The sequence below is a fragment of the Paraburkholderia sp. A1BS-2L genome (genome assembly GCF_051125205.1).
Lineage (GTDB): Bacteria > Pseudomonadota > Gammaproteobacteria > Burkholderiales > Burkholderiaceae > Paraburkholderia.
The window spans coordinates 3,024,892-3,243,926 of record NZ_CP120428.1; the positions used below are offsets into that span (position 1 = coordinate 3,024,892).

Sequence of the window (219,035 nt, forward strand, 5' to 3'; positions counted from 1 at the left end):
TCTCGGCCATCAGGCGTGCATTCGGGTTGTAGGCGCGCTGCACGGGCATGGCCCAGAGCGTCATCTCGAAGCCGTTGGACAAGCCGGCCTTCGCGAGCAGCGCCTTGGCCTTCGCCGGATCGTACGGCTGCGCCTTCAGCGTCTTGTCGTAGGACCATTGCGTGGGCGGCATCGGGTTGGTCGCGGCCTGGCCCGCGCCTTGATACACCGACTCGATGATCGCCTTCTTGTTGATCGCCATGTCGAGCGCCTGACGCACTTCGAGCTTGTCCATCGGCTTGTGCTCGACGTTGTACGACAGGTAGCCGAGGTTGAAGCCCGGCTGCGAAGGCATCGCGATGTTCGGGTCGGCCTTCAGCGGCGCGATGTCGGCGGGACGCGGATAGCTCATCACCTGGCATTCGTCGCGCTTCAACTTCTGCACGCGCACGCTCGCATCGGGCGTGATCGAGAAGATCAGCTTCGAGAGCTTCACCGCGCCCGGCTTCCAATAGTCAGGATTGCCATCGAAACGGATGGTCGCGTCCTTCGTATAGCTCTTGAAGATGAACGGCCCCGTGCCGACCGGGTACTGATTGATGTCGGCGGCCTTGCCGGCCTTCATCAGTTGATCCGCGTATTCAGCCGAGAGAATCGAGGCGAACTCCATCGCCATGTTCTGGATGAACGGCGCGTTCGGTTCGTTGAGCGTGAACTTCACCGTGTACGGGTCGACCTTCTCGACCTTCGCGATGAGTTTATCCAGGCCCATGTCGGTGAAGTACGGGAACGACACCGGGTACGCCTTGCGGAACGCGTTGTTCGTGTTGAGCATGCGGTCGAACGTGAACACGACGTCGTCGGCGTTGAATTCGCGCGTGGGCTTGAAGTACGCCGTGGTCTGGAACTTCACGCCATGGCGCAGATGGAACGTGTAGGTCTTGCCATCAGGGGAAACATCCCACGATTGTGCGAGACCCGGTTCGACCTTGGTGCCGCCGCGCTCGAACTCGACGAGGCGGTTGTAGACGGTGAACGTGGCCGCGGTGAAGTCGACGCCCGTCGTGTATTGGGCGGAGTCGAAGCCAGCGGGGCTGCCTTCCGAGCAGTACACGAGCGTCTTGTTCGGGATGCTGCCCGCGGCGTGCGCGACGGTGGCCCCCGCAATCGATGCCGCTGCGAGCGCCACGAGCGACGTCATTCGCGCGGCACGCAACAGATTGTTTTCTTTCATGTTTCCTCCAGTTCGGTGCCGGCCTGAGCCAGCGTAGCGCGATCTTACTTGAGCACCGCCTGCGCTCACAAGCCGGCCAAAATGACCATCACGCAGGAAATGCCTGGTTGACAGGCTTGCTGCGGGCGGCTTCCCGGGCAATCCGCAGGCCGTGGCCGCTCATGTTCTTCTCATCTCCCGCTTGTGTCCCGCCTGTGTCCCACTTGTGCCCGCGCCGGTCCGCTGAAGCACGATAGCGCGCCGTCATTTCGCTTGCAGTTTCCCTGGCCGCCGGCGCGGATGCTGGCGCTGGCGCGCTGTCCAGGTTCGGCTTCGACTGGCTTTCGGCGGCAGTATCAACCGTCGTTCACCGCCTGCGCGCGAGCGCACCAGTCGCGCCACATGAGGCGGTACGCGGCTTCCATGTTGCGCGCGAAGCGTTCTCCGTCCATCAGCGGCGAGGCCGCCATGCGCGGGCGCAGGCTCGCGCGCAGCGCGGCGAGGCGTGCCGGATCGCGCGCGAGCGCGACCACGAGTTCGACATAGGCGGCATCGGTATGCGCGGCCAGCTCCGCCAGCCCCAGGTTGGCGAGCAGCGAAAGGCCCGCGCGGCCCGCCGCCGAGCGGCCCACGCGCGTGGGCACGGGCACGCCCATCCAGAGCGCATCGAGGCTCGTGGTATGGCCGTTGTAGGGAAACGTGTCGAGCGCGAGATCGACTTGCGCCCAGGTGAGCAGATAGTCCTCACGCGGCTGAAAGCCCACGAAGCGCACGCGCGCCGCATCGACGCCATGGGCCGCGAGGCGCGCCAGGAGCCGCTCGCGCGCGGCGCCGGGCGGCGCCATCAGCACGAGCCGCGCCGTGGGCAGCGCCGCGAACACGCCCGACCAGAGCGCGAAGGTGGCGTCGGTGAGCTTGCAGGGGGTGTTCAGGCAGCCGAACGTGATGGCGCCGTCGTGCCCCTTGGCCAGCATCGGCAAGCCATTGACCTCGATGCCGGGCGCGAGCGCGTCGTAGCACCAGAACGAGTCGGGCAAGCGCAGCGAGCGCTCGGTGTACTGATCGTCCACGCCCGGCGCACCGGGCGGGTCGAGCCACGGATCGGTGAGCCGCCAGCCGATGGCCGCGCTGCCCGTGGTGCCCGGGTAAGCGAGCCACGCCACCTGCACCGGCGCGGGCCGCCGCGCGAACATGAGACGGCGCGCGCCGTTCATGTGCATCGTCAGGTCCACGAGGATGTCGATGCGATCGTCGTGAATCTGCTGCGCGAGCCGCGCATTGTCGAGCTCGCGCACGTCGCGCCAGCGATCTGCGTGGGCGGCGAGGCGCGCCGTCACCTCGTCGGGTTGCGCGACGCTCGAATAGCAGACGATCTCGAACGCCGCGTGATCGTGATGCTGGAACAGCGGCGTCGTGAACAGCATCTGGCAGTGGTTGCGAAAGTCCGGCGAGACATAGCCGATGCGCAGCCGCCGTCCCGCATCGGGCGTGGTCGCATGCGCAACTGGTTGCGCGAGCAAGGCCGCTTCGTGCTGCCGCGAGAGCTGCTCGGCAGCGGCGCGGATCGCGCGGCCGTCCTCGGTCGCGAACATCAGCCCATAGACGGCGTTGCTGTGCGCGCCGATGTTGCCGGGCTCGCGTGCGAGCGCTTCGCGATAGCACGCGAGCGCCGCCTCGATCGCGCCCGCGTACTTGTGCGCGTTGCCCAGATTGCTCCACGCGTTGGCGAAAGCCGGCTTCAGTTCGAGGGCGCGCGTGAAGCACGCATGTGCGTCGTCGATGCGCGAAAGATCCACGAACACATTGCCGAGGTTGTTCCACGCCGACGCGTCGTCGGGCGCGAGTTCGAGCGCGCGCTCCAATACCACCTGGGCCTCGGCCTCGCGGCCGCAGGCCCGCAGCAGGCAGCCGAGATTCGTGAGCACATTGGACGATTCGGGCGTGAGCGTGCGGGCGTGCTCGAGCACTGCCTGCGCCTCGCCCGTGCGCCTGAGCGCGATCAGGACGTTTGCGAGATTGTTCCACGCGTTCACGGACCCCGGGTCCAGCGCGACCGCGCGGCGCAGCGGCGCCTCCGCGCGTGCTGCTTCGCCGCTCGCCAACAGGGTGCTGCCGTAGTTGTAGTGCGCCCCTGCGTTGTCGGGAGCGAGCGCGAGTGCACGCTCGAAGGCTGCGAGCGCGCGCGGGAAGTCGCCCTGGCTCACATGGAGGTTCGCGAGGTTGTTCAGCGCGATCGAAAAATCGGGCTTGAGCGCGAGCGCGCGTTCGAGCGCCGCGAATGCGCCTTGCGCTTCGGTGGCCGCGTCATGGGTGAGCCCGAGGCTCACGAGAAAGTAGGGGTCTTCGCGCACCGCGAGCGCGCGCTCGATCAGCGCGCGCGCCGCGAGCCGGTCGCGCGCCGTTTCGAGGATGCCGGCGAGATGCAAGGCGTCGCCATCGCGCGCATTGGCCGCGATCAGCCGCCCGCAGCGCGCGCGTGCCTCGTCCAGCGCGCCGGCACGCCACGCGGCGAGCGCATCGGCGAAAGTGCCGGCTTGCGAAGGGGTTTCGGGAATGGAAGTCGTCATGCGCAAAGGCCAGCCGCGCACGACGCATGCCATGGCGTGATCACGCGGGTAAAAACCCTCGATTATCGGCACCGCGCCAGCCACGGCCTTTGACGCAGATCACGAGCGCTAGCCGGCACGGCTGCGCATAAAAAAACCGCGCAGCACCCGGTAAAGGATGCCGCGCGGTTTGCATGGCGCCGCACGCAGGCGGCAGGCCAGAACTGAAGGACGCCTCATGCGCTCACAAATCGAGCCGTTCGCAGATCGCCTTGGTCGCGCCCGCCGCATTGAGCGTGTAGAAGTGCAGCCCCGGCGCGCCGCCTTCGACCAGACGACGGCACAGGTCCGTCACCACGTCGAGGCCGAACGCGCGGATCGACTCGCGGTCGTCGCCGAAACTCTCGAGGCGACGCGCCACCCAGCGCGGCACTTCCGCGCCGCACATTTCCGAGAAGCGCATGAGCTGCGTGTAGTTCGTGATCGGCATGATGCCGGGCACGATGGGCACGTCCACGCCGAGCTTCTTCGCGTCTTCCACGAAGCGGAAGTACGCGTCGCCGTTGAAGAAGTACTGCGTGATGGCCGAGTCCGCGCCGGCCTTCACCTTCTTCGCGAACGCCTCGAGGTCGTGGCGCGGCGAGCGCGACTGCGGGTGGTACTCGGGATAGCCGGCCACTTCGATGTGAAACGCGTCGCCGGTTTCCTCGCGGATGAACGCCACGAGCTCCGACGCATAGCGCAGCTCGCCCACTGCGCCCATGCCCGAAGGCAGGTCGCCGCGCAGCGCCACGATGTGGCGGATGCCGTGCGAGCGGTACTGGCGCAGGATCTCGCGCAGGCTGTCCTTCGACGAGCCGATGCACGAAAGGTGCGGTGCCGCATCGACGCCTTCCTTGGCGATCTCGACGATGGTGTCGAGCGTGCCTTGCTGCGTGGAGCCGCCCGCGCCGAAGGTGACCGAGACGAAGCGCGGCTTGAGCGTGAGCAGTTGCGCGCGCGTGGCGCGCAGCTTTTCGATGCCGTCCGGGGTCTTCGGCGGAAAAAATTCGAATGAGAGTTCGATCGGTTTCATGATCGCTTGGGTGTTAAGCGAGCCGCAGCGCGAGGCTGCGGCCCGTGCATGCATCAGCCGAGGCTGCGGTTGCCGAAAATCAGCGCCGAGAGCAGCCAGGAGACGATGCTGTAGAGGATCGAGCCGAAGAACGCCGACCAGAAGCCCGACACCTCGAAGCCCTTGAGCAGCGACGCCGCGAGCCAGAAGCACAGCGCATTCACCACGAGAATGAACAGGCCGAGCGTGAGGACGGTCACGGGCAGCGTGAGGATGATGAGCACCGGACGCAGGATAGCGTTGATGAGGCCGAGCACGAGCGCGATGATCAGCGCGGTGCCGAAGCTGCGCACGTGGATCGACGGAACGAGCCAGGTGATGATCAGGAGCGCGAGCGCGTTGATCACCCAGGTCAGCAGCACGGTCATGGGAACTCCTTTTGCGTCGTTGTGATGTGTGCCGCCCGTGGCATGGCGCACGGGCGTTGACACAGCTTCGATCGGGGCGCTTAAAGCGGGCTTAAAGCCACAACCCGCTTTGTATCGCTTAGTAACGATAGTGGTTCGGCTTGAACGGACCGTTCTTGTCGACACCGATATACGCGGCCTGATCGTCGGACAGCACGGAGAGGTTCGCGCCGATGCGCGCGAGGTGCAGGCGCGCGACCTTTTCGTCGAGGTGCTTGGGCAGCACATAAACCTTGTTCTCGTACTTCTCGCCCTGCGTGAACAGTTCGATCTGCGCGAGCGTCTGGTTCGTGAACGAGTTCGACATCACGAACGACGGGTGGCCCGTGGCGCAGCCGAGGTTCACGAGGCGGCCTTCGGCCAGCAGGATCACGCGCTTGCCGTCCGGGAAGATGATGTGGTCGACCTGCGGCTTGATGTTGTCCCACTGGTACTGGCGCGTGGAAGCGACATCGATTTCCGAGTCGAAGTGACCGATATTGCAGACGATCGCGTTGTGGCGCATCGCCTTCATGTGGTCATGGCCGATCACATGGTAGTTGCCGGTGGCCGTCACGAAGATGTCGGCCTTGTCGGCGGCGTATTCCATCGTCACGACGCGGTAGCCTTCCATCGCCGCCTGCAGTGCGCAGATCGGATCGATTTCCGTGACCCACACCGTGGCGCCCAGGCCGCGCAGCGATTGCGCGCAGCCCTTGCCCACGTCGCCGTAGCCGGCCACGACCGCGATCTTGCCCGCGATCATCACGTCGGTGGCGCGCTTGATGCCATCCACGAGCGACTCGCGGCAGCCGTACAGGTTGTCGAACTTCGACTTGGTGACCGAGTCGTTCACGTTGATCGCCGGGAACGGCAGACGGCCTTCCTTCTCCATCTGGTACAGGCGGTGCACGCCGGTCGTGGTTTCTTCGGTCACGCCCTTGATCTGCGAAAGGCGCTTCGAGTACCACGTCGGGTCGATGTCGAGGTGCGCGGCGATCGACTTGTAGAGCGCCACTTCCTCTTCATTGGTGGGCTTGGCGATGACCGAGCGGTCCTTTTCAGCCTTGGAGCCGAGGATCAGCAGCAGCGTGGCGTCGCCGCCGTCGTCGAGGATCATGTTGGCGAACTCGCCGTTCGGCCATTCGAAAATGCGGTGCGAGAACTCCCAGTATTCGTCGAGCGATTCGCCCTTGAACGCGAACACGGGCGTGCCGCCGTTGGCGATGGCGGCGGCGGCGTGGTCCTGGGTCGAGAAGATGTTGCACGAGGCCCAGCGCACTTCGGCGCCGAGCGCCTTCAGGGTCTCGATCAGCACGCCGGTCTGGATCGTCATGTGCAGCGAACCGGCGATGCGCGCGCCCTTGAGCGGCTGCTGCGCCTTGTACTCTTCGCGGATTTGCACGAGACCGGGCATTTCGGTTTCGGCGATGTCGAGTTCCTTGCGGCCCCAGCCGGCAAGCGCCATATCGGCGACGACGAAATCGTTGGCTTGATTGTGCGGAACTGCGGCGTTCATCACGCCCTCCTTTCTAAAAGTGACTAGAAATTAAAGACGTGAGCGCCGTTTTCAGTGCGATTGCTCCTCGAGGAGCCAACCGGATTGAGCACCTTCGAGCCTGGCGGATCACAGAAAATCCGTCGCAACGCTCCTCGAAGGCGAGGCGTGATTGTAGCAAAACGAGACGGCCAATTGGATGGCTCGCGCGTGACCAGGCGTTTAGCACCCCAGCACGCCGCGCGTGGAATCAGCGGATTCAGCCAGCGGAGTGGGCGAGATCCAGTGCGCGCATCTGCCGGACGCTCGCGAGCGCCGCGTCGAGAAAGGCCTGCGAGCAGCGCACCGTTTCGGCTGTCGCGGCCGGGGCCGCCTGGGCGAAGCCCATCTGGATGTTCAGGAAGCGCTCCGCATGAATGCCGTCGTGGTAATGCATGCGCACCTGCTTGTGGCCCGTGAAGCGGCGCTGCCCGAAAATCTCGCGAAGCGCCCACGAGAACGCGCCGTCTTCGCCGCCGTGCCGGCGGAAGAACTCGTCCATCGGGAAGCCGCCCAGCGCGAGAAAGGCGCTGCGGCGGATCACGAGGCTGCTCGGCACCGTGTTGCTGAGCACGTCCGCGTACTTCTCGAAGTCCGGATGGGTCGTCAGCCGCGCGGGAAAGCCCACATAGTCGATGTCGAGCCGGATCGCCGCTTCGCGCGGATGCTGCTCCAGATGCGCATGGGCGGCGGCGAGCGCGCCGGGCAGGTATTCGTCGTCGGCGTCGAGAAACGCGAGGAGCGGCGTGGCCGTGTGCAGCGCCGCCCAGTTGCGCGCACGCGCCGCGCCGCCGTTGCTCGCCGTCTGCAGTAGGTGCACGCGCGGGTCGCGCAGGGCATGCGCGCGGGCGATGGAGGCGGAAGCGTCGGTCGAGCCGTCGTCGACGACGAAAATATGAGTGGCCTCCGGTTGCTCGCGGCAGCTCTCGAGCGCGCGCGCCAGCGTGGCGGCGCCGTCGAAGCACGGGATGATGATCGAAATCGGGGACATGGGCGGCGGCGGCTTTAGGCTATCGGCTTTAGGCGGCAATGAGCCGCATGATCCGCGGCGATTCGCAGCAATTTACGGCAATACCCCGGATCATAGGCGGGTCGCGAAATCGCGAATGCTGGGCGGCCGCCACGCCGCGGTCCGCCCAGGTCCCTCTCCCCCCTGCACCGGGGAAAAGGCGGCGCGCCTAAACCGGCAGGAAGCCGAGCGCCGGCGCGAGCAGCACCATCACCACGCCCGCGATCATCATCGTAAGGCTCGACACCACGCCTTCCTCGCTGCCCAGTTCGCGCGCCTTCGCGGTGCCCACGCCGTGCGCCGCCGCGCCGAACAGTGCGCCGCGCGCGAGCCGCGTGCGCAGCGGCACGAGGCCGAGCACCAGTTCGCCGAACAACATCCCGCACACGCCGGTTGCGATCACGAAGAGCGCGGTGAGGTCGCGCGGCGCGTGAATCTTGTCGGAGACCGCGAGCGCGAACGGCGTGGAAACCGAGCGCGTCATCAGGCTGCGCTGCAATTCGGGCGACAGGTGCAGCAGCTTGGCGAGCGCGAGCGAGCCGCCCACGCCCACTGCGATGCCCACCGTCACGCCCACGGCCAGCGAGATCCAGTGACGCTTGAGCAGAGCGCGGTATTCGTGGATCGGCACGGCGAACGCCACGGTGGCCGGGCCGAGCAGCCACATGAGCCAGCGCGTGTCCTGGAAGTAGACCGGATACGGAATATGGAGCAGCAGCACGATCGCCGCGAGCACGGCCGGCACCGCGACGACCGGCGTGAGCCACGGCGTGCGAAAGCGCGCGTACAGCGCCTTCGAGGCGAAATAGAGCACGACCGTGACGATGAAGCAGCCGGCGGCGATCAGCCGCGAGGCATCGTCGGCGAACAGGGATGTGTAGAACTGGGTCATGACGGGGTCATCCTTGCTGGTGGGACATCAAGACGCTCATGCAGACGCCTGTGCGGACGCTCAGGCCGCGTGCCGGGTCTGGCGCGCGTGATGCACGCGGCGCAGCGCGAGGCGGCGCTCCAGCCGCGCGGCCTGTTCCACCGCGAAAGCCACGGCCACCATCACCATCAGCGTGCCGCCGATCACCACGAGCGCGAGGCGCCAGCCGTCGGCGCGAAAGAGGCCGCCGTATTGCACCGCCGCCACGGCGGCGGGGATGAAGAACAGCAGCATGTCCGAGAGCAGCCAGTCCGCGCCCGCCTTCACCCAGCGCGGCGTCACGCCGCCGCAAAAGAGCAGCGCGAGCAGCAGCACCAGACCCACCACCCCGCCCGGCACGGGCAAGTGCGCCGCGCGCACGAGCGCATCGGCGGCGACCCAGACCCCGCAGAGCAGCGCCGCCTGCGCAGCAATCCGGCCGGTACGTACGAGTCCGCCCGTCGGCGCGGTCCGTGCAGAAGTGTTCGGTGCGTTCATGGCAAACCCTAAGTGACAGTGCAATGGAAGTCAGTATATGACTCTCAACCGCATAAATAAAATGACTTAACATTATTGAATACATTCCATAATGGAATGCGATACGCTGACGTGCACCGGCAGACATGAGGAGGCAAGACCATGGAATTGCGCGCGCTTCGTTATTTCATCGAAGTCGTGCGGCAGCAGAGCTTCACGATCGCCGCCGAACAATTGCACGTGACCCAGCCCACCATCAGCAAGATGGTGAAGACGCTGGAGGACGAGACCGGCACCCCGCTGCTGCTGCGCGACGCGCGCCAGATGGTGCTCACCGACGCCGGACGCATCGTCTATCAGCGCGGCCAGGACGTGCTCGCCGCGCAAGCGCGCCTGCAAGCCGAACTCGCCGATCTGGGCACGCTCGGGCGCGGCGAACTCACCATCGGCATTCCGCCGATGGGCGGGTCGCTGTTCACGCCCGCCATTGCCGCGTTCCGCCAGCGTTATCCGAAGATCGAACTCAAGCTGTTCGAACAAGGCTCGCGCGCAATCGAGGCCGCGCTCATCTCGGGGGAGCTCGAACTGGGGGGTGTGCTGCTGCCGGTCGACCCCGACCAGATCGACGTGCTGCCGATGTCGCACGAACTCCTGTGGCTGGTCGCGCCGCGCGGCTCGCGCTGGGACGGCGCGCCGGGCGTGCCGCTCGCCGACCTCGCCCGCGAGCCGTTCGTGTTCTACGGCGAGAGCCTCGCGCTGAACGATGTCGTGCTCGCCGCCTGCCGCACGGCGGGCTTCACGCCGCAAATCGTGGGCCGCAGCGGCCACTGGGACCTGATGGCGGCGCTCGTGCTCGCCGGCGTGGGCATCGCGCTGCTGCCTGCGCCTTATGTGCGCCGCCTCGACGCGGCGCGCTTCACCTGCCTGCCCGTCACCGACCCGCAGATCGCATGGGACATGGCCATCGGCTGGAAGCGCAACGGCTATCTTTCGCATGCCGCGCGCGCGTGGCTGGGCGTTGCGCGCGAGGAATACGGCAAGCCATCGACGTTCCTCGACGACTTCGTGCGTCCGCCCGGCCTGGAAAAACCCGCCGACGAGGCACGCCCGTGAAAAAGAGCCATCCGGCTCGCGCCGGATGGCTCTTTACGCGTTTTCTTATGGGTGGTCTCCCCGCACTGCGCGCCGCGTAACGCGCTTTGCGCTTACTGCGTGCTGCTTACGCCTTACCGCCTACTGCTGTGCCACGAACTCGATGCGGCGGTTGCGAAAACGTCCGCTCTCGGTGTCGTTGCTGTCGATGGGATGGGCCTCGCCGTAACCCTCGGCCGTGAGCGTCGAGGCATTCACGCCTTGCGCGACCAGCCAGGTGCGCACGGCCTGCGCGCGCCGTTTGGAGAGCGCGAGATTGCCCGCCTTGTCGCCGACGTTATCCGAATAGCCCGCCACTTCGAGCTTGACCGGCTTGCCTTCCTTCGCGCATGCGTTGAGCACCTTGGCCGACTGGCGCAGATCCTCGCCAGCCGTTGCCGGGATGATCGTGCTGCCGGTTGCGAAGTTCACCACTTGCAGGTTGAGCACCTTCACGACGTCGGCCGAAGCACACGAGGCATCCGGACCGAACAGCCCCTTCACCGCGTCGCGGAATGACTGCGTGGCGTCGGCCACGGCCTTCTGCACGTTGAACACGCCGATGTCGAAGCCGGTGCCGAACAGCGCCTTGAGCTTGTCGAGCCAGCCCAGTTTGGCGTCCGCCGCCGCGCCGCTCAGCTCGACGTGCGAGCCGTCGATCTTCACTTCGGCGCCGGGCAGCGCGAACAGCGGCAGCAGGCCGTCGAGATGCGCAAGCCACGCGGCAGGCTTCGTTGCGGCATCGACGGTCACGTTGGCGTTGAACTTGCCTTCGCCGAGCTGCTTCGTGAGCGCGTCGATGAGCTGGGTTTTCTCTTCCTGCGTGCCCACGGTCGCGGTGATGGTCGGCACGCCGGCCTTGTCGACCGTGAACGAGAGGTGCGAATCCTGCGTGGGCGCAGGGGCGGCCTCGCTCGCCGACGAAGTTGCCCCGGCAGCGGCCGCGGCGGCATCCGATGCCTGCGAAGCCGCACCCGTCACGACAGCGGCGCTCGCGTCCGATGCGGCTTCCGCCGCCGGCGCGACGTCCGAAGCGGCCTGGGTCGCTCCGGTCTGGGTGGTGTCCTCGGCGTTGTCGCGCTGGCACGAGCGCAGCGCGAAGAACGCGATGATCACGGCGATCGCGGCCAACAGCCACCACAGCCACGAATGTCCGCGCGCGCCGGGCTTGGCCTGCGGCTCGGGGTGCACGACCGTCTGCGGCGGCACGGCAGCCGGAACCGGCCGCACGACCGGCTCCGGATGGCTCAGGTGCGCCGAAACGTCTTTCAGACGCGCGATGATCGAATCCGCGAAGGCCGCCGCCGAGCCGAGGCCCACGGCTTGCGCGAGACGGTCGGTGAGGCTCGCGTTGACCGACGAGAGTTGATGGCCGAGCAGCGTGGGCAATTGTCCGACCACGCCCTGCGAGGCCGTGAAGTGATGCTTCAGAATGCCCATGATCGCCGCGCCGACCACGCCGGTCAGCGAGAAGACCGTCGACTGCGCCGCGCCGGTTTGCACGGCCACGGCGTCGGCGAGCGCGCCGACATTGACGCCCGCGGCCTTCTGGATCAGCTCGCGGCCCGCGGTTTCGAGCAGGCTCACGCCCGAGGTGCTCGCGAGCAGGTCGGGCAGTTGCTTGCCGATCTGCGCGTTGACGTCCGGCGACATGATGGTGGAAAAGAGGCCGCGCGCGCCTTCGGCCGTGCTGCCGCGCTGCATGATCGCGGCGACGATGGCCGGAGCGGCGGCGCTCGCAACCTTGCGCGTGAGATCGGGCGCGAGGCCGAAGCGGCCAGCGAGTGTGCGCACGACATCGTCGCTCAGAACCGTTTCCAGCAGTTGAAAGACGTTGATGCTCATCGAGGCGGGTTCTCCAGTTCGCGGACGCGCCAGCTGACACGCCCAAGTCGGGGGCGATTATAGGGAGTCCGAAATCTCGAAAATGGGGCGAACCCGTGCCCCGCACACTCTTTGACGAAAACCTTTCGATTGCGCGGGGCTTCGTCAAGGCGAGGCCGAAACGAGGCGCATTGCGCCTCGTTCCGATGAGCCGCGTACCCGCTCGCAAACGTGCAGGAGAGCCGGAAGCCAGCAGTCAGGCGATGACGGTTGGGCTGTGCGTTGTCGTGTCGGCGCGCCGGCTCGCGGCGATGAAATCGGCGGCGCGCTCGCCGATCATCACCGTCGGCGCGTTGGTGTTGCCGCCGATCAGCGTCGGCATGATCGAGGCGTCGGCGATGCGCAAATGCGTCACGCCGCGCACGCGCAACTGCGCATCGACGACCGAGCGCGCGTCGCCGCCCATGCGGCAGGTGGCGACGGGGTGATAGATCGTGTCGGCGTGCGCCGCGATGGCCGCACGCAGTTCGGCGTCGCTCTGATGCGCATGCGTATAAAGCTCGCGGCCGCCCATTTGCGCGAGCGCGGGCGCGTCGAGAATGCGCCGCGCGAGACGCGCGCCTTGCACCAGCAGATCGAGATCGCGCGCATCGGAGAAAAAGCGCGGATCGATCACGGGCGCGACGCGCGCATCGGCGCTCGCGAGCGTGACCGTGCCGCGGCTCACCGGGCGCAGCACGCACACATGCAGCGAGTAGCCGTGGCCCCAGTGCAGGCGGCGGCTATGGTCGTCGACGAGCGCGGTGCAAAAGTGCAGTTGCAAATCGGGCCGCTCGAGCTCCGGGCGGCTCTTCAGGAAGCCGCCCGCCTCCGCCACGTTGGTCGTGAACATGCCGCGCCGCCCGCGCGAGTAGCGCACGAGCCCGGGCACCATTCGTGCGAGGCCGCGCAGCGAATAACCCACGGTCTCGCTCGAATGCACGCGCTTGTTGAACGTGAAGTCGATATGGTCGATCAGGTTGCGGCCCACCTCGGGCGCGTCGTGGCGCACCGCGATGCCCTGCGCGCGCAGTGGCTCTCCCGGGCCGATGCCCGAACACATCAGCAGCTGCGGCGAATTGAACGCGCCCGCCGCGAGAATCACCTCGGCGCGCGCTTCGAGCGTTTCGGTGCGTGCGCCGCGCGCCACTTCGACGCCGCTTGCGCGCGTGCCATCGAACCTGACGCGCAGCGCGATGGCATCGGCGATCAGATGGAGATTCGGGTGCCTGCCCTGTGTGTCATACAAATAGGCGCGCGCCACCGTGCAGCGCTCGCCGCCGCGCTGCGTCACCTGGTAGAAGCCCACGCCCTCCTGCTGGGCGCCGTTGAAGTCGTCGTTGGCGGGAAAGCCGGCCTCGCGCGCAGCCTGCACGAAGCGCTCCGCCACCGGATTGCGCTCGCGCAGATCGGACACCGCGAGCGGGCCGCCCGCGCCGTGCCAGGCGCTCGCGCCGCGCGCATTGTCCTCGGCGCGCAGGAAGTACGGCAGCACGTCGTCCCACGCCCACCCCGCGCAGCCCAACTGGGCCCATTCGTCGTAATCGAGCGGATGGCCGCGCGTGTAGATCATCGCGTTGATGGCGCTGGAGCCGCCGAAGCCGCGTCCGCGCGGCTGATAGCCGCGACGGCCCGCCAGACCCGGCTGGGGCACGGTCTCGTAGGCGTAGTTGTTCTTCGAGCGCCGCGGCACCAGCGCCGCAACGCCCATCGGCATGTTGACGAACGGGTTGCGCGCCGTGTGCGGCCCCGCTTCGACGAGCGCGATGCTCGCCTCGGGACAATGCGCCGCCAGCCGCCCGGCCAGCGCTGCGCCGCCCGAGCCGCCGCCTACGATGACGTAGTCGTATTGCATGCCTCCTCCCTGGATGCGGCGTGGCATGCAAAACGCGCAGAAAGCACGCTCGATGCACGCTCGTTCGATTTCGCTTTTTCGCGCATTGTAGGAAGCGTTGTCGGATTGGGTCAGCTTTTATGTCAGAACCTTTCCTCTAATCGTCGGAGCGTGCAGGCAGCACGCGCGCGACTACCATGAAAGGCCGCAGTGCCCTTCCACCAGGACCGACCATGAAACAGGATTTGCCCGCAGCACTCGCGCGTCACGACGGCAACGACAGCGGTGGCGAGCTCAGCCGCGGCACGCCGGGTTCCGCGGGCGACAATCCGCGTGAATCGCTGCATGCCTTGCTCGCCGCGCAGCGCGCGGCGTATCTGCGCGCGCCGTTTCCGGCGTGGAGCGAGCGTGCGCGCAACCTGCGGGCGCTGCGCGACGTGCTGTTCGCCCACCAGGACGCGCTGGCCGAGGCGATGAACACGGACTTCGGCCAGCGCTCGAAAGCCGAGGTCGCGCTGGCCGAGTTCATGGTGCTCAAGCAGGAAATCGACGCCGCGCTCAAGCACGGTGCGCGCTGGATGCGCCCGCAGCGCCGCAGCGTCGGCAAATGGCTCGCGCCGGGCCGCGCACGCGTGGTGCCGCAGCCGCTCGGGGTGGCGGGCATCGTCGTGCCGTGGAACTATCCGCTGCTGCTCGGCGCGAGCCCGCTCGTGTGCGCGCTCGCGGCGGGCAACCGCGCGATGATCAAGATGCCGGAGCTTACGCCGCGCACCTCGGCGCTGTTCGAAGAGCTGATGAGCCAGACCTTTGCGCGCGACCATGTGGCGGTCGTGAACGGCGACGCCGCCGTGGGCGCGGCGTTCACGTCGCTGCCGTTCGACCACTTGCTGTTCACGGGCTCGACGCGCGTGGGCCACGAAGTGATGCGCGCGGCCGCCGCGAACCTCACGCCGGTCACGCTGGAGCTGGGCGGCAAGTCGCCCGTGCTGATCGGCGAGCACGCGCGCTTCGACTATGCCGTCGACAGCCTGCTGCTCGGCAAGACGCTGAACGCGGGGCAAACCTGCATCGCGCCCGACTACGTGCTGCTGCCGCGCGGCAGCGAGGACGCCTTCATCGCCCGGGCACGCACGCGCTTTGGCGAGCTCTACCCCGACTTCGCGAACAACCGCGACTACACGTCGATCATCTCGGCGCGCCACTACGAGCGGCTCGAACGCCTCGCCGACGAAGCGCGCGCCGAAGGCGCGCAACTGCATGAACTCGGTCCGCGCGACGCCGCCACGCGGCGTTTCGCGCCCGTGATCGTGACGGGCGCGGGCGAGCACACGCAGCTGATGCAGGAGGAGATCTTCGGGCCGCTGTTGCCGCTCGTGCCTTACGACTCGCTCGACGCAGCGATCCACTACGTGAATGCGCGCCCGCGGCCGCTCGCGCTCTACCTCTACGCCGACGATGTGCGCACCGTCGAGCGCGTGACGCGCGAGACCGTGGCGGGCGGCATGTCGGTGAATGAGACGCTCATGCATATCGCGGCCGAGGGGCTGCCGTTCGGCGGCGTCGGCCCGAGCGGCATGGGCGCGTATCACGGCTACGAGGGCTTCGCCACGTTCTCGCAGATGAAGCCCGTGTTCACGCAGGCGCGGCTGAACGCGCGGCGGCTAATCGCGCCGCCTTACGGCAAGCGGTTTGGGTTGCTGATCAAGGCGATGTTGAAGTTCTAGCTTGAAGTCCTGGCGGGGCGCATGCCGCAAACACCGCTAGCGCGGCAGCGCGGGCAGGCGCAACGGGTTGCCCGCGAGCGACTTGGCGTCCGGCAGCCGCGATCGCGACGCCGTCTGGGTCGCCGCTTGGGTCGCTTGGGTCGCTTGGGTCGCTTGTGCCGCCTGTTCCGTTTGCGCAGCGTGTTGCGCCTCGCTTTCCGCCGCCTCGAGCCCATGCAGCCACGCAAGCAGTTCCGCCACGGCCTGATAAAGCTGCGGCGGGATCTGCGAATCCAGATCCACCTGCATCAGCAGCGAGACCATCTCCGGCGCTTCGTGCACGTAGAGTCCCGCTTCCTTCGCGCGCTGTACGATCATCTCGGCCACGAGCCCGTAGCCTTTCGCGACCACGCGCGGCGCGCCGTCACGCGCGACCGGGTCGTCGTAGGCGAGTGCGGCGGCGCTTCTGCGATGCGTGCGGCTCATCCGAGCTCCCAATCTGTCGAGTCCGTGGCGTGCGGCGCATCGGCCGCGTGCGCCGGCGATGCCGCATGCGTGGCCTCAGCGGCACGCGCATACGCACCGGCGGCCCACATGCCGTCCACGCCTGCTGCGCCACCCATGCCGTTCATGCCGCCGATCTCGCGGATCGACAGCCCCGCGAGCGCGAGCCCCAGCGCTTCGAGCCGCCCGCGCAGCGCCTCGCTGTGCGCGCTGAGGCGCTGCGCGCCGCCCGGGCTCGCCTGCACGCGCACCGCGAGCGTCGAGCCCGTGAGCGCAAGCTCCGCGTCGACGGTGCCCAGCGCCGGCAGTGCCAGCGTGAGACGCGTGCGCCATGGCGTTTCGTCTTCGTCGGCAGCGCGCCCCGCGCGCGGATCTTGCCGGGCGTGGCGCTCGTCGTCGTCCGGCTGGATGCTCCAGTCGAGCCGCACGCCCGGCCATGCCTCGCCGGTCCAGCGAAATTCCCCGGTCGCGAGCAAGTCGAGTTGTTGACGCACGAGCGGCAGCAACGCGCCGTGCACGCCCACTCCCGCGCCGGCCCCGGCGAGCGTGCGGGCGGCGGGCAGCAGCGCATCGGCGAGCGCGGCTACCGTGCTGCCGCCGGCGCGCTCCCCTTCCTCGGCGAGCCCAGCGGCATTGGCTTCGCCGCGCGCGCTTGAGGCCGCTGTCCCCCCGGCGTTGGCCGTGCTGCCCGCCCGCGCGCCTTGCTGGGTGGCGCTGGGCAGATCGGTCCACAGCACGTCGGCGATGTCGTCGGCGGCGAGATTCCGGTCGACCGCAAACTCGAGCGGCAACTGCGCGCTGCCGCCGGTCAGGCGGTTCTGCGGTTCATCGGCGAGCTCTCCGGGCGTGCGCTGGCCGCGCAGCCATTGGGCGAGATGCGATTCGTAGAAGAGCCCGCTCGACGCCACCGTCTGCGCAAGCGTGGCCGCCAGCGCGGCAACCGGGCCGGATTGCATGGCGGGTGCGGCGCGCTGGGCCGCTTGCGCGCCCTGCGTGCCTTGTGCGCCCTGCGGCGGCGAGGACGGCGCGGCGCCTTGGGCGCCGCCCGTGCCGGCGCTCATGCCGCCACTTTCAGCTGCATTCGCAGCCGCAGCACTACTCGCACCGGCAGCACCTTCGGCGTCTTGCGCGCTGCCTGGCAGTCCAGCCTGCGCCGCCTCAGCCGTCGAGGCCTCCAGGTCGGCAAGCAGCGCGGCCTCCAGCGCCTGGACTTGGGCTTGTGCCGGGTCCGTGGCCCCCGTCTGGGCAGTGGGATTCGCGAGGCCCGGCAGCGGCAGCGAGCCAGTGTCTGCCGCCATCGCCTGGCCGGCAGCCGCCGGATCGGCCCAGATCGGCGCACGCCCGACCACGGCGGGCGTGGCCTCGCCGCCCGAGCGGATGATCGCGTCAAGCGCGAGCGCGACGGCGGAAAGCACCGTTTGCGCCGATGCCTGCGGCGAGCCGGCGTTGCGCGGATCGGCCAGCGCGGCCGCGCCGCCGGTGAGCGCGGAAACGCCTGCCTGCGCGGCGCCCGCGCTGCCCTGGGAGCCCGCCGCGCCCAGTGCGCCTATGCGGCTCGCGAGCAGCGCCGCAGCGCTCGTATCGATTCCGTTCATGCGGAGCGTGGCCCGCACGGGCCAGGTTGTGCGCCGCGCGTCCCATGCGGCGACGCGGCGCTGTCAATATTCGTGCGCGAGCGTGTCGGCTCGTGCTTGTGCCGTGCGTGCTGCTTCGCGCCAATCGGCTTTGGTTCGCCGCGCACAGGCGCCCCGACGGCATCGGAGGCCTCGCGCGACCCGGCCCTAGGGCGCGCCGTACAGCTCCTGCAACACCCGCGACGGCTGCGCGGTGCCCTGAAAGAGCGCCGCCAGGCGCGCCATGCACGGGCTCGCAAGGTCGCGGATCGCGGCGTCATCGGCGAGGATCTGCCGGATCAGTTCGTACTTGCGCGTGCGCTCGGCGGCGGTGAGCCGGATGCCGAAATCGGCGTTCCTGAGCGCGTCCACCAGGCGCCGGTACTCCTCCTGAAGGCTGATCAGCTCGTTCCAGCTTGCGCCGCGCGCGGCATGGAGCATCTGCTCCGAGACCGCCGCAATCGCCTCGTAGCGGGCAAAGTAGTCTGCTTTCGAATTCATCTCGTCAATGAACCGGGCACGGGCGCGGACGACTCTCTCGCCATCCGCTCCACTTCCGGCGCAATCCCCAACCAGGCTTCCTCGAGCGTCGCCAGCAGGCCGTCGACTTCGACCAGCATGGATTCGCTCTGTTGAATGTTCGCTTCGAGCAGGCGTCGCGTCATGTAACCGTAAAGTGCGTTCAGGCGCTGCGCGACTTCTCCGCCCGCCTCGACGTTCAACGCCAGCTGAAGCCCGCTTTCGACAATCCGGATGGCCTTGCCAATCGCCTCGCCGCGCGGGCCCACATTGCCCATTTGCAGATGCATGCGGGCTTGCGCAATCGCCTTGCGCGCGCCTTCGTACAGGAGCGCGATCAGCTTGTGCGGACTCGCGCCCATGACCCCTGTTTCGACACCCACGCGTGCATAAGCGTTGGCTCCAGACTGTGCAGGGGAAAACATCGGCGCTTCTCCTTCGAACGTTCGGCTATGGATACGGTGCATCCGGCCCTTTGCCTTGCGTGGCGCGTGCCGGGTATAGCCGTGTTATCGGAACGGCGCGGGAGAAGCTTTAATGTCTTTGAAAGTACGCAGGCGCGACACCGGCGGCCAGTCACTCACCCCTGGCTGGCCGCTAGACCTGGATCTGCATGATGTCCGTGTAGGCCGCAACGAGCTTGTTGCGCACCTGCAGGCCGAACTGGAAGCCGACATTGGCCTTCTGCATGTCGACCATGACGTCGTTGAGCGAAACGTTGCCGGCCCCGAGCTCGAACGCCTGGGACTCGCCCACGGCCTTTTGCTGATCGGCGCTGATCTTGTCGATGGACGACTTGAGCGCCGCGGCGAAGCCGCCCGCGGTGGCCGCGCCCGAGCCGACGTCGGCGGCGCTAGTATCGCTTGCCGCCTGGGCGGCCATGGACTGCATCTGCGCAAGGGCCGACGTGAGTGGGTTGACTGGCACGGTCATGTTTGCTCCACGAATAAAGAGGGATCGTGCGAGGGCGGATGCCGCCGCCCGGCGAATCCGGCGCCCATGCAGGTGACGTGCAGCTCACCTGCGAGTTGTACGCGGATGGCATACAGCGCGCCGAATCTGGGAAGGAGCATAGCAATTCGCCATTTCCGGCAGCCTCGAAACTAGGGGGAAAACCCGGCTCTATTCGCGCAATCGGCTTGCCGGCGGGTGCGGATAATCGCTGTCGTGAAAGTTTCCGCCGCGCGCATGCCGCGCAAGCGGGAACAGCCAGCCTCCCGGAGAAACCCGTCGCATGGATTCGTCTGCCAACTCGTTGATCAACCCCGATGCCCGGGTGGGCCTCGCCACCAGCGGCGCCGCTCCGGGCGTGGCCGCGGCCGGCGCGGCGGGCGCGGCAGGCGGGCTCGGGGAGGACCTGGGCGGCGGCCTGGCGCAGCGCCTCGGTTCGCTTTCTTCGCTGCGCAATGTGCGCGGCAACCCGCGCGCGCCGCTCATCGTGGCGGTGGCGGTGCTCGTCGCCGTGGTCGCGGGCCTGATCCTGTGGTCGCGCGCGCCCGACTACAAGGTGCTCTACAGCAATCTCTCGGACCGCGACGGCGGCGCGATCATTACGGCGCTGCAAGCCGCCAACGTGCCGTACAAGCTCTCGGAAGGCGGCGGCGCGATTCTCGTGCCGTCCGAGCAGGTGGGCGAAATGCGCCTGCGTCTCGCCCAGCAGGGCCTGCCCAAGAGCGGCTCGGTGGGCTTCGAGCTGATGGACAACCAGAAGTTCGGCATCAGCCAGTTCGCCGAGCAGGTGAACTACCAGCGCGCCCTCGAAGGCGAGCTCGAGCAAACGATTCAATCGATCCAGAGCGTGAAGTCCGCGCGCGTGCATCTGGCGATTCCGAAGCCCTCGGTGTTCGTGCGCGAGCGCGAAGCGCCCACGGCCTCGGTGCTCGTCAACCTGTACCCCGGCCGCGTGCTCGATGAAGGCCAGGTGGCCGCCATCACGCACATGGTCGCCTCGGCCGTGCCCGATCTGCCGGTGCGCAATGTGACCGTGGCCGACCAGGACGGCAACCTGCTCACGCAGAGCGCCGCGAGCGCCGGCCTCGACGCCTCGCAGCTCAAGTACGTGCGCCAGGTCGAGCACGACACCCAGGCGCGCATCGACGCGATCCTCGCGCCCCTCTTCGGCGCCGGCAATGCGCGCTCGCAGGTGAGCGCCGACCTCGACTTCTCGAAGCTCGAGCAGACTTCGGAAAACTACGCGCCCAACGGCAGCCCGCAGCAAGCCGCGATCCGCAGCCAGCAGCAGAGCATCGCCACCGATTCGCAGCAGTCGAGCGCCGGCGGCGTGCCGGGCGCGCTCTCGAACACGCCGCCGCAGCCCGCTTCCGCGCCCATCACCGCACCCGCGGCGGGTGCGAACGGCGCGCCCAGCGCCACGCCGGTCTCGGATCATCGCGACACCACCACGAACTACGAGCTCGACAAGACCGTGCGCCACTTCAGCCAGGCGCCGGGCAGCATCAAGCGGCTCTCGGTGGCGGTGGTTGTGAACTATCAGCAGAAGGTGGACGCGAAGGGGCACGCCACGCTGCAGCCGCTCGACGCGCAAAAGCTCGCTCAGGTCGAGCAGCTCGTGAAGGACTCGATGGGCTACGACGCGAAGCGCGGCGACTCGGTGAACGTGGTGAACACCGCCTTCCAGACCGAAGTCGATCCGAACGCGAACCTGCCGTGGTGGCGCCAGCCCGACATGCTCGCGCTCGCGAAGCAAGTCGCGACCTGGCTTGGCATCGGCGTGGTGGCGCTGTTCCTCTACTTCGTGATGGTCAAGCCGGCGCTGCGCCGGGCCTTCCCGCCGCCCGCGCCGGCCGCCGCCCTGCCCGCGCTCGCGGGCATGGACGAGCCGATGCTGCTCGACGGCCTGCCCAGCGCGGACAAGCTCGAAGGCGCGGCAGACGCCGAAGCGGATCCCGCCCTGCTCGCGCTCGAAAACGACAAGCACAAGTTCGAACGCAACCTCGAATTCGCGCGCAGCATTGCGCGCCAGGATCCGAAGATCGTCGCAACCGTGGTCAAGAACTGGGTGAACGATGAACGCTGAAGGAGCCACCAAGAGCGCACTGCTGCTCATGTCGATCGGCGAGGAAGAGGCCGCGCAGGTCTTCAAGTTCCTCGGCCCGCGCGAGGTGCAGAAGATCGGCGCCGCCATGGCCGCGCTCAAGAACGTCAAGCGCGAAGAGATCGACGCCGTGCTGCAGGAGTTCGTGAAGGAAGCCGAGCAGCACAGCGCGCTTTCGCTCGACTCGAACGACTACATCCGCAGCGTGCTCACCAAGGCGCTCGGCGAGGACAAGGCCGGCGCCGTGATCGACCGCATCCTGCAAGGCGGCGACACGAGCGGCATCGAAGGTCTCAAGTGGATGGATTCGGGGTCGGTCGCCGAGCTCATCAAGAACGAGCATCCGCAGATCATCGCCACGATCCTCGTGCATCTGGACCGCGACCAGGCCTCGGAGATCGCCTCGTGCTTCAGCGAGCGCCTGCGCAACGACGTGCTGCTGCGCATCGCGACGCTCGACGGTATCCAGCCGCAGGCGCTGCGCGAGCTCGACGACGTGCTCACGGGCCTGCTCTCGGGCAGCGACAACCTGAAGCGCAGCCCGATGGGCGGCATCCGCACGGCCGCCGAGATCCTCAACTTCATGACGAGCCAGCACGAGGAAGGCGTGATCGAAAACGTGCGCCAGTACGACGCCGAGCTGGCCCAGAAGATCATCGACCAGATGTTTGTTTTCGAGAACCTGCTCGATCTCGAAGACCGCGCGATCCAGTTGCTGCTCAAGGAAGTGGAGTCGGAGTCGCTCATCATCTCGCTCAAGGGCGCGCCGCCCGCGCTGCGCACCAAGTTCCTCTCGAACATGTCGCAGCGCGCCGCCGAACTGCTCGCCGAGGACCTCGACGCGCGCGGCCCTGTACGTGTTTCGGAGGTCGAAGCACAGCAACGGCGTATCCTTCAGATCGTTCGCAACCTTGCCGAAAGCGGTCAGATCGTGATCGGCGGAAAGGCGGAAGACGCGTATGTCTGACGAAGCAACGCAAACGCAAACGGGCACGCGGCAGCAGCGGCGCGCGCCCTCGGCGTACCAGCGCTGGGAGATGGCGTCGTTCGACCCGCCGCCCCCGCCTCCGCCGCCGCCCACGCCCGACGAAACCGCCGCTTTCGAGGCGCAATTGCTGCGCATTCGCGAGAACGCCCATCAGGAAGGCCTGAAGTCGGGTCACGTGGCGGGCCAGGCGCTCGGCTATCAGGCCGGCTACGAACAGGGCCACAAGCAGGGCTTCGAGCAGGGGCGCGAAGAAGCGCGCGTCCAGGCGCGGCAACTGGCGCAGCTCGCGCAACGCTTTGCCGAGGCGCTGCAAACGGCCGAAGCGGGCGTGGCCGACACGCTCGTCGAGCTCGCGCTCGACATCGCGCAGCAGGTGGTGCGCCAGCACGTGCAGCACGACCCGACCGCGCTCGTCGCCGCGGCGCGCGAGGTGCTCGCGCACGAGCCGCAGCTCACGGGCTCGCCGCAACTCGTGGTGAGTCCCGCCGATCTGCCGGTGGTGGAGGCGTATCTGATGGAAGAACTGCAGGCGCGCGGCTGGTCCGTGCGCACCGATGCCGCGCTCGAGCGCGGCGGCTGCCGCGCGCAGGCGGCGAGCGGCGAAGCGGATGCGGCCATCGGCACGCGCTGGGAGCGTGTGGCGCTGGCGCTCGGCAAGGCGCGGCCGTGGTGAGCACGATGAATCCCAGCCCGCACCAGACGATCCACACGGGCGGCCTCACGCCGCTCGAGCAGGAGCTTGCGCTCGCATCGTTCGGGCCCGGCGCGCATGACCCGGCGCAAGTGCGCGGCGTGCTGGTGGACGACGGCGCGCAAGCAAGCCAGCATGGCGCCGATGCAGCCGCTCAAGCGGCCGCGACGCTCGACGCCGTCGAGGCAGCCATCGCCAACGCGACCAATGCTGCCGATGCAGACAATGCAGCCGATGCCTCCAGCCCAGCGTGGAACGGCGCCGATGCCGGCCACGACAATCCATCGGCGAGCCAAAGCGGCCCGCGTGAACCAGCCGCCGACCAGCGCGCGGCCTGCACCCCGCCGCCCAGCTACGACCCGGCCAACCTCCACCTGGCCGCCTGGAACGCCCATCTCGCGAGCGTGCGCGCGCGCAACGCACTGGCCTTGCCGCTGCGCGGCTGCGGCCGCCTCACGCGCGCGGCGGGCCTCGTGCTCGAAGCCGTGGGGCTGCGCCTCGCCGTGGGCGCCGAAGTCATGATCGAACTGCCGCCGGGCAGTTCGCTGCCGATGGCCGAGGCCGAGGTGGTGGGCTTCGCGGGCGACAAGCTCTTTCTCATGCCCACCACGGAAGTGGCGGGCCTGTTGCCCGGCGCGCGCGTCTGGCCGCTCGAGAGCGCGCCGATTGCCGACCCGATGTCGGGGGCCAAGCGCCTGCCGGTGGGCTGGGGGCTGCTCGGGCGCGTGCTCGACGCCTCGGGCCGCCCGCTCGACGGCCTGGGCGCATTGAATGCCGAAGCCGATGCGCCGCTCACCGCGCCCGTCATCAACCCGCTGAACCGCGAGCCGATCCACAAGGTGCTCGACGTGGGCGTGCGCGCGATCAACGCGCTGCTCACGGTCGGGCGCGGCCAGCGCATGGGCCTCTTTGCCGGCTCGGGCGTCGGCAAGTCGGTGCTGCTCGGCACCATGGCGCGCGCCACCAGCGCGGAAGTGATCGTGATCGGCCTGATTGGCGAGCGCGGCCGCGAAGTGAAGGAATTCATCGAGCAGATTCTCGGCGAGGACGGCCTCGCGCGCTCGGTCGTGGTGGCCGCGCCCGCCGACGTCTCGCCGCTCCTGCGCATGCAGGCCGCCGCGTACACGACCACGCTCGCCGAATACTTCCGCGACCAGGGCAAGCACGTGCTGCTGCTGATGGATTCGCTCACGCGCTACGCGATGGCGCAGCGCGAGATCGCGCTCGCGATCGGCGAGCCGCCCGCGACCAAGGGCTATCCGCCTTCGGTGTTCGCGAAGCTGCCCGCGCTCGTCGAGCGCACCGGCAACGGCCCCGAAGGCGGCGGCTCGATCACCGCGTTCTACACCGTGCTCACCGAAGGCGACGACCAGCAGGACCCGATCGCCGACTCCGCGCGCGCGATTCTCGACGGCCACATCGTGCTCTCGCGCACGCTCGCGGAGGCGGGCCACTATCCGGCCATCGACATCGAGGCGTCGATCAGCCGCGCGATGACCGCGCTCATCGACGAGCCGCATCTGAACCGCACGCGCGCGTTCAAGCAGATGCTCTCGCGCTACCAGCGCAACCGCGATCTCATCAACGTGGGCGCTTACGTGAGCGGGCGCGACGCCGTGCTCGACCGCGCCATCGCGCTGTATCCGCGCATCGAGGCGTTTCTTCAGCAGGGCTTTCGCGAAACCGCGAACTACGAACAAAGCGTCGAGATGCTCGGCGCGCTGATTGGCAACACTTCAGGCAATGCACAGGGCAACGGCCAGGGAGCCAGGACATGACGAAGCAGACCGCACTGCAAACACTCATCGGGCTCGCGCAGGACGATGTCGACACCGCAACGCAAAAGCTCGGGCGCGTGCAGCGCGAGCGCGTGGAAATCGAAAAGCAGCTGAAGTCGCTGATCGATTACCGCGACGAGTATCACGCGCGCTTCACCGAGTCGGCGCGCGCGGGCATGGCCGCCGGCAATGTGCGCAACTTCCAGGCGTTCATCGACACGCTCGACACCGCCATCGACCAGCAGCGCCGCCTGCTCGAGCAGGCCACGCAGCGCGTGGAGGCGGCCAAGCCCGACTGGCAGCGCAGCAAGCAGAAGCTCGGCTCGTACGAGGTGCTGCAATCGCGCCACGAGGAGGTCCAGGCGCGCAAGGACGCCCGCCGCGAACAGCGCGACGCCGACGAGCACGCCGCCCGCGCGCTGCGCATGCGCAACGCGCATTCGTGAAATTGGTGACCTGTTTAGTGACTTATTGGTGATTTACTAGTGACGCCGGCGCGTCCGGATCACGTTCAAGAGAGCAAGCAGCATGTCGCTTCTATCCGCAGTCAGTTCGTTGCTCGGCGCCGCCGTGGATGCGGCCACGGGCGCGCCGAGCAGCGCCGGCAATGGCGCCGCCGCGAGCGCTTCCGACCTCGCGAGCCGGGGCTTCGCGCAAACGCTCCAGCAAAGCATTGCCGCGCAGAACGCGCGGGGCGCCGCGCCACGCCCGGTTGTCCAGGCCAGTTCGCCTCAGCAAGGGGCGCACGCTTCGGCGGGCGCGGCGTCCACGGCTTCGACCGCTCACGGCGGCGCGAGCGCAACGACGCAGTCTGCTCAAACCGCGCCGCCCACGTCATCCGCGCAAGCGTCCCAGCCCGCGCAGCAGGCCGGTAACGGCGCTGCGCACGCACCGAGCGTCGATCACCGCGCCGACAACGCCCTCGTGCGCCAGAAGCAGGCCGAAGCCGCCGGCTCGCAGGCCGCTGCGGCACAGATTCAGGCGCAGCAAGCCCAACAGGCCATGCAGACGGCGCAGCAGGCGCTGAGCAACGGCGATGCCACCGCGCAGGCCGCCGAGGCCGCGCTCGCGAGCGTCGCCTCGACGGCCGCCGGAGCCGCGGGCACGAGCACCGACGCGAACGGTGCAAGCATCACGGGCGGCGCGGCGGGCGACGGCACGAGTACCGCCAGCAGCGACCCGAAATCGGTCAGCGACGCGCTGCACGCCGCGCTCGCGACGCTGCGCGGCGGCGCGGCCAGGCTGAACACGCAGGTTGCGGGCGCAACCGAGGGCGCCGCCACGACCCCGGCCAATTCGACGATAGCTGGCAGCTTTGCGGCGCACATGAGCACGCAGGCGAAGGCCAAAACCCTGGGCGCCGGCCTCGACGACAAAAACGCCGCCGACACCGCCGCCAAGTCCGTGGCCGCCGCGCCGCAGGACGCAGCCGCGCAAAACGCCAATGCCACGCTGGCCGCAACGGCGCAGCAGCAGGCAACGTCCGCGCAGCAACCCGTGGTATCGAGCAGCGCGACCGATGCCCTCGCCGCCACCCAGGCGGCCGCAGCCGCCGCGGCTCAGGCCCAGGCGGCGCAGGCCGCCCAGAGCGCGAGCGCCAACCCCGCCGCAGCGGCGGCGGCTTCCGCCACGCTGGCCCCGCAGGTGGGCACGCCGGGCTGGGAGGACGCGCTCAGCCAGAAGGTGGTGTTCCTCTCGAACGCCCACCAGCAATCGGCGGAGCTCACGCTCAATCCCAAGGACCTCGGGCCATTGCAGGTCGTGCTGCAAGTCGCCGACAACCATGCGCACGCGCTCTTCGTGTCGCAGCATCAGCAGGTGCGCGAGGCCGTGGAGGCCGCGCTGCCGAAGCTGCGCGAACAGATGCAGCAGAACGGCATCGGCCTCGGCAGCGCGAGCGTGAGTGACGGCTTCTCGCGCCAGATGAACCAGCAGGCGCAACAGGACGGCGGCAGCGGATCGGGCTCGCGCGGCGCGCGTGCGTCGGGTTCGGCTGGCGTGGCGGGCATCGGCGCGGCCGGCGGCGCGGACGGCGCAACCAGCGCCGCCGCCACGGTCACGCAGCGCAGCGTGGGCTTGATCGACACGTTTGCCTGAGACATTCCCGCAGTCGCAAGCAGCAAAAGCGGTGCAGAGAGAGGCGTCGATGCGTCGGCGCCTCGGCACCCCCACGCCTCGTCCCACCAGGCCACGCTCGCGCAACAAAGCCACGAGATAGCCGCAAATCCCCCGTCTATTCCTCCCATCGCCGCAGCGCAAAAGCCGGAACAATGCAGGCTGCCGGGATGAATGCGCGCGCGCCATGGCGATCATGGCGATCGGCAACGAAGCGCCACCCGGCCCCGACAACAGCATGATCAGCACGATCACGACTCACCCAGGCTCACGACCGACATGGCGACCACGACCGCAACCCAGCAAGCCGCGCCCCAGGGCGCGCAACCCGGACCGCTGAAGCGCATCCTTCTCATCGTGCTCATCGCAGTGCTTGCCGCCGGCGCGGCGGGCGGCGGCGTCTGGTTCTTCATGTCGCGCCACGCGGCGAGCGCCCCGGCAGCCGCGAGCGCGCCCCCGCCGCCCGCCGTGCCCGTCTACTACGCGCTCGAGCCGATGACCGTCAACCTGCAATCCGACGACGGCGAGACGCACTACCTGCGCATCGGCCTCACGCTCAAGCTCGACAGCCAGGCGACCCAGGACGCGCTCGTCGCGCACATGCCCGAGATCCGCAGCCGCCTGCTGCTCGCGCTCTCGAACAAGCACCCGGCCGATCTCGCGCCGCTCGACGGCAAGCGCGCGCTCGCGACCGAGCTCGCCGCGCTCATCGCCCAGCCGTCCGATTCGCGCGGCACCGCCGGTCACGTCGAAGACGTGCTGTTCACCGAATTCGTCGTGCAGTAAGCCCAGCATGGACACGTACATGAACCCGCGCGTTCGCCTGCATGCCATGCGCGCCCGCGCGGGTATCGCGGATATCGCGCAGCCAATCCGGAGCCTTGCATCATGAGCATGGGTCACGACGAGTTCATGTCGCAGGAGGAGGTCGACGCCCTCCTCAAGGGCGTCACCGGCGAGATCGAAACCGAGGCCGCCCAGACCGAAAAACCCGGCGTGCGGCCGTACAACATCGCGACGCAGGAACGCATCGTGCGCGGGCGCATGCCCGGGCTCGAAATCATCAACGAGCGTTTTGCGCGGCTGCTGCGCGTGGGCATTTTCAACTTCATGCGCCGCACCGCCGAGATTTCCGTGGGCCCCGTGCGCGTGCAGAAGTACAGCGAATTCACGCGCAACCTGCCGATCCCGACGAACCTGAACCTCGTGCACGTGAAGCCGCTGCGCGGCACGTCGCTGTTCGTGTTCGACCCGAACCTCGTGTTCTTCGTGGTGGACAACCTGTTCGGCGGCGACGGGCGCTTTCACACGCGCGTCGAAGGCCGCGACTTCACGCAGACCGAGCAGCGCATCATCAGCAAGCTGCTCAACCTCGTGTTCGATCACTACACCACCGCATGGAAAAGCGTGCGCCCGCTCACGTTCGAATACGTGCGCTCGGAAATGCACACGCAGTTCGCCAACGTCGCGACGCCCAACGAAATCGTGATCGTCACGCAGTTCTCGATCGAGTTCGGCTCGACCGGCGGCACGCTGCACATCTGCATGCCCTACTCGATGATCGAGCCGATCCGCGACGTACTCTCCTCGCCGCTGCAAGGCGAGGTGCTCGACGTGGACCGCCGCTGGGTGCGCGTGCTTTCGCAGCAAGTGCAGGCCGCCGAAGTGGAGCTCACCGCGGATCTCGCGCAAGTGCCGGTCACGTTCGAGCAGATCCTGAACATGAAAAAAGGCGACGTGCTGCCGATCAACATTCCCGAGCACATCGTCGCCAAGGTGGACGGCGTGCCGGTGATGGAATGCGGCTACGGAATTTTCAATGGTCAATACGCGTTGCGGGTCCAGAAGATGATCAGCGCAGCCGACACGATGAAGGAAGGTGGATATGAGTGACGTGAACGCCATGCAAGGCAGCGAGCCCGTGCGCGACCCGGCCCCCGCGGCCGATGCGGCCGGTGCAATGGAGTCAATGGACTCGATGGACGACTGGGCCGCCGCGCTCGCCGAGCAGAACGGCCACGAAAGCCACGAAGTGGCCGCGCAGCCCGCCGCCGTGTTCCAGCCGCTCTCGAAGGTCGATTCGGGCGCGACGCGCAACGACATCGACATGATCCTGGACATCCCCGTCCAGATGACCGTCGAACTGGGCCGCACCAAGATCGCCATCCGCAACCTGCTGCAGCTCGCGCAGGGCTCGGTGGTGGAGCTCGATGGCCTCGCCGGCGAGCCCATGGACGTGCTCGTGAACGGCTGCCTCATCGCCCAGGGCGAAGTGGTGGTGGTGAACGACAAGTTCGGCATCCGCCTGACCGACATCATCACGCCCTCCGAGCGCATCCGGAAGCTCAATCGATGAAACGCCTTGCCGCATCCGGCTGCGCGCTGGCAAGCGCATGCGCATGGCTCGCCGCCATGCCCGCGCGAGCCGCCGACTTGCAGACCGTCAACCAGGCCGTGAACGAAGCCGCGCGCTCGGCGTCGGGCGCATCGGCGGTGATCGTGGGCAGCGCAGCGCCCTCGCTCGGCTTCGGCGCGGTGCTGCAAACCGTGTTCGGCCTGCTGCTCGTGATCGGCGTGGTATTCGGCTGCGCATGGCTCGCGCGGCGTCTCGGGCTCCAGCATGGTCCGAAGAGCGCACTCGTGAAGACCGTGGGCGGCGCCTCGCTCGGCGGCAAGGAGCGCGTGGCCGTGGTCGAGATCGGCGACATCTGGCTCGTGCTGGGCGCCGCGCCCGGCAATGTGCGGCTCCTGCACACGATGCCCGCGGGCGAACTGCCGGCCGCTGCCGGCACCGGTGCCCCCCTCGCCCTTCAAGGCAACTTCGGACAACGCTTTCGTGACGCGTTGAAACACGAAGCAGGCAAACGTTTCAAGCGTCACGACGGCGGAGCGCAGTAATGCACGGCAGCACCCTTCCCGGCGCGCGCACTCGCGCGCACACGTCCTCGATCGTGAGCCTCGCGCGCGCGGCATTGCCCGTTGCGCTCGTGCTCGGTGCGGGCGCCGCAGCGCTGCTGCTGCCGCACCTCGCGCACGCACAGGCCCTGGCGCAGCCGCAAGGCCTGCCCGCCTTCAACACGAGCCCGGGCCCGAACGGCGGCACCACGTATTCGCTGAGCGTGCAGACCATGCTGCTGCTCACGATGCTGTCGTTCCTGCCCGCGATGGTGCTAATGATGACGAGCTTCACGCGCATCATCATCGTGCTCTCGCTGCTGCGCCAGGCGCTCGGCACGACCACCACGCCGCCCAACCAGGTGCTCGTGGGCCTCGCGCTGTTTCTCACGCTGTTCGTGATGTCGCCAGTGCTCGACAAGGCGTACAACGACGGCTACAAGCCATTCGCCGCCGGCACGCTGCCGATGGACGAAGCCGTGACGCACGGCGTCGCGCCCTTCAAGACCTTCATGCTGCGCCAGACCCGCGAATCCGACCTCGCGCTGTTTGCGCGCATCTCGCACGCAGCGCCCATGCAGGGCCCCGAGGACGTGCCGCTCACGCTGCTCGTGCCCTCGTTCGTCACGAGCGAATTGAAGACCGGCTTCCAGATCGGCTTCACGATCTTCATTCCGTTTCTGATCATCGACATGGTGGTGGCGAGCGTGCTCATGTCGATGGGCATGATGATGGTTTCGCCCGCAACTATCTCGCTGCCATTTAAGCTCATGCTGTTCGTGCTCGTGGACGGCTGGCAGCTGCTGATCGGCTCGCTCGCGCAAAGCTTCACCTGAGGAGTTCGCCATGACGCCCGAAACCGTCTTGACCCTTTCGCACGAAGCCATGTACGTGGCGCTGCTGCTGGCCGCGCCGCTGTTGCTCGTGTCGCTCGCGGTGGGTCTCGTGGTGAGCCTGTTCCAGGCGGCCACGCAAATCAACGAAAGCACGCTCTCGTTCATTCCCAAGCTCATCGCGATTGCGGTGACGCTCGTGATTGCCGGACCGTGGATGCTCACGACGATGCTCGACTACATGCATCGCATGTTCGCGAGCATTCCGGCGCTCGCGAGCTGAGCGGTCATATTCCCGCACGCTTTCCTGCGTTCGCAGACGCCCGCCGATGTTCACCGTCACCTACGCTCAGCTCAATCTCTGGCTCACCGCGTTCCTCTGGCCGTTCACGCGCATTCTCGCGCTGGTGGCCGCCGCGCCGCTGGTGGGCCATCGCTCCGTGCCCACGCGCGTGAAGATCGGGCTTGCGGCGTTCACGACGCTGATCGTTGCACCCACGCTTCAGTCCATGCCGCAGGTCACGGTGTTTTCGGCTGAGGGCGTGTGGATTCTGGTTAATCAGTTTCTGATCGGCGCGGCACTGGGCTTTACGATGCAGATCGTGTTCGCGGTGGTGACGGCGGCCGGCGATTTGATGGGGCTGGGGATGGGGCTGGGCTTTGCGTCATTCTTCGATCCGCAGGCCAATACTTCTACGCCTGCGCTTTCGTCGTGGCTCAACATCATGGCGATGCTCGCGTTTCTCGTCTTCGACGGGCATTTGCAGATGATTGCCGCGCTGGTGGAGACGTTTCATAGCGTGCCGGTGTCGGCGAACGTGCTTTCCGGCAATGGCTACCGGCTGATCGTGAGCTGGGGCGCGACGGTGTTCAATGCCGGGCTGCTGCTCTCGCTGCCGGTGGTGGTGGCGTTGCTCATCACGAATATCTCGCTCGGCATTTTGAATCGCGCCGCGCCGCAGATCGGGATCTTTCAGATTGGATTTGCGCTCACGATGCTGGTGGGCTTGCTGCTGATTCAGCTGATGATGCCGAATTTGATTCCGTACTTCGCGCGGCTTTTCGATGGCGGGGTCGAGCAGATGGGGCGGGTCGCGGCGGGGTTGCGGCCAGTGCCGTGAGGTTCTGCAACACCGTGCGGCCTCCCTAAATCGCCGCCGTAACCGTCACCCACGTCTGCTGACGCGCCGCATGCTCGGGCGCGGGTCCCGCGCGCATCGCGTAGCTGATCTGCGCCGACACGCGCTTGCCCCTATAGCTCGCACCAATCCCGTAACCCTGCAAGTGCACCGACGCCCCCGTCATGGCGCCATCGCTGCGGATCCGGCCGCGCGCGTCGACATAGAAAACCTGCAACGCGACGCCCGGCAGCGGCGGGATGAACTGGCTCACGCCAACGGAAGCAATCACGCCGTCGTCGACAGACGCGGTGTTCTGGTCGTACGCGCGCACGGCCGTCGGTCCACCCAGGCCGAGCCGCTGCGAACCGTTCAGGCTGCGGCTCGCCCATTGGCCATGCACCGAGAGCGTCGCTTGCGTGGTCGATGTCAGCGCCTGAATGAAAGTCGCGGACGGTTCGATCTTCAGGGAATTGAACCGGCGGTCCACATACTCGGGGTTGGCGCTGCTGTAGTCGTATTCCTTCTGCGTGGTCGTGCCATAGCTCGTGACGAAGCTGTACTGCGTCGCGTTGCGGCGCTCGCCCCACTTGCCGTAGTAGTTGCCGTCGGCCCGCATCGACGCAACGTAGTTGCGTTGCCGGCTCACGAGGATGTTGTCGAGCCGCTCGTCGGTCGTGAACCACGCCTCCATGCTCGCGCCGAGGTCGAGACTCGCATTGGCGGTGCGGATCACCGGCGAAGAGCCATATACGCTGGCAACGTCGGCGCTCCCCGTGCCGAGGCCGCTGAATTCCTCGCCAAGCTTGTAATCGACATGCGAGTACGCAATGCCCGCCCGGCTCGCGCCCAAGCCGGTCAGCATGTCGTAGGACAGCCGGCCGAGGCGCGTTCGCCCTTCTTCGCCCGAGCTCGTCTGCATGAAACGCGGCGTGAAGTAGACGGTCGCCTGCAACTGGTCGCCGAGGCCGGGCATGTACCTTCGAACCATTCTTCACGGCGACCGATTCCACATGGGCGCGCTCGATGCCGAAGCGCACCACGCCTGCCGTGACGGTCTGCGGCGGCAGCGTCACGCGCACGAGTGTATCGCCGCCGTTGTACAGCACCGTTGTCAGTTCGTCGCGCAGCGCATGCAATTGTGCGAGCGTCACGCTGCGCCCGCGCCACGGCGCGAGGAAGGCGTCGACGCGCTGCTGCTCCGCGTAGGAAAGTGCGCCATCGAAGGTGAATGCGTTGACGACGAAGCTGAACTCGCCCTCGGCGGGCGGCGTCTGGGCCGGCGTCGACGGCGGCAACGCGCTCACGCGCTCGCCGCCGGACTCGCCTTCGATGCCGCGCGTCGTATCGGCGTTCTGCCGGATCAACGCGCCGGCGTTGGGGAGTTCGAAGGCTTGTGCGGAAACATGCCACGCCGTCAGGCCGAGCAGCGGCAAACAGGCAGGGCCGAGGCGATGGCAAAGGTGCCGGTACCGGTTGGAGGCTTTCAAGGTGCGAAGAAAATCAGGGGTGCAAATCGGCGCGACCCAATCCGCAAGACATGCCGGCGGCGCCGGAACGCGAAAGGGTGTGGGAAGGCCAATCAGGGAAGGAGAGGCAACGCGTGCCTCCCCCTTGTCGTATGAGCCGGCCAATTGGCGCCAAAGCCGGCTGGAGACGGGCGGTTGATCGTCGGCGCGATCACCGGGAGAGTGCGCCCGGCAATCGATGCCGCCACTGCTGCCCGTTACTGGCCGCTAATGGTGATCGGCGTGGGCAGGTTGATCGTCGGCGCCGACAGCGTGCCCAGATACGTCGGGGCCGCGGCTTCCACCGTGATCGACTTGCCCGCCGTGTTGTTGCCCGCGATGACAGCAACCCCGCGCAGCACAATGTCGGTGGCCGCGCGAGTCTGCGTCGTCGGGTACTGGCCGATCATGCCGGTATAGGCGATCGTCGGGATGCCGGTCGCCGGATCGATCGAGACGCCCGGATCGACGGCCAGCAAGACGCCACCGTTGCGGCTTGTGATGTTGCCCAACTGGATCACGCCCTTCGTGCCGGTCTTGCATCCCGCGTCGGCGGGCGTGCAAACGCGATTAGTTGCGTGAGCAACTATATCGCCGTCGGCATTCACGTCGCGCAGCAGGAAGACGCTGTCACCCTCGACCGAGACGGTCTTGCCGCTCAGCAGCCCTGCCTGGAGCGTTCCGCTTGCGCCGATATTCATGCCGTTGCCGGCATAGGTGTTGACGCCGAGCTTTTGCGTGACGTTGGTGCCGGTGAGGTTGACCGAACCTTTCGTCGCTTCCAGGTTCGCGTTCTGGTTCAGGTTGCCTGTGCCCGAACCATCGGCCTTGATGGGCCGCGAGCGCGTTCTGCGCTTCGCGCCCGAGCATGACCTTGAAGCCCGAGCCGTTCATCTGCATGGCCACGCCGTCGGCGGCGCCGAGCGTGATGTCCTTCGCGCGAATCGTGCCCTGGCTGGTCGCCTGCGCGCCGAGCAGCACGACGGCTTCGCGCGCGTTGATCTGACCTCGTTCGAGACGACGCCCTGGCCGCCGTTCGCGGACAGGTTCATGATGCCGGTGACGGGTTCGCCGCCGTCCATGAACTTCTGGCTGTCGACGTTGAGCGTCGACGCCACCAGACTGCCCACGTTCACCTGCGACGTCTTGCCGAACATCACGCCCGAGGGGTTGACCACGAACACCCGGCCGTTCGCCGTCAGCGCACCGTCGATCTGGGTGGGCGCCGCCGCTGTCGTCACGCGGTTGAGCACCGCCGAGGTCGCGCTGGGCTGGTTGAACGCCACGCTCTGGTCACGGGCGATGTCGAAGTTGTTCCAGTTGACGACCATCCTGTCGGTGGCCTGGTTGATCGTCGTTTTGGCGCCCTGTGTGGCGATGGTGCCGATACCCGCCGCGACGACCCCGCCTTCGACCGCACCGGCGCCGTTCGCATAGCCTGGAGCCGCAGTCAGCATGGCAGGCATGATCGCGAGCCGGAATGCGGGCTGATGGGGCGTTCGGGAGCGTCGGTGGCGAATGGACTTGTTGTAGCTCATTTCCTGACCTTGTAACGAGTTCTTTTCATTACCCGGACGGGGCGCTATGGTCTATTCCCACGCCGGGTTCTCTTCGGATTGCTTATATAAGCGCATCTGAGAAATGTAGGTAAACGTAAGCAGAGCGAGGATTCTATTGGGTCGAAAGAAAGTGATACGTAAGATGACCCTTAAAAGAACCCGGGCTCAGAGATAAAAAAAGCGGAGGTGCGCCGAACGCGCACCTCCGCTTTTTGATTCAGGAAACCGCTCCTGGCAATGCCCGTCAGGGATTGATGTACTGGAATAGCGAAAGATTCTGAGTCGCAGCAAAACTCTTCTGAGAAGCGGTCAGCGCATTGGAAAGTTGCGTGTACTGAGCAATCGCTGCGGTCATGTCGGTGCTCGTGAGATCGCTGAGATTGGACGTCACCTGCAACGCATTCGTCGACGTCACCGTTTGCAGCGCCTTCACTTCCTGCTCTCTGCCGCCCACCGACGCCTGGATCGTGACCACGTTCGAGATCGAATTGCCGATCGCGGTGAAGCCGCTTTGCAGCGCATTCGTGAGATTGGCGCCCGCCGCCGGGCTGCCGTTCACCGGCGTTTGCAGCGCGGCGATCACGCTGTCGATGGTGCTGAACACGCTGCTGTTCTGCGGCGCCGTGGCCGGCGTGACCGAGAACGTATCGCCGGCCACGGGCGTGCCCGAAATCGTCACGTTCATGCCGATCTTGCCGGCGGCGCCGAGGTCGATCGGCGCGCCATCCGTGTAGGGCTGATTCAGCGCGAGCGTCGCCGGCGGATTGGTCGAGTTATCCATCACCGAATACGTGAGCGCGCCGGAGGTGGCGTCGGTACCGAACTGGATCGACAGCGGATGGCCATTGGTGGCCTGGGTCGGATCGGTCACCGTGACGCCGCTGATGGTTCCGGTGCCCGTGTTCTGCATGCTGCCCCCGGCCACGGCCTGCGAGCCCGCTGCCGAGACGCTCAGGAACACCGCCGCGCCCGTGTCGCTCACCGAGATCTGGCGCGAGCCGCCCACCTGGACCAGGCGCTGGCCGAAGTCGCCGTTATACGTCACGCCGCCGCCCGTGGCGTTGGTGAACACCTGCGACGTGCTCTTGAACCCCGAGAACAGATAGTTACCCTGACCATCGGTGGTGTTGGCGAGGGTGAGCAGCTGGCTGCGTTCGCCCTGCAATTGCTTGGCGAGCGCCTGGCGGTCGGCGTCGTTGAGCGAGCCGTTGATCGCCGACTGAACCTGCTGGCCGATGGCCTGCAGCGTGGTCGTCACGCTGCCGAGCGTCGAGTCCTCGAGCTGCAGCGAGGACAGCGCCATGTTCTGGTTCGACGCGTACTGCGTGAGCGTCGCGCTGGTGGCCGAGAGCTGCACGGCCTGGGCCGCGCCGAGCGGGTTGTCGGCCGGCGTCGAGAGCGATACGCCAGTCGAGATCTGCTGTTGCGTCTGGAGCAGCTGCGATTGCTGGTTCTCCATCGTCGCCACGCTGGACGAATAAAACTGGGAAGTCGCGATACGCATGGGTCAGCGCCTCACTGGAAGATGCCGAGCAGGGTCTGGAACAGCGAAGCCGCCGTCTGGATCACCTTGCTGTTGGCCTGGTAGAGCTGCTGAAACTGCAGCAGTTTGGCGGCCTCTTCGTCGAGGTTCACGCCCTGCACGGACTGCTGCTGCGAGGTGAGCTGCGTGACGAGCGATTGCTGCGAGGTGCTCGACGCCTTCAACTGGCTCGCCGTGTTGCCGATCGTGTTCACGTAGTTCGAGTACGCGTTGGTGAGCGTCTGCGAACCGGCGAACACCGTGCCCGAAGTGAGGTTCGCGAGCGCGAGCGCGTTGCGGCCGTCCTGCGCACCGCTCGTGTTCGGCGCGACGGTGAAGGTATCGCCGTCCGCGGGCGCGCCCGTCATCGTGAAGCTGACGTTGTTGGCCGTGCCGCTGGCGTCGCCGCTGATGGCGATGGTCGCGCCCGTGCTCGAGTCGTAGGGGATCGTCGTGGTGCTGCTCGTGATCGTGTACGGCGTGGGCGTGCTCGAGCCCGGCACGGTGACGGAGACCGTCGAGCCCACCGGAAATCCCGAGAGCGTGCCGGTGCCCGAGCCCGAGGCCGCATAGCTCAGTTGCAGGCCCGGCGAAGCCACCGCATAGCCCGCGCTGACCGTGCCCTGCGTGACGCTGGCCGTGCCCGTGTTGGTGCCGCCCGCCGCGACCAGCACCGGCGAGGCCGCCGCGATCAGCGATGGGTCGCTCGTCGCGACGGCGAAGCTGTCGAGCGCGCCCGCGGTCGGCTGGATCGAGAACGCGTCGCCGTCGTTCATGGTGCCCGTCGACGTGATCGACAGGCCGCTGCCGGCGGGCGCGAACGGCTTGCTCTGGCTCGGCTGGGTGGTGGTCGAGCCGAGCACCGTGTTGGTGGTCGTGTCGGTGAGCGTCCAGGTGCCGCCCGCCGCGCTCGAATACGAGAGCGTGTAGTTGTCGGTGGGCGGGTTCGCGGCGTTGGTGAGCGTGGCCGAGACCGCGCCGGTGCTGCTGGGGTTGTTGCCGAGATTGGCCGTGACGACCGGCCCGCCCACGGTAAACAGCGCGCCGCCCGGAGCGCCGCCGAGCGTGAGGCCGAGCGCATTTTGCTGGTTCACCTGGGCGGCGAAGCTCGTGGCGATCGCGCCCAGCTGCGCCTGCGCCGGATCCAGCGTGTTCTGCATGAACGAGACGAGGCCACCCACGGTGCCGCCCTGCAATGCCGCGCTGGAAAGCGGCTGCGCCTGGGTGGTCGAGCCCGGCAGCCCTTGCCAGGCCACGGTCATTTCCGCGGGGTTCGAGTTGGAGGACTGCGTGCCCAGGTTGTAGTTCTGCCCGCTCACCACGAGCGGCTGGCCGTTGCCGAGAAACACGCTATAGCCGCTGCTGTTCTGCACGACCTGCACGCCCACGAGCTGCGAGAGGTTCGTCATCGCGAGGTCGCGCTGGTCGAGCAACTGGTTCGGCGGCTGGCCGGCGCTGCTCGCCATCGAGATCTGCGTGTTGAGCTGCGCGATTTGCTGCGTGTAGGTGTTGATCTGCGTGACCGCGTTCGACAACTGCGTGTTCACGCTCTGGCGCATCGCATCGTATTGCTGGCCGGCGGCGTTGATCTGGTCGGCGAGCGACTGCGCGTCGGACAGCGCGGTCTGGCGCGTGGCCGTGCTCGCGGGCGAGTTCGAAACGTTCTGCAGTCCCGAGAAGAACGTCGTGATCGACGTGGCGATGCCCGAAGTCGGGCTGCCCACGAGGTTCGAGAGCTGCGTGGCAAGCGTGTACGACGCGGTGAGCGCGCTGTTGCTGGATTGCGCGGCATTCAATGCGCTCGTGAGGTACTGGCTATAGGCGCGCTGCACCGTGGCCGTGGTCACGCCGCCGCCCAGGTAGCCCGAGCCCGTGTACTGGCCGGCCGCTTCCTGGTAGACCGCAGTTTCCACGTTGTAGCCGGTGGTCGACGAATTGCTGATGTTCTCGCCGGCGGTGGCAATTCCGACCTGGGCCGCCTGCAACCCGGAAAGCCCGATCGAGAAGATATTGGACATGCTTGATCCTCAGGAGCGGCCTTTCCGGCACCCCGTCGATGGGGCGATGGGTCGTTGGGCCGCGTGGATGAACCCATGTAATAACGGCAGCGAGGCGCGAAAATTGAGCGCCTGCATGAGCATGTGCGTGAGCACCTGCGGCCCGCAGCCCCGTCGCGAAGCTCAGGCGCGCTGGAACGCGCGACGCTTCATTTCGAGCTGCGTGATGTAGCGCTGGAGGCTGTTCTCCGCCGCGCCCGGCAGCGCCACGAATCGGAAGCCGAGGTGATAGCGCCGGTCGCCGTTGGGCAAGTCGATGAAGCGCAGCACCGCGAGCGCGAGATCCACGCGCAGCGTGCCGTGCGAGCGCAAGTCGAGCTCGACGTTCGCGATCGTCAGGCCCATTTCGAAGTTCGCCGCGCGCTCGTCGGTCGTGCGCAGGCCGATGCCGCCGAGCGAGAGGTCGTGCACCTCGAACTGGAAGCGCTCACCGTCGGCGGGCATTGCGCCCCGGCACAGGCAGGGCTCCAGCACCGGCGTATCGACGCGGAAGTACTCGCGGCGCTGAATGTAATAGAGCACCTCGGGGAAATCGGCCTCGAAGGCGGGGCGGCCTTCGAATTCGGTCTCGCGCGGCGTGGCGGTGGCGAATTCCACCCGCACGCCGTCGGGCGAGGCGTGGAACTGGCAGCGCGCGCTCGCGAGCACGTCGCGGTTCTGCTCGGGGAGGGCGCCCCAGTCGAACACGAAGTTGCGCTCGCGCGTGTTCACTTCGAGGATGCGCGTGACCAGTTGGCCCGCGCCGTATTGCAAGGTCAGGAAGTCGCCGCGATTGGCGAGGTTGCGCAACTGCACGCCGACTTCCAGCGGGTTGCGCCGGCCATAGTCGGGGACTTCGCCTTCGTGAGCTTCCTGTTGATTCGACTGAACGGTATTCATCGGCCTGGCGGAATTTCGTGGACATGCCGGCGCGCCGTGGGCTGAACCGCCGCGCGCCGTCCTGGCGGTTATCCCCGCCCCAGATTTTTTTGGATCTCGCCTGCATTAGCGGCAGCCGCGGCCGGAAATTTAGGGGCGCCGTGCAAATATTCCGCGTTTGAGCTCACGAACACCCGATCAGACCATCTGCTGCATGATCGACATGAGCTTTTTTGCGTAGTGCGGGTCAGTCGCGTAGCCCGCGCGCTGCATGCCGTGCGCGAAGCTTTCCGCGCTGTGCGAGTTGTTGATCACCGAGGCGTAGCGCGGATTGTTCTTGAGCATGCTCGCGTAATCGGCCATCGCGTCGTCATAGGAGTCGTAGGCGCGGAACTTCTCCACCACGCGGTGCGGCGCGCCGTTCACGTACTCGGTCGTCATGGTCGAGACGGTCTTGCCGGTCCAGTCCTTGGTGGCCTTGATGCCGAACACGTTGTAGCTCGTCGAACCGTCGGCCTTCATGATCTCGCGCTTGCCCCAGCCCGACTCCAGCGCCGCCTGGCCGACGATGAAGCGCGCCGGGATGCCGGTGGCCGCGCTCGCCTGCTGCGCGCCGTTCGCGAGCTTGTTCACGAAGGCGTCCACCTTTTCGTCGCCGTTGCCGTGCATCGGCGGCGTGAGCGCGCTGTTGGCGTTCCAGCCCTGCGAGCGGCCGAGCGCGCCGTTCGCGGCGGCGTTGCCGTAGGCGCGGCCCAGCGCGTTGAGCATCGCCATGTTGCCTTCGTTGCCGCTGCCGCCCGCGCCCGACATTCCCGACATGGCGCCGGAAATGCCGCCCGCGCCGCCGCCGACTCCCCCCGCGCCACCCACGCCGCCCGCGCCGCCCGCGCCGCCTGCATCGCCGCCCATGCTGCGCATGAGCTGCTTGATCATGGCGTTCGCCACGCCGATGCCCTTGTTCGACATCTGCTGCGCGAGCTGCTGGTCCATCATCGAGACGAACTGCGCGCCGTCCTTCGAGTCGAGCGGGCCGTCGTCGGGCGTCGCGTCGCGCATGCTTTTGAGCATCATCTGCGTGAACACGGCGTCGAACTGCTTCGCGGCCATCTTCACGCCCTGCTGCGGCGAGGCATTGGCGGCGGCGCGCATCGAGTCGAAGCCCTGCACGTCCAGCGCGAAGCGGTTGGTGAGGTCGAGGCTGGTGCCGAGATTCGCGTTGTCCATGTTCGCTCCTAGATGATCTGAAGATCGGCGCGCAGCGCGCCTGCCGCCTTCATCGCCTGCAGGATCGACATGAGATCCGCGGGCGTCGCGCCCAGCGCGTTGAGCGCTTTCACGACTTCCGCGAGATTGGCGCCCGCCGTCACTAGCTTGAGCGATCCGTTGTCCTGCTTCAACTGGATCTGCGACTGGCGCGCCGCCACCGTCTGGCCGTTCGAGAACGCGCCGGGCTGGCTCACCGCCGTCTGCGTGTTCACGACCACCGAGAGATTGCCGTGCGCCACCGCGCAACTGTCGAGCGTGACCATCTGGTTCATCACGATCGAGCCGGTGCGCGCGTTGAGAATCACCTTGGCCGCGGGCTGCGCCGGGCGCACGTCGAGATTCTGGATCTGCGCGATGAAGCTCACCTGCTGTGCGGGATCGACTGGACCGCGCACCTGGATCGTGCGGCCGTCCACGGCCGCCGCCGTGCCCTGGCCGAACAGGTTGTTGACCGCCGCCACGATGCGCTGCGTCGTGTCGTAGTCCATGTCGTTGACTTCCATCTGCAAGACGCCGCCTTGCGCGACCGGCGACGGCACCGCGCGCTCCACGGTCGCGCCGCCCGAGATGCGGCCCGCCGCGAGCTGGTTCACCTGCACCTTGCTGCCGTTGGCCGACGCGCCCGCGCCGCCCACCGCCACGTTGCCCTGCGCGATGGCGTAGACCTGGCCGTCGGCGCCCTTGAGCGGCGTGAGCAGCAGCGTGCCGCCGCGAATGCTCTTGGCATTGGCGAGCGAGGACACCGTCACGTCGATCTGCTCGCCGGGCCGCGCGAACGGCGGCAGCGTGGCGGTCACGATCACGGCCGCGACGTTCTTCAGCTGCATGTTGTTGAGCGTCTGCGAGGAGCCCGTCGCGCTCGACGTGTTGTTGATCGAGATTCCGAGGTTCGCGAGCATGTTCGCGAGCGTCTGGGTCGTGAACGGCGCCTGGGTGGTCTGGTCGCCGGTGCCGTCGAGGCCCACCACGAGGCCATAGCCGATCAGCGGGTTGTCGCGCACGCCGGTGATCGACACGAGGTCTTTCACGCGCTCGGCATGCGCGGGCACGGCGTAAGCCAGCAGCGCGCCGCACGCGAAGATGAGGCCGACCACGAAGCCCAGTGCGGTGAGCAGGTCCTTCGCGCGCGAGCGGCGCGTGTGGCGGAAGCGGATCTTTACCATGGCGCGATATTCAGGAAAAAGCGTTGCAGCCAGCCCATGGTCTCGGCTTCGTCGATCACGCCTTTCGCGGAGTATTCGATCTTCGCGTCGGCCACATCGGTCGAGAGCACGGAGTTGTCGCCGGCCACGGTGTTCGGGTTCACCACGCCGGAGAAGCGCACGTATTCGTTGCCCTGGTTGATCAGCATCTGCTTCTCGCCGGAGACCACGAGGTTGCCGTTGGGCAGCACGTTCGTCACGGTCACGGTGATCACGCCCGTGAAGGTGTTCGATGCGTTGGCGCCGCCCGTTGCGTCGAACTGGTTCGCGCCCGACGCCGTGAGATTCATGCGCGTGAAGAAGCCCGGAGCGAAGCCCGCAACCGGCGCGGCCAGGTTCGTGCTGCCGCCGCGCTTGGTGTTGGCGCCCGAGGACTTGGTCGCGTTGATGTTTTCGGAAATGACGATGGTGAGAATGTCGCCGATATTGCGCGGGCGCTGATCCTCGAACAGCGGCCGTCCCACGTAGCCGGGGTTGTAGATCGACCCCGGCGAGCTGTTGACCGGCGGCGACGGCGGCACGGCCGTCATCGGCTGCTGGGTGATCGGCTGCCGGTTCGGAATATAGGCGCAGCCCGCCAGCGTGGCGAGCGCGATGGCCGCCACGGCGGTGTGCAGCCCCGCTCGCGCATTCGTGTGCGCCGCGTGCTGCCGAGCGAGGTTTGGTACGGACGGGCTCATGCTCAAACCTGCATCTGGCTCAGCGTCTGCAGCATCTGGTCGGAGGTCGTGACCGCCTTGCTGTTGATCTCGTAGGCGCGCTGCGTCTCGATCATGTTCACGAGCTCTTGCACCACGTTCACGTTCGAGGCTTCCACATAGCCCTGATTGAGCGTGCCCGAGCCATTGAGGCCCGGCGTGGTCACCGTGGGCGCGCCCGACGAGGCGGTTTCCGAGAGCAGGTTCTGGCCGTTGCTCTGCAAGCCGGCCGGGTTGATGAACATGGCCAGTTGCAGCGAGCCGACCGTGGTGTTGTTCGACGAGCCGGGCGTGGTGACGGTCACCACGCCGTCGCTGCCGATGGTGAGCGAGGTGGCGTTGGCGGGCACCGTGATGGTGGGCAGCACCGGATAGCCGCTCGACGTCACGAGCTGGCCCTGCGAGTTGGTCTGAAACGAGCCATCGCGCGTGTAGGCCGTGGTGCCGTCGGGCATCTGCACCTGCAGAAAGCCCGCGCCGTTGATGGCCACGTCCTTCGAGTTGCCGGTCTGCTGCAGGTTGCCCTGGGTGTAGAGGCGCTCGGTGGCGACCTGCTGCACGCCCGTGCCCACCTGGCTGCCCGAGGGCAGCTCGGTGGTCTGCGTGGAGTTCGCGCCGGGCTGGCGCAGCGTCTGGTACATGAGGTCCTCGAACACCGCGCGCGAGCCCTTGAAGCCATTGGTGCTCACGTTCGCGAGGTTGTTGGAGATCACGTCCATTTGCGCCTGCTGCGCGTTCATGCCAGTGGCGGCGATGTAGAGCGATCGGTTCACGGTGTCTTTCTCCGGGAAGGCTTAAAGGCCTGGGGCTTAGCTGAAGTTGAGCAGCTGGTTCGCGCTCTGTTCGTTCTGGTCGGCGGTTTGCAGCAGCTTGGTCTGCATCTGGAACTGGCGCGCGTTGTCGATCATCGAGACCATCGCCGCCACCGGGCTCACGTTGCTGCCTTCGAGCGACTCCGTGGCGATCTGCACGCTCGGGTCGGCGTCGGCGGGGTTGCCGTCGGCGGTGCGAAAGAGGCCGTCGTCGCCGCGCGTGAGCGAGCCCGCGGGCGGGTTCACGAACTTGATCTGGTCGATCATGGCGATGGCGCTCGCTGGGCTGCCCGGCGCGATCGCCGAAACCGTGCCGTCCTGGCCGATCGTCACCGCCGAGCCCGGCGGCACCGCGATCGGGCCGCCGCCGCCGATCACCTGGTCATTCGCGGCGGTCACGAGCTGGCCGTTCTCGTCGACGTGCAGATTGCCCGCGCGCGTGTAGGCCTCGTTGCCGTCCGGCGTCAGCACGGAGATGAAGCCCGAGCCCTGGATGGCGATGTCGAGCGGGTTGCCGGTGCGCGAGATCGCGCCGGGCGTCATGTCCGCGCCGGGCGTGGACGACAGCACGAAGGTGCGCGTGGTCGTGTTGTTCACGCTCGAGCCGTCGCCGAACGACATCGGCACGGAGCGGAAATTCGCGAGCTGCGCGCGAAAGCCCGTGGTCGAAACGTTTGCGAGGTTGTTCGCAACTACGGCCTGCTGCTCGAGCGCCTGGCTGGCGCCCGTCATCGCGGTGTAGATCAGTCGGTCCATGATGTGCCCGGTGCGTTAGAGGTGCCTGCGCGGCTTACATCTGCAGCAGCGTCTGGTCGACGGTCTGCTGCGTCTTGATGGTCTGCGCGTTCGCCTGGTAGTTGCGCTGCGCCGTGATCAGGTCGACGAGCTGGTTCGTGAGGTCGACGTTCGACGACTCCACCGCGCCGCCGGTGAGCGTGCCGTGGTTGGTGCTGCCGGGCGTGGAGACCTGCGGCACGCCCGAGGCGGCCGTTTGCTGGAACTGGTTGCCGCCGAGGTTCAACAGGCCGTTCGGATTGTTGAAGTTGGCGAGCACGACCTGGCCGAGCGTCTTGGTCTGGCCGTTCGAGTAGTTGCCGGTGATGGTGCCGTCCGCGCCGATCGTGAAGTTCGACAACGTGCCGCTCGCATAGCCGTCCTGCCCGAGGTTGTTCACGCCGTTGGCGCTGCCGTACTGCGTCGTGCCCGAGAAGTTCAGCGTGATCGCCTGGTTGGTCTTCGAGCCGTCGGTCGGGTTGATCGTGATGGGAATATCGCCGAGCGTGGTGGCAGTGCCCGTCGAATCGGCCGTGGAGAGAAGCTTGCCGGCATTGTCGAAGGTCATCGTGCCCGCGGCCGTCGACGACACCGCGCCCGCCGTGCCCGCGTAGACATTCCACTGCTGGTTGCCGCTCGCGTCGAGGCCGCCCTTCACGAAATACATGTTGACCTGCTGCGTGCCGCCCAGCGAGTCGTATGCCGTGATCGACGTCGAATAGTTGTAGGTGTTCGAGTTGGTGGCGTCGAACGGCGTCGCGGCAGGCGCGGTGGACTGCGCGTTCAGGTTCAGCTGCGCGGTGACGCTGGTGGTCATGACCGGCGAGATATTGGTCGTCGGCACCTGGAGCGGCACCGTCTGCGCCGTGTTCACCACGCCGTTCGTGCCCGCGCCATAGCCCATCAGCTGGAGACCCGAGGCATCGGTGATGTAGCCGTCCTTGTTGAGCTGGAACACGCCGTTGCGCGAGTACGTGACCGTGCCGTTATTCGACATCTGGTAGAAGCCGTTGCCGTTGATGGCGACGTCGAGCGCCTGGCCGGTCGTGGTGATCGTGCCTTGCGAGAAGTTCTGCTGCACTTGCGAGAGCGCCGCGCCCAGGCCGATCTGCGTATTGACCGCGGTGGCGACGGTGTTCGCGTAGACGTCGGCGAACTGCGCGGTGCTCTGCTTGAAGCCCACCGTGTTCGCGTTGGCGATGTTGTTGCCGATGACGTCGAGGTCGTTCGACGCTGCGGCGAGGCCGCTCAATCCTTGCTGGTAGCCCATGAGTGTCGACTCCGCTTAAATCTTGTCTGGTTCAGAGAATGCCGGCCACGCCCGAGAGCGAGACCGTTTTGCCGTTGGCGAGCGAGAGGCCCGCGCCGCCGTCCGATTGCTGGATCACGCCCTGCACCTTGCTCGCGACGAGCGCGGTGGCCGTGCCGGCCTGGCCGTTGACGATCGCGCTCGCGCTCACCGTGTAGGCGCCGTCGGCCACTGCGTTGCCTGCGGTGTCGGTGCCGTTCCAGGTAACGGGGATGGTGCCCGCCGACTGCGCGCCGAGATCGAGCGTATTGACGACCTGGCCCGCCGAGTTGGTGATCGTGAGCTTCACGTCCGAGGCGGCCGCGGGCAGCGTCACGCCCAGTTGCGGCGCTGCGCCGCTCGTCACCGTCATGCTGCTGCCGGGCGCGAGCACGGTCGAGCCGATCAGCAGCGCGGCCTGCGCGTTCTGGCCCGCCGAGAGCTGCGTCGAAAGCGACGAGAGCGACGTGTTGAGCTGCTGGATGCCCGTGACCGTGTTGATCTGCGCGAGCTGCGAGGTCATCTGCGAGCTGTCCATCGGATTGGTCGGGTCCTGGTTCTGCAACTGCGTGACGAGCAACTGCAAAAAGGTGTTCTGCAAGTCGGTGCCGCTCGTGCTGCCCGTGCCGCTGGCCGAGGATTTGCCCGACGCAGCCGCCGTGGGATTCATGGTGTCGAGCAGTTGCTGCGACACGGTGGCGGTGCTGCCGCCGATGGTGGTGTTGCTGGAGGTCAACGCGTTCTCCTCGCTTGACGTTGCTGGCTCGATGTTGCGCGGTGTTGCCGTTTAGTGCGCGGGGCTGCTGGTTCAGGCGCCGCTGTCTCAGGTGCCGATGGTCAGGGTCTTGAGCATCAGCGTCTTCGCGGTGTTCAGCGTCTCGATGTTGGCCTGATACGAGCGCGACGCCGAAATCATGTTCACCATCTCCTGCACCGGGTCCACGTTCGGCATCGAGACGTAGCCGTTGGCGTCCGCCGCGGGGTTGTCGGGCTGGTAGCTCTGCTTCATGGGCGTGGGGTCGTCGACCACGCCGGTCACCTTCACGCCGCCCACCTGCTGGCCCGAAGCCGTGCGCGCGCCGCCGAGCGGGTCGACCGCGAACACGACCTGCTTGGCCTTGTAGGGCTGGCCGTCGGGGCCGGTCGTGCTGTCGGCGTTGGCGAGATTGGACGCCGTCACGTTCAGCCGCTGCGATTGCGCCGACATGGCGGAGCCCGCAACGCTGAAAATGTTCATCAGGGATGGCATGGTTTCGTTGTCCTTCAGTTCACTCGGTTCGTTCAGTTCGAACCCGACTGGATCGCCGAGAGCATGGTCTTGATCTGCTGCGAAAGCACCGTCATGCCCGATTCGAAATGCAGCGCGTTGTCGGCGAACTGCACGCGCTCGGTGTCGAGGTCGACCGTATTGCCGTCGAGCGCGGGCTGCGTCGGGTTGCGGTACATCACCGGGCTCGTGTAGGTGTCCGCCTGGCCGCCGGTCGGGATCAGCTTCGTGTTGCCGGCCATATGGCCCGCCTCGGTCGCGGCCATCGACATGCCGCTCGTCACGCCCGCCGGCTGCGCCAGGGCGAGCGGCCGGAAGTTGCCGCTCGCGCCGCCAGCGACGCCCGCAGCAGCGATGCCCGGCGTGGCCGCACCCGCTTGCCTGAGCGCGCCCGCGAGGGAGGCCGAGAAGTCGACGTCGCGCGCCCGGTAGCCAGGGGTATCGGCATTCGCGATGTTCGAGGACAGCAACGCCTGGCGCGTTGCGCGTACATCGAGCGCTTCGCGGCCAAAGGCGAATTCGGCATCGAGTTTGTCCAGCATCGGGCGTTCTCCGTGACTCGAGTTGAGGGGCTGCGCCGGTGCATGCATCGCGCATCCGGCAACTGGGCGAGGCCCGCAGGCCTTTACGCATGGAGACGAATGTTAGGCGCGCCTGACAAGAACCAATCGGACGAATAGCCGGTAAAGGCCCCCTCTATTCGACGCAAGCACGCGAGGGCCGCCGCCTAGAATGCGAGGCGTGTCAATGCAATGAATGGAGAACGACGATGCCGCACAAAGCCCCCCTTCGTGTGCGCGGCGCGCGCCGCGAGGCTGAGGCGCGCCGCGCGCAGCGCCGTTCGATCTCGCGTGCGCTTGCGCTCGTGCTTGCGGCGCTGGCCGTGAGCGGCGCCGCGCACGCACAAAGCGAAGCCGAAGCGGCTGGGCAGCAGATCTATATCGCGGGCCCCGGCGACCGCGCGGGCTCGGACGCCGCGCGGATGAGCGCGATGCTCGCGCAGGGCGGCGGCGCGGGTTCGAGGGGCGCTGCGGCAAACGCCAGCGCGAGCGCTAACGCTTACGCCCAGAACGCAGCCATGCTCGCTCGCCGCACGCAAAGCGCGCAGCAAGATCCGCAGCAGGATTTCGCGCAAGCGCAAAACCAGCCGGGCATGATCGCGATCCCCGGGCCCGGCGAGCGCGGCCGCGCGGGCGAAGCCGCCACGCCCGAGATCGTCACGATTCCCGCGCCGGGCGCACCTAACACCGCCGGCGCGGCCACGCCGCGCCCCGCGCTCGCGCGCGCCGTTCAACCCATGCGCGTGCCAGCGGCGAATGCATCTGCGAATGCGTCTGCATATCCGGCTGCCGCCATGAGCGGCAACGCAGGCACGGGCGGATTGCAGCGCGTGAATGTCGTCAGGCCGTCTAGCGCGGTCGCCCCGGTCGTCGTCGAAACGGCCGCGCCGGCTGCCGCCGCGAAGCTCTCCACCGTGCCGGTCACGCGTGCGCCGGCTGTAACCGCCGCCCGTTCCGCGCCCACCACGCCCGCCGCAGTCGCGAGCGCCGCGGCCTATGGGCAGAGCGCGCAACTGCCGCCGGGCCAGGAGGACGGCGAACGCATTCGCGCCACCGTGGTCGCCTTCCTCCAGCAGCAGGCCGCGGGCTTGCCGGGCAAGGTGAGCGTGAGCGTCGGGCCGGTGTTTCCGCGCGGCCTCGCCGCTTGCGCCGCGCTCGAACCGTTCATGCCGCCGGGCGCGCGCATGTGGGGCCGCACGACGGTGGGCGTGCGCTGCGTCGGCGCGAAACCGTGGACACTCTATGTGGTGGGGCGCGTGGCCGTCGACATCACCTATTACGTGGCCGCCCGCCAGATCGACGCCGGCCAGACGCTCTCCGCCGCCGACTTCATGCCGCGCGAAGGCGACCTCGCAAGCCTGCCGCAGACCATCATCACCGACCCTACGCAGGCCAACGGCGCGGTCGCGCTCGCGCGCATCACGGCAGGCTTGCCGCTGCGCACCGACATGCTGCGCAGCGCCTCGTCGGTGGTGATCGGCCAGACGGTCAAGGTGGTCGCGGTGGGCTCGAACTTCACGATTTCCGCCGAAGGCAGCGTGCTCAATAACGCCGCGCCAGGCCAGATGGTGCGCGTGCGCACGGCCGGCGGGCAGATCATCAGCGGCGTCGTGAAAGATGCCGCCACGGTGCAGGTGCAGATTTAGGGCAGGATTGCCGGTCCGGTAAAAAATGCGGTGCGGCGGCCATGTGGGCAAGGACACGTAACAGCATGTAACGGCAGGACTTTCGCGCTAAAGTTCGCGCGCAGCGTTGCCGTTATCAAGGCCATACGGATCAGGAAGCCCAATCGTGAAAATCGACACCTCCAACCGCAATGACGCGCGTTCGCTCCAGGATGGCCCGGCGCGCACGCAGCAAGGCGAATCCGCGAGCGCGCCAGGCGCGGGCGGCACGGCATCGGCCGGCGCGGCATCGAGCGCCATCGGAGCGGGTACTAGCGCAGACGCCAACGTGAGTCTTTCGTCGCTGTCCTCTTCGCTGCGCTCGCTCGCGGCGAGCGGCGCCGCCGACATCGACATGGGCCAGGTCCAGTCGATCAAGGACGCCATCAAGAACGGCACGCTGCAGATCGACGCCGGCAAGATCGCCGACGGCATTATCGAAACCGCGCGCGGCCTGCTCAAGCCGGCCTCGGGCGGCTAAATCGCAGGGCGCGGGCGCCAGGCTGTCCCGCAACCCGCATTTTCAGGTGGTCCCGGATGAAAGACGCGCTTCTCGCCACATTGATCGACGAACACGCCGCGGTTGAGGCGTTCGCCTCGCTGCTCGCCTTCGAGGAGAAGGCGCTCACGACGGCGGACGGCATCGATGCGCTGCCGCAGATCGTCGAACAGAAGACGACGCTCACGCAGCGCATGGCGGGGCTCGAGAAGGTGCGCGACGCGCAACTGGCCGGGCTCGGCCTGCCGGCCGGACGCAAGGGCATCGAGATGGCCTGCGACGGCGACGCGCGGCTCGCGGGCCAGTGGGCGCGGCTCTTGGGCTCGACCGAGCGCGCGCGCCGGCAGAACCTGACGATCGGCATGATGGTTCGCACCCGCATGGAACATAATCGCCGGGCGCTCGCGATTTTGCGGGGCGAAACCGGCAACGGCACGTCGATGCTGTACGGGCCGGATGGACGCCTGCCGGCGTTCGGGCTGTAACTGGCCCTTGTTCCTCGCGTGGTTGGCAGTTGCGTGGGGAATTGAAAAGCCGAAGCACGGGGGCTTCGGCTTTTTTGTTTCCGGGTGCTAACTGCGAGGACAGTGGATCTGGTGCTGTCGGCGGTGATGGAAAATTCTGCTCTGACTTTTTGGAAATAACGCGCGCTCCGGGATGGGCTGTGGTCGGCCGAGGCTGCCTCAGGCGGCCGCTTTACGCCGCTCAAGCCGACATCTTACAGCCTGCAGACGGGCGTTCCCGCAGGTCAGAATCCTCCGTCGGGATCGGGCTCTACCAGATTAGTTAGCGCGCGTAGCCATTCACAAACCTGTGTGGACTCCACTTCTATGCCTTGGATCTTGCTGTTCAGGCTCGCAGTCAAGTCGATGCGCTCCTTGTAGACAGGCGCGTCTCTCAGGCGCTTCGCAAGCGTCGCTTCTTCGGTAAGCGAACCGAACAGAGCCGAGAGCTGTGTCTCCCTGGAGTCAGCTTGTTCCGCAAGGAGACTTTCTGCGGAAAAAGCATGTCCCGCGCGGCATCTGAATCGCATCATTCGTTTGTCGCGCAGCTCGTAAAGGGCGCTTCGACAAATAGGACAATTCAGACCACATGGACTGCTCATCCCTTCGAGCTTCCACCAGTCCTGAAGATCGAAGATACCCTCGGCGATCCGGTTTTCGATATCGATAAGTTCATCGAGATTACGGTCCTCATTGGGCTCCGGGTCGTCATTGGCGAGACGAACGAAAAGTGCTGCCATCTCTGCCAATTTGCAGCAGTAATCCACTTTGACGTGGGCGAGAGCGCTTTTAGGCATCGAGGCCGCTGTTGCTTCGGAAGGCTCCTGCACAATGGCGGTGCCGCCCCTGTCCTTGACTGCAAGCAAGCCAGCCGTACCGTCGTCAAGCTGTCCGGTCAATACGACTCCCACCACGGCTGGGCCATAAGAGATGGCCGCCGACCGGAAAAGCGGATCGATAGCGGGCCGTGTGTGATTTTCCTGAGGGCCATGAGACAGGCGTATATATCCTCGCTGCACAAGCATATGGCGATCCGGTGGCGCCACATAGATTCGCCCCGGCTCGATTAGCTCGGTGTTCTTGGGATGTATGGCCTTCAGTCGTCCCGCGTTGCTGAGAATCTGGGGCAGCATGCCCGGGCTGTGAGCGCCCACATGCTGCGTGATAAATACTGAAGATGGGAAATTCTCGGGAAGTAGCGCGATCAGCCGCGAAAGCGCGTTAATCCCGCTCAATGAGGCGCCAATGACGAATATGCGTCCTTTCATAACTCGCCCCCAGCATGCCCTGTTTCGATAGCTGATGATGAGCGAGTGGCGGCAGACGCGGTTGATATGTGTCAATGAACAAGGTTTGGGCGTTTCACCGGGATGTTCGTCGGTTTGCCTGTGTGCAAAGCCACGATAGACGGACTGCTGAGCCCCTATACCTGCCTTTCAACGCTTGGTGGTCGACTGTCAGCAGTGGGTCGCGAAACGACTTCCCCACAAATCAGCAAAAACCATAAAAAACATTTCACCCCTGATCAACCTCCGGCCAAAGCCCTGGAAACAGAAACGGAAGGCTCTTCAAGGGCAGTCCAAAGGAAAGATCGCCTCGCGGCGAAGACGCATTCAGCGATCCAAAGTCGAGCAGCGTGCGTGTAATCCGACGCGCCAGCACGTCGCTCACACTTGGCATCTGAGCGAACTCAGCGCGCGTCACGGCGCGCTGCAGCATCACGAACCCCATGGCCGGCGCAGTCGTTTCCGGCTTGATGACGGACTTCTCGAAGCGGTTGTCATCATGACGCGATGTACACATCCATGTAGGGTTTGAAACCCCTCGCCACTACGCCCGACTAATGCTCCGTCCCCGCCCATGACATCTCGCGCAGCCGCGCCCGCAAGCGTGCCACCGCCTGGCTGTGCAACTGGCACACGCGCGACTCGCTCACCTCCAGCACCGCGCCGATCTCGCGCAGGTTCATGCCGCGCTCGTAATACAGCGACATCAGCAGCTTCTCGCGCTCGGGCAGCCGCTCGATCGCCTCGACTAGCGCGCCGCGCAGGCTCTCGTCGAGCAGTGCCGAGAGCGGGTCCGAGTGATCGACGCGATAGCGGTCGAGGAACGGCTCGTCGTCGGCGGAGCGGTCGAAGTCTTCGTAGTAGATGAGCTGGCTGCCGTGCAGGTCCTGCAGCATGCTCTGGTACTCGTCGAGCGGCATCTGCAGATGCTCGGCAATCTCCGTCTCGCTCGCCGAGCGGCCAAGCCGCTGCTCCACCTGATGCACCGCGCTTTCCACTTCGCGCGAGGTGCGCCGCAGGCTGCGCGGCAGCCAGTCGTTGCTGCGCAGCTCGTCGAGCATGGCGCCGCGAATGCGCTGGCTCGCGTAGGTCTCGAACTGCGCGCCCTGATCTTCCTTGTAGCGATTCGCAGCGTCGAGCAAGCCGATCATGCCGGCCTGGATCAAGTCGTCGAGATCCACGCTCGCGGGCATTTTCGCCACGAGCTGCAATCCGAGCCGCCGCACGAGCGGCGCGTACTTCGCGAGCACTTCGGCCTGCGAAATCTTTCCTTGAGCGTTATACATCTGGCTCTCCTTCCTGTGTCCGTCACACGTGCCGATGCGCGTGCACGGGCGAATCCGCCCGCCATCCCGCATAGGCCGTCGCGCTCGCGGACGGGGCGTCCGTGGCGGATGAAACGAATGAATTCGCCGCTTGCTCCGGACTCGCCGGCGCGCCCGCCGATGCCAACAGCGCGGGGCGCAGCGGCCAGTGCGGCAGTTCGGCCGCCACGTGGCGAAAATCTCGCGCGGCAGCCGTCGACGGAAACGCATCGACGATGCAGCGCGACAGTTGCAGCGCGCGCGGCATGTGCGGATCGGCGGCAACGCTGCCCGCGCGCTCCAGCGATACCGCGAGGTAGCGGCTCGCCACTCCCGCGAGATTCTCGAGCGCGGCTTGCGCGTCGGCGGCGCTCGCCACGTGGTTCGCAAGCACGCGGAACTGCCCAATCGCATGCGCGAAATGCAGCCGCTTCATGCAGGCGTAGGCGTCGGTGATCGCCTGCGCGGTCACGCGCATCACGATCAGCACGTCGTGCGCGTGCAAGGCGAGCGGCGAGAGCGCGCCTTCGGCGTCGAGCCGCGCGTCGATCAGCACGAAATCGGCGGGACCGGCCAGCAGCTTGCTCAATGGCGCATCCAGCTGCGCCCCCACGCACTGCTCGCGCGGCGCGGCCAGCACGCCGAAGCCCAGCGCATGCCGCGCCACGGCCTGGTCCAGCGCAATCTCGCCGCGCATCACCGCCGCGAAATTCGGCGCGAAGTTTCCTGCGAGGCTTGCGGCATTGCCGCGCGCTTCGTTGCTCACGCCGCGCATGCCGCCGCCGAGCTGCGCACTGACCGAGCGCGGACCAAGGCACTCGTCGATCACGAGCACGTCCTTGCCCAGCGCGATCAGCGCGGCCGCGAGATTGATCACCACGGTCGTGCGCCCGGGTGCGCCGTGGCCGCCGGTCACGGCGATCACGCGCGAGCCTTCGCGCGCGAGCAGCCGTCGCAGGCCTTCTGCCTGATCGATCACGAACTTATCCAAACCGGACCTCGGGAGCTTGCGTGGCCGAGCGCGTCGAGAGCGCGGAGAGCAGCGCGGGAATATCGTCCTCGTGCGGCACGAACGGCGAGCGATCGCGCGGCACGCAGAACGCGCTGCGCACGAGAAAGCGGCGCGTGGCCACGTACAGGTTCTCTGGCACCTTCTGGCCCGTGGAGACGTAGTGCACCGGCAGCTTGTAGCGCAGCACCGTGTCGAGCGTGCTGCCGAGGTTGGTCGCTTCGTCGAGCTTGGTGAGGATGCAACCCGCGAGCGGCGAGTTGTCCGGGCCGTGCTGGTACGCCTGCACGACTTCGTTGAGCGTGTCGCCGTGGCTGGTCGCCGAAAGCAGCAGCAGGCGCTGCACCGGGCGCCCCGTGCCGCACAGCATGGCGATCTGGTCGGTCACGGCGCGGTCGCGCTGGCTCATGCCGATCGTGTCGATCAGCACGATGTGCTTGTTCTTGAGCTCGGTGAGCGCGAGTTGCAGATCGGCGCCGTCACGCACCGCATGCACCGAGACGCCGAGGATCTTGCCGAAGATGCGCAGTTGCTCGTGGCCGCCGATGCGGTAGCTGTCGGTCGTGAGCAGCGCGACCTTGCTCGCGCCGAAGCGCATCACGCAGCGCGCCGCGAGCTTCGCCGTGGTCGTGGTCTTGCCCACGCCGGTCGGGCCCATCAGCGCGAATACGCCGCCGCGCTCCATGAGCGCTTCTTCGTCCTCGAGCACGGGCAGGTTCGATTCGAGCACCGACTGAACCCACTCCATGCCGGCCTCTTCGGTTTCCACGCTGGGCAGGCGGTCGACCACCATCTTCACGAGCTGCGCCGAAAAGCCGGCCGCGAAAAGCTGCTTCGTGAGCGCGCCCTGCATCGGGTTGCGGCGCTGATGCTCGCCCCACAGGAGACCCGCGAACTGCTCTTCCATCATGCCGCGCATGGAGGCGAGCTCGTGCATCACGGTTTCGTTGACGACCTGCTCGATGCGCGCGCGGATCGCTTCGCTCACCGTTTGTGCGGTGCTGGGCGCGGCGGGTTGTGCGCTCTGGGCGGCCTGGGCCGGGTTAGGGGCGCTTTGAACGCTTTGAGCGGCGGGCGCCGGGCCGGCCGCATCGGGGCTCTGGCCAATGCTGCGGGCCGCGCGGCGCGCCGCGACGTGCGCAGCCTGGCGCGCCCATTCGGGCGTGTTCGCGTCGATATCGGCGCGATGCGTGGGGTCGGCGGCCACGCCGAGGCCCTTCGCCATCGCGGCGGCCGGCGTCATGCCCGGCTGGGCCGTGTCCCGGTTCGCTTGCTGGTTCGCTTGCTGATTCGCGATACGGCGCGCGTGGTCGATCAGCCAGGGGTTCGATTCGGCCATCGTGCGCGGTGCGTCCTGGGACTCGACTGCGGGTTGCCTGGCTTGCTGGCCCGCCGCGGCACGCGAAGCGGAGAACGGCTTTGCCGCGGCTTCGGACGCTTCGGCGCTCAGCTTTGCCTGCGTGGCTTGTCCGAGAGAGACGGCGGTGTCGTCGCTGTCGCTGTCGTGGTTGCCTTCATCGGCTTCGCCTTGTGCCGCGGCGTCCGCCCCAGCGGCGTCGCGCTCCGCGCCCACCTCCGGGCTCGCGCCGAACACCGATGAGAACACGTCGGGCATGCCGCCGCTTGCGTAAGGGTTGCCAGCGGTCGCCGCAGTGCTGGCGGCAGGCGGTGCGCCGATCGCGGCGCGCGACGGCTTCGCCGCGAAGCCCGCGCCAGCCTGCGCCTGACCACCGGCGGACGATGTGCCGCCGAGAGGCGCACCGCCAAAGGGCGCTCCGCCGTCCGCCGGCGCGAGCGCTGCGAGGTCGCGGTCCGCGAGCGCGACGATTTCGACGCTGCCGTCGTCGAGCGTGCGATTCGACAATACGACGGCGTCCGCACCCAGCGCTTCGCGCACGAGGCGCAACGCGTCGCGGCTGGTGCCACCGATGAATTTGCGAATGTTCAAGCCAAGCCCCTGAGTGAGGTGAGCGGCCTGCGCCGCCCGTCGTTTGCGTCTGGATTACCGCGGGCCTTGCGCTCTCGCACGGGCCCTTCTCCGATGTTGGAATTATTTCGAAGGTGAGCCCTCGACGATCGGTGGATCAGGGTGGGGAAAGGTGGGTAATTCGGGGGATGGCGAGTGCCCGGAACCTGAGGCTCTGGGCTGCGACTTCGTGCGCTCGGCATTGTGGACACAGTTAGTCGCATATTTGGTCTTTTCTGAGCTGGCGACCAATGGGAAGCGATCTGCGACCGGCTCGAAGATATCGAGTTGGCTGAAATCGTGAAATCCCGCGCTGGCGAAGAAGTCGTCAGCGTCAAGCCTGAAGACCTATGGTTTTGATGCCCTCAAGCAGGGATTCGACGACCTCGCGAGCGAGCGCGAACGCAAATTCACGCTGCACAAGGTAATGCTGGAAGCGCCGGCGCCAATCGGCGTTACATCGACTCTGGATCTTCTCGAAGCGTTTTGACGCCTCGCCCCCTCAGCTCATCACCCCGCCCCCACCACATTCACCACCCGCACATTGCGCGTATCCGGCACCTCGGCATACGAAAGCACCTTCAACTGCGGCAGACTGCGGCGCAAAAAGCGCGAGAGCATCGGCCGCAGCGCATGCTGCACGAGCAGCACGGGCGCAAGTCCCAACGCCTGCTGACGTCCCATCGCCATTTCGGTCTGCGTGAGCAGCGTATGCGCGAGACCCGGCTCCAGCCCGGGGTTCGGTCCCGAGGTCAGCGTCTGCGAAAGCACGCGTTCGAGATTGGCGTCGAGCCCCATCACCTGCATGTCCGCATTGCCGGGGAACCACTGCTGCGTGATCGCGCGGCCCAGCGAGATGCGCACCGCCGCCGTGAGGTCGTGTGCGTCGGGCATGCGCGGCGCATGCTCCGCGAGCGACTCCATGATCGTGCGCATGTCGCGGATCGGCACGCCCTCTTCCAGCAGGTTTTGCAGCACCTTCTGCAAGGTCGTGAGCGCCAGCACCTTTGGCACGAGGTCGTCCACGAGCGAGGGCGTGTCCTTCTGCACGCGCTCGATCAGCGCCTGCACTTCGCGGCGGCCCAGCAATTCGGCCGCGTGCGTCACCACGAGGTGATTGAGGTGCGTCGCCACCACGGTGCTCGAATCGACCACCGTGTAGCCGAACACCTGGGCCTGCTCGCGCATGTTCGAATCGATCCAGATCGCGGGCAGCCCGAACGCCGGGTCGGTGGTCGGCGTGCCGGGCACCACCGCGCTCACCTGCCCCGGATTGATCGCGAGCCACTGGCCCGGGAACGCCTCGCCCGAGCCCACTTCCACGCCCTTTAGCGCGATGCGGTAAGCGTTCGGGCGCAACTCCAGGTTGTCGCGGATGTGAATGACCGGCGGCAGGAAGCCGATTTCCTGCGCGAACTTCTTGCGGATGCTCTTGATGCGCTTGAGCAGCTCGCCGTCGGTGTTCTTGTCGACGAGCGGAATGATGCGGTAGCCCACTTCGAGCCCGAGCGTGTCGATGAGCGCCACGTCGTCCCAGCTCGCCTCGGCGTTCTCGACGGGCGCGGCGGCAGCCGGCAGCACGTCCGCGAGCACGGCGCTGGCCTTTTTCGCCTCGGCGCTCTTTTTCATCACGCGGCCAAGCTGGATCGCGCCCCCGCCCAGCAGCAAGAACGCGAAGTGCGGCATGCCCGGAATCATGCCCATCATGAGGATGATCGCGCCGGTGATCATCAGCACGCGCGGGTTCGTGAACAGCTGGCCGGTGAGTTGCGTGCCGATGTCCTCATTGGTCGCCACGCGCGAGACGATCACGCCCGCGGCCGTCGAGATCACGAGCGACGGAATCTGGGCGACGAGACCATCGCCGATCGTCAGCAGCGTATAGGTCTCGCCCGCCGAGGCGAACGACATGCCGTGCTGCACCACGCCCACGATCAGCCCGCCGATGATGTTGATCGCCATGATCAGGAGGCCCGCGATGGCGTCGCCGCGCACGAACTTGCTCGCGCCGTCCATCGAGCCGTAGAACTCGGCTTCCTGGGCGATCTCGGTGCGGCGCTTGCGCGCGGCTTCCTCGTTGATGAGGCCCGCGTTCAAGTCGGCGTCGATCGCCATCTGCTTGCCGGGCATGGCGTCGAGCGTGAAGCGCGCCGACACTTCGGCGATCCGCCCCGCGCCCTTCGTGATCACCATGAAGTTGATCACCATGAGGATCACGAACACCACGATACCCACGGCGAAATTGCCGCCCACGAGGAAGTGGCCGAACGATTCGATCACTTTGCCGGCCGCGTCGGGGCCGGTGTGGCCTTCGAGCAGCACGACGCGCGTGGAGGCCACGTTCAGCGAGAGGCGCAACAGCGTGGAGAACAGCAGCACGCTCGGGAACGCCGCGAAGTCGAGCGGCTTCATGGTGTACATGCTGACGAGCAGCACCATCACCGATAGCGCGATGTTGAAGGTGAACAGCAGATCCAGCAGGAACGGCGGCAGCGGCAGGATCATCATGCCGAGGATCATGCAGATCAGGATCGGTCCGGCGAGCGCGCGCAGATTCGTGCCTTGCAGCACGTCCGGGCGCCGCGCGAGGAAACCGGTGCGGGCGTTCATTCTGTGGCTCCTTCGTTGCCGTTGCGGGCGTCGTTGCGCGTGTCATCGCGATTCGCGCCGCGGGCGGGGTTCGATGCTGTGCTTGATGCGGTGTTTTGTGCGCTGCCGCTGGCCGCGCGCTCCTCGGGCGAGAGCGCTTCGTCCGCTTCCTCGGCGGCGTCTTCGTCGCTCACCGCGCCCTTGTCCAGTTCCGGCGGCACGTCGAGGTCGGTGGGCGCCATCGGCACATCGCCGCCGTGCTCGCGAAAGCGCTTGAGCTGATAGACCCACGCGAGCACCTGCGCGACCGCGCCATACAGCGGGCCGGGAATCTCGCGATTGATGTCGACGTTGTAATAGAGCGCGCGCGCCAGCGGCGGCGCTTCGAGCAGCGGCACGTTGTGCTCGGCGGCGAGCTCGCGGATGCGCGCGGCCACGAGGTTCACGCCCTTGGCGACCACCCTGGGCGCGCGCATTTCGCCGTCGGCGTACTGGAGCGCGACGGCGAAGTGCGTCGGATTGGTCACCACCACGTCGGCCTTGGGCACCTGCGCCATCATGCGGCGGCGCGCCATGGCGCGCTGCTGCTGGCGAATGCGGCCCTTCACGTGCGGGTCGCCTTCATTCTCGCGGTGCTCGCGCTTCACTTCTTCCTTGGTCATGCGCAGCTTGCGGTGATACGACCAGAGCTGATACGGCACGTCGATGGCGGCCACCACGAACATGCCGGCGACGGTCGTGCCGCAGCACACGGCAATCAGATGAAGGGCGTCGGCGAACGCGCGCGGCGGCGGCTGCATGGCGAGACCGAGAATTTCGTCGCGCCGCATCCACAGCGCCGATCCGCCGATGCCGCCCACCACGAGCGTCTTCGCGATCGACATGCCAAGCTGGATCGGCCCGTTCACCGAGAAGATGCGTCCAAGCCCCGACACCGGATTGAGGCGACTGAACTTCATCTCCAGGGATTTGGTCGAGAACAGCCAGCCGCCCAGCGCCATGGGCGCGAGCAGCGCGGCGGCGCCGGTCAACAGGAGCACGGGCAAGAGCGCGACGAGACCTTCGCGCGCGGCCACGCCGGCGCCCGTGAGCATGCGCTTCGTCTCGAACGCGCCCGCGTGGTTGAAGGTGAGCGCGCCGCGCAGCATCGTCTGCAAATGCTCGCCGATGGTGCCCGACAGCATCCACGCGCCGAAACACCCCGCCGAGAGCAGCGCGAACGTGGAAAGCTCCCGCGAACGCGCGACCTGCCCCTCCTCACGCGCCTTTTCGAGGCGCTTGGGAGTGGCTGATTCGGTTTTTTCGAGGTCGCTGTCCTCTGCCACGGATGCTCCGGTCGCGGCGCACGCACACCCGCCACCCCTGCGGTGACGGCGCACGCCCTTTTTCAGTGAGAGCGATTATTGCCTCGGGGCGCAAGCGGCGATTGGCGGATCAGGACGGGGAAACCGGGGTAGTTCGGGAGATGGGGTGGCCGGGGGGCGGCACGAGGGTCAGTACGAAGGCGGCACGAGGGCCAGGGCGAGGCAGGCATGCGCGCCCGCCGCAGCAGCGGCGGACGCGCGGCAAATGCGCGTCAGAACACGTCAGAACGCGACGTAGGGCGCCTGGCCATAACCGTAATACACGTAACGTCCGTAGAAGAACGGCAAGCCGAGGTCGAGGTTCGCGTTCGACCCGAACGCGCCGGCGAGATCGTTGAGCGCGAAATTGGAGCCGCTATTGAGCAGCGCCGCTGCGCTCACCACGTTGAAGCTCACGTTGCTCGACACGTTGTTCTTGTCGGTGAGCGTCGCGCTGAGCGTGAGCGGCTTGGCCGGGCAGTAGAACGTGCCGAGATTGCCGCCGCACTGCGCAATGCCGCTATCGGCGAAGAACAGGCCGTTCGAGCCCGAGTCGAGGAACGCGTACCGCACCGCGTGGCCGTTATACGTGCCGGTCATGTTGCCCGACCCGTCGGTAGCGAAACGCTGCACCGAGGTGGGTATTGCGTTGTTCGACTGCGTGCCGATGCCGAACACCAGCGTGCCCGTGGCGGAGGCCTGGCCGTTGTTGGAGATGGGCGGCATCTGCAGGATCACGCCGTTTTTGTCGACGGGAAAGTGCGCGACGGGATTGGCCACCTGGTTGTTCAGCGCGACGGCCGTGTTCGCGCAGTTGTTGCTGGTGGTGCCGTTGGGACATGCGTAATAGAAGCCGTTCTGCACGGAATTCGCGCAGCCCGAGCCGCAGTCCCACGGCGCGACGCCGATGCCGAGAATGCCGTTCGCGCCGAGCGCCTGCACCGAGTTCTGCGACGGGCCGATGCTCGAACAGTTCGTTGGGACCGTGGACGTGGCGAGATCGCCGATCACCTGAATCGGAATGTTGCCGGCCGTCTCGCTGCCGATCTGTACGTCGGCGCTTCGCACCGTGCCCCAGGTGTAGCCGTCGGCGAACCCCGTGCACTCGGCGAGCGTCGCGCCGTTGCTGGTGGTCAGCGGCAACGTGCTATTGAGGCTGTCGAGCGCCGAGCTGACCACGCGCAGTCCGAACGAGGCCGTGTCTACCTGAATATTGTCGACGATCTGGCAAGTGCCGGTGTTCGGCACGCAGATCTTCACGCTCACCGTGGGGATATTGGGCACATTGCCGGTGATGCCCCGGTTCACGGTCACGGCCACAGTATTCGAGGCGGTGGCGGCGATGGGCTGCTGCTGCGGACCCGCGGGCAACGACGAGGTGTCGCCGCTGCCCCCGGCGCTGGAGCCTGCGCCGGAGCCGCCAGAGCCGCCACCACCGCCGCCGCACGCGGCGAGGCCCGCTGTCAGCGCGAACAGCACGGCAAAAAGAAAAGCACGCGGCTCGCGCAGGGCGCGAACGAAGGCGCCGGGGATTCCGTGGATGGACACGTTTGGCCTCCCGTTCGTTATTGGATGTCGGACGTGCTGACACCGGCCGGCAGCGCCTGCGGCAGCCACGCCTCGCCGGAGAAGGCGCCCATGTGGCCGCCCGAGTGCACGACGAGGCCGCTGCTCTCGACCGCGCCGGGGCCACGCACGCCTCTCGCGCGATTGGCTTGCACGCCGGAAACGTATTGCGGGAAATAGTTGCCGAGCAGCGTCGCGAGGTCGGGCGGCTGCGGCCCGTTCCACGCCACGCCGAACACCATGCCTGCCTGCGAGACGTACTCGCGCACGACGATGCCGTTCGCGAGCGTGGTCTGCTTCACGGTGTACGACGCGGCCGTGCTGCCGGCAGCGGAAGCCGGGGATGCCGCGCTGGCCGGCGCCGCCTGGCGCACGACCGCGGATGCAGCCCCCTGTCCAGCCGGGCTGGTGGCGGTATCCGGAACCGTGACGCTCGCGCCCTGCGGCGTGCTCATGGGCGCGCCGCCCAGCGCGGCGCTGGCCGGCTGCGCGATTCCCCACATGCCGATTGCGCACACGAGCGCCACGGCAAGACGCGATGTCGAAGGCGCACTGGACGCGCCCGGCGTAGCCGGCGCCACAGTTGCAACGGTGGATGCGTGCGGATACAAGGTGGTCCTCCCTCTCCCGGTCGCGCATTTCTCGGCGCGCCGTGGCGGCAATGAGTTAGCAGGCCCTAGTATGCCTGCGCGAAATGACATTCGGGAGCTAGCCGTCCGACCAGGCTGGCGCGCCGTCGTGCAGGCCGGGGGAGGCCATGCAAGCGGCAAGCAGCCTGAAAGGCGATGCAGGAGGCCGCCGCCTCCCGCTAGAACCCGAGGCTCGCGAGCAGGTCGTCCACCTGGGCCTGATCCTGCATCACGTCGGCCTTGCCCTCGGGATCGATCTGCGGGCCGTTCAGGAGGGCCTCGGGGCTGCCCGTGCCGCTGGCCGTCTCCGCGAGCAGCGCGGCATTCGCCGCGAACTGCTCGCGCCGCTCCGGCGCGATGTTCTCGACCAGCACCGTCAGCAGTTGCTGCTCGATCAGATAGACCACGTCCATGATCTTCTTGATCACCTGACCGGTCAGGTCCTGGAAGTCCTGCGCGAGCATGATTTCGAGCAGCTGCTGGCTGGTCGCCGACGTGGACTGCGGCACGCCTTCCAGAAACTGGCGCGTGTCGTCCATCAGCGCGCGCACTTCCTCGCGGCCGATCGGCGCGTCGTACCACGTGGCCCAGCGCGCCGAGAGTTCTTTGGCATCGCTTTCGAGCTGCACCTGCATCGGCTTGGCCACCTCGATCGCAGACAGCACGCGCTCGGCGGCCTGCTCCGTCATGTTCGCGACGTAGCGCAGCCGGTCGCGCGCGTCGGGCACGGCTTCGGCCGCGCGCTCCACGTGCTTGTCGAGGCCGAGCTCGCGCATGGAGTCGCGCAGCGTGCGCGTGAGCTGGCCGATGCGCGCGAGGATGCGGTCCGAAGCGAGCTCGCCGGTCTCGGCGTCGCTCTGCGGCACGGCGGACGGCACTTCGGGTTGCCCTTCGGGCGGCACGGCGGGCTGCACGTCGGTGAACTCGTTCACGTCAGCTCCCGGCCTTCGCCATCTTTTCGAGAATCTTGTTGAGCTTCTCATCGAGTGTCGCCGCCGTGAACGGCTTCACCACGTAACCGCTCGCGCCCGCCTGCGCCGCAGCGATGATGTTTTCCTTCTTCGATTCCGCCGTCACCATCAGCACCGGCAAGTGCGAAAGCGCCGCGTCGGCGCGGATCGCCTTGAGCATCGCGAGGCCGTCCAGGTTCGGCATGTTCCAGTCGGAAATCACGAAATCGTAGCCGCCGCTGCGCAGGCGCGTGAGACCCGCTGCGCCGTCCTCGGCTTCATCGACGTTCGAATAGCCCAGCTCCTTGAGCAGGTTGCGGACGATCCGGCGCATCGTCGGAAAGTCGTCCACCACCAGAATCTTCATTCCCTTATCCATCGCGTTTCCTTCCTCTAAACCAAAATTTCTCTACATGCACGAGCCCGCGCCCGGCATGCCCTGCAGGTACTACACGCGCTGCACCCGCTCGCCCATGCTGGCGAGGCGCAGCATCACGCGGCGGCTCATTTCGGCGAGCGGCGCGATCTCGTCGGCGGCGCCCATCGCAATCGCCTCGCGCGGCATGCCGAACACGATGCAGCTCGCCTCGTCCTGCGCCAGCGTGAACGCGCCCGCCTGGCGCATTTCCAGCAGGCCCGCCGCGCCGTCACGGCCCATGCCCGTGAGAATCACGCCGATCGCGTTCTTGCCCGCGTGCAGCGCCGCCGAGCGGAACAGCACGTCCACCGACGGCCGATGCCGGTTCACCGGCGGCGCGTCGGACAGATGGGCGATGTAGTTCGCGCCGCTTCTCGCGAGCAGCAAATGCGCGTGGCCCGGCGCGATGTAGGCGTGGCCGGGCAGCACGCGCTCGCCGTGCTCCGCTTCCTTCACGGTGATGCGGCACAGGCCGTTCAGGCGCTGCGCGAACGACTTCGTGAAGCCCGGCGGCATGTGCTGCGCGATGAGCACGGCCGGCGCGTCGGGCGGCAGCGGCTGGAGCACTTCGCGGATGGCTTCGGTGCCGCCCGTCGACGCCCCGACGATCACCAGCTTCTCGGTGGAGACGAGCGGATTGTTGAGCATCGGCGCGGCGTGAAGCGGCGCGTGCGGGTGAGCACCATGAGCGCCGGCGGCATGGGCCGCCTGCGCGGCGGCGCCCGGCCCAGCGGCGCCCGAAGCCGCCGTCGCCGCGGCAGTTCCGGCAGCCGGCGCGCGCGCCGCCGGACGCACGCGCGCGCGCGAAGCGGCGCGGATCTTGTCGGCGAGCTTTTCGGCGTAGTCGAGCATGCCGTCGCGAATGCCCACCTTCGGCTTGGTCACGAAGTCGACCGCACCCAGCTCCAGCGCGCGCAGCGTGATTTCGTTGCCGCGCTCGGTGAGCGAGGACACCATCACGACCGGCATCGGCCGCAGGCGCATGAGCTTCTCGAGGAAGTCGAGCCCGTCCATGCGCGGCATCTCGACGTCGAGCGTGAGCACGTCGGGGTTGTGCTGCTTGATGAGCTCGCGCGCCACGAGTGGATCGGGCGCGGTGGCGACGACGGTCATGTCCGGCTGGCCGTTGATGATCTCCGTCATCAGGCTGCGGATCAGCGCCGAGTCGTCGACGCATAGAACCTTGATTTTCTGCACAGTGTTCACGCCTCCTCCACTGTCCTGGCGTTGTCTTGAGCGGATGGCCGCACCGCCGGCGCGCTTGCACCGAACAGCTCGATACGCGCGCGCGCCGGCGGCGGCGATGATGAAAACGCGGCAGCCGTGCCCGGCGCAGTGCCCGCACTCGCCGCGCCGCCGCTGCGCAGGCCGAACAGCTCCACGCGCGCGCGGGCCCGCGCGAGCCGTTCGGCCCGAGCTTCCGGTGTTTGCTGCGCGAGTAGCTGCTCGCGCTCGGCCACGCTCGACTCCTGCGAGAGGCGCAGCTTCTTGACCATGACCTGGCCCGTGCGCGGCAGGAACGCGACCTTGCGCGGGTGCGAGCCCTGCAAGTCCTCGGCGACGATGCGGATGCTCTCGGTGGCCAGATAGCGGCGCACGAACGCGGAGTTGCGGTCGCCGATATTCATGGTCGTCATGCCCGCGAGCACGGCTGCGCCGCCAAACACCTTGGCTTCGAAGCGCTCGCGCCGTCCGCCCGCCTTGATCAGCTCGTTGATGAGCACTTCCATCGCATAGGCGCCGTAGCGCATCGCATCGGAAGCGGCCGGCAGCGCGCCGGCGCCATTCCCCGCATCGGCGCCGTCGTCGGGCAGCATGAAGTGATTCATGCCGCCGATGCCCGCCGTGCGGTCCTGAATGCAGGCGGCCACGCACGAACCGAGCACGGTGACGAGCACCATGTCTTCGCCGGTGGTGAAAAATTCGTTGGGCAGCAGCTTCACGCCAGGACGCTGGAAGTGCGAGTCGAAATAGCGGTTGGCCGCGATCGGCAGGCGCGCGCTCATGCGATGGCTCCGACCGGTTCGGCCTTCGCGCCGTGACGCGAACTCGCCGCCGCACCTGCACTCGCGGCGCGCTCGTACACGGTCTGACCGCGCAGGCGGAACGCCTGCGTCACGTACGTGAAGTTTTCCGAATGACCCGCGAACAGCAGGCCGTCCGGCTTTATCAGCGGCTCGAAGCGCGCGAGCACCTGGGCCTGGGTCGGCTTGTCGAAGTAGATCATCACATTGCGGCAGAAGATGGCGTCGAACGCCGTGCGCAAGCCGTAGTCCGCATCGGTGAGATTCAGTTGCTCGAAGCGGATCATCTGCCGCAATTCCGGGCGCACTTTCACGAGCCCCGCATGCCCGCCCGTGCCCTTGAGGAAGAAGCGTTTCAGGCGTTCCTGCGAGAGATGCTTCACCTGATCGAATGCGTACACGCCCGCTTGCGCCTTCGCGAGCACCTGGGTGTCGAGATCGGTGGCGAGCACGCGCGCCTCGCGTGCAGCGCGCTCGCCGAGCGCTTCGACCAGCGTCATCGCAATCGAGTACGGCTCCTCGCCCGTCGAGGCCGCCGAGCACCACACCGAAACCTGCGAGCGGCGCTGAACGAAATCGGCGAGGATCGGAAAGTGATGCGCCTCGCGAAAGAACGCCGTGAGATTGGTGGTGAGCGCGTTGGTGAACGCTTCCCACTCGCTAGCGTCGTTGCGCTGCTCGAGGTCGTCGAGATACGCGCGAAAGCTCTCGTGCCCGAGCGCGCGCAAGCGCCGCGCGAGACGGCTGTATGCCATGTCGCGCTTGTGGTCCGAAAGCGAAATGCCCGCGCGGCGGTGGATCAGCGCGCGAATGCGCTCGAAGTCCGCCGGGGTGAAATCGAAATCGCGTGAGCCGCCTTCTCCCGAGATGCCCGGCATGCCTGGCGCGCGCGCGGCATCGCCACGCTCGACGCGCTCGGCCCGGTCCGTGCGCGCGGCGCCGGAAAAACGCCGCGCCTTCATGCTGCGGCTCCTGCGGCCACGCCCGCCTGCAATGCGCCCGGCGCGCGCGCGGCGTGCAGCGCCCGCGCTGCCGCGCGGGCCACACAGGCCGGCCCGCGGTGCGAATCTTGCCGTCCTTGTGCGCTCATGTGCATTGCCTTGTTCGTTTCAACGTATTTCCACGTAGTCGTGCCGGGACGAGTTGCTCAGAACGTTTCCCAGTCGGCATCGTCCTGCACGGACGCCGTGGCGACTGCCGCTTGCGGCTCGACGCGCGCGGCGCCGGCCGGCTTGGACTGCGGCTTCGCTGCGCTGGCCGGCTTCGCGCCGGAACTCGCTCGCGCCGTGCCGCCAGCCATCGGCGGCGTGTGCTTCACCGCCGCAGCAGCCATCGGCGCCGTTTTGGGCTCGGCCTTCACGGCGTGCGCGCCCGCTGCGCGCCCCTGCACATCGTGACCGCCCGCATGAGCGCTCCCATTCGTGCGCCACGTCCCCAGCACGGCCTGCAAATTGCGCGTCTGCTCTTCGAGCGATGCCGCCGCAGCCGCCGCCTCTTCCACCAGCGCCGCGTTCTGCTGCGTGACAGTGTCCATCTGCGTGACGGCGCGATTCACCTGCTCGATGCCGCCCGACTGCTCCTCCGAAGCCGCGCTGATCTCTCCCATGATGTCGGTCACGCGGCGCACGGCCTGAAGGATTTCCTCCATCGTCGTGCCTGCGCGGCCCACCAGGTCCGAGCCGCTCTGCACCTTCTGCGCCGAGTCGTTGATGAGTTCCTTGATTTCCTTCGCCGCACTCGCGCTGCGCTGCGCGAGGCTGCGCACTTCGCCCGCGACTACCGCGAAGCCGCGCCCCTGCTCGCCCGCGCGCGCCGCTTCCACGGCCGCATTGAGCGCGAGAATGTTGGTCTGGAACGCAATGCCCTCGATCACGCTGATGATGTCCACGATCTTCGCCGAGCTCGCGGCGATGTCCTGCATCGTGTCGACGACTTCGCCCACCACCACGCCGCCGCGCGTGGCGATGTCCGACGCGTTGACGGCGAGCTGGCTCGCCTGGCGCGCGTTCTCGGCGTTCTGGCGCACGGTGCCGGTGAGCTGCTCCATGCTCGACGCCGTCTCTTGCAGCGAGGCGGCCTGCTGCTCGGTGCGCTGCGAGAGGTCGGTGTTGCCCATGGCGATCTCGCGCGCGCCCACGTCGATGGAGCCCGCGCCCGTGTGCACGGCGGACACCAGCGTGACGAGGCTTTCCTGCATGCGCTTGATGCCCGCGAAGAGACGCCCGATCTCGTTCTTGCTGTACACGTCGATGCGCTCGGTGAGGTCGCCGTGCGCGATGCGCTCGAACGCCTGCACCGCATCTTCGAGCGGCTGCACGATGAGGCCGCGCAGCGCGAAGCGGATCGCCACCACGAGCACGAGCGCCACTGCGATCGCCACCGCGATCAGCGTGCGCATGAGCGAGATTTGCGCGCGCGCGTTTTGCTCGCGCGCCTGGGCGCCGTCCTGCAACTGCTGCGCGATCGGCGCGGCCGAGTTGTCGTAGTCGACGAACATCGGGCTGATCTTCGTGCGGGCGATGGCCTGATACGCGGCGATATCGTTTGCGCGCAGCGCCGCGAGTTCGGGCTGCACGCCTTCTTGCAGCAAGGTCGCGTGCTTTGCGTTGAGCGTGTCGAGCGCCGCTGCTTCGATGCCGTGCTTGGACGCGGCCTCGAAGGCCTTCCACGCTTCGTTGGACTTGCCGAGCAGATATTCGGCGCGCTCGACGACCTTTTTCGCCTCGTCGCCCTGACCTGCTTCGTTGAGCGAGTTGGCGCGGTCGAACGAGACGCGCGCGCGCAGCAGATACGACGACGAATCGCTGAGCGCATGCATCGCGACGAGGTCGCCGCGCGCGATCGTGGCGAGCGACTCGCTCGCGTTGCCGAGCGCGTACAGCCCGAGCGCGCCGACGAGGCCCGTCAGTGCCAACAAAATGAACGCAACGCCCGTGAGCGTCGTGCGAATCGACCACCTGTGCAACATCTCGTGTGCTCCTGTCCTGTGTGGCGTTTGCGGGCTGCGGTTGTGGGTGCCGCGTGGTCGCCTTTAAGCGCCGAGCGTTTCGATCAGCGCCATCTCGCGGCTCGTCATGAGCTTTTCGATGTCCATCAGGATCAGCATGCGGCCTTCCACGGTGCCGAGTCCCGTGAGGTACTCGGTCGTGAGCGTCGCGCCGAATTCGGGCGCGGGCATGATCTGGTCCGTTTGCAGCGTGAGCACGTCGGACACGCCGTCCACCACCATGCCCACCACGCGATGCGCGACGTTCAGGATGATCACGACGGTCTGATGGTCGTACTCGACGCGGCCCAGATGAAACTTGATGCGCATGTCCACGATCGGCACGATGATGCCGCGCAGATTGATCACGCCCTTGATGAACTCGGGCGCGTTCGCGATGCGCGTCACGCTCTCGTAGCCGCGAATCTCCTGCACCTTGAGAATGTCGATGCCGTACTCTTCCGCGCCCAGCGTGAAGACGAGGAATTCCTGGCCGCCTGCATCGGCTTGCTGCGCGTCGCGGCGGTGCGCACCGGCTGCGGCGCCTGCTGCGCCGCTGCCATGGATGGATTGGACTTCTGCCACGTTAGCCCCTGAACGGTTGGGAAATGATTGGTTGATCCGGACTGCGGTGCGTTTAGGCGAATTCAGCAAACGCCCCTGCATTTCTAGCCGTATTTCTGGCCACATTCGCGGCCGCATGCGCGCCCACGCTCACGCCGTGCGAAGCACGCGTTTCGCGGTTGAGCGCGGCCACGTCGACGATCAGCGCGACGCTGCCGTCGCCGAGGATGGTCGCCGCCGAGATGCCATGCACCTTGCGATAGTTCGTTTCGAGGTTTTTGACCACGACCTGCTGCTGGCCCACCAGCTCGTCGATGAGCATCGCGAAGCGCCGGCCCTCGGTCTCCATGATGGTGACGATGCCCTGGGTGGGATCCGTGCGCGCGCCTTCCACGTTGAACACGTCGTGCAGCGCCACGAGCGGCAGATATTCGCCGCGCACGCGCACCACGCGGTCGCCGTTGGTGACGGTGTAGATATCCTCGTGGCGCGGCTGCAGCGACTCCATCACGAAGTTCAGCGGCAAAATGAAGATCTCGCTGCCGACCTTCACCGACATGCCGTCGAGAATCGCCAGCGTGAGCGGCAGCACGATGCGCGTCGTGGTGCCCTTGCCAGCGTGCGAGGTGATCTCCACGTGGCCGCCCATCGACTGGATGTTGCGCTTCACCACGTCCATGCCCACCCCGCGGCCCGACACGTCCGTGACCTGGTCGGCGGTCGAGAAGCCCGGCATGAAGATGAGATTCCAGACCTCTTCGTCGGTCATCGTTTCGCTCACCTGCATGCCCTGCTTGATCGCCTTCGCGAGAATCTTGTCGCGGCGCAGGCCCGCGCCGTCGTCGCTCACCTCGATCACGATGTTGCCGCCGTGATGCGCGGCGGAGAGCACGAGCTGGCCGGTGCCGTCCTTGCCCGCGGCGCGGCGCGCCTCCACGGTTTCGATGCCGTGGTCGAGCGAGTTGCGCACGAGGTGCGTGAGCGGGTCGATGATGCGTTCGATGAGGCTCTTGTCGAGCTCGGTCGCCTGGCCGAACGTGACCAGCTCCACTTGCTTGCCGAGCTTCGCGGCGAGGTCGCGCACGAGACGCGGGAAGCGGCTGAACACGTAGTCCATCGGCATCATGCGGATCGACATCACCGCTTCCTGCAAGTCGCGCGCATTGCGCTCGAGTTGCGCCATGCCGTTGAAGAGGCGGTCGTGCAGCGCCGGGTCGAAGCTGCTGGTGGTTTCCGCGAGCATCGCCTGGGTGATGACGAGCTCGCCCACCAGATTGATGAGCTGATCGACCTTCTCCACGCCTACGCGAATCGAGCTGCCCTCGGTCGATACCGCCGATGCGGCGGCTGCCGCGCGCGGCTTGCGGTCGTTGTCGGCAGGTGCGGCGGCTGCAGCAGACGCGGCAGGAGCCGCAGCCGGCGTTGCTGCAGCGGGCGCGTGCGCTTCGGCTTGCACTTGCAGCGGCGCCGGTGCCGCCGTCGCTTGCGGCTCTGGCTCGAGCACCGCCGCGGGCGCGGCAACCGCGCTCGTCTGCACGGCGGGCGCGGCCACGGGCGTGCCGCGCCCGATCACGATCTGGCTTTCGTCGATCACGAAGCAGCACACGGCGACGATGTCGTCGGCGGGCACATCGGTTTCGAGCCACAGCGTGAGGTCGTCGCCGGTCTTCACCTGGCCGAGAATCCGGCCCAGATTGCCGAGCTCTTCGGCGAGCAGCGCCTGGTCCTTCGCGTCCACGCGGCGCAGCGTGATGCGCAGGTGCGGACCATCGGCTCCCGCCGGCGCGGCGGCTATCGCTTCATCCACGACATGCTCGGGCGCGCCGCCCATCGCCGCGGGCAGGTTCGCTTCGAACGCGGCGTCGAGATCCTCTTCGGAATCGCCGGCGGCCGCGGGCGCGGCCGAAGCAACCGCGGCAGCCGGCGCAGGCACAGCCGCAGCAGCAGCCGGCGCGGCCAGGCCACGGCTTTCCGCATACAACTGCTTGAGCTTCGCGCGCACGGCAGCAGCCGCCGACGCATCGGGCTCGGTGCTCGCGCGGTAGGCCGCGAGCTGATCGGAGAGCACGTCCTTCGTTTCGAGGAACGTGTCGATCATGTCCTTGCGCAGCACGAGTTCGCGGTTGCGCGCGCGATCGAGCAGCGACTCCAGAATGTGGGTCGTCTCGGTGAGCGCCGTGAAGCCGAACGTCGCCGCGCCGCCCTTGATCGAGTGCGCCGCGCGAAAGATCGCCGCGAGATCCTCGGGATCGGGCTGGCCGACGTTCAGGTTCAGGAGAAGCTGCTCCATCTGCGCGAGCAGCTCGTCCGCCTCGTCGAAGAACGTTTGATAGAACTGTGTGATGTCGAGAGTCATTGCTCTTTCACCGCGATGTGTGTGGCCGGAGCGTGGCGCTGGCGTGCGTACTTCATGTATCCGCTCATGGGGTTGCTCATTGGCCCGCTCGTTGGTCCACTCATTGGTCCACTCATTGGTCAACTTCGCCGAGCGCGCTCGCCAGGTCGACGAGCAGCTCGGGGTCCACCGGCTTTTCGATCCAGCCCGTCGCGCCCGCGTCGCGCACCGCCGCCTTGAAGCCTTCGTCCGACTCCGTGGTCAGCACCAGGATTGGCGTTTCTTGATACGACGGGTTCGCGCGCAGCCGCTTGATCAGGTCGAGCCCGCCCATGCGCGGCATGTACAGATCGGTGAGCACCAGATCGAAACGCTGCGCGAGCGCGTGCTCGAGCCCGTCTTCGCCGTCGTTGGCCACCGTCACCTCGTAACCTGCCGAGCCGAACGCCGCACACAGGATCTCCCGCATGGACGCCGAATCGTCGATTGCCAGAATATTTCTGATCATCCCTTCCTCGTTCGCGCGCTGCTTTGCTGGTCACTGCGCTGCTCATGCGCTGGCGCCGTTCGTTATTCCCCGCCGTTATTCCCGTGCTTCGGCCGGCGACGGCGGCGCCACGGCCTGCGTCACCGGCGCGAGCTTCACGCCGGCCGGCGCGGTGCCGGGCAATGGCGTCTGCGCCGGCACCCGCGCGGCCGGCATATTCGCCGCGCCGCCCGAACCCGGCACGAGTCCGGGCAACAGCGTCTTGCCCGAGCCCGCTGCGTCGTCGGAAAGCGTGGTGGTCGTGGTGTCGTCGCGCGTCAGCGCGTCTTCCGACTTCCGGTTGAGCACGATGATGCTGATGCGGCGGTTCTCCGGATCGAGCGGATCGGCCTTGTTCAGGTTCTGCGTGGAAGCGAGGCCCAGCACGCGCAGCACCTTCGACTCGTCCATGCCGCCCGCGATCAGCTCGCGGCGCGACGCGTTCGCGCGGTCCGCCGAAAGCTCCCAGTTGCTGTAGCCGCGCTCGCCGCCCGCATAGGGCACGGCGTCGGTGTGGCCCTGCACGACGATGCGGTTGGGCACGTCGTTCAGCGTCTTGCCGATCGCCTGCAGGATGTCGCGCATATACGGCTCGACCACATCGTGCGCGGTCGCGAACATCGGCCGCTTCTGCGAATCGACGATCTCGATGCGCAGGCCCTGCAGCGTGGAGTCGATGCGGATCTGCTGCCGGAACTGGCGCAACACCGGGTTCGCTTCGATGGCGGCCATCAGCTTGACTTGCAGGTCGTGCAGGCGCACCTGCTCCTGGCGCTCGAGCGAGCCTTGCAGCTTGTTCTGCGCCTGGTCGTCGGCGTGCGCGACGGCGCGGTCCGCGTGCGCCCTGACGCCATCGCTGCGGCGCGTGACGCCCTGCTCCTGCGAGGAGATATCGCGCCCGCCGCCCTTCACGATGCTCGAATCCTCGGCGCTGCGATCGCCGCCCCACAGGGTGACCTTGAGCGGCTGATTGAAGTAGTCGGCAATGCCGCGCAACTGCACCGTCGAGGCCGACGAAAGCAGCCACATCAGCAGGAAGAACGCCATCATCGCGGTCATGAAGTCCGCATAGGCGAGCTTCCATGCGCCGCCGTGATGGCCGCCCTTTTTCGGCGCGACGCGCTTCACCACGATGGCGCGATCCTTGTTGGCGCTCATCGGCCGCCTCCCGTCTTCATCGCCTGAACCTGTTGCTTCATGATTGCCGCCGCCCTCGTTTCAATTCGCATGTCGAATTTATTTCGCCTTCACGCGGCGCACGTGCTCTTCGAGCTCCGTGAACGACGGACGCTCGGTCGAGTACAGCACCTTGCGGCCGAACTCGACGGCAATCGCCGGCGCGTAGCCGTTCAGGCTCGCGAGGATCGTGACCTTGATGCACTGGAACATCTTGGTGGACTCGGCCACGCGCTGCTCGGCGAGGCTCGCGAGCGGGCCGATGAGGCCATACGAAAGCAGAATGCCGAGGAAGGTGCCCACCAGCGCCTGGGCGATCATTTCGCCGAGCACCGCAGGCGGCTTGTCGGCGGAAGCCATGGTGTGCACCACGCCCATCACCGCCGCGACGATGCCGAACGCCGGCATCGCGTCGCCCACCTTCGAGAGCGCGTGCGCGGGCCCTTCGCCCTCGGCGTGATGCGTCTCGATCTCCTCGTCCATGAGGCTTTCGATTTCGAACGCATTCATGTTGCCGCCGACCATGAGCCGCAGGTAGTCGGTGAGAAATTCGACGATGTGATGGTCGGCCAGGATCTTCGGGTACTGCGTGAAGATCGGGCTTTTCTGCGGATCGTCGATATCGGCTTCGAGCGTGAGCGTGCCCTCCTTGCGCGCCTTCGCGAGCAGGACGTAGAGCAGCGCGAGCAGCTCCATGTACACATCCTTGTTGTACTTGGCGCCTTTGAAGAGCGTAGGCAGGACGCGCAGCGTCGCCTTGATCGTCTTCATGCCGTTGCCAAGGATGAACGCGCCGATACCCGCGCCGCCAATCATCAACAGCTCCATCGGCTGCATGAGCGCCGCCAGATGACCGCCCTCCAGCGCGTAGCCGCCGAAGACGCAGACGATCGTCACGAGTGTTCCCACGATAATCAGCACTGCCGGGTCCTCACTGGAAAATTGCGCCGCGAACCGCCATCGGCCCGCGCCCTTGATTGGGTTTACGGCACCGGCGCGAAAAACTTTGAGAACGGGCAGACGCGCGTTTTCCGCGCGTGCAAACGTTTGAAGGTCGGATTTGAAGGCCGGAGTTTGAGGGTCGGTTTGGAATGCCGCGCGCAACGGCACAGCCGGAAGGGCGCGAGCCGCCGGTTCAGTCGGCCTGATCGGCGCTTTGAGCGGCCATGAGCATGGCCGAATGGATCTGCGCGGCTTTGCCCTTTTCGGCCAGTGCGCTCAGGATGACGTGCTCGTCGAAGCGGAAACGGCACAGGAGCTGGCTGGAGGCGGCGAGCCGCACGGTCTGCGCAGCCGTGAGCCGGGTCAGCACGTCGGCCAGCGGCTCCGAAATGCCCATGCGAAACATGCCCGCGGCCCGGTCCTCGCCCAGCAGCCGTTGCGCGAGCAACAGGTACGACAGATTCACTTCATTGATCTCGCTGAGCATGTCGCTTGGCGTCGTCGCGCTCATGGAATCCCCCGAATTCGAAACGTAGCGGCTGGTCAGGCCTGTAACGGAAACGTTTGCTCGTTCGGCATCAGGCGCACGACAAGCCGAACGGCCCGTTGAGTGGTCGTCCACGCATTGTGGCGAGGGTGCTGACAAATGGAAATCGGACGAATGCCGCGACGCGATGCGAGAAAAACTTTCCTTTTTATGTAGGAATTTTTCTGACAAAGGAAAAGGGGACAAGCCGGAAGGCGATTCGAATGATGCTTTTCAGATATTTTCGCCAAACTTCTATCGATTATAAAAGCCTTTTCACCGATGCGTAATAAATCTCCTTGCGGGGTCTGACCACATTGATCGGCCAGGCACGCGAATTGCGGCATGCCGCGCTCTCGCGCGTCACGCTTTGCAATGGGTGCTTACAGGCGGTGTTTCCCGCTGTAACAACATTAAGTGATTGCAAAACAACTCGTATTGCCGATTCGAATGTCCATAATCGACCTCAGGGATAACCCGACACCGAAACGCCTGACCGCGCACCTTGCCCTGTCAGTCGCACGTCACGCGGCATTTGCCAAGGAGATCTAGCCAATGCGAATCGCACAAATCGCGCCACTTTACGAAGCCGTTCCGCCCAAGCTTTATGGCGGCACCGAGCGCGTCGTGTCCTATCTGACCGAAGCGCTGGTCGACCTCGGCCATGACGTGACGCTGTTCGCCAGCGGCGATTCGGTCACCACGGCAAAACTCGAAGCGGCATGGCCGCGCGCGCTGCGTCTGGACCCGACGATCCGCGACGCGCTCGCCCCGCACATCGTCCTGCTCGAGCGCGTGCGCCGCATGGCGCACGAGTTCGACGTGCTGCACTTTCACCTCGACTATCTGCCGTTCCCGCTGTTCTCGACGCTCGATACGCCGTTCGTGACGACACTGCATGGCCGTCTCGACCTGCCCGAACTGCAGCCGGTGTTCGACTCGTTCTCCGAGGCGCCTGTCATTTCGATTTCGGATTCGCAGCGCCAGCCGCTCTCCCAGGCCAACTGGCTGAACACGATCTATCACGGCCTGCCGAAGAATCTGCTCACGCCGCAAACGAGCCGCACGCCCGAGTACCTCGCATTCCTCGGCCGCATCTGCCCGGAAAAGCGCGTGGACACCGCGATCAGGATCGCCGCGCTCTCGGGCCTGCCGCTGAAGATCGCCGCGAAGGTGGACAAAGTCGACCAGGACTACTTCAAGACCGAGATCGAGCCGTTGCTGTCGCAGGCACACGTGGAGTTCGTGGGCGAAATCAACGAAGCGCAGAAACCCGAGTTCCTCTCCGGCGCGAAGGCACTGCTGTTCCCGATCGACTGGTCCGAGCCGTTCGGCCTCGTGATGATCGAGGCGATGGCATGCGGCACGCCCGTGGTTGCGTTCAACCGCGGCTCTGTGCCCGAAGTGATCGATCCTGGTGTGACCGGCTTTATCTGCGAAGACGTGCAGGGCGCCGTGGGGGCGCTGCAGAATATTGATTCTCTTTCACGCGAAGCCATTCGCGCACAGTTCGAGCAGCGCTTCACCTCGCACACCATGGCCAGTAATTATGTCGAAAGCTATTCGGCGCTGATCGAAGCCACGCGTCGCCCGGTGCTTCGCCGTGTTGCAGCCGCAGGATGAATGTGCCAAGCGCCTTACATTAAGATAAAAAGTCAAAAAAAGGCTGCGCGAATCGTTTGCGTACAATGCAATAGCACGACTATTGGCCGCTAAAAAAGAGCCGCATGTTACATGCGGCTCTTTTTATCTGGATACGCAAATGCGCGTGGCCAGTCTCTTGTGGCACGCGTAGCCGTGCGGCATTGCTCAAGCTGACATTTGCATGACGTCCAGTCAGGCGATCAAATAACGTTCGCGATTCTTGCCCGCGATCCATTTGGGCGGCTTTCCGCGCCCGCTCCAGGTTGCGCCGGTCTTGGGATCCTGATAGCGCGGGGGCAGCGGAGCCTTCTTGGGCGGGCGTCCGCGCCTTGCCGCTGCCGCAAAGCCAAGGTCCTGGGCAGACAGACCATACTCGACAATTTTCTCGCGGATCATTGCGATGACGTCCGCGATTTCGGTGCGCCGTGCATCTTCGGCCTGCGCCTGGAGTTTGGCGATCTGCGCCTTGAGTTCTGAATATTGTGACATTTGTCTCTCCCCTTCATTGTCAATCTAGCTGACTCGAAACGAGATTAGACGCAAATAACAGAATTAGCAATCGATGCTAATACTGTTTTATCGGGATATTGTGGCATTTAACGATTGCCCTCTGGAAGCGGCATTCGATAGGCATCTACCGCAATAATAAGAGCAATTACTTCGGAATTGACAATCGTTGACACCCGCGCTTTTCACGAATCCCTAGAATCGGGCCTCTCCTGGTGCCGTCATTTTTTATTCGGCGCCCGTCAAAGACCTTTTCGAGGCATCGCGAAATGCACTTATCCAAACGACTTCTTGCCGAGTTCTTCGGCACCTTCTGGCTCGTGCTCGGCGGCTGCGGCAGCGCCGTGCTTGCCGCTCATTTCGACGGCCCGGTGCAGGGGCTCGGCATCGGCTTCGTGGGCGTCGCGCTCGCGTTCGGCCTGACGGTGCTCACCATGGCCTTCGCCATCGGCCATATTTCGGGCTGCCATCTGAATCCCGCGGTGAGCGTCGGGCTCATGGTCGCCGGCCGCTTTCCGGCACGCGATCTCGTGCCGTACGTGGTAGCGCAGGTGATCGGCGCCACGCTCGGCGCGGCCGCGCTCGCATGCATCGCCACCGGCAAGCCGGGTTTCGATCTCGTCGCGAGCGGCTTCGCCACCAACGGCTACGGCGATCATTCGCCGGGCCACTACACGCTGGTCGCGGCGTTCGTCTGCGAAGTCGTGATGACGGCGTTTTTCCTGTTCGTAATCCTCGGCTCGACCGACAAGCGCGCGCCCGCAGGCTTCGCGCCGATCGCCATCGGCCTGTGCCTCACGCTCATCCACCTGATCTCGATCCCGGTCACCAATACGTCCGTGAACCCGGCGCGCTCGACCGGCCCGGCGCTCTTCGTGGGTGGCGAGGCGATCTCGCAACTCTGGCTGTTCTGGGTCGCGCCGATCATCGGTGCGGCGATCGCCGGCCTCGTCTATCCGATGATTGCGGGCCGCCGCGAAGCCGTCGCTGAAGCGCCGGATCGCGCGCACGCATAACAGGCCTCGCGCGGTCTGGCCACACGGGTGCTTCGGCGCCCGCTTTTGCGTGGGCGTTGCGTTTGCGCTCCGTCATGGCCACGCAAGGCGGGGCAAGCGGCGCTGCTAGAATCGGGCGATTCCATCACCCCGAATTCGAGGCGCACCGCATGAAGCGTTCAGGACATTCGCCGGACCGCCTCGCCGTATCGAGAGTACGCGCCGCATTCGCGCCTCGTCGCATCAGGCGCAAAGCGGCGATGCTGGCTACGCTGTTCGCACTCGCGAGCGGCTTGCTCGCGAGTGCGGGCACGGCGTGCGCTGAAAACGCGCAGGATATCGAAACACTGGTGTTCGTGCGTCACGGCGAAAAGCCCGACGAAGGGCTCGGCCAGCTCAACTGCAAGGGCTTGAACCGGGCGCTCGCGCTGCCCGCCGTGATTGCCGCAAAGTACGGCAAGCCCGATGCGATCTACGCGCCCGACCCGGGCCAGCAGAAAGACGACCACGGGCAACACTATTACTATGTGCGCCCGCTCGCGACCGTCGAGCCCACGGCCATCCAGTTCGGCCTGCCGATTCAGACGCCGTTTGGCTATGCCCAGAGCGATGCGCTAGAGAAAGCGCTGCTCGATCCGGCGTGGCGCGGCCGCACGTTGCTGGTCGGATGGGAACATCGAGAAATCGAGACGCTCGTGCGCAAGATCGTGGCCGAGCACGGCGGGCAAGCGTCCGACGTGCCCAAATGGAAGAGCACGGATTTCGATAGCATCTATGTGATACGCATTGACTGGAGTGCAGACGCGCCGCGCGCACGCTTCAGCCACGATCGCGAAGGGCTCGATGGCCGCTCGGACGAATGCCCGTGCGCGGCGCTTGCCCCCACGCAATAAGCGCAGGCGGCCAGATTAGCGTGAGCTAGCGCGCCAGCTCGTCGTCCAGCGCGAAGAGCTTGCGCAGGTGATGGGCAACGCCCGCTTCGAAGTTATTGCCGATGCGCGGCACCTGGGGCAGGCGCGCGATCAGGTCGGGATTGGCGTTGTTCATCATGAACGGATGGCCCGCCGTTTCGAGCAGGTCGATATCGTTCATGTTGTCGCCGAACGCTACGCACCGCGCGACATCGACATTCAGACGGTCGAGCACGACGCGCAGCGCGCGCCCCTTGGACACGCCGGCAACCATCACTTCGAGACAATCGGGCAAGGAGTAGGTGATATAGAGCGCGTCGCCAAACTCGCGCTCGAGACTGCGCTGAACCTCAGCAAGGTCGGCCGGGTCGCCGATATAGAGCGCCTTGGCAACGCCCGCACCGCCGATCGCACCCAGATTCTCGGTCACGCGGTAGGTGAAGCCCGAATCCTGATGGTAAGCGAGCAGTTCTGGCGCATCGCGGTCGATGAACCACTCTCGGTCCGTGAAAAGACTCACGATTAAGCGGCCATGCGCACCCACCGTGTCCGGCGCGACAAGTCGGTGAACCACCGGCTCGGGCAGGTCGCTCGCGTGGATCAGCGCGTCGTCCGGACCATGCACGCGCGCGCCGTTCGAGGTGATCAGATACGCGGGAACCCCGAGCAGGCCGCGAATGCTCGCCACGTCGCAATAATGGCGGCCGGTCGCGATGATGAACTGCAAGCCTTGCCCGTTGAGCTTGTTGAACGTGGCAACCGTGAACGGATCCAGTTGATGGTCGGCGTTGAGCAGCGTTCCGTCGAGATCGGTTGCAATGACCTTGTACATGGCGATTCGGTGGCTGGGGGGAAACCCTGAATGCTAGCACCTGGCGCCGAGCGCCGCAGCGGTGAGCGTCCGTGCGGGCGCTTCGGGCTCCACTGCGCTCGTCTACCCACCGCCGAGCCGCGCTCCCTCGCGCCGGGCAAGCATCAAGGCCCCTGTGGCGGAATCGGCGAGGGGGGCGCGCAAGCGCTCGCGCAACCCTTGCGGAACCCAATCGCGCAGCGGCTGGGCGAGGCCGCCGGCCAGCGCCGCAGGCAACGCGGCTTCGGGATCGAGCGCCGAAATCAGGCACGCGACGGCCTCGCCGGCTTCGCTCAGCAGCTTCGCCGCGAATGGGTGATCGCGGTACGCGAGCACCACGGGCGCGAGGCTCGCATAAGCGGTCTGATTGGCCGCGCATTGCCAGACGATCAGACTCTCGCGATCGGCTGCACCAATATGGGCGAGCAACGCACGCGAGAAGGCATCGGGCGCGACGCGGCCATCGAGCGACTGTTGCGCCCACACGATCGCGCGCAGGCCGAACCACGCGCCGCTCGCTTCGTCGCCAGACGGAAAGCCGAAACCGCCAGCGATGCGGCACACGCCATGTACATCGAGCGCGGCGGCAATGCTGCCCGTGCCGAGCGCCACGACCACACCCGGCTCGCCACCATGCGCGCCGAGCAGTGACGTATAGACGTCGCTCTCGACCGCGAGTCCCGCAACGGGCGGCGCCGCCGCGCGAAATGCAGCCAGCCAGTCGGGGTTGTTCACACCCGCCAGACCGCAGCCGAGCACGCAGCGCGACCAGTCGAACGTCAACCCGGCTTGCGTAAAAGCGGCGCACGCGCCTTCTTCGATCGATTGCCAGGCGCGTGCGATGCCGAGCCCGAGCCCGGAAGGTCCGGCGGATGCACGCGCGAGCTCCGCGCCATGGAGGTCGCCCAGCGCGACGCGCGTGCCGGTACCGCCGCCATCCACGCCGATCAACCAGGAATATTTCTGCATGATGTTTGCCGCGCCGTGCGCACCGGTGAGTTGAAGAGGATCGAGCCGTGAGACTAACGGCTCGGCGTCTTTCGCACAATTGGCCGGACGGCCAGATGGCGGCGCACGGCCGATCCGCTATCCTTGCTGGGCTACTCGCAAGGAGAATTCACCGTGACACACCGCTGCAACTGGGTATCGGCTGGCGCGTCGCCACAGTATGTGCAATACCACGACGAGGAGTGGGGAGTGCCCTCGCGCGACGACCGGCATCTCTATGAAATGCTCGTGCTCGAAGGCGCGCAGGCGGGGCTGTCGTGGTCGACGATTCTCAACAAGCGCGAAGGTTATCGCCGCGCATTCGCCAACTTCGACGTCGAGAAAGTCGCGCGCTTCACGCCGAAGCACGTAGAGGCGCTCATGCAGGACGCCTCGATCGTGCGCAACCGCGCCAAGATCGAGGCCGCCATTCTCAATGCGCGCGCCGTGCAGCAAATTCAGGCGGAACACGGCTCGCTGGCGGCATTCGTCTGGTCGTTCGTCGACCACACCCCCATCCAGAACGACCTGATCTCGTATCGCGACGCGCCCACGTCCACCGAAATCTCCGACGCACTCAGCAAGGCGCTCAAGAAGTACGGCTGCAAGTTCGTCGGCACCACCATCTGCTATGCGTTCATGCAGGCCGTGGGCATGGTCAACGACCACGAGCGCGACTGCATGTGCCGCAAAACCTGCGCGGTGCTTGGCGGCGCGAAGCCCAAGGCACGGGGCAAGGCACGCACGGCAGAAAGCGCCTGATAAAGCGTTGCGCGAACGGCGAATCGGCGCGATTTCATCCTGCCTTGGTGCGCGGCCCAACGGTTTTCTTTGCCCGCGCCGTTATAACGGATATCGGATGTATCTGTGGTTGTTGCGTCGGCAGAAGACGCAGCACGGGGGCGCCAGCAACGGGGAGACACCCGCCGCCAAGCGCGTGGCAGCGCATCCGCACGACCTCACCGCTGTGCGTCGCGCAGGGGGGCTGAAATGAAAAACGTGCACTTCCTGAATCATCAGGAGATTTTCGACCGCGCCGTGGCGCACCTCCATGGACAAGGGCGCGCAGCGCTGCTGCCCAGCGGCGGCGGAGCCTATCGGGGCGGTTATAGCGGCGGCTCGTGCCACTACGGCGGCTGCCCGGTCGGCAGCTTCATCCGTGCGCGCGACTACATGAGCGCCATGGAAGGCATCCCCGTGCGTTACCTTTCGCGCGCGGAGAACGAGGTGCCCGCCTGGATGGACGTGGGTGTCGCCGCGCTGAAGAAAGCGCTCCTGCGCGCCCATATCAACATTTACGATCCCAATACCGTCGATCTCCTGAGCTGCCTGCAAAACGTCCACGATGTTTTTGGCGTCTGGGAGTGGCACGACCGGCTACTGTCGATCGCCTCGCAGTTCGGGCTTTCGCCGCAGCGGCTTCAGGATGCGGCCTGAGCCTGCACGGCGCCATCGAGCCGATGCACAAGCCGATGCCAGAAATGCAAACGGCGGCGCAGCTTCTTGCGAAGCATGCGCCGCCGTCAGGCGGAAGCTGAAGCGTGCTCTTAGTGGAGCTTCTTCGGCAGCATCTGGCTGCGCAGACGCTTGTGCAGGCGCTTGACTGCAGCAGCCTTCTTGCGCTTGCGCACGGCCGTCGGCTTTTCGTAAGCTTGACGCTCACGCAGCTCGGCGATCAGGCCGTTTTTTTCGATTGCACGGCGGAAGCGGCGGATGGCCACTTCGAACGGCTCGTTTTCCTTCAGAAGAATCGTCGTCATGTATTTCCTAACTCAATCGCTTGATACGGTTCAAAGGCGCAAATGGCAAAAAACCAGGCATATGCCACTCACGCACCGGCCCTCCGGTCGTTCGCCACGATGGGGCGCAACGATAGGCAAGGCGGCCACGGAGGCCGGAAAAGAGAAGTAGGGGGTTCACAGCGGAACGCGATCAGGTCGACCTTGATGCAACACACCTGACCGCCGGTTTGCGGCCGCCAACAGTAACGAACACGGCAACAAAACAGGCAAAGATCTCAATTCACTCTCAATGATATCAGGAAAAGATTCGCGTGACCAGGCTTTCTTGATTCTACTCAGGCACTTGCGTGGCGGGCACCGCCGGTGGCCCGCCACCGACCTTCAGGAGTCCTGGATACGCGTTTTGGCGCCTGCCAGGGGACCCCAGACAGGTTCAAACGAGGCCCAAACGAGGCTCAGGCGCTCGCGTCGTTGAGCGCCTGAATGTCCGCCGGATCGAGTTTCAGGCGCACCGCCGCCACGAGGCTGTCGAGCTGTTCGAGCGACGTCGCGCTCGCGATCGGCGCGGTAATGCTGGGCCGCGCGATCAGCCAGGCGAGCGCCACGGCCGCCAGCGAGCTGCCATGGCGCCCGGCCACGTAATCGAGCGCCGCGAGAATACGCACACCCCGATGGTCGAGATAGCGCTCGACGCGCGAGCCGCGCGTGCTCTTCGCAAGGTCTTCGCGCGAACGGTACTTGCCCGACAGAAAACCGCTCGCCAGACTGTAATAGGGCACGACCGCGAGCTTCTGCGCGAGCGCTACCGGCTCGATATCGGCCTCGTAAGCCGCGCGGTCGTACAGGTTGTATTCGGGCTGGACGATCTGGTACGCGGGCAGCCCGGTCTTGTGCGCCAGCGCAAGCGCTTCCTCGAGGCGCGCGCCCGTGTAATTCGACGCGCCCACCACGCGCACCTTGCCGGCCTCGATCAGGCGCTGATACGCGCCGAGCGTCTCTTCGAGCGGCACCTTCTGATCGTCCTCGTGCGAGAAGTAGACATCGATATAGTCGGTCTGCAGGCGGCGCAGCGAATCCTCCACGGCGGCCGCGATATTCGCAGCCGAGAGACCGGGGCGGCGCGGGTCCTTCGCCACCTTGGTTGCAATCACCACTTTTTCGCGCCTGCCGCTTTGCGCGAGCCATTTGCCGATGAGCGTCTCCGATTCCCCGCCCTGGTTGCCAGGCGCCCAGGCCGAGTAGACGTCGGCGGTATCGATGAAATTCAGGCCTGCTTCGGTGAACGCATCGAGAATCGAGAACGAAGTTGCTTCGTCGGCGGTCCAGCCGAATACGTTGCCGCCGAACATGAGCGGTGCGACCTGCAAGGCCGAAGTGCCGATTCTGCGTAGTTCCATGACGTTTCCTTTGCCTTGTTGACCGGTGTAGCGCGAGGGCAGAAAGCGTTGAGCATACGCCCGCTCGCGCGATGCCGCAGCGCGGCCGGCCATCGTGACGAATCGTGCCGACACTCGCGCAAAATCTGCGCCTCAATGAAAAACCGCGTGGCCGGCATTGCACCGGCCACGCGGCATTCCCCTCACCCTGCGCCGGTCAGCGCTTCACCGGCCCCGGATCGCTCTGGCTCGGCCGGCCCGTCTCGAGGTGGCCCGCGAAGCGGCGCACGACCTTGTCCGTCGCGCCGCCCACCGTCGTCGCCGAGATGTTCAGGTCGTACCAGCCATGGCTCGAGCTCAGTTCCCAGTGGTCCTGCATGGTCTGCCCGGCTTGCACCGTGTACTGGCGCGAGTGCGCGCTGCTGTACGCATTGTCGACGGTCACGCTGCACGCGGCGGTGCCGCTGTTGCTCAGCTCAAGATAAATGTGGCGATTGCGCACGTCGTAGCCGATGCGCACTTCCGGGCTCGCATGATGGCCATCGGCCGCGATTTGCACGTTGCCCTGGAATTCGCACAGATAGCCGTTCGGGCCGTAGACGGCGAGATGATAGGCACCCTGCGCAATCGAAGTGCTCCAGTAATCGGCGAACTGATCGTTTGCTGCGACCGTATAGCGGCGCGGCGGATTGGCCGGGCTCAAGCGATCGTAGACGTAGAACGCCGCGCCCGCTGCGCCGGTGTTCGCGAAATCGAGCCACAGATTGCCGTCGTGGCCGCTCACCCGGCTGTGCACGAACACTTCATACGGCAGCGCGCGCGCCGGACGCGCGCCGGGCTCCTGCGCCGGCATGGTCTGCTGCGCGGGCACCTGGTACGCCTGACCGGCCGTCTGGATGTGCTTGGGCACCGCGAAGCTCACCGTCGACGTGTCCGGTTTGCCGGAGAAGTCGAACGCCGACGTGAGGTCGCCGCAAACCGAACGGCGCCATGCGCTGATGTTGGGCTCCTGCACGCCGAAGCGCGCCTCGAGAAAACGCAGCACCGAGGTGTGATCGAAGGTCTCCGAACACACCCAGCCGCCCTTGGACCACGGCGAGATCACGATCAGCGGCACGCGCGGTCCGAGACCGACCGGCTGGATGCCGCCGGGATCGGCGCCCGGGATCAGCGGACCCATCTCCTGCGGATACCGGCCGAGATCGAGATACTCGTCGCCGATGTTCGAGAGCAGGCTCGACGACATCATCCCCTGGCCGTTCGGCCCGCTTGCGAGCGGCGGCACCGGCGGCACGACGTGGTCGAACAGGCCGTCGTTCTCGTCGTAATTGAGGATGAACGCGGTCTTCGCCCACACGTCCGGGTTCGAGGTCAGCGCCTCGAGGACCATGTTGATATAGAACGCGCCATCGGTGGGCGATGCGGACGGGTGCTCGCTGTACTTGTATGGCGAGACGATCCATGACACCTGCGGGAGCTGGTTCGCCTGCACATCGGCCTTGAAGCCAGCCAGCGTGCGGTCCGTCGCGCCCTTGTCGACGAGCGGGCCGCTCGCGCCTTCCTTCACCTGGAACTTCTTGAAGAACATCAGCGAGTTATCGGTGTAGTTGTCGGTCGGGTCGCCCGGAATGCCAGTACCGCCCTGATACACCTTCCAGCTGATGTTCGCGTTCTCCAGACGCTCGGCGTACGTCGTCCACGTGTAGCCGTTCACGTCGTCGCGCTCGCCGATGCCCGGGCCGTTCGGCGGATTGCCGTAGATGTTGCGAGGGTCGATCGTGCCGGTCCACAGGTAGATGCGGTTCGGCGCGGTATCCGCGTGCGCGGAGCAGTGGTACGCGTCGCAGATCGTGAACGCATCGGCGAGCGCGTAGTGGTACATCACGTCCTCGCGCTTCAGATAACCCATCGTCAGCACGTCCTGCTTCTGGTTCACCCACTGGTCCCACTGGCCGTTGTTCCACGCGAGGTGGCCGCTGCTCCAGCCATGGTTCGTGCCGGGCTGGAATTCGGTGGTCTGCTTCGGATCGAGATAGAACGGCAGCACGTAGGGCGCCGTGGAACTCAGGCCGCGCGATTGGTAGTGCGAGGTCTGCACCGAAGCGGGCGGCTGCTGCCACACCGGCGCGCCGCTGGGCAGCAGATGCGGACGCGGATCGTTGAAGCCGCGCACACCGCGCAGGCCGCCGAAGTAATGGTCGAACGAGCGGTTTTCCTGCATGAAGATCACGACGTGCTCGACGTCCTGAATCGTGCCGGTGCGGGTCGCGGCGGGCATGGCAAGCGCCTTGCGGATCGCGGGCGGAAAGCTCGCATAGGCAGCCATCGCGCCCGCCGACTGGGCGGCGATGCGCAGAAAGTCGCGTCTGTTTTTCGACGACATGGGAGATCCTGTTATTGGGGGAGGAATTGGGGAAAAGCGTGGATGCGGCCAGCGCATCAATGCGCGCTGCTCGTGCCGGAGCCGGGCGCCCAGTGCATCTCGGGCGCGCCCGGTGGCTTGTCTTCGGCGTTCGGGTTCGCGTTCGCGTCGGCGCCCGCCATTTGCTGGCCGTTTTGCTGACTGCTGTGCCGACTGCTTGGCGAGCCAGTTTGCTGGCTGTTCTGCGGGCTAGATTGCTGACTGCGCGTGCTCGGCGAAGCCGACGAGCCGTCGCTGCCGCTGCCGTCGCACGCAGCGAGAGCAAGAGAAAAAAGAAGCGCCGCCCAGACGGCGCGCGAATCGATTCGACGCATGAGGATCGGTCCGAGGATGACGAATGCGCTCATTAACGCATCGACGAATGTCCTCGCAGTGACCGGTTCCATCAGGTTTCTTTCGGTGCACCTCAGCTTTTTTGTTCGAAACCCGGTGGGCGCTTGCGCCGACTCGACATCCGCGCGCGTCATGCAACGGACACATCGGTTCGCTACGCTGACGCGCGGGCGAGCCGGAAAAGAGGATGGGATTTTGTTCGATCAGTTGAAGGCGTTCCACGCGACGGTCCGTCAGGGCAGCATCACGCGTGCGGCGCGGCACCTCGGCGTGAGTCAGCCGACCATCGCCGCGCAGATCCGTCAGATCGAGCAGCTATACGGCGTCGAGTTGTTCTACCGCAGCGGACGCCGCCTCGCGGTCACCGAAACCGGCATCGCGCTCCTGCCGCTCGTCGAGAAAATGATCGACCTGGAAGCGCAGGCCGATATCATGCTGCGCAACGTCGGTGGCCTGTTCGAAGGTCAATTGCGGCTAGGCGCAACCGGGCCGTACTACATCATGGAAGCGATTGGCCGCTTCTCGAAGGCGCATCCGGCCATTGCGCTCACCTGCCGGATCGGCAATTCGGAAGACATTCTCAATGCGCTGCACGAGTTTCACATCGACCTCGCGGTGTCGTCGCAGCGCAATGACGCGGATGGGCTCGAGCGGCGCGTGATTTCGAGCGATCCGCTCGTGCTCGTGGTGCATCACAGTCATTCGCTTGCGCGCTTCGACGTGATCGACGCCGCGCGCCTTGCCGAGGTGCGTCTTTTGATTCGCGAAGCAGGATCGGTCACGCGCCGCTGCACCGAGGAGATCCTCGCGAAAGCCGGTGTCGCGCCGGCGTCGGTCGCGGAGATCGGCAGCCGCGAGGCGATTCGCGAAGCGATCCTGCACGGCGTAGGCGGCAGCATTTTTCCGCACGGCGAGGCGGAGCGGCATCCGGATCTGCGGGTGATTGCGCTGCGCGGCGTGGACACGACTATCGATGAGTATGTCTATTACCTGAAGGCGCGGCGGCAGAGTCCGGCGATCGATGCGTTTTTGGCGTGTATCGTGCCGGGCGGGGAGGCTAGTGAGGTGGATTCGAAGCTGAGTGACGCTTCGGTGGGGTGTTGAGGAGTGCGTCTTTCATGTCGAAGCGCGCCAACGGCGCAGCGCGACATTCGCAAGCCACACCAGCAGCGCAGCAACGATCATCGCGGCGGCGATGATGACCAGCAAGCCAGTCGTTTCAATGTCATCTGCGTTCTTGACGGTGTCCACGCCAAACGCATGCATCACGAACGCGATCGACGCCGATAGCGGCGAGAATTCGCAGGGCAAACTAACGATCCAGCGGGAGAGCAGGAAGCCGAGTACGAGCGTCGTAATAATGTTCGCGCTGTAACGAACCCACTTCATTGGCGGACCTCTACCGTGCCGTAGGCTTTCAGAGTTGTACCCGGAATCGGCAGCGTCGCACCTTCTCGCGCAGGTAGCTACTCAGTTGCGCAAAGCCGGCAGGATTGGCGAGCGTAATGCAGCCTTCGCTACGTCGCATCGGACCGATCGGATGTAGTCGGAAGGAGCCGCGTCGCACGCCGTTGACGAACGTTTCATCATCGATTTTTTCGTCGTCACGATACAGAGCGAACCATTGGCTGCGGTCCGTTCCATAGCCGTGTGTTCGCGCGAAGTCGTATAGCCATCCCAAACGTCCTGGCGATCGACAATCGCTAAGCTATTGTATTTTCATGCATTTCTTGGCGCCCGGCTGGGATCGAAAAAATCGGCTGAAGGCGCGCCGGATAAGGCATTGAGCGTCGCCAATCTTCTATCGGGTACGACTTGGGGTACAGCGACCTTATCATCGCACTTCTTTGCAACAAAGTATTACGAAGCACCGGGAGCAATAGCCTAGTCTCAGTGATCCGCCGATCATGAAATGAACAAGTGATACGACGGCTCGCGTTAAGGGTTATTCGATGCCTGCCCTCGTTGCCATTACGGTGAGCGCGCGATGACGCGTGCGGGCAGGCGGCGAATAAGCCTCGAGGGAGGAAACCGCGGAGTGATCCGAGGCGGTGGTAATTCTCGAAGGCTATGGCGATTGATGGCCCGGCGTCCTCAGCCTTGTTAGAGCGAGGCGGCCCAAACGGGATGCTGGAAGTGCCATGGTGCCTGGACGACGCGGAGTATTGGCGCGATGGCGGTGGTGAAGTGGACGTGTGAGGGAGAGCTTGATATGGCGGGCACGAACGTCCGCTCGCAGGCCGCGTTGCCGCAAGGCCGACGTTCGTTCTGGTAGGCACTGAACCGTAGCAATCATGTTGCGGCCCGCGGGATGGGTGGCGCACGGATCGGTGCGGTGCGCGCGAGAATGTCGATGACGATCATCGGGGCACCGCAGTGCCGGCAGATGAAGGTGGGCGGAGTGTCGATGACGGTGTGGTCGGATGGCGTGTCGAACTCCGGCACGACGTGCAGCAGCTCACGCACCTTCGCGAGACTGGCGCGACGCACCGGGTTGGCGAGCAGGCCGTAGTGGCGGATGCGATGGAAGCCGCCTGGCAGCACGTGCAGCAGGAAGCGACGCATGAACTCGCCGGCCTCCAGCGTCATGGTCTTGTAGCGGGTACGTCCCGTCGCACGGTAATCCTTCCAGCGGAAGGTCACGCCGCGCTCATCGAAGGCGAGCAGACGCTGGTTGGAGATCGCGACGCGGTGCGTATAACGCGAGAGGTATTCGAGTACGGCTTGCGGCCCGGCAAAGGGACGCTTGGCGTACACAAACCATTCGCAGGCACGCAGGGGCGCGAGCCACCGGGCGAAGGCGGTCGTATCGGCGAGCGCTGCATACTCGCCGAAGAACTGCAGTTCGCCGCGGTGGTGAACCGCCTGGAGGGCTTCGAGGAAGCGGCGCCGGAACAGGCGCGAGAGCACGCGCACCGGCAGGAAGAAGCCGGGCCGGCAGGCGATCCAGCGCTCGCCGTCGGGCGACAGCCCCCCGCCCGGGACGATGCCATGCACGTGCGGATGATGCGTGAGTGCCGAGCCCCAGGTATGCAGCACGAGTGTCGCGCCGATCTGGGCGCCGAGGTGTTTCGGATCGGCGGCGATCGTGCGCAGCGTGTCTGCGGCGATGTCGAACAGCAGCCCGTAGATGACCCGCTTGTTGTACCAGGCGATCGCGCTGATGGCCGCGGGCAGCGTGAAGACCACGTGATAGTACTCGAGCGGCAGCAGATCGGCCTGGCGTGCCTCGAGCCAGCGGCGTGCGGCACTGCCCTGGCACTTCGGGCAATGGCGGTTGCGGCAGGAGTTGTAGGCGATCTCGGTGCGCGCGCAGCCGGTACAGCGCAGCACATGTCCGCCCAGTGCCGCGCTGCGGCACTGTTCGATGGCTGACATGACCTTCAGCTGCCCGAGGCTCAGGCGTACCGTACGTCGCCACGCCGGACCGTGGGCGCGGAAGATGTCCGCGACCTCCAGCACGGGGAGTGCATCACAGGGCTAGTTGGCTGGCAGGCGCTCCAGGGGACTGGTGACTTCGCGCAGCAGGTCGGTGGCCACCTGCGCGTAAAGTGCGGTGGTCTCGAGCTTCTTGTGGCCGAGCAGCACCTGGATCACGCGGATGTCGACCTTCTGCTCGAGCAGGTGCGTGGCGAAGCTGTGACGCAGCGTGTGCATCGAGACGCGTTTGTCGATCTGCGCGGCTTCGGCGGCAGCATGGATGGCACGGTTGAGCTGCCTCGGCGTGAGCGGATCAACGGGGTCGAGCCCGGGAAACAGCCATCCGCCGTCAGGCATCTTGCCCTGCGCACGGGCCACGCGCCACCAGACGCGCAGGCGCTCGAGCAGCACCGGTGAGAGCATCGCGTAGCGGTCCTTACGGCCCTTGCCTTGTTCGATGCGCAGCGTCATGCGTTGGCTGTCGACGTCGGTGACCTTGAGCGTCACCACTTCGCTGGCACGCAGTCCGGTGCCGTAGGCGACCGAGAGGGCCGTCTGGTGCTTGAGGTTGCCCGTGGCGGCGATCAGCCGCCGCACTTCATCGGGGCTGAGCACGACCGGCAGCGTGCGGGGCACGCGCACCGGCTGCATCCGGGCCATGAGTTCCGGCTCGCGGAGCGTGATCTCGAAGAAGAACTTCAGCCCGGTGATCGCGGCGTTCAGCGAAATGGGTGACGTGCCGTGATCGACGAGATGCAGTTGGTAACCCCGCAGGTCCTCGACGGTGGCGGTATCAGGCGAGCGCCCGAGGTATCGGGCGAACTCGCGTACGATGCGCAGGTAGTTGGCTTGCGTCTTCGGAGCAAGCTGGCGCATGCGCATGTCGTCGATCATGCGCTGACGCAGCGGGCTGACGGCTGGTTGGGAGGAGGTCATGATTCGGCTCCTGTTGAAGAACGAGGCGGATTGCCTCATTCGCCAACATAAAACCGCGTGACCGGCTTCACCCTAACCTCCAGTGTTGGACCGGAGCCCCTACCGCGCGAGCGGTTTCGTTCACCCGACTCATTGTGGTCCTTCGAGGTGTGATGTCAACCTGCCCGCTTTGCAGCGGTTGCCGTCGCTGACCGTTGCACCTCGAACCCCGGTACCTGCCCGTCAGCCGTCAATCACATGCAGGGGATGACGTTCGATGCAGACGGTCAGCTTCTAATTGATGGCGTGGACCCATGTGAGCCTCGAACAACTAAACTCTCACTCATTCCCTTGTCCCGCCGGCAACACTTTGCGGCCAAACGCAATCTCAAATCCATCTGGCACCGGTTTGAATGGCTTGGCCGGAGACCGGTGGCTGCTCTGAAACTGTCGTAGCGCCTGCACGTCGATTTCTCCGATCACGCAATAGTCGGTCACGCCCCCTTTGACTCGAAGCAGGTCACGTTGCCAGCTCTCTTTGAACGGGGCGCGTATGCGGCTGTCGCCGTATTGGCGGTCGTTGCACTGAATGATGTAGGCATGCACGTCCAGTGCAGCCGACTCCACCAAGGCGTTGAAGGTTTCGGTGTCCTGGTTCCACTCCGGCACAAACAGCGCGTCCACCTCGCCGCGCAAGGCAGCACGGTAGCTGATGTTGGTCAGTTCGCTGCAGACCAGCAGCGCAAAACGCAGATCGCCATGCTGCAGGATGGGCGGCCTCTGCCAAGCCTTGTCAGGCTTCAGCTCTAGTTTGGCCAAGCGCGTTAGCTCTTGCTCCTCGTGCAATGCTGGCCGCTGCTTGTCCTGCCGGTAGATCATCAACGAGGGGAATCCGAGGCCGTCGTGCGACAGTGCGGCCCACACCTGATTGCGCACCCGCGCTTTACTGGCGTGCAAATATTCGATGCCGGTGATCAGCGAAATACCACGCCCCTGCAACTTGCGAGCGATGCGGATGAACCAGTGTGCGGGCAGGGCAAGCTCAGGCAGTACGAGGTAGCGACTGTGCTGCGGCTGGGCAATCACCCCGTCGAGCAAACGACACAGGCGTGCGTAGCGCTCAGCGTCGGGGTCGGGCATGCGCATGACCGCCGCCGTCCAGCTCGCCATGCGCGTTTTCCAGCTGGAGACGGCAATGCCATATCGGCGCTGCGGCTGGTCATCCGGAATCTGCAGCACGCCATGCTTGTCGAAGCTGGGCGCGGCCTCGCCCAAGCTGAAGCCACGCACAGCAAGGACCACTGCTTTCATGGCAGCATGCTCCGAGGCCTCGTAGGCTGCCTTGTTCAGGATGAACAACTCAGGCAGGTTGTACGGGCGGGAGGCAAACAGCAACCCATGCGGTAGGCTTTTGAACCCGGTCCACTTGGCTAGTATTTGGATGCCATCGATTACGTTGTTCGGCAGCAACTCGGCCGCGTTGGCGCAGTGCGTGGCTGTCTTCTTGGCCGGAATGCCGCGCTGGGCCACCATCTCGCGCGGCAGCCCGATGAAGCGGAAGGGCAAGTGCGCGAGGTCGAACGAAAACAGACGCGCTTGCTCGGCTTGAAAGCCTTTGGGGGACAAGAACCAGTTCAGGAGGGCTTCGACATCCAGTGTCGGCAGATAGTCCGCCATGTGCGCTTGCCATGCTTGCTGGCCGGCCTTGGACAATCGCGGTGGAAACGCAGCGCTGATGCTTTCTCGCACAGCGGTGTAAAGCTGGCTTTGCCAACGAGCCATCAGCTCACTGGCGGGCGGCAGGTGCTCTGAAGGGGTGGCCTTGACACTGAGCGCGCAGTTTTGTGCGACTTGCTTGCAGAGTTGTTCGAGTGCACGCAGGATCTTGCGCAGGTCTTCAAAGTCTTCGCACGCGGTTGCTAGGCGAATGATCCGTGGCAAGTAAACCGCCAGATCAAAAAACTGCGGCAGCACCAGTACATGCTGGACAAACGCGCGGAAGAAGGCTTGGCGATGTTCTCGCCAAGCTTCCGGCGTCAGATCACGCTCGTAGGCTTCGAAGTCCCGCAGCTTGATGGCAAAGCCGGCGCGGCGCATCGTCAGTGCATCGGCCTTGCGCAGGTTGTCGGCGGCCTCGCCGTCGCTTTGCGTTGCGGCGAGCAAGTCAGTGCCAACGTGGCTAGCGGATCGCGGCAATCTGGGCATGGCGCGCCATTCGCTGGCACGCTCATGGATCTGGTGGGCAATGGCGTCCACCAGTGTCTTGCCCGGCTCTCCCGCCAGTACGAACACCTTGTTCTTAGCATTGGCAAAATGGATTCGGCTGTCGCTCAGGTAGTCCGGCTCAAAGCCGATCTGTTTGTGCTCAGTTTGAGCCACCCAACCCAACTTGCCGCGAGAACGCGCGAACAACCACTCCCAGAGTTCGGAAGTTGAGTGGAAACCGGCAGCGTTCTCCATGACCAGCAGGATGTCGTCCACGTAGCGGCCGTAATACAGCGGCGCACACTGCTGCTCGACGATTCGGTCCAACTCGGCCAGCGCAACGTTCGCCACGACTGCTGAGGCAGGTAGCCCGACCGGCAAACCTTTCTTCAAGGGCGTCGCCGCTGCCCAGGCGAGTAGAGCCTGAATGAACATGCGATGGAGCTTGGCCTGATGGACGTCCATTTCCAGTCCCAGCACACCCGTGACGAAGACCGGATTGAGCATGAAGCGGGGGTTCAGCTCGTGATAGAAGGAGCTGACATCCGCTGTGAGCGCCACGATCTTTTTGCCTGCATCCAATGCGCCTCGCATGGTTGCGATGCCCTTGTCGCGCCAGTCGCGGAAAGGCTTGAGATAGGGCTGAAAAGAGCCGAGCGAGAGCTTGTTGATGCCTCTTCCGTCTTGGGTGCGACGTAGACGATTGCCATAAGCGCAGCCGGTCAGCTGGGCATCGAACAGGTGGCCCACCTCTAGCATCCACAGCGTGGACAGTACATGAAAGTCCACGCTGCATTGCGCCATCACCCGAAACTCGGCTTTGGGCTTTTGAGGCTCTTCGCCTTCTGCCAGCAGGCCGCAGGCGTGTTCCCATTCGTCCGCCGGGGAGGAAAAAATCAGGCCGTTTCCGTGCTGCTCGCGGTACCGATCCCAGCAGGACATGTCCACAGACTTGGTGGCCAAGGTCCAACTGCCGATGAACTCAGGCTTTGTCACCCAAGACTCATCGTCACCATGCATCTTGGCGAGTAGGGCCGTCAGGTTAGCGTGCAGCTTGTCCTCATAGTCTGCAATCGCTGCAAGCGACGCATGGGATGAGTAGTACAAGTCAACTTTGGCTTTGCGGTAGGCCAAGCCAAGATCATGGAGGCTGGTCACTGGTCTTGTATATTCCGGCGGGGGTTCTGGACGGCCTTCGACTCAATTGATAGGTATCTGCAGGCGCTCGAAGAACGCACGGTTGCGCTTCTTTGCATCGGTAAGGACCTTGTCGTAGGACACGATTTCGATGTAGCAGCCCTGCGCTTGGTGGTACTTGAAGAAGCCTTCATTGTCGGGCGTTTTAACGAAGTCGTGATTGTCGGCAATGGCCTTGATGCGAGGCGTCAGGCTGCAGAGGATGTACGCGTAGAACGGGATGGAGCCGACGTTGATGGTCTTGCCATCCTTGTCCTTGGCCTGCCCTTCTTTGATTTTCCTGACATAGCGCAGAACCTGCTCCACCGGGTTCTCGTCCTTTGCCGGGTACTCGTTGCGCTCGGGCCGCTTAAACTCAACGACAACCACTGACTGGTACGGGCTCTTCGTCTCAGAGAAGGCCCGCGCCGTATTGAAGATGGCCAGGTCGGGCTCGTCGCCGCCGGTAGCATTCACTGCTCTCAGGCGGCTCATCGGAAGGTCAGACGCTAGGTACGAATGGTAGGCCAGGCGCTCGTCAACGACCCACAGGTTCTGCCGAGAGAACTCGACATCTTCGGAGTCGGCCTGCATCGGATAGATGAGGCTGTGCACGAGGTCCTCGCGTGCATAGGATCCCGACTCTTGTACCTTGAGCGCGGTTTCCAGCATTTCCAGGATGGTGCGCCGATGGACAACGTACTTGGCCAGGGCAGCCTTCCCGAGCTCGTTCTCGTCGTCGAGGAATTGCTGATAAAGGGCCGCGTACTCAGGCGAACCGGCCACAGTGTCGAGCGGCCCCTTCCTGATATCCGCCGCGCGCTGCCGGTGCTCCACCTCGATGTCCTTCTGCGTCTTGTATAGCTCGATGTCGAGCTGGTCTTTCGACACATTGGCCGGAATGCGTTCCAGTTTGTCTCGATAGCGCTCTTGCAGCTGGAACCGGTACTGCGGTGCGTCCTGCTGAATGAAGGTTTCGATAAGCTGACGCTTCTCCTCACGCAGCTGCGTCGTGTACGGCTCGGCGACCTGCTTGAGCGCCTTCACGACCTCGGCATCAAGCTCTTCGCGTGTCATCTCTCCCGGAAAATCCAGGTCGGCTTCCTGCAGAAACATAAAGGCCGTGCGCTCAGCGCTGACCTTGGCGTCAAGGTACGGGCCGGCCACGTAGGTGCGGAAAACGAACTGCTCGCCTTGGTCGTCGGTCAGGCGCCCTTGCAGGTCGGGTATTGCCTTGCTTGCCTTCCACTCGAGCACCTCACGCTGGTTGGCGCAGTACGAGATGGTGTGGTTCTTGGCCGCGCTGGACTGGTAACGGAGAACGGTCACCTTGAAGTTGTGACCCTTGAGCTCGAACGTCACCTCCTTTGCCCGCTCCTTCGCTTCCTCGACAAAGATGTGGTTCAGGTTGCACGACTGCCCGTCGGCGTCGTGGAGAAAGATTTGCGGACAGCGACCACCCACAAAGTGGATGAGCAGGTGGTCGATGACCTTGTGGGCGATGGTCTCGAGCGACTTTGGGAAGTGCTTTTCGTATTCGGCACGCAAGCTGGTGAGCTTCACCGAGGTCCGCCGTTCCTTCACCTCGGCTTCGTTAACCTCCTCTCCCTCGACCCCTTCCGTCGTCACGACGAACCGGAAGGTTCGACGCATCCAATGGTCGTCATCTTGGTAGTAGGTGCTGTCGATGGCGGCCTGGTTGAACACCTTGAGCCAGGTGAAGCGGCCAATGCCCTTGTTGCCTCGGGTTGCCTTGCGGGTCGAGTCGGAGAGGAAAAACGCGCGAACGTTGCCGTCGTTGAAACCAGAGCCGTTATCGACGATGGTGATGTCCCGGATGCCGGCCAGCGCTGTTTCCTCGTTACCGGCCAATGCCATCTGGCGAGCCTCTCGCTCAAGATACACGTCGATACGGCCATCACCGGTGCCGCTATCCTCGATCGCCTCAATGGAGTTCACTAGGCACTCGAAAAGCGGGATGAGCGGCTGGGTAACAGGCAACTGGAGGTTGCGTATGCGTCCGACGATGTCTACCTGCATGGCTGCCCTTCCCCACTTTCGAGTCTTCTCAACGTTTCCGCCGAATGGCGGCTCAATAATAACTGGTTGTGGCGCAACCACTGACTGCGAATGGTAGGTAATTGTCACCGCCGCCCTTCCTGTCGCCAACAGCGAAGACAGCCACGCTCTGAAAGCAGTCCCTCGAGCAAATGCACTGGCCGACCGCTTCTGGCCAATGGTTGACTTAAGGCGTCGCGACGGGAATGTGATTAGCTGTAGCGAATGGGCAGGACATGAATCGACCGATTGTGTGAAAACGCACCGGTGCCTGAGCACGCGCACCGCCGAAACGTAAGCACTCGCCAAACGAATCGCCGAGCTGCGAGCGGCCTGGCGATCCAGTCAGCGCCCCGCCTACGCTAGATCTTTCTCAATCACTGTCTCGACAAGCGACCGGTGCTCCTCGTCGAGTCGCGCGACGGATACGCCCAATCGCTCAGCATAGCGCGCGCCCATCCCCTCAAAAATCGATTTGACTGTGTCGCCCAGCAGTTCCGTCCGCAGTAACTGGGTACTGCGGTACAGATCCTCCGCGATGTTTTTACCACCTGTTAGCGGGGCAATCGAATCGCCACGGTCATTGGTCGCTACGCGGGCCGCGCAGATTGCCCAGTAGCACGTCGCCCAACACTCAAGCACATCTATGGGCAAGCCGCCTTCGCCTTCGACATCCAGAACAACCTTGCTGATAAGGGGCTTTCTGGCTCCCCCGTGATTCCGGAAAAAGTCGAACAGCAGGTTACCTACTAAGCGTCGCCAGCTTTCATCGCCGCTAATCGGTAGGACGCCCTGCAGGCCAGAGGCATCTGCGCCCGCTGGGAGGGGGTCTGCTTTGCTGCTACCAGCGCCAAGCACAACGACAAGTAGCACGCGCAACCGCAGAAGATCGACCACGCCAAGCGGGCGCTCAGCCGCATCCTGCTGAAAGGTCATCTGACGGGACCTCACTGCTTTGACGATGCTCTGCCGCGTATCACGCATCGCCTTGTACTTGCGACGCTCTTCCAGGTGCTTCTTTCCGTCATCCGTGTCGGGCCGTGTTCGATGCTGCTGCGCATGGAAGCGCTCGTCTTCCTCAAGCGCTTCTTCCCCCGATGCAGTCTCATCACCCATCGACAAACCCGGAATTTCATCCGTTTCATCGAGAGTCTGCAACAGCGGTTTTTTCTTGCCGATCAGCGCGTTAAGGAACTCGCGGACAGACTCCTGATGCGAAGCACCGAGAAGGCTTCCCGGCGTATCGGCTTCGGCTGTCTTGGCAGACCGTCCCTCGATGAACTCTTCGTAGGTCAGCACGCGCCCAAGCGGCTTCGGGGTCTTTTCAGTTTGGCCGCGTCGTCGGACTGGTTTTTGCTCCTCACTTGTACTGTCTTCCTGCTCCGCGACTGCCAGCTTGTGCATGATATCGAGGAGCCACAGCCCCTCAGATCCGTCCATATTGTCAAGTTGCGACAAGGCGTCGTCAACACTGCGCGTCGGCGACTTGCGTTGCGCCTGCCGAATTGCCTCTTCGACAATCACAACGCCGGGCGACGATTCAAAATCAGGCCAGCGCACAGTAGCGAAGTGCGGCGCCTCGTGCCCCTCGAATCGGTATCTCGCGGGCGACGCGCTTGTGCCCATTCGTGTCAAAGCGCCCGCTACCGGTTTGTCATCGCTATCGGTCAACTCAATCGCAGCTTCAGCGACGTTTGCTCCCTTAGGCGGCCACCAGCGAAGCGTCTGCTCGCTCAACTCGAAACGTCCGGGCAGATGCCGCTCGAGATCCTTCAGTGGAATTTCCTCGGAGGGCTCGAACTTGGGAATGTCCGCGACACTCAATTCCGCATCCAGCGCACCTTCGAGTCCCAGAGCCTGCACGGCGTCACCAGCTGGCAGCTCGCGATAGAGACACGCCTCCGCGTTCTCACCCGGGGTTGCGCCTTCACCAAGTGCAGCCTCGGTGCAGTTCGCGCTGCCATAGAGTACGCAGTCGGCAACGCTCGTTTCGGCGATGAACACTTTCGCGTGTGCAAAGCGGCTCGCCGTCGTACCCTCTACGCTGTCGACGCTAAATAGCCGTATGGACTCTTTTTTTCTAAGCGCGTGGACGGGAAAGAGCGCGTTTTTCGGCTGCAGCAAGAGCGCGACACTCTTTGCGCCAAGCCGGTCTCGCAACTGGCGCAACGCACCCAGGTCCGGATCCCAGTAAGGGCTTGCGACTACCAGGCGCGTGACCTTGCGCCGTCCGACCATTTCGGCGAACTGTTCTCCAATACCCAGAGCGCCAGCACTGGAGAGAAAGCCAAGGCGGCCGCCCTCTTCCAGATCGATAACGGCACCGTCCGACTGCTCATGGATCCATGGCGTTCTGCGCATCGCCCATTCGATCTGCTTCCGGGGCATCGCCGCGTCAGCCACGAAACGGGCTACATACGCCAGCGCAGCGCGCAGAAGCGGCAGCGCGTGGAAGTCATCATCCTCGGCATGCACCTCGCCCACCACTTCAAGATTTCCGGCGAGACCGGCAGCGGTCATATTCGCTGATGCCACCAGAAGGCGGCCACTCGCTCTGCCCAACTGCAGTATCAGTTTCGGGTGAAATACCCCGCTCGCAGGCGCACCAACGATCGAGTAGCGGCGACCACCATGCCTAGGCCTCGTCTGACCCGGCGCGAATGCGAAACCGAGCATCCTGTCGTCGGCGATGACAATGTTGTTGTTACATCCTGCCTCCCGAAGGCGCGCCAGTGCGATCGACTCATAAGCGTTCAGATCGACGTTGAAAGTCGTAACGATGCTCGTGTGGAAGCCCTTCCTCGCAAAGCAGTCGAACAGTTTCACGCTGCCTCCAAGATCTTTTTGCCAGCTGCAGTGAGACCGCTATCGTCCACCAGGTATATATCGCCAAGAAAGGAAATCGCCGGGGCGAGCCGGGGATTCGTGAAGGATGGGCTGTCTTTCTGCCTAACGCGTACCTTACCGTCATCGGTTTCGAGCAGGAACGTGTAGTCACCTTGCGACCGTAGTTTCTGAATCGCCACCCACAGGTGGCGCTCGATGATCCGTTCACGTAAAAGGCGGTTCAGGATGTCGCTGATCGACTCTCCGGCGCGTGCCTTGAAGTAGTTCAGCTCTGAGACGATCGACGGAAGATAGGGCGAGCGCGAGAGCACCGGCAACTCAGACTGCATGCGCTCCAGTTGATCAATGAAGCGGGCGTATAGCACCGCCAAGAGCCTCAATGCATTTGCAGCACATTCGCTGGTGCTTAGAGCGACGTCGCTGGCACGGGCCGTAATCGCATTTTGCAACATCCACTCGGCCGCTGGTCCATCGGACCACGCGTTTTTCGCCATTTCAATCGAGTCAACGAGATGCTGCCATGTCAGCACGTCTTCCCCGAGTTCTGCGGTGATACGGGGAACAATAGCCGACAGCAAGCGTCCCATCGACATGCCGGAGGGACTGCCACCCAAAACGTCCAGCAAATACTTGAGCAGAGCGCCGTAGCAGACTTGAAGCATATCGTTCGCGTGGTACACCTTCCACGCAAATGCGTGCGCTTCCTCTGCCTCCGGGACGGCTGGCAACCGCTTACCGGTGTTGCCGTGGGCTGAATAAAGCACCCACCTGACCTCCCATCGGTCGGGCCAGTAGCCGAGGTTTTCCGCGGTTCGCAATACTAACCGGAGTGTCTGGCTGCGCGGCGTCGCTCCATCGTCTGAAGCATTCACCCGTCCAAACAGGATGTCCTCGTAAAGCTGCCGTTCTACGCTGTCTTCTTCGATCGCCGAAGGGCGCATGCGAGCCATGCGTTTCAGTTCGCTCCTTTGGACAACGCCGCTCTTTACTGCAGCCAAGAACAGGTTGCAGGCACGCCCAGCCGCAGTCGCAAAAGCCTTCGCGAGACGCTCGCCAGTATCACTGGTGGGCACCGGAATCTCGTGCTTGTCGAGGTACTTCAGCAGCCCGATCTCCTCGAGCTGGGAACCATAGGCCGCCCCGAAAGCGCCGAATTTCTGCTTGAGGTATTGGGACTGCCCGGGCTGCCGATCTGTGTAACGGGAGAACCGGATACCGCTTCTGCTCTCGGCAGCGAGCGTTCTCTTTGCCCACCGGCTGCCCGCAACCCCGCCCGCGTCGTCACAATCCTGGGCAATAAGGGCGTACAGCGCCTCGGCACGCCTCACGAATCGGCACCATTCATCTACTGAGGTATCTCGGATCACCTTCGAGTAGTGCCGCGCCAGCCAGACATAAAACCCGTAGTAGCGCACGCGCAATGTCACGTTGCTGATACCTGGCAGGAGGCTCTGATAAAGCGCCACGCTGGTAGTTTGCATTCCGAGCGGGTCAAGTCCGCTTTTGTTGTCCAGGGCGGTCCAGTTCGGACGGCCCGTCCCCGTCGTCTCGTTATCGGCCACTTCTTCCCCGCTTTTCGTTGTTTTGCTGGTCCGGTCGTGTTTCCGAGATGTGCCCAATCAAAGGCACCCCCACCCAGTGCAGCAAGATTATGCCAGCGACGTGTCGGCGCGCAATTGCCACCGGCCTTCATGTCAACGCTTTGCGATGACCATCCGGTCGTGTTTCGTCGAGGCCGCCCCCGCCACAATGCTCAAGTGCGGCACCTACCGCAAGCATCTGGAAACGTTGCGGCAGCCCATGAAGTACGCACTTGGATCGGCCGTGCAGATGCTCGAGGAATACGGCTGGGAACTGTTCGTGAAGTCAGCCGGCGGCAGCTTCGTCCCGGCTCGCGTGCCCATGTCGACGACTCGTCCCGGCTGGCCGGATGTGACGCTCCACTCGGCGTGACGGTCGCGCCTGGACATCCGCCTGGACATCCGCCTGGACATCCGCCTGGACATCCGCCTGGACATCATTTCCGGCCGAATGCGGCGGAGTGCCCCTAGATACGTATCAACGCGGCATTTGTCGGCGACCCATCGGCACCGGTGTTCGTCGAGAAAGCAGCCAAGATCGGGCTCTGAGCAATATCTGCACGGGGGTGCTAACTTATCCCCCTAGCTTCGCACGTTAAGTCAAAACATGCATGGCGCCCAAAACCGGCGCAAGCCTATCCTGCAGTACTTCGATGTTATGTTTTTATTTTCGTCGTCCGCAAATCCCGTGAGCAGGGTCGCCGATGGTCGCACAAAAAGATGAACTCCTGCCGCAAGAAAATGTATTCGTCCGCGCAGCAAGATGAACTGGCCTAGTTGAGAAAATAGCGTATCGCGTGAGCGGGTCTTCCGACCACACGCAAATAGATGATTGACCGGGAGCGCAAAGGCATGACCGATGGCGCAACATAAATGAGCATGGGCTGCCGTGCTCCGCGCAGAAAAAAATCAAAGGCCGTGTTGAATCTGCGCGCAAGCATACAGACGCTCGCGCAAATAGATCAACAAGATTTTCGCGCACGGTGAAGCAGAAATCGCATCAGACCGACACGTCACATCAAATCCCACGATCATCCGGCGCAAATCGGTGCGTGGCGGATTTCATGTGCTGCCCGTTGCCAACGCACAGCCTCTGATCGTTCGACTCGAAGGCCGATGCACTCGTATTGGCCGACGCGCAAATCCCGGTACGTTGCCGACACGCGACGGCGCAGAAAATTTGCTATGCCAGAGAAGTCCTGCTCAATCCAGCGCATTCCACCACGCCGATTTGAGCCTGTTTACAGGTATTGACGGAGGCCATTCCCCTTTGCAAGATGGCACGAAGGCAGTGTGTAGGAGGCAATCACGCCGGTGGTGAAAAGCTTTACCCATGCGCAAGGGGACGCGGCAGCGCGCCGTCTCGATGCACTGCCGGAAAAGCCCGCGCATGTGCACGGCGTCAATGTCCGGGAGGCAATGAAGTCCATGCAGCCTCAAATCATCGATGCGCAGAGAAAGGGCTACGCGCAGGAAGAAATCGTCCGGCAGATCGCCCATGACGGTGTGCAAATTAGTGCCGGCATGATGAGGTACGCCGTACGCCATGCTCTAGAAGACCAGCAACCTGCTCAGGCTGATAAAGGTCGAACGATAACGCCAACTGCCAAGACCAACGTGCGTTCGCCCGCAAAGAAAGCTGGTCAGGCTGATATCACGCGTAACGAAATGCTATCTCGAGTGATCGGTGTAGCAATGGTATCAAAACCGATTCGAGGCTTTCTCGGATTTCCAACCAGCCCAGACACCGAAAGTCTCTAGCCTTTGCAACCCTCCGTGTTGCCTCATGCGGTCCTAGTCACCAATTTCAGCGTTCTAACAGGCTTCGGAATATTTCCTGCCGCGAGTTCGTCGAGAAAATCGGCCCAACACTGAACCATCTCGCGACGCTGTTCAAGAAACGTTGCACGATCGTAACTATCGCCTAGCTCCTCGCTCGACGCATGAGCCAGATGACGCTCGATCACCTCCTTGTCCCATCCGAGATATTCCCGGATCAACGTGCGAGCCGTCGCACGAAAACCATGGCCCGTAATCTGCTCTTTCGTGTCGTAACCCAGCGTACGTAGCGCGCTGTTAATCGTGTTTTCGCTCATATAGCGTGTCGCCTCGGAGCGCTTGGCGATACTGCGGAAGACTGGCCCGCTCGGCCCGGTCAACGGATGCAGATCCCTCAAGATCTCCATGGCCTGTGACGGAAGCGGCACGAAATGCGCCGGCGTGCGGCTATCCCGCTTCTTCCATTCCCGCATCTTCATTTTTTCCGGCGGACAGATCCAAACTGCGCCATCAAGATCGATGTCTTCCCAGTGGGCAAAACGTAACTGGCCTGGCCGCTGGAAAAGCAATGGAGCAAGTTGCAACGCTGCACGGGTAATCACATGGCCGTTATAGGCTCGAATATCGCGCAGCAACTGTCCAAGCTGCTTCGGATCGGTAATCGCTGGGTAATGACGACTGCGTACAGCAGGGAGCCCTCCGGTACGGTCATTCACAAAATTCTTGGCGGGTTCGAGAACGCCGGTATCCACTGCGTACTGATACACATGCTGAATCGTCTCGCGCACCCGCATCGCGGTTTCAAGATTGCCGCGCTCTTTGATGCGGTGCAGACAACGGACAACTTCGGTCGGCTTGATATCCCCCACAGGAAGCCGACCCACCCAGGGAAACACATGCAGTTCTAGGTAGCGGATTATTTTCTCTGCGTAGCCGGCGGACCATTCGCGATCTTTTTCCGATACCTTATGCCACGCCCGAGCTACCAGTTCAAACGTGTTGAGCCGAGCCGCCTGCGCTAGCTCTTGCTTCTCGCGCCGAGCCATTTTTGGGTCAATTCCGTCCGCTCGCCGCTCCATTTCCTCGCGAGCCTTTCGGCGAGCAGCTGCGAGCGAAACAACGGGGTATCGACCAAGCCCTAATTTAATCTCTTTGCCATCGCGCTTGTAACGGTACATCCATACCTTACGCGTCAGCCGGACTCTGAGGTACAACCCATCGCCATCCGCCAGGAAGTATTCCTTCTCGCGATGCTCGGCGTTCTTGATCTGCGAGTCGGTGAGCTGTCCCATGGTGTACCCCAAAATCAAAATCGAGGAAAAACCATTTTGGGGTACACCTCTAGGTACACGCAAACGCCGGATTTTATCGGACGTCTTCGGCTTTCCCCGGACGCAAATTTCCCGCAACGCCTTATCTGGCGGGGCTTTTCAGGATTTCAGGGGATTTCTTCGGACAACTGGATGGCGCGCCCGGCTGGGATCGAACCAGCAACCCCTGCCTTCGGAGGGCAGTACTCTATCCATTGAGCTACGGGCGCATTGAGGTGCAGTTGCCGCCGGGAGCCCGAAGAAAACGGGGATAGCGACACCGCAATGAGACCGAGAGAATACCCGGTTTCGATGCCGGCGTCCACCGCGCGCGCCTTGACTGGCGTACCCGCCAGCCACAAGCCCCACGCCTCGCCCCTGCAATCCGTCACCATTTACCCAAACACCCCCCGCTGCGCCGCACCACTTCGGGTAAACGCCCGCTGAAGAGCCCCCGCCTGCGGCAACCCGCTGCGAAACCTTGCGTCTATAATCGTCCGTGCTTGATCTATCGCAAGGCTGTTGCCGTCCTGCTGTACCGCTCACCACAATACCAACGGGAGTCGAGACAAGCATGAGCGAAGCACCCCACGGAGCCCCGATCAAAACGCCCGGGCAGTTGATTGCCGCTGTCATTGCCGGGTTTGCCGTCCCCATCGTCATCATCATTCTGCTCGCCTACTACGTCGACAACACGACGCGCACCGGAGCGGGCACCGATGAACTCTCTACCGACCAGGTCGCCGCGCGCATCGCGCCGCTCGCGCAGGTGTCGGTGCACGACGCCAATGCGCCGCGCGTCTACAAGACTGGCGAGCAGGTCTATCAGGCCGTCTGCTCCGCGTGTCACGCGAGCGGCGCGGCAGGCGCGCCCAAGTTCGGCAATTCGGGCGACTGGGCGCCGCGCATCTCCCAAGGCTTCGATACGCTCGTGAAAACGGCGCTCGCCGGCAAAGGCGCCATGCCCCCGCGCGGCGGCACGAGCCCCGACGATTACAGCGATTACGAGATCAGCCGGGCCATCGTCTACATGGCGAACCACGGCGGTGCGAACTTCCAGGATCCGCCGCAGCCTGCGCCGGCTGCGGCAGCCGCAAGCGCTGCGCCGGCCTCAGACGCCAATGCAGCAGCCGACGCGCAAGCCGCAGCCGCAAAAGCGGCGATCGCCGCGATCGGGCAAACGTCTTCCGCACCGGCCGCAGGCGGCGCGGGCCAGAGCGCCGACGCCTCGCAGGCGGGCAAGGCCCTCTATCAGCAGGTCTGCCAGGCATGCCACGCAGCTGGCGTGCTCGGCGCGCCGAAGTTCGGCAACAAGGACGACTGGGCGCCGCGCCTGAAAGATCCGATGGACAAGATCTACAACTACGCGCTGCACGGCAAGGGCCAGATGCCGCCCAAGGGCGGTTCGAGCGCCTCCGACGCCGACGTGAAGGCCGCCGTCGACTATATGGTGAGCGCGGCAAAGTAAGCGCGTCGTCGCCTGAATGCCGCCGCAACGACAGCACGCGGCGCAAGCCGCATGGCGCACAACGACAAAGGGCTGCATCGCATGCGATGCAGCCCTTTTCATTTCACGCCCGCAGCCGAAGAAGCCCGCGCCCTCAGCCCTTCTGCAGCAACGCCTTCAGGCTCGCGAGCCGGTCCTTCGGCGACATCGGCGCTTCTTCCGCGGTGGGCGGCGGCGCGTCGTCGAGTCCCATCTCGGGGATGAAGCGCGACGCCTCGCACACCACGGTCTCGCGCGCCCGCTTGCGCTTCTTGCACCAGTTCAGATGCAGGCTGCGCTGCGCGCGCGTGATCGCCACGTACATGAGCCGGCGCTCTTCCTCGATGCGCGCGTCGTCGATCACGTCGTCCTCGGAGCCGCCACGGTGCGGCATGATCCCCTCTTCCACGCCCACCAGGAACACATGCGGATACTCGAGCCCCTTCGACGCGTGCACGGTCGACAGGCGCACCGCGTCCGGGTCTTCCTCCTTGCCTTCGAGCATCGACATCAGCGCCACGGTCTGGATCAGGCCCATCAGGTTCTTGCCAGTGTCGGCCAGACCGTCGGTGTTGTCATAACCGGTGGCTTCGCTGTCCTCGCCGATCTGCTGTTCGGGTTTCGTGCCCTTGCGCTTGAGCCATTCGAGGAATTCGAGCACGTTCTGCCACTTCGACTGCGCCTGGCGCTCGTCGAACGCGTCGTAGAGATACGCTTCGTAGTGGATCGCGTCCATGAGGTCGTCGAGCACGACCGTCGCCGGATCTTTATGCGCGCGCTCGGCGAGGCGTTGCATGAAGTCGCAGAACACGCGCATCGGCTCGACCTGGCGCGCCGAAAGCCGCGCTTCGATGCCGCCCATGTAGACGGCCTCGAACAACGAAACCTTCGCCTGCCCCGCGAACGAGCCAAGCGCTTCGAGCGTGGTGTTGCCCACGCCGCGGCGCGGCGTGGTGATCGCGCGGATGAACGCGGGATCGTCGTCGTGGTTGGCAATCAGGCGCAGGTACGCGCAGATGTCCTTGATCTCCGCCTTGTCGAAAAACGACTGCCCGCCCGAGAGCACGTAGGGAATGCGCTCGCGGCGCAGCACCTGTTCGAAGATGCGCGCCTGGAAGTTGCCGCGATAAAGAATCGCGTAGTCGCGGAACTGCGCGCGGCGCTCGAACTTGTGCGCGGAGAGGCGGAACACCACCGATTCCGCTTCGTGCTCTTCGTCGTTGCAGGGCGTGACCGTGATGGTGTCGCCCATGCCGTGCTCGGACCAGAGCTTCTTTTCGAACAGCTTAGGGTTGTTCGCAATGACGTTGTTCGCCGCCGTGAGAATGCGCACCGTCGAGCGGTAGTTCTGCTCGAGCTTGACCACGTGCAGCTTCGGATAGTCCTTGCCGAGCTGCGCGAGATTTTCGATCGTCGCGCCGCGCCAGCCGTAGATCGCCTGATCGTCGTCGCCCACCGCCGTGAACGCGGCGCGCGGACCCGCCAGCAGCTTGAGCAACTCGTACTGGCAGGTGTTGGTATCCTGGTACTCGTCGATCAGCAGATAGCGCAGCTTGTTTTGCCAGCGCTCGCGCACCGGCTCGTTGCTGGCGAAGAGCTCGGTGGGCAGGCGGATCAGGTCGTCGAAATCGACGGCCTGGTAGGCGTGCAGCGTCGCCACGTAGTTGCGGTAGACAATCGCGGCCTGGTGCTCGTCTTCGTTCGACGCGGTGGCGAGCGCCTCCTCGGGCATCACGAGGCCGTTCTTCCACAGCGAGATGATCGACTGGATCTTGCGGATGAAGCCTTTATCCGTCGAGCCCACCTGCTCCTGAATCATGGAGAAGCAGTCGTCGGAGTCCATGATGGAGAACTGGGGCTTCAGGCCCAGGTGCTCGGCTTCCTGGCGCAGGATCTGCACGCCCAGCGAGTGGAACGTGCAAACCGTCAACTGGTTGGTCGGCACCTTGCGGCCTTCCTTGCCGGGCGTGGTGAGCGTCTTGCCTTCGAGCAGCTTGCCCACGCGCTCGCGCATTTCGGCGGCGGCCTTGTTGGTGAAGGTGACGGCCGCGATATGGCGCGGCTCGAAGCCTTTCGCTTCGATCAGATGCGCGATTTTCTGCGTGATCACACGCGTCTTGCCGCTGCCCGCGCCGGCGAGCACGAGACAGGGACCGTCGAGATAGCGCACCGCTTCGCTTTGGGCGGGATTCAGGCCTGCGGACATCGTTGCTGGATTGGAAAAACAGGTGGTACGGCTGGGAGGCGTGCGTTTCGTGGCGCTGCGGCTTCAGGCCCCAAGGGCTTTAAAGCGCGGCGGCCGGCACGGCATGGCGCGAGGCGCGCGCAACAGCGCTGCGGCCTCTCACGCGAGAGGTGCGATGTTAACACGAGGCGGCTTCACATCGATGCGGCCCCGATGCCGTTCACGCGTCGCCCCTGCTACGCGTGCCACAATGACGGGCTCCCGCCACCCCCGGCGACGGCTCGCGCCGCGCCGCTTCATTGCTGGAAAGAGGACGCGCTTCATGACTGCCCCCCTGCAAATCGGCCTGATGGGCTACGGCTTCGCCGGCCAGACCTTCCACGCTCCCGTGATCGCCCATAGCGGCGCCGCCACGCTTGCCGTCATCGCGACGAGCCGGGCCGAGCACGCGCAGGCCGACTACCCGGACGCCGCGATCGTCCCGGACTTAGACGCCCTGCTCTCGCTCGACGCCATCGAATGCGTAGTGATCGCCACGCCCAACGACACGCACTACGAGCTCGCGCGCCGCACGCTGGAGCGCGGCAAGCATGTGCTCGTCGACAAGCCGGTCACGCTCAGCGCTGAAGAGGCGCGCACGCTCGCGGCCATCGCGAAGCAGCGTGGCCTCGTGTTCGCGCCGTTCCACAACCGCCGCTGGGACGGCGACTTCCTCACCGTGCGCGAGCTGCTCGCGAACGGCGCGCTGGGGCGCGTCACGCACTTCGAATCGCATTTCGACCGCTTCCGCCCGCAGGTGCGCCAGCGCTGGCGCGAGGACGCCACGCGCGGCGGCGGCCTGCTCTACGACCTCGGGCCGCATCTGATCGACCAGGCGCTCGCGCTGTTCGGTGCGCCCGAGGCAGTCACGGCGTTCGTCCACGCGCGCCGCGACAATGCCAGCGCGCCCGACTACGCGCATCTCGTGCTGCGCTACCCCGGCCATGACGCCGTGCTCCACGCGAGCGCGCTGGCCGCGTTCGCGCCGCGCTTCGTGATTCATGGCACGCGCGGCAGCTACCTGAAGAACGGGCTCGATACGCAGGAAGATCAATTGAAGGCGGGGCTGCGTCCGGGCCAGCCCGGTTTCGGCGAAGGCAACGAAGCGGGCCGCCTGCACACACTGGCCGACGATGGCACGGAAGCCGAGCGCACCGCGCCCAACGCCGCCGGCAATTACGCCGATCTCTATCGCGCGCTCGCGGCCGCGATCCGCGATGGCGAGCCATTCCCGGTGAGCCCGCAGGATGCCATTGACGTGATGAGCATCATCGAGATCGCCACGCAAAGCGCTGCCGAAGGCCGCACGATTGCGTTCACGCGTGCAGCTTGAGCCGCCCGCCTCGCAGCTTGCATTTCACCGACGCGGCTGAAAGGTCTGAACAAATCGTTACAAGTGCGCGCCGCACCCGGGTCATCGGGCGGCGCGCGCGGCACGTTTGCGGACGTACGACGCAAAAAAATGCAGCAACGACGACGAGAAGCTGCAAACAAGGAGAGTCTCAATGACCCGTTTGAACCGTGCCATCCGCTACGCCGCCGCCGGCGCGCTCATCTCGACGCTCGCTGCGTGCGTGGTCAACCAGTCCGCCCCGCGCCCCACCGTGGTGGTGGCCCCGAATCCCGGCCCGAGCCCGCATGATGTGGCCGTGGAGCGCCTGCATCAGATCGACGGACGCCTCGACAATCTGGGCCGCCGCATCGATATGCGCGTGAATCAGGGCTACTATCCGCCGCCCCAGGGGGCTGCGCTCCATCACCGCCTCGACACGATCCGCGGCGAAGCGCACGACATGGCCAGCCAGCACGGCGGCGGCATCTCCGCCGACGAGCAACACGTGCTGAACCAGGAGCTGGATACGGCGGCGCGCGCGATCGGTGAGTAACCCGGCACCTCAGGCGACGCGCTGTGCAGCCAGCCGCGCGCCGCCTGCCCCGATTTTTTCCGCATTGACACACCGCCCAAGCGTCGCGCACAATCGCTGCGCGCGCCGGGAGAGCGCGCCGTTTGTCGCACCCTGCCATCGAGCGGGTGCAATGCGCGGCGCCGCCGAAGGGGCAACCCACAAACTCTCAGGCAAAAGGACCGTGCGCGCCGGACCTTCGAATCGCCCGCTCGCCTTCCAGCGCAGCGCGTGAATTTCGAATCCGCAACTCTGGAGAGCGGCAGTAGAACGGCGGCGGAGGATCGTAACTCCTGGCGTTCAGGCTGCCCACCGAAGGGGCGCGCGCCATCGAGCACCATCAAGCACGGCGCAATCTCTCAGGTATCGAGGACAGAGGGGCCATGCAAGAACCGACCCCAGGCATTGGGCCTGTGGCGTTTCCTGCATGGCCTTTTTCGTTTTCGCGCGATTTTTCGTGACCGCCTGAGGCCCCATGACCGAACTCAAACGCACCCCGCTGAACGACTCGCATCGCGCGCTCAATGCCCGCATGGTCGACTTCGGCGGCTGGGACATGCCCGTCAACTACGGCTCGCAGATCGACGAGCATCGCGCCGTGCGCACCGATGCCGGCATGTTCGACGTCTCGCACATGTGCGTCGTCGACTTCTCGGGCGCGAAGACGCGCGAGTTCTTCGCCCGCGCGCTCGCCAACAACGTGGCCAAGCTCGTCACGCCGGGCAAGGCGCTCTACTCGTGCATGCTGAACCCCGAAGGCGGCGTGATCGACGACCTGATCGTCTATTACTTTGCTGAAGATACGTTCCGCACCGTGGTCAACGCGGGCACCGCCGAAAAAGACATCGCCTGGTTCGAGAAGCTCAACGCCGAAGGCGGCTTCGGCCTCACCGTCACGCCGCGCCGCGATCTCGCGATCGTCGCCGTGCAGGGCCCGAACGCACGCGAAAAGGTCTGGCAAGTCGCGCCCGCCTCGCGCAGCGCCACCGAACTGCTCAAGCCCTTCAACGCCGCGAAGATCGAAGCCTCGCCGTTCGGCGAATTGATGATCGCTCGCACCGGTTACACCGGTGAGGACGGCTTCGAAGTCGTGCTGCCCGCCGCCGCCGTAGGCGAGTTCTGGGATGCCCTGCAGCGCCAGGGCGTGAAGCCCTGCGGCCTCGGCGCGCGCGACACGCTGCGCCTCGAAGCGGGCATGAATCTCTACGGCCAGGACATGGACGACACCGTCTCGCCGCTCGACGCGGGCCTTGCCTGGACCGTCGACATGAAGGAGCCGCGCGACTTCGTCGGCCGCCCCGTGCTCGAAGCCAACGGCTCGCGCATGGCCTTCGTCGGCCTGATCCTGCAAAAGGAAAACGGCAAGGCCGGCGGTGTGCTGCGCGCGCACCAGAAAGTCGTCACGCCGCAGGGCGAAGGTGAAATCACGAGCGGCACCTTCTCGCCGACGATGCAGGAATCGATCGCCTTCGCGCGCGTGCCCCAGGGCGTGCAGCCGGGCGACGTCGTGCAGGTGTTGATCCGCGATAAGGCCCTGCCCGCAAGCGTGGTAAAACTGCCCTTCGTGCGCAACGGCAAGGTGCTCGCCGCTTGAGCCAAGGCGATCCGCGAGGATCCGCGCCACGCACGCCCCCCCTCTTTCAAGCCATAACGAACCACGCACTGGAGCAACCATGAGCATCCCGGCCGATCTGAAATACACCGAATCGCACGAATGGATCCGCACCGAAGCCGACGGCACGCTGACCGTCGGCATCACCGACCACGCGCAGGAAGCCCTCGGCGACATCGTCTTCCTCGAACTGCCTGATGCGGGCCGCGCCGTCACCGCCGGCGACGCGGTTGCCGTGATCGAGTCGGTCAAGGCCGCCTCGGACATCTACGCACCGGTCGCGGGTGAGATCATCGAATCGAACTCGGCGCTGGTCGACACCCCGGACCAGGTGAACGGCGCCCCGTACGAGTCATGGCTCTTCAAGATCAAGCCGGCCGCCGACGCCAAGCTCGACGCGCTGATCGACGCTGCTGCGTACGAAAAGGCCATCGGCGCCTGATCGGCCATTCAGCAGGCAACCCTGTCTTAACCGTAACGGCGCGGACGGCGCGCACTTCAACCCGCGCCGCCCGTGCCGGTAGTAAAACCCGGAACCCCCATGAAGCTCGAACACCCGGATCGTCTGATGAACTCCCCGCTCTCGCTTGCTGCGCTCGAAGCGCATGACGCTTTCGCCGCCCGCCACATCGGCCCCGATTCGGCCGACCAGCAGGCGATGCTCGACGCGCTCGGCTTCGCCTCGCGCGACGCGCTGATCGATGCGGTGATTCCGGCGAAGATCCGCCGCAACGAGACGCTGCCGCTCGGGCCGTTCTCGCAGCCGCGCTCGGAAGCCGAAGCGCTTGCCGCGCTGCGCGCGCTCGCGGACAAGAACCAGGTGTTCCGCTCCTATATCGGGCAGGGCTACTACGACACGCACACGCCGGCCGTGATCCTGCGCAACGTGCTCGAAAACCCGGCCTGGTACACGGCCTACACGCCGTACCAGCCGGAAATCTCGCAGGGCCGCCTCGAAGCCCTGCTGAACTTCCAGCAAATGATCGTCGACTTGACGGGCCTCGCGATCTCGAACGCGTCGCTGCTCGACGAGGCCACCGCCGCCGCCGAAGCGATGACGCTCGTGCAGCGCGTGGGCAAGTCGAAGTCGAACGTGTTCTTCGTCGCCGACGACGTGCTGCCGCAAACCATCGAAGTGGTGAAGACGCGTGCGAAGCCGATCGGCGTCGAGGTGAAGGTCGGTCCCGCCGCCGAGGCGGCGCAAGCAGGCGCGTTCGGCGTGCTGCTCCAGTATCCTGGCGTGAACGGCGATGTGCGCGACTACCGCGAACTCGCCGCCGCCGTCCACGCAGCCGGCGGCTCGGTCATCGCCGCCGCCGACCTGCTCGCGCTCACCGTGCTCGCGCCGCCGGGCGAATGGGGCGCCGATGTGGCCGTGGGCAACTCGCAGCGCTTTGGCGTGCCGATGGGCTTCGGCGGCCCGCACGCGGCCTATCTCGCGGTGAAGGACGAATTCAAGCGCCAGATGCCGGGCCGTCTCGTCGGCGTGACCGTCGACGCCCAGGGCAACCCGGCGCTGCGCCTCGCGCTGCAAACGCGCGAGCAACACATTCGCCGTGAAAAGGCCACTTCGAACGTCTGCACGGCGCAGGCCCTGCTCGCGATCATGGCGAGCATGTACGCGGTCTATCACGGCCCGCAGGGCCTCAAACGCATCGCGCAGCGCGTGAACCGCGTCGCGGCCATTCTGGCGGCGGGTGCCAAGCAACTGGGCTACACGCTCGTGAACGAATCGTTCTTCGACACGCTCACGTTCGAAGCAGGCGCGCGCACCCAGGCGCTGCACGACGCGGCGCTCGCGCGCGGCATGAACCTGCGCCGCGTGAGCGAGACGCGCGTGGGCATTTCCGTCGACGAAACCACCACGCGCGGCGATCTGGCCGATCTGCTCGCCGTGTTCGCGCAAGCCGCGTTCGCAAACGAAGCGCCCTCGGTCGATGCGCTCGACGCACAACTCGCGGCGCAGGAAGCGGCCACGTTCCCGGCCGCGCTCGTGCGCGAGAGCACGTACCTCACGCATCCGATCTTCAACTGCCATCATTCGGAAACGGAAATGCTGCGCTATTTGCGCAGCCTCGCCGATAAGGACCTCGCGCTCGACCGCTCGATGATCCCGCTCGGCTCGTGCACGATGAAGCTCAACGCCACCTCGGAGATGCTGCCGGTCACGTGGCCCGAGTTCGGCCGCATCCACCCGTTCGCGCCCACCGAGCAGACCGTCGGCTATCGCGAGATGGTCGATCAGCTCGAGCAGATGCTGGTGGCGGCCACGGGCTACGCCGCCGTCTCGCTGCAGCCGAACGCAGGCTCGCAGGGCGAGTACGCGGGCCTGCTCATCATCCACGCGTACCACGCTTCGCGCGGCGAAGGCCATCGCAACGTCTGCCTGATTCCCGCTTCGGCGCACGGCACCAATCCGGCTTCGGCGCAGATGGCCGGCATGCAGGTCGTGGTGGTCGCGTGCGACGCCCAGGGCAACATCGATCTCGCCGACCTCAAGGCCAAGGCCGAACAGCACGCTGCGAAGCTCGCGGCGATCATGATCACGTATCCGTCGACGCACGGCGTGTTCGAAGGCAACGTGCGCGAAGTCTGCGAGATCGTGCACGCGCACGGCGGCCAGGTCTACGTGGACGGCGCGAACATGAACGCGATGGTGGGCCTCGCGGCCCCCGGCCAGTTCGGCGGCGACGTCTCGCACCTGAACCTGCACAAGACCTTCTGCATTCCGCACGGCGGCGGCGGACCCGGCGTCGGTCCAGTGGCGGTGGGCGCGCACCTCGCGCAATTCCTGCCGAACCAGCTTTCCTCGGGCTACAAGCGCTCGACCGACCAGGGCAACGGCATCGGCGCGGTGAGCGCGGCGCCCTACGGCTCGGCCTCGATCCTGCCGATCTCGTGGATGTACATCGCGATGATGGGCGCGACCAACCTCACCGCCGCAACGGAAATGGCGATCCTCAACGCGAACTACGTCGCGAAGAAGCTCGCGCCGCACTATCCGGTGCTCTACAGCGGCCCGGGCGGCCTGGTCGCGCACGAGTGCATTCTCGATCTGCGCCCCGTCAAGGATTCGAGCGGCATCACCGTGGACGACGTCGCCAAGCGCCTGATGGACTACGGCTTCCACGCGCCCACCATGAGCTTCCCGGTGCCGGGCACGCTGATGGTCGAGCCGACCGAGTCGGAGTCGAAGGAAGAGCTCGACCGCTTCATCGACGCCATGGTTGCAATCCGCGAGGAAATCCGCGCCGTGGAAGAGGGCCGCGCGGACAAGGAAGACAACCCGCTGCGTCACGCGCCGCATACGGCAGCGGTCGTGGTCGCCAACGAGTGGCAGCACGGCTACTCGCGCGAGCAGGCAGCCTATCCGGTGGCGTCGCTCGTCGCGCGCAAGTACTGGCCGCCGGTTGGCCGCGCCGACAACGTCTACGGCGACCGCAACCTGTTCTGCTCGTGCGTGCCGATCAGCGAATATGCGAGCGAAAACGCCGGCCAGGGCGAATAAAACGCGCCCGATCGCTCAGTCAATGCAACACCAGCAGCCGCCGCACGCTCCGCGAGGAGCCGCGGCGGTTTTTGCTCGCCGCACATTTGCCCCCGCAAACTCGCGCCAAACCGTTAACATCACACACCTGTCAGCCTTGAACCAGGGAGTCGCGCATGGCGCGGAAGGTGGGAACGGCCTTGACCGGGCATGCCCCGGCGGCAACACAAGCCACGCGGGCCACGAACGGTGCATCGGGCCGACACGCGCGGGCATTCGTCACGGCCTGGCTGTTCGGCATGGGACTTGCTGGTCCGGGCGCCGCGAATCTCGCCCATGCGGCCATGAACTTCTGCGCGGCGCCCGCGCTGCAGACGAGCGAGCGCACCAACGCCGATCCGGGCGTGAAAGCGCTCGTGGCGGAGGTGCAGGCGCACGTGAACGACGTGCCGCATCCGCTGGCACGGCTGCACACGGAAGGCACACTCCCGCACGAGGGCATCTACGACCAGAGCGTGGAGGCCGAGAAGGAACTCGACCTGATGCGCAACGCGGCGCTCGCCTGGCGCGCCACGAGCGACGACCGCTACCTGAAACTCGTCGACCGCTTTCTGTTCGCGTGGGTCACGACCTATCAGCCGAGCTTCAACCCCATCGACGAAACGCACTTCGACGGGCTGATTCTCGCCTACGACATGACCGCGAGCGCGCTGCCCGTGAAAACGCGCAATGCCACCATGGTGTTCCTGAACAAATTCGTGAACGGCTACATCAAGCAGGTGGACGAGCAGCCGCGCCCGCTCACGGGCACGTTCGCGAACAACTGGCAAAGCCACCGGGTCAAACTGATAGCGATGGCGGCGTTCACGCTCGACAACCGCAAGCTGATTGCGGCGGCGCAGCGGCTGTTCATCGAGCAGATTGGCAACAACGTCGCGCCCGACGGCGCGACGCTCGATTTCACGGAGCGCGATGCGCTGCACTACGTGACCTACGACCTGGAGCCGCTGGTGGCCGCCGCGCTCGCCGCGCGCCGGCACAACCGCAATTGGCTGCCCGAGCGTGGAACCAACGGCGCGACGCTCGCGAGCGCGCTGAACTGGCTCACGCCCTATGCGATGGGCGAGAAGACCCACGAGGAATTCGTACGTTCGAGCGTGCCGTTCGACGCCAGGCGCCGCGAAGCCGGGTTGCCCGGTTACACCGGCGCATGGGATCCGAAGAACGCCGCCGAGCTGTATCACCTGGCCGCCCGACTGGACGGCCGCTATACGCCAATCGCGCTGCGTCTCGCGCCCACGCCGCCGGCGTGGCTGGCCGTCTGTCTGCCGTTGCCGGCGCGCTGACAAGCGCGCCGTGGTGGCGGTGGGTGCGGCGGGCAGCGAGATCAGGCGTGCGCGGCACTCATTGAAACCGACTAGACGAAGCAGGAGCAGTACCCATGGCAGTAAGCGTTTTCGATCTCTTCAAAATCGGCATCGGGCCGTCGAGTTCGCACACCGTAGGGCCGATGCGCGCGGCGCTGATGTTCGCGGAAGGACTCGAGCGCGACGGACTGCTCGCGTCCACCGCCTCCGTGAAGGTCGAGCTGTACGGCTCGCTCGGCGCGACCGGCAAGGGCCACGGCACCGACCGCGGCGTGATGCTCGGCCTGATGGGCGACGCGCCCGACACCGTCAACCCCGATACCATCTCCGAGCGCCTCGAAACCGTGCGCGTCTCGCGCCAGCTCGCGCTGCTCGGCAGCCACGTCGTCCCGTTCGTGCAGAAGGAGCACATCGCCTTTTATCGCCAGGCGCTGCCCGAGCATCCGAACGGCATGAAGCTGCGCGCGCTCGACGCGAGCGGCGCGACGCTGCGCGAGAGCACCTATCTCTCCGTGGGCGGCGGCTTCGTGGTCACCGCGGGCGCGGCCAACACCAAAGTGCTGGCCGCCGCGCAGCAACTGCCGCATCCGTTCGGCACGGGCGCCGAAATGCTCGCGATGTGCCAATCGACGGGCAAGAGCATCGCGCAGCTGATGCTCGACAACGAACGCATCTGGCATAGCGACGCGGAAATCCGCTCGGGCCTGCTGCGCATCTGGGACGTGATGCAATCGTGCGTGTCGCGCGGCTGCGGCATCAACAACCCCGACGCCGACGGCACGCTGCCCGGCCCGTTCCAGGTGAAGCGGCGCGCCGCGCAGCTCTACAAGGCGCTCACCGGCAACCCCGAGCGCGCGCTGCAAGACCCGCTCTCGATGATCGACTGGATCAACCTCTACGCGATCGCCGTGAACGAGGAAAACGCCGCCGGCGGACGCGTCGTGACCGCGCCCACCAATGGCGCGGCAGGCATCATTCCCGCCGTGCTCCACTACTACGTGCGCTTCACGCCCGGCGCCAACGAGCAAGGCGTGATCGACTTCCTGCTCACGGCCGCGGCCATCGGGATTCTGTACAAGCTCAACGCGTCGATCTCGGGCGCGGAAGTCGGCTGCCAGGGCGAAGTGGGCGTGGCCTGCTCGATGGCCGCGGGCGCGCTGGCCGCTGTGCTCGGCGGCACGCCCAAGCAGGTGGAGAACGCCGCCGAAATCGGCATGGAGCACAACCTCGGCCTCACCTGCGACCCGGTGGGCGGCATGGTGCAGATTCCCTGCATCGAGCGCAACGCGATGGCCTCGGTGAAAGCCGTGAACGCCGCGCGCATGGCGCTGCGCGGCGACGGCGCGCACTACGTCTCGCTCGACTCCGTCATCAAGACGATGCGCGAGACCGGCGCCGACATGAAGACGAAGTACAAGGAAACGTCGCGCGGCGGGCTCGCGGTGAACATCGTCGAGTGCTGATGCGCGGGCTTCCGGCGCAATTCAAACTTGATTCGGACGTATTCACATCACGAACGAAGGAAACTTGATCATCATGCAGATGCAGCAGCCGGACGATTCAGCCCGCGTTTCCGATTCCGCGACCGTCACCGGGGCGCGCCTCGTCGTGGACGCGCTCGTCGCCAACGGTGTCGAGCGCGTGTTCTGCGTGCCCGGCGAGAGCTACCTCGCCGTGCTCGATGCACTCGCCGACGAAACCGCGCGCATCGACACCCTCGTGTGCCGCCACGAAGCGGCGGCGGCCAACATGGCGGAAGCGGTCGGCAAGCTCACCGGCAAGCCCGGCATCGCGCTCGTCACACGCGGCCCCGGCGCGACGCATGCGGCGATCGGCGTCCACACGGCCTTTCAGGACTCCTCGCCGATGATCCTGCTGATCGGCCAGGTCGCGCGCGATCAGATGGACCGCGAGGCGTTTCAGGAGATCGACTACCGGCGCATGTTCGGGCAAATGGCAAAGTGGGTCGCGCAGATCGACGACGCGGGCCGTGTACCCGAGTATTTGAGCCACGCGTTCCATGTCGCGACATCGGGGCGCCCCGGCCCGGTCGTGCTCGCGCTGCCCGAAGACATGCTGAGCGGCGCGATTCCCGCAGCGCAAGCCCAGCACATCGCGCCTGCCGCGCAACGCGTGCAGGCGTCGCCGTCGGCTGCACAGATCGAACGGCTGCGCACGCTGCTCGCCGCGGCGAAGAAGCCCTTGGTGATCGCGGGCGGCCATGGCTGGACGCGCGAAGCGTGCGCGGACCTGCAGCGCTTCATCGAGCAATGGCAGTTGCCGGTGGGACTTGCGTTCCGCTTCCAGGACACGCTCAGCAACGATCACCCGAACTATGCGGGCGACGTGGGGCTCGGCATCAATCCGGCGCTGACCGCGCGCATCCGCGAGGCCGATGTGCTGCTCGCGCTCGGCCCGCGCCTTGGCGAAGCCACCACCGGCGGCTACGCGCTCCTCGACATTCCGAAGACGAAGCAGACGCTCATCCACGTGCATCAGGGCGCGGAGGAGCTGGGCCGCGTCTATGCCGCCGATCTGCCGATCGTCTCGGGTTTGGTCGAGATGGCGGCGCAACTCGCGGCGCTAAAAGCGCCCGCCGCACCCGCGTGGGCGGGCTCCGCCCACGCCGCGCACGAAGCGTATCTCGCATGGCGCGCGCCGCGCCCCATGCCCGGCGATGTGCAACTGGGCGAAGTCATGCAACAGCTTCGCGCGCGCCTGCCCGACGACGCCATCGTCACGAACGGCGCGGGCAATTACGCGACCTGGCTGCATCGGCACTTTGCGTACCGCGATTTTCGCTCGCAGCTTGCACCCACCAGCGGCGCGATGGGCTACGGCGTGCCTGCCGCGATCGCGGCGAAGTCGCTTTACCCCGAGCGCGCCGTGGTCGCGCTCGCCGGCGACGGCTGCTTCATGATGTCCGCGCCCGAACTGGCGACGGCCATGCAATACGGCCTCGCGGTCGTGTTCATCGTCGTGAACAACGGACATTACGGCACGATTCGCATGCATCAGGAGCGCAACTACCCGAACCGCGTGCACGGCACGCAGCTCACGAACCCCGACTTTGCGGCATTTGCGCAATCGTTCGGCGCGCACGGCGAAATCGTCACGACGACAGCACAGTTCGCGCCGGCGCTGGAACGCGCGCTCGAGGCAGGCAGGCCGGCGCTGATCGAGATTCGCGTGACGAAGGAGGCCAGCACGCCTGCTGCGTCGCTCGAGCAGATTCGCGAGCAGGGAAGGAAAGCGCGCGGAGAATGAATCGCTTGGATTCCTGAATAAACTCACCTTTAAAAGATGAGCGCATAAAAAAGCCCCGCAGGCTTCAACCCTGCGGGGCTTCTTACATCAACTTGCGGATCAACCGCGAGCGCAGCGCTTACTTGCCGCCCACGCTCTGCAGCGTCGTCCACTTGCCGTCGACAACCTTGTACAGCGTGATGCCGCCATTCTTCAGGTCGCCCTTCGTGTCGTACGCGAGTTCCTTCGTCGTCACTGCCGGCATGTTGGTCTTCGCGAGGAACGGCAGGTACTTGGCCGGGTCCGTCGAGTTCGCGGCCTTCATGGCTGCGAACATCGCCATTGCGCCGTCGTAGGCGTACGGCGAGTAGGTCTGGACGTCTTCGCCAAAGCGCTTCTTGTACTTCGCGACATAGTCCTTGCCGCCCGGCATTTCTTCCAGCGGCAGTCCGGCGAGCGACGCCACCGTGCCGTTCGCCGCGTCACCCGCGATCTTCAGGAAGGTCGGCGTGTGCACCATCTCGCCGCCCATCAGCGGCGCCGTGATGCCCAGCGACTTCATCTGCTTGACCATCGGGGCCGCTTGCGAATCCGCGCCGCCGTAGTAGATCAGGTCCGGCTTCTGCGCCTTCAGCTTGGTCAGGATCGACTTGAAGTCCACGGCCTTGTCGTTCGTGTACTCGCGGTCGATGATCGTGCCGCCCGCTTCCTTCGCTGCCTTCGCGAACTGGTCGGCGAGACCCTGGCCGTAGGCCGTGCGGTCGTCAACCACGGCAATCTTCTTCATGCCGAGGCTCTTCACCGCGAACGTGCCCGCCACCGAGCCCTGCTGGGTGTCCGAGGTCATCATGCGGAACGTGGTCTTGAAGCCTTGCTGCGTGTATTCCGGCGCCGTCGCCATCGCGATCTCGGGGATGCCGGCGTTCGCGTAGATGCGCGAGGCAGGGATCGTGGTGCCCGAGTTGAAGTGGCCGAGCATGCCCTTGATGCCATCGTCGACGAGCTTTTGCGCGACGGTCGTGCCCGTGCGCGGGTCGGCCTGGTCGTCGGCCGCGTCCAGCACGAAGTGCACCGGCTTGCCGCCGATCACCGGCTTGGTCGCGTTCATGTCCTCGACCGCGAGCGTGATGCCGTTCTGGAAGTCCTTGCCGTAGTGCGCTTGCGCGCCCGTCATCGGGCCGGCGAAACCGATCTTGACGTCCTGCGCTTGCTGCGCGTTTGCCGTCCCCGCCAGCGACAGTGCGGCAACCAGCGTTGCGCCTGCCAGCTGCTTCATGGTGTGTTGCATGTTTTCTCCTTGGTACCTGGTGTATCGAATGAGCGGCTTCGGGTCTCGCCTTGCCGCTTCCTTGTCCCTGGGGGACGGTTCTTGCGACCGTGAAGTCTAGCCAATCGTCATCAGATTCGCATTTCCGCCTGCCGCAGCGGTATTCACGCTCACCGAACGCTCCGTAAGCAGACGTTCGAGTGCGTAGTCTTCGTCGCCATTGGCAAGCGCATGCGCCGCCACGCCCTGCACCGAGACGATCGGTCCGCCGCGCTTGGCCACGTCCTTCACGACGCCGAGCAGTTCGTCGCTGTCGCCCTCGAACAGCACGGCGTCGAATTCGGCGTCGGCGCTCTTCTTCACCGCAACGTGGGCCTTGAGCTCAGCCGGCAGCGCGTTCACGAGCGCTTCGCCCGCCGTGCCCTGGAACAGCGCGCGGTTGCCCGTGGCCAGCACGACCGCAAGCTGCGCACGCGCGCCCGTCGGTGTGGACGCCACGCACAGCACCGTGCCGCGCGCCGAAAGCGTGTAGGTATTGCGCTCGCCGGTCGGCCCCGGCAGCACCGCCGTTGCGCCCGCCAGCACGTATTGCAGATAGCCGTCGCAGCGCGCCGCGAGCGCGGGCTCGCGTTCGGCGATGAGCCAGTCGCGCAGCGTCGTAAGCGTCGCGTGGGTCGATTGCGGCGCACCGTTTTCCGCCTGCGGCGCATCCACCACGAGCGCTTTCGCGAGCGACTGCGGCAGCCCGGCCGGACGCTTGGCCAGCAAACGCGAGAGATACAGCGCGCCACCGGCCTTCGGACCCGTGCCCGAGAGCCCTTCGCCGCCGAACGGCTGCACGCCCACCACCGCGCCAATCACGTTGCGGTTCACGTAGATATTGCCCACGTGCGCACGGCCGATCACATGCGCGATCGTTTCGTCGATGCGCGTATGGATGCCGAGCGTAAGGCCGTAGCCCGTCGCGCGGATCTGCTCGAGCAACTTGTCCAGCTGGCTGCGGCGATAGCGAATCACATGCAGCACCGGTCCGAACACTTCGCGCTTGAGCTCCTCGAGGCTGTCGATTTCGATCAGCGTCGGCGGCACGAAGGTGCCCGCTGCGCAGCTCTCGGCCATCGGCATCTGCGTGACCTTGCGGCTCTTTTCGCGCATCGCGCCGATGTGCGCGTCGATGCCGCGCTTCGCTTCCATGTCGATCACCGGGCCCACATCGACCGACAGACGATCGGGGTTGCCCACCGCGAGTTCCTTCATCGCGCCCGTGAGCATTTCGAGCGTGCGCTCGGCCACGTCTTCCTGCAGGCACAGCACGCGCAGCGCGGAGCAGCGCTGGCCCGCCGAGTCGAACGCGCTTTGCAGCACGTCGGCGACGACCTGCTCGGCCAGCGCCGACGAGTCGACGATCATCGCGTTCTGCCCGCCCGTTTCGGCGATCAGCGGAATCGGACGGCCATCCGAATCCAGACGCTGCGAAAGCGTCTTGTTGATGAGGCGCGCGACTTCGGTCGAACCCGTGAACATAACGGCGCGCGTGCGGTGATCGGCGACGAGCGCCGCGCCCACGGTCTCGCCATCGCCCGGCAGCAGTTGCACCGCGCCCGCCGGCACGCCCGCTTCGCGCAGGATGCGCACCGCCTGTGCGGCGATCAGCGGCGTCTGTTCAGCGGGCTTCGCGAGCACCGTGTTGCCCGCGGCGAGCGCGGCGGCCACCTGGCCCATGAAGATCGCCAGCGGGAAGTTCCACGGGCTGATGCACACCACCGGGCCGAGCGGACGATGCGTGTCGTTCGAGAACTCTTCGCGAATCTGCGTGGAGTAATAGCGCAGGAAGTCGATGGCCTCGCGGATTTCCGCCACGGCGTTGGGCAGCGACTTGCCCGCCTCGCGCACGATCAGGCCCATCAGCGTGTGCATCTGCGCTTCGAGCAAGTCGGCAGCGCGTGCGAGGCAATCCGCGCGCGCTTCCACAGGCGTGGCCTGCCAGATCGGCGCGGTCGAGACGGCGTGCGCAAGCGCGGCGCTCACGTGCTCGCTCGTTGCTTCCACAACGGTTCCCACAAGGTCGCGATGATCGGCGGGATTGCGCACGTCACGCGCAGCGCCTTCTGCGATGTCGGCGTCGGCGAGCATCGGCGCGGCGCGCCAAGGATGATGCGCGCTCGCGAGCAGCGCCGAAGACAGCGAGGCGAGGCGATGCTCGTTCGAGAGGTCGAGGCCCATCGAATTCTGGCGCTCGCTGCCGTAAAGATGGCGCGGCAGCGGAATCTTCGCGTGCGGCGCGCCCGGCGGCACGACCTTCGCGGCTTCGTCGATGGGGTTCGCGACCAGCTCGCTCACCGGCACGGTTTCGTCGGCGATGCGGTTCACGAACGAGGTGTTCGCGCCGTTTTCCAGCAGGCGGCGCACGAGGTACGCAAGCAGCGTTTCATGCGTGCCGACCGGCGCGTAGACGCGGCACGGACGGTTGAGCTTGCCCTGCGAAACCGGGCCCGTGACTTCCTCGTACAGCGGCTCGCCCATGCCGTGCAGGCACTGGAACTCGTACTGGCCGGGATAGTAGTTATTGCCCGCGAGGTGATAGATCGCCGAGAGCGTGTAGGCGTTGTGCGTGGCGAACTGCGGATACACCGCGTCGGGCGCGCCGAGCAGCCGCTTCGCGCAGGCGATGTACGACACGTCGGTGTAGATCTTGCGCGTGTAGACCGGATAGCCCTCGAGGCCGTCCACCTGGGCGCGCTTGATTTCCGTATCCCAGTACGCGCCCTTCACGAGGCGCACCATGATGCGGTGACGGCTGCGGCGCGCGAGATCGACGATGTAGTCGATCACGAACGGGCAGCGCTTCTGGTAAGCCTGCACCACGAAGCCGATGCCGTTCCAGCCCGCCAGTTCCGGGTCGAAGCACAGCGCTTCGAGCAGGTCGAGCGAGAGCTCAAGGCGGTCGGCTTCCTCGGCGTCGATATTGAGGCCGATATCGTAGCGGCGCGCCAGCACGGCGAGCGCGCGCACGCGCGGCAGCAGCTCGCTCATGGTGCGTTCCTGCTGCGCGCGCGAATAGCGCGGATGCAGCGCGGAGAGCTTGATCGAAATGCCCGGGCCTTCGTAGATGCCGCGCCCGCCCGCGGCCTTGCCGATCGCGTGGATGGCCTGCTCGTAGGAGGCGTAGTAGCGCTGCGCGTCGGCTTCGGTGGTGGCCGCCTCGCCGAGCATGTCGTACGAGTAGCGGAAGCCGCGCGCTTCGAACTTGCGGCTGTTGGCGAGCGCCTCGGAGATGTTCTCGCCCGTGACGAACTGCTCGCCCATCAGGCGCATGGCCATGTCCACGCCCTTGCGGATCAGCGGCTCGCCGCCCTTGCCGATCATGCGCGTGAGCGCCGAGGAAAGGCCCGTCTCGCTGTTGGTCGTGACCAGCTTGCCGGTGATCATGAGGCCCCACGTCGCGGCGTTCACGAACAGCGAGGGCGCGTGGCCCACGTGCGATTTCCAGTCACCCTTGCTGATCTTGTCGCGAATCAGCGCATCGCGCGTGGCGCGGTCGGGAATGCGCAGCAGCGCTTCGGCGAGGCACATCAGCGCGACGCCTTCCTGGCTCGACAGCGAGAACTCGTGGATCAGGCCTTCGACGCCGCCGCCGGTGCCCTTGGCGCGCAACGCCTCGACGAGCTTCGTGGCGAGCTTCGTGACGTCGCCGGTGAGGTTCGCGGGCAGGCGCGCCTCGCCGATCAGGAACGGCACGCATTCAGGCTCAGGACGGCGATACGCGGCCGTAATGGCTGCGCGAAGCACCGACTGCGGCTGAATGTTCTGGGCGAAGTCGAGGAACGGATGCGATGCGGCCTCTTCGTCGCCGTCGCCGGTTGCGCCATCGACGAGATCGGCGGCGCTCACCTGGCCGCTCAGTTCGGGAGGCAACTGGCCGTGCTCGATCTTCTCGAGGTAAGCAAAAATCGCTTGCTTGATGAGCCAGTGCGGAGTGCGCTCGAGGCGCGTAGCGGCATCTTTGAGCCGCGAGCGGAGCAGGTCGTCGACCTTGACGCCAAGGGTGGTGCTAGCCATGTTTCCTTCGCATGCCGGCCGACCCGCACCGGCGAAAGACCAAAAAGTGGCCGAATCGTACGCCTTCAAATAAAAAGGTGCAACCCTGTGGCGAGTATGGTTGCACCGTCCGCGAAGCCTTGTGGGGTAAAGGTTTGCGGCCAGCGCCGGCCAGTATTGGCCCGCGGGCTGCACTCGGTATTTTCCCTGGCGAACAACAATCAGGTGAACCCTAATCGATTCCGCCGCCGTGCCGTTATACAACCATTACAGGGGCCGATCATTGAATCCGGCGCGAAGGTGGAAAAATGGAAAAGTGGCTGGTGGTGGCGGGTGTCTGGTGCATGTGCGCGCTGTGCGCCATGTTGTTCATTCGCGGCGCGACGGCGCCGGCCACGCGCAAGGTGCGCGTATCACAAACCGGCCCGGACGGACGAGAGCGGCGCGCACAGGCGCACCAGGCCGCGCGGCGCTGATCAGATATCCAGCGGATCGACTTCCAGGTTCCAGCGCAGCACGCCCCGCAAGCCGCGCAGCGCGGGTTGCCACGCGCGCAGCGTCGCCTGCAGCGCGCCGCGCGACTGGCTTTCCACGAGCAGTTGCGCGCGATGCACGTTCATGACCTTGACGATCGTGAGCGGCACCGCGTCGTACGCGGTCACGCGCTCCGCGGCCGGTATCGTCGCGAGCGCCTGCGCCGCTTCGGCGAGAAACGCTAGCGCCGCTTCCAGCGTGCGGCCTTCGGCGCGCAGCAACGCCTGGTAGACGAACGGCGGCAGATGCGCGTCGCGACGCTCGGCGATCTGTGAATTCGCGAAGCCCACATAATCGTGGCGCGCCAGCGCGTGATAGATCGCGTGACGCGGGTAGCGCGTCTGCACGATCACCTCGCCGGGTAGCCCTGCGCGTCCGGCGCGGCCGCTCACCTGCATCAATTGCGCGAATAGCCGCTCGCTCGCGCGGAAATCGTGCGAGAACAGCGCGTTGTCGGCATTGAGCACGCCCACCAGCGAGACGCGCTGGAAGTCGTGCCCCTTCGCGATCATCTGCGTGCCCACGAGGATGTCGACATCGCCGGCGTGCACGTCGGAGAACAGCGCCTGCGCGCTGCCCTTGCGGCGCGTGCTATCGGCATCGATGCGCAACACCCGCGCACCGGGAACCGCGCTCGCCAACGCTTCCTCGATGCGCTGCGTGCCGCGCCCCATCGGCGCGATATCGACGTTGCCGCAGTCGGGACACGAATGCGGAATGCGCGATTCCCAGCCGCAATGGTGGCAGCGCAGCGCCCGCTCGGGCTTGTGCAGCACCACATAGGCACTGCAGCGCGGGCAGCCCGCCACCCAGCCGCAGGCATCGCACGACAGCACGGGGGCATAGCCGCGCCGGTTCAGGAACACGAGACTCTGCTCGCCGCGCTCGAGACGCGCCTTCATCGCCGCGATCAACGGGCCGGAAAGGCCCTCGAACGAGGCGCGACCGCGCCGGCGCTCTTCTTCGAGATCGATCAGCTTGACGACCGGCAGCACCGCATCGGCGATGGCCCGGCGTGACAGCGTGAGGCGCGTATAGCGACCCTGCTCCGCCTGCCACCAGCTTTCGAGCGACGGCGTGGCCGAGCCCAGCACGACCGGCACGCCCAACTGCTTCGCACGCCAGACCGCCAGATCGCGCGCCGAATAGCGCAGCCCCTCCTGCTGCTTGTAAGCGGGGTCGTGCTCCTCGTCCACCACCAGCATGGCCACGCGCGGCAGCGAGGCCAGCACGGCGAGGCGCGTGCCCAGCACGATGCGTGCGCGCCCCGTGTGCGCGGCCAGCCAATGGCGTGCACGCTCGCCCTCGGCGAGGCCGCTGTGGAGCGTGACGATCGCGTCGTCGGGCAGCACACCCGCGAAACGCGTGCGAAATGCCGCCTCGAACTGGGGCGTGAGATTGATCTCGGGGACGAGAACGAGCGCCTGGGCGCCCGGCTCACGTTCGAGCAAGCCCGACAGCGCGCGCAGATAAACTTCGGTCTTGCCGCTGCCAGTTACGCCGTGAAGCAGGAACGGCGCAAAACCGCGCGCGTCGAGGATTGTCTCGACGGCGACAGCCTGTTCGTCGCTCAGCACGGGCAAGGCCGCAGCCACAACGGCATGGCAGGGGATGCTGGCGCGATCGGCGCGGCTTTCGCCGCCATCGCCGCCCGGCAAGCGTCCTGCGCCACCGAACGCGACGCACTCGTATTCGACCCAGCCTGCTTCGCGCCAGGATTCGAGTGTGGCCGCCGCCTTCGGATGCAGCGAGCGGGCATCGGCGAGATCGAATTCGCTGGCATCCACCAAGGCCTGCGCGAGCCGCCGCAATGCCTGGGCGCGCGCGGGCAACGCGTCGGGCAGCGCCTCGCGTCCCGCCGGCAGCAGCCGGTAACGCTCCTCGGGCGCAAGCAAACGCGGCCAGCGCGCCGGGTCGCGCAGCGCCTGTGGCAGGGCCGGCAGCGCGACCTCCCCCAACCCGCGCTGATAGTAGTCGGCGGCAAAGCCCGCGAGCGCGAGCCACTGCGCCGAAAGCGGCGGTAAATCCGCACACACGGCGCTCACATCGCGCAGCTTGTTGGCAGGCACGTCACTGTGAGCGCTCACTTCGCAGATCAAGCCCACCACGTCGCGGCGGCCGAACGGTACGCGCACCAGCATGCCGGGATGCGGCGCCGGAGCCTCGGGCGGATAGCGGTAGTCGTAGAGGGCAGGCAGCGGGTGATCGAGCGCCACGCGCACGAAGCACGGCATCATGCTCCGCCCCAACGTGGGCGAGGCAAACACTGTGCGCTGGCGCACCGACGTCCGAAGTTAAAGTAGAACTTCACTTTCTGCGCTAAGTTTTGGATTCCGCAGAACAATCGCGCTTTCGTCGCTGCGCCTGTGGATAACTTTGTTAAGAACTTGGCCACCCTGCTTTGCCCGGAAGACGACGGGCCCATTATGTGAGACACCGCACAAAGGGTCGCGGAGCGCCGAAAGCCTTACCTGTCAAGGTCTCGATTGATTGTTCACAAGCCCCGCTGACGCTGTGCGGCAATTTTTCCCTCTTGCGCGCCGCAACGAGGTAAGTGTGTATAAGTCAAGTCTTGACAGCAACGCAACGGCATCTGGAGGGCCTCTCGCGCCGGTCGCGGATCAAGCTGGACCCTGATGCCCGGAGCCCAGCTTGTTGCAATGCAACAAAATTCAGGCCGACGCAGCGCGCATGGCGCGGCTATGGCCATGCACTTCATCCACGAGTTCGGCGACGCTCTCCGGCGGCGTGAACTGCGAAATGCCATGCCCAAGGTTGAAGACGTGGCCCGGCTGAGCGCCGTAGCTCTCGAGCACCGCACGCGCCTGCTCGCGAATCGCCGCCGGCGAGGCGAACAGCACGGTCGGATCGAGGTTGCCCTGAAGCGCCACGCGATCGCCCACGCGCTCGCGCGCACGGCCGAGGTTGACGGTCCAGTCGAGGCCGACCGCGTCGACACCCGTTTCGGCGATCTCGTCGAGCCATAGGCCGCCGCCCTTCGTGAAGGTGATCACCGGAACGCGCTCGCCGTCGTGCTCGCGCTTGAGCTGCGCCACCACGCGCTTGATGTATGCAAGCGAGAAGCGTTGATAGATGCCGTCCGCGAGCGCGCCGCCCCAGGTGTCGAAGATCATCACGGCTTGCGCGCCGGCTTCGATCTGCGCATTGAGATACGCGGCCACGGCTTGCGCGTTGACTTCGAGAATGCGCTCCATCAGATCGGGGCGCGCGTACAGCATCGACTTCACGGTGCGAAAATCGTCCGAGCCGCCGCCCTCGACCATGTAGCAGGCAAGCGTCCACGGGCTGCCCGAGAAGCCGATGAGCGGCACGCGCTGGCGACCTTGCGCGTCGGTGAGCGCGCGGCGAATCTCGCGCACTGCGTCGGTCACATAGCCGAGCGTCTCGCCGATGTCGGGCACCGCGAGCTTCGCGACATCCTCTTCGCTGCGCACCGGATGTGCGAACTTCGGACCTTCGCCAGCCTGGAACGAGAGGCCGAGACCCATCGCATCGGGAATCGTGAGGATGTCAGAGAACAGAATGGCGGCGTCGAGCGGATAGCGATCGAGCGGCTGCAGCGTCACCTCGGTCGCGTAATCGGGATTCTTGGCGAGACCGAGAAAGCTGCCCGCGCGGCTGCGCGTGGCGTTGTACTCCGGCAGATAGCGGCCCGCCTGGCGCATCAGCCAGATTGGCGTGTATTCGGTCGGCTGACGCAGCAAGGCGCGCAGAAAGGTGTCGTTCAGAAGAGTGTGGGCCACGGGCGGGAAGCGCTGGTCGCGCGAGATTCGAAAGCAGACGGCCATTCTACCGGAGCCGCCGCCGCGACATGACGCTGATGGCCGGGATAAGGCGCTCCGGACCGCGCGCCGCACACGCATCCACCGGAGACCAACCAGGTCAGCCCACGCTTAACGCATGAATGCGGGCAGGCTATGATCGGATGCCTTTCCGATCCATTACATCGAAACCGCCATTAGAAGAGGAGACACACAGCATGAACAATAAGAAGGTCGCCGCTGCCTGCTCAGCCATCGCCGCGCTGGTCGGCGGGCTCACCGGAGCGCCGCACGCATTTGCGCAGAGCACGGCCACGCCGGGCGTGGCGACGCAGAGCGCCAGTACGCCCTCGCGGCTCGACCAAGTGCTCTCGCGCGGCACGCTGCGCGCGTGCACGACGGGCGACTACAAACCGTATTCGTTCTACAAGCAGGACGGCACGTTCGAGGGCATCGACATCGATATGGCCGAGTCGCTCGCGAAGTCGCTGGGCGTGAAGGCCGAGTTCGTGAAGACGACATGGTCGAACCTGATGAACGACTTCCTCGCGAAATGCGACGTCGCCTTGGGTGGCGTGTCGACCACGCTCGAACGGCAAAAGCGCGCATTCTTCACCGAGGCGTACCAGGTCGACGGCAAGACGCCTATCGTGCGCTGCGACGACGTGAGCAAATATCAAACGGTTGCGCAGATCGATCAGCCCGCCACGCGCGTGATCGTGAATCCCGGCGGCACGAACGAACGCTTCGCAAAGCAGTTCTTCCCGCACGCGAATCTCACCGTCTATCCGGACAACGTAACGATCTTCAAGCAGATCCTGGCCGGCAAGGCGGACGTCATGGTCACCGACGCATCCGAAACACTGTTGCAGCAGAAGCTCAACCCGGGACTGTGCTCGGTGCACCCCGACAAGCCATTCCAGTACGGCGAGAAAGCATGGATGGTGCCGTGCGGCGACGTGGTGTTCCAGCAATATGTCGATCAATGGCTGCACCTTGCGCGCGCAAGCGGCGAGTATCAGGCAATCTCCGACAAATGGCTCAAGTAAGGTGACGATGCAATAAACTGCGCCGGGACTCATCCCGGCGCGGCATCATTAGCCCATCCATATGAGGAGTTGCAACCACTCGTTGCAATGCCATATGAGCAATCCTTGCACCGCACGCATGGATTCAACCGGAAATATCGACTCGATCCGCATATGCGGTTTGCGTTTTTATGCAGCCGATTTCCGGTAATGGCCACACAGCGCGGCATTCTTCATGCATTTGGAATAACATCTCTAATTCGCGTCCACGCAGCGTCTGACAGCATCCAAAAAACGCAGGTAAAAATGACTTTCATGAAACGCTCGGGACGGCAAAAAATCCCACAAAGCCTTATCTGACGGACGTTACAACCTGAAACACTTTGTTACCGCCAAGGTTCATTAATTCGCCCACAATGCCTTCAACGGTTTCAACACGGATGCGGCGCGGTGCAAGTGTGAGCGGACATAATACACCTGCCTGTCGGCGTCAAGCCGAAGCCCTGTCAGGGGCATCCTTGTTGGAGCCGTAACCGGCGTTTTGCGTTCCAAGACCCGGCTCCTCCTTTGGTCTCCTCGCGCTAACCCCGTAGCGTGTGGTTTTTAGCGGGCTCCAGGCCCGCTTTTTTTTCGTCTATTGCTTTCCCACTCGCTTTTATCGTCGATTTGGTGCGATCGCGGGAATAATCGCGGGCACAAACCTCATTCGCCTGCATTTCTTATTTGATTGCTCGCCGTGTTAGCCGGACGGTTAATTCGCAACCGCGTCGATTGGCCAGCCAATTTGTTCGGCCTGCAAAACATCGGTTCATTCATGGCGCTTGTCCCTTTGGCGGTTTCGCGGCGGCAGCGTGCCGCGAAACCGCCGCGACATAACGGCATCAAGCGGTTTTTTGCTCGCTGATTTTAAGTTCGTCGATCATGCGCGAGCGCATCACGAACTTCTGCACCTTGCCCGTCACCGTCATCGGCATCTCGTCGACAAAACGGATGTACTTCGGGATCTTGTAGTGCGCAATCTGCCCCTGGCAAAACGCCTGGATCTCCTCGGGCGTCGCGGCTTCGCCCTGGCGAAGCACGATCCACGCGCACACCTCTTCGCCATACTTCGCATCGGGCACACCGAACACCTGCACCGACTGCACCTTCGGATGGCGGAACAAGAACTCCTCGATCTCGCGCGGATAAATGTTCTCTCCGCCCCTGATCAACATGTCTTTCAGGCGCCCGACGATATTGCAATAGCCTTCAGCGTCGATCGTCGCGAGGTCGCCCGTGTGCATCCAGCCATCGACGATTGCTTCGGCTGTCTTCGCTTCGTCGTCCCAGTAGCCACGCATCACCGAGTAGCCCTTCGTGCAGAGCTCGCCCGTCTGGCCCACCGGCACGATGTTGCCGAGCGGATCGACGATCTTCACCTCCAGGTGCGGCTGGATCCGCCCCACTGTGGTCGTGCGCTTGTCGAACGGGTCGGTCGTCGCGCTCTGGAACGACACCGGGCTCGTCTCCGTCATGCCGTACGCGATGGTGATCTCGGCGAGGTGCATCTTCGAGACCACGCGCTTCATTGTTTCGATCGGACACGGCGATCCCGCCATGATGCCGGTGCGCAAGCGCGAGAGGTCGAAGCGCTCGAAGTCGGGATGATCGAGCTCCGCGATGAACATGGTGGGCACGCCGTGCAGCGCGGTGCAGCGCTCCTCCGACACCGCTTCGAGCGTAGCGCGCGGGTCGAACGCCTCACCCGGAAACACCATCGCCGCACCCACCGACACGCACGCGAGCACCGCCAGCACCATGCCGAAGCAGTGATAAAGCGGCACCGGAATGCATAGCGAATCTTCTTCGGAGAGCCGCATCGCCATGGCGATGAAGCGCCCGTTATTGAGCACGTTGCTATGCGTGAGCGTGGCACCCTTCGGATTGCCCGTGGTGCCGCTCGTGAACTGAATGTTGATGGCGTCGTTGGCATCGAGCGTCGCGCCGATCGCATCGAGTTCAGCACGGCCGTTGAGTTCGAGCCGCTCCCGCCCTTGCTCGATCAGATCGCCGAAGTTCAGCATGCCGGGGGTTTCCGCATCGCACATGCGGATCACTGCACGCAGTTCAGGCAGCTTCGCCGCATGCAGGTCGCCTGGGGTTGCGCTCGCGAGCTCGGGCGCGAGCGTTTGCAGCATTTCGAGATACTTCGACGTCTTAAAGCTTTCCGCGGCGACGATGGCTTTGCAGCTCACCTTGTTCAGCGCGTACTCGAGTTCGGCGAGGCGATAGGCAGGATTGATGTTGACGAGCACAGCGCCGATCCGCGCCGTGGCGAATTGCGTGAGCAGCCACTCGAAGCGATTGGGCGACCAGATGCCGACCCGGTCCTCCGCCCTCACGCCAAGCGCCAGCAAACCAGCCGCCACCACGTCCACTTCTTCTGCGAACTCGCGCCAGGTCCAGCGGATGTCCTGTTCGCGGAACACCACCGCCGGGCGCTCAGGAAAGCGCTGCGCGGTCTCGCTGAGAAAAGCGCCGATGGTCGCATTGGAGAGCGGTATGTCGGTCCTCCCACGCACGTAGGAAAGCCCGTCTTTCGGCGCGATGAGCGCTTCGCGCGCACCGGCAGCGTCGATGGCCATGATGGCTGTCTCCCCGGGAATCTCGCTCCCGATTGAAATGGATTTGAAAAACATTGTGCCACTGTGCGCGCGGCCAGCAGCATCAAGTAATACCCGCAACGCATGGGCGGGGACCAGATCCGCAGCGCGTCTCCAGCCGCTGCGAAGCCATGATTTCGCATTACCTTTCCGTAAACGTCAAGTAGATTTTCTTCCGTGGCCCGACAGCCTCCATGGCGGCGCCTCGGGCTGCGCTCCTGCTCGCCGGATCAGAAACCCAGCCATTTTTTGACTCTGCGCGGTGCTCTCGCATCGCACGCCTCGCCCGCCCGATGGATTTTTCTTTCAATTTGTAATGAAATGAGCTCTGCTTTGCAAACACTTAACGATGTTTTCGTTTCCGCCAATTTATTTGCAGTCCAAATTAATCAAGCGTCCAGAAATTCAACTTCAAAGGAGCAGCGATGAACGCCAGCAACACATCCAGCCACATTCGTCTGAGCAAGAAAATTTGGGCCGGAGCGCCCGGCTCCGACGCCAATGGATATTCCGATCCCTCCAATACGATTCAGTACGCCTTCGGAGTCGTGCCCGAGGGTCTGCACTACGCGAGCATCGCGAATCCGGACGGCTCAGTCGATGCCGGCAAGCTGATCGGCGGCGTGCTGTTGGTGGTTGGCGCGAATGAAGTCAAACTGGCGCTCGCCCCCGGCAAATACTGGCTTTACGAGTTCGTGATTGGCCGCAATGCCGACGGCGTCTCGTTGCAGTTCAGTCAGCGCACCGGCTGGGATTTCACGGCCGTCGTGAACGGCGAGCGCACCTCACCGGTCGACGATCAGGACGGTGCCATTGCGTTCGAAATCGGCACCGGCGTAGCCGATGTGCGCATCGTCGGCATCAACAAGGCGCTGTGCGTGGAAATCGACAAGCGCATGAGCAGCGGCACGGGCCGCACCGAAGGCGTTCTGTTCTTCGGCACGAGCTCGTATCTCGGCCTCACGCAAACCGGTTCGCCGAATTTCGACGGCACCGCTGTGGTCCGCCTCGGCGTGACGGGCGCCAATGGCAAGCTGCGCCTGGACGGCTTTGTGTCGGGCAACAACGTGTTCATTCACGAGATCGTGCCCAAGGCGTATTACGACGCCGGCGTGCGTCCCGATAAGATGGACGTCTACAACATCGATGGCGCATTCTGGTACAGCGCTGGTTTTCCCGACGCTCACGAGGTCACGCAGGAAGAACTGACGGCTCTGCTGCACAACCCCAAATTCACACCCGCTGCACGCGAGTTGATCCGCGCGAACGTGCATGCCGGCGACTGGCTGTTCACCAACCAGAACTACTTCTACCAGCGACAGGGCGTAATGCGCGTGGAAGTGACCAACAACAACGGGCGCAAAGGCAAGCTGCGACTCTCGAAGAAAATCTGGGCCGGCGTACCGGGCTCCGACGCCAATGGCTATTCCGAACCTGATGGCACGATCCAGTACGCGTTCGGCTTGGTGCCGGCTGGAACGCATTACAGCGCCCTCGCCGATGCCCAGGGTGCCGTGGACACGAACAAGCTGATCGGAGGTGTCCTGATGATAGTGGGCGCCGACACCATCGAGCTGCAACTCGCCCCGGGTTCGTACTGGCTCTATGAATTCGTGATCGCGCGCGCCGACGACGGCGTCTCGCTGCGGTTCCTTCAGCGCACCGGGTGGGACTTCACTGCACTCGTCGACGGCGAACGCCGCGCGCCCATCGACGACACGGATGGCGCAATCGCCTTCGAGATCGGCGCGCAGACATCTGAAGTCAACGTGGTCGGCATCAACAAGTCGGTGTCAGTCCAGATTGAAAAGCAATTCACGCCTGGTGCGCAAGAAAGCGAGAAGGTTGGCATCCTGTTTGTCGCGACCGATTCGTATCTCGGCATACTGCCGCGCGCCGACAACGGCAATTCCCGCGGCATCGTGCGCCTCGGGGTCACGGGTCCCGGCGGGAAGCTGCGGCTCGACGGCTTCACCTCCGGCAACAACGTGTTCATTCACGAAATCGTGTCCCAGGACGCGTACGACGCAGGCCTCTGGCCGATCAGCATGAGCGTCTACCGGACGGACGGCTCGCGTTTGTTCACCTCGGAGTTCAAGCTGCAGGGCGCGCTGCGCGCGGGTGAAGACTGACGCGACGACGAAAACCAGCGTCGCATCACCGAAGCCGACCTCGACGCCCTGCTCGCCGACCCGAAGCTCACGCCGGCGGGCCGTGACCTGATCCTCAGGCACGTACAGGTGGGCGACTATTTGTTCTCCAATACGCATTACTTCAGCGAACGCCAAGGCGTGATGCGCGTGGAGGTGCTCAACGACAGTGGCCGCGGCTAACGGCTCACCCATGAAAAAGGGCTCCCGGTGGGAGCCCTTCTCGTTCGCGGCCACAGCCCGCCACACAGGGCGGGCGCGCCGGAATCAATGCTGATTCATCTTGCGCAGGCGCTGGATTGCCGCAAGCTGCGCGACTGCGTAGGCGAGTTCCGCCTGCGCCGTTGCGTACTCGAGGTTCGAACCTGCGTTCTGCAGTGCCTCTTCGGCGCGCTTGCGCGCCTCACCGGCCTTCGCCTCATCGAGATCCTTGCCGCGGATCGCGGTGTCGGCGAGCACCGTCACGGCGCCCGGCTGCACTTCGAGAATGCCGCCGGCGACGAACACGAACTCTTCATCGCCTTCCGCGCCCACGATGCGCACCGCACCCGGACGAATCCGCGTGATGAGCGGCGTGTGGCCCGGCAGAATGCCCAGCTCGCCCGCCTCGCCCGGAAGCGCGACGAACTTCGCCTGGCCGGCGAAGATGCTCTCTTCGGCGCTAACGACGTCTACCTTGATGGTTGCTGCCATATCTGTCGACTCCTAGGGTCAAAAAGTTGCGGCGGCGGATTGAGTAACGCGTCACTTATACGAGATAACTCATTCCGCCTCGTTGCCTGCAACGCGACCCTTACTGGATCTTCTTGGCCTTTTCGAAGGCTTCGTCGATCGTGCCGACCATGTAGAACGCCTGCTCCGGCAGGTGATCGCACTCGCCGCCCACGATCATCTTGAAGCCGCGGATGGTTTCCTTCAGCGGCACGTACTTGCCCGGCGAGCCCGTGAAGACTTCCGCGACGTGGAACGGCTGCGAGAGGAAACGCTGGATCTTGCGTGCGCGGGCGACCGACAGCTTGTCTTCCGGCGACAGTTCGTCCATGCCCAGAATCGCGATAATGTCGCGCAGTTCCTTGTAGCGCTGGAGCGTCTGCTGCACGCCGCGCGTGATCGAGTAGTGCTCTTCGCCGATCACGTTCGGGTCGATCTGGCGCGAGGTCGAGTCGAGCGGGTCGACTGCCGGGTAGATACCCAGCGAGGCGATGTCACGCGACAGCACGACGGTTGCGTCCAGGTGGCCGAAGGTCGTAGCCGGCGACGGGTCGGTCAAGTCGTCCGCAGGGACGTACACGGCCTGAACCGAGGTAATCGAGCCCTTCTTCGTGGACGTGATGCGCTCTTGCAGCTTGCCCATCTCTTCTGCCAGCGTCGGCTGATAGCCCACTGCCGAAGGCATACGGCCGAGCAGTGCCGACACTTCGGTACCGGCCAGCGTGAAGCGGTAGATGTTGTCGACGAAGAACAGCACGTCGAGGCCTTCGTCACGGAAGTGCTCGGCCATCGTCAGACCCGTCAGCGCGACGCGCAGACGGTTGCCCGGCGGCTCGTTCATCTGGCCGTACACCAGCGCGACCTTGTCCAGAACGTTCGAGTCCTTCATTTCGTGGTAGAAGTCGTTGCCCTCACGGGTACGCTCGCCCACGCCCGCGAACACGGAGAAGCCGCCGTGTTCCTTCGCGATGTTGTTGATGAGCTCCATCATGTTGACGGTCTTGCCCACGCCAGCACCGCCGAACAGACCGACCTTGCCGCCCTTTGCGAACGGGCAGATCAGGTCGATAACCTTGATGCCGGTTTCGAGCAGCTCTGCGGACGGCGACAGTTCGTCGAACGCCGGTGCCTTCTGGTGGATCGCGCGCTTGTGCTCGCTGACGATCGGGCCCGCTTCGTCGATCGGGCGGCCCAGCACGTCCATGATGCGGCCGAGCGTCGGCTTGCCGACCGGCACGCTGATGGGCTCGCCCGTGTTCTTGACCACGGTGCCGCGGCGCAGGCCGTCCGACGCACCCAGACAAATGGTGCGCACGACGCCGTCGCCGAGCTGCTGCTGCACTTCGAGGGTCAGTTCCGACCCTTCGAGAATCAGCGCGTCGTAGATCTTCGGCATGCTCTCGCGCGGGAATTCCACGTCGATCACCGCGCCGATGCACTGTACGATCTTGCCTTCTACCAAAGCAGTTGTACTCATCGCTTTTCCTTTAGATACCTGAATTCTTCACTCGGCCGCCAGTCATAGCGGCGCGGTTCGCGTTCGGCTTGTGCCCGGTCAGACCGCTGCGGCGCCGCCGACGATTTCCGAAAGTTCCTTCGTAATCGCGGCCTGGCGGCTCTTGTTGTACGAGAGCTGCAGTTCGTTGATGACCGTCTTCGCGTTGTCCGACGCTGCCTTCATCGCGACCATACGGGCCGACTGCTCCGACGCCATGTTTTCCGCCACGGCCTGATAGACCAGGGCTTCGACATAACGCACCAGCAGTTCGTCCACGACGGTTTGCGCGTCCGGCTCGTAGATGTAGTCCCACTGCGACTTCGGCGTCGTGCCGTCGTCGTTGCCTTCGAGGCGCTCGTTCGACAGCGGCAGCAGTTGCTCGATGACCGGCTCCTGCTTCATCGTATTGACGAAGCGCGTGTACGCCAGGTACACCGCGGAGAGCTTGCCTTCCGAGTACTGGTCGAGTTGCACCTTCACCGCGCCAATCAGCTTCTCGAGGTGCGGCGTGTCGCCGAGTTGCACGACGTTCGAGACGACCTTCGCGCGCAGACGGTTCAGGAAACCGAGGCCCTTGCTGCCGATCGCCGTTGCTTCGATCGACGTGCCCGATGCTTCCAGATCCTTGAACTTCTGCAGCGTCGCACGCAGCACGTTGGTGTTCATCCCGCCGCACAGACCCTTGTCGGTCGTGACGAGAATCACGCCGGCAACCTTCGCATCGTTGTTTTCCGTCATGAACGGATGGCGATACTCGGGGTTCGCACGGCTCATGTGCGCAGCGATGTCGCGGACCTTGTCGGCATACGGGCGGGCGGCGCGCATGCGCTCCTGGGCACGGCGCATCTTCGACGCCGCGACCATTTCCATCGCCTTGGTGATCTTGCGCGTGTTTTGCACGCTCTTGATCTTGCCGCGAATTTCCTTCATTCCAGCCATTGCTTGCTCCTTGATCGAAACGGGGCGGGCGCCCTGACTACAGCGAACCCGCGCCGCTTCAATGTCCGTTTATCGTGGTTGATTCCCGGACGGATCAGTATGCGCCGGACTTCTTGAAGTCCTTGAGCGCCGCGTGGAGCGCGGTCTCGTCGTCCTTCGACAGGTCCTTCTTGTCCTCGATGCGGCCGACGAGGTCGGCGTGCTTCGACTTCAGGTATTCGCGCAGGCCCTTCTCGAATGCCAAGACGTCCTTGACTTCGAGGTCGTCGAGGTAGCCGTTGTTCGCCGCGAACAGCGAAACAGCCAGCTCCCACACTTGCAGCGGCTGATATTGCGGCTGCTTGAGCAATTCCGTCACGCGGCGGCCGCGCTCGAGCTGCTTGCGGGTTGCTTCGTCGAGGTCCGATGCGAACTGGGCGAATGCCGCGAGTTCACGGTATTGTGCGAGGTCGGTACGGATACCGCCCGACAGCTTCTTGATGACCTTGGTCTGTGCCGCACCACCCACACGCGAGACCGACACGCCGGCGTTAATAGCCGGGCGGATGCCTGCGTTGAAGAGGTCGGTTTCCAGGAAGATCTGGCCGTCGGTAATCGAGATCACGTTCGTCGGAACGAATGCGGTCACGTCGCCTGCTTGCGTTTCGATGATCGGCAGTGCCGTCAGCGAACCGGTCTTGCCCTTGACTTCGCCGTTCGTGAACTTCTCGACGTAGTCGGCCGAAACGCGTGCAGCGCGCTCGAGCAGACGCGAGTGCAGATAGAACACGTCACCCGGGTAAGCTTCACGGCCCGGCGGGCGGCGCAGCAGCAGCGAGATCTGGCGATATGCCCAAGCTTGCTTGGTCAAGTCGTCGTAAATGATCAGGGCGTCTTGACCGCGGTCGCGGAAGTATTCGCCCATCGTGCAGCCGGCGTACGGCGCGAGGTACTGCAGCGCAGCCGATTCCGAAGCCGAAGCTGCGACCACGATCGTGTACTCGATCGCGCCCGTTTCTTCGAGCTTGCGCACCACGTTCTGGATCGACGAAGCCTTCTGGCCGATCGCGACGTAGATACAGATGAGGTCCTTGCCCTTCTGGTTGATGATCGTGTCGACGGCCACTGCGGTCTTGCCGCACTGACGGTCGCCAATGATCAGCTCGCGCTGGCCACGGCCGATCGGCACCATCGAGTCGATCGACTTGAGGCCCGTTTGCATCGGCTGCGACACGCCTTCACGCCAGATCACGCCCGGAGCAATCTTCTCGATTGCGTCGGTCATCTTGGCGTTGATCGGGCCCTTGCCGTCGATCGGGTTGCCGAGCGGATCGACCACGCGACCGACCAGTTCCGGGCCCACCGGCACTTCGAGAATGCGGCCCGTCGTCTTGACGATGTCGCCTTCCGAGATGTGCTCGTACTCACCCAGAATCACGGCGCCGACCGAGTCGCGCTCGAGGTTCAGCGCGAGGCCGAAGGTGTTGCCCGGGAATTCGAGCATTTCGCCCTGCATCACGTCCGACAGGCCGTGGATACGCACGATACCGTCGGTCACGGAGATCACGGTGCCCTGGTTGCGAACGTCCGCGCTCGCTTCAAGGCCCTGGATCCGGCTCTTGATCAGCTCGCTGATCTCAGAGGGATTGAGTTGCATTATTCGCTCCTGATGTTCAATTCTGTTGCGTGCCAGCCGCTGCGCCCGATGTATTTATCGGGGCGCTCAAGCGGTCAAAGCCACCTGCATGCTGGCGAGCCGCGCGCGGACCGAGGTATCGAGGACTTCGTCGCCGACCGTGACGCGCACGCCGCCGATTAGCGACTTGTCGACTTCGACTGCCGGCTTCAGCTTGCATTTGAACTTGCGTTCGAGACTCGCGACGAGGTCGGTCAACTGCGCGCCTTCGAGCGGGTATGCGCTCACGATCAGCGCGTCGGCCGCACCGGCCTTGGCGTTCTTGAGCGCTTCGAACTGTGCGTGAATTTCCGGCAGCAGCTCCAGGCGGTGGTTCGCGACCAGCATCTGCACGAGATTCTTGGCCTCGGCCGTATCCTTGAGCGGGGACTTCACCGCTGCAAGCAGCAGCTCCACGACCTGGGCATGGCTCACTTTCGGGCTTGTCGCGACCGACAGCACCTCGGGCAAGGCCGCAACCTGAGCCAGCTCCGTGACGAGCGTGGACCAGGCGGCGGTGTCACCAGCTTCGGCCACGCCAAACAGCGCTTCTGCGTACGGGCGGGCGATGGTTGCAAGTTCGGCCATGATCAGAGCTCAGCTTTCAGTTGATTCAGCAGGTCGGCGTGTGCTGCCTGGTCGACTTCGCGCTTCAGGATCTGCTCGGCGCCTTGCACGGCAAGTGCCGCGACTTCGGCGCGCAGCGCTTCGCGTGCCTTCACGACCTGCTGGTCGGCGTCGGCCTTAGCTTGAGCGATGATGCGAGCCGCTTCGGCTTGTGCCTGGGCCTTGATTTCTTCTGCGACGGCCAATGCGCGCTTTTCTGCGTCCGCGATGCGGCTTTGACCCTCGTTACGGGCCGAAGCGAGTTCTTCGCCAACGCGCTTGTGCGCGGCTTCGAGTTCCGCCTTGCCCTTATCCGCGGCAGCGAGGCCGTCAGCGATCTTCTTCGAGCGCTCGTCGAGGGCGTTGATCAACGGCGGCCACACGAACTTCATCGTGAACCACGCGAGGATCAGGAACACGACCATTTGCGCAAACAGGGTTGCGTTGATATTCACGGTGTTTCCTTTTACGTTGCTATTCCGGGGAGTTGAAACGGCAAGGCGCTCATCGGTTGTGAAACTCGATCAGCGCCTCGTCACCCGTTCCGTCCTGCGCCCGCGTCTATAGTTATAGGTCGGGCGCAACCATCCAGGGAACTTAGCCCGCGAGCTTCGAGAGCAGCGGGTTAGCGAACGCGAACAGCATTGCAACACCCACGCCAATCAGGAACGCCGCGTCGATCAGACCAGCCAGCAGGAACATCTTCGTCTGCAGCGGGTTCATCAGTTCAGGCTGACGTGCGCAGGCTTCGATGTACTTGCCGCCCATCAGGCCGATACCGATACAGGCGCCGATTGCACCCAGGCCGATGATGATGCCGATACCGATGGCCGTGAAACCCTGGATGTTGGCGATGAAAGCTTGCATGATCACTCCTTTGTGAGATTTTTTGGAACTGGGGATTTAAAACTGCAATTCTGGGTTCGACAAGCCCTTAGTGCTTGTCGTGTGCCTGGCCGATGTACACCAGCGTCAGCATCATGAAAATGAACGCCTGCAGCAGAACGATCAGGATGTGGAAGATCGCCCAGACGCTGCCCGCAATCACGTGGCCGATGAAGCCAAGCACCGTCGTGTCCGCGCCGAAGCTCCACAGACCGCCCAGCAGCGCGATCAGCAGGAACAGCAGTTCGCCTGCATACATGTTGCCGAACAACCGCAGGGCGAGCGAAACCGTCTTGGCGACGAACTCGATGATGTTAAGTGCAAGGTTCGGGATCCACAGGACCGGATGCGCGCCGAACGGGGCCGACAGCAGTTCGTGCACGAAGCCGCCTGCGCCCTTGATCTTGAGGTTGTAATAGATCATCAGCACGAACACGCCGAGCGCGATGCCGAACGTGCCGTTGAGGTCGGCCGTCGGGACGATGCGCTGATGCGGGAACACTTCGCTCAGGCCGAGCCAGCCAATCACGCGAGTCGGCAGATCGACGGGAATGAAGTCGAGGGAGTTCATGAGCGCGACCCAGACGAACACGGTCAGCGCGAGCGGTGCGATGAATTTACGGTTGCCGTGGACGATGGCCTTCGACTGATCCTCGACCATTTCCACCAGCATTTCGATGGCGCACTGGAAACGGCCCGGCACGCCCGGGGTCGCCTTGCGCGCGGCGAGGCGCAGCAAGAGGATGGTCACGAGGCCACAAAGGATCGACCAGAACAGCGTGTCGAGATTCCAGACATGGAAATCGACGATCGACGTCTGGTGCCCAGTGGCAAAGTTCTGCAAGTGGTGCGCAATGTACTCGGACGGACCCGGAGCGCTCGTTCCTTCGCTGGCTGCCATATCGTTAAAACCACCCAAATTGTCGAAAATCGGTTTTGGCCACTCCCGCGCAACAACCTGTTGCGGGAACGCACCGCCTCGGATCGAGTCTTACTCCAACATGTGCCAACCACTTGCCGCCTTGTTCGCCTCCACGCCTTCCACATGAAAGGCGGCGCGATGCCAGTTGCGGGTCAGCGCCACGCGAGCGCGATCCAGTATGTCTTCAGCACGATCAGGTAAGTGACGAGCAACGGGATCCATTGCACGTCGCGATACCAGAACGCAATGGCAACGAACATCGCAATCGTCGCCCCCATCTTGAATGCTTCGCCGAGCATCCAGTTCATCACCGTGCCGGCCCTGCTCAACTGCTTCAGGCGCGCCGCGAACAGCGCTCCGGGTATCCAGCAGATCGCTCCGCCCAGCAACGCGGACAGCGCTACGGCGTCCGGCGCAGTCGCCCCCGGCGGCTTATAAAACAGCCACCACAACAAAGCGGCAACCAGGGACAAAGCCACTTGCGCTGCTACGACACGAAACGGCGTGACGCGCGACGGGCGGCTCACCTGTGCGCCGAAGAGCTGCTCGGCTTCGGCCCGGGTGAGCGGAACGATGTCGTTGTTATCTTGCTGGTCGGCGTCTAGCTGATCCCATCGTGCGTTGTGATCCGTTGTGGAATCAACACGCGCACTAGCGGCTCGTCCTCTGTCCGGGCCTGCCCCCTGCTTTTCGCTGGATGCTTCGGCTCCGCGTTGTGGACCATCGGGCCCTTCATGCGCCTGCGGCGCCTCGTCTGGCCTCTGACCCACCATTGCGTTATTCCGGATATTTGGCTTCCGCCCGGTTTCTTGCAGCGCGCTTACAGCCCCGCCAACCAAATAAATCCGGGCGATTGTAAGCGATAGTTGCAGCCAATTCAAGACTTTAGGCCGTTTCATAACACGCATGAAATACTACTTCATCATGCGGAAAACGCACCATTACGCCGCAGGTAACGGAAACTGTAAGGTCACGCGCGAACGTCAGGAGAGCCAAGCAAAACGGGGCGCGATTTTACCGTGGAAAGATGACTGTGTCGCTGCATTGTGGTTTTTCTGTCAGAAAAAATACAACACTAGTCCACCACCGATAACGGCGATTACCCAGAACGGGATAGAGATCAAATGGAACGGCAGCCACACGCCTTGCACGCCGGAAAGCCGCACGGCAATCAAATTCGCCAGCGAACCGATGGCAAACCCGAAACCGCCGACGCTCACGCCAAACGCCAACGCGCGCCAGTCGTGCGTGAAACCCGCGAGCACGATGGCGGCAGGCACGTTGCTGATGCCCTGCGAGAGGATGGCGCCTGCTGCGTAGGCGCGTAGCGGCGTCTGCAATCCGAGATTCTCAAGTGCGTGGTGAATCCACGGCAGCGCGGCGGCACTGCGTAACACGATGAACATCAGCACGAAGATCAGCAGCAAAAGCCAGTCGATCTTCAGCACGATTTTCATGCGCCAGATGAGAAAACCGACTCCGACGCCACCCAATGCGATGCCCGCGCGATGCGTGTCTGCAAGCAGCACGAACGCTACGAAAAGTAATGCGGCAACGCCTGCCAGCGCGCGATCGACTGGATGGCGTTCGACGTCGATCGTCAAATCGAGTGGCTTAGGCTTGAAAAGAAGCGCGGCGAGCAAGAACAGCAGCGCCATCAACAGCGCGCAGAGCGGCGCAAGCGACGCAACAAAGCGACCAAATGACGCACCGCTAAGTTGCCAAAGAAACAGGTTCTGCGGGTTGCCTAGCGGCGTGAGCACCGAGCCCGCATTCACGGCGAGCGCGATCACGATGACAAGCCGCTTTAGCGGCAGCGGCGTAAGTCGGTGCAACGACAGCACGAGCGGCACCACGACAAAAAGCGCGACGTCGTTCGTCACCACCGTCGAGAGCAACGCTGCGAATGCAACGAGAAGGAATGCGAGCGAGCGCTCGGAACGAATCCGGTGCACCAGCCTATGCGCCACCCAAGTCAGGAATCCTGAGTATTCAAGCGCTTTGGTGAGAATCAGCAGACCGGCGAGCGTCATCACCGTTTGCCAGTCGACCAGCGCGGGAAGCGAAGACCATGCGCGCGGCGCGCAAATCTGCAACGCGACGAACGCGACGACGAGTATCGACAAAACCGGCTCGGCAAGCGCGAACGCGCCGAGCCCGCGCAGCACGCTTAACGGGCCGCGCAAAGCAGTATGGGATTCACGCACGGCAAACGACTATGAGCATGGAGTCAAACAGCAGCTTCGCCACGCAGGCGAAGCAGAATACCGTCGAGCGCATCGAGGTCGCCGAAATCGACAGTGAGCTGGCCGCGCCCTCTCCTGCCAAGCTTGATCTTGACCGTGGCAGCCAGCAAATCGGACAGCTCATCTTCGAGACGGCGCGTGTCGCGGCCGCCGTCGTGCGCGGCCTTCGCCTTCACTGCGGGGGCGGCCTTGGTGGTGTTCGAAACGAGCTTTTCCGTTTCACGCACCGACATGCGCTTGTTGACCACCTGATTGGCGAGCGTGATCTGTGTGGCCGCATCGACTGCGAGCAACGCACGCGCGTGGCCCATGTCGAGATCGCCTGCGAGCAGCATGGTCTGCACCGGTGCAGCAAGATTCAGCAAACGCAGCAGGTTCGACACCGCGCTACGCGAGCGCCCCACCGATTCGGCGGCCTGCTCGTGCGTGAAACTGAACTCGTCGAGCAGACGCTGAATGCCCTGCGCCTCTTCAAGCGGATTGAGGTCTTCGCGCTGGATGTTCTCGATCAGCGCCATCGCGGCTGCGGCCTGGTCGGGCACATCCTTCACGAGAACCGGCACTTCCTTGAGACCGGCAATGTGCGCCGCACGGAAGCGTCGCTCGCCCGCGATGATCTCGTAGCGCTCGGGGCCAACCGGGCGCACCAGGATCGGTTGCATCAGCCCTTGCGCACGAATGCTCGCCGCGAGTTCCTGTAGCGCGCCTTCGTCCATGCGCGTGCGCGGCTGGTATTTGCCGGCTTGCATCTGCGTGAGCGCGAGCGTATTGGGCGCGCCCTCGATCTTCACCGCTTCGGTAATGTCCGCGCTGCCGCCGAGCAATGCTTCGAGTCCTCGGCCCAGTCCTTTCTTCCGTGCTACTGCGTTCATCGTGCTTCCCCAGTCCGAGTCAGAGTGCGCGTACGCGCTCGATCATTTCCGCGCCGAATTGCACATAAGCCTGCGCGCCGCGCGACGCGCGATCGAACACCACGCCCGGCAAGCCGTAGCTAGGCGCTTCGGCAAGCCGCACGTTGCGCGGAATCACCGCGTCGAACACCTTATCGCCAAAGTGCTCCTTCAGTTGCTCAGAGACCTGTTGCTGCAGCGTGATGCGCGGATCGAACATCACGCGCAAAAGACCGATCACCTTCAGGTCGCGATTCATGTTCGCGTGCACCTGCTTGATCGTGTTGACGAGGTCTGACAACCCCTCGAGCGCAAAGTACTCGCACTGCATCGGAATCACGACACCGTGCGCCGCGCACAGTCCGTTGAGTGTGAGCAAGGACAACGCCGGCGGGCAGTCGATCAGCACGAAATCGTATTCGTCGTCGACCTGGGCGAGCGCAGCCCGCAAGCGGCGCTCGCGCTGCTCGACCGTCACCAGTTCCACTTCGGCGCCCGCGAGCTCGCGATTGGCCGGCAGAACGTCGTAGCCCACCTGCTCCGGCCGCGTGCGCGCCTCAGGCACCGAAACGCCGTCGACCAGCACTTCGTAAACCGTGTTCTCGCACGCCGCCTTGTCGATGCCGCTGCCCATCGTGGCATTGCCCTGCGGGTCGAGATCGATGAGAAGGACACGCTGTCCCTGCGATGCGAGGCTCGCGGCGAGATTGACCGTTGTCGTCGTCTTGCCGACGCCGCCCTTCTGGTTCGCAACGCAGAAGATTTTTGCCATCTTTTGTGTGTCCCTTTTACTGCCTTAAAAAGTTTGCTTACGTTATAGCGTATATGCCGCTGGGCGCGCTATCCGGTCATTCGGCCTGGGCCATTCGGCTTGGGCCGTATGAGCCTGGCCATCTCCGCCAGTGAACCACGTTATTGTGTCGGCTCAACCACCACTTCGATCAGATGCCGCTCCGCATCGAGCATCGGTACCGTCAGACGAATCGTCTGCAGCGTGCGCGCCCCGTCTGGCAAGCGCTCGATCTCGGTGTCGGGCCTCACGCCCTTCATCGCCCAGATCGCACCACCGTCCGCAACAAGGTGACGGGCCAGTGTAACGAAATCGGCCAGTTCCGCGAATGCCCGCGAGACGATCAGATCGAATTTTTTTGGCACTTCGATCCCAGGACGCAGCGATTCAACACGCCCCGTCACCACAGACAGATTCGCAAGATCCAATTCAGCCTTGGCCTGCGACTGGAACGCCGACTTCTTTTGCACGATGTCATTCAGGGTGACTTGCCAGTCCGGACGCGCAACCGCGAGCACGATGCCGGGCAAGCCGCCGCCCGAGCCAACGTCGAGCACCGAGGCGTCGGCGCATTTGGGTAAATGCGGCAGGATCGAAAGCGAATCGAGGATATGCTGGATGAGCATCTGGCGCGGATCACGGATCGCCGTCAGGTTATAGACGGCGTTCCACTTCGCCAGCAATGCGACATAGTCCAGCAACTGCTCGTGCTGCCGCTCGCTCAAATCGAGGGAGAGCGCCTGCGCGCCCTCCTTCAGCAGCCGTGCGAGCGCGTCGCGATCCGTGATGCCGGGTTGCCTTGCGCGCCCCGTCATTGAGCCACCGTCGTGTTGTCCGCGCCCTGATCGGACGGGTTCTGGCGCCGGCGGCCCAGGCCGCGCTTCAGGTGAACCATCAGCAGAGAGATAGCGGCAGGCGTGATGCCCGAGATGCGCGACGCCTGGCCAATGGTTTCGGGGCGGAATTGATTCAATTTCTGGCGCGCCTCGAACGATAGACCGCGAACTTCAGCGTAATCGATGCCGTCCGGCAGACGCGTGTTCTCGTGAGCGCCGTTGCGCTCGATCTCATCGGCCTGACGATCGATATAGCCCTGATATTTGATGCCGATTTCGATCTGCTCCTCGATCTGGGCAAGCAGGATTTCGTCGTCAGCAAGCGGTGTCTCAGGCGCGCAGGCGCCTTCGCGCAGGCCGCACACGCCATCGTAGCTCACACCAGGACGGCGCAGCAGATCCGCGAGGTTGTACTCGCGATCGATGGGTTTGCCGAGGAGCGCCGTTGCCTCTTCTGCGCCCAATGTCTTCGGATTCACCCAAGTCGACTTCAGGCGCTCTGTTTCACGTGAAACAGCGTCGCGCTTGCGGCTGAATGCATCCCAGCGAATATCGTCGACAACACCAAGTTCACGGCCGATTTCCGTCAGGCGCATATCGGCATTGTCTTCGCGCAGGCTCAGACGGTACTCCGCGCGGCTCGTAAACATGCGGTACGGCTCGGAAACGCCGCGTGTCACCAAGTCGTCGACCAGCACGCCGAGGTACGCTTGATCGCGGCGCGGACACCACGCGTCCTTACCCTGCACCTGCAAGCCTGCGTTGATGCCCGCAAGCAGCCCTTGCGCTGCGGCCTCTTCGTAGCCGGTCGTGCCATTAATCTGGCCCGCGAAGAACAGACCACTAATCACCTTCGTTTCCAGCGATGCCTTCAGGCCGCGCGGATCGAAGTAGTCATACTCGATCGCATAGCCGGGGCGCAGGATATGAGCATGCTCCAGCCCGCGCATCGAATGCACGAGCTCCAGCTGAACGTCGAACGGCAGACTCGTCGAGATCCCATTTGGGTAGAACTCGTTCGTCGTCAGGCCTTCGGGCTCCAGGAAGATCTGATGCGATTCCTTCGAGGCAAATCGGTGGATCTTGTCTTCGATGGACGGGCAATAGCGTGGCCCCACCCCTTCGATCACGCCTGTATACATGGGCGAGCGGTCGAGACCGCCGCGAATAATGTCGTGCGTACGTTCGTTGGTGTGTGTAACCCAGCAGGGAATCTGCTTCGGATGCTGCTCTGCCCTGCCCAGAAACGAGAACACAGGCACCGGATCGAGGTCGCCTGGCTGCTCTTCGAGCATCGAAAAATCGATCGAGCGACCATCAATGCGCGGCGGCGTGCCCGTTTTAAGGCGCCCTTGCGGCAGCTTCAGCTCTTTCAGGCGTGCAGACAGCGTCACCGCCGCCGGGTCACCGGCACGGCCGCCTGTGTAGTTGTTCAGGCCCACATGAATCTTGCCGTCGAGGAACGTTCCCGCCGTCAGCACCACCGCGCGTGCGCGGAAGCGGATGCCCACCTGCGTCACAGCCCCGACAACGCGGTCGCCTTCAACCATCAGATCCTCAACCGCCTGCTGGAACAGCCACAGGTTCGGCTGATTTTCGAGGCGCCGACGGATCGCTGCCTTGTACAAGATACGGTCGGCCTGCGCACGTGTCGCACGCACAGCCGGCCCTTTGGACGAATTGAGAATGCGGAACTGGATGCCGCCCTCGTCGGTGGCAGCGGCCATCGCACCGCCTAGCGCGTCGACTTCCTTGACCAGATGGCCTTTGCCAATGCCGCCGATCGACGGATTGCAGCTCATTTGGCCGAGCGTTTCGATGTTGTGCGTGAGCAGGAGCGTCTTGACGCCCATGCGAGCGGCGGCAAGCGCAGCCTCGGTGCCGGCGTGACCGCCGCCGACGACGATGACGTCAAATTCTGTGGGAAAAAGCATGGCTGGACCTCACGCATGGACGAATGGACCGCGTGAGCCTTCTCAGAAAAAAGTGGTATGCGCGAATTATAACGGTTTCGGGTTTTAGGTCGTTCACACCCGAATTTTTGTCGGCCGGAGTTAGTGCTTCAACTCCGGTCCCATGCAGAGCCGCAGAGTCAGTTAGCGCACGCGAATAAAAAACGGCGTGTTTCACGTGAAACACGCCGCCCATTTCTACAGAGGTTGACGAGATCAGACCTGCTTTTTAGCCAAACCAAGGTAAGTCTCGATCACCCGCGGATTCTGCGCCAGATCTTGCGCCGGCCCCTCGAGCGCCAGATCGCCGGTTTCCAATACGTAGCCGTAATCGGAAATCTGCAGCGCGGCGCGAGCGTTCTGTTCGATCAAAAGCGTCGCCACGCCCGTCCGTCGCAAGGCGCTGATGATATGGAAGATTTCCTTGACGATCAGCGGTGCAAGCCCGAGGCTAGGCTCATCGAGCATCAGCAGATCCGGCTTGCCCATTAGCGCACGCCCGACCGCGAGCATCTGGCGCTCGCCGCCCGACAGCGTGCCCGCAGCCTGGGCGCGCCGCTCCTTCAGACGCGGAAACAGTTGAAAGACGTGATCGAGTTGGTCGAGAAAGTTGCGCTCCCCTGCCCGCTTACGCCGATAAGCGCCGAGCACGAGGTTGTCTTCGACGGTCATTGAAGCAAACAGCTCGCGCTTCTCGGGCACGAGACACATGCCGCGAGCGACGCGTCGCTCGATCGGCAGCATGCCGATTTCCTCACCCTGATAGGCGATCCGGCCGCTGGCATAGCCCGTGACGGGCAGCGAACCCATGATGGCGTTGAGCAGCGTGGACTTGCCAGCTCCATTGGGGCCAATCACGGAGACGATTTGCCCCGCGCCCACCTTGATTGCGGCCTTGTGCAGCGCCTCGATTTTGCCGTAACGGACGGCGAGCCCAGAGACTTCGAGTACAGGTGCGCTCATCACTCCACCCCGCCCAGATAGGCCTCGAGCACCGCCGGGTCCTGCTGCACGTCTTCCGGCAATCCTTCCGCGATCCGCGTGCCAAACTCCATCACGACCAGGCGGTCGGTGAGGTTCATCACGAAATCCATGTCGTGTTCGACCAGCAGCACGCTCATCCCCTCCTCTCTTAGTCTGCGTAGCAGACCCGCCAACTGTTGCTTCTCCTTGTAACGCAAGCCGGCTGCGGGCTCGTCGAGCAACAGCAGGGTCGGATCGCAGCAGAGCGCCCGCGCAATCTCCAGAATGCGCTGCTGGCCGAGCGCGAGGCTGCCGGCCTCGTCGTACATGTGCTGCTCGAGGCCGACGCGGCGAATCTGCCTGGCCGCCTCGCTCATCAGACGCCCTTCCTCCGCAGCATTGAGCTTTACGACGCTGCGCAGCACACCCGAATGGCCGCGCAGATGCGCGCCAATCGCCACGTTCTCCAGCACGGTCATCGTCGGCAGCAGCTTGACGTGCTGGAACGTCCGCCCGATACCGCGCGCGACGATTTCACGTGAAGTCAGCTTGTCGATGCGCTCGCCGCGGAACGTAATCGCACCGCTGGTCGGTTGCAGCACGCCGGTCACGAGGTTGAAGGTGGTCGATTTGCCCGCGCCGTTCGGGCCGATCAAGCCGATGATCTGCCCCGCCCGCACCTCGAAACTCACATCATTGACGGCGACGAGCCCGCCAAACTGCTTGCGCGCCTTATCGACGGTCAGCAGCATTTCGCCCGCGGCTGGCTTGCTGCGCTGCGGCAAGGCCTCGGCATGCTCGGGCACGTGAGCCTGCGGCCCGCGCGGAAAGAAGCGCGCCACGAACGGCCACACGCCGCGCCGAGCATATTGCAGCAGCAGCACCATCAAGATGCCGAACACGATGATCTCGAAGTTACCGTTCTCGCCCAACAGCTTCGGCAACAGCGTCTGCAGCCAGTCTTGCAGCACGGTGAGGATCGCAGCACCGAGGACCGCGCCCCAGACGTGCGCCACGCCGCCCACCACGGCCATGAACAGGTATTCGATGCCGTGGTTCAGGCCGAAGGGCGTCGGGTTCACCGCACGTTGAAGATGGGCGTAGAGGAAGCCGGAGACCGCCGCGAGCACCGCCGCGTAAACGAAGATCACCACGCGCATCCACGCCGTGTTCACGCCCATCGCCTCGGCCATCAAACCACCGCCGCGCAAGGCCCGGATGGCACGGCCCGTGCGGCTATTAAGCAGATTCTGAACAGAGATGACCGACGCCAGCACCACCACCCAGATCAGGTAATAGATATGGCGTCCCGATTCGAGCTTGATGCCGAGCACGTTGAGTACCGGAATGCCATTGATCCCGTCGTACTTGCCGAGCATCTCAAGGTTGCCGAACAGGAAGAACAGCGCGAGGCCCCAGGCGATGGTGCCGAGCGGCAAGAAGTGGCCGGAAAGCCGCATGGTGACGAGCCCCAGCACGAGCGCGACAAGCGCCGTGATCACGATGCCGACGATCAACGCCAGCCACGGCGAGACACCGTATTGCGTGGTCAGGAAAGCCGTCGCATAGGCGCCGAGCCCGACGAACGCGGCCTGCCCGAAGCTTGTCATCCCGCCGATGCCGGTGAGCAGCACGAGCCCGATGGCGACGATCGAATAGAGGCCGATATAGTTGAGCAGCGTGATCCAGTACTCGGGCACGTGCACGGGGCCTGGCAGCACCGGCAGCGCGAACATGACCACGAGGAACAGCCAGAAGAAGCGGTTGTGCAAAACGAGTCGTTTCATCGCGTCACTCCTCTTCCTCTTCGGCATGCGGCGTGGAAAGACTGCGCCACAACAGCACGGGAATGATCAGTGTGAACACGATCACTTCCTTGTAGGAGCTTGCCCAGAACGACGAATACGACTCCAGCAGGCCCACGAGCACGGAGCCGGCAGCCGCAAGCGGATAACTCACGAGGCCGCCTATGATGGCGCCCACGAAGCCCTTCAGACCGATCAGGAAGCCCGAGTCGTAGTAGATGGTGGTGAGCGGCGCCACGAGCACGCCGCACAGCGCGCCCAGGCCTGCCGCGAGCGTGAACGCGAGCCGCCCGGCCTGGGTCGTGCCGATGCCCACGAGGCGCGCGCCCAGCCGGTTCACCGAGGTCGCGCGCAGCGCCTTGCCCGGGATCGTGCGGTCGAAATAGAAGTACAGCGAGACGATCAGCACCACCGCAGTGCCGATGACCCACAGGCTCTGCCCCGAAATCGAGAGGCTTCCGACGTTGAACGTTGCGTCGGTGAATGCGTTCGTGCGCGAACCTTCGGCGCCGAACATCACGAGCCCGAGCCCCACCATCGCGAAGTGCACGGCCACGGCCACGATCAGCAGCAGCAGCGTGGTCGCCTCGGCGATGGGCTCGTACGCGAGCCGGTAAACGAACGGCCCCATCGGCACGACGATCGCGAGCGTGAGCGCGATCTGCGCGAGCATGGGCAGCGGCTGCCCGGCTACGCCGCGCGTCAGCGCATAGAGCGCGACAGGAAACAGCAGATACTTGCCCGCGAGCGTCACGAGCGTGCGCGGCGCGTGCTTGCGCCGTTCGGCGTGCCGCACGACCCCGGCAGTCTCCACCACGAAGCACGCGGCGCCCAGCGCAACGAGCAGCCAGCAGGTTGCGGGAAACTTCTGCGATTGCAGCGCGGCCAGCGTGAGCGCGCCGTATGAGACGAACTCGCCCTGCGGAATGAAGATCACCCGCGTCACGGAGAACACCAGCACCAATGCGAGCGCAAGCAGTGCGTAGATCGCTCCGGTGGTGATGCCGTCCTGCGCGAGGATCGCGGCGATCGATAAATCCATAACCCCTCTTTGTGTAGCGCGTGAAACCAGGAACAAGCCGGATACGTCGAAAAAACCGGCGATGCAAGAAAAGCGCGCGGCGCAGCCGCCGGGCTGCGCCGCCTTAAAAGAGACACCGCGAAGACGCGGTGCGCGGCCATTGTGAGTGACCGGAATGAACCGCAAGTGTTGAGGGCGCGGCGTGCGTTTCACGTGACGCCGCGCAGCGTCACGCCACTACATCGTGCGCGGCGCTCACTCGGCCTGCAACTTCCACTTGCCGTTAACGATCTCGACAATCACGCGCGCGCGCTCGTCGAGGCCGTTGTGATTGGTGGGTGTGGTGTTCATGATGCCGTGCGAGAGCGGCAGTTCCTTGACGTTTTCCAGCGCGTCGCGCAGCGCCACGCGGAACGCCTCGGTACCGGGCTGCCCGGCCTTCAGCGCCACCGGAATCGCGCGCTGGAGCATCTGGCCCGCGTCCCAGGCGTGGCCGCCGAAGGTCGCCACGGAGCCCGCGCCGTAGGCCTTCTCGTAGGCCGCCTTATACGCTAGCGCCGACGTCTTCACAGGGTTCGAATCAGGCAGTTGATCCGCAACCAGAATCGGGCCCGCGGGCAGGATCTCGCCTTCGCAGTCCTTGCCGCACACACGCAGGAAGTCGTTGTTCGCTACGCCGTGCGTCTGATAGATCTTGCCCTTGTAGCCGCGATCCTTGAGCGTGGTCGCGGGCAGCGCCGCCGGCGTGCCCGAGCCTGCGATCAGCACGGCGTCAGGATTCGCCGACATCAGCTTGAGCACCTGCCCCGTGACCGACGAATCCGCGCGGTTATAGCGCTCGTTTGCGACAACCTTGAGATTATGCTTCGCGGCCGCCGCGCCGAATTCCTTGTACCAGCTCTCGCCGTAGGCATCCGTGAAGCCGATGAAGCCCACCGTCTTCACGCCATGCTTCTCCATATAGCCCGCGATCGCATTGGCCATCAGGTCATCGTTTTGCGGCGTCTTGAACGCCCATTTACGCTTGTCGTCCATTGGCTGCACGATGGCCGCCGACGCCGCAAGCGAGATCATCGGCGTCTTGCCTTGCATCACGACGTCGAGCATCGCCAGCGAATTGGGCGTCACCGACGAACCGATGATCGCGTCCACGTGATCCTCGTCGATCAGCTTGTGCGTGTTCTGCACGGCCTTGCTCGTGTCGGAGGCGTCGTCGAGCACGATGTACTGCACGCTCTTGCCTGCGATCTCCTTGGGCAACAGCGCCACGGTGTTCTTCTCCGGAATGCCGAGCGACGCAGCCGGCCCCGTTGCTGACAGCGTCACACCGATCTTCACCTGCGCGGCGGCCATGCCTGCCGCCCCCATCAGCGCCGCTGCGAGTCCGGCGCTAATCGATCTCAAAACCCACTTTTTCGTTTTCATTGCGCGTCTCCAAACGCTTTGTCTGCGTGTTATAGAATCATCCGGCGCCAATTACTATGATCTTCGTAAATCCAGCGCTGGCCTCTGAGTGTAGTAATCAGGGTCCTGCATGTGATGCATGGTTTTCCCTGCCCGCCCCGCTTCGTTGCATCGGCAACAAAAAAAAGGCACCTCGATTCGAGCGTGCCTTTTTCGTCTCTTGCTTGCTGTGCTTGCGCGTTCCTCGTGAAACTCAGTCGCCGGCCAGCTTCCACATGCCGCCGCTAATCTGCACCATCACGCGCGCGCGTTGATCGAGGCCCGCATGATCGTTTGCGCTCATGTTGAAGATGCCATGCGCGCCAGCAACGTCGTGCGACTCCTCAAGCGCCTTGCGCAGCGCCTCGCGGAACGCCTTCGTGCCCGGCTGGCCCGCCTTCAGCGCGACCGGAATCGCGTGCTGCAACAACAGGCCCGCGTCCCACGCATGACCGCCGAACGTCGAGATCGAGCCCGGGCCATAGGCCTTTTCGTAGGCCGCCTTGTATGCGAGCGCCGATTGCCTGACCGGATTCGAGGCCGGCAACTGGTCGGCCACAAGCAGCGGCCCCGCCGGCAGATAGGTGCCCTCGCAATCCTTGCCGCACACACGCAGGAAATCGTTGTTCGCCACGCCATGCGTCTGATAGATCCTGCCCGCGTAGCCACGCTCCTTGAGCGTCTTCTGCGGCAGCGCGGCCGGCGTGCCCGCGCCGGCGATCAGCACGGCGTCGGGATGCTGCGAGATCATCTTGAGCGCCTGGCCCGTGACCGAAGCGTCGTTGCGCGCGAAGCGCTCGTTCGCCACGATCTTGATGCTCTGCTTCGCGGCAGCGGCGCTGAATTCCTTGTACCAGCTCTCGCCATAGGCGTCCGAGAAGCCGATGAAGGCCACCGTCTTCACGCCGTGCGCGGCCATGTGCTGCGCGATGGCGCCGGCCATCAACTGATCGTTCTGCGGCGTCTTGAAAACCCAAGCGCGCTTCGCATCCATCGGCTCGACGATCGTGGCCGCAGCGGCCATCGAGATCATCGGGGTGGACGTTTCGGCAGCGACGTCGATCATCGCGAGCGAATTCGGCACCACGGTCGAGCCGAGCAGCGCGTCCACGTGCTCTTCGCTCGTCAGCTTGCGCGCGTTCTTCACGGCCTGGGTGGAATCGGTGGCGTCGTCGAGCACGATGTACGCGACGCGTTGGCCGGCGATTTCCTTCGGCAGCAGCGCGACCGTATTCCTCTCGGGAATCCCCAGCGATGCCGCCGGCCCCGTGGTCGACAGCGTCACGCCGATCTTCACGTCCGCCTGCGCCGCACCTGCGGTCGCCGCGAGCACCCCGGTCGCGACACAAGCCGCGCTCATCCAACGCCAAACCAACCGCATCTCGACTCCTTCGACAATCGTTCTCTTTATTGCCCCGGATTTTCGGCGAATCCGTAAAACCATCCGGGCAGATAATGCTGACCGCATGGTCGGCGAATGGCGAGTGTAACGGAGCGATGTTTGGCGCAGCAAGCGCTTTCCAATGGCTTACGGCGCGAATGCAACGCCTGGCAGGGCTCACGCTCGCTGCGGCAACGTTTGCTTAATTCGAAACGTGAAAGAATGCGGACGTAATCGTCGAAAAGCGCCGATTATTGGCGAACGCCATACCGAGGTAACGAGAGGGAAAAGAAGAAAAACCGGAAGGGAAAAGATAATCTGGAAGCGAGAACGTATGCCAGCCAAAAAACGGCGCACGAATATAAAAAGCGCTGTTGGATTTCCATCCAACAGCGCTTCCTTGTCCGGGCACTTTGTGCCTCAGTTGTCTCCTCGTTCTCCACCTGCAAATTTGGTGCATCAGAACTAGGTAAGACTTTAAACTTCACCCCCCTATCGGGCAACTAGCATTTACCCCTAGTGGTGCAGTGCGGCACCTTAAGAGGGCAACTGCAAGGGCACCGCGCGAGCGCTGCGGGAGCGCTCCACGGGCGTTCTGGCGTGCCATTGTCTCATTGCCGCCGACCAAAAACCATGAAGCCGGACGTTCATTTGCTGCGCCGCTCTATCAAGCCCGCAACGGCCGCACGCGCGAGACGATCTCGCCAACGATGCCGCGCCGGAACGCCAGCACGCACGCGATGAAGATGAGGCCGGTCACGATCGTCGCCGACTCGCCCAGCGAGCGGAACCAATCCACGCCCGTCAGATGCGCGAGCGCGGTGCCGATGTCGCCGAGCCGGTCTTCGAGCGCCACGATCAACGCCGCCCCGAGCAACGGCCCGAACAGCGTGCCCATGCCGCCCACGAGCGTCATCAGGATCACAAGACCGGACATGGTCCAGTAGGCGTCGCCGAGCGTCTCGAAGCCGAGCACGAGCACCTTGAGCGCCCCGGCGAGGCCCGCGAGGCCCGCCGAAAGCACGAACGCGAGCAGCTTGAAGCGATCGGTGTCGTAGCCGAGCGAAACGGCGCGCGGCTCGTTCTCCTTGATCGCGCCCAGCACCTGCCCGAACGGCGAGTGCACGGTCCGCACGATCAACATGAACGCGAGCACCATCACCACGAGCACGACATAGTACAGCGTCAGATCGGAGTCGAGCGAGACGAGCCCGAACAGCTTGCCGCGCGGCACGCCCTGGAGGCCATCTTCGCCGTGCGTGAACGGCGCCTGCAGGTACACGAAGTACACCATCTGCGCGAGCGCGAGCGTGACCATCGCGAAGTAGATACCCTGGCGGCGGATCGCGAACAGTCCCACGATCAGCCCGAGCGCCGTGCCCGCGACCGTGCCGGCCAGCACGCCCAGCTCCGGCGTGAAGCCGAGCGACTGGATCGTGTAGCCAGTGGTATAGCCCGCCGTCGCGAGGAACATCGCATGCCCGAACGAGAGCAGCCCCGTATAGCCGATCAGCAGATTGAACGCCGCGGCAAACAGCGCGAAACACAGCACCTTCATCACGAAGAGCGGATACGCGCCGACGAAAGGCGCCACGATCAGCCCGATCAGCAGGACGCCATAAAGCACTTTTCTTTGCATCACCGTTCCTTGCCGAAGAGGCCAGCGGGGCGAATCAGCAGCACGATCGCCATGATCACGAACACCACGGTAGCGGAAGCCTCAGGCCAGAACACGCGCGTGAAGCCTTCGATCACGCCGAGCAGGAGGCCCGTGATGATCGAGCCCATGATCGAGCCCATGCCGCCGATCACGACCACGGCGAACACCGTGATGATCATCGGCTGGCCCATCAGCGGCGAGACCTGGATGACCGGCGCGGCCAGCACGCCCGCGAACGCGGCAAGCGCAACGCCGAAGCCATAGGTGAGCGTGATCATGAGCGGCACGTTGATGCCGAACGCCTCGACGAGCTTGGGGTTCTCGGTGCCGGCGCGCAGATAGGCGCCAAGGCGCGTCTTCTCGATCACGAACCAGGTGGCGAAGCACACGGCCAGCGATGCGACCACGACCCACGCGCGATAGTTGGGCAGATACATGAAGCCGAGATTGGTCGCGCCCGAAAGCGCGTCGGGCACGTTATACGGCTGCCCCGAGGAACCGTAGATCGAGCGGAACACGCCTTCCACCACGAGCGTGAGCCCGAAGGTCAGCAGGAGTCCATACAAATGATCGAGCCGATAAAGCCAGCGCAGCATCGAACGCTCGATCACGACGCCGATGAGACCCACCAGAATGGGCGCGACGAAGATCATCACCCAGTACGGCAGGTCGAAGTAAGCGAGGCCCATCCACGTGAGCATCGCGCCCAGCATGAACAACGCGCCGTGCGCGAAGTTGATCACGTTGAGCATGCCGAAAATCACCGCGAGGCCCAGGCTCAGGATCGCGTAGAACGAGCCGTTCACGAGCCCGAGCAACAACTGGCTCAGCATTGCCGGAAGCGGAATGCCAAAGATCGTCATGAAAGCCGCCATGAATGCCAACAACGGTTATGCACACAAGCAGCGCGCGGCGCGGGCTTCTCTTGCGCCGCGCCGCGTGCAGCATGCCTGACACCCCTGCGTCACACCCTTCGGGTCCGACAAAACGCCAGGGCGCTTACTTCCACAGCGCGCATTTGCTCTCCTGCTTCGTGGTGTACGCCTGCTCGCCCGGAATCGTCTGCAGGACCTTGTAGTAGTCCCACGGCTTCTTCGATTCGGACGGCTTCTTCACCTCGACCAGATACATGTCGTGGATCAGCACGCCATCCGCGCGAATGTAGCCGCCCTTCGTGTACATGTCGTCGATCTTCGTCTTCTTGAGCTCGGCCATCACCTTGTCGGAATCGGTCGTGCCGGCCGCCTGCACCGCCTTCAGATACGAGGTCACTGCCGAATAATCGGCCGCCTGCAACTCGGACGGCATCTTCTTCGTCTGGTCGTAGTAGCGCTGCGCCCACTTGCGCGTCGCGTCGTTCTGGTCCCAGTACCAGCCGGTCGTGAGCACGAGGCCCTGCGTGGTGTCGAGCCCGAGGCTGTGCACGTCGGGCAGGAACATCAGCAGCGCGGCGGTCTTCATCGTCTTGTTGATGCCGAATTCCTTCGCGGCCTTGATCGCGTTGACCGTATCGCCGCCCGCGTTCGCGAGGCCGAGAATCTGCGCCTTCGACGACTGCGCCTGCAGCAGGAACGACGAGAAGTCCGACGCGGAGAGCGGATGGCGCACTTCGCCGAGCACCTGGCCACCGTTCGCCTTCACGACATCCGCGGTGTTCTTCTCGAGCGACTTGCCAAACGCGTAATCGGCGGTCAGGAAGAACCAGCTCTTGCCGCCCTGCTTGAGCACCGCGAGGCCCGTGCCCTTCGCGAGCGCCACCGTGTCGTAGCCGTAGTGAACCGTGTACGGGGTGCACTGCTCGTTCGTCAGCGCATCGGTGCCCGCGCCGGTGTTGATGTACACGCGCTTCTTCTCGAGCGCGACCTGGTTCATTGCCAGTGCGGTCGCCGAGTTCGTGCCGCCGAGCAGCAGGTCGAGCCCGTCACGGTCCATCCATTCGCGCGCCTTCGACGCCGCGATGTCCGCCTTGTTCTGATGGTCGGCGTACACCACCTGGATTGGCTTGCCGAGCACCTTGCCGCCGAAGTCCGCCACCGCCATCTTGATGGCGGCGAGGCCGCCCGGGCCGTCGTCGTCCGCATAGAGGCCCGACATGTCGGTGATGAAGCCGATCTTCACCGCGTCGTTGGCGGCCTGCGCGGTCCCTGCGCTGAACGCCATCACGGCAGCCGAGGCGGCAAACAGGCCCGCAAGCCGCGCGAACGTGGTTTTCTTCATTGCAGTCTCCTTCATTTGGTTGCGTTGTTATTCAGGAACACTCCATGAACACCGGAGGCAAACGAATCGCGCGGCGCGGTCCTGCGCCCGCACGCGACAAAAGAAATGGGAACTAGACCCCCAACAGGTCATGCAGCACGGGCATCTTGCCTTCGAGCTCGGCAATGCCGAAGCGCTCGACGATGCGCCCGTGCTCCATCACGTAGAAACGGTCGGCGAGCGGCGCCGCGAAGCGGAAGTTCTGCTCGACCATCACGATCGTGTAACCGCGCGACTTCAACGTGATGATCATGCGTGCGAGCGTCTGCACGATGACCGGCGCAAGGCCCTCGGAAATCTCGTCGAGCAGCAGCAGGTTCGCGCCCGTGCGCAGGATGCGCGCCACGGCGAGCATCTGCTGCTCGCCGCCCGAGAGTCGCGTACCCTGGCTGTTGCGGCGTTCCGCGAGATTCGGGAACATCGAGTAGATCTCGTCGAGCGACATCCCCTTCGCGCCCTTCATGCCGATCGCGGGCGGCAGCAGCAGGTTTTCCTCGCACGAGAGGCTTGAGAAAATGCCGCGCTCCTCGGGGCAGTAGCCCACTCCGCAATGCGCGATGCGGTAGGTAGGCATATGAATGGTCTCGCGCCCGCCAATGCGGATCGACCCGGTGCGCCGGCCCGTGAGGCCCATGATCGCGCGCAGCGTGGTCGTGCGCCCCGCACCGTTGCGCCCGAGCAGCGTGACGACTTCACCGCGTTTCACGGAAAAATCGACGCCGTGCAGGATGTGCGATTCGCCATACCAGGTTTGCAGGCCCGCGATTTCGAGGGCGCTTTCGCCGGATGCCGCATTCACGGCCGCTTCGTGCCCATGTTCCGTCACCGTGCTCATGCGTGCGCCCCCACGAGCGCCGCGTCGGCACTGCCCATGTACGCTTCAGCCACGAGCGGGTTCTTCGACACTTCCGCGTAGCTGCCCTCCGCCAGCACCTCGCCGCGCTGCAGAACCGTAATGGTGTCGGAAATGCCGGCGATCACGTTCATGTTGTGCTCGACCATCAGGATCGTGCGTCCGCTCGATACCTTCTTGATGAGCGCCGTGACGCGGTCCACGTCTTCGTGACCCATGCCCTGGGTGGGCTCGTCGAGCAGCATGAGTTCGGGCTCCATCGCGAGCGTGGTCGCGATCTCGAGCGCGCGCTTGCGTCCATAGGCGAGTTCGACGGTCGGCACGTCGGCGAAATCGGTGAGGCCCACCTGGGTGAGCAGATCCATCGCGCGATCGTCGAGTTCGGCGAGCGTGCGCTCGCTCTTCCAGAAGTGATACGCGGTGCCGAGTTGGCGCTGCAGGCCGATACGCACGTTCTGCAGCGCCGTCAAATGCGGAAACACCGCCGAAATCTGAAACGAGCGAATGATGCCGCGCCGCGCGATCTGCGCGGGCCGCTCATGGGTAATGTCGATGCCGTTGAAGACGATGCGTCCCGAGCTCGGGACCAGAAATTTAGTTAGGAGGTTGAAACAAGTGGTCTTGCCCGCGCCATTCGGTCCAATGAGCGCGTGAATCGAACCGCGGCACACCCGCAGGTTCACCCCGTTGACGGCCGTGAAACCTTTGAATTGTTTCGTGAGGCCGCGTGTCTCCAGAATCGTGTCGCCGAGAATCATGTCCCCTTCCACGCGAAGTAAGGCGTAACACTTCAGATCGTTCGTGCTGGGCAGTGCCCGACTTTGCACGACGCGCCATGTTTGGGCGCGCGTTTGCCCGCTCTCTCATTCCGCGCCATTGTCTCGCCAATGATGCAGCGCAATCATTGGGATTTGCACTTACGGGTGAGCAACACGGTTCACATTCTCTCAACGCGCAATTTGATAGCAAATAGCAGCATGAAGGCATCGTGATGACATCGATTTGAATGCACCGCGATTGCGCGCAAGACGTGGCAAAGCGCTTGCGCCGCCTTGCGCGGCGCAAGTCCTGGATAGTGGTCCGAAACGCGCGTCACGCAGGTGTCGCAGACGCACTCGCCTCATTGCGCACGTTCGTGGATGCGCCTGTCCGACGGTCTTCGCGCAGCATCTGCGCGGCGCGCTCCGCAATCATCAGCGTGGGCGAATTCGTGTTGCCCGAGGTGATGATCGGCATCACCGATGCATCCACGACACGCAAGCCCTGCACGCCGCGCACGCGCAGCCGCGCATCGACCACGGCGTCCGGGTCGTCGGCGCGGCCCATGCGGCAGGTGCCCACCGGATGGAAAATCGTCGTGCCCACGTTGCCGGCCGCCTCGCGCAGTTGCGCCTCGCTCTGGAACGCGGACCCCGGCAGAATTTCCTCCGGACGATAACCCGCGAGCGCAGCCGAGGCCGCTATGCGACGCGTAAGCCGCATGGCATTCGCAGCCACGCGCAAGTCTTCCTCGGTGGACAGATAGTTCGGCGCAATCACGGGCGCGTCCTCGGGGTTAGCCGACACTGCATGAATGCTGCCGCGCGATGTGGGCTGCAAATTGCAGACCGATGCCGTGAACGCGTTGAAGCGATGCAGCGGCTCGCCAAAGCGATCGAGCGAAAGCGGCTGCACGTGATACTGCAGGTCGGGACGCGTCTTGCCTGGATCGGACTTCGCGAACGCGCCGAGCTGCGAGGGCGCCATCGACATCGGACCGCTCTGGAACAGCCCATATTCCATGCCGATCATCAGCTTGCCCCACCAGTGCGCGGAGGCCGTGTTGAGGGTGCGCACGCCGTTCACGCGAAACGCCATGCGCAGTTGCAGATGGTCCTGGAGGTTTTCGCCTACTCCGCGCAAATCCTGCACGACGCTCACCCCGAGCCGCGCGAGCCGCGCCGCATCGCCCACGCCGGAGCGCTCCAGCAATTGCGGCGAGTTCACCGCGCCCGCGCTCAGAATGACTTCGCAGCGCGCTCGCGCGAAATACGCAACGTCGCCGCGATATTCCACGCCCACGCAACGCGTGCCCTCGAAGATCATGCGCTCGGTGAGCGCGCCCGTAATCACGGTGAGATTGGGCCGCTTCATGGCCGCTCGCAGAAAGGCCTTCGAGGTGTTCCAGCGCACGCCGTGCTTCTGGTTCACCTCGAAATAGCCGACGCCGCCGTTCGGGCCGCCGCTGTCGCCGCGATTGAAATCGTCGACAGCGGGAATGCCCTGCTCCTGCGCGGCTTGCGCGAACGATTCGAGAATCCGCCACTTCAGGCGCTGCCTCTCGACGCGCCATTCGCCGCCTGCGCCGTGATACGCGTTCGCGCCGCCGTGGTGATCCTCGCTGCTGCGAAACACGGGCAGCACCGCATCCCACGACCAGCCCGAGTCGCCGGTCACGCGCGCCCATTCGTCATAGTCCTCGCGCTGGCCGCGCATATAGATCATGCCGTTGATCGACGACGATCCCCCCAGCACGCGCCCACGCGGATACGACAGCGCCCGGCCGTTGAGGCCTTCCTCGGCAACGGTTTTGTAGCGCCAGTCCGTGCGCGGATTGCCGATGCAGTACAGGTAGCCGACCGGGATATGTATCCAGTGATAGTCGTCCTTGCCGCCCGCCTCGATCAACAGCACCGAGACATCGGGGTCTTGCGTGAGGCGGTTGGCGAGCACGCAGCCCGCCGAGCCGGCGCCGACGATCACATAATCGAATTCGCCTTCCAGGCGGCGCGTGGGTGCGTCGCGTTCTTGTATGGCCATGGCTGGGTGTCTCCTGTCGATGGGGCCTGGCGCCTTCGTGCCAGGTTCCATCCCGTGCAGAGCTTTTGTGCTCGTAACGCCTGTTCTTTGCCAGTTAGCGTAATCGCGCAAGGCATCGGCGATCCAATGATTAATCCTCAACAGAGATATAAGACGAGTTAATATCAGCGCATGGACCTGACCTTGTTGCGCGCATTCGTGACGGTCGCGCGAGAGGGCAATCTCACGCGCGCGGCCACGCATCTGCATCTGACCCAGCCGGCCGTGAGCCTGCAGATCAAGCATTTGCAGGAGACGCTCGGCGTCACGCTTTTCACCCGCACCTCGCATGGCCTCGTGCTCACGCGCGACGGCCAGGCGCTGCTGCCGCACGCCGAGCGCGCACTCGCCGCCGCCGGCGACGTACAGCGCGCCGCCGCCGCGCTGCGCCACGAGGTGCGCGGCCGGCTGCGCATCGGCACCATCCTCGACCCCGCGTTCCTGCGCCTCGGCGGCTTCCTGCGCCAGCTCGTGGAAACCTGGCCGCAGATCGAGACGGCGCTGCGTCACGGCATGTCGGGCTGGGTGCTCGACCAGGTGCGCGCCCGCGAACTGGACGTGGGCTATCACATCGGCCAGCCCGCGCCCGATCCCGACATCTTCCACACCCTCACGCTCACCCGCTTTCAATACCGCGTGCTCGCGCCCGCCGGCTGGAAAGACCGCGTCAAGGGCGCGCGCGACTGGCGCGCGCTCGCGGCCCTGCCGTGGATCTGGACGCCGCCCGCGTCGGCGCATAACCGGTTGCTCTCGGGACTCTTCGAAGCCGCGCACGCCAAGCCCGTGAAAGTCGCCGAGGTGGACCAGGAGCCGTCGATGCTCGATCTCGTGAAATCGGGCGTGGGACTCTCGCTGGCCCGCGAGCCCACCGCGATCGCCGAAGCACACGCGCATGCGCTCACCATCGTCGAAGGCGTGACGGTGCCCACCGAACTCACTTTCATCACGCTCGCCGCGCGCCGCGACGAACCGGCCATTGCGGCTGCGCTCAAGGCCATCGAAACGCAATGGGCGATATGAGCCGTGCTCATGAACGTGTGCACGACAGAGGCGGGTGAAACCGCGGGTGTAACAGCGCGGTCACACAAGTTTTGCTAGATTCGCAATTCGCTCCGCGTTTTGCGCGCCCTGGCCACCTGATACACCCGATGCGCGCGAATGCAGGCATGGAGGCGCGGCGCGTTCCTGGCCTCGCCCATCGTTTCCCGTCCCACTGGAGCCGTGCATGGCCCGCAACATCGAAATCAAAGCCCGCGCCCGTCATTTCGACGCTCTGCGCGAACGCGCCGCCCAACTCGCACCCGACGCGCCGCTGATCTTTCGCCAGCAGGATTTTTTCTATGATGTGCCGCGCGGCCGCCTGAAGCTGCGCCAGTTCGACGACGGCACACCGCCAGAGCTGATCTTCTATCAGCGCGACGACCGTGACGGCCCGAAAGCCTCGTACTACACGCGCAGCCCCGTCACCAATGCCGAGGCGATGCACTCGCTGCTCGCCACGGCGCTCACGACACGCGGCATCGTGTCGAAGGAGCGCCACGTGTATCTGGCGGGCCGCACGCGCATCCATCTGGACCGCGTGGATGGTCTGGGCGACTTCGTCGAGCTCGAAGTGGTGCTCGGCCCCGAGGACGACGAGCAAGGCGGCGAAGCCGAAGCCCACGCAATGTTCAGGCAGCTAGGCGTGGATGAAAGCGATCTGGTGGCCGTGGCCTACGTCGATCTGCTCAACGCGCCAGCCGTGGCGGCCTGAGCGGCCGGCAGCGCACGCCTCGCGGCGCCGGATTCAGGGCGCCGCCGCGCCGGGCTCCAGATGCCCGAGCGGCAGCGGACCATTGCGTTTGAAGGTCGTGAGCACGATGTTCGAGCGCACGCTATCCACGCCGGGCACCCGCATCAGCTTCTTCATGACAAACGACGACAGCGCGTTCAAATCCGGCGCCACGATGCGCAGCAAATAGTCGGCGTCTCCCACCACGGCATGGCATTCGAGCACCTCCGGCAGCACGTCGATCTGCTGCTGGAACTGCTCGATGATCGAATCCCCGTGATGCTTCAATTTCAGGCTCGTGAACGCGGTCACGCCCAAGCCCAGCTTTTCGGGCCGCAGCACGACGCGATAGCCGTCGATCACTCCCGACGCCTCCAGCCGCTGCAGCCGCCTGCCGATCTGCGAAGGCGAAAGCGGCACCTGCTCGCCCAGTTGCTGATGCGTGGCGCGGCCAAAGCGCTGCAAGACATCGAGCAGCGCAAGGTCGAAATGATCGAGTTCGAGCATGAAAAAAATCCGCATTAATGGGTTTAATAATGCTCGATTATTGCATATATAACGTCTTACTTGCCTCTAATGCGCGCATGCCGCGCCTGCTCCGCTCTACACTTGCGTCTTCACCCGCATTTTTATCGGAGCGCTACAAACATGGCTGCCGCTGCCACCGCGAAGCTGCAAGAGGAGTTCGACGCGGGCCTCACGACCCGTCCCGACTTCACCATCGACCAACCGCTCGAACGCTACGACGCAGTCGATCACGCCGTCTGGGACCAGCTCTACCGGCGGCAGACGGCGCTGCTCGAAGGCCGCGCCTGCGAGGCGTTCATCGAAGGCGCACACCGCATTGGCCTGGACGTCGCGCACGTGCCGGTGTTCGACGCTGTGAGCGAACGGCTGATGGCCGCGACCGGCTGGCGCATCGTGGCGGTGCCGGGGCTCGTGCCCGAGCGCATCTTCTTCGAGCACCTGGCGCACCGCCGCTTCCCGGTCACCTGGTGGATGCGCCGCCCGGACCAGATCGATTACCTGCAAGAACCGGACTGCTTCCACGATCTGTTCGGCCATGTGCCGCTGCTGACCGACCCCGTTTTCGCCGATGGGATCCACGCTTACGGGCAAGCCGCGCTTGCCGTAGACGAAAACGCGTTGCCGCTGCTCGCGCGGCTCTATTGGTACACGGTGGAATTCGGCCTGATACGTGAGACATGCGGTGATACAAGCGGTGATACAAGCGGCGACGCAAACGCGCCGCATGGCGTGAAGATTTATGGCGCGGGCATTGTGTCGAGCAAGGGCGAATCGCTCTACAGCGTGGAAAGCGCCGCGCCCAACCGGCTGGCCTTCGACCTCGAGCGCGTGCTGCGCACGCGTTATCGCATCGACACGTTTCAGAAGACCTATTTCGTGATCGACTCGTTCGCGCAGTTGTTCGACGCGCTGGGCACGGGCATTGCCGCGCATCTAGCAGATCCCGCGCCGCTCATTGCCGCCGCGCCCTACACCGCTGGCGACGTGCTGCACAGCGACACGGTCTACACACTCGGCACGCGCGAAGGCTGGCTCGACGACGGCGACGTCTAAGCGCGCCATCCGACCGGACGCGCGAATTGCCGCACCACTGTCCGGCTAGCTCGCGCAGGTTGCCCATCCGTGAAAAAATGGCCTATTGACCTGGCGCGTTTGCCGGGCCCGGAATACACCCAGCACAGACAGGTGCCACGATGATCAATCGACTCACATCCGAAGAGCGCGCCACGCAGCTCGCCGAACTCCGCGGCTGGCATGCCGTCGCGGGCCGCGACGCCATCCAGCGTCATTTCCGTTTCGCCGACTTCAACGAAGCCTTTGGCTTCATGACGCGCGTGGCCATCAAGGCGCAGGAAATGAATCACCATCCCGAATGGTTCAACGTCTACAACCGCGTCGAAATCACGCTTTCGACCCACGAGGCCGACGGCCTCACCACGCGCGACATCCAGCTCGCGCGCTTCATCGATTCGATCGCGCCCGGCCCCCTCGCCGCCTCGGCCTGAATGAAGATCGCGTAAGCGCTTTGCGTGCGTCGCGCGTTAGATGGAAACCCGCACGACGCACGGCACGCATAAGCGCTGCAATGAAAGCATAATGCAGGGTATCAGGCGTCCAAACCTTCAGCTTTGAAGGCCATTTTTGAAGGATACGTAAGACTCCCAGGCAGCGCCTGCATAGGGTCTAAACGTTCCGGTGAGAAGACGTTCTGACGCTGTACAATCAGCAGCGCATACGGTCTGGAACGCACTTCCTGGCCCAACGACAACACGAGTTCGTCGCCGCTCGAAGGCGAGCAGTTGCGCCAGAAGTCGAAACGCGAACTGCGTGCGTAAGTGCTAAACCCATTGTATTTGAGCGAATCCCATGCGACTCCTTCTGATCGAAGACGACCGCCCTATCGCACGCGGTATCCAGTCTAGCCTCGAACAAGCCGGCTTCACGGTCGACATGGTCCACGACGGCATCTTCGCCGAACAGGCACTCACGCAAAACCGTCACGAACTCGTGATTCTCGACCTCGGCCTGCCGGGCATCGACGGCATGACGCTGCTTTCGCGCTTTCGTCAGAGCAACCGGCACACGCCTGTCATCGTGCTCACCGCACGCGACGAGTTGAACGACCGTGTGCAAGGCCTCAATTCGGGCGCCGACGACTACATGCTCAAGCCGTTCGAGCCGGCCGAACTCGAAGCCCGCATTCGCGCCGTGATGCGCCGCAGCGGCCCGCACGGCGACGCGCCGCGTCCTGAAGTCTCGCTCGGCGGCGTGCGTCTCTCGGGCGTCGACCGCCGCATCTTCAACGACGACAAGCCGCTCGAACTCTCGCCGCGCGAGTTTGCCGTGCTCGAAATGCTGCTGCTGCGTCATGGCCGCGTCGTGAGCAAGGCGCAACTGCAGGACCACCTCACGCACTTCGGCGGCGATCTCGGCGACACCGCAATCGAAGTCTACGTGCATCGCGTGCGCAAAAAGCTCGAAAGCTGCCGTGTCGAGATCGTCACGGTACGTGGTTTCGGTTACCTGCTGCAGGAAATCCGCCAGGCCGCCTGAGGCCCCGGCGAGCCATCAGGCACTCGATTGGCGGCGCATGCCCTCATGCGCCGCCATCACTCCTTTGCTTGCGCTTTAAGCCCGCCACGCATGGGTTGAAGCCCGCGGCGCCCCGCGCGCCGTTGCGCAGGCTTGCTGAGCACTGCACGGTTGCGCGAGCACCCGCACACCTGCCCGCTCACCCGCGAAGCACGTCACCGCCCTCGCTCCGTCCCTCATCTTCGGCCCGTGCCTGCCCCAGGCCCGCTCACCCGCGTAAAATGGGCTCCAATTCATGCGGCGCGCCCGTCGCGAACCTGCCGAGCGCGTAACCTTTCATCGCCCGAACCGACCATGTCCCTACCGGCCGCAACGAGCCTGCGGCGCACGCTATTGCGGCGCCTCGCCGCCCCACTTTCGCTGCTCGCGCTGATGAGCGGCCTGATTGCCTATTGGCTCGCGTGGCAATACACGCAGCACGTGGTCGACCGCTCGCTCGCCGACCTTGCCACCGCCATTTCAAGGCAGATCCAGATCGCCGGCCCTGAAGCACCCATTACCGTGCCGCCGCTCGCACAGGCGATGTTCTCCGACCCGGTCGAGCAGCTCGTCTACCGTATCAGCGACGGCGAAACCGAAATTGCCGGCGACCACGACCTGCCGCTGCAAGGCACCAACGTGCGCCGCATGCACTATGCGTATGTGTTCGAGACCCTTTACAAGGGCGTGAGCGTGCGTGTCGCGCAGGTACGTGTGCCGCAAGCCAAGGGCAATCCCATCGTCGTGGAAGTGGGCCAGCCCGTGCATCACCGCTTTCGCATCGCCGCCGAATTCCTCGTGGCAATCATGATGCCGCTGCTGCTGCTCCTGCTCGCTGGCTGGGCGATCGTATGGCGCGTGGTGAACCAGCAGCTCAACCCGCTCACCGATCTCGCCGACTCGCTCAATCGGCAGACGCACACCTCGCTCGAACCCGTCGACGAAACCTTCGTGCCGGTCGAAATTCGTCCGCTCACGGGCGCGCTCAACGCACTGCTCGGACGCCTGAAGACCGCGCTCGACGCCCAGCGCAAATTCATCGCCGACGCCGCGCATCAGCTGCGCACGCCGCTCACGGCCGTGAAGCTGCATGCGGAGCAAGCCGTGAACGCGCGCGAGCCGCAGAAAGTCAGCGACGCCGTGCGCGAATTGCGCGCCGCCGCCGACCGCGCCGTGCGGCTCTCCAACCAGTTGCTCTCGCTCGCGCGCGCCGAGCCAGGCGAACAGGCGGCGCGCTTCGTCGACATCGACATGGCAGCGCTCGCATTTGAAACCGGCGCCGAGTGGGTGCCGCGCGCGCTCGCGAGCCAGGTCGACCTCGGCTTCCAGCGTCTCGACGATCCCGAAAACGACACGCCGCTGATGGTGCGCGGCAACCCCGTGCTGCTGCACGAAGTGATCGCCAATCTGCTCGACAATGCACTGAAGTATCTGCCGCCCGCGCGCCCCGACGGCGGACGCATTACCGTGACCGTCACGCAGACGCGCGCCGATGGCATGCCGATGGCCGAAATCGCGGTCGAGGACAATGGCCGCGGTGTGCCGCAAACGCAGCAAGCCGATCTTTTCAAGCGCTTCTTCCGCGGTGACGGGCAAACCGAGAGCGGCGTGGACAGCGGCGCGGGCCTTGGCCTTGCGATCGTGCACGACATCATGACGCTGCATCGCGGCAGCGTGCATTATGAGGACGCGCCGGAAGGCGGCGCGCGTTTCATCGTGCGCGTGCCGCTCGTGAACCGTCCGGCACTCGATGCGAACGACGGCAAGGAAGCGAAACGCATCAAGGATTCGGCCGCCGCCGCGGCGCACGCCGAAGCAAGCGAAGCCGACGCACCGGACGCCGGTCGCTGACTGACTTCAAAAAAATATGGGCCGCAGTTCAAATCTGCGGCCCATATTTACATCGGCAATTCATGGCGATGCACGCGCGCACGGCCCAGCCGCGCGCCACGCTTACTTCTTTTTCTTGCCCTTCTTCGACTTGCCGCCCTTCTCTTCGGGCGGCGCGAGCATCGTGCCACGGCACTTGCGCGCGCCGCAGCGGCATTCGTATTCGCGCTTGAGCTTCTTGGTCTGCTTCTCGTCGATCACGAGACCGTAATCGTAAAAAAGCTCTTCGCCCTCGGCTATATCGCGCAGCGCATGAATGTAGACGTGACCGTCGACTTCTTCGGCTTCGCAGTTCGGCGCGCACGAATGATTGATCCAGCGCGCGCTGTTGCCATTGACCTTGCCGTCGATCACATCGCCGTCGTCGAGCGCGAAATAGAAGGTGTGATTCGGTTCGTCGGGATTATGCGGATGACGCCGCAATGCTTCCTTCCACGAGATGCGTTCGCCCTTGTACTCGATCAGCCGTTCGCCGGCCTCGATTGCGCCGGCAGCAAATACGCCCTTGCCGTGCACGCCCGATTGGCGCACGACGATCCTGCGTACACTCATTGAAGAATCCTTGTGTAGTCATGCCACGCAAACGCGGCGCCTTGTCGGCGCCGCGCTCGTGAGCACGCGTTCAATCGAAAGGCCCTGAAAACCCTCAAGACCCTATAGGCGCGCTGCAACCGGCATCGTACACGTTCGCACCTCGTTCGTTCAACTCGCGTGGCGCTTGCCTGTGTCGTGTTCCGCGCTGCACGTTCAACGCTGACCGAGCGTCGTCTCGCCGAAGAGCGTTTTGTGCTCGAGAGGCTGCGAGCGCCAGTACTGCGGCGGCGCACTCACGCTCGCGCCGAGCTGCGCGGCGGCGTGCCATGGCCAGCGCGGATCGTAAAGCATCGCGCGCGCCATCGCGATCATGTCGGCTTCGCCCGCTTCCAGAATTTGATTGGCCTGCAGCGCGTCGGTGATGAGTCCCACCGCGATCGTGTTCGCGCCGGTTTCCCGCTTGACCTTGCGCGCGAACGGCACCTGATAGCCGGGCTCGAGCGGAATCTTCTGCAACGGCGAAACACCGCCCGACGATACGTCGATCCAGTCCGCGCCACGCGCCTTGAGCGCCTGCGCGAACACGACCGTGTCCTCGGGGCTCCAGCCGCCGTCGACCCAATCGGTCGCCGACACTCGCACGCCAACCGGGCGATCGTGCGGGAATTCCGCGCGCACCGCGTCGAACACTTCGAGCGGAAAGCGCATGCGATTTTCGCGCGAGCCGCCGTACTCGTCGCTGCGCCGGTTGGCGATCGGCGAGAGGAATTGATGGAGCAGATAGCCATGCGCCGCGTGAATTTCGAGCGCGTCGATACCGAGGCGCGCTGCCCGCCGCGCCGTCGCCGCGAATGCATTACGCACTCGATTCAGGCCTGCCGTGTCGAGCGCGAGCGGTGGCGTTTCTTCGTCCTTGTGCGGTAGATCGGAAGGCGCATGCGGCAACCATCCGCCATCGGCCACGGAAATCAGCTGACCGCCCTCCCAGGGCACATGGCTCGATGCCTTGCGCCCCGCGTGCGAAATCTGCATGGCGATGCGAATCGGCGAATAGCGGCGGATGGCGGCAATCACCGGTTCGAGCGCGGCTTCAGTCACGTCGTCCCAGAGGCCGAGATCGGCTGGCGTGATGCGGCCGTCCGGCTCGACAGCCGTCGCTTCGATACACAGCATCGCCGCCCCCGACAGCGCGAGATGGCCAAGGTGGATCATGTGCCAATCGGTGGCCTCGCCTCGCACTGCCGAGTATTGACACATCGGCGACACGACAATGCGATTGGCGAGCGTCACGCCACGCAGTTCGAGCGGAGTGAAGAGCTTGCTCATGGAGAAAGTGCGAACGGTGGTGAGAGCGTTCGAGAATAGCACGCGCCTTTGACAGGCGCTGACGGCGCCTCAGGATGCTTCAGGGTGCCTCAGGGCGACTTCGCGGGTGCGTTGATGCCTGCATGATCGGCGGCGTCGAGCCATTCGCCGAACATGCGACTCGCCTGCGCCTCGAGCGTCGGGCCGCGTTGTGCGGTCTGCGCGCGCAGCAGATTGACGTCGATGCCCGCAGCATCGATCTCGGCGGCATTGCCGATCAGCCAGGGTTCGAAGCGGTCGGCGCGCACTTCAGGATGGCATTGCAGGCCGAGCACGTGCGAGCCCCACGAGAACGCCTGGTTTTCGCACAGCGGCGTGGAGGCGAGACGCGTCGCGCCTTGCGGCAGATCGAACGTATCGCCATGCCAGTGCAGCATCGACGTGGCGGCGCCATCCACATGCCGAAGCGGCGAGGCACGGCCCGCGTCGGTGAGCGTAAGCGGCGTCCAGCCGATTTCCTGACGACCGGACGCATAGACGCGCGCGCCGAGCACGCGCGCAATGAGCTGGGCGCCAAGGCAAATGCCGAGCGTGGGCAAGCCGGCGGCAATGCGCCGTTCGATCAGCCCGGCAATGGGCGCGAGAGTGGGATAGCGCGCGTCGTCGCAGGCGTTGATGGGACCGCCGAGGATCACCATCAGCGAAGCCGATACGGGATTGAGCGCGCCGACGCGTGCAAAGCCCACATCGACATAACGCACCGGACGGCCACGATCGCCGAGCACCCGCTCGAAACTGCCGAGGTCCTCGAAATATACGTGGCGGATGGCCAATACTTCGCGATTCATCGGCAAATCCCTGGGTCAGCTACACAATGCACAAGCTCGTGCGTGCGGCAGGCATGCCGCCATCGCACGATAAGCACACACTGGAGCACGCACCTGCGTGCAACGATCACTCGCGAGGACGCCCTCGCGCACGGTCGAACCGGATACTTTTGGCCACTTCTGGCCGCTCGTGGCAAAGGGCAGCCGCAGGCCCGCGGCGTCACGTGACGCCGCACGGCCCGCACAGCCATCATGCCGCGAAGATCTTCCAGTTCTTTTTCTGCGTCGTCGCGTCGGCTTGCGCGTACACCGAGCAATCGAGACGCACGTCGGTGTCGGACATGTCGATGTTGAGCAGCCCGCAATGATGCGGCGTCTTCTTCGGGTTCTTGCTCGGCTCGAAGTGCGAGCAGGTCAGACACATGCGATGCTGCGGCATGGCTTCGTGCGACTCCAGCACGTAGACCGTCTTGAGCAGCGTGCGGTAGACCGCCGCCTGCTCATCGGCGCGCAGCGTGCCGACGGCCTTCGAGAGGAAGTCGGGCCATTGCGCGGCCTTTTTCGCCGCCGTGCGGCCACGCGCGGTCAGACGCACCGCAAGCGCGCGGCCGTCGTCGAGCGCGCGGCGCTTTTCGACGAGACCCTTGGTTTCAAGCGTGCTCACCGCATCGCTGGTCGTGGCGGCAGTCAGTGCCGTCTCGCGGGCGATCTCGCCGAGGCGCATCGGCCCCTTGCGCTGCATCAGCAGCACGAGAATTTCACCCTGGGTCGGCGTGAGTCCCGCCCCTTCGGCCCAGTCCCACGCCTGGCTCCGCATTGCCGTGCTCAGTCGCAGCAGGCTATGGGTCACCCGCCCGGCTGCCTGCTCTCCGTATACGCCTTCGCTCATAGTCTTTCGCTGGTTATTTGGCAGCTTGCGCTGCATCGTCAGCCGCCACACTACTGGCGACCTTGTGGGAAAGTTCGCGCCCGACGCCCGGGAATACTCCTGGAGATCGGCCGCACCATCTCAAAAAAATCCTGCTTCGCTGGCGTAAAAAACGCCCGCCGCACACAGTCATTCCATCTCTCGCCTCGCAGGCCCGAAGCGCCCTTCACGACCTCGCGCCCGCGCAGCAAACCAATATTCTATGCGAGAGTGGCGAATCGCACAGCTAACTTATCCAGTGCGAATTGTGGATAACCGGTTAGTAAGTGCGTCATTGTCGGTGTATTGATACTCGATGCTGCCCAACTCCAGGCTCTACCGATAGCTGGTTATCCCTGATTTTTTCCTGCAGCGCAAGCGGAGTCTAACTGCTCGCCGACTGCGCAGGTCATTGAGTTTTCAGGCATTTTGGTGCTTCTTCACAAGAAATGGCGCACTTGGTCAGCAACGATTGACTCCGTTTGCGCGAGCATCAAAAAAATAAGAACCCCCTGGTAACTTGCCTGGGACAAAAAAATCTTTTTTTACGCGGCACAAAGTATCGCGGGCGCCAAAAAACGCGAGGGCAGCTCGCGAGCTGCCCTCTTGTCCTGTGCTTATTAGGGGTCCGACGTTGCCCGGACGGCACACGCGCTCAGGCGCGCCAGCGCAGACATTGCTGCCGCACCGCCTCGTGCAGCGACTTTTCCTCGGCGACCACGCCGCGCAGCCAGGTCGCATCGTTGGTCTGGGCGCGCGCAATCGTGCCGATTTCGGCAAGCGCGCGCTCGGAGCCGAGCGCCTCGCCATGCGGCGCAATCTTGTCGAGCGTGGCCAGAATGTCTTCAGAGATGGTGCGACGCTCGCCCGTCTGCGGATTGACGCAAGTCCCGGCAAGGCCGAAACGGCATGCCTGGAAGCGATTGAACGTATAGACGAGGTAGTCGTCTTCGCGTGGCTGGATCGGCCGATCGATCAGCAAATGGCGCGCGAGCGTCTGGATATAGCAGGCGATCGCCGCCGCGCGTTCGACCGACAGCGGCGTGTCCATGACGCGCACCTCGATCGTGCCGAAGCCCGGTTTCGGGCGAATGTCCCAGTAGAAGTCTTTCATGCTGTTGACGACGCCCGTGTGCACCATCTTCGAGAAATACTCCTTGAACTCCTCCCAACTGAGCACGAACGGCGCGCGGCCCGAAAGCGGGAACGCGAACACGGAATTCAGCCGTGCCGAATGAAATCCGGTGTCGACACCCTGCACATAAGGCGACGATGCCGAGAGCGCGATGAAGTGCGGGATGAAGCGCGAAAGCGAATGCAGCAGGAACAGTGCGCTATCGGCATCCGGACAGCCGATATGCACGTGCTGGCCGAACACCGTGAACTGCTTCGCGAGATAGCCGTACAGCTCCGAAAGATACTGAAAGCGCGGCGTATCGACGATGCGCCGGTCGCTCCACTGCTGGAACGCGTGCGTGCCGCCGCCGCACAGGCCCACGTTCAGGCGGTCGGCGGCCGCAACCAGCACGTCGCGGATCTTGCGCAGGTCGGCCACGGCCTGCTCATGATGCGTGCAGATGCCGGTAGAGAGCTCGATCATGCTTTCGGTGATCTCGGGCGTGATGTTGCCCGGGATCTCCTGATCCTTGATGAGGCGCATGAGGTCGCTGCCCGCCTTGGTCAGATCGTAATCGTGCGTGTTGACGACCTGCATTTCGAGTTCGACACCGAACGTGAACGGCTGCGAATCGACAAAAGTTTCCAGTGACATGACATCCCCTCTTTCAGCCGTGCCGGGCATCGCTGCCGATCCAGTCGGCGCATGGCGCGGCGGGCAGTGTTTCGTGGCGGCCAGGGCCGCCGCATTCATTCTTCGCCGCGTTCGCCGACAAGCGCGAGCGCGCGGTAGACGAGCCACGGCCCGAGCAATTGCAGCACCACGATCGCGCACATCATGATCGCGCGCAGGCGCGGATCGAACGACGGGTAAAGATCGTAGGTGTCCTCCACAAGCACGAGCGCGAGCGCGGACATGGGCGTGAGCGCAAGACCGAGCGCGACGCCCTGCTTCCATTCGAGCCCGCTCGGCTTCGCGAAGATCAGCACGCCGACGAGTTTCGCCACCAGCCGCGCGACGATGAGCCCTGCCGCAGCCACGCCGCCGACGAGAATGTAATGCCACTCGAAAGTGGTTAGCGTGAGCACGAAGAGGATCACCGTGAGCAGCCAGCCGGCCGTGCCGAAATGCTGCGGCCACAATTGCGGCCGCACCTCGAGATTCTTCACGATGATGCCCGCGGCCAGCAGGCTCAGGATGGTCGAGAGCTTGAGCAGATGCGCCACGGCGATCGCCAGCAGCACGAGGCCGAACAACGCGACGAACGAATGCTCGTCCTGCGGGCTCAGGCGGCGGTAGAACATCATGCAGGCGTGCGCGAGCACATACGCGAGGATGATCGAGCCCACCAGCAGATAGAGCGGCTGCAGGATGGTGGCGAAAACGTTGCCGTAAATTTCCTGGTGCACCCAACCCGAAGCGAGCTTTTCGATCACGACCGCATACATGCTGTTGAGCGCCGTGAGCGTGAGCAGGCGCTGCGTGACCTGGCCTTCGGCGCGCAACTCGGTCTTCAGCTGGATCACCATCGCGGGCGAAGTCGCCATGGCGATCGAAGCCACGACGATGGCGACGATCGCCGGCACAGAAAGAAATAGCAGCACGACGAGCACGAGCACGAAGGTCAGCGTAGCTTCGGCGAGGCTCGACAGGATGATCCAGGGATTGCGGCGGATCCAGCGCAAGTCCAGCCGGCTGCCTAGCTCGAACAACAACAGGCCGAGCGCGACATCGAGCAGCGGCCGCGAGGCATCGGCAGCATTGCCGCCGATTACGCCGAAGCCCGCTGAACCGGCAATCAGCCCGATGATGGCGTAGCTCGAAATGCGCGGCAGCCGCCAGGCGCGATAGCACAGCTCGCCGACAAGGCCGGCGGCGAGCAGCGCGAGACCTGCCCAGAATATGCCGTCCGGCTGCAACGGCCAGGCGGGAAAGAACGAAAACGCCGACTTCATCGTAGTGGCTTCTCCTTGGCAGAACATCTTGCATGGGATCGGACCGCGCGCGGCGCCAAACACCTGACACTTCGCGCCCGGCACACGGTCGAGCCGCATGCGCTGACAGACGAGGCGCGCAGGCTCGCAACCTGATGAGGGTAGCGGCCAGACACGACGGACAACAGCGGGAAACCTCTGCGCCGGCGCCGCTCATGCGGCGAGCAGCCGGCGCTGGCGCGTCCTGTGTGGAGTGTCAGCGCCCGCAATGGGTGAACGAACGCTGCCGACCTTCCTGAGCAATCAGATTCAGGACATGCGGCATCCGTTCCTTGGACGCGCCGGCCGTCTGTAGCGGCGCATGACGCGGAAAAGAACGGCGATTGTGCCATAGCTTTTTTGCAATTGTCCCGCTCCGCCGGTAAAGCTCGGCGAAGCCGGTAAATGCGTCCGTTTTCGGCGGACTTTATGACAATAAGGAAAAAATGACCGTTTCGCCAGTGCAGCGGCAAGCCGGTTCCAGGCAGCGCAGTAGGGCGTTGGGCGTTCCAGACCGATGGCGCCAGCTTTGGGTTTACGGTTTACCGTATGTATACGTAGTAGAAGTTAACAAAGGCGTGACTTTGCTGTGGATAACCTATGTATACCTTTGTGAATCATCAGCTTGGCATTCGGACAACCACGCGCGAAATGTGTGAGATGCGCTCGGGTATCGAAGAGTAACTTTTGGGCCATGAACATGGGTCGCCGGGTTACCCCGTTTACGTCCACATCGCGTCCACAATGGATTTACCCACAATTCGCGCGGTTATCCACAGGCTCGGGTGAATAACCGTATTGGTCAGGAAATTGTCGCGTGGCTAGAGGCTGCGCTGACGCAGGGCGCGCTGGAGAAAGCGTGCGGGATCGACCTGCTCGGCAAGCTCCCGCTCGATGGGCCACGGCTCGCCTTCGAGCTGCGAGGCGATGAGCTCGGCGCCTAGCGCTGCCCACACGAGTCCGCGCGAACCAAACGCGAACGCGCCGTACAGACCGGGCACGCGCGGCAGGTCGAGCGGCCATGCGCCGGAAAGCCGCTGTGCGTCGCGTCGTGCCGCCGCTTCGTCGCCGAGCTGGCCCAGCATGGGCAGACGGTCGCTTGTGACGCAGCGCAAGGCCACGCGGCCTCGCCAGACGCGCTGATGCGAGGAATCCAGGGCCGGGGCGGCCGTGGCGTCAGCCGCGGTGGCATGCAGGCCCGGCAACATGCGCGCGGCGCGTTCGATATTCTCGAGGTGGCCGGCTTCGCGCAGCGTCGTGTCGGTATCGTCGACTTCGTAGGTAGCGCCCGTGAGCGTCACGCCGCCGGGCAGCGGCACCGCGTAGCCGTCGCCGATCACAGGCACGCGCAAGGACGCAAGCGGGCTTTCGTCGAGCAGCGTGAGCTGGCCGCGCACGCTGCGGGTGGGAGCGAAGTCGAGCGCCGCTGCGCGCGCGGCATCGTGTGCGTTCGCGAAGATCACCGCGCCGGCCTGCGCGACGAGCGCGCCGCTTTCATCGAAGACTTGCCAGTTTTCGCCAGCGCGCTCGATGCGCGCGACTTGCACGCCATAACGCAAATCGATTCGCGCATCCGGAAAGGCGCTTGCGGCAGCAAGCTGCGCCCGGCACAGCGAGGCCGGATCGATCGCGCCGCCGCGCTGATAGAACCAGCCGCCGTGCGCGAGTGCGATGCCGGCAATCGATTCGGCCTCCGCGCGGTCGACGCCGCGCACGAATTCCTCGGGATAGCCAAACGATGCGAGCGCTGCGGCCACGGCCCGAGATTCGTCGTCCGAGGCAAGATGCAGGAGTCCTGCGTGCGAGCGCACCGGCGCCTCGATTGCACCCTGCCCGCATGCTTGCGCGGCGGCGTCGAGCGCGGCCCAGCGCCGCAATGCGTAGAGAAACCCGGCGCGCGTGATGCGCGACGCGCTGCTGTCGTCGCGCGAAACGAGCGGATGAAACACGCCGGCGGGATTGCCCGAGGCCTCGCGGGCAGGCACTGCGTGCCGCTCGATCAGCGTGACACGCCAGCCGCGCGCCGCGAGTCGCTCGACTAGCGCGCTGCCCGCGAGCCCGGCGCCGATCACTACCGCGTGCCGTTCGGCGAGTTCCAGCGCCAGCGGCGGTTCGTAACGCCGCACGCGCCAGCGTGGCGCGAAGCGGCCAACCAGCATCGTCCACTTGGTGCCGAAGCCCGCGGTCTTGCGGTATTCGAAGCCGTTTTGTTCGAGCGCGCGCTTGACGTCGCCCGCGCTGCTCCAGGTTGCGAAGGTCGCCTCTTCGCCGGCGACGCGTGCGAGCGCCTTGAAGATCGCCGGCGACCAGAGTTCGGGATTTTTCGCGGGGGCGAAGCCGTCGAGATAGATGGCGTCCGCGCGCAGCCACATTTTGGGAAGCGCGTCGAGCGCGTCGCCGAATACGAGCGTGAGCGTGACACGTCCGCCTTCGAAATCGATCCGGTGCGTGCCGGGTACGAGCATCGGCCAGGCATCGACGAGTTCGCGCGCGAGGCGTGTGATCGATGTGCCCGAAACGGGGGAAGCGTGCGGTGCGTGCGCAACTATCGCGTCGAGGGCCGCGCGCAGATCGTCGCGCGAAAATGGATGCTTTTCCACCGAGACGAAATGCAGGCGCTCGCAGCGCGCGGGCGCATCGCGCCACGCTGCCCACGTCGCCAGAAAGTTCACGCCCATGCCGAATCCCGTCTCCAGCACGGTGAAAATGCGCTTGCCCTGCCAGCGCCCGGGCAGGTCGTTGCCACGCAAAAACACATATTCGGCCTGCTCGAAGGCGCCGAAAGTACTGTGATAGACGTCGCCGAAGCGTGGCGAATACGGCTTGCCGTCTTCGCGAAACGCGAGCGTGGCGGGGATCAGTGTGGCAGTCATGGCGTTCGCGTTGGCGGGAAACGGCGGGTCTCGAAGCGCGGGATGCGGCGGAAAAGGCCCACGGGCATTGGGTTTGCGGGCACAAAGCGTTGGTGCCGCGCAACGCCGGAAGCGTCAAATTTGCTGGTGCGGCGCTGTCGCGGTGCCCTTTTTTGCATGCGGCGGCCGGCAAAAATACAGGCGGGCGCGCAAAACTCGCGCAAACCCCTCTAAATCTTCGAAACCCTTGTCGTTATTGGGTTTGCGCTGCGCTATCATAGCAAGCGCCGCCCAGGGAAGCGGCAGCGCGGACGTCGCGGGCCAGCATGGCCGTCGCAACGAAATCATGCCGGGGTGCTCCGGCTCGGTAGCTGCTCGACGGCGCGGCACGCGACCGTATAATCGGCGCGTTCGCGCTGTTCGTGTCAACCTAAACACAGAAAGGAACTTCTCAATGAATAAACAGGAACTGATCGACGCCGTCGCAGCACAGACGGGCGCTAGCAAGGCACAAACCGGTGAAACGCTGGACACGCTCCTCGAAGTGGTCAAGAAGGCTGTGTCGAAGGGCGACGCGGTTCAGCTGATCGGCTTCGGCAGCTTCGGTTCGGGCAAGCGCGCAGCCCGCACGGGTCGCAACCCGAAGACCGGCGAAACCATCAAGATTCCCGCAGCCAAGACCGTCAAGTTCACGGCTGGCAAGGCGTTCAAGGACGCCGTCAACAAGCGCTAAAAGATTGCCGCTTTAAGTTGACACCCGCCCCTGGCGGGTTTTTTTTCGTCCGCCGGGTTTGCGCACCCGGCGTGCTCAGTCGTGGCGGTGGACGATTTCTCCCTCGCCGTCGTGGTCGTGATCGTGCTCATCGTCGAAATCCCACGATGGGAACGGATCGGCATACGCCTGCCAGGCGTCGGCGCCCGCGGCATATTCGGCGTCTGTCAGAAGGCATGCATCGAGCTTTGCCTGCCACGCTTCGCGGTCGAGATCCACGCCGATCATCACCAGCTCCTGGCGCCGGTCGCCGATGCGCGTGTCGTTCGCGTCGCCGAACCAGTCGGCCGCGATTTCCTTTTCGAGCTCGGCGTCCTGCGGCCAGTCCTCGCGCGGCTGCGCCGCCCACCAGGTGCCGGCCGGGCCATGGCGGCAAACGCCGCCCGCCTGCGACAGCGAGCCCGCCACGTCGTTGCGCGTCGCTAGCCAGAAGAAGCCCTTCGAGCGCAGCACGCCCTTCCACTCCTGGTTGAGCAGCGCCCACAGACGCTCGGGATGGAACGGCTTGCGCGCCCGATAGACGAAATTGCCGATACCGTATTCATCGGCTTCGCTATGGGTGTGGTGGGACGCGCTGCCGTCGTCATGGTCGTGATCGTGCTCATGCAGCGAGGCTAGCCAGCCCGGCGCGCTCGCGGCAGCGTCGAAGTCGAAGCGGCCCGAGTTGAGCACCTCGGCAAGCGGCACCTGGCCATGGCGGCTCACTACCTGCACCGCGCGCGGATTGATGCGCGCGAGAATGCGCTGCAGGCGCGCGAGTTCGTCGGCGCTCACGAGATCGGCTTTGTTGAGCACGAGCACGTCGCAGAATTCCACCTGCTCGATCAGCAGTTCGACGATCGTGCGGTCGTCGGTGTCGCTCGCCGCCACGCCGCGCTCGGCGAGCGGATCGGCGCTTGCGTAGTCGCGCAGGAAGTTGAAGGCGTCCACGACCGTCACCATCGTGTCGAGCCGTGCGATATCGGCGAGCGTCGTGCCGTCTTCATCGGCGAAGGTGAAGGTTTCGGCGATGGGCATCGGCTCGGCGATGCCGGTCGACTCGATCAGGATGGCGTCGAACTGCTGGCCGGCTTGCGCGGGGTCGGCCAGCCGCCGGATTTCGGCGAGCAGGTCGTCGCGCAGCGTGCAGCAAATGCATCCGTTGGACAGCTCGACGAGCCGCTCCTCGACATGCGAGAGCGCGGCGGCGTCGCGCACGAGCGAGGCGTCGATGTTGACGGCGGCGAGATCGTTGACGATCACGGCTACGCGCAGGCCGGCGCGGTTCGCGAGGACGTGGTTGAGCAACGTGGTCTTGCCCGCGCCCAGAAACCCGGAGAGCACGGTGACGGGCAGTGGCGGCTGATTCATTGCGGTGTGAGGATAAAGAAAGGCGGGAATCGGGCCGCGCGCGGCCGCGCGGCGCAAGCCTGCATTTTGCACCATGCGCGCCCGATGCGCTGACAGTACGCGTCCCAGCCCTGCGCTGGCAGGGCAGCCAGCACCGTGCCGCTCAGGGCATCAGCTTCCATTTGCGCAAGATCGCCGCGATCTGTTGTGCGTAGCGGTCGCGCAATGCCGGTGTCTCGGAGTGATAGGCGCCCACGGCAGCCCAGGTGTTGCCATACTTGTTCATCTTCTGGCGCAAATGCCAGGCGGCAATATAGACGTTCTTGCACGGCTGCATGAGCGTGCTGGACGAAATGCCGTATTGCGAGAGCGTGGGCAGATGAATCGAGTTGATCTGCATCACCCCGTAGTCCACCGAACCATTCGTATTCCTGTGCAATGCGTCGGGCGTGTTGTGCGATTCCTGCCAGGCGATGGCGCGCAGAATGAGCGGATTGACCTTCTGGTAGCGGGCCGCCTCGTCGAAACAGTCCGCGCGCGCCGGCGTGCTCGCGAAGGCGGCGAGCATCAGGGCAGCGACGGTCGTGGCGGATGCAACCTTTTTCATGGAAAGTCGAGAGACGTTGCGGTAAGCCGTAGCGCAGGCCTGCGTTGCCCTATATGGGGGAAACCCGTGCTTGCGTCGAGTGTTGCCGGCATGGTGCGCAGTGGATCGCCCGTATCATACCTGCGGAAGAAGTCGCGTCAATACAGCCGAATGGCACGCTGGCCGGGAGCGAGGCAGAGGCGCGGACCGCCCGGCGTGCGGCGGCGCGATTTCCTTCCAGGGGCGGCTTCCAATCCTTTCAGTATGCGTCCCCATGCAGGCGGAAGTTAGAGTAAATCCCCAGACGCAATTTCTTTGTGACAAATTCGACACGAAAAGCTGCTACTGTTGCACTTTTTGCTGGCCGTCGATTGCCGGGTGGAGGAGCGCCGGCGGGGCCGCAGCCGGCGGGCTGCCCGGCCTGAAATCATGCGGCGGCTACAGCAAGCACGTTGAGTACGATAAGTATGACTGGCCGGCGGCGTCCGTCCCTGGCCTCGAATTGATACCCATGAGAAGAAATCGTATGGCTTTGCGTCGCGTCGCCAAGGCGCTGCTCCTAAGCGGGCTGATGGCGGCGCAACTCGCGCACGCCCAGGTCACGCTTAACTTCGTCAACGCCGATATCGATCAGGTGGCGAAGGCCATCGGCGCGGCCACTGGCAAAACGATCATTGTCGACCCGCGCGTGAAGGGGCAGCTCAATCTCGTTTCCGAGAACCCTGTGCCAGAGGATCAGGCGCTCAAGACGCTGCAATCGGCGCTGCGCATGCAGGGCTTCGCGCTCGTGCAGGATCATGGCGTCCTCAAGGTCGTGCCCGAGGCCGACGCCAAGCTCCAGGGCGTGCCGACCTATGTGGGCAACACGCCCGCGGCGCGCGGCGATCAGGTGGTCACACAGGTGTTCACGCTCAAGCACGAATCGGCGAACAACCTGCTGCCCGTGCTGCGCCCGCTCATTTCGCCGAACAACACGATCGCCGCGTATCCGGGCAACAACTCGCTCGTCGTGACCGACTATGCGGACAACGTGCGCCGCATCGCCGCGATCATCGCCGGCGTGGACACGGCTGCGGGCCAGCAGGTGCAGGTGGTGCCGCTGCGCAACGCCAACGCGCTCGACATCGCGCCGCAAATTTCGAAGATGCTCGATCCGGGCTCGATCGGCGCCTCGGATCCTTCGCTGAAGGTTTCGGTCGTGGCCGACCCGCGCACCAACTCGCTGATGCTGCGCGCCTCGAACGCACAGCGTCTCGCCGCCGCCGTGCAACTGGCGAAGCAGCTCGACGCGCCGACGAGCATGCCGGGCAACATGCACGTCGTTGCGCTGCGCAACGCCGACGCGGTGCAGCTCGCCAAGACCTTGCGCGGGATGCTGGGCAAAGGCGGTAACGAATCGTCGTCGGGCAACAGCGCGAATTCGTTCAACCAGAATTCGGGCAGTTCCGGCGGTGGTGGCGGTGGTTACGGCAATACGTCGACCGGTCTTTCCGGCACCCCGCCGCTGCCCAGTTCGCTCGGCGGCAGCAGCGGCATGTCGTCGGGCAATTCGCTGACGGGCGGCGCGTCAGGCGGCAGCAACGCCGATTCGCCGTTCCTCGGCGGCGACAAGGACAAGGGCGACGAGAACCAGCCCGGCGGCATGATCCAGGCCGACGCGGCGACCAACTCGCTGATCATCACGGCTTCGGACCCGGTGTACCGCAACCTGCGCGCCGTGATCGACCAGCTCGACGCGCGGCGTGCGCAGGTCTACATCGAGGCGCTGATCGTCGAGCTCAACTCGAACACCAACGCCAATCTCGGCATTCAGTGGCAGATCGGCAATAGCAACGTGGTGGCCGGGACCAACCTTGCGACCGGCTCCGGCAACAGCATCATCAACCTGACGGCGGCAGCGGCGGCCAGCGCCGCTACCGGCGGCCTGGCGGGCGCGCTCGCGGGCTCGACCATCCAGCAGGGCCTGAACGTGGGCTGGGTGCACAATATCTTCGGCGTCCAGGGACTTGGCGCGTTGCTGCAGGCGCTCTCGCAGACGAGCGACGCCAACGTGCTGTCCACGCCTAACCTCATCACGCTCGACAACCAGGAAGCGAAGATCGTCGTCGGCACGAACGTGCCGATCCAGACCGGCACGTATTCGAACCTCACGAGCGGCTCGACGAGTTCCGCGTTCAACACCTATGATCGCGTCGACGTCGGCTTGACGCTGCACATCAAGCCGCAGATCACCGACGGCGGCATCCTGAAGCTGCAGCTCTACACCGAAGATTCGGCGATCGTGACCGGCACGACCAACGCCACGACCAATCCGGCTGGCCCGAACTTCACCAAGCGTTCGATCCAGTCGACGGTGCTCGCCGACAACGGCGAGATCATCGTGCTCGGCGGCCTGATGCAGGACAACTATCAGGTCAGCAACAGCAAGGTGCCGCTGCTGGGCGACATCCCGTGGATCGGCCAGCTGTTCCGCTCGGAAAACAAGACGCGCCAGAAAACCAACCTGATGGTGTTCCTGCGCCCGGTGATCATCAACGATCGCAATACGGCGCAGGCGGTGTCGTCGAACCGCTACGACTACATTCAGGGCGTGACGGGCGCGTACCGGTCCGACAACAACCTGATCAAGGACCGCGACGACCCGGTGGTGCCGCCGATGCCGGTTGGACCGAATGAAGGCGGATCGGCGCTGAACCTGTTCGATCTCGACAAGATGCGGCGCGATCAGGCGGCGGGAACGGCGTCCGCGCCTACCGCTGCCCCCGCCCCCGGCCCCGTTAATGCCACGCAGATGCAGCCGGCCTATCCGCAGCAAGGCGCTCCGGCGCCATACGCGCCGGTGCAATCGTCGCCGGTGCAACAGCCGCTCACCGGGCAGAGGGTGCAGCCTTGAGCATGGCCGATACGCCCCGCTCGTCCCCAGCGGCCGCACGCGAGAGCGCCACGCCACGCGAGGCCCCCTCGCCCGTTGCCGCGCGGCTCGTGCCGTACGGCTTCGCGCGCAGCGGCCAGATCCTCGTCGCGCAGCAGCACGCGGATGGTCTGGAGGTGTGGATCAGCGAGCGCACCACGGGCGCCGCGATTGCCGAAATCGCGCGCAATTTCGGGGCGTTTTCGCTCGTGCGCATTCCCGCTGACGAGCTGGCCCAGGCGATCAACCAGGCCTACGCGCGCCAGGACGGCAGCGCGGCGCAGGTGGTGGGCGAAGTGGAAGGCGAAGTCGACCTCTCGCGCCTGATGCAGGACATTCCCGAGGTGGAGGACCTGCTCGAATCCGAAGACGACGCGCCGATCATCCGCATGATCAACGCGCTGCTTACCCAGGCGGCGCGCGAGCAGGCCTCCGATATTCATATCGAGCCCTTCGAGAATGCCTCGGTGGTGCGCTTTCGCGTGGACGGCACGCTGCGCGACGTGGTGCGGCCGAAGAAGGCGCTCCACGGCGCGCTGATTTCGCGTATCAAGATCATGGCGCAGCTCGACATCGCCGAAAAACGTCTGCCGCAGGACGGCCGCATCACGCTGCGCGTGGGCGGGCGTCCCGTGGACGTGCGCGTTTCCACGCTGCCCACGGGTCATGGCGAACGCGCGGTGCTGCGCCTGCTGGAAAAGGACGCGCAGCGCCTGAATCTCGAAGCGCTCGGCATGGCCGCCGATACGCTCAAGCAGTTCGACCAGCTGATTGCCAGGCCGCACGGCATCGTGCTCGTGACGGGGCCGACCGGCTCGGGCAAGACCACCACGCTCTATGCGTCGATGTCGCGGCTCGAGACCACGACCACCAACATCATGACCGTCGAGGACCCGATCGAGTACGACCTCGCGGGCATCGGCCAGACCCAGGTGAACGAGCGCATCGGCATGACCTTCGCGCGCGCGCTGCGCTCGATCCTGCGTCAGGATCCGGACATCATCATGATCGGCGAAATCCGCGACCTCGAAACCGCGCAGATCGCCGTGCAGGCCTCGCTCACGGGCCACCTCGTGCTGGCCACGCTGCACACCAACGACGCCGCCTCGGCGGTCACGCGCCTGACCGACATGGGGGTGGAGCCTTATCTGCTGGCTTCGTCGCTGCTTGGCGTGCTCGCGCAGCGTCTCGTGCGGCAACTGTGCCCGCATTGCAAGGAAGAACGCCTCGAAGACGATGGGCGCAAGCGCTGGCATCCGGTTGGCTGCGACCGCTGCGGCCATTCGGGCTATTCGGGCCGGCGCGGCGTGTACGAGCTGCTCACCATCGACGAGCCGATCCGCAACCTCATTCACCGCAATGCCGCCGACGCCGAGATCTTCACCGCAGGCCGGGCGCAGGGCATGCGCACGCTGCGCGACGACGGCGAGCGCTGGCTCGACGCGGGCACGACCTCGCTAGAGGAAGTGCTGCGCGTGACGGGCGGCGCGTAAAGCGCTCAGGCGAAGGCAAGGAAGACGATGCCGGCATTCCGTTTCGAAGCGATCGACGCCGCGGGCAAGGCGCAAAAGGGCGTGCTCGACGCGGACAGCGCGCGCGGCGCGCGTGCGCAACTGCGCGGCCAGGGCCTCACGCCGCTCGTGGTCGAGCCGGCGGCGACCCGCACGCGCGGCGCGCGCGCCCAGCGCCTCGCGCTCGGGCGGCGTCTCTCGCAGCGCGAGCAGGCGATTCTCACGCGCCAGCTCGCGAGCCTGCTGGTGGCGGGGCTGCCGCTTGGCGAGGCGCTCGCGGTGCTCACCGAGCAGGCCGAGCGCGACTACATTCGCGAACTGATGGCCGCGATCCGCGCAGAAGTGCTGGGCGGCCACTCGCTCGCCAACGCGCTCGCGCAGCATCCGCGCGATTTTCCCGACATCTACCGCGCGCTCGTCGCGGCGGGCGAGCACACCGGCAAGCTCGGCATCGTGCTCTCGCGCCTCGCCGATTACATCGAGCAGCGCAACGCGCTCAAGCAGAAGATCGTGCTGGCCTTCACTTACCCGACGATCGTCACGATCATCGCGTTCGGCATCGTCACGTTCCTGCTGAGCTATGTGGTGCCGCAGGTCGTGAATGTGTTTGCGAGCACCAAGCAGCAACTGCCGTTTCTGACCATCGTGATGATGGCGCTGTCGGGCTTCGTGCGGCAATGGTGGTGGGCCGTGCTGATCGCGGTGGCGATCGTCGCGTGGATCGTGCGCGCGACCTTGCGCCGGCCCGGGCCGCGTCTCGCGTTCGACCGGTGGCTCCTCACGGCGCCGCTCGCGGGCAAGCTCGTGCGCGGCTACAACACGGTGCGCTTTGCGAGCACGCTCGGCATTCTGAGCGCGGCGGGCGTGCCGATCCTGCGCGCACTGCAGGCGGCCGGCGAAACGCTTTCGAACCGCGCCATGCGCATGAACGTGGACGACGCCATCGTGCGCGTGCGCGAAGGCACGTCGCTCTCGCGCGCGCTGGGCAATACGAAGACGTTTCCGCCCGTGCTGGTGCACCTGATCCGCTCGGGTGAGGCGACCGGCGATGTCACGACCATGCTCGACCGCGCCGCCGAAGGCGAGGCGCGCGAACTGGAGCGACGCACGATGTTTCTCACGAGCCTGCTCGAGCCGCTGTTGATTCTGGCGATGGGGGGCGTGGTGCTGGTGATCGTGCTCGCGGTGATGCTGCCGATCATCGAGTTGAACAATCTGGTGCAGTGAGTCGCGCAGCGAGCCGCGCGGGTGCTAGCAGAAAAGCTTGCCAGCAAGCAGCGCGGCGCGCGGAGTCGGTCAGCGTACGTAGATGGTGGGGCCGGCGGCATTGGCCGGCAGGAAGACTTCGGAGTGCACGCCGTGGCGGTTGACGATGATCGAGCGTGCGCGCACTTCGGCGAGCGTCGCGTCCGGGCCGATCAGGCCGCCGAGCGAGATGGCCTTGGCCGGGTCGCCGCCGAAGCTCACGATGGCCGCTGCGCCCTGCTTGAGCGCGAGGATGCCGAACAGGTGGATGTCCTGCACGACGTTGCGCTCGAGCTTGCCGCCAAAGAGCGTGCCGGCCTCGGCGACCGAAATGGGCGCCTGGGCGGCGGCGGCTTGCACCGGGGTGGCGCGCGTTGCGGCGATTTCGAGCGTCCACCACGCAGCCGTGGCGCAGAACACCGCGAACGCGGCGAGTGACAGAAGACGGATTTGCAGTGGGTTCATGCGCTCCATTGTACGGAGTATTGTGAACGTTTTGATGGCGCGCCTCGGGAGCCGCGGGTGCGGGTCTCAAAGGCGTCATCGTGTGACATTACAATGACCCGTCATGCGCGCGCGAACCCGCGAATCCGGGTTCGCGCGCAACAACGAAACAAGGCGCACAGGGTGCGCCGCAACGATCATTCGCCAGGAGGGAAGCCACTTATGTCCATATGGACCCGCAGCCATGCCGAAATCGAACGCCGGCGCGCACGTCGCCAGCGCGGTTTCACGCTGATCGAAATCATGGTCGTGATCGCGATCCTCGGTATTCTCGCGGCGCTGATCGTGCCGAAGATCATGAGCCGTCCCGATGAAGCCCGCCGCGTCGCCGCGCGCCAGGACATCGGTACGGTCATGCAGGCGATGAAGCTCTATCGGCTCGACAATGGCCGCTATCCGACTCAGGATCAGGGCCTCCAGGCGCTGGTCCAAAAACCCACCACCGACCCGGTGCCGAACAACTGGAAGGGCGGCGGCTATCTCGAGCGCCTGCCCAACGATCCGTGGGGCAATCCGTACCAGTACCTGAATCCGGGTGTGCACGGCGAGATCGACGTCTTCAGCTATGGCTCCGACGGCAAGCCCGGCGGCGAAGGCAACGACGCCGACGTCGGGTCCTGGCAATAGGCCATGAGCCGGCGACGAACCGGCAACGAATAGATTACGAACCGGCAATGGAATCCCGACGGGTCCACCAAGGTCTGCCGGGGCTCGCTGGGGCTGGATGCATGCTCGCGGCCCCGTTTCCCGATCATCTCCAGCTTCGCTTTCTTCATCTCCATGCACGCCCGCCCCCTTCGCTGTTGCGACCGCACGCCGATGCGCACCCCGCGCGCGGCGCGCGCACGTTCGGCTAGCCGTTCGGCAGGCTTCACGCTGCTGGAAATGCTGGTCGTGCTGATGATCGCGGGGCTGCTGGTGTCGCTCGCGTCGCTTTCGCTTACACGCAATCCGCGCACCGATCTGAACGAAGAGGCGCAGCGCCTCGCGCTGCTGTTCGAATCCGCCGGCGACGAGGCGCAGGTGCGTGCGCGCCCTATCGCGTGGCAGCCGGTCGAGGGCGGGTTTCGCTTCGACGTGCATACCGAGGACGGCTGGCGTCCGCTGCGCGATGATCTGCTCGGTCCGCGCAAGTGGGAAGGCGGCGTGACGGGCGTATCGATTACCTACTCCGGCAGCGATGACCTGCATGCGAGCCGCCTCGTGTTCGGCACCGAGGCCGTCGAGCAGCCCGTCGAAATCACGCTGTTCTCGGCGGCGGGCCATGCCACCATCGTCGGTACCGGCGCGGGCCGGTATGAGGTCCGCTGAGATGCGCAAGGCCACCCGCCTGGTTCCTCGTCGCGACGCCCGCACCGCGACGCGCGGCTTCACCATGATCGAAGTGCTGGTCGCGCTCGCCATCGTGGCGATCGCGCTTGCGGCCTCGTTGCGCGCCGTGGGTAGCCTCGCGGCGAGCGAAGCCGATCTGCACCAGCGCCTGCTCGCGGGCTGGAGCGCCGACAACGCGCTCGCGCAACTGCGTCTCGCACACGCGTGGCCCGAGGTCGGCGAGCGCCGCTTCGACTGCTCGCAAGGCAATTTGCAGCTGACCTGCACGCAGCACGTCACGGCCACGCCCAATCCCGTTTTCCGCCGCGTGGAGGTCTCGGTGACGACGCCGGGCCGTGACGGCAATCTCGCGCAACTCGTCACGGTGCTCGGCAATGAGACGAACCGGTCGCTGTGATCGCGCGATGCGCCGAAAGCGCGTCCCGCCGGGGCGGTGGCATGGGCCGTCCGCCGGGCACGCTACTTCGCGCAGCGCTTTGCGCACCCGCCGCGCCGCCGGCTTCACGCTGATCGAACTGCTCGTTGCCATCGCTATTCTCGCGGTGGTCGCGATCTTGTCGTGGCGCGGCCTGGACCAGATCGTGCGCGGCCGCGACGTCCTCACGCATTCGATGGCCGAAGAGCGCGTGTTTGCGCAGATGTTCGACCAGATGCGCATCGACGCGCGCCACGCCGTCAGCGACGACGAAGCGGGTGCGCCCGCGGTCTCCGTCGACGGCGGCGCGCTGCAGATCGTGCGCGCGTTCGCGGTGCCGCCCGGCGCGCCGCCGCGTTTGCAGGTGGTGCGCTACCGCGTAAGCGACGGGCGCGTCGTACGCTACGCGTCGCCGCCGCTCGCCAATCTCGGCGACTTGCGGCGCGCGCTGCGTGGCGGCGAGAGCGATGCGTGGAGCGCCTTGCCGATGATGCAGGGCGTGGGCGCGATCGACGCGCGGCTCTACGTGGAAAAGTTGGGCTGGACCTCGGACATGAACCAGGTGCGCTCGCAGATCGCGACGAACAATAGCAGCGTGAAGGTGCCCCAACTCGGCAACGCGCCCGTGCCGCGCGCGGTGACCGGGCTCGAGGTGAGCGTTAGCGCGCGCTCGCTTGCGCGGCCGGTCACGCGCGTCTTTCTCGTGGGGGAATGAGCGTGCGACAGCATCGAATTCCCCGCCTCCTTACCTGTAACGCGGTACGTGCTACCGCGCGTCGCCAGCGCGGCGCCGCGATCATCAGCGCGCTGCTGGTGGTCGCGCTCGCCGCGATTCTGGTCTCGGGCATGTTGTGGCGCCAGCAGGTGCAGGTGCGCCGCATCGAAAATCAGCGGCTGCTCGCACAAGGACAGTGGATCGCGCGCGCCGCGCTCGACTGGACGCGCCTCGTGCTGCGCTCCGAGGGCGACACCTCGGCGGGCGTGACCTATCTGGGCGGCGCGTGGGGCATGCCGGTCGCGAAGACGCGCCTTTCCGACTTCCTCGGCCAGATTGGCGAAGCCCGCGCGGAACAGGGCGCCGACACCTGGCTCTCCGGCTCCATCGAAGACGCTCAGGCGCGCTTCAATCTGCGCAATCTCGTTTCCACCTCCGCGCCGGGCGCGCTGCAACTGAATCTCGCGCAAATCCAGGCGTTCGCGCGCCTCTTGCAGCTGCTTGGCATCGATGGTCAGCTTGCAAAAAATGCGGCCGTCTACCTGCGCTCGGGGCTCGCCCACTCGATCACGCGCTTTCAGACCGGCGCCACGGCGGCGGGCAGCACCGGCACGGCCGCGAATGCTCAGCAAGTCGCGGGCGGCACGGGAGGCGGTGCGAACTTCACCGACAACCCCGGCCTTTCCGATGCCGACTCCAACAGCGCCGTCGCGCCGCTGCTCATGACGAGCACCGATGCGCTGCTCGACGTGCCGGGCTTCACGCCCGACATCGTCGCGCGGCTGCGCCCGTTCGTGACGGTCCTGCCCACCACGACGCCTGTGAACATGAACACGGCGAGCGCCGAGGTGATCGCAGCGATCGTGCAGGGCATGAGCCTGTCCGGCGCGCAGGCGTTCGTGGCGCGGCGCCAGACCGTGTTTTTCCACAACCTCGCCGATGTGCAGCTCGCGCTGCAAGGCGCGGGGGCCGGACAAACCAGCGTCGACTCGACGCAATGCGACGTCAATACAAGCTATTTTGTGGTTCATGGGCGCGTGCAGCACGAGCGCGCCGTCGTGGACCGCACCACGCTCGTGTGGCGCGACCCGCTCACCCATACGACGCGCATCGTGCGCGTGCGCGACGAACCATGAAATCGTACCCGTCCAACATCGAAAAGAGGTGCGTTTGAGCACGCTGATCGTCCTGATGCCGCCGCGCGATCCGGCGGTCCACTCGCAGGAATGGCAATTGCCCGAACTGCCGTTCGTGCTGCTCGACAAAGCGGGCCAGACGCAGCGCGCGGGCCGGGCGGCGCTCGGCCTGTTGCCGAAGGCGTCGGCCACCGTGCTGCTGATCGCCGCGCGCGATCTGCTCATGGTCGCCGCCACGGTGCCGCCGCTCAAGGGGCCGCGGCTGCGCCAGGCGCTGCCGAACGTCGTCGAGGATCATCTGATCCAGGATCCGCAGACTTGCCATCTCGCGCTGGATCCTGCGCGCCTGCCGGGCGGGATGCAGACCGTCGCGGCCGTCGACCGCGGGTGGTTCCGCTTCCTCATCGAAGGATTCACGGGCGCGGGGCACCGCAACCTGCGCGCGGTGCCGGTGGCGCGCTGCTTGCCCGATAGCCTGCCCGATGCGGCGGGGGGTACCGGCGCTGCTGCTGCGCAGGCGCTGCAAGCCGCGGCGTACGCAGGCGAGCCCTCCATGCCGCCCGCCTCGACGGAAGTTGCCGACCATGCCAAAGCTGCCGGCGGCGCAGGCAGTGCCGATGGTACCGATGGCGCCGATAGTGCAAGCAGCCCGGTAACGGCCTGCGTATTCGGCCCGGTCATGTCGACGGCGCCCGCGCTTCTGCCTGACGTGGCGGCGGCCGTATCCAGCACCGTGGCAGGCGCGTCCAGCGCGCTGCTCGAACTCGCGATCGTGCGCGGCGCGATGGCTGAAGGCTTTGCGGTGCCGGCGGCAAATCTTGCCGCGACCGTGGCGGCGCTGGCCGGCGACGCGCCCGTCATGCGCTACGTGCTGACGGGGGTGCCAGGCGAATTCGCGAGCGCCGCCGACAAAGCTGCGCTCGCGGCGGCGCTGCCCGGTGCGCAGCCGCTTGGCTTCGAGACGCTCGCGAAGCGCGCGCTCGCGTGCAAGTTCGACCTCTGCCAGTTCGAATTCGCGGTGCAGCCGTGGCGTCTCGATCGCGCGACGCTGCGCCGGCTGCGCGTGCCGCTCGCGCTAGTGGCGGCTTCGCTCGTGGTCGCGATCGTCGGTGCGAACGTGCAGTGGCTGATGCTGGCGCGCCAGCGCGACGCTATCAACACGCAGATGACCGAGCTGCTGCTCAACGCGTTCCCGAAGACGACGGTGGTGCTCGACCCCGCCGGGCAGATGGCGCGCCAGCTTTCCCAGTTGCGCGTGGCAGCGGGCGAGCCCTCGCCCGACGATTTCCTCGCGCTCGCCGACGCCTTCGCGCGCTCGCTCGGGCCGGTGCCCGCGAATGCGATTGCAGCGCTCGACTATCACGACCGGCGCCTCGACGTGACCTTCAAGCCCGGCGTCAATGTCGACGCCGACTTGAGCAAGCGGCTTGCGCGCAATGGCCTCGCGGCCACGCAGGACAGCAGCAGCGGCAAATGGACGATCAGGAGCGCATCGTGAAGACAACCGGTTCGAGCAGCGCATGGGTGCAGACCTTGAGCGAGCAGTGGAGCAACTTTTGGGAAGTCCGCACCGCGCGCGAAAAAATGCTGCTGACCTGGGGCGGCGCGGTGCTGGTCGTGGCAATCGGCTATTCGGTGCTATGGCAACCGGCGGCGGACGGCCGCGCGCGCCTGCGCGAGAACTTGCCCGCGATGAAGCGCCAGCTTGCGCAGATGACCGCGCAGGCCGACGAGGCGCGTGCGCTCGCGGGCGCGGCGGCGAGCGTCGCGCCTGGCGGCCAGGCGCTCAAGGATGCGCTGACCGCATCACTCTCCGACCACGGCATGCCGAACGCGCAGGTGCAATTGATCGGCACGACAGCGCAGGTGCAGATGAAGAATGCCTCGTTCCCGGCGTGGGCGGCCTGGCTCGACGACGTGCGCAAGCAGTACAAGGTGCAGGTGGTCGAGGCTCACATCACGGCGCTGAAGGCCGACGGCCAGGTCGATTTGACCGCGTCGCTGCAGCCGGCGAACGCGCGCTAAGGCGCGAAACGCGGTCGACCGCGAAGCATGGGACCAGAGTAAGGCGCTTTGCATGGGCCCGGAGTAAGTGCTGAAGCACTAGCTCCGGCCGACAGCTAAAGCGCCAACTCTGGTCGACAGGAGATTCCTCGCATGTCTTATTGGATGCGGCGCGCGCGCGCCGTGTTGCCCTGGCTATTCGTAGCCGTGTTGTCCGTAGGCGCGGTGCTGCTCGTGCGGCTGCCCGCCGCGTGGATCGCGCCGCAGTTCGCGCGCGCGACCCAGGGCCATGTCAACCTCGTCGATCCGCAAGGCTCGCTCTGGCACGGCTCGGCCACGCTCATGCTCGCCGCCGGCCGCGACGTGCAGGGCGCGACGCTTCTGCCGGGCCGCATCGAATGGAGCACGTCGTTCTGGGCGCTCCTCACGGGCCGCGTGCGCATGCAGATGCGCCAGACCGAGGCCATGCCCGACCCTGTCGACGTCGAAGCGACGTTGCGCGGCGCGACGGTCACGTCGGGCGCGATCGCGGTGCCCGCGTCGCTGCTCGCGGGCCTCGGCGCGCCGTTCAACACGCTAGATCTGGATGGCAACGTGCGGCTCGCGTGGAGTCCCTGGCGCGTATTCGGCGCCGATGCATTCGGGCGCTTGACCGTCACGCTCGGCGACATGAGCTCACGCGTCTCGCTCGTGAAGCCGCTCGGCTCGTATGAGGCGGTGCTTCAGGCGCAGGGCGCGTCATCGACGCTCGATCTGAGCACGCAGCAAGGACCGTTGCTGCTCGACGGGCATGGCACGTTTTCGCGCTCGTCGGCGTCGTTCAATGGCACCGCGAGCGCGACGCCCGATCAGCGCGAGAATCTGGCGGGATTGCTGAATCTGCTGGGACGGCCCACGGGAACCGGCGCTGTGGCGCTGACCTTCATGCGCTGACGCCATGAATCCGCGAGGTGTAGCGCGCCACCGGGCTTACTGCGGTTGAGCGCCCTGCGCTGCCGCACCCTGCACGGCGCCACGCATCGAAGGCGCCTGGCCTGGCGCGCCCGGCACCGCGGAGTCCGATGCCGCGACAGGCGCGGGCGCCGCTACGCCGCCGGTTTCGCGCGCCATCTGCGAGACGTCCCAGCCGCCGCCGAGCGCCTTCACGAGCCCGACCGACGACACCATGCGCTGCCCCGCGATGCTCGCGAGCTTTTGCTGCGCCGTGAACGCCGTCGTCTGCGATGACAGGACGTTCTGGTAATCGGTTGTTCCGGCCTTGTATTCGTTCGTGACGATCCGCAGTGCGTGCTGAGCCGATTCCACGGCCTGCTGCTGCACCACGATTTCCTGCGCGAGGATGCGCTGCGACGCGAGGTTGTCCTCGACGTCCTGGAATGCGGCCAGCACGGTCTGCCGGTAGGCCGCGACTTGCTGGTCATAGGACGCGCGCGCCGCTTCGGTCTGCGCGCGGCGCAGGCCCGCGTCGAACACCGTGGCCGCGAGCGACGGCCCGAGCGTCCAGAAGCGCGACGGCATGGAGAGCAGCTGCGAGAGCACCGAGCTCTCGAACCCGCCGCTGGCAGAGAGCGTCAGCGTGGGAAAGAACGCGGAGATCGCTATGCCGATCTGCTCGTTCGCGGCCGCCGCCTTGCGCTCCGCCGAGGCGATGTCGGGACGCCGCTCGAGCAACGCCGAAGGCATCGTGACCGGCACGGCGGGCGGGGTGGCCATAAGCGGTGAAGGCGGAATCGAGAACGCCGAAGCCGGCTGGCCGACCAGCACGGCAATCGCGTGTTCGTCTTGGGCGCGCGCCACGCCATTGCCGATGGCGGCGGCTTGCGCGGACTGCAATTGCGTTTGCGCCTGGATGACGTCGGCGCGGCCCGCTACGCCCTGCGCGTACTGGTTCTGCGTGAGCTGCAGCGACTTCTGATAAGCCGCGACGGTGTCATCGAGCAGCTTCTGCTGGGCGTCGAGCGAGCGCAGCGTGAACCAGGTTTGCGCGAGCGTGGCCTGCGCCGAGAGGCGCGCGTTGGCCAGATCGGCGGCGGCGCCCTGCTGGCCGGCTTCCTGCGCGCTGACCGTACGGCTCACCTTGCCCCAGAGATCCGGTTCCCAGGTCGCGTCGAGGCCGAGGTTGACGTTGTTCGAGATCGATCCGCCGCCGGCAAAACCGTTGCTGCTAGAGTTCGAAACCCGCGCGGGGGAGCGTGCGCGCGAGCCCGAAAACGAGGCGCTCACCACCGGGAAATATGCCGCGCGCGCCTCGCCTACCAATGCGCGCGCCTGGCGGTACGCGGCGGCGTATTGCGCGACGGTCTGGTTGTTGGCGTTGAGCTGATCCATCAGCCCGTTGAGCTGCGCGTCGTCGTAGATGAGCCACCAGGGGCCGCGATCGGCGGTATCGGCGGGTTGTGCAGTCTTCCAGCCCTCGGGCGCTTCCTTGTACGACTCGGGCACTGCTGCAGCCGGCTTGTGATAGTCGGGGCCCACGGCGCAACCGCTCAACTGGAACGCGAGCGCTGCCACCGCGCACAGCACGGCAGGCCTGGGCGCCAGGCGCCAGGCGCGGCTACGGCGGGAAACGTGATGGCCGGGAGGGACGAAACGGCAAGACATGCAAGGAATTCCTGTCGAAGCGGCTGGCGAACCGGGTGAAAGTCGCGCGCAGCTGGTGCGCGAAGACGCGCGGCGTGGTGCGCTCTGCGGCAATGCGGCGGGCCGGGCTCGGTTCGAGGGGCTGGCAAGTTGCGGCAATGGTAGCGCACGCGCCACGCGCAGCGCGGAACCTGCAAGGGTAAGCCGGAAATGGATGAGGATGTGTTACCGCACGCCGGTCGCAAATTACGCGTCGTTACGGCGCCAGCAACCCAGCGCGTGAACGGCGTGCAGCGCGGCGCGGCCTGCGCGCGTATGTGCACCCCGCATGATGTTGGCGCGGCACGCAACCTGGACGCCGGAGCAGGCGGCTTTGGCTGCCGCCGTGGTGGCCGCTGCTGCATTCATGCTTGCCGCGACCACACTTGGGCTCGTTGCAGGCGGCATGACGCCGCTCATCACCACGGACGTGCCCGCCCCGTCTCGCTGGGCGCGGCGTCGGTCGGCCCACACCATCAGCGCGACGGCGATCGAGCCGCCAGGCAGCACGAACATCGCTGCATAGAGCGCGAACTTGCGCCAACGCGCCGCGCCGCCGGTTTGCGTGAAAGCAAGCCTGGCAGTGCAGGAAACCGAGCGGCCGATGCCGCCGAGCGCGTTTTTTAGGTACAGCATGGCGCATTCAACAGGAGAATTGGGGAATACGAGGAGATAAAGTGCTTGCCTGTCATAATATTGACTATGCAATCAAACCACAACACACTTTGCATCGCACCAAATGTGCTGTTGTTTTTACGCAGCGACCATGAGAATCGGTGGCTGACGCGTCACCCAATTTATCTGCCCAGGCAGGCATATAACCGGCTAGAATTCGCCTGTTTTCGAGATGCGTGAGAGCGGCTTCCCATGAGCGAGGGTGCGTACGTACCAGGCAAGGTCGGTGTTGTGCCGAGCCTGGGCTATTTCCTGTCGACGGCCCGAAACGTGCTGGCCGCGCGGATGGACCGCGCCGTCGCGCCGCTGGGGCTGACCTCATCGCAGATCGGCGTGATCCTCCTACTGTGGTTCGAGCACGCCCGCACGCCCAATGAAATGTCGCGCGTGCTGTCATACGACACTGGATCGATGACGCGCATGCTCGACCGGTTGGAGAAAAAAGGCTTTCTCGTGCGCCAGCGCAGTCACGCGGACCGCCGTGTGGTCGAACTGGCGCTCACGCCGCTGGGGCGTGATGCGGCGCAGCAGCTGCCGGATCTGGTCGCCTCGGTGGTGAACGACCAGCTACGCGGCTTTTCCGCCGACGAAGTGACCACGCTCGTCAGCCTGTTGCAACGTTTCATCGCGAACGATGCGGACACGTCGATGGTATGCAGTCATGTCGAAGGCGGCGCGGATGTGCCATTCAGCGCAGCCGAGGAAGATCGCCACAAGCTGTGAAGCCGGTGTCGTGGCGCCTTGGCGCCAGCTAGATTTCGCCTCGATCGTGTCGCATTGCGGATAAATCACTGTCTGGGCAGTCAATGCCGCGACATGAACTTATGGACTGCCACCCGAACTGGAAACTTCGGCAAGAAGCCGAGCAAGGACCCTGAAAATGGACGCATCCACCGCCGCGCCCTCTCCCGCTCCTGCCAGCGCGGAGCCCGCGCCGTTCTCGGGCGGAAAGCTCGCGCTGCTGACCGTGGGCCTCGCGCTCGGCACTTTCATGGAGGTGCTCGACACGTCGATCGCCAACGTTGCCGTGCCGACCATTTCCGGCACGCTCGGCGTCGCCAACAGCGAAGGCACTTGGGTGATCTCCTCGTATTCGGTCGCCTCGGCAATCGCCGTGCCGCTCACGGGCTGGCTCGCGCGGCGCGTGGGCGAAGTGCGGCTCTTCACGCTTTCGGTGATCCTGTTCACGTTGGCCTCGGCGGCCTGCGGTTTCGCCGCCAATTTCGAGACGCTGATCGCCTTCCGTCTCGTGCAGGGCCTCGTCTCCGGTCCGATGGTGCCGCTTTCGCAGACGATCCTCATGCGCTCCTACCCGCCCGAGAAACGTGGGCTTGCGCTGGGACTCTGGGCCATGACGGTGATCGTCGCGCCCATCTTCGGCCCGGTCATGGGCGGCTGGATCACGGACAACTACACATGGCCGTGGATCTTCTACATCAACGTGCCGATCGGGCTCTTCTCGGGGGTTTGCGCGTTCCTGCTGCTGCGCGGACGCGAAACGAAGACCACGAAACAGCGCATCGACGCTGTGGGCCTCGTGCTGCTCGTGATCGGCGTGTCGTGCCTGCAAATGATGCTCGACCTCGGCAAGGACCGTGACTGGTTCAGCTCGAAGTTCATCGTTGCGCTCGCAATCATCGCGGCGGTGTCGCTGGCGTTCATGCTTGCGTGGGAGGCCACCGAGAAAGAGCCGGTCGTCGATCTCTCGCTCTTTCGCGACCGCAACTTCGCGCTCGGCGCATTGATCATCTCGTTCGGCTTCATGGCGTTCTTCGGCTCGGTCGTGATCTTCCCGCTCTGGCTGCAAACGGTGATGGGCTACACGGCCGGCGTCGCCGGCCTCGCGACGGCGCCGGTGGGGCTGCTCGCGCTCGTGCTCTCGCCGCTGATCGGGCGCAATATGCACAAGCTCGATCTGCGCATGGTGGCGAGCTTCGCATTCGTCGTGTTCGCGGGCGTCTCGCTATGGAACGCCACGTTCACGCTCGACGTGCCGTTCGACCAGGTGATCCTGCCACGCCTCGTGCAGGGCATCGGCGTGGCCTGCTTCTTCGTGCCGATGACGACCATCACGCTGTCGAGCATCTCCGACGAGCGCCTCGCGAGCGCATCGGGTCTGTCCAACTTCTTGCGCACGCTGTCGGGCGCGATTGGAACGGCGGCGAGCACGACGTTCTGGGAGAACTCTGCGATTTATCACCACGCGGTGTTGTCGGAGTCCGTGAGCGTATATTCGCCCAACACCAGCGCATACAGCAATGCGTTGACGAGTCTCGGCTATGCAGGGCCGGGCCTGACCGCGAAGCTCAATGAAGTGGTGACGGCGCAGGGCTACATGATGGCGACCAACGACTTCTTCCGCATCTCATGCGCGATGTTCGTCGTGCTTGCGGCGCTGGTCTGGATTACGAAGCCCAGAAAGGGAGCGGGACCGGCAATGGGCCATTGATGGCCCACTGGCGATCCCGTGATGAACGCCCGCGACAAACGCGGGCGTGTGCTGTTGCTGCCGTGATAAACGTGGTGTATTAGCGGACGGTGATGCCGCTCGTCTGAATCTCGACGCGGCGATTCTGCGCGCGACCGTCGGCCGTGGCGTTGCTCGCGATCGGCTTCGACTTGCCGTAGCCGTGCACTTCGTATTTGCCCGCATGCAGGCCATGCGACTGCAGGTAGTTGCGGACGGTTTCCGCACGGCGCAGCGAGAGGCGGTCGTTCAGCGCGTTCGAACCGGTCGAATCGGTGTGGCCATTGATCACGACGGTGCCGATGTTCACGCCGTCGCTGTCCGCGATGAACTTGTTGAGTGCCTGCTTGCCTTCCGGCAGCAGGTTGTACTTGTTGATTTCGAAGTTGGCGTCGGCGCTGAGCGTAATGGTGCGCGGCTGCGTTTCGACGACCGGCGGCGGAGGCGGCGGCGGTGTCTGGACAGCGGGCTGCGGCGCCTGGCAAACGAACATGATTTCGCGCGGGTCGTTTTCGGCCTTGAATCCGGACGCAGCGCGGTCGGTTGAGGACACTCGCAGCGGCTCCTTGTTGCCGCAAATCTCGGTGACCTTCTTCATACAGTCCTTCGAGCTTTCCAGCAGGCCCAAGCACTGTACGCGATACGCCTGCGAGCCGTTGGCGAGCGTCACGACGTCGAGGTTGTAGGTCGGGCCTGACGCGGTCGTGCAACCAGCCGCGACGACGATGAGGGCAGCCAGTGCGCTGGCTGGCAGAAGTCGCATTTTCATTTTCGATTCGAATGATGGAAGAGGAATGTACTGTCGTCCGGCGCACGCCGAAGCAGAGCCACAATACGATCCCTCGACACGTCACCCAATCAGATAATGCTTAAATGCACAATCGAAGTGATTCGATTCGGAATACGAGCTATCACGCGGTGCGAACCAGCCGGGCTCACTTGGACTCATTCGCCGCGCGCGCCCCAGCCGACGATGCGGCGCCCGTATCCGCACCGGACGCGTCAGGGTTTTCCGCGTCGCCGCTGATTCCCTGGATCGGCTGTTCGACGCCCGTGCGCACGTACTGCTTGAAGGCCGCGCCGGCCGCCCATGGATCGGGCTTGCAGCCGAGCGAACTGTCACAATGGGCCGCAAAGCCGATGGTGGTCGTGCCGTCGCTGTTGTGGGTCCGCGTGATTTCGTAGGCGAGCGCGCGCTTGCCGCCGCCGGGGCCGGCGGTCTGGATCAGCGTGTCGGTCACGGTTTGCACTTCGTACTTCGAATGGTCGCGCACCCAGTCCTGGGCACGTTGCCACCAGATGTCGCACTGCGGCTTGTCGTTGCACGTGAGCGGCGCGGTGGCGATCTGCATGACGTCGGGGTTGACCTGGCCGCGCGGCGCGCAGGCCGTCAGTGCCGCGCAGAACAGGATCGGCAGGATTCGTTTCATCGTGTGGTTCCTCCCTGTATGAGCTCGCGTCGAGCGCGGCCCGGTTATCTTGTCGTCGGCACGCGGTGGCGTCGGCGGGGCGTACTGCCCATGCATTGTTGGACCGCGCCCGCACGCTGGTGTTTCCAGCAAGTGGAATGCCCAAAATACTCCACTAGCGCAGGGCTAAACGCTGTAGCGATTGAGCGTGTAGGAGCTATACGCGGTCACGAAGGCGTCGAACGAGCCCACCTCCTCGCGCTCGAGCTTGGCCTGGTCTTCCAGCGACTCGCGCGCGAGCGCCTCGAATTGTGCCATCGCCTCGGGCGAAAGCGGACGCGAGAGGAAATGCGCCGCATGGCGCTCGCTTTGCGTGAGCGCAAATTGCAGGAAGGATTGCTGGTTGCCGCGCATCGCTTCCAGCACGCGAGCGGAGGGCGTGAGCGACGCATCGGCGAGTTTCGCGCGCTGTGCAGCAAGCGAGCGCGCATGCTCGTCACCACCGCGCAGCGCGTCCAGCACGGCGGCACTGCGCTCGATCTTCGAAAGCAGCTCGGCGGCCCAATCCTGGAGCGAGACCGTGTCGTTGCCGCGTTTGAGCTCGAGGCCCGGGCGGCGCCCTTCCTTCGTGACGAGGCCGAAATTTTCGTTCGCCTGTGCGTAGTCGGCCGCCGGCAGCAGGGGGCTTTCTTCGAGTGCGCAGGTGAGCAGGTAGGCGTCGAGAAAACGCGCGGCTTCGAGCGAAATGCCGGTGGGCTCGAACGGATCGATGTCCATGCAGCGCACTTCGACGTATTGCACGCCGCGCGCGGCGAGCGCATGCAGCGGCCGTTCGCCCGGATACGTGACGCGCTTCGGGCGAATCGTCGAATAGAACTCGTTTTCGATCTGCAACACGTTGGTGTTGATCTGCACCCATTCGCCGTCGCGGTGCGTGCCGATGGCTTCGTACGGCGGATACGGCTGGCTCACCGCCTGCGTGAGCGCGTCGAGGTAGCCCGTCAGCGTGTCATAGTCGGCGTGCAGCGCCGACTGGCCCGTGGTGTTCGAGTAGCCGAGGTCGCTCATGCGCAGGCTCGTCGCGTAGGGCAGATAGAGCGTGTCGGCGTCGAAGGTTTCGAGCGCATGCGCGCGGCCGCGCAGGAAGCGCGCATCGAGCGCCGGCGAGGCGCCGAACAGATACATCAGCAGCCAGCTCGTGCGGCGGAAATTGCGGATTAGCGCGAGGTAGCGCTCCGACTGATAGTCGATCTGCGTGGCCGTGGACTGGTCGTGCGCGTGCAGCACGCGCCACACCTCTTCGTTAAGCGAATAGTTGTAGTGGATGCCCGCGATGCATTGCATGGTGCGGCCGTAACGCAGCGCGAGCCCCATGCGGTAGACGTACTTGAGGCGGCCGATGTTCGAGCTGCCGTAACGTGCAATGGGAATGCCGTCGTCGGTGGCGGGCAGGAGGCCCGGCATCGACTCGTTCCACAGCATCTCGCCGTCGCGCGCGAGCGTGGCGTAGACAAAGCGATGGAGCTCGTCGAGCTTCTCGAGCGTGATGGATGCGTCGTGCTCGGCCGGCGTGATGATCTCGATCAGCGCTTCCGAGTAGTCGGTCGTGAGCGACGGATGCGTGAGCGCCGAGCCAAGCGCCGCCGAATGCGGCGTCATGGCGAGCTGGCCGTCGCGCGTCACCCGCAGGCTTTCCTTTTCGATGCCGCGCAGACCGCGCGTGAGCGCGTCGCGATGCGGCCCGGCGCTCAGCACGGAAAGGCGCTGCGTGAGAACGTCGTTCGTGCGTGTAGAGGTCGTGTCTGGCATTGAAGGGCGGGTCGGGCTCTGGCCGGCGACGCGGTGCGGCACGTGCCGCCGGCAAGGGATTTTCGGTAGCGGGCACTTTAACATCTCGCTGAAAGACCTGCTTGGGCCCCCTTCGGGCGGGACTTTGCGGGTGGTCTGCTAGCCGCCGCGCGCCGCGCCGGCCCGATCGGCGATCTCGTTCCACAGGTGCATCGCGGCATAGGCGCGCCAGGGCCGCCATGCGTCGGTGCGCGCGCGCTGCTGCGTGGGGCGCACGAGCGCGGGGTCGCGCGCGGCGATGGCCTGCATCAGCACGAGGTCGGTGGCGGGCCACGCATCGGCGTCGCGCCAGGCGCGCATGGCCACGTACTCGACGGTCCAGGGGCCGATGCCAGGCAGTGCGAGCAATCCGGCGCGCATGGCGTCGAGGGTGGCGCGTTCGGTGGCATGTTCTGCAGCGGGCGCAGTCCCGGGATCGCCAGCGGGCTCGTCATGGCGACTGCGCCGGCTGCCGGTGGCACGAAGCGCGGCGCCTTGCGCACGCGCGCGCTCCGGGGCACGTTCCGCGGGACGTTCGATAACGAGCGTCTCGCTCGCCACGGCCGCCGCGAACCCCTGGAGCGCGGCCACCCGTTTGCCCGGCATGCCGATCCCGGCAAGATCGGCGGCGGCCAATGCGGCAGGCGTGGGAAAGCGCCATGCGGTGCGCGCGTGCGCGTGGCCCTCGATACGTTTGCCCACGCGCTCGACGAGGCGGCCCACGATGGTCGTCGCGGCCTTCACGCTCACCTGCTGGCCGACGATCGCGCGCACCACGAGTTCGAAGCCCGACCACGCCCCCGGCACCCGCAGCCCCGGCGCGGCGGCGACGAGCGGCGCGAGCCATGGATCGGCGGCGAAGCCCGCGCCGATCGCGGCCGGATTTGTCCGCACGTCGAAGATGCGCGCCAGCGGCGCAGCCAATGCGGCTGCATGGGCGCTCACTGGCCCGTCGACTTCGACGACGAGGCAGTGCTTGCGCGCATGGCGGCGTACGGCGAGCGTGCCGCTCACGCCATGGAAGTCGATTGCACGCAGCCACGCGCCGTCTTCCACGGTTTCGACGCCTGGCGTCGCGCGTCCCGCCAGAAAGCGCAGCATGCGCGGCCAGTCGTAGGGGGCGCGAAACGGCAGCTCGAAGGTGGCGTCGGGATCCGGGCCGCCGCTTCGCGGCTGTTGTGGTTCGTTCGGCAGGACGGCGCTCAAGCGGCGGTCTCCGGTGTGGCGTCGGCGCGGCCGCGCTTTGAGTCTCGTTTCGCGTCGCGCGGAGGCGGGCCGCCGGCCTGTGCCGTGGCAGCGACGAGGACTTCGCCCGCACGCGCTTCGGCGTCGATCAGCGCGGCCTTGCGCGCGAGTCCCCAGCGGTAGCCGGCGAGCGCGCCGCCCTTTTGCACGACGCGGTGACAGGGAATCGCCAGCGCCACCGGGTTCGATGCGCAAGCGCTTGCCACGGCGCGTACCGCGCGCGGCGCGCCGAGCGTTTCGGCGATCTGCGTATAGCTGCGCGTCTCGCCGTACGGAATGCGCTGGAGCGCGTCCCAGACCCGCTGCTGGAACGCCGTCGCGGCAATGTCGAGCGGCAGCTCGAGGTGCTCGCGGCGGCCATGCAGATAGGCGTCGATCTGCGCGACGAACGGCGCGAGCCCTGCCGTGTCCTCGATGCAATGTGCGTTCGAGAAGTCGGCCACGAGGCTTGCGCTCAATGCGCCGGGATCGTCGCCGAACGCGATCCGGCAGATACCCTTGTCCGTTGCCGCGACGAGCACGCGCCCGAGCGGCGTGGCCGCGACCGCATAGCGGATCGTGAGTCCCGCGCCCTTGCGGCGGAACGCCGACGGCGCCATGCCCAGCTCTCCCGCCACGCTCTCGTAGAGCCGCGACGACGAGTTGAAGCCCGCGTCGGCACTCGCGCGCGTGACATCGGCGCCTTGTGCGAGCGCGTCGCGCAGCACCGCGCCGCGGCGCGCCGCCAAGTATTGGCGCGGCGAGACGCCCAGCACGCGCTTGAAAAGACGCTGCAGATGGAACGGGCTCAGGTGCACGAGCTCGCCGAGCTGCGCGAGCGTGAGGCGGGCCTGGGGATCGGCGTCGAGGGCAGCGCAGGCGCGGCGCACGATCTCGAGCTCGCGCGGCAGGCCCCCGGGGCGGCAGCGCTTGCATTCACGATAGCCGGCCGCGCGCGCGGCATCGGCATCGGCGAAGAACGCCACGTTCTCGCGGCGCGGCAGGCGCGACGCGCAGGACGGGCGGCAGAACACACCGGTCGTGCGCACGGCGTAGAAGAATTGGCCGTCGGCACGCGCGTCGCGCGCCGCGATGGCGGCCCAGCGCTCGTCGTCGGTAGTCAGTGCGGGGACCGACCCGAAGGCGGCGACAAGCTCGCCGTGAGCTGCGGTCGGGATGGCGTTCATTTCGTGACTCCCGGAAATGGTGGACTCGATGGACCCACTGTAGCGGCTCCCATGCATGCCGGCCTGCCGGATCTTGCGCTGTCGTTCAGGAGATCTGGCCTGATTGCCGATTGCCAGCCGCGGATGCCCAGCCAGCAACCGCCTGCCATAAAAGCGGGGCGGTGACTGCGACAATTTGGCCCAATTGCGGGTTTTCCCTTAAAAACTTGTTGCGCCGCGTCAGATCGCTGTGTATAGTGGTTTCTGTCTCCTCCATGTCTCCTCCTGATATGGATTAAGCCCGCTCACAGTAGCGGGCTTTTTTTCGTCCAGCGAATTCGTCAGCGGACCGCATCACCCTGCCCGACTCGATCCGAGCGCTCGCGCTTCGCCATTTTCCGCCTGATTTCCCTCCCCTACACTGTGTGGATTGCGCCCGCGCGCGCCGTTTTGGGGAGAACCATGCTTATCCAGATTCGCGAAATCGATCATGTCGTCATTCGCGCGGCCGATCTCGCCGCCATGACGCGCTTTTATTGCGATGTGTTGGGCTGCCGCGTCGAACGTGAGGAGAAAAAATTGGGGCTCGTGCAGCTGCGCGCAGGCCGCTCGCTGGTCGATCTCGCCGCGATCGGCGGTGCGCTGGACCGCGACGGCGGCGCGACGCCATCAGGCGCTGCCGGCAACATGGATCATCTATGCCTGCGGGTGGAACCGTTCGATGGCGAGGCGCTCAAGGCCTGGCTCACGCAGATGGGCGCGCGCCCGGGCGAAGTGGTCGAGCGTTTTGGCTCGGAAGGCTTCGGGCCGTCGCTGTACCTGTTCGATCCCGAGGGCAACATGGTCGAATTGAAAGGGCCGCCGGTGCGTTGATTGACCCGCGGGCAACCCCCACAAAGGCAGCACGCGTGCGAGAGGGCCGCGCAATCAGACGTTTTCAGGCGCCTTGAGGACGGTCCATTCGACCGCGACGGGTTCGCTCGCGGTGTTGCCGATCCACGCCGCATGGTCCTGTACGGTGCACTGAAGGCGCATGGTCCGCTCCGCCAGAGCCCCGAGCGACGCTGCCACGCCCTCGCCCAGCGACCAGACCGTCACGTTGCGCAGCCGCTCCACCTTGCTGCGCACGCCCTGCCACCAGATATCCGAGGTGCGTCCGCCGTAAGCGATCACGATCACCTCCTCGGCACGCCCGCTTGCCTTGGCGATGCGACGCTCGTCGGGCTGCCCCACTTCGATCCAGGTCTGCACCGCGCCGGTGTAGTCCTTGCACCAGAGCGAGGGCTCATCGGTGTCCGACAGGCCCTTGCAGAATTCGAGACGATCGCTGGCGAACAGCGCGAACGCGGCGATGCGCACCATCATCCGCTCGTCGGTTTCGGACGGATGACATGCGATGGTGAGCGCATGGTCGGCGTAGTAATGCCGGTCCATGTCCGCGATCTGCAGTTCTGCCTTATAGATGGTCGATTTGAGTGCCATATCGAATGGGTGCGAATCCCGTGTGAATTCCGCGCCGCGCAAAAGCCGCACATGATAGCGAGTTTCCAGCAGATCCTGTGCCGGATTCATCGGACGGCGACGTGCTGGATCATCGCGATGGTCGGTCGCGAAAATGATGATGCAATGACGGGATCGAGGCGGATGGGCCGATGACAGGCCAATGACGAGCCGATTAAACGCAGGCGAGCGACTGGGTCGAAGGTCCAGTCGGGGCGCGTGAGCCGCTCATGGCGGGCGGCTCGCCGGTGCTACGCAACATTTACTGCTTGATGAAGCGGTCGGTGGTCCAGAGGCCCTGGTCGTCGGTGTTCGCCGCATTGACGAATTCGACGTCATGGCCAACCACGCGCACGATGCGGAACGACTGATTCTCAGGCGTGGAGAGGCAGCGATAATCGGTGAAATATTCCTGCATCTGCTGATGCTCGCCGGCCTGCTCGTGCAAGGAAACCGCGTCGAGCTTGTCCTTCGAGAGGCAGCCATACGAGCCGGGCTTGAGTTGAACGGTTTGCTGCGGCTTCAAGGCGGAATCCTGCGCTTGTGCGGAAACGGCGCAAAGGAGACCGGCAGCGAATGCGGTCATCGCGAATAGCATTTTCATGGTTGTCTCCTGTCTTATCAGAGTTGGCACTTTACGGCTTACTCCGATTCCGTATAGCGCCGCAGGCTTATACTCAGGTTAGCTATGTATTTAACTTCTACGCACGGCACACTTTTTTAAATTTAGAAGACCGCAAAAGGACTGCAAGAAGAACTTGTGTGCGAGCGCAGCAGTTGCAAGTCGACCGTGAGCCAGCGCCAGTGCAAAGTACTCAAAATTACCGTTTCAATCCGCTTTTCAAATGTATGACGCAGTGCACATAAAGTCGCGGCGTGAAGGCTTGAGCGCAAAGCCATTTAGTCATCAAACGCAGAATAAAAACGATGCCAGCGGCTCGTGGAATACATTGCTTTCTCTCGCACCCAGTGCGTAAAGCGTGCCCTCACCTTCGCTTGCATCCCTGCGATCTTCGTGGATAAATCGGGCTTCCTCACTGGAGAAACCTATGCCCCTCGCCCATTGGTTGCCTTTCGCGATTGCGTCGGCCATTCTCGTCGCCATTCCCGGACCCACGGTCTTGCTGGTCGTTTCGTATGCGCTTGGCCATGGGCGCCGCTATGCGCTGGCGACGACCGCAGGCGTCGCGCTCGGCGACTTCACCGCGATGACGGCGTCCATGCTTGGCCTCGGCGTGATCCTCGCCGCCTCCGCAGCGCTTTTTTCGATGCTCAAGTGGGTCGGAGCCGCCTATCTGATCTATCTGGGCATCAAGCTCTGGCGCGCACCGATTGCCACCGCCGACGCGCCCGACACCTCCGAAACCCGCGCGGGCCGAATCTTCGCGCATGCCTATGCCGTCACCGCCCTCAACCCGAAGAGCATCATTTTCTTTGTCGCGTTCGTGCCGCAATTCATTGATCCGCATACGGCTGCGATGCCGCAGATTGTCATATTCGAGGCCACGTTCCTTGCGCTCGCCACGCTCAACGCGTTCGGCTACGCGCTGCTCGCGGCTGCTGCGCGCAAGGCGGTGCGCAGTCCGCGCGTGCAGCGCCTCGTCAATCGTACTGGCGGCTCGTTGCTGATCGGCGCGGGGCTTTTCGCGGCTGTCTGGAAGAAGTCGGCGGCCTGAACGTGCGGCGGCCCACCTTCGCTCAGAGAATCGATAACCCCCTCTCGCGCAAGCTGTAGCTTTCCAGCTACAATGGAATTGCAACCGCTTGACAACCAGGAGGTTATCGTGATCGAACACGTAATACTGGGCGCGTTTCTGGTTATTCCCCTCGTCATTGTCGTTTTTCTGTTTTCGGACGAAATCCTCGAGGAGCATAGGCAGCGCGTGGAAGCGGGGGCTCCTCATATCGACTGGCGTCATCCGCTGCGCAGTATCCTGCACCACTGACCCCAGTGGCAGGACTACCGCCCGGGTCGAATCCCGGACAGATGGGGCGCGCGCCACGCGCGTGTCCTCGCTTGACCCCACTCATGGCAGACCCGGTGTACATCGCGACGAACCGTTCGCGGCGCGTGCCTGCGTCTGCTGCCAATCCTCCCAATCTGCACGCGTATCCGCGCCGTTCATTGCCGACGTAATGCGTCGTTACCACTTGCAGCACCTGTATCCGCGCGTCGCACCCACAATCGCACGCATGTTTTCGAACGGTTCTCGAGGAGAACGACATGCGAAAGATTGCAGCGGTACTACTGGTGACGGCAGGCTGCCTGGCAGCGGCTGGCCCGGCCAGCGCGCACGACCGCGGCGGTGACGTGGTAGGGGCGCTGATCGGCGGCGCGCTGATCGGCGCAGTGGTGGGCGCCGCGATGAACAGCGCGCCGGCAGTCGCGTATGAGCCGCCGCCGGTCTATGCCGAACCGGCCCCGGTCGCCGCGCCGGTCTATGCGCAGCCGGCTCCCGTCTATGCTGTCACGCCTGCGCCGAGCAGCTGCTACGATCAATACTCTGGCCGCTATGTGCCGTGTGCTTCGCCGCAGCCCGCACCGCCGGCACCCTACTATGGCGACTACGGACAATCTTCCGACTGGTAAGCGAGATGGTTCGTCATCCAAATTAATGCCGCTGCCGCGTTCTTCGGCAGCGGCCTTTCGCTTACACCAAAAGCGCTTGTTCGACGGGCGTGATTTGCAAATTCAATTTTTGCGTGAGCCGGATCACCGTGAATTCGGCCTCGCGCCCGATGCGCGAAGCGTCGAGTAAGCGCTGCAACGCGTCAATTCCGTCGACAGCCACGCCGTCGATCGCGACGATCGTATCGTCCACCCGCAGACCGCCGAGAGCCGCCGGACTCCCCTTGACGATTTCCATCACGCGCACGCCGCTAGTCGTTTGGAGTTCGAAATAACGCTGAACCTTGCGCGCGATCGGCGCCGTGGTGCCGGCAATGCCGACGTGTGCGCGCCGCACGCGCCCGTGAGCAAACAATTGTGTGATGACCCATTTCGCGGTGTCGATCGCGGTAGCAAAGCAGATGGCCTGCGCGCCGGGAATGATCGCGGTGTTCACGCCGATCACCTGGCCCGCAGAGTTCACGAGCGGCCCGCCGGAGTTGCCGGGATTGAGCGCGGCGTCAGTCTGAATCACGTCATAAATCATGCGTCCAGAGTTCGAGCGCAACGAGCGGCCGAGCGCGGAAACCACGCCGGTGGTGACGGTCTGCGCAAGCCCCAGCGGACTACCCACGGCAATCGCGATCTGCCCGACGCGCAGCTTCGCCGAGTCGCCAAGTTCGGTGTGCGGCAGAATCTCGGACGCGCCGATGCGCAACACGGCGAGGTCGGTGCTCGGGTCGTCGCCGACCAGATCGGCTTCGTAGGTCGCACCGTCGGCAAGCGTGACACGTAGCGTACTTGCGCGGTGCACGACGTGGCTGTTGGTGAGCAAATAGCCATCGGGCGTGAATAAAAAGCCCGAGCCGCTGCCGCCGCGCGCGGAATCGCTACCGGGTGTCCGGCGCTCGACGGCGATATGAGCGACGGATTGCTGGACGCGCTCGAGCGCGCCGATGACGGTTCGCGAATAGGCGTCAAGCAAGATGTCGTCGCTTGGGGCGACGGGGTGCGCGCTGTCAGGCGAAAGGTCGCGAGCGAGATCGTCGATGAAGGAGGGGCGGCTTCCCACGATCAGAATTCTCCGATGAAAGTGGGCGTACATGCAGGTAACAAGACGCAATTTCAAGATCCCGCCGATTTCCAACTTGGCGGGGAAAGCGCGCACCGAGGGTCGGAAGATCCGACGGGCATAAACGTTAACGATTGTCAGGTCGGCGGTGTAATCGTTGATGGCTTTTGGGCGACCCGCGACAATGATCTGGCGGCGACGTCCCCTCGCGCCGTGTAGTTGTAGTCAGTAGTGGCAAGCTCTTGGCCGCGGCCTGTGCCGCGGCATTTTTTTGGTGTGCCGAGCATGCACAACAGCTTGGGGGTGAAAGTCCCCTGTCCAGCCTGATGGGGCGAAGGACTAGTGAAACGCAAGGGCGTCGTCGCGAGGCGGGGTCTGAAGGAAGCGTGTAGCAAAGCCACGACCTGACGAACAGAAACCTGATATGAGGCCTACCCGGTCGGACGAGCGAGCCAATGATCGCGAAGTCCTCCACCATCAAAGGCTGGGGTGGTAAATCAGGCGGGTGTGTGGTGAAGGCGGTTGAGCTTACCCCGGGAGGCCTGCCCGGTGTCCTGGAATCAGGACTGAACAGCTCGCAAGGGCTGTTGATCGCCGTGCAGGAGTCAGCAGCGGGCATATTAGGGCGGCGACGCCTGAAGGCCCAAACGGAGAGGAGCGGCGAGTAAGCCGGAGAACTCGACATGGGAGCGCAGCAGAAAACGCATCGCGTCCTTGATAGCGGAAGAAGGGGTGAAGCTCCGGTGGCTGCTGATCGAGGGGCTGAACCTATGACGGCGAACCCCGAGCCTGAAAGCCCGTCGGCTTGTGACCGACTGATGGAAGAAGTCTGCGAAAGGGAGAACCTGAAGCAGGCGTTGAAGCGTGTGAAAGCGAACAAGGGCGCACCGGGTGTGGACGGCATGACAGTTCAGGCATTACCGGCGTACCTGCGGGAGCATTGGCCGACGATACGGGCCTCACTGCTCGAAGGCACCTACCAACCCCAACCTGTGAGACGGGTCGAGATACCCAAGCCGGACGGAGGAGGCGTGCGCAAGCTCGGCATTCCTTCTGCGCTCGACCGGCTCGTTCAGCAGGCGGTGTTGCAGGTGCTGCAAAGGCAGTGGGACCCGACGTTCTCGGACTCCAGTTACGGATTTCGTCCGGGACGCTCGGCACATCAGGCCGTGGCGCGCGCGCAGGGCTACATCCAGGCGGGACACCGCTGGGTGGTAGACCTGGATTTGGCGCAGTTCTTTGACCGCGTGAACCACGATATCCTGATGAGCCGGGTGGCAAAGCGGGTGAGCGACAGGCGCGTCCTGAAGCTGATCCGCTCGTTCCTGACGGCAGGCGTGATGGAGCACGGGCTGGTTGGTGCAACGGACGAAGGTACGCCACAAGGCGGTCCCCTGTCGCCGCTGTTATCCAATCTGATGCTCGACGATCTTGACAAACTGCTTGAGCAACGCGGACTGCGGTTCGTGAGGTACGCCGACGATTGTAACGTCTACGTACGCAGCGAACGCGCTGGCCAGCGAGTGATGATGGGTCTCAAAACCTTCCTCACTGGCAAGCTCAAGCTGACGGTCAACGAAGCGAAAAGCGCGGTCGCGCCACCACACACGCGGAAGTTTCTGGGTTTTACCTTCTCGAACCGGGAACAGGTCAAACGGCGCATTGCACCCAAGGCACTGGCTCGCTTCAAGGAGAGGATCAGGGAACTGACACAGCGCACCCGAGGCGTCAGCGTCGACCAGATGATTGGTACGCTGAAGCGGTATCTCACGGGCTGGCGTGGCTACTTTGGTTTCTGCGAAACCCCAAGCGTGCTGAAGCGCCTCGATGAATGGATTCGTCGCCGTCTCCGCTGCTTCTTCTGGAAGCAATGGAAGCGTGGCCGGACCCGTTTCAAGGAATTGACTGCCCGCGGGGTTAGCCGTGATCTAGCCGCTCAGACCGTTGGATCGCCGCACAATGTATGGCGGCTTAGTTGCAGCCCCGCGCTGAGTCTCGCACTGCCAAACCGGTATCTACGTTCTCTTGGACTTCCCTCGGTCGGCCCAGTCGGCTAACCGATCCGAGCCGCCGTGTACGGACCCGTACGCACGGTGGCGTGGGAGGGGCCGGGCCGCGAGGCCTGCCCCTATCCCGATTCTGCGAATTTATCTGTGGGATCGCCATCGCGCGCCCAAAAAGAAAAAAGCCCGCTCCCTGGCGGGCTAATCCATGCTCGGGTTACATGGCGAGGTTAATCGGCGATGCCAGGCGCAGCGAAGGCGGCTAGCAGGTTTGACTGGGCAGGCGAGGCGGGCGCACTCAGGCTACAGCGCTCATTGCCTGAAGGTGCTCCATTTTTGGCACTTGTTGCCACTCTAATGCGCCGGCGAAGTGTGAACAGCTATCACAATGGATAGGGCGCGGGGAGGCTTGCACGGCCAGTTCGCCGAACCTTGCCAGCCGGCGTGTCCAGCCCTCGCGACGGATCATCGGCAGGCTGGTGTCGGGACATAGCGTGGACCCGCGCCGGTGGCGTGCTTAGCGTCGCCAGCCATGGCCATAATAGCCGCCAAAGCCGACCCCAATATCGACCGACGGGGCTGCATAGTAACCGGGCGCATAGCCATATCCATAGGCGGGCGCCGGTGCGTAGGCATAAGGCGGGGCGACAACGCAGCCGGAAAGGCCCGCGAGCGCCATGGCCAGCGCGATTGCACAGCAGAGTCGGATTGTCTTCATCGTTTTCTCCCAATGCCCGTATTGTCGGTGGGCGCCTCGTTGGAAAACGAAACGAGTTGTGACAGGAGTTTACGAAGCCACACAACCCGCGCGGCGGGCGGCGAGGGCGGACGGTTTCTATGCACGCTGCGTGATTCCACGTTACTGCTTACACTTGCTTTCGATTCTTTACGCTTGCAAATTTTATGGGAACTTACGATGCGCTATTTCCTGGACGGCTTTTGGCGAAATAGCGTGTCTTTATTTTAGTGACAGACCGCATTCATATGATTAAACCTGCGGAATGGCCCACAATAAATGAATACTTTTGATTTAGTCATTCTGACTTTTCTCACACAAATCCATCTCCCGGCTATCGCCGATCACGCGATACGGGTAATTGCGGGGCTTTATACTTTCAAGGGCTTTTTGCTGATCCCATTGCTGTGGTGGATCTGGTTTCAGCCTGGTGAGCGCCGCGAATGGCGGCGCGAAATGGTGCTCGCGACAATAGCGAGTGGCTTGATCTCGCTTGCGGTCGGCCGTTCCATGGCGCATTTTCTGCCGTTCCGGGAACGACCGATCTTCAATCAGGATTTGCACCTGCACTTCGCCATGGAATCGTTGCGCGATAGCGGACTGACCGGCTTCAGTTCCTTTCCGAGCGACCACGCCATGCTATGGGCCGCAATCGCCATGGGGATTTTTCTGGTTTGGCGCATCGTGGGCGTGTTGGCACTTTTATATACGGCGATCTTTATCTGCCTGCCGCGCGCGTATCTCGGCTTTCACTATCCGACTGACTTGCTGGCCGGCGCTGCGATCGGCATTGTGATTACCTGGGTCTTGACGCGCGACCCCGTGCGCGAGCGCACCGCAGCGCCGGTGCTGCGCTGGACGATGCGCTACCCGGGGCCGGCTTCAGTGCTCGCGTTCCTCGTGTGCTTCGAGCTGGTTACGCAGTTCAACGATCTGTTAATGCTTGCCCACTCGGTCGCGAAAGTGATATGAGCGGTGGGATGACGCGTTGGCGACCCCGCGCGGCGCTCATTCCTCGCACCGAACGTCCTGTTTGCGCACGACGATGATCACGGGGTAGGTCCCGCGCTCGAGTTCCACGCGCGTGACCACCGACATTGTCGTGTCGCCGCCGTCGTCATACACGCTCACTCGCTCGTTGCGCAGGCTGACCACGCCAACGCAGCCGGACGTGCGTCCTTCCTCGGAAACCTGGCACTGGATGGGATTGTCAGCCAGATAGCGATATTTGTTGTCGCTCGACTGGTATTCGCGAAAGCTTTGCGGTGATCCACCCACGCCGGTGACATATCCGATTGCGCACGATTCCTTCGGGACGTCACTGGTCGTAGATGTGCCTGCCGCTGCGAATGCGCTCGCGGCTGCAATGGCCACGGAAAAAAGCGATACGACAATGCGTTTCATTGAGCCGTGTTTCATTGGGTTGACCTTGGGCAGCGGGAGACGAGGGTTACTTTCCGATACAAAACCGGCTGAAAATCACCCCAAGCAGATCATCGGACGTGAACTCGCCAGTGATCGAATTGAGCGACTCTTGCGCGAGCCGCAGCTCTTCGGCAAAAAGATCGAGCGCCTGGGCGTTCTGATCCGCGTGCGCCGCGGCCTGCGCAAGATGTTCACGCGCCGTACGCAGCGCGATCAGATGGCGCTCGCGCGCGAGATAGACGCTTTGTGCATCGGCCTGCCAGCCCGCGATGCGCAGCAGTTCGGCGCGCAGAAGTGCAACGCCGTCACCTTGTTTTGCCGATAGGCGCACCTCGCACACGTCATTGCCATCGTTCGCCTCGCGCTGGGTCACCTCGGGCGCAACACCGGTCAGATCCGTCTTGTTGAGCACGCGCACGACGGGCACACCTGCGGGAAAGCGTCCGGCAATCGCATCGTCTTCGGCGGTCATGCCAACACGCGCGTCGAGCAGGTGCAGCACCACGTCTGCTCGACCGATCTCGCTCCAGGTGCGCTCGATGCCGATCTTCTCGACTTCGTCTTCGGTGTCGCGCAGGCCCGCCGTGTCGATCACGTGCAGCGGAATGCCTTCGATCTGGATCGTCTGCGAAATCTTGTCTCGTGTCGTGCCGGCAACCGGTGTGACGATCGCGAGTTCGGCGCCCGCTAGCGCGTTGAGCAGCGATGACTTGCCCACGTTGGGCTGCCCCGCGAGCACGACCGCGAGCCCTTCGCGCAGCAGCGCGCCCTGGCGCGCCTCCGAAAGCACACGATCGAGCTGCGCCCGAATCTTCGAAAGCTTGCCGCGCGCGTCGGCGGCCTCCAGGAAATCGATCTCTTCCTCGGGGAAATCGAGCGTCGCTTCCACGAGCATGCGCAGCGTGACGACGTCGTCCACGAGCGCGTGGATGTCGCGCGAGAACGCGCCATCGAGCGAGCGGCCCGCCGAGCGGGCGGCAGCCTCGGTGCTGGCTTCGATCAAATCGGCGACGGCCTCGGCCTGGGCGAGATCGAGCTTGTCATTGAGGAACGCGCGGCGCGTGAACTCACCGGGCTCGGCGAGGCGCAAGCCGAATGCGCGGCCCGCATCGATACAGCGCTGCAGGACGAGTTGCAGCACGATCGGGCCGCCGTGGCCCTGCAATTCGACCACATGCTCGCCCGTGTACGAATGCGGCGCCGGGAAGTAGAGCGCAATGCCGCGGTCGAGCACCGTGCCCGCGCCGTCGAGGAACGGCACATAACTCGCATGACGTGCACTCAAGGTCTGGCCGGTCAGCGCCTGCATCACCATTTCGGCGGCGGCGGCACCAGCCCGGCCGGCCGAGATGCGCACCACGCCGATCCCGCCGCGTCCGGGCGCGGTGGCAATGGCGACTATGGGATCGGTATCGGCGGCGAGCATGGCGGACTGGTTCAACGTGATTCGACGAGGTTAGGTACAGCCGGTTAAGTGCGGCTTGCGATGTGCGGCCGGTTGTGAAGGGCTGGCGAAGTGTCGCGGAAAGCGGCGTGCCGAAGTTGCGCAGCCGCGCCCGAAGAAGTGCGTGGATTGTAACGCGAGGCACGCATGCAACTCCCACGCCGGTTACACCAAGATCTAATCCGCTCTTATCTCAATTTAGATAAGATTTGTCTTGAGACAAAACTGATCATCTTGAGAGCAAGGGTCCTGACGACTAGCAAAAAGGCCGAGCGGAATGCGTATCTAACGATATCGCAACATTCTTGCGCTGCCTGCATCTTCGGGCGATATGTAGCCTTTTTGGGCTATGTATAGCTCAAATGGTTGCTAACTTCGGTGAAAGCTGGTTGCACAATTTGAAACATGCCGACCATCGAAGAAAAAGCCGCCTTTTCCGAACGTCTCAAGTTCGCCATGAAGCGCGCTCCGGAAAAGCTGCGTGGCAGCACCGACCTCGCCAACAAGTTCAACCTCCGCCATCACGGCGAGCAGCCTGTGTCTCCACAAACTGCTCACAAGTGGCTGAGCGGCCGCACCATTCCCACCAGTGACAAACTGGACACGCTTGCAAAATGGTTTGACGTGGATGTGCATTGGCTCCATTACGGACCGTCGCCGGGCAATGTCACGGGCGCCGTTCCCTTGCCGCGCAAACACGACGAGAAATATCCGCTTTCCGAAGAAACGCTCGAACTGGCTTCGAAGATCGAGGCGTTGAGCGTGCATCACCGCTACCTGGTTGAAGAACTGGTTTCGCAGTTTTACGGCACCGGCAAGAAGATCTAGCCATCAGTATCGCCTGATCGCGCTTTGGCGCGGCAAGCAGACAAAGCGCCGCATACGAGAGGCGCTTTCGTGGCGCTTGCAACAAAAAAGCCGCCCGGTTTGAGCCGGGCGGCTTCATTTTTTGCGCGCCACGTTGTGAGGCGAGGGCGGCGGTTCAGCGCCGCCCCTGTGCTCAGGCAGCGTCCTTCTTCGGAGCAGCCTTGCTTTTGCCCATCATGCGCGTGATGTAGTACTGCTGTGCGATCGACAGCACGTTGTTCACGACGTAGTAGAGCACGAGGCCGGCCGGGAAGAAGAAGAACATGACCGAGAACGCGATCGGCATGAACATCATCATCTTGGCCTGGACGGGATCCGGCGGCGTCGGGTTCAGCTTGGTCTGCACGAACATCGAAACGGCCATCAGGACCGGCAGGATGAAGAACGGATCCTGCTGCGAGAGGTCGTGAATCCAGAGAATCCACGGCGCGCCGCGCATTTCCACCGACGAGAGCAGCACCCAGTACAGCGAGATGAACACCGGAATCTGGATTACCACCGGCAGACAGCCGCCGAACGGATTCACCTTCTCGGTCTTGTAGAGCTCCATGAGCGCCGCGTTCATCTTCTGCGGGTCGCTCTTGAAGCGCTCGCGCAGCGCCTGCATGCGCGGCGTGATCTCCTTCATGCGCGCCATCGACTTGTAGCTCGCGGCGGAGAGCGGGAAGAACACGGCCTTAATGAGCAGCGTGAGCAGCACGATTGCCCAGCCCCAGTTGCCCACATAGCTGTGGATCTTCTCGAGCAGCCAGAACAGCGGCTTGGCGATGATCGTCACCCAGCCGTAGTCCTTCACGAGTTCGAGACCCGGCGCGATGCTTTCGAGCATGCGTTCTTCTTCCGGACCGGCGAAGAGGCGTGCCTGCACGTTGTCGGTCGCGCCCGGCGCGATCGTGCCGAGCGGCTGCTTCACGCCCACGCGGTAGAGGTTGGTGTCGAACTTCTCGACGTAGATGTCACGCTTGACGCCTTGCTGCGGAATCCACGCGGTCGCGAAGTAGTGCTGCACCATGCCGATCCAGCCGTTGTCGGCCTTGTTCACATAGTCGGCTTTGTTCTTGTCGATGTCGCTAAACGAGATCTTCTGGAAGTGATGCTCGTTCGAGTACACCGCCGGGCCGATGAAGGTATGCGAGAAGCGCGGCGTTTCCACCGGCTCGCTGTCGCGCACGAGCTCCATGTAGAGCGTGGGCGAGACCGGCGTGCCACCGACGTTCTGAACCTTCGTGTCCACGCCGATCACGTAGCTGCCCTTCGTGAACGTGTAGGTCTTGGTGACCTTCACGCCGCCCTTCTCGGGCGACTCGAGACTGATCTGGAACGAGTTGGCGTCGCCGCTCAGCTCGCGCGGGCCGTTGATGGCCGTGTACACGTCGTTGTGGTTCGGGAAGTCGCCACCCAGCAGGCCCGTACGTGCGAGGTACGTGTGATCCTTGGTGTGGTCGAACAGCGTCATGTACTGATCGGGGCTCTTGCCGTCGGCGCTTTCCTTCACGAGCGAAAGCTTCGTGAGCGTGCCGCCGCGCGTGTCGATCTCGCCGTCATAGACATCGGTGCGGAAGTGCACGAGCTGCGCGGCCGCTGCGGCAGGCTGGGCCGTGGTCGCAGGCGCCTGGCCTGCGCTCGTGGCCGGCAGGTCGGATGCGGCGCTACCGTTGCCCGCGTTGACCGGACTCGTCGGCGTCGCGCCGCTGGCTGCGTTCTGCTGGGTTTGCGTCGCGCTCGGGAAGAACATCGACTGGCGTCCATGGTCGCGCTGCCAGTTGTCGAACAGCATGACCGCTGACATGAAGAAGATGACCCATAGGACGGTGCGTTTGATATCCATGCGTTGTCTCAGTGTCGATGGAGTGGCGCGTCAGCGCTTTTTCGGGGGTGCAGGAGGGACCAGGTCGACGCCGCCCGCCGAAAACGGGTGGCAGCGGCATAGCCGCTTCGCGGCAAGGTAAGTCCCACGCGCGGCGCCATGATACTGGATTGCTTCGCGCGCGTAATCCGAACAGGAAGGGTAAAAGCGGCACCGGTTGCCGAGAAGTGGACTCACGGCAAGCTTGTAGAAGCGCAGTAAAGCGATCAGTACCGTTTGCATGGCGTGGCGGCCGGACGGCTCGGCATGGGAATACGAACCTCGGGCCGTGCCGTCGGGCGCGGTCCGCACAGCGGGACTACCGGTTTCGTGCGCCGTGTTCATGAGCCAGCGGGCCGATCGACCACTTGCGGCCCAGACTCATGCATGCGGCGCTTTCCGGCTTCACGAGCCGCCTTGTCGAGCAAAGCCTCGATTTCGGTACGGCACAACGCCTTTAGCGGCGGCGACGAGGCGCCCGGCATGGCCTTGCGATCGAATTTCGTGTGCAGACGCAGCAGCAGGTCGAAACCTTCGAACTGCGCGCGGCGCACGCGAAACGCCTCGCGGGCGATGCGGCGCACCAGGTTGCGCGTGACCGCGCGCGGCGCGTACTTCTTGCCGATCACGAGCCCAAGCCGCGCATCCTTGCCGGTGGGACGTCCGTACACGACGAAGTGCTCGGTGCGACGCCAGGGGCGCAAACGAAAAACGGATGAGAACTCATCCGTTTTCAGTAGCCTTGCGGCTTTCGGGAAAGCGGCCTGCGTTCGCAACAAGGTGGTGCGCGCGTCGTCCGCTTCTTCCGACAGTTTCACGTCAGGCCCGCTATCTTCGATGGTGGTCGATTCTGCTGATAGCGGTGCTATCGACAAAACTGGAAAGCGGCACGCCTTAGATGGCGAGGCGCTTGCGGCCCTTCGCACGGCGCGCGTTGATCACTTTGCGGCCACCGGCGGTCTTCATACGCACGCGGAAGCCATGGGTACGCTTGCGGCGGGTAACGGAAGGTTGGTAAGTACGTTTCATGTTGCTCTCACTTGTTGAGAATTGACCGCGGCGAGCATCGCGGAAAAAGCAATGGCCGGTGGTACAAGGGATTGGTTTTCGCGGAACCCGCTATTTAATCCCGATTTTCTTTGGTCGTCAATAGGTTAGAGGATCGCGACGTTCGAATTTCCACTGCCGCCGTTCTGTCGCCAATTGAGCAGGCCGCTGCACGATGCGTTGATCCGTCCCTGTGGATAACTTCCAGGGAAGGGGATTTCGGCGTTAGAATCTCGCCTATCCCAAGAATCCTGCATGCCGCTCTGGCCCGCCTGCTTGCCGCAAAACCCTTGCCGCGCGGGCGTCCGGAGCATTTGGTGTCGCCCCGTCAGGGCCTCGTTGCATTTGTGCGACACGAACGGCGGCGACCGCAATGCATGCAAACAAAACGACCACAGCAACTCG

At 64.9% G+C, this 219,035-nt stretch carries 194 protein-coding genes, 1 tRNA gene, 1 pseudogene and 3 riboswitches (1 of these 199 running past the window's edge); of the genes and pseudogenes, 66 read left to right on the plus strand and 130 right to left on the minus strand.

All coding sequences use genetic code 11. The annotated features are described in order from the left end of the window. From P5W98_RS13850 to P5W98_RS13885, 8 genes are all read right to left on the minus strand, one after another. Positions 1-1,213, minus strand: partial view of an ABC transporter substrate-binding protein gene (locus P5W98_RS13850; protein WP_421024981.1) — the 5' portion only. Its footprint begins 422 nt before the window's first position; 1,213 of the gene's 1,635 nt are visible here — the first part of the coding sequence; its start codon is at positions 1,211-1,213; the stop codon falls past the left edge of the window. A 335-nt stretch (positions 1,214-1,548) separates the two neighbouring features. Then, positions 1,549-3,759, minus strand: a complete 2,211-nt coding sequence (locus tag P5W98_RS13855; RefSeq protein ID WP_421024982.1) for a tetratricopeptide repeat protein — start codon at positions 3,757-3,759, stop codon at positions 1,549-1,551. Positions 3,760-3,982: 223 nt separating this feature from the next. Beyond that, entirely contained in the window at positions 3,983-4,813 is an 831-nt protein-coding gene (metF, locus tag P5W98_RS13860) for a methylenetetrahydrofolate reductase [NAD(P)H] (protein ID WP_421024983.1), read from the minus strand. 53 nt (positions 4,814-4,866) lie between these two features. Continuing rightward, positions 4,867-5,220 carry a phage holin family protein gene (locus P5W98_RS13865; protein WP_421024984.1) on the minus strand — a complete coding sequence of 118 codons (354 nt, stop codon included), beginning with the start codon at positions 5,218-5,220 and terminating at the stop codon, positions 4,867-4,869. Between the two features lie 118 nt (positions 5,221-5,338). Continuing rightward, entirely contained in the window at positions 5,339-6,757 is a 1,419-nt protein-coding gene (ahcY, locus tag P5W98_RS13870; protein WP_421024985.1) for an adenosylhomocysteinase, read from the minus strand. A 33-nt stretch (positions 6,758-6,790) separates the two neighbouring features. Beyond that, a riboswitch (S-adenosyl-L-homocysteine riboswitch) is annotated at positions 6,791-6,899 on the minus strand. 96 nt (positions 6,900-6,995) lie between these two features. Further along, positions 6,996-7,766: a glycosyltransferase family 2 protein gene (locus P5W98_RS13875; RefSeq protein WP_421024986.1), complete on the minus strand. Its 771-nt coding sequence runs from the start codon at positions 7,764-7,766 to the stop codon at positions 6,996-6,998. Positions 7,767-7,953: 187 nt separating this feature from the next. Then, positions 7,954-8,676: an LrgB family protein gene (locus tag P5W98_RS13880; RefSeq protein WP_421024987.1), complete on the minus strand. Its 723-nt coding sequence runs from the start codon at positions 8,674-8,676 to the stop codon at positions 7,954-7,956. Positions 8,677-8,736: 60 nt separating this feature from the next. After that, the gene (locus P5W98_RS13885) at positions 8,737-9,192 is read right to left on the minus strand and encodes a CidA/LrgA family protein (protein WP_421024988.1); all 456 of its coding nucleotides are present in this window, start codon (positions 9,190-9,192) and stop codon (positions 8,737-8,739) included. Between the two features lie 141 nt (positions 9,193-9,333). Between P5W98_RS13885 and P5W98_RS13890 the strand changes: the two genes are divergently transcribed. Further along, entirely contained in the window at positions 9,334-10,284 is a 951-nt protein-coding gene (locus P5W98_RS13890) for a LysR family transcriptional regulator (RefSeq protein ID WP_421024989.1), read from the plus strand. Between the two features lie 120 nt (positions 10,285-10,404). On the opposite strand, the gene P5W98_RS13895 is transcribed toward P5W98_RS13890, so the two are convergent. Both P5W98_RS13895 and P5W98_RS13900 read right to left on the minus strand, forming a co-directional pair. Next, positions 10,405-12,147 (minus strand): OmpA family protein, encoded by a 1,743-nt coding sequence (locus P5W98_RS13895; RefSeq protein ID WP_421024990.1) that lies wholly within the window; start codon positions 12,145-12,147, stop codon positions 10,405-10,407. Positions 12,148-12,382: 235 nt separating this feature from the next. Beyond that, positions 12,383-14,020 carry a GMC family oxidoreductase gene (locus tag P5W98_RS13900; RefSeq protein ID WP_421024991.1) on the minus strand — a complete coding sequence of 546 codons (1,638 nt, stop codon included), beginning with the start codon at positions 14,018-14,020 and terminating at the stop codon, positions 12,383-12,385. Positions 14,021-14,232: 212 nt separating this feature from the next. Here P5W98_RS13900 and P5W98_RS13905 point away from each other — a divergent pair, with 212 nt between their 5' ends. After that, positions 14,233-15,723 (plus strand): coniferyl aldehyde dehydrogenase, encoded by a 1,491-nt coding sequence (locus tag P5W98_RS13905; RefSeq protein ID WP_421024992.1) that lies wholly within the window; start codon positions 14,233-14,235, stop codon positions 15,721-15,723. Positions 15,724-15,759: 36 nt separating this feature from the next. Here P5W98_RS13905 and P5W98_RS13910 read toward each other — a convergent pair whose 3' ends face one another. The 5 genes from P5W98_RS13910 to fliE form a co-directional block, all read right to left on the minus strand. Beyond that, positions 15,760-16,188, minus strand: a complete 429-nt coding sequence (locus P5W98_RS13910) for an EscU/YscU/HrcU family type III secretion system export apparatus switch protein (protein WP_421024993.1) — start codon at positions 16,186-16,188, stop codon at positions 15,760-15,762. After that, positions 16,185-17,801: a flagellar hook-length control protein FliK gene (locus P5W98_RS13915; protein ID WP_421024994.1), complete on the minus strand. Its 1,617-nt coding sequence runs from the start codon at positions 17,799-17,801 to the stop codon at positions 16,185-16,187. The genes P5W98_RS13910 and P5W98_RS13915 overlap by 4 nt, the downstream gene beginning before the upstream one ends. A gap of 186 nt (positions 17,802-17,987) precedes the next feature. Next, positions 17,988-18,320, minus strand: a complete 333-nt coding sequence (locus P5W98_RS13920; RefSeq protein ID WP_421024995.1) for a flagellar protein FliT — start codon at positions 18,318-18,320, stop codon at positions 17,988-17,990. Further along, a complete protein-coding gene (fliS, locus tag P5W98_RS13925; protein WP_421024996.1) occupies positions 18,317-18,763 on the minus strand; it encodes a flagellar export chaperone FliS in 447 nt (148 codons plus the stop codon). Before fliS ends, P5W98_RS13920 begins: the two co-directional genes overlap by 4 nt. Positions 18,764-18,935: 172 nt before the next feature. Beyond that, complete coding sequence (gene fliE / locus P5W98_RS13930; RefSeq protein WP_035532191.1) at positions 18,936-19,271, minus strand: flagellar hook-basal body complex protein FliE; 336 nt, start codon at positions 19,269-19,271, stop codon at positions 18,936-18,938. 301 nt (positions 19,272-19,572) lie between these two features. On the opposite strand from fliE, the gene fliF reads away from it, so the two are divergent. From fliF to fliR, 13 genes are all read left to right on the plus strand, one after another. After that, a complete protein-coding gene (fliF, locus tag P5W98_RS13935) occupies positions 19,573-21,375 on the plus strand; it encodes a flagellar basal-body MS-ring/collar protein FliF (RefSeq protein ID WP_421024997.1) in 1,803 nt (600 codons plus the stop codon). Further along, positions 21,365-22,360 carry a flagellar motor switch protein FliG gene (fliG, locus tag P5W98_RS13940; RefSeq protein ID WP_421024998.1) on the plus strand — a complete coding sequence of 332 codons (996 nt, stop codon included), beginning with the start codon at positions 21,365-21,367 and terminating at the stop codon, positions 22,358-22,360. The genes fliF and fliG overlap by 11 nt, the downstream gene beginning before the upstream one ends. Further along, complete coding sequence (fliH, locus tag P5W98_RS13945) at positions 22,353-23,054, plus strand: flagellar assembly protein FliH (protein WP_421024999.1); 702 nt, start codon at positions 22,353-22,355, stop codon at positions 23,052-23,054. The genes fliG and fliH overlap by 8 nt, the downstream gene beginning before the upstream one ends. Before the next feature lie 5 nt (positions 23,055-23,059). Continuing rightward, positions 23,060-24,850 carry a flagellar protein export ATPase FliI gene (gene fliI, locus P5W98_RS13950; protein WP_421025287.1) on the plus strand — a complete coding sequence of 597 codons (1,791 nt, stop codon included), beginning with the start codon at positions 23,060-23,062 and terminating at the stop codon, positions 24,848-24,850. After that, positions 24,847-25,296 (plus strand): flagellar export protein FliJ, encoded by a 450-nt coding sequence (gene fliJ, locus P5W98_RS13955; RefSeq protein WP_421025000.1) that lies wholly within the window; start codon positions 24,847-24,849, stop codon positions 25,294-25,296. Before fliI ends, fliJ begins: the two co-directional genes overlap by 4 nt. 82 nt (positions 25,297-25,378) lie before the next feature. After that, entirely contained in the window at positions 25,379-26,947 is a 1,569-nt protein-coding gene (locus P5W98_RS13960; RefSeq protein WP_434718059.1) for a flagellar hook-length control protein FliK, read from the plus strand. 297 nt (positions 26,948-27,244) lie between these two features. Continuing rightward, positions 27,245-27,751 carry a flagellar basal body-associated protein FliL gene (gene fliL, locus P5W98_RS13965; protein WP_421025002.1) on the plus strand — a complete coding sequence of 169 codons (507 nt, stop codon included), beginning with the start codon at positions 27,245-27,247 and terminating at the stop codon, positions 27,749-27,751. 108 nt (positions 27,752-27,859) lie between these two features. Continuing rightward, positions 27,860-28,858, plus strand: a complete 999-nt coding sequence (gene fliM, locus P5W98_RS13970) for a flagellar motor switch protein FliM (protein ID WP_129563413.1) — start codon at positions 27,860-27,862, stop codon at positions 28,856-28,858. Next, the gene (fliN, locus tag P5W98_RS13975) at positions 28,851-29,321 is read left to right on the plus strand and encodes a flagellar motor switch protein FliN (protein ID WP_421025003.1); all 471 of its coding nucleotides are present in this window, start codon (positions 28,851-28,853) and stop codon (positions 29,319-29,321) included. Before fliM ends, fliN begins: the two co-directional genes overlap by 8 nt. Continuing rightward, complete coding sequence (gene fliO / locus P5W98_RS13980) at positions 29,318-29,863, plus strand: flagellar biosynthetic protein FliO (protein ID WP_421025004.1); 546 nt, start codon at positions 29,318-29,320, stop codon at positions 29,861-29,863. The genes fliN and fliO overlap by 4 nt, the downstream gene beginning before the upstream one ends. Beyond that, positions 29,863-30,696, plus strand: coding sequence for a flagellar type III secretion system pore protein FliP (gene fliP / locus P5W98_RS13985; RefSeq protein ID WP_421025005.1), 834 nt, complete (start codon positions 29,863-29,865; stop codon positions 30,694-30,696). The genes fliO and fliP overlap by 1 nt, the downstream gene beginning before the upstream one ends. 10 nt (positions 30,697-30,706) lie before the next feature. Continuing rightward, complete coding sequence (gene fliQ, locus P5W98_RS13990; RefSeq protein WP_421025006.1) at positions 30,707-30,976, plus strand: flagellar biosynthesis protein FliQ; 270 nt, start codon at positions 30,707-30,709, stop codon at positions 30,974-30,976. A gap of 46 nt (positions 30,977-31,022) precedes the next feature. Then, entirely contained in the window at positions 31,023-31,814 is a 792-nt protein-coding gene (fliR, locus tag P5W98_RS13995) for a flagellar biosynthetic protein FliR (protein ID WP_434718060.1), read from the plus strand. 25 nt (positions 31,815-31,839) lie between these two features. On the opposite strand, the gene P5W98_RS14000 is transcribed toward fliR, so the two are convergent. The 16 genes and pseudogenes from P5W98_RS14000 to P5W98_RS14075 all read right to left on the minus strand — a co-directional run bounded on the left by P5W98_RS14000 (position 31,840) and on the right by P5W98_RS14075 (position 47,164). Then, positions 31,840-32,787 carry a ShlB/FhaC/HecB family hemolysin secretion/activation protein gene (locus P5W98_RS14000; protein WP_434718061.1) on the minus strand — a complete coding sequence of 316 codons (948 nt, stop codon included), beginning with the start codon at positions 32,785-32,787 and terminating at the stop codon, positions 31,840-31,842. A gap of 118 nt (positions 32,788-32,905) precedes the next feature. Continuing rightward, positions 32,906-33,118 (minus strand): annotated as a pseudogene (locus tag P5W98_RS14005) (ShlB/FhaC/HecB family hemolysin secretion/activation protein); the annotation flags it as partial. Between the two features lie 419 nt (positions 33,119-33,537). Continuing rightward, entirely contained in the window at positions 33,538-34,020 is a 483-nt protein-coding gene (locus P5W98_RS14010) for a hypothetical protein (RefSeq protein ID WP_434718062.1), read from the minus strand. A gap of 189 nt (positions 34,021-34,209) precedes the next feature. After that, positions 34,210-34,857: a filamentous hemagglutinin N-terminal domain-containing protein gene (locus P5W98_RS14015; protein ID WP_434718063.1), complete on the minus strand. Its 648-nt coding sequence runs from the start codon at positions 34,855-34,857 to the stop codon at positions 34,210-34,212. Between the two features lie 265 nt (positions 34,858-35,122). Next, a complete protein-coding gene (flgL, locus tag P5W98_RS14020; protein ID WP_421025011.1) occupies positions 35,123-36,382 on the minus strand; it encodes a flagellar hook-associated protein FlgL in 1,260 nt (419 codons plus the stop codon). A gap of 11 nt (positions 36,383-36,393) precedes the next feature. Continuing rightward, the gene (flgK, locus tag P5W98_RS14025; protein ID WP_421025012.1) at positions 36,394-38,418 is read right to left on the minus strand and encodes a flagellar hook-associated protein FlgK; all 2,025 of its coding nucleotides are present in this window, start codon (positions 38,416-38,418) and stop codon (positions 36,394-36,396) included. A gap of 162 nt (positions 38,419-38,580) precedes the next feature. Then, a complete protein-coding gene (locus P5W98_RS14030) occupies positions 38,581-39,336 on the minus strand; it encodes a flagellar brake protein (protein ID WP_421025013.1) in 756 nt (251 codons plus the stop codon). 177 nt (positions 39,337-39,513) lie between these two features. Beyond that, positions 39,514-40,539: a flagellar assembly peptidoglycan hydrolase FlgJ gene (gene flgJ, locus P5W98_RS14035; protein ID WP_434718064.1), complete on the minus strand. Its 1,026-nt coding sequence runs from the start codon at positions 40,537-40,539 to the stop codon at positions 39,514-39,516. Positions 40,540-40,547: 8 nt separating this feature from the next. Next, entirely contained in the window at positions 40,548-41,744 is a 1,197-nt protein-coding gene (locus P5W98_RS14040; RefSeq protein WP_421025015.1) for a flagellar basal body P-ring protein FlgI, read from the minus strand. Next, complete coding sequence (locus P5W98_RS14045; RefSeq protein WP_421025016.1) at positions 41,738-42,463, minus strand: flagellar basal body L-ring protein FlgH; 726 nt, start codon at positions 42,461-42,463, stop codon at positions 41,738-41,740. The genes P5W98_RS14040 and P5W98_RS14045 overlap by 7 nt, the downstream gene beginning before the upstream one ends. Before the next feature lie 2 nt (positions 42,464-42,465). Further along, a complete protein-coding gene (gene flgG, locus P5W98_RS14050; RefSeq protein ID WP_421025017.1) occupies positions 42,466-43,254 on the minus strand; it encodes a flagellar basal-body rod protein FlgG in 789 nt (262 codons plus the stop codon). 36 nt (positions 43,255-43,290) lie between these two features. After that, positions 43,291-44,049, minus strand: coding sequence for a flagellar basal-body rod protein FlgF (gene flgF / locus P5W98_RS14055; protein WP_421025018.1), 759 nt, complete (start codon positions 44,047-44,049; stop codon positions 43,291-43,293). A gap of 34 nt (positions 44,050-44,083) precedes the next feature. Then, positions 44,084-45,337, minus strand: coding sequence for a flagellar hook protein FlgE (flgE, locus tag P5W98_RS14060; protein WP_421025019.1), 1,254 nt, complete (start codon positions 45,335-45,337; stop codon positions 44,084-44,086). 31 nt (positions 45,338-45,368) lie between these two features. After that, positions 45,369-46,025 carry a flagellar hook assembly protein FlgD gene (locus tag P5W98_RS14065; protein WP_421025288.1) on the minus strand — a complete coding sequence of 219 codons (657 nt, stop codon included), beginning with the start codon at positions 46,023-46,025 and terminating at the stop codon, positions 45,369-45,371. 153 nt (positions 46,026-46,178) lie between these two features. Beyond that, positions 46,179-46,604: a flagellar basal body rod protein FlgC gene (gene flgC, locus P5W98_RS14070; RefSeq protein ID WP_421025020.1), complete on the minus strand. Its 426-nt coding sequence runs from the start codon at positions 46,602-46,604 to the stop codon at positions 46,179-46,181. Positions 46,605-46,636: 32 nt separating this feature from the next. Further along, positions 46,637-47,164 carry a flagellar basal body protein gene (locus P5W98_RS14075; RefSeq protein WP_421025021.1) on the minus strand — a complete coding sequence of 176 codons (528 nt, stop codon included), beginning with the start codon at positions 47,162-47,164 and terminating at the stop codon, positions 46,637-46,639. A 227-nt stretch (positions 47,165-47,391) separates the two neighbouring features. On the opposite strand from P5W98_RS14075, the gene flgA reads away from it, so the two are divergent. The 3 genes from flgA (at position 47,392) to P5W98_RS14090 (ending at position 49,830) form a co-directional block, all read left to right on the plus strand. Then, positions 47,392-48,828, plus strand: a complete 1,437-nt coding sequence (gene flgA, locus P5W98_RS14080) for a flagellar basal body P-ring formation chaperone FlgA (RefSeq protein WP_421025022.1) — start codon at positions 47,392-47,394, stop codon at positions 48,826-48,828. A 145-nt stretch (positions 48,829-48,973) separates the two neighbouring features. Next, complete coding sequence (gene flgM / locus P5W98_RS14085; protein ID WP_421025023.1) at positions 48,974-49,327, plus strand: flagellar biosynthesis anti-sigma factor FlgM; 354 nt, start codon at positions 48,974-48,976, stop codon at positions 49,325-49,327. Positions 49,328-49,383: 56 nt separating this feature from the next. Then, a complete protein-coding gene (locus tag P5W98_RS14090; RefSeq protein ID WP_421025024.1) occupies positions 49,384-49,830 on the plus strand; it encodes a flagella synthesis protein FlgN in 447 nt (148 codons plus the stop codon). A gap of 263 nt (positions 49,831-50,093) precedes the next feature. On the opposite strand, the gene P5W98_RS14095 is transcribed toward P5W98_RS14090, so the two are convergent. From P5W98_RS14095 to flhD, 21 genes are all read right to left on the minus strand, one after another. Continuing rightward, a complete protein-coding gene (locus P5W98_RS14095) occupies positions 50,094-51,116 on the minus strand; it encodes a chemotaxis protein CheB (RefSeq protein ID WP_421025025.1) in 1,023 nt (340 codons plus the stop codon). A 247-nt stretch (positions 51,117-51,363) separates the two neighbouring features. Then, positions 51,364-51,651 (minus strand): hypothetical protein, encoded by a 288-nt coding sequence (locus P5W98_RS14100; RefSeq protein ID WP_421073825.1) that lies wholly within the window; start codon positions 51,649-51,651, stop codon positions 51,364-51,366. Between the two features lie 37 nt (positions 51,652-51,688). Further along, a complete protein-coding gene (locus P5W98_RS14105) occupies positions 51,689-52,420 on the minus strand; it encodes an RNA polymerase sigma factor FliA (RefSeq protein ID WP_421025027.1) in 732 nt (243 codons plus the stop codon). A gap of 22 nt (positions 52,421-52,442) precedes the next feature. After that, positions 52,443-53,429: a MinD/ParA family ATP-binding protein gene (locus P5W98_RS14110; protein ID WP_421073826.1), complete on the minus strand. Its 987-nt coding sequence runs from the start codon at positions 53,427-53,429 to the stop codon at positions 52,443-52,445. Beyond that, positions 53,422-55,395: a flagellar biosynthesis protein FlhF gene (gene flhF, locus P5W98_RS14115; protein WP_434718065.1), complete on the minus strand. Its 1,974-nt coding sequence runs from the start codon at positions 55,393-55,395 to the stop codon at positions 53,422-53,424. Before flhF ends, P5W98_RS14110 begins: the two co-directional genes overlap by 8 nt. Positions 55,396-55,923: 528 nt before the next feature. Next, positions 55,924-58,023 carry a flagellar biosynthesis protein FlhA gene (flhA, locus tag P5W98_RS14120; protein WP_434718066.1) on the minus strand — a complete coding sequence of 700 codons (2,100 nt, stop codon included), beginning with the start codon at positions 58,021-58,023 and terminating at the stop codon, positions 55,924-55,926. Then, the gene (gene flhB / locus P5W98_RS14125) at positions 58,020-59,327 is read right to left on the minus strand and encodes a flagellar biosynthesis protein FlhB (RefSeq protein WP_421025031.1); all 1,308 of its coding nucleotides are present in this window, start codon (positions 59,325-59,327) and stop codon (positions 58,020-58,022) included. The genes flhA and flhB overlap by 4 nt, the downstream gene beginning before the upstream one ends. Positions 59,328-59,588: 261 nt before the next feature. Further along, on the minus strand, positions 59,589-60,887 hold the full coding sequence (locus tag P5W98_RS14130) for a DUF3443 domain-containing protein (RefSeq protein ID WP_421073911.1): 1,299 nt from the start codon (positions 60,885-60,887) through the stop codon (positions 59,589-59,591). Positions 60,888-60,910: 23 nt separating this feature from the next. After that, the gene (locus P5W98_RS14135; protein WP_434718518.1) at positions 60,911-61,414 is read right to left on the minus strand and encodes a DUF2844 domain-containing protein; all 504 of its coding nucleotides are present in this window, start codon (positions 61,412-61,414) and stop codon (positions 60,911-60,913) included. A 305-nt stretch (positions 61,415-61,719) separates the two neighbouring features. Further along, positions 61,720-62,418, minus strand: coding sequence for a protein phosphatase CheZ (cheZ, locus tag P5W98_RS14140; RefSeq protein WP_421025291.1), 699 nt, complete (start codon positions 62,416-62,418; stop codon positions 61,720-61,722). 55 nt (positions 62,419-62,473) lie between these two features. Then, the gene (gene cheY / locus P5W98_RS14145; protein ID WP_421025032.1) at positions 62,474-62,869 is read right to left on the minus strand and encodes a chemotaxis response regulator CheY; all 396 of its coding nucleotides are present in this window, start codon (positions 62,867-62,869) and stop codon (positions 62,474-62,476) included. Between the two features lie 69 nt (positions 62,870-62,938). After that, positions 62,939-64,105 carry a protein-glutamate methylesterase/protein-glutamine glutaminase gene (locus P5W98_RS14150; RefSeq protein ID WP_421025292.1) on the minus strand — a complete coding sequence of 389 codons (1,167 nt, stop codon included), beginning with the start codon at positions 64,103-64,105 and terminating at the stop codon, positions 62,939-62,941. Positions 64,106-64,110: 5 nt separating this feature from the next. After that, entirely contained in the window at positions 64,111-64,914 is an 804-nt protein-coding gene (gene cheD, locus P5W98_RS14155) for a chemoreceptor glutamine deamidase CheD (protein ID WP_421025033.1), read from the minus strand. Beyond that, positions 64,911-65,810, minus strand: a complete 900-nt coding sequence (locus P5W98_RS14160) for a CheR family methyltransferase (protein ID WP_421025293.1) — start codon at positions 65,808-65,810, stop codon at positions 64,911-64,913. Before P5W98_RS14160 ends, cheD begins: the two co-directional genes overlap by 4 nt. A 269-nt stretch (positions 65,811-66,079) precedes the next feature. Continuing rightward, positions 66,080-67,900, minus strand: a complete 1,821-nt coding sequence (locus P5W98_RS14165) for a methyl-accepting chemotaxis protein (protein WP_434718067.1) — start codon at positions 67,898-67,900, stop codon at positions 66,080-66,082. A gap of 63 nt (positions 67,901-67,963) precedes the next feature. Beyond that, positions 67,964-68,503 (minus strand): chemotaxis protein CheW, encoded by a 540-nt coding sequence (locus tag P5W98_RS14170; protein ID WP_421025035.1) that lies wholly within the window; start codon positions 68,501-68,503, stop codon positions 67,964-67,966. A 52-nt stretch (positions 68,504-68,555) separates the two neighbouring features. Next, positions 68,556-70,838, minus strand: coding sequence for a chemotaxis protein CheA (gene cheA / locus P5W98_RS14175; RefSeq protein ID WP_434718068.1), 2,283 nt, complete (start codon positions 70,836-70,838; stop codon positions 68,556-68,558). A 112-nt stretch (positions 70,839-70,950) separates the two neighbouring features. Beyond that, positions 70,951-71,325, minus strand: a complete 375-nt coding sequence (locus P5W98_RS14180; RefSeq protein WP_421025037.1) for a response regulator — start codon at positions 71,323-71,325, stop codon at positions 70,951-70,953. A gap of 75 nt (positions 71,326-71,400) precedes the next feature. Beyond that, positions 71,401-72,501, minus strand: coding sequence for a flagellar motor protein MotB (gene motB / locus P5W98_RS14185; protein WP_434718069.1), 1,101 nt, complete (start codon positions 72,499-72,501; stop codon positions 71,401-71,403). A gap of 78 nt (positions 72,502-72,579) precedes the next feature. Next, a complete protein-coding gene (motA, locus tag P5W98_RS14190) occupies positions 72,580-73,440 on the minus strand; it encodes a flagellar motor stator protein MotA (protein ID WP_421025039.1) in 861 nt (286 codons plus the stop codon). A gap of 214 nt (positions 73,441-73,654) precedes the next feature. Continuing rightward, positions 73,655-73,972 carry a flagellar transcriptional regulator FlhD gene (gene flhD, locus P5W98_RS14195; protein WP_421025040.1) on the minus strand — a complete coding sequence of 106 codons (318 nt, stop codon included), beginning with the start codon at positions 73,970-73,972 and terminating at the stop codon, positions 73,655-73,657. A gap of 570 nt (positions 73,973-74,542) precedes the next feature. On the opposite strand from flhD, the gene P5W98_RS14200 reads away from it, so the two are divergent. After that, positions 74,543-75,610: a glycosyltransferase family 4 protein gene (locus tag P5W98_RS14200; RefSeq protein WP_434718070.1), complete on the plus strand. Its 1,068-nt coding sequence runs from the start codon at positions 74,543-74,545 to the stop codon at positions 75,608-75,610. 213 nt (positions 75,611-75,823) lie between these two features. Here P5W98_RS14200 and P5W98_RS14205 read toward each other — a convergent pair whose 3' ends face one another. After that, positions 75,824-76,120 (minus strand): H-NS histone family protein, encoded by a 297-nt coding sequence (locus P5W98_RS14205; protein ID WP_421025042.1) that lies wholly within the window; start codon positions 76,118-76,120, stop codon positions 75,824-75,826. A gap of 287 nt (positions 76,121-76,407) precedes the next feature. Here P5W98_RS14205 and aqpZ point away from each other — a divergent pair, with 287 nt between their 5' ends. Together aqpZ and P5W98_RS14215 are read left to right on the plus strand one after the other, a co-directional pair. Beyond that, positions 76,408-77,154, plus strand: a complete 747-nt coding sequence (aqpZ, locus tag P5W98_RS14210) for an aquaporin Z (protein ID WP_421025043.1) — start codon at positions 76,408-76,410, stop codon at positions 77,152-77,154. Between the two features lie 239 nt (positions 77,155-77,393). After that, positions 77,394-78,026 (plus strand): histidine phosphatase family protein, encoded by a 633-nt coding sequence (locus P5W98_RS14215; RefSeq protein WP_434661253.1) that lies wholly within the window; start codon positions 77,394-77,396, stop codon positions 78,024-78,026. Between the two features lie 25 nt (positions 78,027-78,051). Here P5W98_RS14215 and P5W98_RS14220 read toward each other — a convergent pair whose 3' ends face one another. Then, complete coding sequence (locus P5W98_RS14220; protein ID WP_434661254.1) at positions 78,052-78,876, minus strand: Cof-type HAD-IIB family hydrolase; 825 nt, start codon at positions 78,874-78,876, stop codon at positions 78,052-78,054. Positions 78,877-78,978: 102 nt separating this feature from the next. Then, positions 78,979-79,863: a BadF/BadG/BcrA/BcrD ATPase family protein gene (locus P5W98_RS14225; protein ID WP_434661256.1), complete on the minus strand. Its 885-nt coding sequence runs from the start codon at positions 79,861-79,863 to the stop codon at positions 78,979-78,981. 153 nt (positions 79,864-80,016) lie between these two features. On the opposite strand from P5W98_RS14225, the gene P5W98_RS14230 reads away from it, so the two are divergent. Together P5W98_RS14230 and P5W98_RS14235 are read left to right on the plus strand one after the other, a co-directional pair. Beyond that, on the plus strand, positions 80,017-80,643 hold the full coding sequence (locus P5W98_RS14230) for a DNA-3-methyladenine glycosylase I (protein ID WP_421025047.1): 627 nt from the start codon (positions 80,017-80,019) through the stop codon (positions 80,641-80,643). Positions 80,644-80,871: 228 nt separating this feature from the next. Then, a complete protein-coding gene (locus P5W98_RS14235) occupies positions 80,872-81,318 on the plus strand; it encodes a hypothetical protein (protein ID WP_421025048.1) in 447 nt (148 codons plus the stop codon). A gap of 110 nt (positions 81,319-81,428) precedes the next feature. Here the strand turns inward: P5W98_RS14235 and rpsU are convergent, their stop codons facing one another. The 4 genes from rpsU to P5W98_RS14255 all read right to left on the minus strand — a co-directional run bounded on the left by rpsU (position 81,429) and on the right by P5W98_RS14255 (position 85,807). Beyond that, positions 81,429-81,641 (minus strand): 30S ribosomal protein S21, encoded by a 213-nt coding sequence (rpsU, locus tag P5W98_RS14240; protein ID WP_004198205.1) that lies wholly within the window; start codon positions 81,639-81,641, stop codon positions 81,429-81,431. Between the two features lie 437 nt (positions 81,642-82,078). After that, a complete protein-coding gene (locus P5W98_RS14245; RefSeq protein ID WP_421025049.1) occupies positions 82,079-83,020 on the minus strand; it encodes an aldo/keto reductase in 942 nt (313 codons plus the stop codon). 196 nt (positions 83,021-83,216) lie between these two features. Then, positions 83,217-85,382 (minus strand): phosphocholine-specific phospholipase C, encoded by a 2,166-nt coding sequence (locus P5W98_RS14250; protein WP_421073829.1) that lies wholly within the window; start codon positions 85,380-85,382, stop codon positions 83,217-83,219. Between the two features lie 56 nt (positions 85,383-85,438). Continuing rightward, positions 85,439-85,807: a hypothetical protein gene (locus P5W98_RS14255; RefSeq protein ID WP_434718071.1), complete on the minus strand. Its 369-nt coding sequence runs from the start codon at positions 85,805-85,807 to the stop codon at positions 85,439-85,441. A 142-nt stretch (positions 85,808-85,949) separates the two neighbouring features. On the opposite strand from P5W98_RS14255, the gene P5W98_RS14260 reads away from it, so the two are divergent. Then, positions 85,950-86,858 carry a LysR family transcriptional regulator gene (locus P5W98_RS14260; protein WP_434718072.1) on the plus strand — a complete coding sequence of 303 codons (909 nt, stop codon included), beginning with the start codon at positions 85,950-85,952 and terminating at the stop codon, positions 86,856-86,858. Between the two features lie 12 nt (positions 86,859-86,870). Here P5W98_RS14260 and P5W98_RS14265 read toward each other — a convergent pair whose 3' ends face one another. From P5W98_RS14265 to P5W98_RS14300, 8 genes are all read right to left on the minus strand, one after another. Continuing rightward, positions 86,871-87,143: a hypothetical protein gene (locus P5W98_RS14265; RefSeq protein WP_421073831.1), complete on the minus strand. Its 273-nt coding sequence runs from the start codon at positions 87,141-87,143 to the stop codon at positions 86,871-86,873. Positions 87,144-87,171: 28 nt separating this feature from the next. Next, a complete protein-coding gene (locus tag P5W98_RS14270) occupies positions 87,172-87,435 on the minus strand; it encodes a tlde1 domain-containing protein (protein WP_421073832.1) in 264 nt (87 codons plus the stop codon). A 611-nt stretch (positions 87,436-88,046) separates the two neighbouring features. Continuing rightward, positions 88,047-89,216, minus strand: coding sequence for an IS91 family transposase (locus P5W98_RS14275; protein WP_434718073.1), 1,170 nt, complete (start codon positions 89,214-89,216; stop codon positions 88,047-88,049). Between the two features lie 18 nt (positions 89,217-89,234). Continuing rightward, entirely contained in the window at positions 89,235-90,110 is an 876-nt protein-coding gene (locus P5W98_RS14280) for a tyrosine-type recombinase/integrase (protein ID WP_434718074.1), read from the minus strand. A gap of 318 nt (positions 90,111-90,428) precedes the next feature. Next, positions 90,429-93,428: a reverse transcriptase domain-containing protein gene (locus P5W98_RS14285; protein ID WP_434718075.1), complete on the minus strand. Its 3,000-nt coding sequence runs from the start codon at positions 93,426-93,428 to the stop codon at positions 90,429-90,431. Positions 93,429-93,494: 66 nt separating this feature from the next. Continuing rightward, the gene (locus P5W98_RS14290; RefSeq protein WP_434718076.1) at positions 93,495-95,510 is read right to left on the minus strand and encodes a hypothetical protein; all 2,016 of its coding nucleotides are present in this window, start codon (positions 95,508-95,510) and stop codon (positions 93,495-93,497) included. A gap of 375 nt (positions 95,511-95,885) precedes the next feature. Further along, positions 95,886-98,354: a hypothetical protein gene (locus tag P5W98_RS14295; RefSeq protein ID WP_434718077.1), complete on the minus strand. Its 2,469-nt coding sequence runs from the start codon at positions 98,352-98,354 to the stop codon at positions 95,886-95,888. Next, positions 98,351-99,937 (minus strand): hypothetical protein, encoded by a 1,587-nt coding sequence (locus P5W98_RS14300; RefSeq protein WP_434718078.1) that lies wholly within the window; start codon positions 99,935-99,937, stop codon positions 98,351-98,353. The genes P5W98_RS14295 and P5W98_RS14300 overlap by 4 nt, the downstream gene beginning before the upstream one ends. 145 nt (positions 99,938-100,082) lie before the next feature. Between P5W98_RS14300 and P5W98_RS14305 the strand changes: the two genes are divergently transcribed. Together P5W98_RS14305 and P5W98_RS14310 are read left to right on the plus strand one after the other, a co-directional pair. Continuing rightward, positions 100,083-100,328 (plus strand): hypothetical protein, encoded by a 246-nt coding sequence (locus tag P5W98_RS14305; RefSeq protein ID WP_434718079.1) that lies wholly within the window; start codon positions 100,083-100,085, stop codon positions 100,326-100,328. Positions 100,329-101,272: 944 nt separating this feature from the next. After that, the gene (locus P5W98_RS14310; RefSeq protein ID WP_434718080.1) at positions 101,273-101,716 is read left to right on the plus strand and encodes a hypothetical protein; all 444 of its coding nucleotides are present in this window, start codon (positions 101,273-101,275) and stop codon (positions 101,714-101,716) included. Between the two features lie 23 nt (positions 101,717-101,739). Here P5W98_RS14310 and P5W98_RS14315 read toward each other — a convergent pair whose 3' ends face one another. Both P5W98_RS14315 and P5W98_RS14320 read right to left on the minus strand, forming a co-directional pair. Beyond that, positions 101,740-103,026, minus strand: a complete 1,287-nt coding sequence (locus P5W98_RS14315) for a tyrosine-type recombinase/integrase (protein ID WP_434718081.1) — start codon at positions 103,024-103,026, stop codon at positions 101,740-101,742. A 172-nt stretch (positions 103,027-103,198) separates the two neighbouring features. Then, positions 103,199-103,274: transfer RNA gene (locus P5W98_RS14320), tRNA-Arg, on the minus strand. A 344-nt stretch (positions 103,275-103,618) separates the two neighbouring features. On the opposite strand from P5W98_RS14320, the gene P5W98_RS14325 reads away from it, so the two are divergent. Continuing rightward, positions 103,619-104,512 (plus strand): c-type cytochrome, encoded by an 894-nt coding sequence (locus P5W98_RS14325; RefSeq protein WP_421025055.1) that lies wholly within the window; start codon positions 103,619-103,621, stop codon positions 104,510-104,512. Between the two features lie 133 nt (positions 104,513-104,645). Here P5W98_RS14325 and P5W98_RS14330 read toward each other — a convergent pair whose 3' ends face one another. After that, a complete protein-coding gene (locus P5W98_RS14330; RefSeq protein ID WP_421025056.1) occupies positions 104,646-106,736 on the minus strand; it encodes a UvrD-helicase domain-containing protein in 2,091 nt (696 codons plus the stop codon). Between the two features lie 301 nt (positions 106,737-107,037). On the opposite strand from P5W98_RS14330, the gene P5W98_RS14335 reads away from it, so the two are divergent. The 8 genes from P5W98_RS14335 (at position 107,038) to P5W98_RS14370 (ending at position 118,391) form a co-directional block, all read left to right on the plus strand. Further along, on the plus strand, positions 107,038-108,087 hold the full coding sequence (locus P5W98_RS14335; RefSeq protein WP_434718082.1) for an oxidoreductase: 1,050 nt from the start codon (positions 107,038-107,040) through the stop codon (positions 108,085-108,087). A gap of 181 nt (positions 108,088-108,268) precedes the next feature. Next, entirely contained in the window at positions 108,269-108,640 is a 372-nt protein-coding gene (locus tag P5W98_RS14340) for a hypothetical protein (protein ID WP_421025295.1), read from the plus strand. Positions 108,641-108,736: 96 nt separating this feature from the next. Next, a riboswitch (glycine riboswitch) is annotated at positions 108,737-108,852 on the plus strand. A 48-nt stretch (positions 108,853-108,900) separates the two neighbouring features. After that, positions 108,901-109,044: riboswitch (glycine riboswitch) on the plus strand. Between the two features lie 89 nt (positions 109,045-109,133). Then, positions 109,134-110,252 (plus strand): glycine cleavage system aminomethyltransferase GcvT, encoded by a 1,119-nt coding sequence (gene gcvT / locus P5W98_RS14345; protein WP_421025058.1) that lies wholly within the window; start codon positions 109,134-109,136, stop codon positions 110,250-110,252. A 79-nt stretch (positions 110,253-110,331) separates the two neighbouring features. Further along, positions 110,332-110,712 carry a glycine cleavage system protein GcvH gene (gene gcvH, locus P5W98_RS14350; protein WP_421025059.1) on the plus strand — a complete coding sequence of 127 codons (381 nt, stop codon included), beginning with the start codon at positions 110,332-110,334 and terminating at the stop codon, positions 110,710-110,712. 99 nt (positions 110,713-110,811) lie between these two features. Beyond that, positions 110,812-113,778 (plus strand): aminomethyl-transferring glycine dehydrogenase, encoded by a 2,967-nt coding sequence (gcvP, locus tag P5W98_RS14355; protein ID WP_434718083.1) that lies wholly within the window; start codon positions 110,812-110,814, stop codon positions 113,776-113,778. Between the two features lie 278 nt (positions 113,779-114,056). Continuing rightward, positions 114,057-115,103 (plus strand): alginate lyase family protein, encoded by a 1,047-nt coding sequence (locus P5W98_RS14360; protein ID WP_421025296.1) that lies wholly within the window; start codon positions 114,057-114,059, stop codon positions 115,101-115,103. Positions 115,104-115,198: 95 nt separating this feature from the next. Beyond that, complete coding sequence (locus P5W98_RS14365; protein ID WP_421025061.1) at positions 115,199-116,587, plus strand: L-serine ammonia-lyase; 1,389 nt, start codon at positions 115,199-115,201, stop codon at positions 116,585-116,587. A gap of 79 nt (positions 116,588-116,666) precedes the next feature. Further along, the gene (locus tag P5W98_RS14370) at positions 116,667-118,391 is read left to right on the plus strand and encodes a thiamine pyrophosphate-binding protein (protein WP_434718519.1); all 1,725 of its coding nucleotides are present in this window, start codon (positions 116,667-116,669) and stop codon (positions 118,389-118,391) included. 118 nt (positions 118,392-118,509) lie between these two features. On the opposite strand, the gene P5W98_RS14375 is transcribed toward P5W98_RS14370, so the two are convergent. Together P5W98_RS14375 and putA are read right to left on the minus strand one after the other, a co-directional pair. Next, positions 118,510-119,658: a branched-chain amino acid ABC transporter substrate-binding protein gene (locus tag P5W98_RS14375; protein WP_421025062.1), complete on the minus strand. Its 1,149-nt coding sequence runs from the start codon at positions 119,656-119,658 to the stop codon at positions 118,510-118,512. 96 nt (positions 119,659-119,754) lie between these two features. Then, entirely contained in the window at positions 119,755-123,696 is a 3,942-nt protein-coding gene (putA, locus tag P5W98_RS14380) for a trifunctional transcriptional regulator/proline dehydrogenase/L-glutamate gamma-semialdehyde dehydrogenase (RefSeq protein ID WP_421025063.1), read from the minus strand. A gap of 287 nt (positions 123,697-123,983) precedes the next feature. Here putA and P5W98_RS14385 point away from each other — a divergent pair, with 287 nt between their 5' ends. Then, the gene (locus tag P5W98_RS14385) at positions 123,984-124,151 is read left to right on the plus strand and encodes a hypothetical protein (RefSeq protein WP_421025064.1); all 168 of its coding nucleotides are present in this window, start codon (positions 123,984-123,986) and stop codon (positions 124,149-124,151) included. Here P5W98_RS14385 and P5W98_RS14390 read toward each other — a convergent pair whose 3' ends face one another. Continuing rightward, on the minus strand, positions 124,152-126,446 hold the full coding sequence (locus P5W98_RS14390) for a primosomal protein N' (RefSeq protein ID WP_434718084.1): 2,295 nt from the start codon (positions 126,444-126,446) through the stop codon (positions 124,152-124,154). Between the two features lie 435 nt (positions 126,447-126,881). Beyond that, positions 126,882-127,973, minus strand: coding sequence for a uroporphyrinogen decarboxylase (gene hemE / locus P5W98_RS14395; RefSeq protein WP_421025066.1), 1,092 nt, complete (start codon positions 127,971-127,973; stop codon positions 126,882-126,884). A gap of 236 nt (positions 127,974-128,209) precedes the next feature. Here hemE and P5W98_RS14400 point away from each other — a divergent pair, with 236 nt between their 5' ends. Continuing rightward, positions 128,210-129,040 carry a transporter substrate-binding domain-containing protein gene (locus tag P5W98_RS14400; RefSeq protein ID WP_434718085.1) on the plus strand — a complete coding sequence of 277 codons (831 nt, stop codon included), beginning with the start codon at positions 128,210-128,212 and terminating at the stop codon, positions 129,038-129,040. An 860-nt stretch (positions 129,041-129,900) separates the two neighbouring features. On the opposite strand, the gene P5W98_RS14405 is transcribed toward P5W98_RS14400, so the two are convergent. Then, on the minus strand, positions 129,901-131,643 hold the full coding sequence (locus P5W98_RS14405) for an AMP-binding protein (RefSeq protein ID WP_434718086.1): 1,743 nt from the start codon (positions 131,641-131,643) through the stop codon (positions 129,901-129,903). 443 nt (positions 131,644-132,086) lie between these two features. Here P5W98_RS14405 and P5W98_RS14410 point away from each other — a divergent pair, with 443 nt between their 5' ends. Beyond that, a complete protein-coding gene (locus tag P5W98_RS14410) occupies positions 132,087-133,793 on the plus strand; it encodes a hypothetical protein (RefSeq protein ID WP_434718087.1) in 1,707 nt (568 codons plus the stop codon). A gap of 285 nt (positions 133,794-134,078) precedes the next feature. Here P5W98_RS14410 and P5W98_RS14415 read toward each other — a convergent pair whose 3' ends face one another. The 25 genes from P5W98_RS14415 to P5W98_RS14535 all read right to left on the minus strand — a co-directional run bounded on the left by P5W98_RS14415 (position 134,079) and on the right by P5W98_RS14535 (position 161,921). Beyond that, positions 134,079-134,504: a F0F1 ATP synthase subunit epsilon gene (locus P5W98_RS14415; protein WP_035523136.1), complete on the minus strand. Its 426-nt coding sequence runs from the start codon at positions 134,502-134,504 to the stop codon at positions 134,079-134,081. Positions 134,505-134,604: 100 nt separating this feature from the next. Continuing rightward, entirely contained in the window at positions 134,605-135,999 is a 1,395-nt protein-coding gene (gene atpD / locus P5W98_RS14420) for a F0F1 ATP synthase subunit beta (RefSeq protein WP_213298554.1), read from the minus strand. A 78-nt stretch (positions 136,000-136,077) separates the two neighbouring features. Further along, positions 136,078-136,959: a F0F1 ATP synthase subunit gamma gene (gene atpG / locus P5W98_RS14425; RefSeq protein ID WP_035523142.1), complete on the minus strand. Its 882-nt coding sequence runs from the start codon at positions 136,957-136,959 to the stop codon at positions 136,078-136,080. A gap of 94 nt (positions 136,960-137,053) precedes the next feature. Beyond that, the gene (atpA, locus tag P5W98_RS14430) at positions 137,054-138,595 is read right to left on the minus strand and encodes a F0F1 ATP synthase subunit alpha (RefSeq protein ID WP_421025070.1); all 1,542 of its coding nucleotides are present in this window, start codon (positions 138,593-138,595) and stop codon (positions 137,054-137,056) included. Positions 138,596-138,661: 66 nt separating this feature from the next. Next, positions 138,662-139,201 carry a F0F1 ATP synthase subunit delta gene (locus P5W98_RS14435; protein ID WP_035523148.1) on the minus strand — a complete coding sequence of 180 codons (540 nt, stop codon included), beginning with the start codon at positions 139,199-139,201 and terminating at the stop codon, positions 138,662-138,664. 2 nt (positions 139,202-139,203) lie between these two features. Beyond that, on the minus strand, positions 139,204-139,674 hold the full coding sequence (locus tag P5W98_RS14440) for a F0F1 ATP synthase subunit B (RefSeq protein ID WP_421025071.1): 471 nt from the start codon (positions 139,672-139,674) through the stop codon (positions 139,204-139,206). Between the two features lie 142 nt (positions 139,675-139,816). Next, entirely contained in the window at positions 139,817-140,086 is a 270-nt protein-coding gene (gene atpE, locus P5W98_RS14445) for a F0F1 ATP synthase subunit C (protein ID WP_028203308.1), read from the minus strand. 67 nt (positions 140,087-140,153) lie between these two features. Beyond that, the gene (atpB, locus tag P5W98_RS14450; protein ID WP_421025072.1) at positions 140,154-141,005 is read right to left on the minus strand and encodes a F0F1 ATP synthase subunit A; all 852 of its coding nucleotides are present in this window, start codon (positions 141,003-141,005) and stop codon (positions 140,154-140,156) included. A gap of 173 nt (positions 141,006-141,178) precedes the next feature. Next, positions 141,179-141,799, minus strand: a complete 621-nt coding sequence (locus P5W98_RS14455) for an ATP synthase subunit I (RefSeq protein WP_421073914.1) — start codon at positions 141,797-141,799, stop codon at positions 141,179-141,181. A gap of 285 nt (positions 141,800-142,084) precedes the next feature. After that, on the minus strand, positions 142,085-143,212 hold the full coding sequence (locus P5W98_RS14460) for an SLC13 family permease (protein ID WP_421025299.1): 1,128 nt from the start codon (positions 143,210-143,212) through the stop codon (positions 142,085-142,087). A 44-nt stretch (positions 143,213-143,256) separates the two neighbouring features. Continuing rightward, positions 143,257-144,144, minus strand: coding sequence for a ParB/RepB/Spo0J family partition protein (locus P5W98_RS14465; RefSeq protein ID WP_421025073.1), 888 nt, complete (start codon positions 144,142-144,144; stop codon positions 143,257-143,259). Positions 144,145-144,163: 19 nt separating this feature from the next. Further along, complete coding sequence (locus P5W98_RS14470) at positions 144,164-144,934, minus strand: ParA family protein (RefSeq protein WP_421025074.1); 771 nt, start codon at positions 144,932-144,934, stop codon at positions 144,164-144,166. 140 nt (positions 144,935-145,074) lie between these two features. Continuing rightward, a complete protein-coding gene (gene rsmG, locus P5W98_RS14475) occupies positions 145,075-145,767 on the minus strand; it encodes a 16S rRNA (guanine(527)-N(7))-methyltransferase RsmG (protein ID WP_421073840.1) in 693 nt (230 codons plus the stop codon). Further along, the gene (gene mnmG, locus P5W98_RS14480; RefSeq protein ID WP_421025076.1) at positions 145,764-147,722 is read right to left on the minus strand and encodes a tRNA uridine-5-carboxymethylaminomethyl(34) synthesis enzyme MnmG; all 1,959 of its coding nucleotides are present in this window, start codon (positions 147,720-147,722) and stop codon (positions 145,764-145,766) included. Before mnmG ends, rsmG begins: the two co-directional genes overlap by 4 nt. A gap of 234 nt (positions 147,723-147,956) precedes the next feature. Beyond that, entirely contained in the window at positions 147,957-148,703 is a 747-nt protein-coding gene (locus P5W98_RS14485; RefSeq protein WP_421025077.1) for an ABC transporter ATP-binding protein, read from the minus strand. Continuing rightward, positions 148,703-150,490 carry a branched-chain amino acid ABC transporter ATP-binding protein/permease gene (locus tag P5W98_RS14490; protein WP_421025078.1) on the minus strand — a complete coding sequence of 596 codons (1,788 nt, stop codon included), beginning with the start codon at positions 150,488-150,490 and terminating at the stop codon, positions 148,703-148,705. Before P5W98_RS14490 ends, P5W98_RS14485 begins: the two co-directional genes overlap by 1 nt. A gap of 4 nt (positions 150,491-150,494) precedes the next feature. Then, complete coding sequence (locus tag P5W98_RS14495) at positions 150,495-151,550, minus strand: branched-chain amino acid ABC transporter permease (RefSeq protein ID WP_421025079.1); 1,056 nt, start codon at positions 151,548-151,550, stop codon at positions 150,495-150,497. Positions 151,551-151,784: 234 nt separating this feature from the next. Continuing rightward, complete coding sequence (locus tag P5W98_RS14500) at positions 151,785-152,954, minus strand: ABC transporter substrate-binding protein (protein ID WP_421025080.1); 1,170 nt, start codon at positions 152,952-152,954, stop codon at positions 151,785-151,787. 232 nt (positions 152,955-153,186) lie between these two features. Beyond that, the gene (locus P5W98_RS14505) at positions 153,187-154,353 is read right to left on the minus strand and encodes an ABC transporter substrate-binding protein (protein WP_434718088.1); all 1,167 of its coding nucleotides are present in this window, start codon (positions 154,351-154,353) and stop codon (positions 153,187-153,189) included. Between the two features lie 667 nt (positions 154,354-155,020). Beyond that, entirely contained in the window at positions 155,021-155,992 is a 972-nt protein-coding gene (locus P5W98_RS14510; RefSeq protein WP_421025082.1) for a branched-chain amino acid ABC transporter permease, read from the minus strand. Beyond that, the gene (locus P5W98_RS14515; RefSeq protein WP_421073843.1) at positions 155,992-156,876 is read right to left on the minus strand and encodes a branched-chain amino acid ABC transporter permease; all 885 of its coding nucleotides are present in this window, start codon (positions 156,874-156,876) and stop codon (positions 155,992-155,994) included. The genes P5W98_RS14510 and P5W98_RS14515 overlap by 1 nt, the downstream gene beginning before the upstream one ends. Positions 156,877-157,012: 136 nt before the next feature. Continuing rightward, positions 157,013-158,230, minus strand: coding sequence for an ABC transporter substrate-binding protein (locus tag P5W98_RS14520; RefSeq protein WP_421025084.1), 1,218 nt, complete (start codon positions 158,228-158,230; stop codon positions 157,013-157,015). A gap of 112 nt (positions 158,231-158,342) precedes the next feature. Further along, positions 158,343-159,104: an ABC transporter ATP-binding protein gene (locus P5W98_RS14525; RefSeq protein WP_421025085.1), complete on the minus strand. Its 762-nt coding sequence runs from the start codon at positions 159,102-159,104 to the stop codon at positions 158,343-158,345. Next, the gene (locus P5W98_RS14530; protein ID WP_421025086.1) at positions 159,101-159,880 is read right to left on the minus strand and encodes an ABC transporter ATP-binding protein; all 780 of its coding nucleotides are present in this window, start codon (positions 159,878-159,880) and stop codon (positions 159,101-159,103) included. The genes P5W98_RS14525 and P5W98_RS14530 overlap by 4 nt, the downstream gene beginning before the upstream one ends. 334 nt (positions 159,881-160,214) lie before the next feature. After that, entirely contained in the window at positions 160,215-161,921 is a 1,707-nt protein-coding gene (locus P5W98_RS14535) for a GMC family oxidoreductase (RefSeq protein ID WP_434718089.1), read from the minus strand. 171 nt (positions 161,922-162,092) lie between these two features. Between P5W98_RS14535 and P5W98_RS14540 the strand changes: the two genes are divergently transcribed. Together P5W98_RS14540 and P5W98_RS14545 are read left to right on the plus strand one after the other, a co-directional pair. Next, complete coding sequence (locus P5W98_RS14540) at positions 162,093-162,980, plus strand: LysR family transcriptional regulator (RefSeq protein WP_434718090.1); 888 nt, start codon at positions 162,093-162,095, stop codon at positions 162,978-162,980. 205 nt (positions 162,981-163,185) lie between these two features. After that, a complete protein-coding gene (locus P5W98_RS14545) occupies positions 163,186-163,713 on the plus strand; it encodes a class IV adenylate cyclase (RefSeq protein WP_421025089.1) in 528 nt (175 codons plus the stop codon). A 33-nt stretch (positions 163,714-163,746) separates the two neighbouring features. Here P5W98_RS14545 and P5W98_RS14550 read toward each other — a convergent pair whose 3' ends face one another. Continuing rightward, positions 163,747-164,238, minus strand: coding sequence for an Lrp/AsnC family transcriptional regulator (locus P5W98_RS14550; RefSeq protein ID WP_065062258.1), 492 nt, complete (start codon positions 164,236-164,238; stop codon positions 163,747-163,749). Between the two features lie 141 nt (positions 164,239-164,379). Here P5W98_RS14550 and phhA point away from each other — a divergent pair, with 141 nt between their 5' ends. Further along, positions 164,380-165,312 carry a phenylalanine 4-monooxygenase gene (phhA, locus tag P5W98_RS14555; protein ID WP_421025090.1) on the plus strand — a complete coding sequence of 311 codons (933 nt, stop codon included), beginning with the start codon at positions 164,380-164,382 and terminating at the stop codon, positions 165,310-165,312. A 140-nt stretch (positions 165,313-165,452) separates the two neighbouring features. After that, positions 165,453-165,764 (plus strand): 4a-hydroxytetrahydrobiopterin dehydratase, encoded by a 312-nt coding sequence (locus P5W98_RS14560; protein ID WP_434661305.1) that lies wholly within the window; start codon positions 165,453-165,455, stop codon positions 165,762-165,764. 101 nt (positions 165,765-165,865) lie between these two features. Here the strand turns inward: P5W98_RS14560 and P5W98_RS14565 are convergent, their stop codons facing one another. Beyond that, on the minus strand, positions 165,866-166,030 hold the full coding sequence (locus tag P5W98_RS14565) for a hypothetical protein (protein WP_421025091.1): 165 nt from the start codon (positions 166,028-166,030) through the stop codon (positions 165,866-165,868). A gap of 95 nt (positions 166,031-166,125) precedes the next feature. On the opposite strand from P5W98_RS14565, the gene P5W98_RS14570 reads away from it, so the two are divergent. Beyond that, positions 166,126-166,812, plus strand: coding sequence for a response regulator (locus P5W98_RS14570; protein WP_434718091.1), 687 nt, complete (start codon positions 166,126-166,128; stop codon positions 166,810-166,812). Positions 166,813-167,145: 333 nt separating this feature from the next. After that, on the plus strand, positions 167,146-168,681 hold the full coding sequence (locus P5W98_RS14575) for a sensor histidine kinase (protein ID WP_434718092.1): 1,536 nt from the start codon (positions 167,146-167,148) through the stop codon (positions 168,679-168,681). 102 nt (positions 168,682-168,783) lie between these two features. Here P5W98_RS14575 and P5W98_RS14580 read toward each other — a convergent pair whose 3' ends face one another. The 7 genes from P5W98_RS14580 to mnmC form a co-directional block, all read right to left on the minus strand. After that, positions 168,784-169,272: an SET domain-containing protein gene (locus P5W98_RS14580; RefSeq protein ID WP_421025093.1), complete on the minus strand. Its 489-nt coding sequence runs from the start codon at positions 169,270-169,272 to the stop codon at positions 168,784-168,786. Between the two features lie 195 nt (positions 169,273-169,467). Further along, positions 169,468-170,580 carry an NADH:flavin oxidoreductase/NADH oxidase gene (locus P5W98_RS14585; RefSeq protein ID WP_434718093.1) on the minus strand — a complete coding sequence of 371 codons (1,113 nt, stop codon included), beginning with the start codon at positions 170,578-170,580 and terminating at the stop codon, positions 169,468-169,470. Positions 170,581-170,669: 89 nt separating this feature from the next. Continuing rightward, complete coding sequence (locus tag P5W98_RS14590; protein ID WP_421025095.1) at positions 170,670-171,407, minus strand: glutamine amidotransferase; 738 nt, start codon at positions 171,405-171,407, stop codon at positions 170,670-170,672. Positions 171,408-171,636: 229 nt separating this feature from the next. Further along, a complete protein-coding gene (locus P5W98_RS14595) occupies positions 171,637-172,275 on the minus strand; it encodes a MarR family winged helix-turn-helix transcriptional regulator (RefSeq protein WP_421025096.1) in 639 nt (212 codons plus the stop codon). Between the two features lie 673 nt (positions 172,276-172,948). Further along, positions 172,949-174,064, minus strand: a complete 1,116-nt coding sequence (locus tag P5W98_RS14600; RefSeq protein ID WP_421025097.1) for a YbdK family carboxylate-amine ligase — start codon at positions 174,062-174,064, stop codon at positions 172,949-172,951. Between the two features lie 95 nt (positions 174,065-174,159). Continuing rightward, on the minus strand, positions 174,160-175,365 hold the full coding sequence (locus P5W98_RS14605; RefSeq protein WP_421025098.1) for a cation:proton antiporter: 1,206 nt from the start codon (positions 175,363-175,365) through the stop codon (positions 174,160-174,162). An 839-nt stretch (positions 175,366-176,204) separates the two neighbouring features. Further along, the gene (gene mnmC / locus P5W98_RS14610; RefSeq protein WP_434661309.1) at positions 176,205-178,256 is read right to left on the minus strand and encodes a bifunctional tRNA (5-methylaminomethyl-2-thiouridine)(34)-methyltransferase MnmD/FAD-dependent 5-carboxymethylaminomethyl-2-thiouridine(34) oxidoreductase MnmC; all 2,052 of its coding nucleotides are present in this window, start codon (positions 178,254-178,256) and stop codon (positions 176,205-176,207) included. 433 nt (positions 178,257-178,689) lie between these two features. Here mnmC and P5W98_RS14615 point away from each other — a divergent pair, with 433 nt between their 5' ends. Beyond that, on the plus strand, positions 178,690-178,968 hold the full coding sequence (locus tag P5W98_RS14615; RefSeq protein WP_027815965.1) for an HU family DNA-binding protein: 279 nt from the start codon (positions 178,690-178,692) through the stop codon (positions 178,966-178,968). A gap of 75 nt (positions 178,969-179,043) precedes the next feature. Here P5W98_RS14615 and P5W98_RS14620 read toward each other — a convergent pair whose 3' ends face one another. Continuing rightward, positions 179,044-180,357: a GTP-binding protein gene (locus tag P5W98_RS14620; RefSeq protein WP_434718094.1), complete on the minus strand. Its 1,314-nt coding sequence runs from the start codon at positions 180,355-180,357 to the stop codon at positions 179,044-179,046. Between the two features lie 142 nt (positions 180,358-180,499). Then, positions 180,500-180,943 (minus strand): lytic transglycosylase domain-containing protein, encoded by a 444-nt coding sequence (locus P5W98_RS14625; RefSeq protein ID WP_421025101.1) that lies wholly within the window; start codon positions 180,941-180,943, stop codon positions 180,500-180,502. Positions 180,944-181,448: 505 nt separating this feature from the next. Here P5W98_RS14625 and gspD point away from each other — a divergent pair. The 3 genes from gspD to gspF are packed head-to-tail and all read left to right on the plus strand — an operon-like array spanning position 181,449 to position 186,571. Next, a complete protein-coding gene (gene gspD / locus P5W98_RS14630; protein ID WP_421073847.1) occupies positions 181,449-183,815 on the plus strand; it encodes a type II secretion system secretin GspD in 2,367 nt (788 codons plus the stop codon). Between the two features lie 2 nt (positions 183,816-183,817). Then, a complete protein-coding gene (gene gspE / locus P5W98_RS14635) occupies positions 183,818-185,326 on the plus strand; it encodes a type II secretion system ATPase GspE (protein WP_421025103.1) in 1,509 nt (502 codons plus the stop codon). A 27-nt stretch (positions 185,327-185,353) separates the two neighbouring features. Beyond that, complete coding sequence (gene gspF, locus P5W98_RS14640) at positions 185,354-186,571, plus strand: type II secretion system inner membrane protein GspF (RefSeq protein WP_421025104.1); 1,218 nt, start codon at positions 185,354-185,356, stop codon at positions 186,569-186,571. A gap of 69 nt (positions 186,572-186,640) precedes the next feature. Here gspF and P5W98_RS14645 read toward each other — a convergent pair whose 3' ends face one another. Next, entirely contained in the window at positions 186,641-187,054 is a 414-nt protein-coding gene (locus tag P5W98_RS14645) for a hypothetical protein (protein WP_421025105.1), read from the minus strand. Positions 187,055-187,255: 201 nt separating this feature from the next. Here P5W98_RS14645 and gspG point away from each other — a divergent pair, with 201 nt between their 5' ends. From gspG to P5W98_RS14685, 8 genes are all read left to right on the plus strand, one after another. Beyond that, a complete protein-coding gene (gspG, locus tag P5W98_RS14650; RefSeq protein ID WP_434718095.1) occupies positions 187,256-187,720 on the plus strand; it encodes a type II secretion system major pseudopilin GspG in 465 nt (154 codons plus the stop codon). Between the two features lie 192 nt (positions 187,721-187,912). Beyond that, positions 187,913-188,404, plus strand: coding sequence for a GspH/FimT family pseudopilin (locus P5W98_RS14655; protein WP_421025106.1), 492 nt, complete (start codon positions 187,913-187,915; stop codon positions 188,402-188,404). Between the two features lies 1 nt (position 188,405). Then, a complete protein-coding gene (gspI, locus tag P5W98_RS14660; protein ID WP_421025107.1) occupies positions 188,406-188,822 on the plus strand; it encodes a type II secretion system minor pseudopilin GspI in 417 nt (138 codons plus the stop codon). 7 nt (positions 188,823-188,829) lie between these two features. Beyond that, a complete protein-coding gene (locus P5W98_RS14665; protein ID WP_421025301.1) occupies positions 188,830-189,555 on the plus strand; it encodes a PulJ/GspJ family protein in 726 nt (241 codons plus the stop codon). Then, positions 189,552-190,691, plus strand: a complete 1,140-nt coding sequence (gene gspK, locus P5W98_RS14670; RefSeq protein ID WP_421025108.1) for a type II secretion system minor pseudopilin GspK — start codon at positions 189,552-189,554, stop codon at positions 190,689-190,691. The genes P5W98_RS14665 and gspK overlap by 4 nt, the downstream gene beginning before the upstream one ends. Before the next feature lie 34 nt (positions 190,692-190,725). Next, positions 190,726-192,189: a type II secretion system protein GspL gene (gene gspL / locus P5W98_RS14675; protein WP_421025109.1), complete on the plus strand. Its 1,464-nt coding sequence runs from the start codon at positions 190,726-190,728 to the stop codon at positions 192,187-192,189. Next, positions 192,165-192,716 (plus strand): type II secretion system protein M, encoded by a 552-nt coding sequence (locus tag P5W98_RS14680; RefSeq protein ID WP_421025110.1) that lies wholly within the window; start codon positions 192,165-192,167, stop codon positions 192,714-192,716. The genes gspL and P5W98_RS14680 overlap by 25 nt, the downstream gene beginning before the upstream one ends. A 132-nt stretch (positions 192,717-192,848) precedes the next feature. Further along, on the plus strand, positions 192,849-193,628 hold the full coding sequence (locus P5W98_RS14685) for a type II secretion system protein N (RefSeq protein WP_421025111.1): 780 nt from the start codon (positions 192,849-192,851) through the stop codon (positions 193,626-193,628). Positions 193,629-193,664: 36 nt separating this feature from the next. Here P5W98_RS14685 and P5W98_RS14690 read toward each other — a convergent pair whose 3' ends face one another. Both P5W98_RS14690 and P5W98_RS14695 read right to left on the minus strand, forming a co-directional pair. Then, positions 193,665-195,296 (minus strand): efflux transporter outer membrane subunit, encoded by a 1,632-nt coding sequence (locus P5W98_RS14690; protein ID WP_434718096.1) that lies wholly within the window; start codon positions 195,294-195,296, stop codon positions 193,665-193,667. Positions 195,297-195,521: 225 nt separating this feature from the next. Continuing rightward, positions 195,522-195,950 (minus strand): hypothetical protein, encoded by a 429-nt coding sequence (locus P5W98_RS14695; RefSeq protein WP_421025113.1) that lies wholly within the window; start codon positions 195,948-195,950, stop codon positions 195,522-195,524. A gap of 231 nt (positions 195,951-196,181) precedes the next feature. On the opposite strand from P5W98_RS14695, the gene P5W98_RS14700 reads away from it, so the two are divergent. Continuing rightward, a complete protein-coding gene (locus P5W98_RS14700; RefSeq protein WP_421025114.1) occupies positions 196,182-196,712 on the plus strand; it encodes a MarR family winged helix-turn-helix transcriptional regulator in 531 nt (176 codons plus the stop codon). A gap of 157 nt (positions 196,713-196,869) precedes the next feature. Then, a complete protein-coding gene (locus P5W98_RS14705; RefSeq protein WP_421025115.1) occupies positions 196,870-198,438 on the plus strand; it encodes a DHA2 family efflux MFS transporter permease subunit in 1,569 nt (522 codons plus the stop codon). 79 nt (positions 198,439-198,517) lie between these two features. Here the strand turns inward: P5W98_RS14705 and P5W98_RS14710 are convergent, their stop codons facing one another. The 6 genes from P5W98_RS14710 to P5W98_RS14735 all read right to left on the minus strand — a co-directional run bounded on the left by P5W98_RS14710 (position 198,518) and on the right by P5W98_RS14735 (position 204,359). Further along, a complete protein-coding gene (locus P5W98_RS14710) occupies positions 198,518-199,225 on the minus strand; it encodes an OmpA family protein (protein ID WP_434718097.1) in 708 nt (235 codons plus the stop codon). A gap of 166 nt (positions 199,226-199,391) precedes the next feature. Beyond that, positions 199,392-199,886, minus strand: coding sequence for a hypothetical protein (locus tag P5W98_RS14715; RefSeq protein ID WP_421025117.1), 495 nt, complete (start codon positions 199,884-199,886; stop codon positions 199,392-199,394). 165 nt (positions 199,887-200,051) lie between these two features. Then, entirely contained in the window at positions 200,052-201,674 is a 1,623-nt protein-coding gene (gene gshA, locus P5W98_RS14720) for a glutamate--cysteine ligase (protein WP_421025118.1), read from the minus strand. 138 nt (positions 201,675-201,812) lie between these two features. Continuing rightward, positions 201,813-202,793 (minus strand): DNA-3-methyladenine glycosylase family protein, encoded by a 981-nt coding sequence (locus P5W98_RS14725; protein WP_421073915.1) that lies wholly within the window; start codon positions 202,791-202,793, stop codon positions 201,813-201,815. A 101-nt stretch (positions 202,794-202,894) separates the two neighbouring features. Next, on the minus strand, positions 202,895-204,103 hold the full coding sequence (ada, locus tag P5W98_RS14730) for a bifunctional DNA-binding transcriptional regulator/O6-methylguanine-DNA methyltransferase Ada (protein ID WP_434718098.1): 1,209 nt from the start codon (positions 204,101-204,103) through the stop codon (positions 202,895-202,897). Between the two features lie 85 nt (positions 204,104-204,188). Next, complete coding sequence (locus tag P5W98_RS14735) at positions 204,189-204,359, minus strand: hypothetical protein (RefSeq protein ID WP_421044714.1); 171 nt, start codon at positions 204,357-204,359, stop codon at positions 204,189-204,191. Positions 204,360-204,544: 185 nt separating this feature from the next. Here P5W98_RS14735 and P5W98_RS14740 point away from each other — a divergent pair, with 185 nt between their 5' ends. Continuing rightward, entirely contained in the window at positions 204,545-204,955 is a 411-nt protein-coding gene (locus P5W98_RS14740) for a VOC family protein (protein WP_421025121.1), read from the plus strand. Between the two features lie 54 nt (positions 204,956-205,009). Here P5W98_RS14740 and P5W98_RS14745 read toward each other — a convergent pair whose 3' ends face one another. Both P5W98_RS14745 and sap1 read right to left on the minus strand, forming a co-directional pair. Then, positions 205,010-205,564, minus strand: a complete 555-nt coding sequence (locus tag P5W98_RS14745) for a YaeQ family protein (RefSeq protein WP_421025122.1) — start codon at positions 205,562-205,564, stop codon at positions 205,010-205,012. Positions 205,565-205,844: 280 nt separating this feature from the next. Beyond that, positions 205,845-206,186, minus strand: a complete 342-nt coding sequence (gene sap1, locus P5W98_RS14750) for a surface attachment protein Sap1 (RefSeq protein WP_421025123.1) — start codon at positions 206,184-206,186, stop codon at positions 205,845-205,847. 445 nt (positions 206,187-206,631) lie between these two features. On the opposite strand from sap1, the gene P5W98_RS14755 reads away from it, so the two are divergent. The 3 genes from P5W98_RS14755 (at position 206,632) to P5W98_RS14765 (ending at position 208,172) form a co-directional block, all read left to right on the plus strand. Next, positions 206,632-207,258: a LysE family translocator gene (locus P5W98_RS14755; RefSeq protein WP_421025124.1), complete on the plus strand. Its 627-nt coding sequence runs from the start codon at positions 206,632-206,634 to the stop codon at positions 207,256-207,258. Positions 207,259-207,366: 108 nt separating this feature from the next. Next, a complete protein-coding gene (locus P5W98_RS14760) occupies positions 207,367-207,528 on the plus strand; it encodes a hypothetical protein (RefSeq protein ID WP_027815941.1) in 162 nt (53 codons plus the stop codon). 278 nt (positions 207,529-207,806) lie between these two features. Next, entirely contained in the window at positions 207,807-208,172 is a 366-nt protein-coding gene (locus tag P5W98_RS14765) for an ecotin precursor (protein WP_434718099.1), read from the plus strand. A 61-nt stretch (positions 208,173-208,233) separates the two neighbouring features. On the opposite strand, the gene P5W98_RS14770 is transcribed toward P5W98_RS14765, so the two are convergent. Continuing rightward, entirely contained in the window at positions 208,234-209,262 is a 1,029-nt protein-coding gene (locus P5W98_RS14770) for a S1C family serine protease (RefSeq protein WP_421025126.1), read from the minus strand. 455 nt (positions 209,263-209,717) lie between these two features. On the opposite strand from P5W98_RS14770, the gene P5W98_RS14775 reads away from it, so the two are divergent. Together P5W98_RS14775 and ltrA are read left to right on the plus strand one after the other, a co-directional pair. After that, positions 209,718-209,930: a hypothetical protein gene (locus P5W98_RS14775; protein ID WP_421073476.1), complete on the plus strand. Its 213-nt coding sequence runs from the start codon at positions 209,718-209,720 to the stop codon at positions 209,928-209,930. Between the two features lie 15 nt (positions 209,931-209,945). Beyond that, positions 209,946-211,319, plus strand: coding sequence for a group II intron reverse transcriptase/maturase (gene ltrA / locus P5W98_RS14780; protein ID WP_421073477.1), 1,374 nt, complete (start codon positions 209,946-209,948; stop codon positions 211,317-211,319). A 463-nt stretch (positions 211,320-211,782) separates the two neighbouring features. Here ltrA and P5W98_RS14785 read toward each other — a convergent pair whose 3' ends face one another. Then, positions 211,783-211,983 carry a hypothetical protein gene (locus tag P5W98_RS14785; protein ID WP_421025127.1) on the minus strand — a complete coding sequence of 67 codons (201 nt, stop codon included), beginning with the start codon at positions 211,981-211,983 and terminating at the stop codon, positions 211,783-211,785. 297 nt (positions 211,984-212,280) lie between these two features. Between P5W98_RS14785 and P5W98_RS14790 the strand changes: the two genes are divergently transcribed. After that, the gene (locus P5W98_RS14790; protein ID WP_421025128.1) at positions 212,281-212,973 is read left to right on the plus strand and encodes a phosphatase PAP2 family protein; all 693 of its coding nucleotides are present in this window, start codon (positions 212,281-212,283) and stop codon (positions 212,971-212,973) included. 36 nt (positions 212,974-213,009) lie between these two features. On the opposite strand, the gene P5W98_RS14795 is transcribed toward P5W98_RS14790, so the two are convergent. Both P5W98_RS14795 and mnmE read right to left on the minus strand, forming a co-directional pair. After that, a complete protein-coding gene (locus tag P5W98_RS14795; protein WP_421025129.1) occupies positions 213,010-213,405 on the minus strand; it encodes a hypothetical protein in 396 nt (131 codons plus the stop codon). A 46-nt stretch (positions 213,406-213,451) separates the two neighbouring features. Beyond that, complete coding sequence (gene mnmE, locus P5W98_RS14800; protein ID WP_421025303.1) at positions 213,452-214,852, minus strand: tRNA uridine-5-carboxymethylaminomethyl(34) synthesis GTPase MnmE; 1,401 nt, start codon at positions 214,850-214,852, stop codon at positions 213,452-213,454. Positions 214,853-215,275: 423 nt separating this feature from the next. Here mnmE and P5W98_RS14805 point away from each other — a divergent pair, with 423 nt between their 5' ends. Further along, positions 215,276-215,698: a transcriptional regulator gene (locus P5W98_RS14805; protein ID WP_421025130.1), complete on the plus strand. Its 423-nt coding sequence runs from the start codon at positions 215,276-215,278 to the stop codon at positions 215,696-215,698. A gap of 172 nt (positions 215,699-215,870) precedes the next feature. On the opposite strand, the gene yidC is transcribed toward P5W98_RS14805, so the two are convergent. The 4 genes from yidC to rpmH form a co-directional block, all read right to left on the minus strand. Next, positions 215,871-217,565: a membrane protein insertase YidC gene (gene yidC, locus P5W98_RS14810; RefSeq protein ID WP_421025131.1), complete on the minus strand. Its 1,695-nt coding sequence runs from the start codon at positions 217,563-217,565 to the stop codon at positions 215,871-215,873. Positions 217,566-217,595: 30 nt separating this feature from the next. Further along, the gene (gene yidD, locus P5W98_RS14815) at positions 217,596-217,826 is read right to left on the minus strand and encodes a membrane protein insertion efficiency factor YidD (protein ID WP_043287862.1); all 231 of its coding nucleotides are present in this window, start codon (positions 217,824-217,826) and stop codon (positions 217,596-217,598) included. A gap of 98 nt (positions 217,827-217,924) precedes the next feature. Next, the gene (gene rnpA / locus P5W98_RS14820) at positions 217,925-218,401 is read right to left on the minus strand and encodes a ribonuclease P protein component (RefSeq protein ID WP_421025132.1); all 477 of its coding nucleotides are present in this window, start codon (positions 218,399-218,401) and stop codon (positions 217,925-217,927) included. 76 nt (positions 218,402-218,477) lie between these two features. Beyond that, a complete protein-coding gene (gene rpmH / locus P5W98_RS14825) occupies positions 218,478-218,612 on the minus strand; it encodes a 50S ribosomal protein L34 (RefSeq protein WP_004198824.1) in 135 nt (44 codons plus the stop codon). Positions 218,613-219,035: the final 423 nt, after the last annotated feature.

What these genes read in the sequence shown, in the direction of transcription:
- P5W98_RS13855 (WP_421024982.1), bottom strand. Translation starts at nt 3,759, where the DNA reads ATGACGACTTCCATTCCCGAAACCCCTTCGCAAGCCGGCACTTTCGCC.
- metF (WP_421024983.1), bottom strand. Translation starts at nt 4,813, where the DNA reads ATGAAACCGATCGAACTCTCATTCGAATTTTTTCCGCCGAAGACCCCG.
- P5W98_RS13865 (WP_421024984.1), bottom strand. Translation starts at nt 5,220, where the DNA reads ATGACCGTGCTGCTGACCTGGGTGATCAACGCGCTCGCGCTCCTGATC.
- ahcY (WP_421024985.1), bottom strand. Translation starts at nt 6,757, where the DNA reads ATGAACGCCGCAGTTCCGCACAATCAAGCCAACGATTTCGTCGTCGCC.
- P5W98_RS13875 (WP_421024986.1), bottom strand. Translation starts at nt 7,766, where the DNA reads ATGTCCCCGATTTCGATCATCATCCCGTGCTTCGACGGCGCCGCCACG.
- P5W98_RS13880 (WP_421024987.1), bottom strand. Translation starts at nt 8,676, where the DNA reads ATGACCCAGTTCTACACATCCCTGTTCGCCGACGATGCCTCGCGGCTG.
- P5W98_RS13885 (WP_421024988.1), bottom strand. Translation starts at nt 9,192, where the DNA reads ATGAACGCACCGAACACTTCTGCACGGACCGCGCCGACGGGCGGACTC.
- P5W98_RS13890 (WP_421024989.1), top strand. Translation starts at nt 9,334, where the DNA reads ATGGAATTGCGCGCGCTTCGTTATTTCATCGAAGTCGTGCGGCAGCAG.
- P5W98_RS13895 (WP_421024990.1), bottom strand. Translation starts at nt 12,147, where the DNA reads ATGAGCATCAACGTCTTTCAACTGCTGGAAACGGTTCTGAGCGACGAT.
- P5W98_RS13900 (WP_421024991.1), bottom strand. Translation starts at nt 14,020, where the DNA reads ATGCAATACGACTACGTCATCGTAGGCGGCGGCTCGGGCGGCGCAGCG.
- P5W98_RS13905 (WP_421024992.1), top strand. Translation starts at nt 14,233, where the DNA reads ATGAAACAGGATTTGCCCGCAGCACTCGCGCGTCACGACGGCAACGAC.
- P5W98_RS13910 (WP_421024993.1), bottom strand. Translation starts at nt 16,188, where the DNA reads ATGAGCCGCACGCATCGCAGAAGCGCCGCCGCACTCGCCTACGACGAC.
- P5W98_RS13915 (WP_421024994.1), bottom strand. Translation starts at nt 17,801, where the DNA reads ATGAACGGAATCGATACGAGCGCTGCGGCGCTGCTCGCGAGCCGCATA.
- P5W98_RS13920 (WP_421024995.1), bottom strand. Translation starts at nt 18,320, where the DNA reads ATGAATTCGAAAGCAGACTACTTTGCCCGCTACGAGGCGATTGCGGCG.
- fliS (WP_421024996.1), bottom strand. Translation starts at nt 18,763, where the DNA reads ATGTTTTCCCCTGCACAGTCTGGAGCCAACGCTTATGCACGCGTGGGT.
- fliE (WP_035532191.1), bottom strand. Translation starts at nt 19,271, where the DNA reads ATGACCGTGCCAGTCAACCCACTCACGTCGGCCCTTGCGCAGATGCAG.
- fliF (WP_421024997.1), top strand. Translation starts at nt 19,573, where the DNA reads ATGGATTCGTCTGCCAACTCGTTGATCAACCCCGATGCCCGGGTGGGC.
- fliG (WP_421024998.1), top strand. Translation starts at nt 21,365, where the DNA reads ATGAACGCTGAAGGAGCCACCAAGAGCGCACTGCTGCTCATGTCGATC.
- fliH (WP_421024999.1), top strand. Translation starts at nt 22,353, where the DNA reads ATGTCTGACGAAGCAACGCAAACGCAAACGGGCACGCGGCAGCAGCGG.
- fliI (WP_421025287.1), top strand. Translation starts at nt 23,060, where the DNA reads ATGAATCCCAGCCCGCACCAGACGATCCACACGGGCGGCCTCACGCCG.
- fliJ (WP_421025000.1), top strand. Translation starts at nt 24,847, where the DNA reads ATGACGAAGCAGACCGCACTGCAAACACTCATCGGGCTCGCGCAGGAC.
- P5W98_RS13960 (WP_434718059.1), top strand. Translation starts at nt 25,379, where the DNA reads ATGTCGCTTCTATCCGCAGTCAGTTCGTTGCTCGGCGCCGCCGTGGAT.
- fliL (WP_421025002.1), top strand. Translation starts at nt 27,245, where the DNA reads ATGGCGACCACGACCGCAACCCAGCAAGCCGCGCCCCAGGGCGCGCAA.
- fliM (WP_129563413.1), top strand. Translation starts at nt 27,860, where the DNA reads ATGGGTCACGACGAGTTCATGTCGCAGGAGGAGGTCGACGCCCTCCTC.
- fliN (WP_421025003.1), top strand. Translation starts at nt 28,851, where the DNA reads ATGAGTGACGTGAACGCCATGCAAGGCAGCGAGCCCGTGCGCGACCCG.
- fliO (WP_421025004.1), top strand. Translation starts at nt 29,318, where the DNA reads ATGAAACGCCTTGCCGCATCCGGCTGCGCGCTGGCAAGCGCATGCGCA.
- fliP (WP_421025005.1), top strand. Translation starts at nt 29,863, where the DNA reads ATGCACGGCAGCACCCTTCCCGGCGCGCGCACTCGCGCGCACACGTCC.
- fliQ (WP_421025006.1), top strand. Translation starts at nt 30,707, where the DNA reads ATGACGCCCGAAACCGTCTTGACCCTTTCGCACGAAGCCATGTACGTG.
- fliR (WP_434718060.1), top strand. Translation starts at nt 31,023, where the DNA reads ATGTTCACCGTCACCTACGCTCAGCTCAATCTCTGGCTCACCGCGTTC.
- P5W98_RS14000 (WP_434718061.1), bottom strand. Translation starts at nt 32,787, where the DNA reads ATGCCCGGCCTCGGCGACCAGTTGCAGGCGACCGTCTACTTCACGCCG.
- P5W98_RS14010 (WP_434718062.1), bottom strand. Translation starts at nt 34,020, where the DNA reads ATGAATATCGGCGCAAGCGGAACGCTCCAGGCAGGGCTGCTGAGCGGC.
- P5W98_RS14015 (WP_434718063.1), bottom strand. Translation starts at nt 34,857, where the DNA reads ATGAGCTACAACAAGTCCATTCGCCACCGACGCTCCCGAACGCCCCAT.
- flgL (WP_421025011.1), bottom strand. Translation starts at nt 36,382, where the DNA reads ATGCGTATCGCGACTTCCCAGTTTTATTCGTCCAGCGTGGCGACGATG.
- flgK (WP_421025012.1), bottom strand. Translation starts at nt 38,418, where the DNA reads ATGTCCAATATCTTCTCGATCGGGCTTTCCGGGTTGCAGGCGGCCCAG.
- P5W98_RS14030 (WP_421025013.1), bottom strand. Translation starts at nt 39,336, where the DNA reads ATGAATACCGTTCAGTCGAATCAACAGGAAGCTCACGAAGGCGAAGTC.
- flgJ (WP_434718064.1), bottom strand. Translation starts at nt 40,539, where the DNA reads ATGGACAACGCGAATCTCGGCACCAGCCTCGACCTCACCAACCGCTTC.
- P5W98_RS14040 (WP_421025015.1), bottom strand. Translation starts at nt 41,744, where the DNA reads ATGGTAAAGATCCGCTTCCGCCACACGCGCCGCTCGCGCGCGAAGGAC.
- P5W98_RS14045 (WP_421025016.1), bottom strand. Translation starts at nt 42,463, where the DNA reads ATGAGCCCGTCCGTACCAAACCTCGCTCGGCAGCACGCGGCGCACACG.
- flgF (WP_421025018.1), bottom strand. Translation starts at nt 44,049, where the DNA reads ATGGACCGACTGATCTACACCGCGATGACGGGCGCCAGCCAGGCGCTC.
- flgE (WP_421025019.1), bottom strand. Translation starts at nt 45,337, where the DNA reads ATGGGCTACCAGCAAGGATTGAGCGGCCTCGCCGCAGCGTCGAACGAC.
- P5W98_RS14065 (WP_421025288.1), bottom strand. Translation starts at nt 46,025, where the DNA reads ATGAATCCCACGGCGGCTGCGTCGGGCAAATCCTCGGCCAGCGGCACG.
- flgC (WP_421025020.1), bottom strand. Translation starts at nt 46,604, where the DNA reads ATGCCATCCCTGATGAACATTTTCAGCGTTGCGGGCTCCGCCATGTCG.
- P5W98_RS14075 (WP_421025021.1), bottom strand. Translation starts at nt 47,164, where the DNA reads ATGCTGGACAAACTCGATGCCGAATTCGCCTTTGGCCGCGAAGCGCTC.
- flgA (WP_421025022.1), top strand. Translation starts at nt 47,392, where the DNA reads ATGCCGCACAAAGCCCCCCTTCGTGTGCGCGGCGCGCGCCGCGAGGCT.
- P5W98_RS14090 (WP_421025024.1), top strand. Translation starts at nt 49,384, where the DNA reads ATGAAAGACGCGCTTCTCGCCACATTGATCGACGAACACGCCGCGGTT.
- P5W98_RS14095 (WP_421025025.1), bottom strand. Translation starts at nt 51,116, where the DNA reads ATGAAAGGACGCATATTCGTCATTGGCGCCTCATTGAGCGGGATTAAC.
- P5W98_RS14100 (WP_421073825.1), bottom strand. Translation starts at nt 51,651, where the DNA reads ATGTGTACATCGCGTCATGATGACAACCGCTTCGAGAAGTCCGTCATC.
- P5W98_RS14105 (WP_421025027.1), bottom strand. Translation starts at nt 52,420, where the DNA reads ATGTATAACGCTCAAGGAAAGATTTCGCAGGCCGAAGTGCTCGCGAAG.
- flhA (WP_434718066.1), bottom strand. Translation starts at nt 58,023, where the DNA reads ATGAACGCCCGCACCGGTTTCCTCGCGCGGCGCCCGGACGTGCTGCAA.
- P5W98_RS14135 (WP_434718518.1), bottom strand. Translation starts at nt 61,414, where the DNA reads ATGTGGGGAATCGCGCAGCCGGCCAGCGCCGCGCTGGGCGGCGCGCCC.
- cheY (WP_421025032.1), bottom strand. Translation starts at nt 62,869, where the DNA reads ATGGATAAGGGAATGAAGATTCTGGTGGTGGACGACTTTCCGACGATG.
- cheD (WP_421025033.1), bottom strand. Translation starts at nt 64,914, where the DNA reads ATGAGCGCGCGCCTGCCGATCGCGGCCAACCGCTATTTCGACTCGCAC.
- P5W98_RS14160 (WP_421025293.1), bottom strand. Translation starts at nt 65,810, where the DNA reads ATGCCGGGCATCTCGGGAGAAGGCGGCTCACGCGATTTCGATTTCACC.
- P5W98_RS14165 (WP_434718067.1), bottom strand. Translation starts at nt 67,900, where the DNA reads ATGTTGCACAGGTGGTCGATTCGCACGACGCTCACGGGCGTTGCGTTC.
- cheA (WP_434718068.1), bottom strand. Translation starts at nt 70,838, where the DNA reads ATGACTCTCGACATCACACAGTTCTATCAAACGTTCTTCGACGAGGCG.
- P5W98_RS14180 (WP_421025037.1), bottom strand. Translation starts at nt 71,325, where the DNA reads ATGATCAGAAATATTCTGGCAATCGACGATTCGGCGTCCATGCGGGAG.
- motB (WP_434718069.1), bottom strand. Translation starts at nt 72,501, where the DNA reads ATGAGCGCCAACAAGGATCGCGCCATCGTGGTGAAGCGCGTCGCGCCG.
- flhD (WP_421025040.1), bottom strand. Translation starts at nt 73,972, where the DNA reads ATGAGCGCGACGACGCCAAGCGACATGCTCAGCGAGATCAATGAAGTG.
- P5W98_RS14200 (WP_434718070.1), top strand. Translation starts at nt 74,543, where the DNA reads ATGCGAATCGCACAAATCGCGCCACTTTACGAAGCCGTTCCGCCCAAG.
- P5W98_RS14205 (WP_421025042.1), bottom strand. Translation starts at nt 76,120, where the DNA reads ATGTCACAATATTCAGAACTCAAGGCGCAGATCGCCAAACTCCAGGCG.
- aqpZ (WP_421025043.1), top strand. Translation starts at nt 76,408, where the DNA reads ATGCACTTATCCAAACGACTTCTTGCCGAGTTCTTCGGCACCTTCTGG.
- P5W98_RS14215 (WP_434661253.1), top strand. Translation starts at nt 77,394, where the DNA reads ATGCTGGCTACGCTGTTCGCACTCGCGAGCGGCTTGCTCGCGAGTGCG.
- P5W98_RS14220 (WP_434661254.1), bottom strand. Translation starts at nt 78,876, where the DNA reads ATGTACAAGGTCATTGCAACCGATCTCGACGGAACGCTGCTCAACGCC.
- P5W98_RS14225 (WP_434661256.1), bottom strand. Translation starts at nt 79,863, where the DNA reads ATGCAGAAATATTCCTGGTTGATCGGCGTGGATGGCGGCGGTACCGGC.
- P5W98_RS14235 (WP_421025048.1), top strand. Translation starts at nt 80,872, where the DNA reads ATGAAAAACGTGCACTTCCTGAATCATCAGGAGATTTTCGACCGCGCC.
- rpsU (WP_004198205.1), bottom strand. Translation starts at nt 81,641, where the DNA reads ATGACGACGATTCTTCTGAAGGAAAACGAGCCGTTCGAAGTGGCCATC.
- P5W98_RS14245 (WP_421025049.1), bottom strand. Translation starts at nt 83,020, where the DNA reads ATGGAACTACGCAGAATCGGCACTTCGGCCTTGCAGGTCGCACCGCTC.
- P5W98_RS14250 (WP_421073829.1), bottom strand. Translation starts at nt 85,382, where the DNA reads ATGTCGTCGAAAAACAGACGCGACTTTCTGCGCATCGCCGCCCAGTCG.
- P5W98_RS14255 (WP_434718071.1), bottom strand. Translation starts at nt 85,807, where the DNA reads ATGGAACCGGTCACTGCGAGGACATTCGTCGATGCGTTAATGAGCGCA.
- P5W98_RS14265 (WP_421073831.1), bottom strand. Translation starts at nt 87,143, where the DNA reads ATGAAGTGGGTTCGTTACAGCGCGAACATTATTACGACGCTCGTACTC.
- P5W98_RS14280 (WP_434718074.1), bottom strand. Translation starts at nt 90,110, where the DNA reads ATGACCTCCTCCCAACCAGCCGTCAGCCCGCTGCGTCAGCGCATGATC.
- P5W98_RS14290 (WP_434718076.1), bottom strand. Translation starts at nt 95,510, where the DNA reads ATGCAGGTAGACATCGTCGGACGCATACGCAACCTCCAGTTGCCTGTT.
- P5W98_RS14305 (WP_434718079.1), top strand. Translation starts at nt 100,083, where the DNA reads ATGACCATCCGGTCGTGTTTCGTCGAGGCCGCCCCCGCCACAATGCTC.
- P5W98_RS14315 (WP_434718081.1), bottom strand. Translation starts at nt 103,026, where the DNA reads ATGGGACAGCTCACCGACTCGCAGATCAAGAACGCCGAGCATCGCGAG.
- P5W98_RS14325 (WP_421025055.1), top strand. Translation starts at nt 103,619, where the DNA reads ATGAGCGAAGCACCCCACGGAGCCCCGATCAAAACGCCCGGGCAGTTG.
- P5W98_RS14330 (WP_421025056.1), bottom strand. Translation starts at nt 106,736, where the DNA reads ATGTCCGCAGGCCTGAATCCCGCCCAAAGCGAAGCGGTGCGCTATCTC.
- P5W98_RS14335 (WP_434718082.1), top strand. Translation starts at nt 107,038, where the DNA reads ATGACTGCCCCCCTGCAAATCGGCCTGATGGGCTACGGCTTCGCCGGC.
- gcvT (WP_421025058.1), top strand. Translation starts at nt 109,134, where the DNA reads ATGACCGAACTCAAACGCACCCCGCTGAACGACTCGCATCGCGCGCTC.
- gcvH (WP_421025059.1), top strand. Translation starts at nt 110,332, where the DNA reads ATGAGCATCCCGGCCGATCTGAAATACACCGAATCGCACGAATGGATC.
- gcvP (WP_434718083.1), top strand. Translation starts at nt 110,812, where the DNA reads ATGAAGCTCGAACACCCGGATCGTCTGATGAACTCCCCGCTCTCGCTT.
- P5W98_RS14360 (WP_421025296.1), top strand. Translation starts at nt 114,057, where the DNA reads ATGGGACTTGCTGGTCCGGGCGCCGCGAATCTCGCCCATGCGGCCATG.
- P5W98_RS14365 (WP_421025061.1), top strand. Translation starts at nt 115,199, where the DNA reads ATGGCAGTAAGCGTTTTCGATCTCTTCAAAATCGGCATCGGGCCGTCG.
- P5W98_RS14370 (WP_434718519.1), top strand. Translation starts at nt 116,667, where the DNA reads ATGCAGCAGCCGGACGATTCAGCCCGCGTTTCCGATTCCGCGACCGTC.
- P5W98_RS14375 (WP_421025062.1), bottom strand. Translation starts at nt 119,658, where the DNA reads ATGCAACACACCATGAAGCAGCTGGCAGGCGCAACGCTGGTTGCCGCA.
- putA (WP_421025063.1), bottom strand. Translation starts at nt 123,696, where the DNA reads ATGGCTAGCACCACCCTTGGCGTCAAGGTCGACGACCTGCTCCGCTCG.
- P5W98_RS14385 (WP_421025064.1), top strand. Translation starts at nt 123,984, where the DNA reads ATGGAAAAGTGGCTGGTGGTGGCGGGTGTCTGGTGCATGTGCGCGCTG.
- P5W98_RS14390 (WP_434718084.1), bottom strand. Translation starts at nt 126,446, where the DNA reads ATGATGCCGTGCTTCGTGCGCGTGGCGCTCGATCACCCGCTGCCTGCC.
- P5W98_RS14400 (WP_434718085.1), top strand. Translation starts at nt 128,210, where the DNA reads ATGAACAATAAGAAGGTCGCCGCTGCCTGCTCAGCCATCGCCGCGCTG.
- P5W98_RS14405 (WP_434718086.1), bottom strand. Translation starts at nt 131,643, where the DNA reads ATGGCCATCGACGCTGCCGGTGCGCGCGAAGCGCTCATCGCGCCGAAA.
- P5W98_RS14410 (WP_434718087.1), top strand. Translation starts at nt 132,087, where the DNA reads ATGAACGCCAGCAACACATCCAGCCACATTCGTCTGAGCAAGAAAATT.
- P5W98_RS14415 (WP_035523136.1), bottom strand. Translation starts at nt 134,504, where the DNA reads ATGGCAGCAACCATCAAGGTAGACGTCGTTAGCGCCGAAGAGAGCATC.
- atpD (WP_213298554.1), bottom strand. Translation starts at nt 135,999, where the DNA reads ATGAGTACAACTGCTTTGGTAGAAGGCAAGATCGTACAGTGCATCGGC.
- atpG (WP_035523142.1), bottom strand. Translation starts at nt 136,959, where the DNA reads ATGGCTGGAATGAAGGAAATTCGCGGCAAGATCAAGAGCGTGCAAAAC.
- atpA (WP_421025070.1), bottom strand. Translation starts at nt 138,595, where the DNA reads ATGCAACTCAATCCCTCTGAGATCAGCGAGCTGATCAAGAGCCGGATC.
- P5W98_RS14435 (WP_035523148.1), bottom strand. Translation starts at nt 139,201, where the DNA reads ATGGCCGAACTTGCAACCATCGCCCGCCCGTACGCAGAAGCGCTGTTT.
- atpE (WP_028203308.1), bottom strand. Translation starts at nt 140,086, where the DNA reads ATGCAAGCTTTCATCGCCAACATCCAGGGTTTCACGGCCATCGGTATC.
- atpB (WP_421025072.1), bottom strand. Translation starts at nt 141,005, where the DNA reads ATGGCAGCCAGCGAAGGAACGAGCGCTCCGGGTCCGTCCGAGTACATT.
- P5W98_RS14455 (WP_421073914.1), bottom strand. Translation starts at nt 141,799, where the DNA reads ATGGTGGGTCAGAGGCCAGACGAGGCGCCGCAGGCGCATGAAGGGCCC.
- P5W98_RS14465 (WP_421025073.1), bottom strand. Translation starts at nt 144,144, where the DNA reads ATGAACGCAGTAGCACGGAAGAAAGGACTGGGCCGAGGACTCGAAGCA.
- P5W98_RS14470 (WP_421025074.1), bottom strand. Translation starts at nt 144,934, where the DNA reads ATGGCAAAAATCTTCTGCGTTGCGAACCAGAAGGGCGGCGTCGGCAAG.
- rsmG (WP_421073840.1), bottom strand. Translation starts at nt 145,767, where the DNA reads ATGACGGGGCGCGCAAGGCAACCCGGCATCACGGATCGCGACGCGCTC.
- mnmG (WP_421025076.1), bottom strand. Translation starts at nt 147,722, where the DNA reads ATGCTTTTTCCCACAGAATTTGACGTCATCGTCGTCGGCGGCGGTCAC.
- P5W98_RS14485 (WP_421025077.1), bottom strand. Translation starts at nt 148,703, where the DNA reads ATGAGCGCACCTGTACTCGAAGTCTCTGGGCTCGCCGTCCGTTACGGC.
- P5W98_RS14490 (WP_421025078.1), bottom strand. Translation starts at nt 150,490, where the DNA reads ATGAAACGACTCGTTTTGCACAACCGCTTCTTCTGGCTGTTCCTCGTG.
- P5W98_RS14495 (WP_421025079.1), bottom strand. Translation starts at nt 151,550, where the DNA reads ATGGATTTATCGATCGCCGCGATCCTCGCGCAGGACGGCATCACCACC.
- P5W98_RS14500 (WP_421025080.1), bottom strand. Translation starts at nt 152,954, where the DNA reads ATGAAAACGAAAAAGTGGGTTTTGAGATCGATTAGCGCCGGACTCGCA.
- P5W98_RS14505 (WP_434718088.1), bottom strand. Translation starts at nt 154,353, where the DNA reads ATGCGGTTGGTTTGGCGTTGGATGAGCGCGGCTTGTGTCGCGACCGGG.
- P5W98_RS14510 (WP_421025082.1), bottom strand. Translation starts at nt 155,992, where the DNA reads ATGCAAAGAAAAGTGCTTTATGGCGTCCTGCTGATCGGGCTGATCGTG.
- P5W98_RS14515 (WP_421073843.1), bottom strand. Translation starts at nt 156,876, where the DNA reads ATGACGATCTTTGGCATTCCGCTTCCGGCAATGCTGAGCCAGTTGTTG.
- P5W98_RS14520 (WP_421025084.1), bottom strand. Translation starts at nt 158,230, where the DNA reads ATGAAGAAAACCACGTTCGCGCGGCTTGCGGGCCTGTTTGCCGCCTCG.
- P5W98_RS14525 (WP_421025085.1), bottom strand. Translation starts at nt 159,104, where the DNA reads ATGAGCACGGTGACGGAACATGGGCACGAAGCGGCCGTGAATGCGGCA.
- P5W98_RS14530 (WP_421025086.1), bottom strand. Translation starts at nt 159,880, where the DNA reads ATGATTCTCGGCGACACGATTCTGGAGACACGCGGCCTCACGAAACAA.
- P5W98_RS14535 (WP_434718089.1), bottom strand. Translation starts at nt 161,921, where the DNA reads ATGGCCATACAAGAACGCGACGCACCCACGCGCCGCCTGGAAGGCGAA.
- P5W98_RS14540 (WP_434718090.1), top strand. Translation starts at nt 162,093, where the DNA reads ATGGACCTGACCTTGTTGCGCGCATTCGTGACGGTCGCGCGAGAGGGC.
- P5W98_RS14545 (WP_421025089.1), top strand. Translation starts at nt 163,186, where the DNA reads ATGGCCCGCAACATCGAAATCAAAGCCCGCGCCCGTCATTTCGACGCT.
- P5W98_RS14550 (WP_065062258.1), bottom strand. Translation starts at nt 164,238, where the DNA reads ATGCTCGAACTCGATCATTTCGACCTTGCGCTGCTCGATGTCTTGCAG.
- phhA (WP_421025090.1), top strand. Translation starts at nt 164,380, where the DNA reads ATGGCTGCCGCTGCCACCGCGAAGCTGCAAGAGGAGTTCGACGCGGGC.
- P5W98_RS14560 (WP_434661305.1), top strand. Translation starts at nt 165,453, where the DNA reads ATGATCAATCGACTCACATCCGAAGAGCGCGCCACGCAGCTCGCCGAA.
- P5W98_RS14570 (WP_434718091.1), top strand. Translation starts at nt 166,126, where the DNA reads ATGCGACTCCTTCTGATCGAAGACGACCGCCCTATCGCACGCGGTATC.
- P5W98_RS14575 (WP_434718092.1), top strand. Translation starts at nt 167,146, where the DNA reads ATGTCCCTACCGGCCGCAACGAGCCTGCGGCGCACGCTATTGCGGCGC.
- P5W98_RS14580 (WP_421025093.1), bottom strand. Translation starts at nt 169,272, where the DNA reads ATGAGTGTACGCAGGATCGTCGTGCGCCAATCGGGCGTGCACGGCAAG.
- P5W98_RS14585 (WP_434718093.1), bottom strand. Translation starts at nt 170,580, where the DNA reads ATGAGCAAGCTCTTCACTCCGCTCGAACTGCGTGGCGTGACGCTCGCC.
- P5W98_RS14590 (WP_421025095.1), bottom strand. Translation starts at nt 171,407, where the DNA reads ATGAATCGCGAAGTATTGGCCATCCGCCACGTATATTTCGAGGACCTC.
- P5W98_RS14595 (WP_421025096.1), bottom strand. Translation starts at nt 172,275, where the DNA reads ATGAGCGAAGGCGTATACGGAGAGCAGGCAGCCGGGCGGGTGACCCAT.
- P5W98_RS14600 (WP_421025097.1), bottom strand. Translation starts at nt 174,064, where the DNA reads ATGTCACTGGAAACTTTTGTCGATTCGCAGCCGTTCACGTTCGGTGTC.
- P5W98_RS14605 (WP_421025098.1), bottom strand. Translation starts at nt 175,365, where the DNA reads ATGAAGTCGGCGTTTTCGTTCTTTCCCGCCTGGCCGTTGCAGCCGGAC.
- mnmC (WP_434661309.1), bottom strand. Translation starts at nt 178,256, where the DNA reads ATGACTGCCACACTGATCCCCGCCACGCTCGCGTTTCGCGAAGACGGC.
- P5W98_RS14615 (WP_027815965.1), top strand. Translation starts at nt 178,690, where the DNA reads ATGAATAAACAGGAACTGATCGACGCCGTCGCAGCACAGACGGGCGCT.
- P5W98_RS14620 (WP_434718094.1), bottom strand. Translation starts at nt 180,357, where the DNA reads ATGAATCAGCCGCCACTGCCCGTCACCGTGCTCTCCGGGTTTCTGGGC.
- P5W98_RS14625 (WP_421025101.1), bottom strand. Translation starts at nt 180,943, where the DNA reads ATGAAAAAGGTTGCATCCGCCACGACCGTCGCTGCCCTGATGCTCGCC.
- gspD (WP_421073847.1), top strand. Translation starts at nt 181,449, where the DNA reads ATGGCTTTGCGTCGCGTCGCCAAGGCGCTGCTCCTAAGCGGGCTGATG.
- gspE (WP_421025103.1), top strand. Translation starts at nt 183,818, where the DNA reads ATGGCCGATACGCCCCGCTCGTCCCCAGCGGCCGCACGCGAGAGCGCC.
- gspF (WP_421025104.1), top strand. Translation starts at nt 185,354, where the DNA reads ATGCCGGCATTCCGTTTCGAAGCGATCGACGCCGCGGGCAAGGCGCAA.
- P5W98_RS14645 (WP_421025105.1), bottom strand. Translation starts at nt 187,054, where the DNA reads ATGAACCCACTGCAAATCCGTCTTCTGTCACTCGCCGCGTTCGCGGTG.
- gspG (WP_434718095.1), top strand. Translation starts at nt 187,256, where the DNA reads ATGTCCATATGGACCCGCAGCCATGCCGAAATCGAACGCCGGCGCGCA.
- P5W98_RS14655 (WP_421025106.1), top strand. Translation starts at nt 187,913, where the DNA reads ATGCGCACCCCGCGCGCGGCGCGCGCACGTTCGGCTAGCCGTTCGGCA.
- gspI (WP_421025107.1), top strand. Translation starts at nt 188,406, where the DNA reads ATGCGCAAGGCCACCCGCCTGGTTCCTCGTCGCGACGCCCGCACCGCG.
- P5W98_RS14665 (WP_421025301.1), top strand. Translation starts at nt 188,830, where the DNA reads ATGCGCCGAAAGCGCGTCCCGCCGGGGCGGTGGCATGGGCCGTCCGCC.
- gspK (WP_421025108.1), top strand. Translation starts at nt 189,552, where the DNA reads ATGAGCGTGCGACAGCATCGAATTCCCCGCCTCCTTACCTGTAACGCG.
- P5W98_RS14680 (WP_421025110.1), top strand. Translation starts at nt 192,165, where the DNA reads ATGGACGATCAGGAGCGCATCGTGAAGACAACCGGTTCGAGCAGCGCA.
- P5W98_RS14685 (WP_421025111.1), top strand. Translation starts at nt 192,849, where the DNA reads ATGTCTTATTGGATGCGGCGCGCGCGCGCCGTGTTGCCCTGGCTATTC.
- P5W98_RS14690 (WP_434718096.1), bottom strand. Translation starts at nt 195,296, where the DNA reads ATGTCTTGCCGTTTCGTCCCTCCCGGCCATCACGTTTCCCGCCGTAGC.
- P5W98_RS14695 (WP_421025113.1), bottom strand. Translation starts at nt 195,950, where the DNA reads ATGCTGTACCTAAAAAACGCGCTCGGCGGCATCGGCCGCTCGGTTTCC.
- P5W98_RS14700 (WP_421025114.1), top strand. Translation starts at nt 196,182, where the DNA reads ATGAGCGAGGGTGCGTACGTACCAGGCAAGGTCGGTGTTGTGCCGAGC.
- P5W98_RS14705 (WP_421025115.1), top strand. Translation starts at nt 196,870, where the DNA reads ATGGACGCATCCACCGCCGCGCCCTCTCCCGCTCCTGCCAGCGCGGAG.
- P5W98_RS14710 (WP_434718097.1), bottom strand. Translation starts at nt 199,225, where the DNA reads ATGAAAATGCGACTTCTGCCAGCCAGCGCACTGGCTGCCCTCATCGTC.
- P5W98_RS14715 (WP_421025117.1), bottom strand. Translation starts at nt 199,886, where the DNA reads ATGAAACGAATCCTGCCGATCCTGTTCTGCGCGGCACTGACGGCCTGC.
- gshA (WP_421025118.1), bottom strand. Translation starts at nt 201,674, where the DNA reads ATGCCAGACACGACCTCTACACGCACGAACGACGTTCTCACGCAGCGC.
- P5W98_RS14725 (WP_421073915.1), bottom strand. Translation starts at nt 202,793, where the DNA reads ATGCTGCGCTTTCTGGCGGGACGCGCGACGCCAGGCGTCGAAACCGTG.
- ada (WP_434718098.1), bottom strand. Translation starts at nt 204,103, where the DNA reads ATGAACGCCATCCCGACCGCAGCTCACGGCGAGCTTGTCGCCGCCTTC.
- P5W98_RS14735 (WP_421044714.1), bottom strand. Translation starts at nt 204,359, where the DNA reads ATGGAGGAGACAGAAACCACTATACACAGCGATCTGACGCGGCGCAAC.
- P5W98_RS14740 (WP_421025121.1), top strand. Translation starts at nt 204,545, where the DNA reads ATGCTTATCCAGATTCGCGAAATCGATCATGTCGTCATTCGCGCGGCC.
- P5W98_RS14745 (WP_421025122.1), bottom strand. Translation starts at nt 205,564, where the DNA reads ATGGCACTCAAATCGACCATCTATAAGGCAGAACTGCAGATCGCGGAC.
- sap1 (WP_421025123.1), bottom strand. Translation starts at nt 206,186, where the DNA reads ATGAAAATGCTATTCGCGATGACCGCATTCGCTGCCGGTCTCCTTTGC.
- P5W98_RS14755 (WP_421025124.1), top strand. Translation starts at nt 206,632, where the DNA reads ATGCCCCTCGCCCATTGGTTGCCTTTCGCGATTGCGTCGGCCATTCTC.
- P5W98_RS14765 (WP_434718099.1), top strand. Translation starts at nt 207,807, where the DNA reads ATGCGAAAGATTGCAGCGGTACTACTGGTGACGGCAGGCTGCCTGGCA.
- P5W98_RS14775 (WP_421073476.1), top strand. Translation starts at nt 209,718, where the DNA reads ATGATCGCGAAGTCCTCCACCATCAAAGGCTGGGGTGGTAAATCAGGC.
- ltrA (WP_421073477.1), top strand. Translation starts at nt 209,946, where the DNA reads ATGGGAGCGCAGCAGAAAACGCATCGCGTCCTTGATAGCGGAAGAAGG.
- P5W98_RS14785 (WP_421025127.1), bottom strand. Translation starts at nt 211,983, where the DNA reads ATGAAGACAATCCGACTCTGCTGTGCAATCGCGCTGGCCATGGCGCTC.
- P5W98_RS14790 (WP_421025128.1), top strand. Translation starts at nt 212,281, where the DNA reads ATGAATACTTTTGATTTAGTCATTCTGACTTTTCTCACACAAATCCAT.
- P5W98_RS14795 (WP_421025129.1), bottom strand. Translation starts at nt 213,405, where the DNA reads ATGAAACGCATTGTCGTATCGCTTTTTTCCGTGGCCATTGCAGCCGCG.
- mnmE (WP_421025303.1), bottom strand. Translation starts at nt 214,852, where the DNA reads ATGCTCGCCGCCGATACCGATCCCATAGTCGCCATTGCCACCGCGCCC.
- P5W98_RS14805 (WP_421025130.1), top strand. Translation starts at nt 215,276, where the DNA reads ATGCCGACCATCGAAGAAAAAGCCGCCTTTTCCGAACGTCTCAAGTTC.
- yidC (WP_421025131.1), bottom strand. Translation starts at nt 217,565, where the DNA reads ATGGATATCAAACGCACCGTCCTATGGGTCATCTTCTTCATGTCAGCG.
- yidD (WP_043287862.1), bottom strand. Translation starts at nt 217,826, where the DNA reads ATGCAAACGGTACTGATCGCTTTACTGCGCTTCTACAAGCTTGCCGTG.
- rpmH (WP_004198824.1), bottom strand. Translation starts at nt 218,612, where the DNA reads ATGAAACGTACTTACCAACCTTCCGTTACCCGCCGCAAGCGTACCCAT.